At 47.4% G+C, this 221,659-nt stretch carries 215 protein-coding genes, 3 tRNA genes and 1 pseudogene (1 of these 219 running past the window's edge); 83 read left to right on the top strand and 136 right to left on the bottom strand.

The window, feature by feature from the left end; translation table 11 throughout:
• From M2387_RS21350 to M2387_RS21225, 26 genes are all read right to left on the bottom strand, one after another.
• Nucleotides 1-2,777 (bottom strand): TipJ family phage tail tip protein (locus tag M2387_RS21350; protein WP_259052453.1); only part of this gene is annotated, 2,777 nt, incomplete at its 3' end.
• A gap of 55 nt (nt 2,778-2,832) precedes the next feature.
• Complete coding sequence (locus tag M2387_RS21345) at nt 2,833-3,414, bottom strand: tail assembly protein (protein ID WP_259052452.1); 582 nt, start codon at nt 3,412-3,414, stop codon at nt 2,833-2,835.
• Nucleotides 3,411-4,115 carry a C40 family peptidase gene (locus M2387_RS21340; RefSeq protein WP_259052451.1) on the bottom strand — a complete coding sequence of 235 codons (705 nt, stop codon included), beginning with the start codon at nt 4,113-4,115 and terminating at the stop codon, nt 3,411-3,413. The genes M2387_RS21345 and M2387_RS21340 overlap by 4 nt, the downstream gene beginning before the upstream one ends.
• A gap of 1 nt (nt 4,116) precedes the next feature.
• The gene (locus tag M2387_RS21335) at nt 4,117-4,869 is read right to left on the bottom strand and encodes a phage minor tail protein L (RefSeq protein WP_259052450.1); all 753 of its coding nucleotides are present in this window, start codon (nt 4,867-4,869) and stop codon (nt 4,117-4,119) included.
• Complete coding sequence (locus M2387_RS21330) at nt 4,866-5,213, bottom strand: phage tail protein (protein WP_259052449.1); 348 nt, start codon at nt 5,211-5,213, stop codon at nt 4,866-4,868. Before M2387_RS21330 ends, M2387_RS21335 begins: the two co-directional genes overlap by 4 nt.
• A 17-nt stretch (nt 5,214-5,230) precedes the next feature.
• Nucleotides 5,231-8,725, bottom strand: coding sequence for a phage tail tape measure protein (locus M2387_RS21325; protein WP_259052448.1), 3,495 nt, complete (start codon nt 8,723-8,725; stop codon nt 5,231-5,233).
• Nucleotides 8,706-8,975: a phage tail assembly protein T gene (locus tag M2387_RS21320; protein ID WP_259052446.1), complete on the bottom strand. Its 270-nt coding sequence runs from the start codon at nt 8,973-8,975 to the stop codon at nt 8,706-8,708. Before M2387_RS21320 ends, M2387_RS21325 begins: the two co-directional genes overlap by 20 nt.
• Nucleotides 8,976-9,040: 65 nt before the next feature.
• Nucleotides 9,041-9,439 carry a phage tail assembly chaperone G gene (gene gpG, locus M2387_RS21315; RefSeq protein ID WP_259052445.1) on the bottom strand — a complete coding sequence of 133 codons (399 nt, stop codon included), beginning with the start codon at nt 9,437-9,439 and terminating at the stop codon, nt 9,041-9,043.
• Nucleotides 9,440-9,493: 54 nt separating this feature from the next.
• Nucleotides 9,494-10,237 (bottom strand): phage tail protein, encoded by a 744-nt coding sequence (locus tag M2387_RS21310; protein ID WP_259052443.1) that lies wholly within the window; start codon nt 10,235-10,237, stop codon nt 9,494-9,496.
• 9 nt (nt 10,238-10,246) lie between these two features.
• A complete protein-coding gene (locus M2387_RS21305) occupies nt 10,247-10,645 on the bottom strand; it encodes a phage minor tail U family protein (protein WP_259052441.1) in 399 nt (132 codons plus the stop codon).
• On the bottom strand, nt 10,642-11,226 hold the full coding sequence (locus M2387_RS21300; protein WP_259052440.1) for a phage tail protein: 585 nt from the start codon (nt 11,224-11,226) through the stop codon (nt 10,642-10,644). Before M2387_RS21300 ends, M2387_RS21305 begins: the two co-directional genes overlap by 4 nt.
• Before the next feature lie 10 nt (nt 11,227-11,236).
• Complete coding sequence (locus M2387_RS21295) at nt 11,237-11,590, bottom strand: head-tail joining protein (protein ID WP_259052439.1); 354 nt, start codon at nt 11,588-11,590, stop codon at nt 11,237-11,239.
• A gap of 10 nt (nt 11,591-11,600) precedes the next feature.
• Nucleotides 11,601-11,993, bottom strand: coding sequence for a DNA-packaging protein FI (gpFI, locus tag M2387_RS21290; protein WP_259052438.1), 393 nt, complete (start codon nt 11,991-11,993; stop codon nt 11,601-11,603).
• A gap of 43 nt (nt 11,994-12,036) precedes the next feature.
• A complete protein-coding gene (locus M2387_RS21285) occupies nt 12,037-13,062 on the bottom strand; it encodes a major capsid protein (RefSeq protein WP_259052437.1) in 1,026 nt (341 codons plus the stop codon).
• A gap of 68 nt (nt 13,063-13,130) precedes the next feature.
• Nucleotides 13,131-13,463, bottom strand: coding sequence for a head decoration protein (locus tag M2387_RS21280; RefSeq protein ID WP_259052435.1), 333 nt, complete (start codon nt 13,461-13,463; stop codon nt 13,131-13,133).
• A gap of 9 nt (nt 13,464-13,472) precedes the next feature.
• Nucleotides 13,473-14,801 (bottom strand): S49 family peptidase, encoded by a 1,329-nt coding sequence (locus M2387_RS21275; RefSeq protein WP_259052477.1) that lies wholly within the window; start codon nt 14,799-14,801, stop codon nt 13,473-13,475.
• Nucleotides 14,782-16,374 carry a phage portal protein gene (locus tag M2387_RS21270; protein ID WP_259052433.1) on the bottom strand — a complete coding sequence of 531 codons (1,593 nt, stop codon included), beginning with the start codon at nt 16,372-16,374 and terminating at the stop codon, nt 14,782-14,784. The genes M2387_RS21275 and M2387_RS21270 overlap by 20 nt, the downstream gene beginning before the upstream one ends.
• Nucleotides 16,371-16,577, bottom strand: coding sequence for a phage head-tail joining protein (locus M2387_RS21265; protein ID WP_259052432.1), 207 nt, complete (start codon nt 16,575-16,577; stop codon nt 16,371-16,373). Before M2387_RS21265 ends, M2387_RS21270 begins: the two co-directional genes overlap by 4 nt.
• Nucleotides 16,577-18,499, bottom strand: coding sequence for a phage terminase large subunit family protein (locus M2387_RS21260; protein WP_259052430.1), 1,923 nt, complete (start codon nt 18,497-18,499; stop codon nt 16,577-16,579). Before M2387_RS21260 ends, M2387_RS21265 begins: the two co-directional genes overlap by 1 nt.
• Nucleotides 18,474-19,019, bottom strand: a complete 546-nt coding sequence (locus M2387_RS21255) for a terminase small subunit (RefSeq protein WP_259052427.1) — start codon at nt 19,017-19,019, stop codon at nt 18,474-18,476. Before M2387_RS21255 ends, M2387_RS21260 begins: the two co-directional genes overlap by 26 nt.
• 277 nt (nt 19,020-19,296) lie before the next feature.
• Nucleotides 19,297-19,758: a hypothetical protein gene (locus M2387_RS21250; protein ID WP_259052426.1), complete on the bottom strand. Its 462-nt coding sequence runs from the start codon at nt 19,756-19,758 to the stop codon at nt 19,297-19,299.
• 28 nt (nt 19,759-19,786) lie between these two features.
• Entirely contained in the window at nt 19,787-19,969 is a 183-nt protein-coding gene (locus tag M2387_RS21245; RefSeq protein WP_259052425.1) for a hypothetical protein, read from the bottom strand.
• Nucleotides 19,970-19,980: 11 nt separating this feature from the next.
• Nucleotides 19,981-20,463 (bottom strand): lysis protein, encoded by a 483-nt coding sequence (locus tag M2387_RS21240; RefSeq protein ID WP_259052424.1) that lies wholly within the window; start codon nt 20,461-20,463, stop codon nt 19,981-19,983.
• On the bottom strand, nt 20,460-20,996 hold the full coding sequence (locus tag M2387_RS21235) for a lysozyme (protein ID WP_259052423.1): 537 nt from the start codon (nt 20,994-20,996) through the stop codon (nt 20,460-20,462). The genes M2387_RS21240 and M2387_RS21235 overlap by 4 nt, the downstream gene beginning before the upstream one ends.
• On the bottom strand, nt 20,977-21,237 hold the full coding sequence (locus M2387_RS21230) for a phage holin family protein (protein ID WP_259052422.1): 261 nt from the start codon (nt 21,235-21,237) through the stop codon (nt 20,977-20,979). The genes M2387_RS21235 and M2387_RS21230 overlap by 20 nt, the downstream gene beginning before the upstream one ends.
• A gap of 175 nt (nt 21,238-21,412) precedes the next feature.
• The gene (locus M2387_RS21225; RefSeq protein WP_259052421.1) at nt 21,413-21,733 is read right to left on the bottom strand and encodes a hypothetical protein; all 321 of its coding nucleotides are present in this window, start codon (nt 21,731-21,733) and stop codon (nt 21,413-21,415) included.
• A gap of 369 nt (nt 21,734-22,102) precedes the next feature.
• Here M2387_RS21225 and M2387_RS21220 point away from each other — a divergent pair, with 369 nt between their 5' ends.
• Nucleotides 22,103-23,233: an SDH family Clp fold serine proteinase gene (locus M2387_RS21220; protein ID WP_259052419.1), complete on the top strand. Its 1,131-nt coding sequence runs from the start codon at nt 22,103-22,105 to the stop codon at nt 23,231-23,233.
• A gap of 216 nt (nt 23,234-23,449) precedes the next feature.
• Here the strand turns inward: M2387_RS21220 and M2387_RS21215 are convergent, their stop codons facing one another.
• The 8 genes from M2387_RS21215 to M2387_RS21180 all read right to left on the bottom strand — a co-directional run bounded on the left by M2387_RS21215 (nt 23,450) and on the right by M2387_RS21180 (nt 29,419).
• Entirely contained in the window at nt 23,450-23,800 is a 351-nt protein-coding gene (locus tag M2387_RS21215) for an antiterminator Q family protein (protein WP_259052417.1), read from the bottom strand.
• 9 nt (nt 23,801-23,809) lie between these two features.
• On the bottom strand, nt 23,810-24,844 hold the full coding sequence (locus tag M2387_RS21210) for a DUF968 domain-containing protein (RefSeq protein ID WP_259052414.1): 1,035 nt from the start codon (nt 24,842-24,844) through the stop codon (nt 23,810-23,812).
• Between the two features lie 71 nt (nt 24,845-24,915).
• The gene (locus tag M2387_RS21205; protein WP_259052476.1) at nt 24,916-26,730 is read right to left on the bottom strand and encodes a Dam family site-specific DNA-(adenine-N6)-methyltransferase; all 1,815 of its coding nucleotides are present in this window, start codon (nt 26,728-26,730) and stop codon (nt 24,916-24,918) included.
• Nucleotides 26,727-27,182, bottom strand: coding sequence for a MarR family transcriptional regulator (locus M2387_RS21200; protein ID WP_259052413.1), 456 nt, complete (start codon nt 27,180-27,182; stop codon nt 26,727-26,729). Before M2387_RS21200 ends, M2387_RS21205 begins: the two co-directional genes overlap by 4 nt.
• Nucleotides 27,179-28,291 carry a conserved phage C-terminal domain-containing protein gene (locus tag M2387_RS21195; protein ID WP_259052412.1) on the bottom strand — a complete coding sequence of 371 codons (1,113 nt, stop codon included), beginning with the start codon at nt 28,289-28,291 and terminating at the stop codon, nt 27,179-27,181. Before M2387_RS21195 ends, M2387_RS21200 begins: the two co-directional genes overlap by 4 nt.
• The gene (locus M2387_RS21190) at nt 28,288-28,455 is read right to left on the bottom strand and encodes a DUF4222 domain-containing protein (RefSeq protein ID WP_259052411.1); all 168 of its coding nucleotides are present in this window, start codon (nt 28,453-28,455) and stop codon (nt 28,288-28,290) included. Before M2387_RS21190 ends, M2387_RS21195 begins: the two co-directional genes overlap by 4 nt.
• A 193-nt stretch (nt 28,456-28,648) precedes the next feature.
• Nucleotides 28,649-29,197, bottom strand: a complete 549-nt coding sequence (locus tag M2387_RS21185) for a YmfL family putative regulatory protein (protein ID WP_259052410.1) — start codon at nt 29,195-29,197, stop codon at nt 28,649-28,651.
• A 24-nt stretch (nt 29,198-29,221) separates the two neighbouring features.
• A complete protein-coding gene (locus tag M2387_RS21180) occupies nt 29,222-29,419 on the bottom strand; it encodes a Cro/CI family transcriptional regulator (protein ID WP_259052409.1) in 198 nt (65 codons plus the stop codon).
• 91 nt (nt 29,420-29,510) lie between these two features.
• Between M2387_RS21180 and M2387_RS21175 the strand changes: the two genes are divergently transcribed.
• From M2387_RS21175 to M2387_RS21130, 10 genes are all read left to right on the top strand, one after another.
• Nucleotides 29,511-30,170: a LexA family protein gene (locus M2387_RS21175; RefSeq protein WP_259052407.1), complete on the top strand. Its 660-nt coding sequence runs from the start codon at nt 29,511-29,513 to the stop codon at nt 30,168-30,170.
• 560 nt (nt 30,171-30,730) lie between these two features.
• The gene (locus M2387_RS21170; protein ID WP_259052405.1) at nt 30,731-31,252 is read left to right on the top strand and encodes an HD family hydrolase; all 522 of its coding nucleotides are present in this window, start codon (nt 30,731-30,733) and stop codon (nt 31,250-31,252) included.
• A 5-nt stretch (nt 31,253-31,257) separates the two neighbouring features.
• Nucleotides 31,258-31,455, top strand: coding sequence for a hypothetical protein (locus M2387_RS21165; RefSeq protein WP_259052403.1), 198 nt, complete (start codon nt 31,258-31,260; stop codon nt 31,453-31,455).
• A complete protein-coding gene (locus M2387_RS21160) occupies nt 31,452-32,162 on the top strand; it encodes a hypothetical protein (protein WP_259052401.1) in 711 nt (236 codons plus the stop codon). The genes M2387_RS21165 and M2387_RS21160 overlap by 4 nt, the downstream gene beginning before the upstream one ends.
• Nucleotides 32,155-32,790 (top strand): hypothetical protein, encoded by a 636-nt coding sequence (locus tag M2387_RS21155; RefSeq protein ID WP_259052398.1) that lies wholly within the window; start codon nt 32,155-32,157, stop codon nt 32,788-32,790. The genes M2387_RS21160 and M2387_RS21155 overlap by 8 nt, the downstream gene beginning before the upstream one ends.
• Nucleotides 32,783-33,247, top strand: a complete 465-nt coding sequence (locus M2387_RS21150; RefSeq protein WP_259052394.1) for a hypothetical protein — start codon at nt 32,783-32,785, stop codon at nt 33,245-33,247. Before M2387_RS21155 ends, M2387_RS21150 begins: the two co-directional genes overlap by 8 nt.
• Nucleotide 33,248: 1 nt before the next feature.
• The gene (locus tag M2387_RS21145; protein WP_259052391.1) at nt 33,249-33,752 is read left to right on the top strand and encodes a hypothetical protein; all 504 of its coding nucleotides are present in this window, start codon (nt 33,249-33,251) and stop codon (nt 33,750-33,752) included.
• Nucleotides 33,749-34,159 (top strand): hypothetical protein, encoded by a 411-nt coding sequence (locus M2387_RS21140; protein WP_259052390.1) that lies wholly within the window; start codon nt 33,749-33,751, stop codon nt 34,157-34,159. Before M2387_RS21145 ends, M2387_RS21140 begins: the two co-directional genes overlap by 4 nt.
• Before the next feature lie 29 nt (nt 34,160-34,188).
• A complete protein-coding gene (locus tag M2387_RS21135; RefSeq protein ID WP_259052389.1) occupies nt 34,189-34,434 on the top strand; it encodes an excisionase in 246 nt (81 codons plus the stop codon).
• Nucleotides 34,415-35,545 (top strand): site-specific integrase, encoded by a 1,131-nt coding sequence (locus tag M2387_RS21130; RefSeq protein WP_259052388.1) that lies wholly within the window; start codon nt 34,415-34,417, stop codon nt 35,543-35,545. Before M2387_RS21135 ends, M2387_RS21130 begins: the two co-directional genes overlap by 20 nt.
• Here the strand turns inward: M2387_RS21130 and M2387_RS21125 are convergent.
• The 3 genes from M2387_RS21125 to icd form a co-directional block, all read right to left on the bottom strand.
• Nucleotides 35,538-36,398 (bottom strand): DNA adenine methylase, encoded by an 861-nt coding sequence (locus tag M2387_RS21125; RefSeq protein WP_409040161.1) that lies wholly within the window; start codon nt 36,396-36,398, stop codon nt 35,538-35,540. The genes M2387_RS21130 and M2387_RS21125 overlap by 8 nt on opposite strands.
• 74 nt (nt 36,399-36,472) lie before the next feature.
• Nucleotides 36,473-38,179, bottom strand: coding sequence for an ATP-binding protein (locus M2387_RS21120; protein ID WP_259052387.1), 1,707 nt, complete (start codon nt 38,177-38,179; stop codon nt 36,473-36,475).
• Nucleotides 38,180-38,343: 164 nt separating this feature from the next.
• Nucleotides 38,344-39,594 (bottom strand): NADP-dependent isocitrate dehydrogenase, encoded by a 1,251-nt coding sequence (icd, locus tag M2387_RS21115; RefSeq protein WP_259052386.1) that lies wholly within the window; start codon nt 39,592-39,594, stop codon nt 38,344-38,346.
• A gap of 146 nt (nt 39,595-39,740) precedes the next feature.
• Between icd and rluE the strand changes: the two genes are divergently transcribed.
• The 8 genes from rluE (at nt 39,741) to M2387_RS21075 (ending at nt 47,499) form a co-directional block, all read left to right on the top strand.
• Nucleotides 39,741-40,373, top strand: a complete 633-nt coding sequence (gene rluE, locus M2387_RS21110) for a 23S rRNA pseudouridine(2457) synthase RluE (RefSeq protein WP_259052385.1) — start codon at nt 39,741-39,743, stop codon at nt 40,371-40,373.
• Between the two features lie 9 nt (nt 40,374-40,382).
• Nucleotides 40,383-40,844: an NUDIX hydrolase gene (locus M2387_RS21105; protein WP_259052383.1), complete on the top strand. Its 462-nt coding sequence runs from the start codon at nt 40,383-40,385 to the stop codon at nt 40,842-40,844.
• A gap of 51 nt (nt 40,845-40,895) precedes the next feature.
• Nucleotides 40,896-42,005 (top strand): tRNA 2-thiouridine(34) synthase MnmA, encoded by a 1,110-nt coding sequence (gene mnmA / locus M2387_RS21100; RefSeq protein WP_259052380.1) that lies wholly within the window; start codon nt 40,896-40,898, stop codon nt 42,003-42,005.
• A 21-nt stretch (nt 42,006-42,026) separates the two neighbouring features.
• Nucleotides 42,027-42,656 carry a high frequency lysogenization protein HflD gene (gene hflD / locus M2387_RS21095; RefSeq protein WP_259052378.1) on the top strand — a complete coding sequence of 210 codons (630 nt, stop codon included), beginning with the start codon at nt 42,027-42,029 and terminating at the stop codon, nt 42,654-42,656.
• A 16-nt stretch (nt 42,657-42,672) separates the two neighbouring features.
• Nucleotides 42,673-44,043 carry an adenylosuccinate lyase gene (purB, locus tag M2387_RS21090; protein WP_259052376.1) on the top strand — a complete coding sequence of 457 codons (1,371 nt, stop codon included), beginning with the start codon at nt 42,673-42,675 and terminating at the stop codon, nt 44,041-44,043.
• Between the two features lie 121 nt (nt 44,044-44,164).
• A complete protein-coding gene (gene phoP / locus M2387_RS21085) occupies nt 44,165-44,839 on the top strand; it encodes a two-component system response regulator PhoP (RefSeq protein ID WP_259052375.1) in 675 nt (224 codons plus the stop codon).
• A complete protein-coding gene (gene phoQ, locus M2387_RS21080) occupies nt 44,836-46,305 on the top strand; it encodes a two-component system sensor histidine kinase PhoQ (protein WP_259052374.1) in 1,470 nt (489 codons plus the stop codon). Before phoP ends, phoQ begins: the two co-directional genes overlap by 4 nt.
• Nucleotides 46,306-46,377: 72 nt before the next feature.
• A complete protein-coding gene (locus M2387_RS21075) occupies nt 46,378-47,499 on the top strand; it encodes a ribosomal protein uL16 3-hydroxylase (RefSeq protein WP_259052373.1) in 1,122 nt (373 codons plus the stop codon).
• Nucleotides 47,500-47,542: 43 nt separating this feature from the next.
• On the opposite strand, the gene pepT is transcribed toward M2387_RS21075, so the two are convergent.
• Complete coding sequence (gene pepT / locus M2387_RS21070; RefSeq protein ID WP_259052371.1) at nt 47,543-48,775, bottom strand: peptidase T; 1,233 nt, start codon at nt 48,773-48,775, stop codon at nt 47,543-47,545.
• A gap of 293 nt (nt 48,776-49,068) precedes the next feature.
• Here pepT and potA point away from each other — a divergent pair, with 293 nt between their 5' ends.
• Genes potA through potD form a run of 4 tightly spaced genes read left to right on the top strand, consistent with a single transcriptional unit; the run spans nt 49,069 to nt 52,859 of the window.
• Complete coding sequence (potA, locus tag M2387_RS21065; protein WP_259052368.1) at nt 49,069-50,187, top strand: spermidine/putrescine ABC transporter ATP-binding protein PotA; 1,119 nt, start codon at nt 49,069-49,071, stop codon at nt 50,185-50,187.
• On the top strand, nt 50,171-51,025 hold the full coding sequence (gene potB / locus M2387_RS21060) for a spermidine/putrescine ABC transporter permease PotB (RefSeq protein WP_259052366.1): 855 nt from the start codon (nt 50,171-50,173) through the stop codon (nt 51,023-51,025). The genes potA and potB overlap by 17 nt, the downstream gene beginning before the upstream one ends.
• Nucleotides 51,025-51,816: a spermidine/putrescine ABC transporter permease PotC gene (gene potC / locus M2387_RS21055; protein WP_259052363.1), complete on the top strand. Its 792-nt coding sequence runs from the start codon at nt 51,025-51,027 to the stop codon at nt 51,814-51,816. Before potB ends, potC begins: the two co-directional genes overlap by 1 nt.
• On the top strand, nt 51,813-52,859 hold the full coding sequence (gene potD, locus M2387_RS21050; RefSeq protein WP_259052361.1) for a spermidine/putrescine ABC transporter substrate-binding protein PotD: 1,047 nt from the start codon (nt 51,813-51,815) through the stop codon (nt 52,857-52,859). The genes potC and potD overlap by 4 nt, the downstream gene beginning before the upstream one ends.
• Before the next feature lie 320 nt (nt 52,860-53,179).
• Here the strand turns inward: potD and M2387_RS21045 are convergent, their stop codons facing one another.
• The 11 genes from M2387_RS21045 to M2387_RS20995 form a co-directional block, all read right to left on the bottom strand.
• Nucleotides 53,180-54,328 (bottom strand): hypothetical protein, encoded by a 1,149-nt coding sequence (locus M2387_RS21045; RefSeq protein WP_259052359.1) that lies wholly within the window; start codon nt 54,326-54,328, stop codon nt 53,180-53,182.
• 195 nt (nt 54,329-54,523) lie between these two features.
• On the bottom strand, nt 54,524-55,255 hold the full coding sequence (locus M2387_RS21040) for a DUF2931 family protein (RefSeq protein WP_259052357.1): 732 nt from the start codon (nt 55,253-55,255) through the stop codon (nt 54,524-54,526).
• Nucleotides 55,242-55,919: a DUF2931 family protein gene (locus M2387_RS21035; protein WP_259052355.1), complete on the bottom strand. Its 678-nt coding sequence runs from the start codon at nt 55,917-55,919 to the stop codon at nt 55,242-55,244. The genes M2387_RS21040 and M2387_RS21035 overlap by 14 nt, the downstream gene beginning before the upstream one ends.
• A 17-nt stretch (nt 55,920-55,936) precedes the next feature.
• Entirely contained in the window at nt 55,937-57,619 is a 1,683-nt protein-coding gene (locus tag M2387_RS21030; protein WP_259052353.1) for a T6SS phospholipase effector Tle1-like catalytic domain-containing protein, read from the bottom strand.
• Nucleotides 57,616-60,123 carry a type VI secretion system Vgr family protein gene (locus M2387_RS21025; protein WP_259052352.1) on the bottom strand — a complete coding sequence of 836 codons (2,508 nt, stop codon included), beginning with the start codon at nt 60,121-60,123 and terminating at the stop codon, nt 57,616-57,618. Before M2387_RS21025 ends, M2387_RS21030 begins: the two co-directional genes overlap by 4 nt.
• Before the next feature lie 391 nt (nt 60,124-60,514).
• Complete coding sequence (gene cobB, locus M2387_RS21020; protein ID WP_259052350.1) at nt 60,515-61,339, bottom strand: Sir2 family NAD+-dependent deacetylase; 825 nt, start codon at nt 61,337-61,339, stop codon at nt 60,515-60,517.
• A gap of 3 nt (nt 61,340-61,342) precedes the next feature.
• Nucleotides 61,343-62,254 carry an N-acetylglucosamine kinase gene (nagK, locus tag M2387_RS21015; protein WP_259052348.1) on the bottom strand — a complete coding sequence of 304 codons (912 nt, stop codon included), beginning with the start codon at nt 62,252-62,254 and terminating at the stop codon, nt 61,343-61,345.
• Nucleotides 62,255-62,290: 36 nt separating this feature from the next.
• The gene (gene lolE, locus M2387_RS21010) at nt 62,291-63,535 is read right to left on the bottom strand and encodes a lipoprotein-releasing ABC transporter permease subunit LolE (RefSeq protein WP_259052346.1); all 1,245 of its coding nucleotides are present in this window, start codon (nt 63,533-63,535) and stop codon (nt 62,291-62,293) included.
• Nucleotides 63,535-64,239 carry a lipoprotein-releasing ABC transporter ATP-binding protein LolD gene (gene lolD / locus M2387_RS21005; protein ID WP_259052345.1) on the bottom strand — a complete coding sequence of 235 codons (705 nt, stop codon included), beginning with the start codon at nt 64,237-64,239 and terminating at the stop codon, nt 63,535-63,537. Before lolD ends, lolE begins: the two co-directional genes overlap by 1 nt.
• Nucleotides 64,232-65,431 carry a lipoprotein-releasing ABC transporter permease subunit LolC gene (gene lolC, locus M2387_RS21000; protein WP_259052343.1) on the bottom strand — a complete coding sequence of 400 codons (1,200 nt, stop codon included), beginning with the start codon at nt 65,429-65,431 and terminating at the stop codon, nt 64,232-64,234. Before lolC ends, lolD begins: the two co-directional genes overlap by 8 nt.
• 155 nt (nt 65,432-65,586) lie before the next feature.
• Nucleotides 65,587-66,774 (bottom strand): MFS transporter, encoded by a 1,188-nt coding sequence (locus M2387_RS20995; RefSeq protein WP_259052341.1) that lies wholly within the window; start codon nt 66,772-66,774, stop codon nt 65,587-65,589.
• Nucleotides 66,775-67,084: 310 nt separating this feature from the next.
• Here M2387_RS20995 and mfd point away from each other — a divergent pair, with 310 nt between their 5' ends.
• The 9 genes from mfd to M2387_RS20950 all read left to right on the top strand — a co-directional run bounded on the left by mfd (nt 67,085) and on the right by M2387_RS20950 (nt 79,321).
• Nucleotides 67,085-70,531 (top strand): transcription-repair coupling factor, encoded by a 3,447-nt coding sequence (mfd, locus tag M2387_RS20990; RefSeq protein WP_259052340.1) that lies wholly within the window; start codon nt 67,085-67,087, stop codon nt 70,529-70,531.
• Between the two features lie 188 nt (nt 70,532-70,719).
• The gene (gene ldtC, locus M2387_RS20985) at nt 70,720-71,691 is read left to right on the top strand and encodes a L,D-transpeptidase LdtC (RefSeq protein WP_259052339.1); all 972 of its coding nucleotides are present in this window, start codon (nt 70,720-70,722) and stop codon (nt 71,689-71,691) included.
• A 761-nt stretch (nt 71,692-72,452) separates the two neighbouring features.
• Nucleotides 72,453-73,079 (top strand): fimbrial protein, encoded by a 627-nt coding sequence (locus M2387_RS20980; protein ID WP_259052338.1) that lies wholly within the window; start codon nt 72,453-72,455, stop codon nt 73,077-73,079.
• Nucleotides 73,080-73,184: 105 nt separating this feature from the next.
• Nucleotides 73,185-73,910: a fimbrial protein gene (locus tag M2387_RS20975; protein ID WP_259052337.1), complete on the top strand. Its 726-nt coding sequence runs from the start codon at nt 73,185-73,187 to the stop codon at nt 73,908-73,910.
• 38 nt (nt 73,911-73,948) lie between these two features.
• Nucleotides 73,949-74,578, top strand: coding sequence for a fimbrial protein (locus tag M2387_RS20970; protein WP_259052336.1), 630 nt, complete (start codon nt 73,949-73,951; stop codon nt 74,576-74,578).
• A 69-nt stretch (nt 74,579-74,647) separates the two neighbouring features.
• A complete protein-coding gene (locus M2387_RS20965) occupies nt 74,648-75,274 on the top strand; it encodes a fimbrial protein (RefSeq protein WP_259052335.1) in 627 nt (208 codons plus the stop codon).
• Nucleotides 75,275-75,328: 54 nt separating this feature from the next.
• Complete coding sequence (locus tag M2387_RS20960) at nt 75,329-76,108, top strand: DUF1120 domain-containing protein (protein WP_259052332.1); 780 nt, start codon at nt 75,329-75,331, stop codon at nt 76,106-76,108.
• A gap of 40 nt (nt 76,109-76,148) precedes the next feature.
• Nucleotides 76,149-78,575 (top strand): fimbria/pilus outer membrane usher protein, encoded by a 2,427-nt coding sequence (locus M2387_RS20955; RefSeq protein ID WP_259052330.1) that lies wholly within the window; start codon nt 76,149-76,151, stop codon nt 78,573-78,575.
• Between the two features lie 65 nt (nt 78,576-78,640).
• Nucleotides 78,641-79,321: a fimbria/pilus chaperone family protein gene (locus M2387_RS20950; protein ID WP_259052326.1), complete on the top strand. Its 681-nt coding sequence runs from the start codon at nt 78,641-78,643 to the stop codon at nt 79,319-79,321.
• Between the two features lie 120 nt (nt 79,322-79,441).
• Here M2387_RS20950 and bhsA read toward each other — a convergent pair whose 3' ends face one another.
• Entirely contained in the window at nt 79,442-79,699 is a 258-nt protein-coding gene (gene bhsA / locus M2387_RS20945; RefSeq protein ID WP_259052323.1) for a multiple stress resistance protein BhsA, read from the bottom strand.
• Between the two features lie 245 nt (nt 79,700-79,944).
• On the opposite strand from bhsA, the gene M2387_RS20940 reads away from it, so the two are divergent.
• Nucleotides 79,945-80,580: a TetR/AcrR family transcriptional regulator gene (locus M2387_RS20940; protein WP_259052319.1), complete on the top strand. Its 636-nt coding sequence runs from the start codon at nt 79,945-79,947 to the stop codon at nt 80,578-80,580.
• Between the two features lie 56 nt (nt 80,581-80,636).
• On the opposite strand, the gene M2387_RS20935 is transcribed toward M2387_RS20940, so the two are convergent.
• Nucleotides 80,637-81,530, bottom strand: coding sequence for a siderophore-interacting protein (locus tag M2387_RS20935; protein WP_259052317.1), 894 nt, complete (start codon nt 81,528-81,530; stop codon nt 80,637-80,639).
• Nucleotides 81,531-81,903: 373 nt separating this feature from the next.
• On the opposite strand from M2387_RS20935, the gene M2387_RS20930 reads away from it, so the two are divergent.
• A complete protein-coding gene (locus tag M2387_RS20930) occupies nt 81,904-84,102 on the top strand; it encodes a TonB-dependent siderophore receptor (RefSeq protein ID WP_259052313.1) in 2,199 nt (732 codons plus the stop codon).
• Nucleotides 84,103-84,149: 47 nt separating this feature from the next.
• Here M2387_RS20930 and M2387_RS20925 read toward each other — a convergent pair whose 3' ends face one another.
• From M2387_RS20925 to yceD, 21 genes are all read right to left on the bottom strand, one after another.
• Nucleotides 84,150-85,454 (bottom strand): NAD(P)/FAD-dependent oxidoreductase, encoded by a 1,305-nt coding sequence (locus M2387_RS20925; RefSeq protein ID WP_259052310.1) that lies wholly within the window; start codon nt 85,452-85,454, stop codon nt 84,150-84,152.
• 233 nt (nt 85,455-85,687) lie between these two features.
• Nucleotides 85,688-86,230: an alpha/beta hydrolase YcfP gene (gene ycfP / locus M2387_RS20920; RefSeq protein ID WP_259052308.1), complete on the bottom strand. Its 543-nt coding sequence runs from the start codon at nt 86,228-86,230 to the stop codon at nt 85,688-85,690.
• 41 nt (nt 86,231-86,271) lie between these two features.
• Complete coding sequence (gene nagZ, locus M2387_RS20915; RefSeq protein WP_259052473.1) at nt 86,272-87,285, bottom strand: beta-N-acetylhexosaminidase; 1,014 nt, start codon at nt 87,283-87,285, stop codon at nt 86,272-86,274.
• Complete coding sequence (gene thiK, locus M2387_RS20910; RefSeq protein WP_259052305.1) at nt 87,285-88,130, bottom strand: thiamine kinase; 846 nt, start codon at nt 88,128-88,130, stop codon at nt 87,285-87,287. Before thiK ends, nagZ begins: the two co-directional genes overlap by 1 nt.
• The gene (gene lpoB / locus M2387_RS20905; RefSeq protein ID WP_259052302.1) at nt 88,108-88,737 is read right to left on the bottom strand and encodes a penicillin-binding protein activator LpoB; all 630 of its coding nucleotides are present in this window, start codon (nt 88,735-88,737) and stop codon (nt 88,108-88,110) included. The genes thiK and lpoB overlap by 23 nt, the downstream gene beginning before the upstream one ends.
• Entirely contained in the window at nt 88,734-89,117 is a 384-nt protein-coding gene (locus M2387_RS20900; RefSeq protein WP_259052300.1) for a YcfL family protein, read from the bottom strand. The genes lpoB and M2387_RS20900 overlap by 4 nt, the downstream gene beginning before the upstream one ends.
• Before the next feature lie 7 nt (nt 89,118-89,124).
• Nucleotides 89,125-89,481, bottom strand: coding sequence for a purine nucleoside phosphoramidase (gene hinT, locus M2387_RS20895; protein WP_259052295.1), 357 nt, complete (start codon nt 89,479-89,481; stop codon nt 89,125-89,127).
• A 285-nt stretch (nt 89,482-89,766) separates the two neighbouring features.
• Nucleotides 89,767-91,200: a PTS glucose transporter subunit IIBC gene (ptsG, locus tag M2387_RS20890; RefSeq protein WP_259052472.1), complete on the bottom strand. Its 1,434-nt coding sequence runs from the start codon at nt 91,198-91,200 to the stop codon at nt 89,767-89,769.
• A 298-nt stretch (nt 91,201-91,498) separates the two neighbouring features.
• Nucleotides 91,499-92,284, bottom strand: a complete 786-nt coding sequence (locus tag M2387_RS20885) for a metal-dependent hydrolase (RefSeq protein WP_259052293.1) — start codon at nt 92,282-92,284, stop codon at nt 91,499-91,501.
• Nucleotides 92,285-92,294: 10 nt separating this feature from the next.
• Nucleotides 92,295-93,302 carry a DNA polymerase III subunit delta' gene (gene holB / locus M2387_RS20880; RefSeq protein WP_259052290.1) on the bottom strand — a complete coding sequence of 336 codons (1,008 nt, stop codon included), beginning with the start codon at nt 93,300-93,302 and terminating at the stop codon, nt 92,295-92,297.
• Nucleotides 93,302-93,940 (bottom strand): dTMP kinase, encoded by a 639-nt coding sequence (gene tmk / locus M2387_RS20875; protein ID WP_259052287.1) that lies wholly within the window; start codon nt 93,938-93,940, stop codon nt 93,302-93,304. The genes holB and tmk overlap by 1 nt, the downstream gene beginning before the upstream one ends.
• Entirely contained in the window at nt 93,930-94,952 is a 1,023-nt protein-coding gene (gene yceG / locus M2387_RS20870) for a cell division protein YceG (protein ID WP_259052284.1), read from the bottom strand. The genes tmk and yceG overlap by 11 nt, the downstream gene beginning before the upstream one ends.
• 10 nt (nt 94,953-94,962) lie before the next feature.
• Nucleotides 94,963-95,763 (bottom strand): aminodeoxychorismate lyase, encoded by an 801-nt coding sequence (gene pabC, locus M2387_RS20865; RefSeq protein ID WP_259052282.1) that lies wholly within the window; start codon nt 95,761-95,763, stop codon nt 94,963-94,965.
• A gap of 99 nt (nt 95,764-95,862) precedes the next feature.
• Entirely contained in the window at nt 95,863-97,104 is a 1,242-nt protein-coding gene (gene fabF / locus M2387_RS20860) for a beta-ketoacyl-ACP synthase II (protein WP_259052280.1), read from the bottom strand.
• An 85-nt stretch (nt 97,105-97,189) separates the two neighbouring features.
• Complete coding sequence (gene acpP, locus M2387_RS20855) at nt 97,190-97,426, bottom strand: acyl carrier protein (protein WP_034456161.1); 237 nt, start codon at nt 97,424-97,426, stop codon at nt 97,190-97,192.
• 154 nt (nt 97,427-97,580) lie between these two features.
• A complete protein-coding gene (fabG, locus tag M2387_RS20850) occupies nt 97,581-98,315 on the bottom strand; it encodes a 3-oxoacyl-ACP reductase FabG (RefSeq protein WP_259052278.1) in 735 nt (244 codons plus the stop codon).
• Between the two features lie 13 nt (nt 98,316-98,328).
• Nucleotides 98,329-99,258 (bottom strand): ACP S-malonyltransferase, encoded by a 930-nt coding sequence (fabD, locus tag M2387_RS20845; RefSeq protein WP_259052276.1) that lies wholly within the window; start codon nt 99,256-99,258, stop codon nt 98,329-98,331.
• Between the two features lie 17 nt (nt 99,259-99,275).
• Nucleotides 99,276-100,229 (bottom strand): beta-ketoacyl-ACP synthase III, encoded by a 954-nt coding sequence (locus tag M2387_RS20840; protein WP_259052272.1) that lies wholly within the window; start codon nt 100,227-100,229, stop codon nt 99,276-99,278.
• Between the two features lie 6 nt (nt 100,230-100,235).
• Nucleotides 100,236-101,270 carry a phosphate acyltransferase PlsX gene (gene plsX / locus M2387_RS20835; RefSeq protein ID WP_259052269.1) on the bottom strand — a complete coding sequence of 345 codons (1,035 nt, stop codon included), beginning with the start codon at nt 101,268-101,270 and terminating at the stop codon, nt 100,236-100,238.
• Between the two features lie 12 nt (nt 101,271-101,282).
• A complete protein-coding gene (gene rpmF, locus M2387_RS20830; protein ID WP_259052268.1) occupies nt 101,283-101,453 on the bottom strand; it encodes a 50S ribosomal protein L32 in 171 nt (56 codons plus the stop codon).
• 12 nt (nt 101,454-101,465) lie between these two features.
• Nucleotides 101,466-101,990 carry a 23S rRNA accumulation protein YceD gene (yceD, locus tag M2387_RS20825; RefSeq protein WP_259052266.1) on the bottom strand — a complete coding sequence of 175 codons (525 nt, stop codon included), beginning with the start codon at nt 101,988-101,990 and terminating at the stop codon, nt 101,466-101,468.
• 141 nt (nt 101,991-102,131) lie between these two features.
• On the opposite strand from yceD, the gene M2387_RS20820 reads away from it, so the two are divergent.
• Nucleotides 102,132-102,716: a Maf family protein gene (locus M2387_RS20820; RefSeq protein WP_259052263.1), complete on the top strand. Its 585-nt coding sequence runs from the start codon at nt 102,132-102,134 to the stop codon at nt 102,714-102,716.
• Between the two features lie 54 nt (nt 102,717-102,770).
• On the opposite strand, the gene rluC is transcribed toward M2387_RS20820, so the two are convergent.
• Nucleotides 102,771-103,724, bottom strand: a complete 954-nt coding sequence (rluC, locus tag M2387_RS20815) for a 23S rRNA pseudouridine(955/2504/2580) synthase RluC (protein ID WP_259052470.1) — start codon at nt 103,722-103,724, stop codon at nt 102,771-102,773.
• Nucleotides 103,725-104,293: 569 nt separating this feature from the next.
• Here rluC and rne point away from each other — a divergent pair.
• From rne to M2387_RS20800, 3 genes and pseudogenes are all read left to right on the top strand, one after another.
• Nucleotides 104,294-107,293: pseudogene (gene rne / locus M2387_RS20810) on the top strand (ribonuclease E); the annotation flags it as partial.
• A 387-nt stretch (nt 107,294-107,680) separates the two neighbouring features.
• Nucleotides 107,681-107,839 (top strand): hypothetical protein, encoded by a 159-nt coding sequence (locus tag M2387_RS20805; protein ID WP_259052469.1) that lies wholly within the window; start codon nt 107,681-107,683, stop codon nt 107,837-107,839.
• Nucleotides 107,840-108,048: 209 nt separating this feature from the next.
• On the top strand, nt 108,049-109,431 hold the full coding sequence (locus M2387_RS20800) for a glycoside hydrolase family 28 protein (protein WP_259052261.1): 1,383 nt from the start codon (nt 108,049-108,051) through the stop codon (nt 109,429-109,431).
• Nucleotides 109,432-109,511: 80 nt separating this feature from the next.
• On the opposite strand, the gene M2387_RS20795 is transcribed toward M2387_RS20800, so the two are convergent.
• From M2387_RS20795 to flgB, 13 genes are all read right to left on the bottom strand, one after another.
• Nucleotides 109,512-109,775 carry a DUF202 domain-containing protein gene (locus M2387_RS20795; protein WP_259052259.1) on the bottom strand — a complete coding sequence of 88 codons (264 nt, stop codon included), beginning with the start codon at nt 109,773-109,775 and terminating at the stop codon, nt 109,512-109,514.
• Nucleotides 109,772-110,161, bottom strand: a complete 390-nt coding sequence (locus M2387_RS20790; protein WP_259052258.1) for a YidH family protein — start codon at nt 110,159-110,161, stop codon at nt 109,772-109,774. The genes M2387_RS20795 and M2387_RS20790 overlap by 4 nt, the downstream gene beginning before the upstream one ends.
• A gap of 139 nt (nt 110,162-110,300) precedes the next feature.
• Nucleotides 110,301-111,251, bottom strand: coding sequence for a flagellar hook-associated protein FlgL (flgL, locus tag M2387_RS20785; RefSeq protein ID WP_259052256.1), 951 nt, complete (start codon nt 111,249-111,251; stop codon nt 110,301-110,303).
• A gap of 13 nt (nt 111,252-111,264) precedes the next feature.
• On the bottom strand, nt 111,265-112,908 hold the full coding sequence (flgK, locus tag M2387_RS20780) for a flagellar hook-associated protein FlgK (RefSeq protein ID WP_259052254.1): 1,644 nt from the start codon (nt 112,906-112,908) through the stop codon (nt 111,265-111,267).
• Between the two features lie 74 nt (nt 112,909-112,982).
• Nucleotides 112,983-113,936, bottom strand: a complete 954-nt coding sequence (gene flgJ / locus M2387_RS20775) for a flagellar assembly peptidoglycan hydrolase FlgJ (protein WP_259052251.1) — start codon at nt 113,934-113,936, stop codon at nt 112,983-112,985.
• The gene (locus tag M2387_RS20770) at nt 113,936-115,033 is read right to left on the bottom strand and encodes a flagellar basal body P-ring protein FlgI (RefSeq protein ID WP_259052249.1); all 1,098 of its coding nucleotides are present in this window, start codon (nt 115,031-115,033) and stop codon (nt 113,936-113,938) included. The genes flgJ and M2387_RS20770 overlap by 1 nt, the downstream gene beginning before the upstream one ends.
• A 12-nt stretch (nt 115,034-115,045) precedes the next feature.
• Nucleotides 115,046-115,738, bottom strand: a complete 693-nt coding sequence (locus tag M2387_RS20765) for a flagellar basal body L-ring protein FlgH (protein WP_259052247.1) — start codon at nt 115,736-115,738, stop codon at nt 115,046-115,048.
• 55 nt (nt 115,739-115,793) lie between these two features.
• Complete coding sequence (gene flgG / locus M2387_RS20760; protein WP_259052245.1) at nt 115,794-116,576, bottom strand: flagellar basal-body rod protein FlgG; 783 nt, start codon at nt 116,574-116,576, stop codon at nt 115,794-115,796.
• Nucleotides 116,577-116,605: 29 nt separating this feature from the next.
• Nucleotides 116,606-117,361: a flagellar basal body rod protein FlgF gene (locus tag M2387_RS20755; RefSeq protein ID WP_259052244.1), complete on the bottom strand. Its 756-nt coding sequence runs from the start codon at nt 117,359-117,361 to the stop codon at nt 116,606-116,608.
• A gap of 20 nt (nt 117,362-117,381) precedes the next feature.
• A complete protein-coding gene (flgE, locus tag M2387_RS20750) occupies nt 117,382-118,593 on the bottom strand; it encodes a flagellar hook protein FlgE (RefSeq protein ID WP_259052243.1) in 1,212 nt (403 codons plus the stop codon).
• Nucleotides 118,594-118,619: 26 nt separating this feature from the next.
• Nucleotides 118,620-119,297 carry a flagellar hook assembly protein FlgD gene (gene flgD, locus M2387_RS20745; protein WP_259052242.1) on the bottom strand — a complete coding sequence of 226 codons (678 nt, stop codon included), beginning with the start codon at nt 119,295-119,297 and terminating at the stop codon, nt 118,620-118,622.
• Between the two features lie 11 nt (nt 119,298-119,308).
• On the bottom strand, nt 119,309-119,713 hold the full coding sequence (gene flgC / locus M2387_RS20740) for a flagellar basal body rod protein FlgC (protein ID WP_259052241.1): 405 nt from the start codon (nt 119,711-119,713) through the stop codon (nt 119,309-119,311).
• Nucleotides 119,714-119,716: 3 nt separating this feature from the next.
• Nucleotides 119,717-120,130, bottom strand: a complete 414-nt coding sequence (flgB, locus tag M2387_RS20735) for a flagellar basal body rod protein FlgB (RefSeq protein WP_259052240.1) — start codon at nt 120,128-120,130, stop codon at nt 119,717-119,719.
• Between the two features lie 157 nt (nt 120,131-120,287).
• On the opposite strand from flgB, the gene flgA reads away from it, so the two are divergent.
• The 3 genes from flgA to flgN all read left to right on the top strand — a co-directional run bounded on the left by flgA (nt 120,288) and on the right by flgN (nt 121,760).
• Entirely contained in the window at nt 120,288-120,947 is a 660-nt protein-coding gene (flgA, locus tag M2387_RS20730; protein WP_259052239.1) for a flagellar basal body P-ring formation chaperone FlgA, read from the top strand.
• Between the two features lie 91 nt (nt 120,948-121,038).
• A complete protein-coding gene (gene flgM / locus M2387_RS20725) occupies nt 121,039-121,332 on the top strand; it encodes a flagellar biosynthesis anti-sigma factor FlgM (protein ID WP_259052237.1) in 294 nt (97 codons plus the stop codon).
• A gap of 2 nt (nt 121,333-121,334) precedes the next feature.
• On the top strand, nt 121,335-121,760 hold the full coding sequence (gene flgN, locus M2387_RS20720) for a flagellar export chaperone FlgN (RefSeq protein ID WP_259052234.1): 426 nt from the start codon (nt 121,335-121,337) through the stop codon (nt 121,758-121,760).
• A 56-nt stretch (nt 121,761-121,816) separates the two neighbouring features.
• Here the strand turns inward: flgN and M2387_RS20715 are convergent, their stop codons facing one another.
• The 5 genes from M2387_RS20715 to rimJ all read right to left on the bottom strand — a co-directional run bounded on the left by M2387_RS20715 (nt 121,817) and on the right by rimJ (nt 126,263).
• On the bottom strand, nt 121,817-122,296 hold the full coding sequence (locus M2387_RS20715) for a cold-shock protein (protein ID WP_259052231.1): 480 nt from the start codon (nt 122,294-122,296) through the stop codon (nt 121,817-121,819).
• A 69-nt stretch (nt 122,297-122,365) separates the two neighbouring features.
• Nucleotides 122,366-123,901 carry a murein biosynthesis integral membrane protein MurJ gene (murJ, locus tag M2387_RS20710; protein WP_259052228.1) on the bottom strand — a complete coding sequence of 512 codons (1,536 nt, stop codon included), beginning with the start codon at nt 123,899-123,901 and terminating at the stop codon, nt 122,366-122,368.
• Nucleotides 123,902-124,091: 190 nt separating this feature from the next.
• Nucleotides 124,092-125,018, bottom strand: coding sequence for a Gfo/Idh/MocA family protein (locus tag M2387_RS20705; protein WP_259052226.1), 927 nt, complete (start codon nt 125,016-125,018; stop codon nt 124,092-124,094).
• Nucleotides 125,019-125,021: 3 nt separating this feature from the next.
• Complete coding sequence (locus tag M2387_RS20700) at nt 125,022-125,669, bottom strand: DUF480 domain-containing protein (RefSeq protein ID WP_259052223.1); 648 nt, start codon at nt 125,667-125,669, stop codon at nt 125,022-125,024.
• Between the two features lie 9 nt (nt 125,670-125,678).
• Nucleotides 125,679-126,263, bottom strand: coding sequence for a ribosomal protein S5-alanine N-acetyltransferase (gene rimJ / locus M2387_RS20695; RefSeq protein WP_259052468.1), 585 nt, complete (start codon nt 126,261-126,263; stop codon nt 125,679-125,681).
• 283 nt (nt 126,264-126,546) lie between these two features.
• Between rimJ and mdtH the strand changes: the two genes are divergently transcribed.
• From mdtH to M2387_RS20655, 8 genes are all read left to right on the top strand, one after another.
• The gene (gene mdtH / locus M2387_RS20690) at nt 126,547-127,761 is read left to right on the top strand and encodes a multidrug efflux MFS transporter MdtH (protein ID WP_259052219.1); all 1,215 of its coding nucleotides are present in this window, start codon (nt 126,547-126,549) and stop codon (nt 127,759-127,761) included.
• Between the two features lie 238 nt (nt 127,762-127,999).
• Complete coding sequence (locus tag M2387_RS20685; RefSeq protein ID WP_259052216.1) at nt 128,000-128,560, top strand: lipoprotein; 561 nt, start codon at nt 128,000-128,002, stop codon at nt 128,558-128,560.
• 144 nt (nt 128,561-128,704) lie between these two features.
• The gene (gene pyrC / locus M2387_RS20680; protein ID WP_259052213.1) at nt 128,705-129,751 is read left to right on the top strand and encodes a dihydroorotase; all 1,047 of its coding nucleotides are present in this window, start codon (nt 128,705-128,707) and stop codon (nt 129,749-129,751) included.
• A 73-nt stretch (nt 129,752-129,824) separates the two neighbouring features.
• Entirely contained in the window at nt 129,825-130,070 is a 246-nt protein-coding gene (dinI, locus tag M2387_RS20675; protein WP_259052210.1) for a DNA damage-inducible protein I, read from the top strand.
• A gap of 373 nt (nt 130,071-130,443) precedes the next feature.
• Nucleotides 130,444-130,698 carry a biofilm formation regulator BssS gene (gene bssS, locus M2387_RS20670; RefSeq protein WP_259052467.1) on the top strand — a complete coding sequence of 85 codons (255 nt, stop codon included), beginning with the start codon at nt 130,444-130,446 and terminating at the stop codon, nt 130,696-130,698.
• Nucleotides 130,699-130,991: 293 nt separating this feature from the next.
• Nucleotides 130,992-132,113 (top strand): N-methyl-L-tryptophan oxidase, encoded by a 1,122-nt coding sequence (gene solA, locus M2387_RS20665; protein ID WP_259052209.1) that lies wholly within the window; start codon nt 130,992-130,994, stop codon nt 132,111-132,113.
• A gap of 385 nt (nt 132,114-132,498) precedes the next feature.
• Entirely contained in the window at nt 132,499-133,053 is a 555-nt protein-coding gene (locus tag M2387_RS20660) for a cytochrome b (RefSeq protein WP_259052208.1), read from the top strand.
• Between the two features lie 15 nt (nt 133,054-133,068).
• On the top strand, nt 133,069-133,635 hold the full coding sequence (locus tag M2387_RS20655; protein ID WP_259052207.1) for a YceI family protein: 567 nt from the start codon (nt 133,069-133,071) through the stop codon (nt 133,633-133,635).
• A gap of 40 nt (nt 133,636-133,675) precedes the next feature.
• On the opposite strand, the gene trhO is transcribed toward M2387_RS20655, so the two are convergent.
• The gene (trhO, locus tag M2387_RS20650) at nt 133,676-134,725 is read right to left on the bottom strand and encodes an oxygen-dependent tRNA uridine(34) hydroxylase TrhO (protein ID WP_259052206.1); all 1,050 of its coding nucleotides are present in this window, start codon (nt 134,723-134,725) and stop codon (nt 133,676-133,678) included.
• Between the two features lie 209 nt (nt 134,726-134,934).
• On the opposite strand from trhO, the gene M2387_RS20645 reads away from it, so the two are divergent.
• A complete protein-coding gene (locus M2387_RS20645) occupies nt 134,935-135,858 on the top strand; it encodes a Kdo(2)-lipid IV(A) acyltransferase (protein ID WP_259052205.1) in 924 nt (307 codons plus the stop codon).
• A 233-nt stretch (nt 135,859-136,091) separates the two neighbouring features.
• The gene (locus M2387_RS20640; protein WP_259052204.1) at nt 136,092-136,466 is read left to right on the top strand and encodes a MysB family protein; all 375 of its coding nucleotides are present in this window, start codon (nt 136,092-136,094) and stop codon (nt 136,464-136,466) included.
• Nucleotides 136,467-136,469: 3 nt separating this feature from the next.
• On the opposite strand, the gene M2387_RS20635 is transcribed toward M2387_RS20640, so the two are convergent.
• The 3 genes from M2387_RS20635 to mdoG form a co-directional block, all read right to left on the bottom strand.
• Nucleotides 136,470-136,685 (bottom strand): YceK/YidQ family lipoprotein, encoded by a 216-nt coding sequence (locus M2387_RS20635; protein ID WP_259052466.1) that lies wholly within the window; start codon nt 136,683-136,685, stop codon nt 136,470-136,472.
• Nucleotides 136,686-136,842: 157 nt separating this feature from the next.
• On the bottom strand, nt 136,843-139,377 hold the full coding sequence (gene mdoH / locus M2387_RS20630; protein ID WP_259052203.1) for a glucans biosynthesis glucosyltransferase MdoH: 2,535 nt from the start codon (nt 139,375-139,377) through the stop codon (nt 136,843-136,845).
• Nucleotides 139,370-140,923, bottom strand: coding sequence for a glucans biosynthesis protein MdoG (mdoG, locus tag M2387_RS20625; protein ID WP_259052201.1), 1,554 nt, complete (start codon nt 140,921-140,923; stop codon nt 139,370-139,372). Before mdoG ends, mdoH begins: the two co-directional genes overlap by 8 nt.
• Nucleotides 140,924-141,215: 292 nt before the next feature.
• Here mdoG and mdoC point away from each other — a divergent pair, with 292 nt between their 5' ends.
• Nucleotides 141,216-142,385 (top strand): glucans biosynthesis protein MdoC, encoded by a 1,170-nt coding sequence (gene mdoC, locus M2387_RS20620; protein WP_259052199.1) that lies wholly within the window; start codon nt 141,216-141,218, stop codon nt 142,383-142,385.
• Between the two features lie 48 nt (nt 142,386-142,433).
• Here the strand turns inward: mdoC and ymdB are convergent, their stop codons facing one another.
• Nucleotides 142,434-142,958 carry an O-acetyl-ADP-ribose deacetylase gene (ymdB, locus tag M2387_RS20615; protein WP_259052197.1) on the bottom strand — a complete coding sequence of 175 codons (525 nt, stop codon included), beginning with the start codon at nt 142,956-142,958 and terminating at the stop codon, nt 142,434-142,436.
• Nucleotides 142,959-143,426: 468 nt separating this feature from the next.
• Between ymdB and M2387_RS20610 the strand changes: the two genes are divergently transcribed.
• The 3 genes from M2387_RS20610 (at nt 143,427) to M2387_RS20600 (ending at nt 145,833) form a co-directional block, all read left to right on the top strand.
• Nucleotides 143,427-144,677, top strand: a complete 1,251-nt coding sequence (locus M2387_RS20610; protein ID WP_259052195.1) for an ArsB/NhaD family transporter — start codon at nt 143,427-143,429, stop codon at nt 144,675-144,677.
• A gap of 182 nt (nt 144,678-144,859) precedes the next feature.
• Complete coding sequence (mtfA, locus tag M2387_RS20605; RefSeq protein ID WP_259052194.1) at nt 144,860-145,657, top strand: DgsA anti-repressor MtfA; 798 nt, start codon at nt 144,860-144,862, stop codon at nt 145,655-145,657.
• A gap of 100 nt (nt 145,658-145,757) precedes the next feature.
• Nucleotides 145,758-145,833, top strand: a tRNA-Asn gene (locus tag M2387_RS20600).
• 127 nt (nt 145,834-145,960) lie between these two features.
• Here M2387_RS20600 and M2387_RS20595 read toward each other — a convergent pair.
• Nucleotides 145,961-146,593 (bottom strand): dTMP kinase, encoded by a 633-nt coding sequence (locus tag M2387_RS20595; RefSeq protein ID WP_259052193.1) that lies wholly within the window; start codon nt 146,591-146,593, stop codon nt 145,961-145,963.
• A 323-nt stretch (nt 146,594-146,916) separates the two neighbouring features.
• Between M2387_RS20595 and M2387_RS20590 the strand changes: the two genes are divergently transcribed.
• Nucleotides 146,917-148,344, top strand: a complete 1,428-nt coding sequence (locus M2387_RS20590) for a hypothetical protein (protein ID WP_259052192.1) — start codon at nt 146,917-146,919, stop codon at nt 148,342-148,344.
• Nucleotides 148,345-148,478: 134 nt separating this feature from the next.
• Here M2387_RS20590 and M2387_RS20585 read toward each other — a convergent pair whose 3' ends face one another.
• The 3 genes from M2387_RS20585 to M2387_RS20575 all read right to left on the bottom strand — a co-directional run bounded on the left by M2387_RS20585 (nt 148,479) and on the right by M2387_RS20575 (nt 152,683).
• Nucleotides 148,479-148,826, bottom strand: a complete 348-nt coding sequence (locus M2387_RS20585) for a hypothetical protein (protein ID WP_259052191.1) — start codon at nt 148,824-148,826, stop codon at nt 148,479-148,481.
• A 210-nt stretch (nt 148,827-149,036) separates the two neighbouring features.
• Nucleotides 149,037-150,626, bottom strand: coding sequence for a carbohydrate porin (locus M2387_RS20580; protein ID WP_259052190.1), 1,590 nt, complete (start codon nt 150,624-150,626; stop codon nt 149,037-149,039).
• 155 nt (nt 150,627-150,781) lie between these two features.
• A complete protein-coding gene (locus tag M2387_RS20575; RefSeq protein ID WP_259052189.1) occupies nt 150,782-152,683 on the bottom strand; it encodes a beta-glucoside-specific PTS transporter subunit IIABC in 1,902 nt (633 codons plus the stop codon).
• A gap of 453 nt (nt 152,684-153,136) precedes the next feature.
• Between M2387_RS20575 and M2387_RS20570 the strand changes: the two genes are divergently transcribed.
• A complete protein-coding gene (locus M2387_RS20570; RefSeq protein WP_259052188.1) occupies nt 153,137-154,552 on the top strand; it encodes a DUF1593 domain-containing protein in 1,416 nt (471 codons plus the stop codon).
• A gap of 51 nt (nt 154,553-154,603) precedes the next feature.
• Here the strand turns inward: M2387_RS20570 and M2387_RS20565 are convergent, their stop codons facing one another.
• The 16 genes from M2387_RS20565 to M2387_RS20490 form a co-directional block, all read right to left on the bottom strand.
• Nucleotides 154,604-156,007 (bottom strand): glycoside hydrolase family 1 protein, encoded by a 1,404-nt coding sequence (locus M2387_RS20565; RefSeq protein WP_259052187.1) that lies wholly within the window; start codon nt 156,005-156,007, stop codon nt 154,604-154,606.
• Between the two features lie 158 nt (nt 156,008-156,165).
• On the bottom strand, nt 156,166-156,996 hold the full coding sequence (gene licT / locus M2387_RS20560; RefSeq protein WP_259052465.1) for a BglG family transcription antiterminator LicT: 831 nt from the start codon (nt 156,994-156,996) through the stop codon (nt 156,166-156,168).
• 246 nt (nt 156,997-157,242) lie between these two features.
• A complete protein-coding gene (locus tag M2387_RS20555) occupies nt 157,243-158,460 on the bottom strand; it encodes a multidrug effflux MFS transporter (protein WP_259052185.1) in 1,218 nt (405 codons plus the stop codon).
• Entirely contained in the window at nt 158,457-161,546 is a 3,090-nt protein-coding gene (locus M2387_RS20550) for an efflux RND transporter permease subunit (RefSeq protein ID WP_259052183.1), read from the bottom strand. The genes M2387_RS20555 and M2387_RS20550 overlap by 4 nt, the downstream gene beginning before the upstream one ends.
• A complete protein-coding gene (locus M2387_RS20545; RefSeq protein ID WP_259052181.1) occupies nt 161,543-162,649 on the bottom strand; it encodes an efflux RND transporter periplasmic adaptor subunit in 1,107 nt (368 codons plus the stop codon). Before M2387_RS20545 ends, M2387_RS20550 begins: the two co-directional genes overlap by 4 nt.
• Before the next feature lie 73 nt (nt 162,650-162,722).
• Nucleotides 162,723-163,337 carry a TetR/AcrR family transcriptional regulator gene (locus M2387_RS20540; RefSeq protein WP_259052178.1) on the bottom strand — a complete coding sequence of 205 codons (615 nt, stop codon included), beginning with the start codon at nt 163,335-163,337 and terminating at the stop codon, nt 162,723-162,725.
• 517 nt (nt 163,338-163,854) lie between these two features.
• Nucleotides 163,855-164,778 (bottom strand): LysR substrate-binding domain-containing protein, encoded by a 924-nt coding sequence (locus M2387_RS20535; protein ID WP_259052176.1) that lies wholly within the window; start codon nt 164,776-164,778, stop codon nt 163,855-163,857.
• Between the two features lie 181 nt (nt 164,779-164,959).
• On the bottom strand, nt 164,960-166,105 hold the full coding sequence (locus M2387_RS20530; RefSeq protein WP_259052173.1) for a DegT/DnrJ/EryC1/StrS family aminotransferase: 1,146 nt from the start codon (nt 166,103-166,105) through the stop codon (nt 164,960-164,962).
• Between the two features lie 2 nt (nt 166,106-166,107).
• The gene (locus tag M2387_RS20525; RefSeq protein ID WP_259052171.1) at nt 166,108-166,764 is read right to left on the bottom strand and encodes an HD domain-containing protein; all 657 of its coding nucleotides are present in this window, start codon (nt 166,762-166,764) and stop codon (nt 166,108-166,110) included.
• Nucleotides 166,764-167,771, bottom strand: coding sequence for a TauD/TfdA family dioxygenase (locus M2387_RS20520; RefSeq protein ID WP_259052169.1), 1,008 nt, complete (start codon nt 167,769-167,771; stop codon nt 166,764-166,766). Before M2387_RS20520 ends, M2387_RS20525 begins: the two co-directional genes overlap by 1 nt.
• Before the next feature lie 698 nt (nt 167,772-168,469).
• Entirely contained in the window at nt 168,470-169,414 is a 945-nt protein-coding gene (gene cbl / locus M2387_RS20515) for an HTH-type transcriptional regulator Cbl (protein ID WP_259052168.1), read from the bottom strand.
• 107 nt (nt 169,415-169,521) lie between these two features.
• Entirely contained in the window at nt 169,522-170,439 is a 918-nt protein-coding gene (gene nac / locus M2387_RS20510) for a nitrogen assimilation transcriptional regulator NAC (RefSeq protein ID WP_259052166.1), read from the bottom strand.
• Between the two features lie 250 nt (nt 170,440-170,689).
• Entirely contained in the window at nt 170,690-171,196 is a 507-nt protein-coding gene (locus M2387_RS20505) for a protein disulfide oxidoreductase (RefSeq protein WP_259052164.1), read from the bottom strand.
• Nucleotides 171,186-171,815 (bottom strand): DsbA family protein, encoded by a 630-nt coding sequence (locus tag M2387_RS20500; protein WP_259052162.1) that lies wholly within the window; start codon nt 171,813-171,815, stop codon nt 171,186-171,188. Before M2387_RS20500 ends, M2387_RS20505 begins: the two co-directional genes overlap by 11 nt.
• Nucleotides 171,812-173,698, bottom strand: a complete 1,887-nt coding sequence (locus M2387_RS20495; protein ID WP_259052161.1) for a cytochrome c biogenesis protein CcdA — start codon at nt 173,696-173,698, stop codon at nt 171,812-171,814. The genes M2387_RS20500 and M2387_RS20495 overlap by 4 nt, the downstream gene beginning before the upstream one ends.
• A 48-nt stretch (nt 173,699-173,746) precedes the next feature.
• A complete protein-coding gene (locus M2387_RS20490) occupies nt 173,747-174,112 on the bottom strand; it encodes a copper resistance protein (protein WP_259052160.1) in 366 nt (121 codons plus the stop codon).
• Between the two features lie 191 nt (nt 174,113-174,303).
• Here M2387_RS20490 and M2387_RS20485 point away from each other — a divergent pair.
• Nucleotides 174,304-174,379 (top strand) — tRNA-Asn (locus M2387_RS20485).
• A 387-nt stretch (nt 174,380-174,766) separates the two neighbouring features.
• Here the strand turns inward: M2387_RS20485 and M2387_RS20480 are convergent.
• Nucleotides 174,767-175,450 (bottom strand): FCD domain-containing protein, encoded by a 684-nt coding sequence (locus M2387_RS20480; protein ID WP_259052159.1) that lies wholly within the window; start codon nt 175,448-175,450, stop codon nt 174,767-174,769.
• A 187-nt stretch (nt 175,451-175,637) separates the two neighbouring features.
• On the opposite strand from M2387_RS20480, the gene M2387_RS20475 reads away from it, so the two are divergent.
• The 7 genes from M2387_RS20475 to M2387_RS20445 all read left to right on the top strand — a co-directional run bounded on the left by M2387_RS20475 (nt 175,638) and on the right by M2387_RS20445 (nt 183,177).
• Entirely contained in the window at nt 175,638-177,125 is a 1,488-nt protein-coding gene (locus M2387_RS20475) for an ABC transporter substrate-binding protein (RefSeq protein ID WP_259052158.1), read from the top strand.
• A complete protein-coding gene (locus M2387_RS20470; RefSeq protein WP_259052157.1) occupies nt 177,122-177,967 on the top strand; it encodes an ABC transporter permease in 846 nt (281 codons plus the stop codon). The genes M2387_RS20475 and M2387_RS20470 overlap by 4 nt, the downstream gene beginning before the upstream one ends.
• A gap of 1 nt (nt 177,968) precedes the next feature.
• Nucleotides 177,969-178,883, top strand: coding sequence for an ABC transporter permease (locus M2387_RS20465; RefSeq protein ID WP_259052156.1), 915 nt, complete (start codon nt 177,969-177,971; stop codon nt 178,881-178,883).
• A complete protein-coding gene (locus M2387_RS20460; protein ID WP_259052154.1) occupies nt 178,880-180,262 on the top strand; it encodes a M20/M25/M40 family metallo-hydrolase in 1,383 nt (460 codons plus the stop codon). The genes M2387_RS20465 and M2387_RS20460 overlap by 4 nt, the downstream gene beginning before the upstream one ends.
• Nucleotides 180,263-180,325: 63 nt before the next feature.
• Nucleotides 180,326-181,324 carry a 1-aminocyclopropane-1-carboxylate deaminase/D-cysteine desulfhydrase gene (locus M2387_RS20455; RefSeq protein WP_259052151.1) on the top strand — a complete coding sequence of 333 codons (999 nt, stop codon included), beginning with the start codon at nt 180,326-180,328 and terminating at the stop codon, nt 181,322-181,324.
• Nucleotides 181,325-181,328: 4 nt separating this feature from the next.
• A complete protein-coding gene (locus tag M2387_RS20450) occupies nt 181,329-182,324 on the top strand; it encodes an ornithine cyclodeaminase (RefSeq protein WP_259052148.1) in 996 nt (331 codons plus the stop codon).
• Entirely contained in the window at nt 182,317-183,177 is an 861-nt protein-coding gene (locus M2387_RS20445; RefSeq protein ID WP_259052146.1) for a sulfurtransferase, read from the top strand. The genes M2387_RS20450 and M2387_RS20445 overlap by 8 nt, the downstream gene beginning before the upstream one ends.
• Here the strand turns inward: M2387_RS20445 and M2387_RS20440 are convergent.
• The 5 genes from M2387_RS20440 to M2387_RS20420 all read right to left on the bottom strand — a co-directional run bounded on the left by M2387_RS20440 (nt 183,170) and on the right by M2387_RS20420 (nt 187,595).
• The gene (locus M2387_RS20440) at nt 183,170-184,798 is read right to left on the bottom strand and encodes a dipeptide ABC transporter ATP-binding protein (RefSeq protein ID WP_259052143.1); all 1,629 of its coding nucleotides are present in this window, start codon (nt 184,796-184,798) and stop codon (nt 183,170-183,172) included. The two genes, M2387_RS20445 and M2387_RS20440, sit on opposite strands and share 8 nt — an antisense overlap.
• Before the next feature lie 201 nt (nt 184,799-184,999).
• Nucleotides 185,000-185,902 carry a GGDEF domain-containing protein gene (locus M2387_RS20435; RefSeq protein WP_259052141.1) on the bottom strand — a complete coding sequence of 301 codons (903 nt, stop codon included), beginning with the start codon at nt 185,900-185,902 and terminating at the stop codon, nt 185,000-185,002.
• Nucleotides 185,903-186,200: 298 nt separating this feature from the next.
• The gene (locus M2387_RS20430) at nt 186,201-186,590 is read right to left on the bottom strand and encodes a VOC family protein (protein ID WP_259052140.1); all 390 of its coding nucleotides are present in this window, start codon (nt 186,588-186,590) and stop codon (nt 186,201-186,203) included.
• A gap of 89 nt (nt 186,591-186,679) precedes the next feature.
• Nucleotides 186,680-187,033: an MmcQ/YjbR family DNA-binding protein gene (locus M2387_RS20425; protein WP_259052462.1), complete on the bottom strand. Its 354-nt coding sequence runs from the start codon at nt 187,031-187,033 to the stop codon at nt 186,680-186,682.
• A gap of 61 nt (nt 187,034-187,094) precedes the next feature.
• Nucleotides 187,095-187,595 carry an Lrp/AsnC family transcriptional regulator gene (locus M2387_RS20420; RefSeq protein WP_259052139.1) on the bottom strand — a complete coding sequence of 167 codons (501 nt, stop codon included), beginning with the start codon at nt 187,593-187,595 and terminating at the stop codon, nt 187,095-187,097.
• Between the two features lie 166 nt (nt 187,596-187,761).
• Between M2387_RS20420 and M2387_RS20415 the strand changes: the two genes are divergently transcribed.
• Nucleotides 187,762-188,367, top strand: a complete 606-nt coding sequence (locus M2387_RS20415; protein ID WP_259052138.1) for a LysE family translocator — start codon at nt 187,762-187,764, stop codon at nt 188,365-188,367.
• Nucleotides 188,368-188,397: 30 nt separating this feature from the next.
• On the opposite strand, the gene M2387_RS20410 is transcribed toward M2387_RS20415, so the two are convergent.
• Complete coding sequence (locus tag M2387_RS20410; RefSeq protein ID WP_259052137.1) at nt 188,398-189,288, bottom strand: AraC family transcriptional regulator; 891 nt, start codon at nt 189,286-189,288, stop codon at nt 188,398-188,400.
• Nucleotides 189,289-189,449: 161 nt separating this feature from the next.
• Between M2387_RS20410 and M2387_RS20405 the strand changes: the two genes are divergently transcribed.
• Nucleotides 189,450-190,208, top strand: coding sequence for an SDR family NAD(P)-dependent oxidoreductase (locus M2387_RS20405; protein ID WP_259052136.1), 759 nt, complete (start codon nt 189,450-189,452; stop codon nt 190,206-190,208).
• Nucleotides 190,209-190,278: 70 nt separating this feature from the next.
• Here M2387_RS20405 and M2387_RS20400 read toward each other — a convergent pair whose 3' ends face one another.
• Nucleotides 190,279-191,304 carry an LLM class flavin-dependent oxidoreductase gene (locus M2387_RS20400; protein ID WP_259052135.1) on the bottom strand — a complete coding sequence of 342 codons (1,026 nt, stop codon included), beginning with the start codon at nt 191,302-191,304 and terminating at the stop codon, nt 190,279-190,281.
• A gap of 262 nt (nt 191,305-191,566) precedes the next feature.
• Between M2387_RS20400 and M2387_RS20395 the strand changes: the two genes are divergently transcribed.
• Nucleotides 191,567-191,642, top strand: a tRNA-Asn gene (locus M2387_RS20395).
• A gap of 104 nt (nt 191,643-191,746) precedes the next feature.
• Here the strand turns inward: M2387_RS20395 and M2387_RS20390 are convergent.
• Complete coding sequence (locus M2387_RS20390; protein ID WP_259052460.1) at nt 191,747-192,742, bottom strand: hypothetical protein; 996 nt, start codon at nt 192,740-192,742, stop codon at nt 191,747-191,749.
• A gap of 429 nt (nt 192,743-193,171) precedes the next feature.
• On the opposite strand from M2387_RS20390, the gene M2387_RS20385 reads away from it, so the two are divergent.
• From M2387_RS20385 to M2387_RS20375, 3 genes are all read left to right on the top strand, one after another.
• A complete protein-coding gene (locus M2387_RS20385; RefSeq protein WP_259052133.1) occupies nt 193,172-194,407 on the top strand; it encodes an alpha/beta hydrolase in 1,236 nt (411 codons plus the stop codon).
• Nucleotides 194,408-194,794: 387 nt separating this feature from the next.
• Complete coding sequence (locus M2387_RS20380) at nt 194,795-195,790, top strand: sugar phosphate isomerase/epimerase family protein (RefSeq protein ID WP_259052130.1); 996 nt, start codon at nt 194,795-194,797, stop codon at nt 195,788-195,790.
• Between the two features lie 466 nt (nt 195,791-196,256).
• Entirely contained in the window at nt 196,257-196,859 is a 603-nt protein-coding gene (locus tag M2387_RS20375) for an acyl-homoserine-lactone synthase (protein ID WP_259052128.1), read from the top strand.
• Here the strand turns inward: M2387_RS20375 and M2387_RS20370 are convergent.
• Together M2387_RS20370 and M2387_RS20365 are read right to left on the bottom strand one after the other, a co-directional pair.
• On the bottom strand, nt 196,831-197,523 hold the full coding sequence (locus M2387_RS20370; protein ID WP_259052126.1) for a LuxR family transcriptional regulator: 693 nt from the start codon (nt 197,521-197,523) through the stop codon (nt 196,831-196,833). The two genes, M2387_RS20375 and M2387_RS20370, sit on opposite strands and share 29 nt — an antisense overlap.
• 569 nt (nt 197,524-198,092) lie before the next feature.
• The gene (locus M2387_RS20365) at nt 198,093-198,407 is read right to left on the bottom strand and encodes a DUF2834 domain-containing protein (protein ID WP_259052124.1); all 315 of its coding nucleotides are present in this window, start codon (nt 198,405-198,407) and stop codon (nt 198,093-198,095) included.
• Between the two features lie 299 nt (nt 198,408-198,706).
• On the opposite strand from M2387_RS20365, the gene M2387_RS20360 reads away from it, so the two are divergent.
• From M2387_RS20360 to focA, 11 genes are all read left to right on the top strand, one after another.
• Nucleotides 198,707-198,895 (top strand): hypothetical protein, encoded by a 189-nt coding sequence (locus M2387_RS20360; RefSeq protein ID WP_259052123.1) that lies wholly within the window; start codon nt 198,707-198,709, stop codon nt 198,893-198,895.
• Nucleotides 198,896-199,223: 328 nt separating this feature from the next.
• Complete coding sequence (locus tag M2387_RS20355; RefSeq protein ID WP_259052121.1) at nt 199,224-199,625, top strand: H-NS family histone-like protein; 402 nt, start codon at nt 199,224-199,226, stop codon at nt 199,623-199,625.
• A 306-nt stretch (nt 199,626-199,931) separates the two neighbouring features.
• Nucleotides 199,932-200,543: a DsbA family protein gene (locus M2387_RS20350; protein WP_259052120.1), complete on the top strand. Its 612-nt coding sequence runs from the start codon at nt 199,932-199,934 to the stop codon at nt 200,541-200,543.
• 252 nt (nt 200,544-200,795) lie between these two features.
• A complete protein-coding gene (locus M2387_RS20345) occupies nt 200,796-201,056 on the top strand; it encodes a hypothetical protein (protein ID WP_259052119.1) in 261 nt (86 codons plus the stop codon).
• Between the two features lie 1,084 nt (nt 201,057-202,140).
• Nucleotides 202,141-202,458: a hypothetical protein gene (locus tag M2387_RS20340; RefSeq protein ID WP_259052118.1), complete on the top strand. Its 318-nt coding sequence runs from the start codon at nt 202,141-202,143 to the stop codon at nt 202,456-202,458.
• A gap of 2 nt (nt 202,459-202,460) precedes the next feature.
• Nucleotides 202,461-204,476 carry a hydrogenase 4 subunit B gene (gene hyfB, locus M2387_RS20335; protein WP_259052117.1) on the top strand — a complete coding sequence of 672 codons (2,016 nt, stop codon included), beginning with the start codon at nt 202,461-202,463 and terminating at the stop codon, nt 204,474-204,476.
• Between the two features lie 10 nt (nt 204,477-204,486).
• Nucleotides 204,487-205,437, top strand: coding sequence for a respiratory chain complex I subunit 1 family protein (locus tag M2387_RS20330; RefSeq protein ID WP_310572793.1), 951 nt, complete (start codon nt 204,487-204,489; stop codon nt 205,435-205,437).
• A 17-nt stretch (nt 205,438-205,454) separates the two neighbouring features.
• Nucleotides 205,455-206,912, top strand: a complete 1,458-nt coding sequence (locus M2387_RS20325) for a hydrogenase 4 subunit D (RefSeq protein ID WP_310572792.1) — start codon at nt 205,455-205,457, stop codon at nt 206,910-206,912.
• Nucleotides 206,913-206,924: 12 nt separating this feature from the next.
• Nucleotides 206,925-207,575: a hydrogenase 4 membrane subunit gene (gene hyfE, locus M2387_RS20320; RefSeq protein ID WP_259052116.1), complete on the top strand. Its 651-nt coding sequence runs from the start codon at nt 206,925-206,927 to the stop codon at nt 207,573-207,575.
• A gap of 4 nt (nt 207,576-207,579) precedes the next feature.
• Nucleotides 207,580-209,178, top strand: coding sequence for a hydrogenase 4 subunit F (locus M2387_RS20315; RefSeq protein ID WP_259052113.1), 1,599 nt, complete (start codon nt 207,580-207,582; stop codon nt 209,176-209,178).
• A 331-nt stretch (nt 209,179-209,509) separates the two neighbouring features.
• Complete coding sequence (gene focA / locus M2387_RS20310; RefSeq protein ID WP_259052111.1) at nt 209,510-210,361, top strand: formate transporter FocA; 852 nt, start codon at nt 209,510-209,512, stop codon at nt 210,359-210,361.
• 56 nt (nt 210,362-210,417) lie between these two features.
• Here focA and M2387_RS20305 read toward each other — a convergent pair whose 3' ends face one another.
• From M2387_RS20305 to uxaC, 4 genes are all read right to left on the bottom strand, one after another.
• Complete coding sequence (locus tag M2387_RS20305; protein ID WP_259052109.1) at nt 210,418-211,125, bottom strand: outer membrane protein; 708 nt, start codon at nt 211,123-211,125, stop codon at nt 210,418-210,420.
• A 181-nt stretch (nt 211,126-211,306) separates the two neighbouring features.
• Nucleotides 211,307-212,599, bottom strand: a complete 1,293-nt coding sequence (locus M2387_RS20300; RefSeq protein WP_259052107.1) for an MFS transporter — start codon at nt 212,597-212,599, stop codon at nt 211,307-211,309.
• A gap of 81 nt (nt 212,600-212,680) precedes the next feature.
• Nucleotides 212,681-214,111 carry a tagaturonate reductase gene (locus M2387_RS20295; protein ID WP_259052106.1) on the bottom strand — a complete coding sequence of 477 codons (1,431 nt, stop codon included), beginning with the start codon at nt 214,109-214,111 and terminating at the stop codon, nt 212,681-212,683.
• Nucleotides 214,112-214,301: 190 nt separating this feature from the next.
• Nucleotides 214,302-215,684, bottom strand: a complete 1,383-nt coding sequence (uxaC, locus tag M2387_RS20290) for a glucuronate isomerase (RefSeq protein ID WP_259052105.1) — start codon at nt 215,682-215,684, stop codon at nt 214,302-214,304.
• A gap of 1,080 nt (nt 215,685-216,764) precedes the next feature.
• Between uxaC and M2387_RS20285 the strand changes: the two genes are divergently transcribed.
• Entirely contained in the window at nt 216,765-217,484 is a 720-nt protein-coding gene (locus M2387_RS20285; RefSeq protein ID WP_259052103.1) for a GntR family transcriptional regulator, read from the top strand.
• A gap of 129 nt (nt 217,485-217,613) precedes the next feature.
• Here the strand turns inward: M2387_RS20285 and M2387_RS25955 are convergent, their stop codons facing one another.
• From M2387_RS25955 to flhA, 5 genes are all read right to left on the bottom strand, one after another.
• On the bottom strand, nt 217,614-217,715 hold the full coding sequence (locus M2387_RS25955) for an IS3 family transposase (protein WP_409040177.1): 102 nt from the start codon (nt 217,713-217,715) through the stop codon (nt 217,614-217,616).
• Nucleotides 217,716-217,948: 233 nt separating this feature from the next.
• Nucleotides 217,949-218,839 carry a DMT family transporter gene (locus M2387_RS20280; RefSeq protein WP_259052102.1) on the bottom strand — a complete coding sequence of 297 codons (891 nt, stop codon included), beginning with the start codon at nt 218,837-218,839 and terminating at the stop codon, nt 217,949-217,951.
• Between the two features lie 2 nt (nt 218,840-218,841).
• Nucleotides 218,842-219,990 carry a cysteine desulfurase family protein gene (locus M2387_RS20275; RefSeq protein WP_259052101.1) on the bottom strand — a complete coding sequence of 383 codons (1,149 nt, stop codon included), beginning with the start codon at nt 219,988-219,990 and terminating at the stop codon, nt 218,842-218,844.
• A 5-nt stretch (nt 219,991-219,995) separates the two neighbouring features.
• A complete protein-coding gene (locus tag M2387_RS20270; RefSeq protein ID WP_259052100.1) occupies nt 219,996-220,754 on the bottom strand; it encodes a hypothetical protein in 759 nt (252 codons plus the stop codon).
• Nucleotides 220,755-221,502: 748 nt separating this feature from the next.
• Nucleotides 221,503-221,659 carry the final stretch of a formate hydrogenlyase transcriptional activator FlhA gene (flhA, locus tag M2387_RS20265; protein ID WP_259052096.1) on the bottom strand. Its footprint extends 1,925 nt past the window's final position, so the window shows 157 of its 2,082 coding nt (coding positions 1,926-2,082); its start codon lies beyond the right edge, outside the window — the gene reads right to left on this strand; its stop codon occupies nt 221,503-221,505.

The raw sequence follows: 221,659 nt of genomic DNA, 5'->3' as shown, positions 1-221,659 counted from the left end.
GCACCAACAATGGCATCGGCATTCTTCTGAATGTCCTCCGCCATTTTTTCAGCATCACGAATTATGGCGTCAGTCGTTTCTTTCCCGGACTCAACCGCGCCAACAATGGCATCGGCATTCTTCTGAATGTCCTCCGCCATATCTTTGGCATCAGCAATAATTTGGTCAGTGGTCTGCTTGGTTGACTCGACAGCAGAGGCGAGGTTTTCAGCATTATCCCTAATAGCATCAGCCAGCGCGGCAACTTTTTCGCTTTCTTCAAGTGCGCTTTCGAGTATCTCTTTGAACAGGTCAGAATCTTTGATTTCATTCAGGATTGCGTCGGTTATATCAGAAACATCAATACTGGCTTCACCCTGAATCCAGTCTGTGTAACCTGACTGATTTCCGGTTTTATCAACCAATTGAGCACGATACATAAAACGCTGGCCGGACTTTAACCCCATTTGCTGATAGCGACGCTGTGGATATGGAACATCGGCCAGCAAAATAGCATCATCAGCTTTCCCGGTAGCGCTGTACTGAATCTCTGTTTTTAAGGTGTCGCCAGTATTAGCAGGGAATCCCCAGTTCAGCTCTATACCGAAAACAACATTTTGAGAGGCGGTGAATCCAAGTGGTTTTGGTGGGCTGCCCACCTTCCCAGTTAACCCCACCTCTGTGGATGTCGCCCACACAGAACTAATATCACTGGCGTTAATCGCCCTCACTCGAGCGGTATAACGTCCGGAGTAAATACCTTCAACATCAAATCCGAGAGAGTTGATTCGTGGCGTATTGACCCAATCGCCATTGTCTTTGCGCCACTGACATTCATAAGCAATCGCATTATTCGGTGCCAGCCAGGATATCCGCATGGTTTCCACGCTTAACCCCTGAACTACACGGCTGTAACTCTCAATTGATACATCAGTCGGTGGAGCCTGCACGCCGGGCGGAATGGCAGAGATAGGCCTTTCATCAAGTCGAGCCCCTGAATCAATAGCCGCATATTTATCCGGATTGTGGTAAACACCACTAATTGTAAATGTGTTGTCGTCGTTATCTTTAACCGACGTCACGCGATACTGCTGAATAGCAACATCCCGTGCGTCAATACTCCATACCGCCTCAGGCTCAGGCGCCACACTCCAGGCCGTAGATACAGTAATCAACTTCCCATTTACGGCCTGTATAGTGCGGGCCTCTGATTTGCCAGAAGGAAGGTTTACCAGTAGCCGGTCACCTACGGTAGCATCCGGGATGCGATCAAGCGTGATAACGCGACCAGTCACTGAGCTGACACGCCCCCCCATGATCCGACCGGAAAGACTTTGGTCAGCAACATAGATAATCCGTCCAGGCTGCGGGATAAACCCATCAAGCCCCGCATTGAATGTAATTAACCGGTCTTTGGCATTGGTCAGTAATATCCAGCGACCACGGCGGTTAGCTTCCGTTCTGCGGGTGCAACCGATGGCTGTAATTGATGTCTTGCGAACACCATAACGGCGAACCAAATCGGCCTCAAATACAGGCTCTGGTTCATCTGAATAGTGATTATCCGGATCAGAGAACGAAACTATTGCAGTGGAATAACGGTCACGTTCGCTACCACTGGAATATATAAACTTTCCATCAATAACGTTGGCGCGGGTATAGACATAGTTACGTTCATCGTTTGCCGCTGGCATATCAGCAATCGCTACAACTTGGTTGTTTGACCAGTAGGTCATGCCGCGGAAAATTGATGCCAGATCACGCAGAACCGTGAACGCCTCATTCTGGCTCTGAATATAAACATCACACAGAAAGCGAGGTTCGGTCCCCCCTCGCCCGTCAGGCACGAGCTGATCACAGTATTGTGCTATTGGGTAGAGCTCCCACTTATCGATTTGATACGCGGAAATTCTATCGCCCAGACCAAATCGCTCACTCAGTAATATGTCGTAGTAAACCCAGGCAGGGTTGTTTGAGTAAGCCCATTTAAATGAACCATCCCAAGTACCAGAGTAGGTGCGTGATACCGGATCGTAGTTGGATGGAACACGAATAATTCGCCCACGCGCTTTAACACTGATTTGTGGGATGTTATTGAACTGCTTAGCGTCAAACGTTACAAACAGCAGCGCGGTATTTGGATACCGCAACTTGGCGTCGATAATCTCTGAATAGGCCGCGATATTAGTCGTGTCTGTTATCCGGTTTGAGGTGCTATCAGGCGTGGAGCGAGTAACTCTGACTTGCCAGCCGGTATTGGCTTTCGGTAAATCAATGCGATGGCTACGCTCATACAGTGACGTAGTTTTACCGTCAAAGGCACCATTCAGAACAGTAGAATATCCTCCGCCATCTGTTGATAGTTCAATTTTGTAATCAACATGATAACCAACAACATCACCGTCATCTGTCTGGCGCTGCAAAGCTGGAACACCAAGACGAACCCGAACAGCAGACAGCTGTGTATTACTAATCGCCCTGGTCCAAGGCTGGTTAGCTTTCAATGCTGTATTAATGGTGATTTCATTCTCAACCGCTGGCATCCCAGGGATGTAGTCCTGCATCTGAGTGCCCGCACGAAACTCCCAGGTAACACCGGGATAGTTAACGGTGCCATCAGTGGACTCAATCGGGGTGCCATCAAACAAAATATCTTTTGCAGTAATGCCGTCAGCAAATTCCCCCTCACCAAGGCCTATCAGGATTTTTGCTGTTGCGATGGAGTGCAGGGAGTCTGGGGATTCGGTTGGTGTTCGCGCATTACTGCTTCCCCCTTTCCTGCCTTTGATATTTGCCATATTGCATCCATAAAAAAACCACCCGTAGGTGGTTGATTGGAAATGATGGGGACGATTACTGGTCGTTGGTGTAAATACCGGCTGAAAATATTGCACCGCCGATTTCACGTTCGCCGTATAAAAGGCCAACTGGGTTACCCATTGCCGTTGTATTGACAGGACCACCAAATGCGTATGACGGAGTATTCTCCGGGGACTGCCTGGAAGCTAGGCCGGATGCCTGGGGGGATAGCATTTGAACAACACCGCCCAACATCATTGTAACAGCGATATTAAGCATCATATCGCTCGCTGCAATACTGACGCCAGGGGCAAATGCGCCAACAGCAATAAGCGCCACACCGAGAACTATTTGCAGGAAACCCGCTCGCTTACTGCCTGATATTATAGGAGCAATACGGATTTCAGCCCCCCCACATCCGTGCTTTAACTCATCCGGTCCTATGTTCTGCTTTCCCTTGAACACAGCAAATCGAATACCTTGCATATGCGCCGTAGACATATATTGCTCAAAGCCAGGAATGATGACAGAAAGTGCGCGACATGCTTCTGCCGGACTATCTACCACCAGCTTATGAACACGGCCAAACATAGCCCCTAATTTGCCGTAAAGTCGGATAGTTTTAAGTTCATTCATGGCAAATCCTTATGTCTGACGACCTTTATCGTGCGCTCACGAAAATACCCGCCGTAAGGTGTTTTACAGGAAAGTTGGCCATAGAGATGATGAAGCAACTGATTATCTGCAAGTAGAACACCAGCATGATTAACGACACTGGCGCTAACCTGCATCATTACCACGTCACCAGGCCGTGGCTCATCGACTTCTCGGAAACCGGCTAAATACCAATTATCCATGTAGAGATTTTCACCCTGCTCCCACCATAACCGCTCGACGCTGTAGTTATTCAGCTCGATGCCCTGCTGGCGGTGCCAGTCCATAACAAGGGACCAGCAATCAGCATGACCCAGCACAAAAGCACGACCTTCAAGCGGTCGCTCAGTACGCGGCATGATTGTACGAATATCGCCCTCCGGCCAGGAGGCAATTATCCAGGGTATGCCGTGAGCATCACACTGGATCATGTCCAGTTCACTGGGTTGCGTAGTTGCCCCGTCTCCAGGATGTGAATGAACAATAGCTGTTATCGTTCCCCAGTCTTCAGCAGAAGCGAAATCTTCAGGTGATAACTCAAACTGTTGTTCAGGTAGTGCTGTGATATTGCGACAGGGGTAATACTTCTCTACCCTGCCTTTCTGCACTACCAGGCCGCAACATTCACGCGGATATTCAGACTCTGCGTGAGCCAGGATAGCTGTAATCGTTTTATTTCGCATGTTATCTCCGTATCAGCGATGCGCCAGGAACGCCACCAAAATCCAGCTGTTCATCAGGGCCAAATCGAGCCTTACAGTCAGCCAGCAGGCCAGAACATTTATCCTGCGAGGGGTCAGTTACGGGATTGCCTTTGAGGTCAAACATTCGTGAGCCGTTATAAGAGCAGCCATTACCAGTGCGGTACTGATTGCGACATGCCCAGGTACAGATGGCACTGATTTCGCGAGTCGGGATAACCAGTCCCTGCAGATCCATCGGACTGGAGAGTTCAAACTCAATCAATTCACCCGCCGCCTCATTGATCTTTCTATCAATAAAGAAAACCTGCTTAAAACACTGAGAGGCATCAGAAGATGAATTACCGAACGGAAAGTTTCTGGCATCGAGATAGTGAGTAAGCGTATCAATGATGGTTACTTTGGCTTGTGCCATATCATCGAAATGGAGGCAAAGCGCAGTCACCACACCATCAATATTGGCGACCCTCAGGGTAGGTTTAGCTGCCTGTCCATCACTCGATGCCTCCAGCCCTTCGATTTCAAATGGAAATGCACTGTATTCCTCACCATCGAACCAGATTGACTTGGCGGATAGCTTTGACTCATCGCCACCGGCCGAGGTAATTTCCTCTGGTGTATGTGGAATGGTGTTAGCATGAAATCGAAGGACATCTGCGCCGAACGCTGTCCCGTCTACAGAAACAAGCCGTATCTTATTACCCGGCTCCAGCTTTTGAATATCGTTTGTAATCATGCAGAATAAGCCTGTTCAAAATTAGCGCTGACCGTTGCCTGTGTTTTCCCGTTAGGCACCATCCGTATTGATGCGGGATCCACACGGTACAATCCCTTTTCACCGTGCGGTGGGGTCCAGATAAATGACTTGGTACGATGGCGGCGACAGAAATCCCTGATGGATATCGCTGTGGCCAGTGGACCTCTATATGAGTATGGAAATTTAATTTGCTCTGAATTAATCCCATCTTCAGATACTTGACTGTATCCATCACCAAATTGCGCTTTACGGATTGTCTGGTTGTATTCGGTCGCAGGCTGGCCTGCAACCTGTGTAGGCCACATAAAGGTTTCAATTGTCATGGATTACCTTACGAGAATTAACGAGTACGCATTGCGTTAAAAAGCATGCCCCCAGGACGAAGCGCTTTAAGCATGTGATCCTGACAGAACTTATCCAGCATTTTCATCATTGCCTGACTCGTGGCATCAGTGCCGCCAGATGTTTTGGATGTTGCCGTGCCGTCACTCTGAAGAATGATGGTGTTATGAAAAACGGGGCTTCCACCACCAGCATTACCCGCCACCACACCCAGCTTGCCGTTAGCACCTCTTCTGAGAGGCAGGATAGCTTCAGGGCCCGCTTCACCCATCACTCCCCCACCATTAGCAAAGGCAAAGAACGTCGGTTTATCAACAATGCTGCCACTGTATGCGCTGAGTGATGCGGAGTTATAAACACCGCCATTGGCATTGGCTTTTACTCCACCGCCGCCAAACATACCTATGACGCTATTAACTCCGTTCACCAGCTGCATTTTGATAAGTATTTCTGTCAGCATACTAAGGATGCTTTTTGTAAAATCCTTGAAGCTGGCTTTACCCGTAGTCAGAACTGATGTCAGATATGAAGAAACGCCATTTAATGCGCTGGAACTGGCACTTTTCACCTGCTCATAGGTGTTAGTGGCTGCATCAGAGTAATCAGCCCAGCTCTTTTGGGCTCCCGCTTTCCAGTCACCACGCAATTTATCTTCTTCAGCAAAGTAACTTTTTGCCGCATCCAATTGTTGCTTATAGCCCTGATCATCCAGAGAGCCGCCAGCATTCTGCCAGCCACTGCGTAACTGAGCATAAACAGACTCTCTTCCCGACTCTCGATCACTCAAGGTTGAACTGGCTTTTAAAGCAGCCTGTTTCTCAGCCATCTGATTGACATATTTCTGAGAGGAATCATTACGCTTATTGAGCTGTTCCTGGGCAGTAATCTGATCGCCCAGTAAGGCAAGCTGCTCTTTCAGAGCGAGAGTTTGCTGGGAACTTGCCAGTAACGATTGCTCTTTTGCTGATAACTGACGCTTAAGCGGCCCGTCCTGAGCCTGCTGGAGAATGTTGATTTTTGCCTGATAATTCCATAAGTCTTTACGCTGCTGACTGATAACGTCATTAACTGACTTATGCTCTTTCAGGGTCTCAAGTTGCGCCTGCAATGCCAGTAAATCAGCCTGGGCTGAATCTTCAGCCTTAATACCTGCCGGGGGAGTGTAAGCCTTACCCTTTGGTACTACCGGGTCCTTGAACTTATCATTGATATTTTTACGGACGCGAGCTTCATCCTCCTTGCTGATGACTGCCCCTTCTTTGATTTTCCTGGTCAGTGCATCCTGAGCTTTTATCCTTTTCTCTTCATTGCTCAGCGTGTCTTTTATGAGTTCATTTACGTCTTGCTGAGCGGCGATACTTTTCTGCTGTTTAGACTCATAATCACTAATTGAACTGTTAAGGACATCCTGTGTGACTTTTTCACTAATCAGGCTCTCTAAGCGCTCTTTTGCAACATCACGAGCCTTCGTTTCACGCCTCAGCTCATCAGACTTCCAGTTTCCATACGGCCCCGCGTTTTCTGTTTGTCCTTTTTGCTTTTTTGCCAGATTTGTTTCTGCGCGATCCAATTCAGCGGTCGCGTCGAGAATTCTTTGCTCGATGGAGACTTCACGCCCGATGTCCAGCATCGAATCCCAGGCTCCTTTAGCGGCATCACCCAGCCATTTCCATGCTTTCTGGAGAGTACCGAGGCTTTCCTGAATCTGTTCAGAGCGCTGCTTCATCGTGGCAGCATAGCTTTCCGTGGCAATCCGGGCGGCTTCCTGCTGATTACCTTCGTCCTGCAATGCTTTGACCTGGTTATAGGTTGCCAGTGTCAGGAAGCGGTATTTATCATTAAGTTCAGATATCGCCGCTACCGGGTTCTTCGCTATTCTTTCGAACTCGGATACTAAACTATCAATAGATTCGCCCGTCGCATCGTTCATCGCTACAACAGACTCAGTGACAGACTGCAAAGCACTTTTGGCTATTTTCCCGCCAGAGACAACCCGATTCAGTGCTTCAGCGGCTACCGCCGTAGGGTTACTAGTGCTTTCAGCAACCATCCTTGCCATATCAGCAAGCTGTCCGGAGGTCATGCCCGCCTGGTTGCCCGTCATAATCAGCGATTTACTGAACTCGTACTGCTCTTTACTCCCCTTGTACCATGCGTAAGTCAGCGTCCCGACAACGGCAGCCAGCGCAAGAATACCCACCTTTGTCGGAGACAGGATGGATGATAATTTACCGGCATTTTCCGCATTTTCAGCTAAACCATTCGCACTATCAGACAGAGAGTCACTGGCCTCGTCGCTCGCATCGCTGACGCCAAAAAGCCTCTCTCTTATGATTTCAAAAATGTTTCCGACGCCACCAAATGAGTCAGATATCTGACCGCCTTGTTGCATCAGTATCAGCCACAACGGCATGCCACCAGCAATCGAGGTGGCAATATCCGTAAACTGTGCGGGGAGCATCCTCATCGCCTGCTTGTATTGCCCGGCAGATATCGCACCCGTTTTCCAGGCGCTTTCCTGTTCACGAAGCTTGGCAATGAAAGGTGCTGACTGGGCAGATACACCCATTTGCGCAGCTTTTAATTCCAGCAGTTCTAATTGCGTTTTTCCTATTGCATCCGTCTGACTTTTCAGCGAATCAATAAAGCTTTTTTGCGCAGCCTCGGTTCTTTTTGCCTCTGCTGCGGCCTGTCTGTCAGCAGCCGCTTTTTCACGGGCAGCTTGTGCTGCCAGTTTGTTTTGCGCCGCTTCATTCTCTAACGCAAATTCCATTTGCCTTATCTGAGCAATTAAAGGCGCTGCTTCTGAAGAAGCACCGTTAAGCGCTGCCTGGTATTCGAGAATGTCAGATTTGGATGCCTTGAATGTTGCGGCCTGTTGAGTCAGAGACTGTATAAAGTTATTCTTTGCCTGCGTCGCTTTATGGGTTTCTGCGGTAGACTTTTCTTCTTCACGCCTGAGTTCTATCTCCCGGGCGGTTGTCCGACTGACTAACGCCAGATAATCCTGCTGGCTGATGTTCCCCTCAGTTCGCGCATGCCGAAGCTGGGCCTGGATAGCGGTTAATGATTGCGTTTCGCCGGATAGTCGGTTAACAGCATCAATTTGCTGGAAAAAAGCCTCAGTCGCGGCATCTTGCTGTCTCGCATTTTCTGCCGACTTAGCCTGGTTTTCTGCCAGTTTCTGAGAAAGGGCCGTGACACGATTTTCTGTGTCCTCCAGGGCCTGGGAGGCTTTTTGCCAGTCGCTGGTCATGGCCGTTGTCGCGGCGGTATGCTTCTCCTGGATATCAAGCGCGGCTTTCTCGCCAGCACTGCCCATCTCTTTCATCGCCTGAGCCTGGCGCTCAGCAAACCGCGCCATTCTCTGACTGGAGAGCTCAGATGTGTCTGCCATCCCTGTAAGCAGATTTTTTATCCGAGGAATTTGCTCAGTAAATGATGCGCTGTCTACATCAAGATTAATGACCAAATCACTGATTTGCTGGGTCATAGCGTATTCCCCCGTAAAGCCCTTCTCCGGCCAGCATTAATTCGTCATCACTCATATCCGCCTCATCATCGTCTGTTTGTCCTAACAGACTGAAATCAGCAGCAGATATATCGCTATCACCCGTAAACATGCCGACAATCAATGCCCTCATTGTGGCGAACTCGGCATCCAGTAACTGATCGCTGAAAGGCACGGAACCGAAGTGTTTTACCCACCCGGAAAACTCTGACGCACTCATACCGCTTAGCATGGATCGCCAGTCAGGACGACGAAACTCATGGGCTAAGCGGTGAATGAAAGCATGTTCACGGGCGGCTATTTTGCCAGTGGTTTGTCCGTGTCCGGAGAACCCTCTTCTTCCTGCTCAGCATCCTTCGGTTCTGGATTTTTAGGCACCATATCGCTCAAAATCAGTATTTTTTCCACTGCCTGATTGATGGCTTCAGACGACCAGGTCTGTGAAACCTCCCGCTTAAGGTCATCCACTTTTGATTCAGGCTTACTGTTACTGATTGAATGGGCAACCAGCCACACGTTGACATTAAGGTTTAACTTCATCTGCCAGGTTTGCAGCTTTATCCCGGTCAGGTCTTTTGGCGGGCTGGCTTCCAAGTCTGCCAGATATTCAAAATACTCTAAGCGTTGCAGGGCTGACAGTTCATACAACACAACCGACGAGTCGAGGATGGGTAATTCTTCTTTTTTAAGAAACATAAAAAACACCTGTAAAAAAGGCTCCGTGCGGAGCCTGTGAGAGGGGGGTTGAAATCAGGTTGCTGTGATGGTTTGTCGGGATGATGCCACTAAGTTTCCGTCAGCGGTCATCGCGATAACATCTATCGCCCCAACAGCCACACCTCTGACTGTTGCCACATTGCCTTGAGCGGTTACAGTCGCAAGGGCTGGATTAGAGGACGCAATGCGAACCGTTTTATCTGAAGCATTCGCAGGCAGAATGTTAAAGGTAACGGTTGCCGTCTTGCCCACCGCCACGCTTCCGGTTGCTGGGCTAGCGGTCATGCTCGCTACAGCAATGACGGCAGGGCGCATATCTTCAGCCAGTGAAGGCTTGCCAGAGTTAGTGATTTTAATCGTTCGGGTAATCACCTCTTTTGCTGCAACCGCTTTACCCAGGGCGCTCACCCAACCACGGAAAACATCAACAGCGCCATTCGGATACTTGATTTTGTATCCACGGATATCACCTTGATTAAACCAGTCAGCCAATGATTGCTGACCTGCTTCACCGGGTTTCCATGCCAGCGTAACTGACGTATCCCCTGCTGACTTTTCACCCTGTGCAGAGCTGCTCCAGTCTGCATTATCATCATCAATATAGGTATCATCGTATGATTCAGCGGTCATCTCTCCCGGCGTCAAATCTTTGACTTTTGCCAGTCGAGTCCAGTCGGTATCACTCAGCGGGTTTGCATAGGGATCGCCCGCGCCGCTATAAACCCAGAACGTAGTACCGGCACCTTTAACAGGTGCCAGCGGATTTGGTGTTGCCATATAAAATCCTTACATTTCATAGTTAATTAAATATTTCATATCAGCTGAACTCCACTGCCCCATATCGTCATCACGCTGATAGTCATATCCCTGCTGAACCATCAGGGTGATCAGGTCACCAAGACCATCCACTTCTGAAATAGCCGGGTAGACTTGCGCTTCCATCCACTCATCCAATTCAGAATCAGGCACCTGTGCCGGTAAAAAGACTTCAATATGTAATGTTGCCGACCAGCTATCTGCATCCAGCTCCGCGCCGGTGTACTCAGCATCCGTGAGGTAAACGGCAACAGCGGGAAAATCATCTTCTTCAATGACTGCCGGACGTCCATCGAAAAAAATTGCACTCTTCCCGATCCCTTTTTCAAGAGCATCAATGAAAGCTTGTCGTATAAGAGAATGTTTCATCGCTTCAGATATAACCTCAATTGTTGTTTAAGGGCGTATCCCAGTTGCTTTGGCATTTCTTCTTCAAGCATGCGTTTTTTTTCCCGCTCAAATGCTGTTGTGAGAGGTTCTGCCATCGGAATTTTTACAACATCAATCGGATACCGACTTTTCCCCGCGATACGCTGCATGACATGCCATCGTCCGTTCGCTAACTGCTGGATAAAACCATTACGGAACACATAGCGCCCGATACGAAGCACACTGTTTTTTCTGGCAATCGGTCCTTTGCGGCGCGTTGTTCTGACCTGTGCCGCACCCAATTTGATGGCGGGAAGATTTCCCCTGTTAACCTTGATTTTTGCGGTAGAGCGCCCGGTGGCTGATGCCTTACTCACCCTCACCCTTTGCTTAACCAGCTTTAGCGGAATACCTTTAGCCCGGTTATCCCCTGCTACAGTTTCTTTTGCCACTTGCCGTGTTGCGACAGATACCCCGCTAGCAGCGACCCGGTTAATCGCCCATGCACTGGCTTGAGGAACCATAATCCGGGTGAGACTGTTCAGGTTTTCGATGGCTTGCTGAAGTCCTTTAACCGTCATTACTGACTCCTTAGCGCCGTCGACTGCTTGCAGGAGGTGATCCGCGACCCAAAAAGATATGACAAGAGCCGCAATCATCCGGGCCGATACGGTCGATCCAGAAACTCTCGCCATTAATGGTCAGTGTGTCCGCGCGCTGTAATTGGCTAACGAGGGAGGTTTTAACAAAAAGAGTTGGGTTAGTGCTCTCAATTCGAATACCGCTGCCAGGGTAGCTGATATTTTCAGGGTCATCGAAAACACCCGCTATAACAGCATCTTTCATCGCTCCACTGGTGATATGTATCGGGGAGGCCATCGTTTCCAGAATAGTGTTGTCTGCACGTGAAATCGCGGCATCAAAAATATTATCAAAATTAACCACAGCGCCACCTTTAGTGTTCGCGGGCTAAACCCAGATTGATCAGTGAAGTAGCTTCCTGTTGAAGAATGCGAATAGCCACACCTGGCTCAACAATCATCAACTTTTCATTACGCGTTTCATGCAGCGCTTCAATGTGTAAAGTGACCAGCGTTTCAACCAAAACCAGCTCATCTGCGGTTAAGCCCTGAGTAGTTTTCTCAGATACTTGCTGATCCTGAACTCCACCAGCAGGTTTCATAAGAAGTATACCCGCCCCTTCATCGCCATCATCCTCATCACCAAGCTCTTCCTCCAGCTCAGCAACTCGTAATGTTAAATCTTCCTTCGAACCGGTCAGAATAACCTCACGGTTCAGCTTCTTACCCAGTTCCGTTAGCCGGGTAACCAATTCATCTTTGTTCATGAAATTTACTCCAGAAAAGATAAAGGCCCCGAAGGGCCATCAATTACGCCAGTTTTACAGAAACAAATTCATCCGGGTCGGCAAGCAGCATCAGAGGAGCAGACTGGATCATGGTGAATTCACGCGCAGGGTCACCTGTCTGTACCCAGTTCTTCGGATAACGTGTTGATGCGTTGATACCTTCACGCTGAGCGTCCGCATCCTGAATACAACCATAGGTCCGAAGGCCACGCGCCTGAGTATTACCCAGCACCATAGTCAGGTCAGGAAGGTAGTTCTTTTTAGCATCAGCTTCGATGTACTGTCCGGAGTAAACCACGATGGCCACATCGCCATACATGCCTTTGTAAGACACAGCTTTACCTAGGTCTTTTAAGGCTGTTTCAAGCTCTGAGTGAGAACCACGACGTGTGTCCAGTTTTTCCTTCACTGCTTTGAAGGAACGGAATAGCGCCCAGCCTTTAGGATCGAACACAATAATGTTAATTACACCACTGGCATTCAGTGCATAGGCTTCAATATCGTCAGTAGGATCATAGGTTTCTTTGTCGCGAGTAGACCATGCTGCCGCACCAGCCTGAATGATGTTATTACCGGCGCTCCGACCGGTATCGACTTCAACCGGTTCAAAACCCTCCCCTGTCATGGTGTATTTCCCGTTTAAAACCACGGCAACGGCTTGTTTTTCTTCCACCTGGGCAATCGCCAGCTCTTCATCCTTCATATTCTGAAGAATGATGCGACGGCGGCGATAAGCTGGGTCAGTAAGGTTTTGTGGGTCTTCATCAGGGAGGCGGCGCAGTGTCATCTGCGTGTTTACTTCATGCTTCGGTTTGACATACCCCGGTGTAAATTCAGAAGTTGCGCCACCGCGGGAACGAATAACTTTGCCGGAAACAATAGGCGATACATATAACGCCATGTTCACCATGCCTGGAATCTGAGAAAGATAAACTTTCTCGGTGGAAAATGGATAACTTTCGCGGAAGAAGATACGCAGGAAAAGCGGATCAAACTTGAACTTCTTCTCATTGACCGCCAGTAATTGGGCTGTAGTGTAAATTGACATAAATTTTTCCCGTAAAAAAAGCCGCTTTTGCGGCTCTCATGGATGATGATTGGTTTTCAGATAAGGGGTCAGACGACACTGATCCCAGTACCGACAAAAGCATTACGTTTTTTATTTTCATCGGTTACAGCAGCAGGCCAGAGAACATCCTCAATACGGAAAGAGCCTGACTTGTAAACATTCAGCATCGCGCTGTTTTGATCGGCTGACAGCGCCAGAATACTTACTGCCTCTCCGGCTTTACTGCCGTCCCAGGCAACCAACTTATTTGATGTTGCATCAAGCATCAGGGGCGTCATTGCCGGAGTCGCTGCCGTCAGCTTGCCGGGCGCCGTTGCAGTATGTGCCGGGTCACTGTTTCCAAGCGGTTGTTTGTGGACAAAAGTTTCGGTAATAGCCATAAGAGCCTCTTATACGGGGGTGTTTAATAAATCGTTGTCAGCATTCATGGATGAGGCATCAGCAGATACCGCGCCAGGTGCAGACTCCATCAGACGATCGAGCGCGGTATCTGTACGAGCCAGGGCACTTACTGGCGCTGATGCAAGAATGCGTTGAGCGCCTTCAATAGTCATACCAGGGGTTTCAGCCAGGACACGGGCTTGTGGCTCTCGCCCTTTTGCTTCATCACAATTCAAAATGCCCATAATGCGGCTATTTTCTGCTGTTACTGCCGCCAGTACCTGCGCATTAACATCCGGTTCAGATTTTGCTGCCAGATCAGTAAGCGGTGTGGCTACGGCACTGTCGTTCGTCGTAACGGTCGCTGATGGAAGGGTTGAAACCGCAGAGTCGGTTGGATTTGGCATACTTACTCCTGAGAAAGATTTTTTTCGTTGGTCAAGTGATTCACGCATCACATTAAGTGCGTCGATATTGTTAACCAGTTCATCGGCCAGGCCGTTGTCGACTGATTCCTGCCCGGAAAAAACGGCTGCTTCAGTGTTCAGTACATCCTGAACACTCAATCCGGTATAGCTTGAAACTTTTTCGGCAAACATCTGACGGGCAGCATCAATACGCGCCTGAAAATCTGCCCGTACATCTTCGGGTAACTTCTCGTAGGGATTGCCCTTTACCTTGTGTTCACCACTGTAAATCAGCGTGACTTCAACGCCGTTGGTCTTGAGGGCTGCACCATAATTGCTGTGAGCCATCATGACGCCGATAGAACCGGTTTTAGCCGTCTGAGTAACAAGTCGACGACTGGCAGCACTCGCGATAAGTTGCCCCGCACTACAGTTCATATCGTTGGCTAACGCCCAGACCGGTTTAATTTCACGCATTCTGGCAATAACATCAGCACAATCGAAAGCACCAGCGACCATTCCGCCTGGTGTGTCCATATCCAGGAGAATGCCATCAACACCCGGATCGCTGATGGCTTGCTGCATCCGGGCAATGATCCCGTTGTAACCCGTCATGCCGGAATAAGGCTGGAGAGAGCGAGTTTTACTGACCAGCGTTCCTGATATGGGTAAAACGGCAATACCATTCGTTACCAGATAGCTCCGCGTTGGGCGCGTTCCCACATCGTCATCATCACCAAACAGGGCGAGCGGCTCTGATATCTGCTCAGGCCCCAGGCTAATACCCGAGACCGTATCGGTCAGCCGGGTAATACCAAGCTGTCCGGCAAGCGCGCAAAAGAAAACCCGCGCATAGGCGGGCTCAAGAAGTAGCGGCTCATTAAAGGCCAGGCTGGCGATATGTGGGAGATTACGCAACTCTGGCGTCATCATTCTCCTCCTCATTAGATTTTTTCAACCCTGAATTAAAAGCAGCGGCTGCCCAGGCTGGCGGTTTTAACCCGGCCGCTCTTCGCTCCATTGTTTCACGGACCTGTTGAGCGAAAACTTCCTGATAATCATCGCCGCGTTTAGCACACTCTTTTTCGTAGGTGCTTAACCCCGCCTCAATCAGCATAACGGCCTCCTGAACCTCCTTGAGACCGTCAATCGCCATGCGCCCGGAACCAATCCAGTCACAGTTACCCCATGCGCTGCGGGCTTCCTGAAAGCTGTATCGTGCTTTCGATGGCAAAGTGACGATACGGCGAACAATCGCCTCTTCCAGCCAGCAAAGAAACATCTGACATGACTGGCGAGAAGCAACAAATTTACGGCGGCCCATAAAGAACGCCCACGACTCATTAGCACTTGCGCGGGCTGTCGAATAACTCATTTGAGAATAATTTCTCGACAACTGCTCGTAGGAAACACCTAGCCCGGCAGAGATATAGCGAAGCAGCGATTGTTCAAACGTCGAAAATCCGTTATCCGTATCCTGCGCTGATTGCAGATTCAGAGAGTCACCCGGCATCAGATGTGGAACCTTTGCCCCACCCAGTCGCACGGGTGCTGCTGAGTAGTAGGCAGAAATTTCACCAAGCCAACCGGTCAGCTTGTCACTTTGCTCTTTGTTGTTAGCACCAAGAATGAAATCCATCGCTGACTGGGTATCCAGTTCGCTCTCAATAGTCGCGGCATACATTGCTTTAACGATAGCGCTCTGTAATTGTGTATTTTGCAGCGTATCGAGCATTTTCATCTGCTCCATCACACTGTAAAACACGTTAGCCCCTCGGGTCTGACCATCTTCAGTCGGTTCAAAAACATGGATAAATGAAGGTCTACCTCCAGGCAACTCACGCGGTATGTAAGTCCATTTTTGGGAGGACCATCCGGGGTAACTATCCTCACTGACGTAATAGCCCAAGGCGGCACCGCTGTTATTGATCTGCACGCCAGCACGGCAATTACGGGAATCACCCGTATTATTGGGATTACTGACCCGTTTCGGGCTCACCATTTTAAACTGGGTTCGGAAAAGTCGGGATGCGCTACTGTCCCATGTTGGCTGTACACAGAGCTCTCCGTTAAATGCATGCGTCGCTACACCTTCACGGACCATCATCGTAAACGTGCGCTTGCGTTCAGCATCGATATAGCAGCAGTCATCCTCCGCAAACTCTTTCCAGGCGGCTTCGACTTCTCGCGAAAATGCCCGCGCCTCTTCTTCATCAATTCCCAGAAATCGCCAGCTAGGCCGATAACTGAGCCGGAAAAAAGAACCAACAATATGATCCTGGTGAAGCTGGATGGCATTAGCTGCATAACCGTTATTGCGCACCAGGTCATCAGCACGCGCATTACCCCGTGAAAAATTCGGAAGCAATGCAGCATCAGGGCTTTCGCTGGGTGGATTCCATGCACGTAACTGACCACCAAAGCCACCAGAACCGCCATGATAACCCGCGTACTCACGCAAACCCGTTTTCCCGTCAGGACCTAATAATGCGGGTATTTTCATACGAAAAATCCTGCCGGACCCCGGCGTCGTGGTGTGGTACCAACTTGAACTTCAAGCTCGGTAATGTATTTTTTCAGGTCAGAAACGGAAGTAGCCGTAAACTCTACTTTGCGACCGTCTTTTTGTACTGTCGCGACCCGCTTCCCCATCATCAGGTCATGTAATGCAACCTTGGCAGAATCGAGTTCAGACTGTGTTGCCATTATTCTTCTCCGGCTAATTCCCGGGCGTAGTCCGCCAGAGTTTTTATTTTTTTACGTGTATGTTCTTCCTCCAGCAGACTGGCCAGAAGAACATCAAGATTAAGTTGCCAGCGTGAGATGCTGATCCTCAGAGCGGCTAACGCATAAACAAAACAGTCAAGAGCCTCGTTGCGTCGTTTTTTACTGTCCCAGACTATCTTTTTCTGGCCATCCACCCATTTCTCTACCTGCTCTTCAGCCGTCAGTTGCTGAGCTTCAGCGAGATCATAAATTTCTGGGTTATTGGGGAAATGAACAGCACCTGCAAGTGGTTCGCTGTCATGTGTGATAAGCGTAAAACGATTATAGATTTGCTCTTTTGCCGTATCGGTCCCGACCTCTGTCAGATAAACGCCGCTCTTATTGCGCTTACGGGGCATATTCGCGACCGGCTTACCGTACACGGAGGCACCTTTAATGGGGATCACCCGAAATAAACCGAGCTTTTTAGAGCGGTCATAAACAATGGTCGGGTCTATGCCACCGATGTCCCAGCAAATGCGGGATATCGACATTTCGACACTATTTGACCGTGAATAGGTTTTCCCGATAGCTTCGTCCACCCTTAACAGCGTGGACTCATCATCATGGCGGCCCATAATGATTACGCGATCGATTAACCAGCTTTCTTCACCCGGCCCCCAGCCCCAGACGCGCATTTCATAGCGGTCTAGCTGTGAGTCAATGCCTGCTGTAAGATAGGCGACACGGTCAGGAACAGCAGAGGTAAAGTGTTCTTTTCGCTCAGCCATCACATCGGCATCAGGCCGTTCACCAATCTTCGGCTCCCATGTTTCGCCAAGAGTTGTATTAGTAAAGGTTTTACGTTTACCAACATCACCTTTGGTTTTTATCCAGTCTTTTACAATCTGTACCCAGGTTGTAAACGGGCTGTACGCGGTCCAGATATGAAAAGTAACGCTGTCAGGTGGATCTATTTCTGTACCTTTGGACGAGAGCCAGGTTAATCCATCCCGCGTCCATATACCGGTCACATCGCAAATATAACGAGCCTCTGTAAAGTCCAGTTCCTGTTGCTTAATCACGCAGGCGTTATGTTCACAAAGATAATAAACACTGGATGGCTCACCGGGGTTCCACTTAAAACCAAATGCCGCTTCCCTGTCGCCAAATTTCAGATATTGCTCTTCGCTACAATGCGGACAGCGAACATGAAACCGCATAAAGTGCTCTGATTCTTTAGCGGCACGCTCTATCTGGCAGGTTCCTTTTAGCTTTGGTGTTGAGCCACGTATTGATTTTGGCCAGACAGAACCTTCAATGCGTTTGTCACCCAGGAATGTGGGTGATCCTTCTTTTTCAATGTCATCATCAAATGCGGCTAACTCATCATATCCGGCAACGTCTACCGACTTTTCACGATAGTTTGCTGCCGCCTTACCACCTAAGCACCAAAAACCACGACCATTAGAAAAACGCTTCATTTCTAACGTGTTATATCGATTTTTTTTGCCATACCAGGGTGCAAGTGCCAGCAGGGAGGGAACATCACGTATCGTCGGCTCGACATGAGACTTCATAAAGTTCTCAGCATCACCGTCAGTAGGTAACCAGAGCAATGAATTTCGCTGCTTGTGTACAATGAAGTATGCATATACGCCAAGCAACATTTTTGAATAACCCACACGGGCAGATTTAACGACATTCACCTCACGGATGGAGTCATTACCCATAGTATTTATTATTGCGCACTGAAAAGGCAGAGTAACCCAGCGCCCTTCCTGATAAGAGGACTCTTTAGGAAGATAATAGTTATCGTCAACCCATTCCACGGCTGTTTGTGGTTCAGGACGATACAGTGACCTAAGCCCTGCCCGAGCAGAATTCTGCAGTCCATTAACCTGACTTTTCGATATATTCACTCAGCAACCCCGGTATTAAATCATCCAGAGCAGCTGCTTTGTTCATGGCTTTGATGATGTCCTTCTTCAGGAAATCAATATGTCGGTTTTCCAGCTCCGGAAAGCGCCGCTGAACCGACAGAGGAACCCCATCGAGAATACTGGCAATTTCTCCGGCTATCCGCGACAGCACGAACGTGCAGAATGCGGTCTCAACCACTTCAGCGGTATCTTTAGCATTTTTCAGTTCCTGTGCATCGGCCTGGGCTTTTGTAAGCCGGTAGCGCTCATAATCGATGGTGCCTGGCTGAAGATCGGAGTCACTAATGCTCTTGAGTTCATCAACCTCTTTTCGCAATTTTTCATTCTCGATAGTGGCATCACGCTCTGAACACCACCCGATCGTTTCAGAAGTTTCATAAAGAACCTCATTGCCCTTACCACCACCCCGTAACACGGGCATTCCCTGATCCTGCCAGTTCTGGATAGTTCGCACGCTGACGCCGAAAATCTCAGAAAGCTGCTTCTTGTTAACCTCCATGGCTCACTCCTTGCGCAAAAATGGAGAACGGAAACGATAGATGGTGATCTGTCTGATTTGAGGGCCTGCTGCTTCCTTTCTTTTTGTGGGGTAGTTATTTTAAAAACAACAAGTTACGGAGAAGAAGAACAGAAACGGCAAAAACCCAGAAATTTTCATAAATAGCGAGAATCCGCGAGGTCGCCGCCCCGTAATGACTCTAAGTACTGGAAAGGACCCATAACGATAGTAATTATCATTATCACAGACACTCAGCGAATGTCTGTTGTAATGCCATCTATCGACGGTAAAGCAAGCCACCAGGATTTTTCTCTGATTTAATTAAACTCTTAATAGTTGATTGAATACCCTCCTTAAGAAGACCAAGAATAGAAGCCCTGATTAACTCAATATCTGCAGAGTTAGCTTCAGACTTGGCTGTTAATGATGCTAACGATTCCGCACGAGCAGTGGCCTGAATTGCTTGCTCAGTAGTCGTGGCAATAAGAGCGTTGGCTTGGAGCTGGATATTCCAACCCATAGATACACCGCCATCCTTACCGCCTAACTTACCGAGTTTATTGTCAGTGGCTGTATGCACTGACAGACTTAAAGGGAAATACTCTGGCACTCCGTTAACGCGGTTACGAACCCCGCATTCATCGTAATACGCAACGCCAGCGGGGCTGTGAAGCTCATAACCATCAAGTGCACAAACAACGCGTAGGCTACCCATGACTTCATTCAGAGTTAGTTTCATTGTCATCCCTTTGGCCTAATGTCTTCTATCAGCGATGGCTGCATGCTTCTGCTTGACTAACGATCGCCGCTTGCAGCGCCTGTACTTGAGCGCTCAACGAGGCATTGTTATCTGCTAATGCCTGCAATTGCTGCTCAACACCAATTTGCCACTCGGTTTTATCCTGAGCGCTAATGGTGCCACTAAAGGTGATACTTGCATTCTTATCCATAGTTAACCTCGTCACTTAAGGCACTGCTGCCTGATGTAGTCCTGCAAGTAATTCACTTGCTTTGTGATGGTTGCGATTCCATCTCTGAGACGGAAATAATTAAGTTCAGCATCAACTGTAAGTCTTGGGCTTTCTCCATCGCCCAGGCTGCTGGCGGTGGAGGAGTCACCCTTTGAACAGGTGGCGTTGAGCTGCAACTTACGCTTGCCAGTAGCGATATCAGCACGCAGCCTTTCATTCTCTGACCTTGCATCGGCTAATTCTCCGGTGTACTTGGCATCAAGCGCGGCAACATTCCGCTGTCGTACCTGCATATCGTTGATAGTGTCCAGTCGCTGTTGTGCCAATGACTCAGCATCGTCAGCTCTCTTCTTTTCCGACTTGGTTTCCTGTTTCTGGGATTCGTATAACCCGCTGTAGTGATTGGCTGAGTAGATAAGGCCGCCAGCGAAGCAGACTAGGAGTGCGATTGATGCCAGGTGATACCATTTCATTGACCTATCCCCCAACAAACTAACGCTGATTCTTGGTCTCTGCGTGATACCTGCCCGAAACAATTATTAGAGCGAATACGGCAATCTTTCCCACCGTCTTTAATCCACCAGCGGATAGCTTCACAAGCGCCTTTGGTATCACCGGCATTCATGCGCTTATAGAACGTAGACGGGAAACACTTACCGGGGCCAATGTTGTACGGACAGAAACTGGCAATACCTGCCTTCTGAGACTCAGTTAGTGGTACTTTGATATTGCGATCCACCCAAGCCAAGGCTTTATCGCGCTCAAGAGCATTAACCTGGTTGCATTTCTCAGTAGTCAACTTCATGCCTTTAACTACCGGCTTGCCATCTACCATCGTGGCGCCACGGCAGATAGTCCAGATTGGAGGCTTTGCGCTATCAAGATAAGCTGTATCGTGATTCCCCTCTTTCTCATCCAAAAACTGGTCGAGAATAACTGGGGCCGATGCACCAGCAACTATCAGAGCAATAACCGCCGCACTAAGTTTATTTTTGAGGGAGGCCATTAACTCGGTCCTCTCGTTCTTTACGTCTGTAGTACCAGTTCACGCCACAGGTAACGACCGTGCACGCAATACCGACAATGATCGCCCAATCACTCAGGGTCAGTCCCGCTATTTTGTCGGCCAAAATCCATACCCCTATTTTTGTTGTGTCGGCGTATGCCTTAGCTGAGACACCGCAGCCCGTCAGTGCGGTCCCGGTGCCGTATGAGAGTCTGCTATATAAAGTGCTCATTCTTTTCATGGCCTCACCTCCGTTAGTCGGACGGTGCTGTATAGGTGAAAGGATGCGCCTCATCCATTGCGTTAATAGATAAGTTGGTTAGCTGTATGGGTAAGCGCAAATGAAAAAGCCTAGCGGTTAGCTAGGCTCAGATAAGAAAAAACCCGCAGTACGGGACCTTAGATAAATTGTTTTACTATCCTTGCTGGCACTTAACTGTTTTAAGCGACTCCAACTGATTCAATCGGTTCTGTGCCTTCTTGCGTGCTTCGCCTTTAGCCATTCCATTTCCGATACCAAAGTCGCCCAGCGCACCGAGAACTGTTCTTCCATCAAATTCACCAGTCTGCTCAATTTCAGCCTGAATGCTTTTCACCTTAGCGATTTCCTGAGTTATTGCTTTGCAGTCAAATGAAGATGCTTCTTCACCTGTAACGTTAGATGCTTGAGGATATTGCTTTGTGGCGCAACCCGCCAAAAGCAATACACCGCACGCTACCATCATTATTTTTTTCATTTTTTTGAATTATTCCCATCTGTTATTGTTCGGAATAATCTTAACATTAAAAAACAACAACCCTAATAACCACTGCATTACTTCCGCATTATATTTTCTGCCACTAATCGTAGTGGCCACGCTCATGCCCTTGAGGTTGCGTCGCTTCATTGCCGCTGATAACCGGTGCGCGTCTGGCCTTCGCGCTGCTCTACCGGAGCTTGTTTTGATATAAGAACCTTAACCCGTCACTACACAGGCTCGCCGTTACTTTGCGACTCAGGGCTGCATCATGACAGCAGCATAGCCTTTCGGCGCGGTCTAACCGCTTTACCACTTCATTTTCAGAGCTTCAGAAACGATAAATCCTGATGAGGCGGAGCTTCTAATGTGTTAAGCGTTGTGTCTACTGGAACACTATTACCACAATATATTGTGATATGCGTACGCGTTAGTATTTTTTTGTTGTTTCTTAGATTTTGTCGAATTATTATCCGAGAATATAAACAGTGCAAAAAAACAAAAATAGAAGAAGAGAGAATGTACGCGAATCGCAAGGATTTGTACGGACGCTTAGAAGATATGCGTGGTTCAAAAGTGATTTGTTTTGTAACTGGCGACAAACCAGGTATGGAAACTCAGATTCACAGCGACGTATTCGATTATTTCGTCAATCATCTAGATATCATTGGGGTAGTACCCAAAATTAGCTTATTCATTTACACTCGCGGCGGTGACACACTTACAGCTTGGAGCCTAATTAACTTGATTCGCCAGTTCTGTGATGAACTAGAAGTTATAATTCCTTCTAAATGCCATAGTTCTGGGACAATCATGTCCTTAGGCGCTAACTCGATCATCATGACTAAGCAAGCCACCTTAGGGCCAATCGATCCAAGCATTACAACGCCACTTAATCCATCTGCGTTCATAAATGGACAAGAGATTAAGCTGCCTGTAAGTGTTGAAGACATAAAAGGATATCTTGCTCTCGCTACAGAAGAGCTTAAGATTTCTGATGCTGCATCTCTTTCCCAATTGCTTCTTTCTTTGGGTGAAAAAGTTCATCCATTGGTGCTGGGAAAAGTTTATCGCTCTAAATCTCAAATTCAGATGCTTGCTACCAAACTTTTATCTCACCAGATAAAAGACCCTGAGAAAATCGTAAATATTGTTAACTTTTTATGCAGCGACTCAGGAAGCCATGACTATACTATTAGTAGACGTGAGGCTGAAAATGAATTAGGCCTAAATATTGAGAAACCAGGTTCTGAATTATATAGTCTTATCAAAGAGATATATGAAGATATAAAAAGCGAATTAAGACTTGGAGAACCATTCAATCCTTCTGCTTTCTTGGGACAAGACCAAGAAGCTACATTTAGCCTTCCGCGCGCGATTGTCGAAGCGAAAGAGTCTTGTTCATACCAGTTCAGGACGGAAGGAATAGTACGCGATGTAGGACACTTGTCCATTCAGCATAATATTACTAGTGAAGGGTGGGGTAAATATGAACAATAATACATTAACGAGCGGAGTGGGTTACAAGCCCTATTCAAATAGTTCCGCCCCAAGGATGCCTAGCTCGAGTTCAGCAAACAATTCTGGAATGCATCATACCATTGTAGGTGTAAGCCAGAACTCAGGGTCTCAGTCTTCGAGCGCTTCGAATCATACAAAACGTTGATGAAACTTATATAGCGCATCATTATCTACATTGATGCGCTATATCCTGTTTTAAGTTCCATCAACTATGCAGATAACTCCTTCAACAAAACCCAATGCTGTTTGCATATCTTTCCTAACAGTACCATCTGAACACTTTCTTTTCTTTGCGATAGCTCTTAGTGAAATGCCAATAACAAAATGAGCTATGACTAGCTCGTGTTCTTCTGGTTTATATTTTTTCAACCTTGCTATACAGCCATCAATCATAATACCTTCATCATCATCACATTGAGTTCGTGATTTTTTGCCGTGTGGTATTAATCCTTTAAAACCAGCTGCAATAGGTTGCCAGTCTACACCACTATTCTCTGAAGCAGCCCAAGCACCCCAACGATCTAGAACATCATACATATCACGCATAATTTTTCCTTACGCCAGAACGCCGAGCGCATAAGCCCGGTCCAGCAATCTGATTATCATTTCTGGCTGTGTGCCGTGCTTCTGCTCGAATGCCTGTATATCCCGGTGCAATTCATCGTGGTGCTGTCTGCACAGAGGGAGCACCAGGATATCGTGCGCTTTAGTACCCATTCCACCCTGCCCCCATCCAATCAAGTGATGAGGGTCATCAGCTGTCTGTCCACAGCATGCACATGGTTGGGTCTTCACCCATTTGAGATACTTGGCGCTTTCCCAGCGGATACGCTTTGGCCTGGCAAATAGTGTTTGAGGTGATTCCGGATCAACCGCCAGAGTGACAACCGGCTTAGGCAATGGGGTCAGTGGGTCACGGTTGAGATGGGGATCTACACGGTCACGAAAAATCACCGAGGAAGGTATTGATGGTGGTGCAATATCGCTTTCTTTCATCACTTCAGGGGAAGTCTCAACAGGAAAGCGTAGGGCTCTGCGTGCAAGTTCATCTGTGATTGCATTCGGGATTTTTCGGTAGATGGCCCACCAGCAAATTTCAGCGACCGACAATACGCGCTCAGAGTTATAACCCAGATCGGTCAGAATGCTAAATATCACCCAGTCAATGACGTTCTTGCTGGCTATATCGCCCAATTGCTCAGTGAAATGGTCACGAAGTTTGTTATCACATGCCCAGCACACAGCAATTGCGCCAGGTTCATGTCTCATCGTTACCAGCTCACGGAAATGGTAATCAGTATGTTCCCACTGGCAGTGTTTTACCTGCTTTAACAGCCAGCTTTCTAATGAATTGATACCACCAGCAGCATTGATTACTCGCTCGTCGATGAAAAATGACACCAGTAACGGATCCTCAGCTAATGGCTGTCTGGCGTCCGGAACCCGGCCAACAGGTAGACTTTTCATATCAACTGGTTCGGACTCAATCAAAACGCGGCCTGATGAGAAAAGAGGCAACAGGTCACGGCTAGGCTTGAGTATCACTTGTCCAAGCTGGTGGATCACAATAGGGGTAAGCAATGCTCTCACTCATCCCCCTTATGCGCTGGACACGATGAAAAAACCTGACCGTTCATATTTAATTGATTCATACGATATCCTCAGAGTATTGCCAAAATGTCAGACGCACGGGCGCGATCACCTCTGCATGAAATACTGCGGCGCCCGTTGACTGAGTGAAGAGTAAAGCCGTGCTGCTGGTACAGGTCGGCTATTTTTGGTGCGCCTGAATTAGAGATAATGACCGTGGCGCCACGTTGGTGGGCAGCAACACAATTAGTCGCTAACTTCTCCTGGGCATCCCAGTTAAAGCCACCAGCAGCGTACCCAGTGAATCCTGTGGTATCAGGCAATGGCTCATACGGGGGATCGCAGTAAACCACATCACCCTCACCGGCCAGCGCCAGGGTGCGGGAAAACTCCGCATTCAAGAAAACGCAGTTATGCGACATATCAGAGAATTTACGCAGCTCCGCTTCAGGGAAATAAGGCGCTTTATACTTGCCGTAGCCAACATTGAATTGATACTGTTGGTTATATCGCATTAGGCCATTGAAGCAGTGCTTGTTCAGATAGATAAACGCAGCGGCTCTCTCAATACCGTCCAGGCAGTGGTTATTAAACTCAGTCCTGATAGCGTAAAAGTCCTCTTCCGTGTTCATCCTTTCAAATATCCACTTTGCCCGGGCGATAACCTCATCTGGTGCAACGCTGAGCATCTGATACGTCAAGATAAGGTCACTATTTGCATCAGCCAGCAGGAAATTACTGTGACGGTCTGAATTGAGGAATACGGATCCGCCTCCTACAAAGGGTTCAATTAGCCGAAGGCCAGCGGGAATATGTGCGAATAGCTCATTGAGTGCTGAAAACTTACCACCAGCCCACTTGAGGAAAGGACGTTGAATCGCTTTATGTTCGGGAACTGGCAGAGCTGCCGTGATTTGCTCACCCAGCCAACGCATGACCGGTACAGCCATGCTATTGCCGATAGCTTTATAGCGTGGACCATCTGGGCACTCAGCAGCATCTTTGCCGCGCCAGATGATTTTTGTGTGGTTATCGGGAAACCCCATCTGCCGCTCATTCTCAACCGGCATTAAGTGTCTAATTTGGCCTGCTTGCGTAACAGCGTAAGTTTCTCTGTCATCGAGAGAGCCTGCCCCTCTTGCTGTAAGACAAACAGGCACGGGCGTCTGCTTTGTCGGGGGATTAACCCGGCGCATGCTTTCGGACTCAAAAAGTATTTTTGCGGGATCGATGTCTGTTCGAGCGCTTCCAACAAGAAGAATTCTTGAGCGTCGTTGGGCCACTCCGAAGTATTGAGCATCAAAGGTTCTCCAGGCCAGTTTGCGCTGTCGTCCAATAACAGCACCACGCTTTGCCCAGACTGGAATGTGCTTACCGGTTTCTTTATTCCAGCGCCAGAATTTGCCGTGTGATCCCTTTGGAGGTCGTGGACCAGGTTCGAACGGCTCAACTTCTCCAGCCAGTCCTGCAAGAAAGTATCCGAATGCATTGTCCTTCGATGAGAACGCCCCTGTGACATTTTCCCAGGTGATGATTGCGGGGCTTTCTCCGTGTTCATGGCGTTTTTCGTCGATGGCATTAGCTAGTTCCACAAATGATAAAGTGAGTTTCCCGCGGGGATCCGCAAGTCCATTTCTGAGTCCACCAATCGAATATGACTGGCACGGCGTCCCGCCGACTAAAATATCGGGCGCTTCGGTTGCACCAGCACGCACAGACTCAGCAATTTTGGTCATATCCCCGAGATTTTTAACGTCGGGCCAGTGACTGGCTAAAACCGCTGATGGGAATTTCTCTATCTCAGAGAACCAAGCAGCTTTCCAGCCTAATGATTCCCAGGCAACGCTGGCAGCTTCAATGCCACTGCAAACCGATCCGTATCTCATAACCAAATCCCCACGCGATTGGTGCCAGCCTTGAAAATAATCAACTCTTCGCGCAATCTGACATCGCCAGTAACATCCAGCAGTTCCAGCGATAAGCGCGATGCACGTCGAAATAAGCCCTTGGCTTGCAGCTCTTTTACCTGCTCGAATCGACGCTGCCACTCATCAATACTGATTGCTTCACGATTCAAAGGCAGCTCCAGCAAATTAGCTGTCTTGGTTTCAACCTCTTCAGGTAATGGGCGAATAACCTGCCCGTGGACAATGCGATATTCAAATCGCTTATTGCACCCGGCAGTGCGGATCAGACGCCCTTCCCGGACCAGTATTGGAAGCGTTGACGATATTGCGGAGCGTGATAATTCCGGTAGCGCAGCAATGATGTCGCTCATTTGCGTGTCAGGGTTCTGGATGATGTAATTCAGGATTAGCTTCTGAGCTGGAGTTCTCATGATGCGATCCTCGCCGAATCTTCTTCGCTGGCCTGAGCCACTGCCTGAGACCAAATACCTCTCCACGTAGCTCGAGCTGCAACTTCACCCAGGCGTCCTGGAAAACTGGCTTTTCCAGCGAGTTCTTTCGCTATCTCTTCGAGTCTGTTTGCTGGCTTGCGGCGGAGCTGGATCAGGTTTGTGTATGCCTCTTCACGCCCGGCGATATCAATTGCAGGCGTGGTGCTCTTGCAGTCTGGACGGCCAGCAGACTCCCAGGCCTTAGCAGCAATCAAATTGGAAGAGAATTTATCCGAAGAAAAAATCCTGCCCGGGTTAAGCCCTTTTGAGTATTTGGTACCCATCCAGCACCCTACGAGATGTTCAATCACAACCATCGCATCTTGCTTGGTAGCAGTCTCATTACGAAGACGAGCTCTGATGTGCTGCAAGTTCCCGTCTGTTGGTTCAAATTTAACGCCAGTGAGGTTTGTGAGGTGCTGCAATACCTCGGTTGCTTCTCTGGTTAATTTCTTAGAAATAAATTCCTCTCCGTCTGCTGGCCCAGCCAGCTGACAAGAGGGTTTATTGATCTGTGAGTCTCTATCTGCGTCTAGATCTGTATAAAGATAGGATTCCGCGACTTCGCGGCATTGTTTCCGCGGTTCTGCGGTCTCCATTCCGCACTTCTGCGATTCCGATTCCACAGCTTCGCGTTTTCCATTCCGCGCTTTCGCGGAGTCCATAGCTGGCGGGAATATTTTAGATATCAGCGCGTCAGAATCAATGATTCGATAGTGTGTTGTAGGTGTCCCGTTAACCTTTTGGCTTTTTGTTTCAATAATTCCAGCAAGGTACTTTTTCTCTATCTTTCCTACCAACCGCAGGACCTGATCTTCACTCAGAACCTCAAGGTCTGCCCCCATTTCCCTGTGAGACTTATAGAACCACCCATCACCGCAAGATGAATCAACGCCAGACCAGAACACAATCTGATTTAATAATGCTGCCAAGGGAAAGGCCTGCTGATCGCTACCAAAAAACTTCAGGTACGGACGGGGGATGACTATTACGTTCTTTTGTCCAGACATTGCCTGAACAACGTCAAAAATCCTGTTATTAGTGCTCATTCATCAACCCGCCTGTATTTCTTCTGGAATTGCTCGACGGGCAACATGCAGTCGTGCTCGTAGCCAGGCTCTCGGAATATGACCCACTGTTTTTGTCTGTCATACCCAATGACGTGGACGGTTCGACCCCGCCAGTCGATGTAGTACCGGTCAAGTTCTTCCACGCCTTAAGCCCCTCAGCGTTCATATCCGCAAATGCTCGCTCTATCTGACCTACCAGTGCAGGCTGGTTCTGGTAGTTGTCAGCACCGTCAGCTGTGAGTAATCTCTGTTCGTAGCCGAACGGGGAATCTCCTACTAACGGACAGCATCTGAATTGCGTTGCTGGCCTGAATCGGTTTACACTGTTCATGCGTATTAGTTCTCCACAAAAGACTCATTCGCCACGACGCCCGGAGCTGCACACTCGCGGGCGTCACTCTTTCTCTGGCACACAAACGTATCTACCGCGTGATCCACCACACCATTCAACGCCATGAACCCAAAGAAACCCTGCATGCTGTAACGCAAGTAGCGCTTAAATTTGTTGGTAATATCCCTGCTCTCATGCCGATCAACCACGCCATCAGCAATGGCCTGTATTTTTGCTATAGAGAATTCACCTTGAGCAGCCGCAATATTCATCTCGTTTTGATAGAGACAAACATTGTCCAAGCATTCCAATGGAGGAATATCAACCAGCAGACGTTTAACTCTCGATGCAGAATACTCAGCAAAAAAAGCGGTACCGGATAACTCCTGCATCAGTTCCAGTTCATCAAGGGTAAAGAAGCGAGAGCCGCATTTGCGGTATGCGTGATTGTTGAATACGTCAACAGTCATACCGAGATCAGCAGCCATCCCCGGTTTCCCTGCTGGATGCGCCTTACACATTTCCCGTATTGCTTCGTTTATTGTGTCTACCATTTCCGTTTCTCCTGGTAGTTACTGTTATTTTTTGGTGTCGCTATTCTTCAAATAAAGACGTTGGTCATACTGCAGTTTGCTACGAGTTAATTTCTCAATCCTTAGTGCTTGCCGTTCTGGGATAATTACTCCCCAACGACAAACTGCTGGGTGAGATATTCCTAACGCAACAGCAGTTTTTGCAACTCCACCAAAGTGGTTTACAACATCAGTTTTAAACATGGCTTCTCTCCGTTGATGATTTCGTAAAGGTAACAAAAGGTACATTAAATAGCAAACAACAGTTACATTGATATTAGGTAACATTGGTTACATGAAAACAGAAATGAAAGATCGCATCCGCTCACGCAGACTACAGCTCGATATAACCCAAGAAGCCCTAGCAAAACGGCTTGGGGTTAGTCGCGTATCTGTTACGAAATGGGAAAATGGAACAACTAAGCCTATTGGAGAGAACCTCTACCAACTGGCAGCTTCCTTATCAACTTCCGCTGACTGGTTGTTGTATGGGAAGAATGATGATGAGCCTGATGACACAAAGGTGATCCCATACATTAAGCCACCAAAATCCATTCCTATAATCTCAGCGGTACAAGCGGGAGCTTGGACAGAGGTGCCAATGTCAGAGAAGGTTTCAGATGCACTGTCTTGGATTCAAACTACTTCAGACGTTTCAGATCAGGCATTTGGTTTAGTTGTTCGTGGTGAATCGATGACTAACCCCACCGGGCTACCATCTATACCAGAAGGTTCTATTGTTATAGTCGAACCTAACTACGGGCAACTTGATAATCTATATGGGAAAATCGTAGTTGCGATGCTTGAGGGATCATCAGAGGCTACCGTAAAAAAATTAGTTTGGGATAGCCCTCAATGCTATCTAATGCCATTAAACCCTGCGTTTAACCCTATACCAATAAACGGTAACTGCAGGATTGTCGGAAGAGTTGTTCAAGTAACGCAAAACTTATAACTTTTCAAAGAGCCAGTTCAACAGCTGGCTTTTATTTTGCCACTCAATGTAACTTTTGGAACATTTAATCTTGACGAAAACCGTAACCAAAGGTACATTCAACTCATCAACAGCGAGCAGGCAGGAAGCCCACGAAGTAGCCGCCGGTGGCGTATGAATATCCGGATGACTCGCAAAGTTCCTTACCCTGTTCTGGTGGCATACCATCCCTTGCAATAGGTAGCCACCAGCTTTTTAACAGGACACAACCGCAGGCACCGTTCAGAACTCCCTTTCACTATGTGGTTGGCAGTTAAACGCAACTGGAAGGTGCCTGCTGTTGTGGTAATGCGACCAGCGTACGTGACGAGGCAAAACCTAAACCATGAAATGGAATGTGTGTGAATAGTCTAAACCGTCGCCAGTCGTAGCCGAGCTGGCAGGTGGAGGCACCACCACCACAATTTAAGAATTAAGTCTTCGATATTGGATCTTAAAAACAATCCGTAATGGATTGGTGGGTTTTTACACCCAAAATTCAGCACCAGTGCAGTGGTACTTATTATTTAGTGGAGAATTAAATGTCATTTATCAGAACATTCACCGGGCAGCATGTTGATTATTTAAATCTAAAGCTGGAGCAGATTAATATCGAAGATATTGCTGTGTCCCTATCAAATATCTGTCGCTTTGGTGGTCATTTGCCTGAGTTTTATAGCGTAGCGCAGCACTCAGTTCATTGCAGCCTGATCGTTCCTGCTGATTTTGCGTTAGAAGCCCTGCTGCATGACGGCGTAGAAGCGTACTGCCAGGACATTCCATCACCCTTGAAACAACTATTACCAGACTATCAGGCAATGGAAAGCAAGGTGGATGCTGTCGTCCGTAAAAAATTCAATCTCCCTGAGAAAATGAGTAAACGAGTTAAGTACGCCGACCTAATCATGCTGGCAACAGAGCGACGTGATCTGGATATAGATGACGGTTCTATCTGGCCCATTCTCGAAGGAATACTGCCCTACGATGGCTTTGCTATCCATCCACTTAAGCCTGGGCAGGCATATGGATTTTTCATGAACCGCTTCAATGAGTTGATGGGGTGAAAATAATGGCACACATGAAAATTACTGATCTGGTAATGGCTGGTCATGAAGAGGCCAAGAACCTGCCACCAGCAGCTGCAACGTTAATGAAAAATTTAGCTGCTCGCTTGGATGTTGTGTTTGTCGCATTGGGTGAGTCACTGGATAAGAACTCCGCACTTGAGGCCGAAAATCTTATTTTTCGTAAGGAGTCAGGCCAATGAAACGTCGTCAATTTAATACAGATACCCGCTTTCTTTTGGACACAGCAAACCATCGCCTGGAAATAATCCGTGATGATGGCCTTTACCGCCACCTTCGCATGAAGGAACCCGACACCAGTTGCTATTACTACGATGTAGTCACTTGGCCCGGTTATCTGACTGTGACTGGCGATATGGGTACTTGGACGTTTTCTCGCATTGCCGACATGTTTAGATTTTTTGGTGGCTGGGAAGGTGGAATTAATACCTGCTACTGGTCTGAAAAGCTGGAGGCTGGCGCGGGTTGCTCTGCCCGCAATCTATTAGCGCAGGATTACGATCATGATGCCTTTTGCAAAAGCCTCAAAGAATCGTTAAGCGAATATCTTGAAGACTCTGAGGGGGATGAATCAGAGGATGACGATTGGGACGATGACGACGACACGCCAGACAGTGATAAGGCCATAGTTCGTGAAATAGTCCGTGATTTGTGTCGTGCAGAGTTCAGCAATGACTGGGAAGCCTATCAGGCGGTTTATAACGCTGATTGGCCTGAAAGATTTAGCGCTTGGGACCTTTGCGACGGCCTGACATTCAAAACCTATACCAGCCATTTCCGTTGGATTTTGTTCGCTATCACATGGGCTATCAGTAAGTACCACAATACCAAACTTGTTGATCGCTCAATGAGCACTTTCCTCGCATTCAAGGCGGTTACCAATGAGTAATAACACCGAAGCAAAAACAATCATGATGGATTCTCCAGCGGCGGCTAGCATTCAGACAGTCACAGGCTGGGTAGACCGTGACGGCCGTTTCTGGGGCAATGATGAATACCAGGCTCGTTGGTGCGGGGCTACTCATCGTAAATGCAAAGAACATCCTGACGATCACCCTATCCACGAAATTAGAAGCTATTGCGAGATATGTCACAAACTAAAAAGAGAGGCGCACTTTGCAACGCTTGAACGTGTTGTGTGGGGCGGTGAGCCTTTGGTTATTTTTGATGATGACACCTACTTCTTTGATATGGAATCGCTGGCTGATTACTGCCTTGATAACTCAGTTCTGCCCAGTGAGTTGCAGTTAGTTATTTGCAGTCCGAATTACCCAGCAGAGTTCGATATTGAGCAACATTGCGAAAATGAATTTCCAGAAGATGGCGATATCAGCCTTTTGTCAAAAGATATTCAGGGGGCTGTAGCGGCTCTTAACAAAGCAATTAAGGCCAGCCCACCAATATCATGGAGCGGTTCTGATCAAGTAGCCATTGTGTCTGATGACATTCTTGATGATGAACAAAAGGCTGAAATTTTGGTTAACCGCGCTAACAAACTGGAGGCCAGCAGTGACTAAACAACTCGAAGGGCTGATTAGCAGCGAAATAGCTGACTTCTTTGCTGGAGTCGTTGACATCCACACAGAGCTATTTGGCCCGAACACTATTGAAGAGACTCAGCAAAAACTTACTGAGCGTGTAACCAGAATAGCAACAGAGCGCGAGGCAAAACTGATAGCGGCACTGGAGCAGTCGCAGAAGCAGAACGCAGATTTAAAACGAGATGAGCTGCTGTCTGATGAACTTGCGGCAGCAGCCGCTAAAGAGCTTCGTCGGGTAGAGAACCTTTACACAGAGTCACAGAAGCGTGTAGCTGAGCTTGAGGCTGTTCCGGTTGTTATTGCATGGATTTATGAGGACGAATTACCTGATAACTACCCATATGATGCAATGTTTCCACATTCAAAAGTAGACGTTGTGCGAATGTTTCCAGTATTCGCTCCAACTGGCGGTATTGCTAATGGAGGTGAGTAGGATGTCCATGACTCACGATGCAATTTGCCTTCGCGCAGCTCGCTTTCTACAGTCAAATGGCTTTGGTGTGGCATTTCACGACCGCTTCCGCGCCTACTCTGGTACTGGGGAGTTGCCGGATGCTATCGGTTTCCGTAATGGCACTTCTTGTCTTATCGAAGTTAAGTGCTCTCGCAGCGACTTCCTGGCTGATAAGAAAAAACATTTCCGTATCGACCCTGCTGTCGGTATGGGTGACTGGCGATTCTTTATGTGTGAGCCGGGAATAGTCAGCGTGGAAGATTTGCCTAACGGGTGGGGTTTACTTCATGTCAAAGGCAACCGGGTTATGCGTATCCACGGCTGGCCTCCGAATACCGCCTGGTATAACAAGAAGCCATTTACAGGAAACAAACAGGCTGAGTGCGATTTCATGTACAGCGCACTTCGTCGGATGGTTGTTCGTGGGCATTTCAATGAAATTTACGACGGTATACCAGCATCCCAACAGCAGGAGGCTATATGAATAACCTGAGCAATAAGCGCCTGGCTGAACTTGCTAACAAAGGCATGATTTGCATCTGCCAGGATGAAGAATACCAGTCAATGGCTCGCGAGCTACTGGCGCGAAGAGAGGCTGCGGAGAAGCCGATCGCATGGACTGATGAGCAAGAGTTACGCGATGTTGAACGTGACGGCTGTGGCTATCTATTTACCGTCAATCCTATAACTCCACATGCAGACATGAGGCGGGTAATTCCACTTTTCACCGTCCCGCCACTGACTGATGGCGCTGATTATAAATCTTTGGTAATGGAGATTGCTGAAATAGCTCACGGCAGTAGGACTGATATAAACCTGCTACTAGTGACCATTAGAAGCCTGCAACAGCGTTGCGCTTCAATAAAACCACCAGCAACAGAAACCAAATAACCGGGTGCAGCCGGTGTGGAGAGCTTGCCATGATTCAACTATTAACACTTGAGGAGTGGGCTGCTGATAAATATCGCAGCAATCCACCAGCAATAAATACCCTTCGCCAGTATGCGAAGAGTAATCTATTTTCCCCGCCAGCCACGAAGCAAGGCAGATCGTGGCGAGTACGGGAAGATGCAGAAATTGTTGGTGATCTGGCCAAGCCAGAAACCAAAAAGTCAGACCCTCCCAAACTTTTAAGGATCTTGGCAGATGGCTGCTCGACCACGTAAAAATAACGTCAGTGTTCCTAATTTATATCCAATGTTCAGCCGGAAGGCTAATAAGGTTTACTGGCGCTACAAGCACCCAATAACCGGAAAATTCCACTCGTTGGGTGATAATGAAAAAGAAGCTATAGCAATTGCCATAGAGGCAAATACACGATTAGCAGAACAGAGAACGCGCCAGATCATTGCTATCAGCGATAAAATTGCCACCTGCAAAGGTAAAGCAATAACCACAACCACTTGGCTTGATCGCTATTGGGTTATTCAGGAAGAGCGATTAGCCAATGACGATATAAAACTGAATACGTTTAAACAGAAAGCAAAACCAGTAGCCCTTTTACGCGAACGTGTTGGCATGAAACCCATTCCGCTGGTTGATGTGAGAGATATAGCTCAGATCCTTGATAGTTATATTGCAGACGGACAACCCCGGATGGCTCAGGTTATTCGCTCGGTGTTAATTGATGTGTTTAAAGAAGCCCAGCATTACGGTGAGGTTCCTCCTGGATATAACCCCGCCCAGGCAACTAAACAACCACGGCGAAAAATCACACGCCAGCGGTTAAGCCTGGAAGAATGGCAGAGTATTTTTGATATTGCGGATTCAAATCATCAGTACATGGGCAATGCGATGTTATTAGCGATCGTAACAGGCCAAAGGCTTGGTGATATTTCCAATATGAAATTTAGCGATATATGGGATGATCACCTGCATATCATTCAGGAAAAGACGGGAAGTAAACTCGCTATTCCGCTTTCTCTCAGACTAAACGCAATTAATTGGAGTTTAAGAGAAGTTGTATCTCGCTGTCGCGATTATGCTGTCAGCCCTTTCCTTGTTCACTATTTCCGGGCAACATCACAAGCAGAGCGAGGTGCTCAGGTCAGCGGCAATACACTGACAACAAACTTCACCAAAGCCAGAAATAAAACAGAGATAAATTGGGGTGATGGAACGCCAGCTACATTTCATGAGCAACGATCTTTAGCGGAGAGACTTTATAAAGAACAAGGAATCGATACGCGAAAATTGCTTGGACATAAATCGCAAAAACAGACCGATAGATACAACGATGATCGGGGAAAAGATTGGAGTATAATAAAAACTACTTGACCTTGGTAGGATCAGATACTTCAGGAATATTCATTCTTTTACAAAAAAAGATAACCTCTGCGCCTTGATAACGTGATTGAGCACTATAGTTAATACCATACTCTACTTTTCTAAGCCCATAATACATCTGATTTATCTCAGGTGTATTATCATAGGAAACTATCCAGTATTGCTCATTATTAGTAATGATTTTTTTTGCAATATCAACATGATCATCATGTCTATAATGATTTTGGTATAACCCCTTACCTTTGACATAATATGGAGGATCAAGATATATCAATGTATTCTTCGGAAAAGTTGATACTGTAGAACTTAAGAATTCTTTCGCATCCTGATTGTATAGATGAATGTTTTTCTTACGCTCTGATATTTTATTGATTCGACTAATCAAATCACCTTTATTAAATCGAGCATCTAACTTCCACTTGCCTAATTGTTCCTTTCCTCCAATAACACCTCCAAGTAAAATACCAGAACGATTTGTTCGATTTAAAAAGAAGGTTGCAAACCCAATTTCAATAGAAGAATGTTGATCTTGATTATTTATAATTTCTTTATTTTTGTACCACTCATCCATATTAACAGATGTGTTTTCTATTAAATAACACAAATGTTCAGTATCATCTAAAACTGATTTCCAAAAGCAATAAATGGCATTATTTAAGTCATTCAAATGGATGTTTGATGCTTTATTAGACAACAAAAGGTTTATAGCTACCCCAGCCCCTCCAGCATAAGGTTCTACATACTCACATCCGTCTAACCCATTAATATCTATAAGTTTAACTAGATAATTGGTTAGTTTACCTTTACCGCCGGGATAGCGAAGAGGGGTGCTAAATCTCATCATTTTTTACTCAACATTTAACATCACTGTATATAATACCACGTAAATAGATTCCTGAGTACAGCAAAATCAGAACCTCATTTTGAAAGCATACTTTTGAGCTTATCACACTCTACTCCTAATTCTGCTCCTATTACAAATCGCAACGATTCGACTAATGAGGTATTGAATTTATCAACCAACAACGGGTTGTCATTGGCCCATCGTCTGTAAGGATTAAAATTCACACCACCATTGCTGACTAAATACTGAAATGATTGTTCTTCAGTAAACTTCTTAAATAAAACACGTAATGTTATTCCTTTAAGTTTTGATTTATCCATGTTATTTATTTTCACTGTTAAATCAATTTTATTTTCCGTCAATCCTAAAGCGTCAATAATACTAATTGTTTTTTCAAAAAAATATGATTTTGTATATTTTATTTCATTTTTCCAAAAATCATCAGACGAATCAAGATTATATAAAAACTCAAATATTAATTGATCTGGAGGTAGATTCGTAGGTAACTTAATGACATTTTCATATTTTGTTTTTTTAACATCACCATCCAAGACTATTATTGCTGATTGATAAAACCCAGGTACTTTTTTAGATAAAAGCTGAAGATAATTTTCACATCCAAGAGTAATATCCTTGTACGGATTAAGCAACCTATTCAAATCTCGACGTGTAACCAAAGCAGAATAGAAATCAAAGTTTTCCTTATCTTCAAAGAAAACATTTGTTTTTTTAATTTTCTCCTTGTCATTCAACTGAATAGTTTCATTAAACAAATCTAATTTTATATCAGCCCAACTATAACCCTCCTTAGCCTCTAGAGCACCATAAGTATTTGTTAGGTATATTAATTTATATTTCTCAGCATCATTCTTGCTTAAATTTGCAATGTTATTTATTAGCTCAGGTGAATGGGTGGTGAAAATTATCTGAATATTTAATTCCCTAGATAATGAGCACATTTTTTCTAAGAGACGTCTCTGAGCCGCAGGAAACAGTCCGGCATCAAGTTCGTCAATTAGCAACATACCACCATGATAATCTGGATATTCATCCTTAAGTTTTCTAAAGGAAAATATTGCTTGTAGTATTTGCCCTAAATTATCTTCGCCTACGGAAACAGATTGGTGATCATACTTTTCACCACTAACGACCATAGAATTAATTGTGCCTGCAGTTTTGGTAAGAGTATTAGAATCCCTAACCCCTAATATATATGAACTTAAAGAAATAAATTCATTTTTATTTTCCATCATATAACTATCTATGCTGGACACATCATATTTTTGCCTATCTGGAACTGGCGTAAGACGTTTCATACTTAAATAAATAACTGGATGAGTTACTTTACGGCTATCACTTGCACCATTGGTCGTCGTATTATTTCGAACAGTGGCTCGTGGAGATGAGTGATTACTTCGTAGGTATAATCCAAGTTTTAGTTTATCCAATACCTTATCTTCAGCACCATCATAAATAGAAACATCGACACTCATTGAGCTAGGAGTATCGTGAGTGATTGAAAGTCTGAAGTGTTCGCTAAACTGAGACACAAATGGCCTTCCAGCTAATGACTTGTATTCTTTCAAATTTACTGTAGGTTTTTTTGTATAGTCTGTTTCAAAATTAAACATCTGAGCTGCGATACCAAGAATTGTAGACTTTGACGTTCCATTTTTCCCACAAATGGCAGTTATTCGCTCGCCAAAATTTATAATGCAATTATTCAAACCACGAAAATTGATAATTTTAATCTGTTTTATTTTAGTAATGTGATTGGACATCTATCCCTCGCCCTTAATCATCAAATTCTAATAGTAATGAAAAATGCTACTACGGAAAAAAAGTTTTGCTAACTTATTTTGCAAACTTTTTGCTAACCGTACGCAGACTGGTAAAAAAAACGGGAACCATCAGGCTCCCGCTTATTTTTCAACCGAAAACGGAATTACATGTTTTCGATGATTGCGTCACCAAACTCGCTACATTTCAGCAGTTTAGCGCCATCCATCAGGCGTTCGAAATCATAAGTCACGGTTTTCGCGTTGATTGCGCCGCTGGTCCCTTTAACGATAAGGTCAGCTGCTTCGAACCAGCCCATGTGACGGAGCATCATTTCAGCAGACAGGATGATTGAACCTGGGTTCACTTTATCCTGGCCTGCATATTTTGGTGCGGTGCCGTGGGTTGCTTCAAACAGTGCGCATTCGTCACCGATGTTGGCGCCTGGGGCGATACCGATACCACCAACCTGAGCGGCCAGTGCATCAGAAATGTAGTCACCATTCAGGTTCATACAAGCGATAACGTCATATTCAGCCGGGCGCAGCAGGATCTGTTGCAGGAAGGCGTCAGCGATAACGTCTTTAACGATAATTTCTTTACCGGTATTTGGATTTTTGATTTTAACCCAAGGACCGCCATCGATCAGTTCGCCGCCGAATTCTTCACGTGCCAGCTGGTAACCCCAGTCTTTAAAGGCACCTTCGGTGAACTTCATGATGTTGCCTTTGTGTACCAGAGTCAGTGAGTCGCGATCGTTGGTGATTGCGTATTCAATGGCAGCACGTACCAGGCGTTTGGTACCTTCTTCTGAACATGGCTTGATGCCGATACCACAATGTTCAGGGAAGCGGATTTTGGTCACGTTCATTTCGTCACGCAGGAACTTAATCACTTTCTGCGCTTCAGCACTGTCGGCTTTCCACTCGATACCCGCATAGATATCTTCTGAGTTTTCACGGAAGATAACCATATTGGTCAGTTCCGGGTGTTTAACCGGGCTTGGGGTGCCGTCATAGTAACGCACCGGACGCAGACAAACGTACAGGTCAAGCTGCTGACGCAGAGCAACGTTCAGAGAACGAATACCACCACCGACTGGCGTCGTCAGAGGTCCTTTAATAGCAACACGGTAATCACGAATCAAGTCGAGCGTTTCTTGTGGCAACCAGACATCTTCCCCATAAACCTGGGTAGATTTTTCGCCGGTATAGATTTCCATCCAGGAAATTTTCCGCTCGCCTTTGTAGGCTTTTTCAACGGCGGCATCAACGACTTTGATCATCGCTGGGGTGACATCCACACCAATACCATCACCTTCAATAAAAGGAATGATTGGGTTATTAGGGATAGTGAGTTTGCCATCTTGCAGGGTGATCTTTGTACCTTCCGTCGGAACGACTACTTTGCTTTCCATTCACCTCTCCTTCGAGCGCTTCTGGTGGTTACTGATTTATGTTAATCATTTGTAATGTGCGGGCACATACTACTGCAATATCGCTCTCGCGCCAATCGCTTCTCATTTCAGCTATAATGCGCTAATACACACCAGCTGAAAATACTATGAACAAAACTTATCAAAGAAATCACCAAACTAAACGATTCAGCTCCAGCAAATCGACGAAAGTTAATCATGACAAGGGGCCCAAGCGGGTCGTTATTTTTAATAAACCTTACGATGTATTGACGCAATTTACTGATGAAAAAGGGCGTTTAACCCTTAAAGATTATATTTCCGTGCCTGGAATCTATGCCGCTGGGCGTCTTGACAGAGACAGTGAAGGCCTATTAGTCCTGACCAATGACGGTGAATTACAGGCAAAACTAACTGCGCCTGGTAAACGAACCGGTAAAATTTATCTGGTTCAGGTGGAGGGGGTACCCGATAACGCGGCACTCGAAGCATTACGTGCCGGAGTGGAGCTCAAGGATGGCTTGACCCTGCCTGCCGGAGTCAGGATGATTGATGAGCCGAGCTGGTTATGGCCACGTAATCCCCCCATCAGGGAACGTAAATCGATTCCAACCAGTTGGCTGGAAATCACCCTGTATGAAGGACGTAATCGTCAGGTGCGTCGAATGACCGCCCATGTCGGGTTGCCGACACTACGTTTGATTCGTTATGCCATGGGGCCTTTTACGCTCGACGGACTGGCCCCAGGTCAATGGCTGGATGTTTCCCCCACCCTCTTATAAGGAGTCGTCATGTTTAAACCTCATGTTACTGTCGCTTGTGTTGTTCAGGCAGAAGGTAAGTTTTTAGTGGTTGAAGAGACTATTAAAGGTAAAGCCCTGTGGAACCAGCCAGCCGGGCACCTGGAAGCAGACGAGACCCTAATCCAGGCAGCGAGTCGTGAATTATGGGAAGAAACGGGTATTAAGGCAAAACCCCAGGCATTTCTTGGACTCCATCAATGGATTGCTCCCGATAAAACCCCTTTTTTACGGTTTTTGTTTGTGATTAATTTAGAAAAGATTGTACCAACTCAGCCGCATGACAGTGATATTGACTGTTGTCACTGGGTTAGCGCACAACAGATCCTCGAAGCAACAAATTTACGCTCATTACTGGTCGCTGAAAGTATCCGCTGCTATCAAAAAAACGTTCAATATCCACTTTCCGTGCTTTCTGCCTTTAACTGGCCGTTTACAGAGGGTGCCATGTAAAAGAGTGCGTGGTAGAATACGCCGCTTGAAATTCAATGTTGTGGGTATCCTATGTCTGATAACAGCCAGAAAAAAGTCATTGTCGGTATGTCCGGCGGTGTTGACTCTTCAGTTTCCGCTTATTTGCTCCAGCAACAGGGCTATCAAGTGGAAGGCCTGTTTATGAAAAACTGGGAAGAAGATGATGGTGAAGACTACTGTACCGCAGCCGCAGACTTAGCTGATGCACAGGCAGTATGCGATAAACTCGGCATTGAGCTACACACCGTTAATTTTGCCGCGGAGTACTGGGATAATGTCTTTGAGCATTTTCTTCAGGAATATAAGGCAGGACGCACCCCCAATCCTGATATCTTGTGTAATAAAGAGATAAAGTTTAAAGCCTTTCTCGAATTTGCCGCCGAAGATTTAGGTGCCGATTACATTGCAACCGGTCACTATGTGCGCCGTGCCGATGTTGACGGTAAAAGTCAGTTATTACGTGGTCTGGACGGTAATAAAGATCAAAGTTACTTTCTGTATACCTTAGGTTCTGACCAAATCGCGCAAAGCCTGTTCCCGGTAGGTGAGCTGGAAAAACCTGAAGTGCGTCGTATTGCCGAGCAGCTGGACTTAATCACCGCGAAGAAAAAAGACTCAACCGGGATCTGCTTTATTGGTGAGCGTAAATTCCGCGAGTTCCTCGGCCGTTATCTGCCTGCCCAACCGGGTAAAATAGTGACTGTCGATGGCGAAACCATCGGTGAACACCAGGGGCTGATGTATCATACTCTGGGTCAGCGCAAAGGACTGGGGATCGGCGGAACGAAAGAAGGTTCTGAAGACCCATGGTACGTCGTTGATAAAGATGTTGAGCAGAATCTGCTGGTGGTGGCTCAAGGTCATGAACATCCGCGTTTGATGTCGACAGGCTTAATTGCCGGCCAGCTTGACTGGGTCAATCGCGAACCCCTGAGCGATACTTTACGTTGTACCGTAAAAACACGTTATCGCCAGACTGATATTCCCTGTACCCTGACCCCACTTGATGACGGGCGTGTTGAGGTACGTTTTGACGAGCCGGTTTCTGCCGTCACACCTGGCCAGTCAGCGGTCTTTTATGCCGCTGATATCTGTTTAGGTGGCGGCATTATCGAACAGCGCTTGCCGCTCGTTATTTAACTACACAAGGACAAGGGCCGCGTGGCTAAAAACTACTACGATATTACACTCGCCCTGGCGGGTATCTGTCAGTCTGCCCATCTGGTGCAGCAGCTGGCACACCAGGGTCAGGCTGATAATGATGCGTTACGCGTATCACTGAATAGCGTGGTTGACTTAAACCCAGGTTCCACCCTGACTGTTTTTGGCGGCAAAGAAGAGAACCTCAAGCTGGGTCTTGAGACCCTGCTTGGCGTACTCAACGCCAGTAGTCGTCAGGGACTGAATGGTGAGCTGACCCGCTATACCCTGAGCCTGATGGTGCTGGAGCGAAAACTCCATGCCAGCAAAGGTGCCATGGACAAACTGGGCAGCAGTATTCAGGGCTTACAACGTCAGCTTGAGCATTTTGACTTAGAGTCCGATCCGTTGCTCAATGCCATGGCCGGGATTTATGTAGATGTTATCAGCCCGCTTGGCCCGCGTATTCAAGTGACGGGAGCCCCCAGCGTGCTGCAAAATTCTCAGATTCAAAGTAAAGTACGCGCCACCCTGCTCGCTGGTATTCGTGCTGCCGTACTCTGGCATCAAGTCGGTGGTGGTCGCTTGCAATTGATGTTTTCTCGTGGTCGCCTGTCTGCACAGGCCAAACAAATTCTTGCTAATTGTTAATCCCTCAGGAGTTGTTATGGAATTATCCGCACTGACCGCTGTTTCCCCCGTTGACGGGCGCTATGGCGATAAAGTCAGCGCTCTGCGCGCTATTTTCAGCGAGTTCGGTTTATTGAAATTCCGCGTGCAGGTTGAAGTACGCTGGTTACAAAAACTGGCCGCGCAGGCAGAGATCAAGGAAGTTCCTGCTTTTGATGCCGACGCAAACGGTTTCCTCGATAAAATTGTTGCTGAGTTTAGTGAAGCTGACGCTGCGCGTATTAAAACTATCGAACGCACCACTAACCATGACGTTAAAGCGGTAGAGTATTTCCTTAAAGAGAAAGTGGCTGAGGTTCCTGCTCTTCATGCCGTCACTGAGTTTATTCACTTCGCTTGTACTTCTGAAGATATCAATAACCTGTCCCATGCTCTGATGCTGGAAACCGCTCGTCAGGAAGTGGTATTACCTTACTGGCGTCAACTGATTGTTGCGGTCAAAGACCTGGCGGTACAGTATCGTGATATTCCGCTGCTTTCTCGTACCCATGGTCAGCCTGCAACTCCATCAACGATGGGTAAAGAGATGGCGAACGTCGCCTATCGTCTGGAAAGACAGCTGCGCCAGCTGGAAAAAGTCGAGATCCTCGGGAAGATTAACGGTGCTGTGGGTAACTATAATGCCCACATGGTCGCTTATCCGGAAGTCGACTGGCATGAATTAAGTTCAAGCTTTGTCAGCTCACTGGGCATTCAGTGGAACCCGTATACCACTCAGATTGAGCCACACGACTATATTGCTGAACTGTTTGACTGTATCGCACGCTTTAACACTATTGTTCTCGATTTCGATCGTGATATCTGGGGTTATATCGCTCTGAATCATTTCAAACAAAAAACTATTGCGGGCGAAATCGGTTCTTCGACTATGCCGCATAAAGTGAACCCGATTGACTTCGAAAACTCCGAAGGCAACCTGGGTCTGTCCAACGCCCTGTTGCAGCATCTGGCAAGTAAACTGCCGGTTTCACGCTGGCAGCGAGACTTAACGGACTCCACGGTACTGCGTAACCTGGGTGTGGGTATTGGTTATGCACTGATAGCCTACCAGTCCACTCTGAAAGGTGTCAGCAAACTCGAAGTTAACCGTGACAAACTGCTGGCTGAACTGGATCTTAACTGGGAAGTTCTGGCTGAGCCGATTCAGACCGTAATGCGTCGCTACGGTATTGAGAAACCTTACGAGAAACTGAAAGAGCTGACCCGCGGTAAACGTGTCGATGCCGAAGGGATGAAACAGTTTATTGATGGCCTGGAACTGCCAGAAGCAGAAAAAACACGTCTGAAAGAACTGACCCCAGCGAACTATATTGGCCGCGCTATTGCCATGGTTGATGAGTTAAAATAACAAACTGCACGAATAAACCCCCATAACTGGGGGTTTCTCTCAAGATTTATCCGTCACCACCTCCTGCTTCCCTTCAATTCGCGTTAAACTATAACCAGCATTTATTTATTAAGGAAAAGTGATGCGCGTTTTGGTTGTCGAAGATAATGCTTTGCTCCGCCACCACCTCCAGGTACAGCTACGCGAGGGAGGTCATCAAGTTGATGCAGCGGAAGATGCTAAAGAAGCAGACTACTTTTTGAATGAACATACTCCGGATATCGCTATTATCGATTTGGGGTTACCCGACGAAGACGGCATGAGTTTAATTCGTCGCTGGCGCAGTCACGACGTGACTATCCCGATTATGGTGCTTACCGCCCGCGAAGGCTGGCAGGATAAAGTTGAAGTGCTAGGGGCCGGGGCTGATGACTATGTGACAAAACCTTTTCATCTCGAAGAGGTGGTCGCTCGTATGCAGGCGCTTATGCGCCGTAACAGCGGTCTTGCTTCCCAGGTTATCTCCCTCCCCCCCTTTCAGGTTGACTTATCGCGCCGCGAGCTGTCGATTAATGGCCAGTTAATTAAACTTACCGCTTTTGAATACACCATTATGGAAACTATCATCCGTAATGCCGGTAAAGTCGTCAGTAAAGACTCGCTGATGCTGCAACTTTATCCTGATGCAGAATTGCGTGAAAGCCACACTATTGATGTGCTGATGGGTCGTCTGCGCAAAAAAATTCAGGTGGAATATGCCGCAGAAGTCATTGCCACCGTACGCGGGCAAGGCTATAGGTTTGACTTACCCTCATGAAACGCCTGTTTCGCCATCTGTTACCCCTGTCACTGCGTATCCGGTTTTTACTGGCAACCGCAGCAGTAGTCATGGTGTTATCGCTGGCCTATGGGTTAGTCGCACTTGTCGGTTACAGCGTCAGTTTTGATAAAACCACTTTCCGTTTATTGCGCGGCGAAAGTAACCTGATCTATACCCTGGCTCACTGGGAAAATGGCAAGATGGATGTCGCGCTTTCCAGTGATTTAAACCTGCAAAGCCCGGCGCTGGCGCTTATATACGATTCTGACGGTGAACTACTCTGGGCTCAACGTGATGTGCCCTATATCGAGCACCAAATCCGCAAAGAGTGGCTGAAAGATAATGGTTTTTTTGAACTGGAAGCCAACTACGCCACTAGCAGCGCACTGCTGGGTGATGATAAAGAGCGGCTGACAGAACTCAAAATAATGTATGACGCAGAAGCTGATGATGAGTATGAAGTGACTCACTCGATTGCCGTTAACCAGTACCCCGCAACCTCCCGTATGCCGGCCGTAACCATAGTCATGGTTGATACCATCCCGATAGAGCTTAAACGCTCTTATATGGTGTGGAGCTGGTTTATTTATGTGTTACTGGCGAATCTATTGCTTGTGGTTCCGCTGCTGTTGCTGGCAGCGTGGTGGAGCTTACGGCCGATCGAAGCTCTGGCCCGGGAAGTGCGTCAGCTGGAAAAACGCGATCGTAACAGCCTGAACCCGGAAACCACACCAGAACTGACCAGTCTGGTACAGAATCTCAACCGACTGTTACGTACTGAGCGGGAGCGTCACGATAAATATCGCACCACTCTGACAGACCTGACCCATAGTCTGAAAACCCCGCTAGCCGTGCTGCAATCGACCCTGAGATCGTTACGGGGTAATAAGATAGACCTTGATCAGGCTGAGCCAGAAATGCTGGAACAAATAAGCCGTATTTCTCAGCAAATTGGCTATTATCTGCATCGAGCCAGTATGCGCGGTGATATGGAATTGCTCAGTCGGGAACTCCATCCTGTCGCTCCATTACTGGACAGTCTGTGTTCTGCTCTGAATAAAGTGTACCAGCGCAAGGGCGTCAGTATTACGCTTGATATTTCACCAGAAATAATATTTGTTGGTGAAAAACATGATTTTATGGAAGTGATGGGTAATGTGCTGGATAACGCCTGTAAATATTGTCTCGAGTTCGTTGAGCTTTCCGCTCAGCAACACGATGATACGCTGCACATTATCATTGAAGATGACGGACCGGGTATTCCTGAAAGCAAGCGTGAAGTGGTCTTCCATCGAGGTCAGCGTGCCGATACCTTACGACCGGGTCAGGGAATTGGTCTTTCGGTGGTAAGAGAGCTGATAGAGCAGTATGAAGGGGAAATTCTCATCGGCGTCAGTCCACTGGGAGGTGCCCGCATGGAAATTGTTTTTTCTCAGCAGCATCTCTCGCAGGAAATAGAATAAAAGATACCCTCAGTCAGACTATCATCCGTTACAATCCCGGACAGCATTATTTTCACCCTCAAGGTAGCCACTATGGATTATCAGCTTGATTTAAACTGGCCAGATTTTATTGAACGTTACTGGCAAAAACGCCCGGTAATACTGAAACATGCCTTCAAAAATTTCATTGACCCTATTTCACCGGATGAACTTGCCGGGCTGGCGATGGAAAACGAAGTCGATAGTCGCCTGGTCAGCCAGAACAAAGGCAAATGGCAGGTGAGCCATGGTCCGTTTCAGGAGTATGATCACCTGGGCGAGCATGACTGGTCTTTATTGGTTCAAGCGGTTAATCACTGGCATCAGCCTGCCAGCGCATTGATGGCCCCGTTCCGGGCGTTACCGGACTGGCGTATCGATGACCTGATGATCTCGTTTTCGGTTCCGGGTGGCGGAGTTGGTCCGCATTTCGATCAGTATGATGTCTTTATTATTCAGGGTCTGGGTCGTCGTCGCTGGCGGGTCGGTGAAAAGGCTCCGCTGAAACAGCACTGTCCGCATCCTGACCTGCTGCAAGTCGAACCTTTCGATGCGATTATTGATGAAGAGATGGAACCCGGTGATGTGCTCTATATTCCACCAGGTTTTCCGCATGAAGGCTACTCGCTGGAAAATTCGCTGAACTACTCTGTCGGTTTCCGGGCACCCAGCAGCCGTGAGCTAATCAGCGGTTTCGCTGACTTTGTATTGCAGCGTGAACTGGGTGGCTTGCGTTATAGCGATCCAAAAGTACCGCAGCGAGAGCACCCGGCAGATATTCTGCCCCAGGAAGTCGATGAGCTTCGCGATATGATGCTCGGTATGCTAAATCAACCCGAAACCTTCAATAACTGGTTCGGTGAATTTATCAGTCAGTCGCGCCATGAGCTGGATCTTGCCCCACCAGAGCCGCCTTATCAGGCAGATGAAATTGTTGACGCCTTGCAGCAGGGAGATGTGCTGACCCGCGCCGGTGGTCTGCGTGTTTTACGCGTGGCGAATGAAGTGTATGTGAATGGTGAGAAGCTGGACAGCCCGCAACATCAGGCGCTGGAAGCCCTTGCCAGCCATCTGACGCTAAACGCAGAGCACTTTGCTGATGCCCTGGACGATCCCGCCTTCCTTGTTTTACTCGCTGCACTAGTGAATAGCGGTTACTGGTACTTCGAAGACTAATTATCATGGCGGTAACCTGTTAAGGCTACCGCCATAATATCGTCTAGCCAGGGGAAACGTCGCTGGCGAGTTTCGCTATCTGTACAATCACATTGACGGCTTTCTCCATACCTTCCAGAGTCACCATCTCATGCTTGCCGTGATAGTTGTAGCCACCGGTAAACAAGTTAGGGCAAGGCAAACCTTTGAAAGAAAGCTGTGCACCGTCGGTTCCCCCACGTACAGGTTTCATTATTGGTTCAATGTTGCAGTCGATCATCGCCTGACGGGCAATTTTCAGGGCATGAGGATGACTGAGGACTTTGTCACGCATGTTGTAATAATGGTCATCGATCACCAGTTCGATATAGCACTTAGGCGGCAGACCTTTTCCCACCCGCTCTGCTATCTCCACCATCTTTTTCTTACGTAGCTGGAATTGCTGGGTATCAAAATCACGGATCAGATAGTGCATTTGCGCGTGTTCCGCATTGCCTTTCAGGTTATGCAGGTGGTAAAAACCCTGATATCCCTCTGTGCATTCGGGTGTTTCGTCCTGCGGGAGCTCCGCATGCAAACGTGCAGCCAGCGCAATCGCATTAACCATCACGCCTTTTGCAGACCCCGGATGAACCGCATTACCGACCAGTTCAATTTTGACCTGTGCGGCATTGAAGTTTTCATACTCCAGTTCACCCACCCCACCGCCATCGACGGTATAGGCCCAGTCGGCGCCAAAAGCATCCACATCAAAAAATGCTGCGCCACGGCCAATTTCTTCATCTGGCGTAAAGGCAACCCGAATATCACCGTGCGGAATATTGTCATTTTTTAAGACGCTCAGGGCAGTAATAATTTCTGCAATTCCCGCTTTATCATCTGCACCTAATAACGTTTTACCGTTGGTGGTAATTATCGTTTGCCCTAATAACTGGTGCAATACCGGGAACATCACCGGGGACAGTATTTCCTCACCATGGCCGAGAGCAATATCGCCCCCACGGTAGCCTTCTATAATTTGTGGCTGAACATGTTTCCCGCTGAAATCCGGCGAGGTATCAACATGCGCAATAAAACCAATAACCGGAGCCGTATGGCTCACATTCGCTGGCAGTGTTGCCATCAGAATACCCTGTTCGCTTAAACTGATATCAGTCAAACCCAGTCCGGTAAGCTGCTGTTGCAACAGGTATAACAGATCCCATTGTCCGGCAGTACTGGGCGTGCGCTTTACGCCCGGGCGTGATTGAGTATCAAAAGCGACGTATTCCAGAAAGCGTTCAAGTAATTCGTCCATTGCTTTCACCTTCAGAGTAGAGTTATTCCATTATTCATAAGGCGGGTGTCAGAAGTATTGCGTCACATCATAGTTAGGTGGGCTGACTGTAAATCATTTAGCTTAATGCTGGTTATTTTGTCTGATTTAACACTCTCATTGTCATTAGATAGCTTTACAGTATCAAAGATTGGAGATGAACACTGTTTCCCGTAGAATGCCAGGCCTTACTTAATGTGTTAAACCTCAAGGTGGTTAATCACAAACCCCGTATCTGTTTTGAGAGATACGTTATTGATGGGACAGTGTAAAAATTGGAAAAACAGCAATCTTACGTCTCGCCGTTAGTCGAACTTACGGCGTTAACCAAGCGTTTTGATGGCAAGACAGTCATTTCTGACTTCTCACTCACGATAGGTCACGGTGAGTTTCTGACGCTACTTGGCCCTTCTGGCTGCGGTAAAACCACGGTATTACGACTCATAGCGGGTCTTGAGCAGGTCGATAGCGGCGCCATCTCTCTGGATAATAAGGATATTACCCTCGTTCCGGCAGAACATCGCCCGGTCAATACGGTGTTTCAAAGCTACGCCCTGTTTCCTCATATGACCGTTTTTGAAAACGTCGCTTTTGGTTTGCGGATGCAAAAAACGTCCGCCAGTGAGATTGAACCTCGCGTCACTGAAGCTCTGAAAATGGTACAACTGGAAGAGTTTGCCCAGCGCAAGCCCCATCAACTCTCTGGTGGCCAGCAACAGCGTGTAGCGATTGCTCGTGCCGTGGTGAATAAACCGCGCCTGTTACTCCTTGATGAGTCGTTATCTGCCCTCGACTTTAAATTACGTAAGCAGATGCAAAATGAACTCAAAGCATTACAACGTAAACTCGGTATTACCTTTGTTTTCGTCACTCATGACCAGGAAGAAGCCCTCAGCATGTCCGATCGTATCGTGGTGATGCGCAATGGAAAAATTGAGCAAGACGGCACGCCTCGCGAAATCTACGAAGAACCCAAAAACCTCTTTGTTGCCAGCTTTATCGGTGAAACCAATATTTTTGATGCCGTAGTGATTGAACGCTTTGATGAGCTACGCGTTCTGGCGCAGGTGGAAGGCCGCGAATGTCATATTTTTGCTCAGCAGCCGGTAAGCCCTGGTCAGAAGCTCAAGGTACTGTTACGCCCTGAGGATTTACGGGTCGAAGAAATCAACGACAATAGCGAATCGGACGGTTTGATTGGCTATATCCGCGAACGTAACTATAAAGGTATGACGCTTGAGTCTACCGTCGAGCTGGAAAACGGCAAAATGGTGATGGTGAGTGAGTTCTTTAACGAAGACGATCCTGACTTCGACCATTCATTAAATCAGAAAATGGCCGTGACCTGGGTTGAAAGCTGGGAGGTTGTGCTGACCGATGCAGAGCTCTCGTAGATTTAAAAATATCGTCATCGGCCTGGCGGTGGGCTGGTTACTGGTGTTTGTTTTTTTGCCAAACTTAATGATAATCGGCACCAGTTTTCTGACCCGGGATGATGCAAACTTCGTCAGCATGGTCTTCACGCTTGATAACTATACTCGTCTGGCTGACCCACTCTATGCCCAAGTGCTGATTCATTCTTTGAATATGGCGCTGATTGCCACGCTCGCCTGCCTGATACTCGGCTATCCTTTTGCCTGGTTTCTTGCCGGTCTGCCCGCCCGGGTACGGCCATTACTGTTATTTTTGCTGATAGTCCCTTTCTGGACAAACTCATTAATTCGCGTCTATGGTCTGAAACTATTCCTCAGCACCAAAGGCTATCTCAATGAGTTTCTGTTGTGGACGGGTGTGATAGAGACGCCGATAAAGATTATGTTTACCCCGGGGGCAGTGATTATTGGTTTAGTCTATATTCTGTTGCCCTTTATGGTGATGCCACTCTATTCCAGTATTGAAAAGCTTGATAAGCCGTTACTTGAAGCTGCTCGGGATTTAGGTGCCAGTAAGGCACAAACCTTTCTGCGTATTATTCTCCCGCTGACTATGCCAGGCATTATTGCCGGTGGCCTGCTGGTGATGTTACCTGCGATGGGAATGTTCTATATTTCGGATCTGATGGGCGGTGCAAAAAACTTACTGATTGGCAATGTGATTAAAAGCCAGTTTCTGACGATCCGCGACTGGCCCTTTGGGGCAGCCACCAGCATTATGCTGACGCTGGTGATGGGCCTGATGTTACTGGTGTACTGGCATACGTCCCGCCTGCTAAATAAAAAGGAGGGTATCTGATGAAAGGACGACTCTTCAAAGCAGGGTTTATGTCCGTTATTTATGCCTTTCTGTACATTCCCATTATCCTGCTGATCGTTAACTCATTTAACAGTTCCAGATTTGGCATTAACTGGCAGGGCTTTACCACCGACTGGTATCGCTTACTGATGAACAATGACAGCCTGCTCCAGTCTGCTCGCCACTCACTCACCATTGCGGTCTTTTCTGCCACCGCCGCAACGATTATCGGTTCGCTGACCGCCGTTGCACTGTATCGGTATCATTTTCGTGGCAAGCCTTTTGTCGGCGGCATGCTGTTTGTGGTGATGATGTCACCCGATATAGTGATGGCCATTTCACTGCTGGTCCTGTTTATGTTACTCGGCATTTCACTCGGCTTCTGGTCCCTGCTGTTTTCTCATATTACCTTCTGCCTGCCTTTTGTCGTAGTAACCGTCTATTCACGACTGAAAGGCTTCGACGTCAGAATGCTGGAAGCGGCACGTGATTTAGGTGCCAGCGAACTGATTATCCTACGGAAAATTCTTCTGCCACTGGCAATGCCCGCGGTTGCCGCAGGCTGGCTACTGAGTTTTACCTTATCAATGGATGACGTGGTGGTCTCTTCCTTTGTCACGGGGCCTAGTTATGAAATTCTGCCACTAAAAATCTATTCGATGGTGAAAGTAGGCGTATCACCGGAGGTGAACGCCCTGGCAACTATTCTATTATTGCTGTCACTGGTGATGGTCATCGCCAGTCAACTCATTCTTCGCGATAAAACAAAACCCCAGGGGACTAAAAAATGAAAAAATGGTCACGCCACCTGCTTGCCGCTGGCGCACTTGCGCTGGTTATGGGGAGCGCACAGGCTAACGACAATAAAACACTCTATTTCTATAACTGGACGGAATATGTGCCGCCCGGCCTGTTAGAGCAATTTACCAAAGAGACGGGAATCAAGGTTATCTACTCAACCTATGAGTCGAATGAAACCATGTACGCCAAGCTTAAAACCTATAAAGATGGCGCCTATGACCTGGTGGTCCCTTCTACGTATTTTGTCGATAAAATGCGTAAAGAAGGCATGATCCAGAAAATCGATAAAAGTAAGCTGACGAACTTTAGTAACCTCGACCCCGAGATGCTGAACAAGTCTTTTGACCCGAACAATGACTACTCGATCCCCTATATCTGGGGTGCGACCGCCATTGGTATTAACGCTGATGAAATGGATCCAAAAAGCATCACAAGCTGGGCCGACCTTTGGAAACCTGAATATAAACAGAGCCTGCTGCTGACCGATGACGCTCGTGAAGTATTCCAGATGGCGTTACGTAAACTGGGTTATTCCGGTAACAGTACTGACCCGAAAGAGATTGAAGCCGCCTACCATGAGCTGCAAAAACTGATGCCAAACGTTGCCGCTTTTAACTCTGATAACCCGGCTAACCCGTATATGGAAGGCGAGGTTAATGTCGGTATGGTATGGAATGGCTCAGCCTGGGTTGCCCGCGAAGAAGGAACACCGCTGGAAATCGTCTGGCCGAAAGAAGGCGGTATTTTCTGGATGGATAACCTGTCTATTCCGGCCAACGCTAAAAATGCTGATGGCGCCCTGCAGCTCATCAACTTCCTGCTGCGTCCGGAAGTGGCTCAGCAGGTCGCCGAAACCATTGGCTACCCGACCCCCAACCTCGCCGCCCGTAAGTTATTACCCCCTGAAGTTTCCGGGGACAAATCACTCTACCCGGATGCCGCAGTCATTGAGGCCGGAGAATGGCAGAACGACGTGGGTGATGCCAGTATGCTGTATGAGTCTTACTATCAGAAACTGAAAACGGGGGGATAATGCTGGCGTTTAAAATAGGTCAGTACTGAAACTCTCGTATTACGTTACCCCTGGTATTGAATATATCCTGATGATGAGCAGAAATACTTTCTGTGATTCATCAGGGTCTGCCATCATGGGTGACATAAATACCCATAAAGCCAAGGACCAGATAGCTGGATGCAGAAAGGATCATAAAGCGGCCCACAGGCGGCTGATTATCTTATTTTATAGCGCGAAGAGTGATTTCATTTTTAACTTCTCTGCCAACTTTAACATGTTTGATACTTTCCAGTCTTCAATAACAATCATTACGTGGTTTTTGCTGACCCTGCCTGTCATCATTTTTTTGCCTGGGAATTCGCTGTGACGGTAGTAATAAAAGATTGTTCGTTATCGTTTGCCAGCATCAAACCCGATGCTTGCTGCAGGCTAACCATATCGCTGGCTACGGCTGCCGTTATCCAGGGAGAGAATGGCCCACACATGCCGCTATAATTCTCAAGCCAGTAGAGCTGCTCTGTTTTCCAGGGCTCGCCGCCCGATTCACGGGCATTCAGTAATTCAATAAAATCATCTGCCCAGCTTAAGCAGTCCCCGACAATAAACCGGGTGCTGTTAGCCTGGGTTTGTGTGGAAAAGAACAGTGCCAGCTCTTCGGGTAATCGGATTTTATTCAACCCCATAGGGCGCAGAAACCGGACGTCGTGGTTAAGCCGATACAGGGTTTCGACATCATCAGAGACCAGTAGCAGGACGGCCAGCGCATCACTGTATTTTTCCCCACCGTGCAACTGTTGAACCAGAATCAGCTCAGCTGAAATAATCGATAATTTAATCCGTTCATCAAGAGCAAGTAGCGAATACGATTGCAGGATATTCAGGTTCGGTATCGGATGTTTTGCGGTAATAGTTTCTTTCCAGCTACGAGCAAATAGCCTTTGTAATACCAGGGGGTCTGTCGGAGAATCTGTCAGCAAGGTGATATTAAGAGGCAACTCAGGCGGCAGCTGTAACAGAGCATCGCTGACATCGCCAAGCAAAATTAACAGACTTTCAGCTTCATCCCAGCTAACACGTCGTGTTTGTCCCCCATACAGCTCAAGTCCGGGTGGCGGTTGTATAAACTGGGCTGCGGTTAATTTTCCCGGCAATAATACCGTGCTGTGAAGAACCGCCAGATAACGCCCCGCCCAGTCTGTCCAGCGCTGCTGTGTATCTATCGCTTCATTGAATTCAAAACGATGGCGATTAAACATCACATTATACAGCCCGGCTCGCAGGCTCATCAGGAAGATCCAGGTCAGTAAGGGAGTGGTTGATAATACCCGGATATCGTAAATCTGAAAGGGTCCCAGCAGCTGACCGGCATGGAGTAAAAATAGCAGAACACCTGCCACCACAGCGATAACCCCGGTTATCAGCCATAACATCAGCGATGGCTCGGCAGGCGCTTTGGAAATAATAATTTTTCGTCGTTCCCAGACCATAATTTATCCTGTTGCACATCCTGTGCGCTGGTAATATTTTGATATCCATATTTACTACAACTGCTATCTATCACTACGGCTTTGCATTAGTTAATGCATTGAAAACTAAAATAACCGCATTATTTGGAGATAATTATCTCTCATATTACTGAACTATGAACGCTTATATTTACAACTTAGAAATACTCATAATTATTACCAGTTGCCATAGGGATATATTTTCCCTTCAATAAAGGCTTTTGTTCTCTTGCTATATTCGAATCCCCCAGGAAAATCAGTTACCCCCCGGCACATTTTCATATTGTCGCCCGATACGGTGGTAATTTTGGCATCCGTCTGGGCAACGACCGGATTAGCCCGATCGCCTAACCAGACGCTGACTTTACCGCCAGGTGCCAGGCCAATTATCATGATTGAACGGTAATAGGTTTCATCCCAGCGCTTATCAAGATAAGGCGTGGTCATCTGCTCCCAGGTCCCTTGTTTAAAGAAAATCAGCGTTTCATAACTCTTTTTATCTATGACCGAGTCCCAGCAGAACCGTAGTGCCAGGGGTAATGCTTTGCCCTTGTTATAATAAGCCTCTACTGCTCCCAGATGTTCATTCCAGCGGCCTACACTAACCTGACTTGGTTCAGTATGATCAACATACTGAAAAGTGGTTTTATATCCCGCACCATCCACCATCAGCGACTGGGTAGCCAGGGCAGGTAACGCCTTAGGGTAAATAAAGAGAAACTTCCACTCCTTATAGGGCAGTTTTTTATAGCCCCATTCGGTATGGGTGGCCGTTGCCCCCTTAGTTACAGAGGATGTTATATCCGTAGAGCACCCGACCAGGGTAACCATTATAGAAACCACCATGACCTTATTATTCAAGCGCTCATCTTTCACCTTCCAGTCAGAGTCATGATTACCAGTTGCCATAGGGATACGTTTTATCCTTGATAAAGTCAGGCGTATCTCCGTAATAAACATATCCATCAGGATGTTTCGTCACACCCTTGCACATTTTCATCTCCTCACCCGACACGGTGGTAATTTTGGCATCCGTCTGGGCTACGACCGGATTAGCCCTATCGCCTAACCAGACGCTGACTTTACCGCCAGGTGCCAGGCCAATTATCATGATTGAACGGTAATAGGTTTCATCCCAGCGCTTATCAATATAAGGCATGGTCATCTGATCCCAGGTCCCTTGTTTAAAGAAAATCAGCGTTTCATAACTCTTTTTATCTATTACCGAGTCCCAGCAGAAACGTAGCGCCAGCGGGAGTGCTTTTCCCTTGTTATAATAAGCCTCTGTGCTTCCTAAATGGTTATTCCAGTGTCCAACACTAACACGGCTCGGTCTTGTGGTATCAATATACTGGAACGTAGTTTTATACCCTGCCCCATCAATCATCAGTGCCTGGGTAGCCAAGGCAGGCAGTGCCCAAGGATAAATAAATAAAAACTTCCATTCCTTGTAGGGAAGTTTTTTATAGCCCCATTCTGTTTTATCTGAGGCTACTGACGAGGAATATCCTGTTGTACAGCCTGTCACTGATAGCAACAGAATTACGATAAAAAGTCCTTTTTTTATAGCCATATCTCTATCCTGTTACGTTAATAATGAGGTTCCATGACGGCATCATTGTTTATTGCCCGATCATTCATCCGCTGCTGATCGTCCATATACCATACCGAACGTATCCAGTGATCACCTGGCATATTAGGGAAAACAAAGGCTTTATCTTCTTTCGGGCCAAAGCGATAAATAAATATCTCTCCCGTTTTTGGAGCCACCCATAAGTTATGATCGGAAGATATATTCCACCTGGCGGAGCAGTGAATATATTTTCCGATAAGGAATAATTCTTCCTCGGTAAAGGGCTGAAGTTGTTGTCCTTGTCGCACAGTTTTTCCTTGGATGACGGCTTTCTCAGAAAGGAGGAGCAATTCAGGAGGAAGTTTAGTATCGGGATTCACTGGATCAATCGGAATAAAAGAAGCTCCCGCCTCCTGAGCCGCATCCATCATTACACGCAGGCTCACTTTGGCCCAGTCATGCGGAATAGCCTTTCGTTCCAAAAATACAGCAGCGCCTACCTGTTTTTCAATCCCGGCTGATAGGCGACGATCAGGATTAGCGACCCCCACGGAACGCACTTTAGTGGTCATTTTCCCATGCGCTAAAAGATATTTTAAGGCAGGGAGAGACTGTAGCCTTTCTCTGTCTTTTTCGGCATTTCGGTATACCCGGGTAGTCATTTCCCCGGTATCGGCACTGACAATTTCAAATTTTGGGCGGCTAAGAGGAAGATGTTCATTTTCCTCCAGCGCTGAACCGACGGGATTATAACCGCCCCCGATATCGGAATGTGAGCCGGGTAACGCCAGTTCGGGCCACATACCTTTGATACTGTTAAGGCTGAAGTTATGGCGATACTCATTAATAGCGGTTATCTGAAAGACTTTTTCCGCCACCGAAGGGCGTAACTCCAACATTACGTCAAGACTACTACGGCCGTTAATATTAAAGAAATTTTTAATCCCGCCGATCGCCGCTACGGTATCAAAAATACCCAGAAAACGGACCGAGCCTGCGCGTTTTCCATCATAAAAATGTCCCCGTAGCCCCTCGGAAATCGCTTTTGCTATCACCGGGTCCTGCCGCATCACCCTATTCGCAAAGTGCCGTGCGGCGGCAGCCCCACGGCTAAAACCAAAGATATCAAACTGAATTTTGGTAATACAAAAGTCGGGGTTGATATTAAATGCCATAAACTCCAATATTGCGCGGGTAATACCCTGCATTGCTTCATCCGTCTTAGTCACTACCCCTTCAAATGTATCCAGAATACTGGTACCTAACCCCATTCCGATAGATGAATCTGATTTATCCGCCGCGGTTCCAATCCCAGAGATGTAGGTCTGAATTTGTGCCTGAACCTGATCATCCAGCAAAGTTTGATCAGCCACATATAGTGTATTTAACCAATGAATATTAGTGAAATACCCCCGATAGCTGCCATTTGAGAAATTATCTTTATTGATAGCTTCAATAAAGTCTTCACAGTTTTTCGCCTCTTGCTGGCTGAGCCCCTGTAGCGCAGTACTGCATTCATTAAATTTCATTAGCCGTGAAGCGGTATTTTCACGATTATTGCCGGTTCCATCAAAAAAAAGACCGATGGTCAGGGTCAACCCGCGTAACGGTTTTTTCTTTCCGACTATCGTTTTCCAGCTATTATGAATGCTGGTTTTATGGGTACCCTCAGTTTTGTCATAGCCATAATAGTTTGTCATTTTGGCGCTCCCTGCCCTGTTTCCGCCGTCCTGTCCTGGTTGCTGCCGCCAAACTCAACGTTTACCGATGCAGGTGCATCGGTATAAACAGGGGCCGTTTTGCCATGATTATCGGTGACGCCCTGGAATATTTCGCCTTCTCTGGTGGTAATTTGATACGGCATTGATGCCTGTGGAACGCCGCTGTCGTCGGTAAAAATAAAGCCGCCACCAAACCCCACCGGCATATCAACCGGGTCGATATCAATCCTGGCCGCACCCATTTTTTGCAGATTGTTACATTTCAGCAGAATATTGCCCGGACAGCCCAGCTCGATATTTCCACCGCTCAGTTTGATATAGCTTCCGCCGCAGGCAAGCAGCAATGCCTGCTGAGCCGTGACGGTCACCTTTCCTTCCGTACTCTGTATATCGAGGTCTTTTTGCGCGTTAACCGCCAAAGCATCACTCTGAGCCTGAATATTCACCCTGCCCTTTGCCGCCAGGAGTTTCATTCCCTGGCTATTCGCCAGCAGACTGACTGCCGCACTCGCGGCGACGGTGAACGCCTGACCGGCGCTGATATCGGTGTTAGCCCCGGAGACCAGACTCACGCTTTCACTTCCTGAAGCAATGCCTATCGCCCCGGCACTGACCATGCCTATCCCCTCGGGAGCATGGAGTAATATCCCAGGCTCTTCGAGATGACTTAAGGCGACATTCAATTGCTTCTGACTGCAAATATCACTGTCGATTGCTTTTGCTGAGACCGCAGCCTTTGCCATACTGCGTGCCAGGGTTAACGCCTGCTCTAACTGCCGGATAGCTTCATCCATCGCGAGCATCTGCCCCTGTGCCAACGGCTGGATGTCTGCGCTGATAAACACCCCTTTCCCACCTCGAATACTCACCCGGTCATCGGTGCGCAGTTCCGCCCCTTTACCACGCAGTGCCCGGCTGGCATCGACATTGTGCCCCAGGCTCAGTTGGGTCTTGCCGCCGTATTCGGTGCTGAGTTTGATATGCTCTTCACCGCGTTTATCCTCCATCCGCAGTTTGTTTAATCCGGCGGTGCGTATCACATTGCGGGTGCTGTTTTTTTCGGTAACGTGGTCGACATGGCGGGAGTCATGCAGGACATGGGCGATATAGGGTCGGTCCGGGTCACCTTCATGGAAGGCGATGGCCACTTCGGTGCCCTGAATAAGCGGAAAGTGGAAGCCGTACTTATCCCCGCCATAGGGTTTCGCCAGGCGCACCGGCATGCTTTCCAGCCCCTGATTTTTTGCATCCCGGTCGGCATCAAATTGTACCCGGTAAAGACCGGAGACATCCTGCCAGGCATAGGTATCATGGGCTTTGGCGCTGGTAATTCTGGCCGTCAGGGTACCGCCGATAACCGGGCGTTTTTTCGCAGGTGGGCGCCAGCAGCGGGTTTCGCTGTAGGGCATTGCGGTCCATACCACACGCAGGGCATTTTTACGGCTGGCGGTATAGCGCGTGCTGATGATGATAAGGCCATTTTCAGTGGCAGCAGGCAGTGCTGGTGGGATAGCGCTTTCCGTAATCGTCAGCACCTGTGCAGGGCTGATATGCGCATCACTGCTGCTGCCCGTGACCACCGTCTGAGTGGAAAGCAGGCGTTCATGCTCGAGACGTGCCCAGAAGTTGCCGGTCTCTGCGGTAGGGTAAATCTTATCGCCACATTCCTGATACCGGGGACGATAATGATAGACCTCCCCAAAGGTCATACCCTCACCGTCACCGCGCGTCATATCGGCGGGCGCGGAGGTCAGTATTTTCTGTGCCTCACGGTGGTTATAGTCCCTGGCCGTCACGCTGCTTGCCACCACATTGTGACGCACATGAATATCCCATACCGAGTCCGCGCCGCTATCACTCATCCCTGACGGGCTGCTCAGGGGCAGGGTTTTACCAAACTGCCAGGCGCTCTGTTTATCGGCAAAATGAATCACCTCGGTTCGGGTATCGGGTTGCAAAGTGAAGAAGTAAAAGATCCCCACTTCAGCCAGCAGCCGCTCGATAAACGCCAGGTCACTTTCCTGATACTGGTTTATCTGCTCCCGCTTTGGATAGGCCTGTTTCAGAATAAACTCAAACTCCCAGTCCCTGAGCCGGTGGTCGTTAAGTACTTGAGTCACCACCTCCGGCACCGATTTATTCACGAAAAAACGGTGACTGCGAAACTGATTATCCAGCAAAGCGAGAAACGGCCTCAGTGTGATCAGGTATTTAGCCTCATCAATACTGCCTGAGAGGCGACGAAAATCGGTTATCACACCGGACACCACTTTCTGCCCGGTCAGTTGCCCTAATAACCCGGTACCCATCGTCAAAGTGGCGGGTTTGCTTAACAGCGCAGAGACATCAATATCCTTGTCATTACTGGTGAACAGAATATCGTAGTGGTACATCTGGCTCATACCTTCAGCGCCACTGAAGTCTTCCACATCAAGCCGTGATGAACAGGAAGGAATATCAAGCCGATAGCGATTCAGGCTCATGGTTAACGCTCCTTGTCGATTTTTTTATTTCCCTGTAATCGTCTCAATAACGATTCAAAATTTTATTAAATAAAACCTCATTTTATTTCTTGGTGAATTATATTTTTTAATTATTAAGATAAAATTCAGTCTCTCAGACAGAGTGTAGAAATATCAGACAGGATAGTGGAAATGATATTGTGTAACAAAAATAGACAGGGTTTTATTTAAAAAAAATAACAGTAACCATTACGTATAAGACGTTCCATTAATACTGGAAATATATTCCCATATAAACGCAGAAATATTATCAGTTAATTACACACCTTAATTAGCATGGTCATTTTTATTTGTTCCGACAGGAGACAGTCTAAAACATCTCCCTTAACGCTTTACGTTAAGGGAGTATATATCAACCGATTTCGTTTAATAATTTTTCGATATAGGCGGGGACTTCCTTGCTGGCAAGGCCGTAGTATTTTTCCTCAAACTCACTTTCTACCAGGCTGGGTTCAAGGTTCAACTCAACGGTATGCGCCCCTTGCAGTCGGGCCTCGTGGACAAAACCAGCCGCGGGATAGACATGTCCCGAAGTGCCAATGGCAATAAAGTAGTCAGCCTCGCTGATGGCATGATAAATCTCATCCATTCCCAGCGGCATCTCACCAAACCACACGATATGAGGCCGCAGTACCTCTGAAATCTGACAACAGTGGCAGCGATCGGCTGGAGTAATATCGTCCTGCCAGCTCACGACCTGACGACTTCTTACGCAGCGCACTTTTAACAGTTCACCATGCATATGAATGATGCGTTTATTCCCTGCCCGCTCATGCAAATTATCAATATTTTGCGTGACCAGCAGAAAATTATCGCCTAATACCGATTCCAGTTTTGCCAGCGCCAGGTGGGCAGCATTTGGCTGAATATCCGGCTGCTGAAGTTGCCGACGACGGGCATTATAAAATTGCTGTACGGCCTGCGGGTCACGCTGAAAACCTTCCGGTGTCGCGACATCTTCAACCCGGCACTCTTCCCATAATCCGTCCGCCGCCCTGAACGTTCGGATCCCGGATTCAGCAGAAATCCCCGCCCCCGTTAACACGACAACTCTCGGTTGTTCTGTCTGTTCCAGCATAATCTGTTCTCCAAAGTAACTGCTTTGACGCAGTCGATGGCGTAACAACCGTTTTTTCTTCCTAAAGCGACTAAGCCGTTGTTGACGACGAGACAACATAATTTACTCCGACAGATGGAGAAATGCCGCACCGCGCATTCCACCCGCATCACCATGACGCGCGGGTTCAATTCGGGGAACGCGTGCGAGTGGCAATAGATATTGCGATATACGCGCCGTTACCAGCGCATACATCTCACTAAAATTAGATAATCCGCCACCGATAACCACCAGGTGAGGATCGATAGCGGTAAGTAAGTTGCCTAAACAGGCTGCCAGCAGCTCGATAAAACGCGTTACGTGGCTTTGCGCCTGTTTATCCCCAGCACGATAGCGGGCAATAATTTCTCGGGCATCAAGTTCGCTCTGGTAGAAATGCTGCCATAACCAGGCAAAACCCCGGCCAGAAAGGTAGTTTTCAATACAGCCTTTTTGTCCGCAGCCACAAGGGATAAGCGGTAAATCACGACCCAGGATCTCCAGCGCATCCACCGGAAGTCGGGTATGGCCAAATTCACCGGTGATAAAATTTCGACCCGTCACCGGACGACCATTAACGATAATACCGCCGCCGACGCCGGTGCCGAGAATCAGCCCCATCACCACCGGATAGGAACGGAACTCATCATCCCAGGCTTCAGATAAGGTGAAACAGTTGGCATCGTTATCGATACGCACGTCACGCTGTAACAGACGGCTTAAGTCTGCACGCAGCGGCTGGCCACTGGCAGCCGGAAGATTAGTGGCATACAGCTTGCCCTCATCGATTTCAGGCATCCCTGGAATGCCGATACCGACACTCCCGTAGCCGCCAAATCGCGCATCAGCCTGCGCGACCAGGTCGATAATCGCCTGCAAAAACGCTGAATACTGGCCGTGCGGAGTCGCGACCCGCGTTTCCCATTGCAGCTTTCTGTCAGCATCATAGACGCCGAGCGCCATCTTAGTGCCGCCAATATCAAAACCGTAATACATGGCCAGGCTATCCTCTGCTGTTTACAGTCATTATATTCACTGACCGCTTAATACGCGGGCCGGATCTATTTTGCTCGCACGTCGTGCCGGATACCAGCTCGCCAGTAAACTTAATACCAGCGCGGTTATCAGTACATAGAATACATCTTGTCCGTGTAATTCTGATGGCAGAAAATCAATAAAATAGATATCGCCGGATAAAAATTGATGCCCGATCAGCTTTTCAATGACATTAATTATCGGCGTCAGCTGCCAGGAGGCAAGCACACCAATAATCACACCGCTGATGCTGCCCACTAAACCGGCCAGTAAGCCATACCAGATAAAAATAGCGCGAATTAAACCGTCTTTCGCACCCAGGGTACGCAAGACCGCAATATCGCCACTCTTATCTTTCACCGCCATAATCAGGGTCGAGACAATATTAAAACAGGCAACGCCAATCACCAGCACCATCGCCAGATACATAATGGCGCGGATCATCTGAATATCACGGTACATATAGCCGTAGGTGCCTATCCAGCTTTTAATAAAGACATAAGCGTTAGTGGCTTCACCGGCTGCACGCACCCGCTGCTGGGCATTAAAGACATCATCGACTTTAATCGCAATCCCAGTGACACTGTGCCCCATATCCAGATACTCGCTGGCATCACTGAGCGGCACCATGGCAAAGCTATGATCAAGCTGGCCGCTGAGTGCCAGAATACCGGCCACCTGCAGACGCACCCGCTTTGGCTGTAGCAGGCGATTGCCTTCATCATTATTCGGAATAGATAAAGAAACCCAGTCGCCCTGCTTAACTTTCAGCGCATCCGCTACCCCTTTGCCCAGAATAATTTGCTGCTTGCCCGCACTAAACTGAGACCAGGCCTGATTCTGTACAAAATTCGGTAACGCACTGATACGGGCTTCCTGGTCTGGTTCAACCCCCTTAATCTGGATCGCACGCAGATTATTTGCGCTCTCAATTAGTCCGGTAAAGTTGATATAGGGCGCTGCAGCCAGAATACCCGGTACTTTTTCAATCCGGTTGAGGCTATTTTGCCAGTCATCAAAAGGCTGATTAACCGCTGAAATTTCCCCGTGTGGCACAACAGCCAGAATGCGGTCTTTCAGCTCGCGTTCAAAACCATTCATGGCACTGAGGCCAATAATTAATACTGCCACCCCCAGCGCAATACCCACGGTTGAGATAATCGAGATAAGCGATACCATGCCACTGCGTCGCCGCCCGCGGCTAAAACGCAAGCCTATCTGTAACGATAACGGCAATGCCATTACTCGGCCCCCATTAAGGTCAAGTCCTGAGTAAGCCGGCCATCACGCATCTCCAGCTGACGCGACATGCGCCTGGCCAGCTGTAAGTCATGCGTCACCACCAGAAAAGCCGTGCCCTGGCGAACGTTGAGCTCACCCAGTAGCTCAAAAATACTGTTGGCATTACGGGCGTCAAGGTTACCGGTAGGCTCATCGGCCAGTACTAAGCGAGGATTATTGACCAGCGAGCGGGCAATCGCCACGCGCTGACGTTCCCCCCCCGAGAGTTCCGAAGGGCGATGATGGCTGCGTTTTTCCAGTCCCACAGCCGCCAGCATTTCCATTGCACGTTGCTGTGCCTCGGCAGGTTTTTTCTTACCAATCAGCAGCGGCATAGCGACATTTTCCAGCGCCGTAAAGTCGGGCAATAAATGGTGAAACTGGTAAATAAAGCCCAGCTCACGATTACGCAGTTCCGCTTTGGCAGATGAAGAGAGTTGACTCAGCGCCTGGCCATTAAAAACCACATCGCCAGAGCTAGGCGTATCCAGCCCTCCGAGTAAATGCAGCAAGGTGCTTTTCCCGGAGCCGGAGCTACCGACAATCGCCATTAACTCGCCCGGTTTCATGCTAAAGCTGACATCATGCAGCACATCCGTTTGCACGCTGCCTTCCTGGTAGCGTTTGCACAACTTGTCGCACTGCAACAGGATTGAATTACTCATAACGTAAAGCCTCAGCGGGTTGAGTGGCGGCGGCTCGCCAGGAAGGGTACAGCGTAGAGAGTAGTGCAATCACCATCGCGACCAGCGCAATAGTGACCACTTGTAAAGGTTCGATAGCCACTGGCAAAGTGGCGCCATCGATTAGGATACCAATTACCGGCATTAAATTATTAAGCTGGCTGGCCAGTAAGACACCGAGTAGCGCACCAAATAGCGCCCCCAGTACCCCGGCGCTTGCCCCCTGAACCATAAACACCGCCATAATCTGTCGACGTGTCAGTCCCTGGGTTTGCAGAATCGCCACTTCACCTTGTTTTTCCATCACCAGTAATCCCAGCGAGGTAATAATATTAAAAGCGGCAACGGCAATGATGAGGCTCAGTAACAGTCCCATCATGTTTTTTTCCATTCTCACAGCCTGGAATAGCTCGCCTTTACGCTCCCGCCAGTCTTTCCACTCAGTCCCAGTTGGCAAGGCCTGTTGACTAAGCACATCGACTTTAAGCGGGCTATCCAGCCAGAGTCGCCAGCCGGTAATATTGCCTGCCGGATAACGCATCAGACGCGAGGCATCCTGCTGATTGACCAGCAACTGGGTACCATCGACTTCACTGTTCGCGGCAAAGGTACCAATCACATTAAACAGTCGCTGACTGGGTTGTCTGCCCATCGGGGTAAACTGACTGGCAGACGGCACGATTATCCGCAGCGTATCGCCCCGCTTCACCTCTAAGGTATTGGCTAACTGCTCTCCCAGTATCACGTTGTACTCGCCAGCAACCAGTTGGGATTGCTGTACGCCCGTCAGAAAGGGCGTCAGAGGCTCATACTGGTCGGGCTTTACACCTAGCATGACGCCGACACCAATGCCATGAGCACTTTGCAGTACCACATCACCGGTCGTGAGCGGTTCAACCCGCGTCACGCCCTGTAATTTAAGGCCGTCAGCGGGTAGTTGCTGGGGATTAATCGACCCTGTGGGTGAGGTGATCATAGCCTGGGGCATCAGCCCTAAGATGTTGTTTTGCAGTTCTCGCTCAAAGCCATTCATCACCGAGAGTACCGTCACCAGCGCCATAACGCCGAGTGTGATACCTATGGTGGAAAGCCAGGAGACAAAGCGACCGAAGCGGTCCGCTGCTCGCCCGCGCATATAACGCAGGCCGATAAATAACGCGACAGGTTGATACATAAAATCCGTCTGGTTGCTGTAGCTCACGCAAAGAAGCCAAGTATACGACAGCCGTCCGGTCAAATGAATTCAATCGCTTAAATTAATCATCAGAGTGATGTGTTTAGGGGGGGATCGCCGTATAGCCCTTTTCTCTGATCTCCCCGGGTGAACGATTACCCTCTGCTTTCTGGTTTAAGAAAGTCCCAAAGAGCGAGCACCAGCACAGAGCCGCCCCCCACACAGGCGAGGATAAAGCCACTTTGCAATCCATTTTTGTCAATAAAATACCCCGATAATGCAGCACCAAGAGCCACGCCGATATTGAGTCCGGCTAACAGCCAGGTCATGCCTTCCGTGATGCTGTATTCCGGAACAGCACGCTCCACCAGCGACATGGCAATAATCATCGTCGGGGCAAAAGTGACTCCCGCCCAGAAAATCCAAAACATCAGCGAGTAAAGAGAACCGACCCAGAGCAATGGCAAGGTGGTTAAGGCGATTGTGCTCCCACCCAGTAATAGTTGCTGTGGTAAAGAAAGGCTGAACTGCTTTGAGCCAAAAAGTAACCCAGCCAGACAAGAACCACAGGCGTAGGCAGACAACACCAGGCTGGCAGCGACGGGTTGTTCTATCGCTCGGGCGAAGGCGACACTGACAATATCAACGGTACCCACAATAGTGCCCAGCGCTATCATTAATAAGGTTAAACGCTGCACTGCTGCCAGACGTATCACTGATTTACCCGCCTGCCCCGTGTGAGAGGCGGGTATTAACTGAGGTTCGGTCTCCTTCAGTAAGACCATAGCCAGTGCTCCCAGTAATAATAATACTGCAGCAGTCAGGATCCCGGCTTGTGGAAATAATAATACTGCCAGCCCCACCGCTAATGGCGGACCGATAATAAAAGTGACTTCATCAAAGACCGTTTCGAGGGAATAAGCCGTTTGTAACTGAGGCTGGTCGCGATACAGCGCAACCCAGCGGGCGCGGATCATAGCAGACATACTGGGCATAAAACCGGTCAGGATCGCACCGATAAACAGTAGTCCATAATAGTACTGCAGTTTACTGGTGATCAGAATCAGTATCATACCTGTCACACTTATCAGTGAAGCCCAAGGCAACACTCGGCGCTGACCATGAGTATCTACCCAGCGAGAAAGCTGAGGTGAAACCAGCGCATAAGTCAGGACAAAACTAGCACTCACCGCTCCTGCAAGGGCATAACTTTGCTGCAATTGTGAGATAAGCGTAATCAATCCGATACCCGTCATCGGCAATGGCAACCGTGCTAACAGGCCTGCAAAAGTGAAACTGAGACTGCCCGGGGCTGCAAATAGAGCCCGATAAGCGTTGATCATTTCTATTCCCTCACCCAGTGATATTCCGATGCTGGCAATGCGCCATTCTTTTTAGATACATTGCGTATGAATAAAGAATATATACATACGCAATGGATGTAAATATTCATGCACTGTGAATGTAAAAAGAAAAGGCAGGATAAACTTGCGACCCGAATCAGGGGGGATAAATGAGAACAAACAAGGATCCTGCATTGCGGGTTGCTAATACCCATTGATGCGAGATAATAATACGACTTTGGCTCACCACCCCTCGCTCGGCTCTCAGCCCTCAGCGTGGCACCCAACTTACGAGATTGTGACGCTTTTTATGCCTGAAAATTATCGTTATTCCTTACCCGTTAAAGCTGCCGAGCAACGCGTACTCGGTGAGCTGGTTGGTTCTGCCTGTGCGACTGAAGTAGCAGAAATCACTGAACGTCATCATGGTCCGGTGGTACTGATAACCCCGGATATGCAAAATGCATTGCGATTGCATGACGAAATCTCACAATTTACTGACTCGCTGGTACTGAATCTCGCGGACTGGGAAACCTTACCTTACGACAGTTTTTCGCCGCACCAGGAAATCATCTCCTCCAGACTGGCAACACTCTATCGGCTGCCAAATATGCAACGCGGAGTACTCATTTTACCGGTGAATACCCTGATGCAACGGGTTTGCCCGCATAGCTATCTGCATGGTCATGCTCTGGTGATGAAAAAGGGTCAGCCTCTGTCGCGGGATAACTTGCGTTCGCAGCTCGAACAAGCCGGATACCGCAGTGTTGACCAGGTGATGGAACACGGTGAATTTGCCACACGAGGGGCACTGTTAGATCTCTATCCTATGGGGAGTGAACAACCTTATCGTATCGACTTTTTCGATGATGAAATTGATAGTTTGCGTGTCTTTGATGTCGACTCACAGCGGACATTAGATGAAGTCGATGCCATTAATCTGCTACCTGCACACGAGTTTCCGACAGATAAAAATGCCATTGAACTGTTCCGCAGCCAGTGGCGCGATAAGTTTGATGTTAAGCGTGAACCTGAACATATCTATCAGCAGGTAAGCAAAGGCACCCTGCCCGCGGGAATCGAATACTGGCAGCCGCTGTTTTTCAGCGAGCCATTAGTCACGCTATTCAGTTATCTGCCAGCCAATACCTTACTGGTCAATACCGGTGATTTAGAAAGCAGCGCTGAACGTTTCTGGCAAGATGCCGAGGCGCGTTTTGAAAATCGTCGCGTCGACCCGATGCGTCCCTTGCTGGAACCACAAATACTCTGGTTACGCCCGGATGCCCTGCTCGGTGAATTAAAAGCCTGGCCGCGCGTGCAGCTTAAAACGACTGAGCTGCCAGCAAAAGCATCCAACGTCAACCTGGGTTACCAGCCACTGCCTGAGCTGGCGGTACAGGCCCAGAATAAAGCACCGCTGGATAATCTGCGTAAGTTTCTGGAAAGTGCTATCGGGCCGGTCATTTTCTCGGTAGAAAGTGAAGGTCGGCGCGAAGCACTAGGGGAATTATTAGGCCGTATTAAAGTCGCCCCTAAACGCATTTATCGTCTCAATGAAGCCGAAGCGCCAGGCTGTTATTTGATCATTGGTGCCAGCGAGCATGGTTTTATTGACACCCTGCGTCAGCGAGTTCTGATATGTGAAAGCGACTTGTTAGGTGAGCGCGTCAGTCGCCGCCGCCAGGATAGTCGCCGAACTATTAATCCGGATACCTTAATCCGTAACCTGGCAGAACTGCATCCAGGCCAGCCAGTTGTACACCTTGAGCACGGAGTCGGTCGTTATATCGGCCTGACAACGCTTGAGGCGGGGGGTATCACTGCCGAGTATCTGATGCTGGCCTATGCGGGTGACGCTAAGCTTTATGTCCCGGTATCTTCTCTACACCTTATCAGCCGTTATGCCGGTGGAGCCGATGATAATGCACCTCTGCATAAACTCGGGAGTGATGCCTGGACTCGCGCCCGACAAAAAGCGGCCGAAAAAGTACGCGACGTTGCCGCTGAGTTACTCGATATCTACGCCATGCGTGCGGCTAAAACCGGCTTTGCGTTTAAGCATGATAAAGAACAGTATCAGCTATTTTGCGATGGTTTCCCATTTGAAACCACACCCGATCAGGCACAAGCGATTAATGCCGTACTCAGTGATATGTGTCGCCCTCTGGCGATGGATCGTCTGGTCTGTGGTGATGTTGGTTTCGGTAAAACAGAAGTGGCAATGCGCGCGGCGTTTTTAGCCGTTGAAAACTTTAAACAAGTTGCCGTCCTGGTGCCGACAACATTGCTGGCGCAACAGCACTTCGATAACTTCCGAGACCGTTTTGCTAACTGGCCGGTACGTATTGAGATGCTTTCACGTTTCCGTAGTGCGAAAGAACAAACACAAATTCTTGAACAAGCCCGTGAAGGTAAAATCGATATTCTTATCGGCACCCATAAGCTACTGCAAAGCGATGTGCACTGGCACGATCTCGGCCTGTTGATTGTCGATGAAGAGCACCGCTTTGGTGTTCGTCACAAAGAACGGATTAAAGCGATGCGGGCTGATGTCGATATTCTGACCCTGACCGCAACCCCTATTCCGCGCACTCTCAATATGGCCATGAGTGGAATGCGTGATTTATCTATTATCGCTACCCCACCCGCTCGTCGTCTGGCAGTCAAAACCTTTGTCCGTGAACATGATAGCTTGATGGTCCGTGAAGCTATTTTACGTGAAGTACTGCGTGGAGGGCAGGTTTACTATCTGTTTAATGATGTTGAAAACATTCAGAAGATGGCCACCAAGTTAGCTGAGCTGGTGCCGGAAGCCCGTGTTGCCATTGGCCATGGTCAAATGCGTGAACGTGAGCTGGAGCGGGTGATGAATGATTTCCATCATCAACGCTTTAATGTTCTGGTCTGTACCACGATTATCGAAACCGGGATCGATATTCCGACCGCCAATACCATTATTATTGACCGCGCCGATCATTTCGGCCTGGCACAGCTCCACCAGCTTCGGGGCCGGGTTGGCCGTTCACACCATCAGGCCTATGCCTGGCTCTTGACTCCTCATCCAAAAGCCATGACGACCGATGCCCAAAAACGACTTGAAGCTATTGCCTCGCTGGAGGATTTAGGCGCAGGTTTTGCCCTTGCCACCCATGACCTGGAAATTCGTGGGGCGGGTGAGCTCTTAGGTGACGACCAAAGCGGACAAATGGAAACCATTGGTTTCTCTTTATATATGGAACTGCTGGAAAACGCCGTCGATGCTCTGAAAGAAGGCCGGGAACCTTCACTGGAAGATTTGACCAATAGTCAGACTGATGTTGAGTTACGGATGCCTGCGCTATTACCTGATGATTTTATTCCGGATGTGAATACCCGTCTTTCATTCTATAAACGCATTGCCAGCGCCCGACAGACGCATGAGTTGGATGAGCTAAAAGTCGAGCTAATTGACCGTTTTGGTTTGCTACCTGACGCGGCACGTCACCTGCTGGATATTGCCGCCTTGCGGCAGTTAGCCCAAAAACTGGGCATTCGTAAAATTGAAGCACACGAAAAAGGCGGCATGATTGAATTTGCCGAGAAGAACCATGTTGATCCGGTATGGTTGATCGGTTTGTTACAAAAACAGCCACAACATTATCGTCTCGATGGCCCGACTCGCCTGAAATTTACTCAGGATTTAGCCGACCGTAAAACCCGTATAGACTGGGTGCGTAACTTTATGCGCGACCTGGAAGAACACGCCATAGCCTAGTTTACCGCCCCGTAACCACTCGATTACGGGGCAAAACGTCAATCTTTACATATTCTTTTCATTTTACCTGGTTTTTAAAACTCCAGCATCGCTGATAATCAACGTTTTAGCGTTTACTATAATACCCAGAATCATTCGAGTTACTTCCAGACAATTTGAACGATGACAGGTAAATCAGGGTAGCCACTATGTCTTTATCACGATTTCTCCCTTACACCAGGAAGCTTGCCGCGCTTGCTGTATTTATCGGTACCACCAGCATAATTGCGCCGGCCTTTGCTCAGGACTATCCTCTTCCTGCAGCAAACAGTAAGTTGATTGGAAAAAACCAGTATCATGTGGTTGAAGATGATGGTGGTTCACTGGAAGCGATTGCTAAAAAGTATAACGTTGGTTTTCTTGCGTTATTACAAGCTAATCCAGGCGTTGACCCTTATGTCCCGCGTGCAGGAAACGTTCTGACTATTCCAACCGAAATGTTGCTGCCTGATGTCCCGCGTGAAGGTATCGTGCTTAATCTGGCAGAACTGCGATTATATTACTTCCCTGCCGGGCAAAATAAAGTCACCGTTTATCCTATCGGTATTGGCCAGCTAGGTGGAGATACTCTGACGCCAACAATGGTCACGAAAATTTCTGATAAACGCGCTAATCCAACCTGGACTCCGACCGCGAATATCCGCGCACGTTATCTTGCCCAGGGAATAAAACTTCCTGCCGTGGTTCCTGCGGGTAATGATAACCCCATGGGGCATCATGCTATTCGTCTGGCAGCCTATGGTGGCGTTTATCTGATTCATGGCACCAATGCCGATTTCGGGATTGGTATGCGTGTTAGCTCGGGTTGTATTCGTCTGCGTGATGGCGATATTAAAGAGCTATTTGACAACGTCCCTGTCGGTACGCCAGTACGGATTATTAACGAACCCATTAAAACTTCGGTTGAACCAAACGGTCATCGCCTGGTTGAGGTTCACCAGCCGCTGTCAGAATCAATTAACGATGATCCAAAGCTGCTACCTATTCAGTTAAATGCCAGAACGACGCAATTTCGTGATGCTCAGCAAACTGATAATGGAGTAATGGAACAAGTTATAGAGCATCGTTCAGGTATGCCCGTTGATGTTAAAACTCATACTCCCGTAGTGGAAAATATCTGATCCAGCCTGTCGGTGAGTACTATCATCAGTACTCACCTGATAGAAACTTCAAGTCTGAGTTTTATCAATCATAGACTCAGGCTTTATAAATCTTGATATCAGGATAGCCCTCATCCATTAAATATATTTAACTATTCACAGCAAAAAATTCAGATGGTTATTGTTTTTTTACTTCCATTTAAAGATTTATCCTCCGTAATTTTCTTGTTTTAAATAACCGTCCTGTTTTTTGTAATTTTCATTATATTGATTTACTTAATAAAATATTACTACCATTTCCGACACCAAAAAATAAAGGTTATTTAAACCCTCACTGTCGCGGATGAAAAAATTGTCATATGATGAGTCAAACTTAATCCGCCATATAATAAAATAACAACCCAAGCAATCTATTTTGTTTCCGAAAAAATTTCCTTAGACAAATGATTCACTATTGGCTTGCTGACTACGACCAAAACAAAGTTTTATTTTCATCAGGAACATCAAGTATCACTTTAAAGCATAGTTAATATTTCCATTAAACAGGAAAAATTAATATCACCAGTGGCATTTCCTCTCGTTATTTATATAAAACCATACAATGTGATTTTCAAAAACTGAACAGAAGGATACCTAATCGCTAAAATCTAACAGTGTTATATCACTCTATTTTTTGATGGCAGGTTCATTAAGTCATTTTTAATTGAATGACATAATGATCGTTATGCTCTAAAAAAATACATGTTGTTTAAGGAGATGTTTATGTTTATAAGGAGCTCTGTATGTTTAAAAAATCCCTCTTAGTCCTGTCATTAATGGCTTTGTCAGGAACCGTATTATCCGCCCCTCCCGTTGCCAATCTCAGGGTAATAGGATCAATAACTCCACCAACCTGTACCCTCAACGGGCAGGAAGAAGAGACCTATACTTACGATTTTGATATTTCTCCCGGTATTTTTCCACCAAGCGGTAACTTAACTCTGACGCCGCAATCACAGAATATTGAAGTTATCTGTGATGCTGCCACCTACCTGACATTTACTTCAGCAGATGAACGGGCGGGAAGCGAACTGACCACGGGAGTTAATAACTTCGGATTAGGTACCTACGATACCGATACTAACGTAGGCTTCTATACCGTGAGAATGGAAAATGCGACGGTGAAAGCCAATGCAGAGGCCACGGCAACCAATGTCGGTGTTCTCTCTGGTAGTTCCTATGCGGTGACGGGTTTAGTGAATAAAACCCAGCTCTCAGGCTGGGCAACAAGTGCCTCTCAGCTGGCAGCGGGTCAAATTTTTGCCGCTGATTTCGCCGTCACTCCCACCATTAACAGCGTAATGAAAAACAGTACGGGTGATGCTGAGCTGGATGGTTTTGCAATACTGACCTTTGCTTTTGGTATTTAAATTAACTGGCTCAGGATATGCCTTACCAGATTCCCGGTGACATATCCTTGAGCTCACTGGCTATAGGGTTTCTGCTGGCAAGAAATAAAGAAAAGGATTTCTTTGATGGAAAAACGGTACTGGAGTGTACTCTTACTGTTAGCTAACCTGTTAGTTGCAGCCCGGGCTGCAACGCCAGTAGCTAATATTCAGGTAAATGGCAATATTATGCCCCCTACCTGTACTGTAAATGGCGCAGCCGAGTCTGATATTATTTTTGATTTAGGCGCTATTTCACCCTCATTAATACCTTTATCAGAACCATACATCTACCCTCCTAATATTAGACGCAATCAGGTAACCGTTGAATGTGATGCCTTAACGTACTTGACGTTTAATGCAATAGATACCTATGCGGCTTCCACGTTAAATTTTCCTCCGATTGTTGCTGCAAATAGACAGCCGCTTATTTTCCGGTTAGTAGATGCCCGGGATACGACCAAATCAGTAGGCGGAATTATCTATCACTGGGGGAACGTTAAAGTTGATGACCGCAGTGCATTTATCAGTCGGGCCAATGATATAAATGCTAATGCAGGTGGGGGAAATAATTTGTTAGTTGCAGGAACAACCAATGGCTGGACAAATACTCAGCAGTTCAAGGTGGCACTCAATGAGTTAGACCTTAGCCTTGGGAAGTTATTTTCCCTGACATTTCTCACTACCTCAGGCGTATCTTCTTTCCCAATATTCATGATCTCGCAACAAGAATTAGCAGACAAAGAAATTGATATTTCTGACGGATTAGATTTCATTAGCGAAGCCGTTGTCATCTTTAAATTTGGCATTTAAAAGCATCTCTATTAATTATTCGTTTGTTTAAGGAGTAAATGATGTTTAACCGATATCTCTTAGGCCTAGTATTAATGGCTTTGTCAGGAACCGTGCTATCAGCACCGCCTGTTGCCAGCCTCAGGATCAACGGATCAATTACGCCCCCAAGCTGCACCCTTAATGGCCTGACTGAAAATACCTATACCTTCGTCTTTGATATTTCACCCGGAATCTTTCCGCCAAGCGGTAACTTAATCTTAAGTCCGCAGACACAGAATATTGAAATAGTCTGTGATGCAACCACCTATTTGACACTTACCGCAACCGATGTGCGCGCTGGTACAGAATGGGTAACAGGGCAAAATGCTTATGGATTAGGTCTCTACAATACGGATACCAAAATTGGTTACTATACGGTAAGAATCGACAATGCCACAGTAAAAGCCAGTAATGACGCCAGTCCAGAGAAAGTCGGTATTCGCTACGGCAGTACCTATGCGGATGCTGCTGCTGTGAGTAAAACCAATGTAATCTCCTGGGCAATGAATAAAGATCGGTTAGCATCAGGCCAAATTTTTTCGGCTGATTTCACCGTTAACCCCGTTATTAACAACGTGATGAAAAACAGCGCGGGTGATGCAGAGCTGGATGGTCTGGCGATACTAACGTTCGCATTCGGTATCTAGACTCAATAGCTCAGGAGATATTCTCTCAGGCTAAATTTATTGACAACCTCTTTATTGAAGGAATAACTGATGTTTAACAAATATCTCTTAGCCCTGATATTAATAACTTTATCAGAAACGGTGTTATCAGCTCCGCCTGTTGCCAGTCTAAGGGTCAGTGGATCAATTATTCCTCCTTCCTGTACACTTAATGGCCTGACAGAAGAAACCTATACATATCGCTTTAATATTTCACCCGATATTTTCCCGTTAAGCGGTGACTTACGCTTGTCTCCGCAAGTACGGACAATCGAAGTTGTCTGTAATGCAGCTACCTACCTGTCACTTAGCACCGTCGATGAACGAGCGGGAACTGAGCTTAATACAGGCGATAGCCTGTATGGATTAGGCATCTACAATACGAATACTAAAATTGGCTACTACACGGTGAGGATGAACAATCCCACGGTGAAAACAAATCCAGATGCCAGTGCAACGGAAGCTGGGATCCTCAGAAGTGGCAGTTATTCTAATTCTTTTTTACTTAATAAAGGCACGAGGCATAGTTGGGCGGTGAGTGCTACGCAGATGGCTGCGGGCCAGGTTTTTGCCGCTGATTTTACCATCACGCCCACCATTAACAGTGTGATGAAAAATAATGCCGGAGATGCAGAACTCGATGGTCTGGCTGTACTGACATTCGTATTCGGCATTTAGATTTATACTATTCAGGATCTGTTTTTTATTTAAAATGCATAACAAACTTACCTAATGTGGAGAGGTTTTTATATTAATCATCAAATCAACATTTCAGACAGAATAAAATACAGTCAGGCAAAAGGAGATGCTGACAAGCAAAAAATGACAATACCAGATAATATTTCACCTGTATTAAAATACAGATTACGCGTTAAGCCCTACGGGTTTATCAGTGTTTTTTTGTTTTCGGCAAATGCTATCGCCAGCATTCCCGTTTCCGGTTTAATATCCGAGGATATCTTTATCGACGCTCCTGCTGTTGTCTCATGCACAGGAACAGCATCTGAAATTGAATATAGCTATCCCCAATTATCTGCCAGCTTATTTCAGCGCACAACATCAGCCTCTCTGCCATCGCTTTCACAAACCTGGCAAGTAGTCTGTTCTGCTCCGGTAACCGCCCTGTTTCTGACAATTGATAGTGACCAGAGATCTGACAGCCTTTCAAGTGCTGACCCAACACGCTTTGGATTAGGATCAGTTAATGGGCAAGGACGATTGGGCTATTATCAAGTTACCCTTAATGATGCCAGGGTCGATGGTTTTCCTGTGCAGCTCTATCAGACTAATAGTCAAACTCAGGTCGGTATTCCACAGTCAAGCATAATGCTCAAATCAGGGGCTTTTCAAGGCTGGACCCGTGACGGGCACCTGCCTGCAAAAGGTCAACAATATTCTGTACAACTCACCATAGCCCCCACACTTAATAGTTTACAAGAAACCCAGGGCGCACTAGTAAATGGTGGCGAATTAAATGGCGAATTAATTTTAGCCTTCCCATTTAACCATTAAGGTTAATTTAAATTTCTTTTCTCTGATTCGAGATACTGCGATGAAATCAATAATAAGAAAATTTCGGTGGTACTATGGAATAATAATCAGCGGAATTTCTCTAGCCTATGCACAGAATAATAATGAGATAATTCCACCCGCATCCGTGGTTAATTTTGATATCAGTGCCCTAAAATCTCTGGGATATGGTGCCGAAGTAGCAGATTTTTTTAAATATGGAAGTCAATATTTACCGGGTCAATATGAAGTCACACTAATTATTAATAGCAATGGACGTTATTCGGCAAATATTACCGTAGGAGAAAAAGGTCAGCTTTGCATGACGCCCGCATTACAGCAAATATTGAAATTACGCACAGTATCCAGCACCGCAAGCTGCCCAAGCCTGACTCAATTATATCCCGGATCACAAGTTACAGCGCATCCTGCTAATGCCACCTTTGACATTTTGCTGGCAGAGAGTGCATTTGACCCACAATTACGCGGCGATGAATTAACCTATGGCGGTTTTGCCTTACTGAGTAATTACCGTATTTATGGTATGCAAATGACAGGCTCCGGGACACAACATTTTTACCAGGGACAGTTTGAATCGGGCGGGAACTGGCAAAACTGGATATTACGCAATAATAGTAGTTTTTCAGCTGGGAACAACAGCTCACAATATCAGTTTAATGAAACAACCTTAGGCCGTAGCATTTCATCGTTACGCGCACAATTACAATTAGGCCAAATCAACTCTCAAGGGAGTCTCTTTGGTGGTACACCTCTGAATGGCGTGCAATTGTATTCTGATTCTGCTTTGCAAAATGCGCCACTGTTAGTTGTACCAATAACCGGGGTCGCTCAAACCGCTGCAACCGTGGAAGTGATGCAGAATGGGCGTTTATTATACCGTACATTAGTACCTGCAGGTCCCTTTCAGCTAGACCGCATCAACAACGTCGTCAACGGCCAGATCTTGCAAGTTAGCGTTATGCAGGAAGATGGACAACGCCAGCAATTTAGCATGACTGCCTCAAATCGACCTGATTATGAGGCCATGAGTGAACCACTCTATCAACTCGCCATCGGGCAATATCGTAAACGTTCTGGAAATGATGATGTCGAAACCCCTCTGGTTTTCAATATTGAAGGCAGTCTCCGCTTTCAGCAAACGGATCATCTGGCAGGCTTTCAATTCACGGAACGTTATCAATCCCTTGCAGGCAGACTGGATCGCCAATGGGGAGAGGAAATACAGGTTGGCAGTAGTTTAGGTGGTCAGTATGCGCATAATTCAGATAACCAGGGACAACAGTGGGATGCCAGTATAAGTACCCCGTTAGGCCCGGCCTCATTTGGCGTATCAAGCTTATATCGAAGCCGTCATTACCCAACACTAGATGAAACGCTGCGCAAAAATAATCCCACCCCTATTGGCGATGATGAGAACCCCTTTATATGGTGGCGTGACAGTGAAACAAAAATGACTCATTCTGCCTCTGTCAACTGGGGCGATGCTGACTGGGGACGCATAAGTTATACATTGGGATACACCCATTATTATGGGAATAAGTCAGGCAGTGTTTTACATACCGTTAGCTATGGTAAAAAAATTCAGACGGCCTCTCTGAATACGAGTTATCAGGGAGGCAATAACCGCGATCATCGCCTGTTTGTAAACCTCACGATTCCATTCGGACGTAATGCCTCTCTGAGTACCCGAGTCCAGCAGTATCAGAATGACACATCTCTGACAACGACCTTTAATCATCGGCCAAATAATTTGTTGGGCTACACTCTGGGTGCTTCCCACAGCCATGATACCCAGAGAGTGAATGGTAGTATTAATGCCACTACGCCCTACAGCCAGCTCGCAGGCAGTGGTTCATGGAGTGATGATAATGCCCATTCACTGATGTTTTCTTCCTCCGGTGCTTTGGCTTATGCTGATGGATTATTCGCCACATCCCCTGTTGCATTAGGTGACTCATTTGGTGTTTTACGTATCCCCGGGCAATACGGAGTACAGGTTAATACCATGGGAGGTGGAACTTCCCTCACCAATCATTTGGGTATCGCAGTAATACCGACGCTCCCCACCAACCGTAAAACAACGGTGCAATTGAATACCCGAAATTTACCGCTCAATGTACGTTTAGATACCACATCCTTTGATGTAACGGTCGCACGCGGCACGGTTATCTCTCGAGATATTCCGGCAATAGTGATGAGCCAGTTGTTATTGAATATCACCCTCAGCGACGGTACTCCAGCCCGCCAGGGAAGTAGTGTTATCGACAATAACGGCCAGTTAATAGGGGTAGTCATGGGAAATGGCAATGTGCTTCTAAGCAATGAGCAAATAGGTCGCTCTATCCGTTTACGTATGGCAAATCAAGTGGAGTGTCAGGTGAATTACTCAGCACCAATAAATTTCGACCCGAATCTGCTTTATGACGAAGTCGATGCTCTTTGTCAATAAACCTACCTTATCGCCTTAACATAAGGCCGGTATAAATTATTACACCTTAAAGAGAATGAATATTTATGTATAACATCATCATAAACATTTTTGCAGGTAGCCTTATTATAATAAGCCAACTCTCACACGCCAGTTTCCAGCTGGAAACCATGACGGTTATTTTAGATGCCGGTGAATCACGTAAAGTCTTTAGCGTCAGAAATCTGGGTAAAGAACCGATACTGCTTGCCACAGAGCTTGCTGATATTAATAGCGAAATTCGCATGTCACAGAATGTGATTGTCTCCCCTCCAATTACCCGTATTGAGCCACTGCAGAGCCAGCAAATTAACTTTATCTTAAAAAATGGCGTTACTATTGCCCAGGAGGTGCTGTTGAAAGTCGCCTTTCAGAGCGTTGGTGAGGCCAAAAAAAATACCACCAGAATGCCAATTCGTCAGGAAGTCGCAATGTTAATTGTTCCGGCAGATATGAACGTCAGCCAGTCTCCCTGGGATGCATTAAGACTCAAACAGCAAGGTAATCAATTAACGTTAAGCAACACAGGAAGGCAGGTCATTCGTCTTTCCCGAACTTTTACCGCACTACCGGGAAACGAGATTTATAATTTAGAGCAGTTCTATCTGCGCCCCGGAGAAAGCAAATCCGTGACCACCAGGCAGAATGTGAATGAAATTAAAATCAGTCCACTGAGCCGTTATGGTTTCAAAATGCAAAATGAGCCCGTGATTAGAGTCACTCCCTGACGCAGGACATAAAAAAACCTCCTGCCTGTCGGTATTCGACGGGCAGGAGGCGAATTGCTCATGGCAGATAACAATCTAGCAAATAACTACAAAGAGGAGGGTAATAATGAAAACGAATACTTACTGATAAACAACCGCAGTGCCGTGTAGAATATGGTTGCCAACGGCTGAAGTAACCCGGTATGAGGTTCCACCCAGTCTATCGGCCTTCTCACCCAGTTTCTCTTCTAAAGAACCGAGATCGCTCAACGTTGTAGCCCCGATAATACCAATGGGTTGTTGATTCTGTGGTACTTGAGAAACCTGTACCGCGGCAACACTTGCAAAAGAGAATGAAGCCAGCAGTGTGGCCGCAATAAGTGCTGTTAATTTGTTCATGACAATGCCTTTCAATAGAAGAGAAGTGGTCTTTAATCGATTTAATTAACGATTGATAGGATAATACTAATAGTGATCCGGATCACATGTCAATATTTTATTATCGATCGTTAATCAATTTGTTCATCTGTGCTATTTTTCCGTCATAACTCATTCTTATCTTGCATAAAAAGCCACTGGATACTCGGGTCTATTATTTTTATAATGATTGTTCATTAATAATTTTGACAGGGGGGAGCGGCAGGATGGTAACCACTATCAGTTGTAATAAAAAAAGCCGTGGCCGGCCTAAGGTGTTTGACCGCGAAGATGCGCTGGATAAAGCCATGACCCTCTTCTGGCAGCATGGATATGAAGGAACATCGCTGTCAGACCTGGTTACAGCAACAGGCGCGAAAGCTCCGACGCTTTATGCTGAGTTTACCAATAAAGAAGGACTCTTTCGTGCCGTACTCGAGCACTATAAGTCCCGCTTTACCGACCAGTATGAGACCTGTTTATTTGGTGAAACAGGTTCTGTGTCTGAAGTTCTGGGCGTATTTCTGACAGCAATAGCCAAATGTTTTACTGCCGCAGGAACGCCATCCGGATGTTTTATTGTCTCTACCTCTTCAGGGCTTGGAGCCTCTTCACAGGATATCGCTGACACCATCAAAGCACGGCATGCCCTGCAGGATGAGTCACTGGCACGCTTTTTACGTGAGCGTCAGCAGCGGGGTGAGCTACCAGAACACTGTGATGTTGACCATATAGCAAAATACTTAAGCTGTATTATTCGCGGTATGTCAGTTTCAGCTCGAGATGGCGCAAGCTGTGAAGAGTTATTAAGTCTGGTGGCAACCACAATCAGCTTATTGCCCGGGCTGATTAAAACAGCATGAGTGCTGGGCCGTCAGAAACCTGGCAATGAATTTGCCAGGTTTGGCGTTATTCGCAATCAGTTCCGGCTACGTGCTTTCGCCCAGTAAGCCATAAAGTTGACGGCCTCCTGGTTAACCCCGCGCTCACCAATAAGATAACGACGCAGTAATTTTACCGCAGTCGACTCTGCTGCCACCCAGCCATAAAAGTCACGATTATCTGAGGTGGCTTTATCCCAAAGCAGTTCACCTTCAGCTTCTTCCTGAATAACATTATGCCGGAAACCTTCCGGAAGCCAGACCTGCTCCTTCACCGCCTTCACCAGGCACTCACCATAACTGGCATTGACAGAAGCACGCGGTAACCAGTTTATTTGCGCAAAGTTAAAGGCACTTAAATCAACACAATCAGCTACCTCTGGTACTTCAAAGAAAGCCTGGATCTGCGGAGGCTCCGGCAGTTTTGCCAGCAGTTCCAGAATACCACGAGCCGCAGGCAGAGCCGTTTCATCGGCAATAATCAGACCATGACGTAAACCAGCAGGAGGTGTCCACTCATAACCCCCGCTGTCTTGCGCATATTCAGCATTCGGCGCCACAATCTGTAAGGTTGCACCGGGCTCGGCATTAATTGCAAAAGTCGAAGCAGGCCCTTCAGTTCCATGGCTGACAAACTCCACGGTAAACTCTTCTTTTTCACGGTCCACATGACGCAAGGTATAGGTGCGCAGGATCGGACGCTTCTCTTTGTCCATCGACTGCAATATATCGTACCACTGGTCATCATTTGACAGCGCTGAGGGTGTTCCGTCCAGTGAAGGTAACAGCAGCTTGATCCGCTGATCGGGCGAGTCACATTTCATGTAACTGACGTCAGACCCGGTGAACACCAGGCTTAACAGTGAAGGGGAAACTGCTGACTTACGTGCCAGTTGGACATTAAACAGGCGATAGCCCTGAACTCCTGCCATAACTTTTCTTACCCTTTGTTTTTAAACCAAAATAATTATTCATTACCACACTAGCGCTTACCAGCTAACAGCAGAATAGCGCTGACTATCAGTCAGAAAAGCCAGCATTACCCTGAAAAGAAACCACCACACTTTGTCAGTGTCATCAGACGATATGGCTTTTTTATTAACTATTCTTAATTATTTTAACAAACATTATTGATAATGATAAAGATTATCGTCAAGATTCACATTATCACAAATTGTGAATTTTTTGTGATACGAAGCTACAAAATGTAATGCTTTGTGCCGTTGCGATTGATGTAGCACCTTGAATTGATGAATTTTGCGTTTTGCTGCTGACAAATTGTTCAGTCTCTCCGAAGGAAAAATAATGACGAGTAACAAAAAAACTAAGTGGGTGCTCAGTCCCCTGCTTCTCGCCATGGCTGCGCCTGGTATCGCGCAGCAAACCAATGAAGAGGATATGGTTGTTTCTGCAAACCGTAATAACCGTACGGTGGCAGAAATGGCACAGACCACCTGGGTCATTGAAAATGCTGAACTGCAACAGCAAATCGAGGGCGGAAAAGAGTTTAAAGATGCCCTGGCACAACTGATCCCGGGTCTGGACGTCAGTAGTCAGAGCCGAACTAACACCAGTATGAATCTGCGTGGCCGTCCAGTGGTTATTTTGATTGATGGTGTACGCCTGAACTCTTCGCGTACCGATGGCCGCCAGTTAGATTCTATCGACGCTTTTAATATCAATTATATTGAAGTTATCTCGGGGGCCACCTCGCTCTACGGCGGCGGCAGTACTGGCGGTTTGATTAATATCGTCACCAAAAAAGGCCAGGCAGAAAACCAGCTTGAGTTTGAAACCGGCCTGAAAACAGGTTTTAAAAGCGGTAAAGATCATGATGATCGCGTGGCTGCGGCCATCTCAGGGGGTAACGAGAAGATATCCGGAAGAATGTCCGTTGCTTACCAGCAATTTGGTGCCTGGTATGGCGGCAACGGCAAACAGGTATTAATGGATAATACCCAGACCGGGCTACAACACTCAGACCGACTTGATGTGATGGGAGCCGGTACTTTACATATTGATGAACACCAGCAGCTACAGGTGTTAACCCAGTATTATAAGAGCAAGGGAGACGATGATTATGGTCTCTATCTCGGCAAAGATTTCTCAGCCATGTCTGGCATGACTAAACCTTATGTCAGCAAGGGACTGAACTCTGATCGTATCCCGGGAACTGAGCGTCACCTGGTAAGTTTGCAATACTCTCATAACCAGTTCCTCGGCCAGGAACTGGTCAGCCAGATTTATTATCGCGACGAGTCTCAGACTTTCTATCCCTTCCCCTCTTTGAATGGCAGTAAACAAGTCACGTCATTCTCTTCGTCACAGCAAGATACCGCCCAGTATGGCGCTAAGCTGACCTTAAATAGCCAGTTACTGGATAACTTACAGCTCACTTACGGGGTTGATGCCGACCATGAGCGCTTTACCTCTAACCAAATGTTCTTTGATTTGGATAAAGCCAATGCTTCTGGCGGTTTGAATAACCAGCAAATTTATAAAACTGGCCGCTACCCAGGCTACGATATTACCAACCTGGCTGGCTTCTTACAGTCAGACTATGACTTTAACGACACCTTTACCTTCAGTGGTGGCCTGCGTTATCAGTATACCGAGAATAAGGTTGACGATTTTATTGCTTATAACGAACAACAAGCGATTGCTACTGGCAGGGTAACTTCCGCTGATGCCATTCCGGGTGGCTCAACGGATTATGACAACCTGCTGTTTAACGCCGGTGTGTTGATGCACCTGACAGAGCGTCAGCAAACCTGGCTGAACTTCTCTCAAGGGGTTGAATTACCCGACCCGGGTAAATACTACGGGCGTGGTACTTATGGTGCGGCGATTAATGGTCACTTACCGCTGACAAACAGTGTCAATGTCAGTGACAGCAAGCTGCAAGGTATTAAGGTTGATTCCTATGAGCTGGGCTGGCGCTATACCGGTGATAGTCTGCGTACCCAGGTTGCAGGTTACTACTCTCTGTCTGATAAAAATATCATCTCTAATAAGGATCTCACTATTAGCGTGGTTGATGATAAACGTCGCGTCTATGGCGTTGAAGGCGCGGTTGACTACTTTATTGCCGACACTGACTGGAGTACCGGTGCCAATGTAAACCTGCTGAAAACACAAGCGAAAGCCAGTGGTCAGTGGAAAAAAGCCGATGTGAAAACGGCCAGTCCGTCAAAAGCGACAGCCTATGTTAGCTGGGCTCCGGATGTGTGGATCCTGCGTCTGCAAAGTACCACTTCGTTTGGTTTAAACGATGCGAGCGGGCAGAATATTAGCGGGTATAGCACCTTTGACTTACTGGGAAGTTATCAGCTGCCAGTGGGTAAACTGAGCTTCAGCGTTGAGAACCTGTTAGACCGCGATTATTCCACGGTCTGGGGTCAGCGCGCGCCGCTGCACTACAGCCCGGGATATGGTCCGGCCTCCCTGTATGACTACAAAGGTCGGGGTCGTACTTTCGGGGTAAACTACTCGGTACTGTTCTAAAACAGTTTGCCCGGCAATAGCCGGGCAATTTATTGAATGGTCAGAGATTAGTGCAGTTTAAGTCGCGGACGAATAACGCGGTTGATACTGCCCACCACCATCATCAGCCCGGTTTTCAGATAACCATGCAGCGCAATCTGATGCATACGGTACAGCGAGATATAAACCATACGCGCAATGCGCCCTTCCACCATCATTGACCCACGCATCAGGTTACCCATCAGGCTACCCACGGTTGAGAAACGCGACAGCGATACCAGAGAGCCATGATCTTTATACACGTAAGGTTTCAGCGGCTGGCCTTTGATTTCGGCAATAATATTGCTTAACGCACGGGACGCCATCTGGTGTGCCGCCTGGGCTCTCGGTGGCACAAATCCACCTTCCGGACGGGCACAAGAGGCACAGTCACCAATCGCATAGATATTCGGGTCACGCGTGGTCTGGAGCGTTGGCTCAACCACTAACTGGTTGATACGGTTAGTTTCCAGCCCGGCCAGGTCTTTCATAAAATCAGGTGCTTTGATCCCAGCGGCCCATACCATCAGATCGGCGTTAATAAACTGCCCGTCTTTGGTGTTTAAACCATCCGCCTGAGCACTGGTAACCATAGTTTGCGTCATCACTTTAACGCCGAGTTTAGTTAACTCACTGTGCGCTGCCGCTGAAATACGTGGCGGTAATGCAGGCAGAATACGCTCTCCTGCTTCCACCAGAGTCACATTTAACGCATCACGGGTCAGGCCTTTGTAACCGTAGCTGTGCAGCTGCTTCACCGCATTATGCAGTTCCGCTGATAATTCAACACCCGTTGCTCCACCACCAACAATAGCAATGTTAACCGTTTCGTTAGCATCACTCTGTGCGGAGTATTTCAGGAACAAATTCAGCATCTCAGTGTGGAATCGACGCGCCTGATGCGGGTTATCGAGGAAGATGCAGTTATCTTTAACGCCAGGGGTATTAAAGTCGTTCGAGGTACTGCCCAGTGCCATAACCAGCGTATCGTAAGAGATCTGACGCTCGCCAACCAGTAGCTCACCTTTGTCATCGCATAGCTTATCAATCGTCAGCGTTTTGGTTTCACGATCAAGACCGGTTACTGACCCCAGCTGAAAATGGAAGTGATTATTACGGGCATGAGCCAGATAACTTATCGCATCGACACCTTCATCCAGTGAACCGGTTGCCACTTCATGCAGCAGCGGTTTCCAGAGATGGCTGTGGTTACGGTCAACCAGGGTGATTTCTGCTTTATTGCGACGACCCAGTTTTTTCCCTAATTGTGTTGCTAACTCGAGGCCTCCTGCCCCACCACCAACAATCACTATTTTTTTCAACGATGTAGTCAATTTGACCCCCGAAAATATTAACCAAATGTTAATTAAAAGTTATCGCAATAACCCTTATTTAACAATGGTTTAGCTTGTATGATTTACTGCGATAAGAAGAATAACACGAAGGACAAAATGCTCACACCAAAATTGATATTTATCAATTTATTTAGCGTCTGAAACAAAAAACCCGCATCAAAATGCGGGTTTTTTTCCGTTTTTAAGAACGATTAACACTAGAGTTAAAGTTATCAACCCAGTGTTTTAAAAGCCTTAATACGTTGTAAGTGCGGAGAAATATTTTTAAATTTGTGGCCTTGCTCTTCGTCCCAGATGATTTCATAGTAAGGATCCAGAACTTGTGCAGCACGCTGGTTATCCAGCAGCTCATCCTTGCGGGATAAAATTACCAGGCTGCGATCGCGATTTTTTTCCCGGAAGTTACTGACGCACTTGGTAGCAATATCCGCATACTCTTCCGGGCGGTCAATCTTACCTTCCATATTGTCATGGGGATAAAGATTAGGGTTAAACATCACTTGGCGCATATCACAGAGAAAACCAATGCGCTCGGCCCAGAACCCGCCCAGCCCTACTCCGCAAATTAAAGGCCGCTCATCGTCGGTAAACTGCTGCATTTTATGAACTTCTTTCAGTAAATGCTGCATATCATGTTTGGGGTGTAGCGTGCTATAGCTGATAAGCCGTACATCCGGATCAATAAATTGAAGTTGCAGTACTTTTTCATGGTTACCGGGACTACTGGAGTCAAAACCGTGTAAATAGATAATCATTGCATCCCCATCACATAATGAAAGACCAAATGGTCAGGAAGTCAGGCGTTCGCTTTCGCGGCAAGCCATTGTTCATACAGCGCTTCCAGCTGCTGGTTTACCTGTTTCCAGCGTGCGGATGACTGTAATTCCTGACGCGTAAATGTACCTCTATGATATAAATTTGTCAGATGCTCTGCTTTGACCGGCGACAGGTTATCCAACACACTTATTGCACCTTCAGGATTATTACAGACCAGCACCATATCGCAACCCGCATCCAGCGATGCCTGAGCACGTTCAGCATAGCCGCCCATGATTGCCGCGCCTTCCATCGACAGGTCATCAGAGAAAATCACACCATTAAACCCTAACTCACCGCGTAAAACGGTTTTTAGCCAGTGCGCGGAACCGCTGGCAGGTTTGTCATCAACCTGCTGATAAATCACATGTGCTGGCATGATGGCATCAAGTTTATTGTCGCGGATAAGCGAGGCAAAAATCCCCATATCATGCTGGCGAATTTCAGTTTCTGAGCGAGGGTCATGGGGGGTTTCTTTATGGGAGTCAGCGCTGACAGCACCATGTCCCGGGAAATGTTTTCCGGTGGTTTTCATGCCCGCGGCATGCATACCATCGATAAAGCCGGTTGCCACTTGCAGCGCTTTTTTTGGATCATCATGATAAGAACGCTCACCAATAGCGGCGCTAAGATGGCCAATATCCAGTACCGGTGCAAAACTGATATCGATATCCATCGCTATCATTTCGCTGGCCATCAGCCAGCCTGCATCTTCTGCAAGCTTCGCCCCGGCTTCCACGCCCAGTAAGGCAGCAAACGACTGAGCGGCAGGCAAGCGAGTAAACCCCTCGCGAAAACGCTGTACCCGTCCGCCTTCCTGATCAACGGCAACCACCAGATGATTGCGCGATGCGCTACGGATCTGGCGAACTAACTCACGTAGCTGTGCCGGATCATGATAGTTTCTGGCGAATAAAATTAACCCACCGACCAACGGACAATCGAGAATTTCACGCTCTTCAGCCGTCAGTTCAAAACCCGCTACGTCCAACATTACCGGACCCATATTTTCTCCTGATATCTCATCTCTTGCCACGCCTGGTCGGCCAGGGTAGCAAACTGTGGTTGATTGGTTTGTTGCCAGCGGCACTCATACCATGAGGCAACTAGTAGTTTTACCCAGGGCTGCCAGCGTGTTATCTGACGATGCAATTCATACGGATCCAGATGAGCAAGATGCGCATAATGAGACAAAAAATCATCATTAGCGAAAGTGTTGCAAGCAAGAATGGTCGAAAGCTCTAGTCCGATATCACCATCACCGGCATATTCCCAGTCAATCAGCCCTAAGCCCTGCGTTTGCCGGATAATATTGCCGGCATGCACGTCCATATGTAAGGGTGCGAGCCTCAGTGGTCGCGGTTCTTTAGTCGCCAGTAAATGCTTTAAGAGTCCGAGCCAGTAAGCCGTACGTCGTGTCGGTGAGCTTTGCTGCCAGTAGTAGCTCAGTAGCGGTGCGATTCGGACTCGCCAGCCGAAAAGAGGTTGTCGATGTAGTCGATGCAAAAGACGGGCAAGCTCAAATGTCGGGAGTGGCCCTGACCAAGGCTCTCCTTCCAGCCAGTGGCTCAGTAGCCATCCCTCCACCAGCTTGTAAGGCTGGGGGGCCATTCCGGCGGGAAGCTGTTTCAATACCTTGTGATAACGATGCAAGGACAACCCAGGTAAACGCTGCTCAGGTATCTTACGGGCATTAAACCGACCCCGTTCAGTTTTCAGACAAAAACTGGTACCACTGAGTCCCTCAAGGGCAGAAAAACAACCGGCGGCATCAGCCACCGGAAGATATCGTGCAATCACGTCTGCAAGAGGAATGCTAGTCGGTTTGCGAAACAGCACTGCTACCTGACCAGATTATCTCGCCGGTTTGCACCAGCATCAGTTGCATTTTTAAGGTCGGGGTATTCACATTACCACTGGCATTGCTGTACACCACATATTGCGCCCCTACATTACGTGCAATACCAATCGCTTTGCTACGACTACCGAGGCTATCTTGCGGCGATAAACCCAGCTGTTGCTTGGCCATCGCCAACTGTTGTGCCGACACTAAGGTAAAGGTACGGTTATTCGCCAGAGCATCTACTAAGGCTTCCGTCGCGCTGCCGGTTTGCAGGCTTCCATTGGTCTGGTTGTTGACCGTATCAACCAGTAATACTCCACCAGGCGTCACACCATCAGCCTTCAACATTTGATTGACCAGCGGACTAATGGCACTGCTCCAGGCGTAGGTGCGTACTTTAGGTACCGCCGGGATAGTCGGTTCCGGTTGTGGAATAACCTCAATATCCGGAACTGCCGGTACCGTTGGCGGAGGGGTAACGACGGCACCCTGATCCGGATTAACAGGTTCAACCGGAGCGGGTGTTTGTTCCGTGGTAATACAACCGGTAAGAACCAGTGTCAGGGCGGCTACTGTCAGGTAACGATAAATTCCCGTTATCACAATTCACTCCTTAACGAGAGAAAAAGACGCACTTTACTGGCATCAGGATTAAACAGCGTGGACTGAATTTGTTTTCCGGACTCAGCGTCAAGCTGGAGCTCCTGAACTTTGTCAGCCGGATGAATTTCAAGCCCTTTGGCGTCATACCAGTAAAAACGATAATAGAGTCGGACTGGATGCTGCTTTTCATTATAAAGCGATGAGAGTGCGACCGCGGTGCCATCCCGTTGCGACAGCGTCGGGCTACTGGCACGAATGCCGGCAGCCAGAATAGCGCCTTCCATCACCAGCGTCTGAGTATCACTCACAGGAATACCCGGACGCGAGCTGCATCCCGCTATCGCTAACACCAGCATTAAAGGACCGATTGTCTTACGCATGGTTGTTTTACGCTTTATTCGCGAGCATCGGCCCCAGCGGGCGACCACCCAGCAGATGCATATGAATATGGTAGACCTCTTGTCCGCCATGACGATTACAGTTCATTATCAGACGATAGCCGTCTTCAGCAATCCCTTCCTGCTCAGCTATTTTAGCTGCAACGGTAAACAGACGCCCCAGGGCTGCTTCATGTTCAGACGTCACGTCATTCGCAGTGGGGATCAATACATTCGGTATTATCAGAATATGACTGGGCGCCTGAGGCGCGATATCACGAAATGCCGTGACGAGCTCATCCTGGTAGAGGATATTGGCTGGAATTTCACCGCGGATAATTTTACTGAAAATAGTTTCTTCGGCCATCGGTTGTTCCTAATTAATAGAGCGATAACAGGAGTATGAGCGAGGCAGGGTTTTGACTCAACCTTCGGTCACATTTTCTTTAGCAGATGCGTTATTTCCGCACGAAAAAGCGCCGTATTCGGTGAAGAGTATTGCTGATTTAAAGAAGAAATTGCGAAAGATTAAGCGTGAAAGGGAAAGATTAGCGTGAATACTGATTTTTTGCCGGGTGAGAGGAGCATTATTCCCCTCTCACCCGATTTACCTAAGAAGGATTCCCCTTCCCGGATATAAATGGATCAACAATTAGTTATTACGGATCCATTCATCCATTTCAGTTTTTAAGTTATCAGATTTGGTACCAAAAATAGCCTGTACACCAGAACCTGCAACCACAACCCCTGCTGCTCCTAATTTTTTAAGCCCGGCCTGGTCAACTTTAGCTATATCCGCAACGCTAACACGCAGACGGGTAATACATGCATCGAGATTGGTGATGTTTTCTTTACCGCCAAATGCGGCAACAAGATTGGGTGCCATTTCACTGTTCACAGTCGTTTTGCTCTCTTCAACAGTATCTTCGCGACCCGGAGTTTTCAAATCAAGCGCACTGATAAGAACCCGGAATACGGTGTAATAAACCACGGCATAGCCCGCACCGACGATTGGGAACAGCCATAATCTGCTGCTGTTACCAGACAGGATGATGAAGTCGATTAAACCGTGTGAGAATGAAGTTCCGTCACGCATACCCAGCAGAATACAAATTGGGAACGCCAGACCTGCCAGTACTGCATGGATGAAATACAGAATTGGCGCAACAAACATAAATGAAAATTCAATCGGCTCTGTTATCCCGGTGAGGAATGAAGTCAGGGCCGCAGAAATCATGATACCGCCAACTTTGGCACGATTCTCTGGTTTCGCTGAATGCCAGATAGCAATCGCTGCTGCAGGCAAACCGTACATTTTGAACAGGAAACCACCCGACAGCATACCCGCCGTTGAGTCACCCGCCATATAACGAGGAATATCACCGTGGAACACCTGACCTGCAGCATTGGTGTATTCACCAATTTGCATCTGGAAAGGTACGTTCCAGATATGATGCAGACCAAACGGCACCAGGCAGCGTTCAACAAAGCCGTAGATACCGAATGCCAGAACCGGGTTCTGATAAGCCGCCCACTCAGAGAACTTCTGAATCGCCGTACCAATCGGAGGCCAGATAAAGGACAACACGATGCCCATAAAAATCGCGGCCAGACCGGAAATAATAGGAACAAAACGCTTACCCGCGAAGAAACCTAAATATTCCGGTAATTTGATACGATAGAACCGATTAAACATATAAGCGGCTATCGAACCCGCGATAATCCCGCCCAGTACCCCGGTATCAGCCAGGTGATTGGACTCAATCTCCTTCACCGACATATGCATCACCAGTGGTGCAACCACGGTCATGGTTTTGACCATAATTCCGTAGGCAACAACCGACGCCAGAGCAGCAACACCGTCATTATTGGTGAAACCTAAAGCCACACCAATAGCAAAGATAAGCGGCATATTGGCAAAAACAGAACCGCCTGCTTCAGCCATTACGTGAGAAACAACCAGGGGTAACCAGGTAAAGTTTGCAGAACCAACGCCTAACAGTATCCCGGCTATTGGTAGCACGGATACGGGCAGCATTAGCGATTTACCAACCTTTTGCAGGTTAGCAAATGCATTTTTGAAAATCATTGAGAGTGCTCCTGAGTAGACTTTTTTTAGTATAAAAACCGCTAAGAACAGAAAAAACCTGCTCTTTTAAGCCGGACATCTTTGTGTCCCTGCATTTATTACGAAGGGTAAAATAAATAGCAGTGATATTGTTTGATAGCCGTCACACTTTTCTTTAACCCTAGGCAAAAACAGCTATCAATGAACAAATTACTGTCATTTTTGATGAAATAAAAAGCGCCTGCCCTGTTAAAACGAAGCAAGCGCTCTATTTCTTCGCTAATTATTACGAAGGTCGAATTAATTATCAAACAGATTATTGCTGAGGCAGAGAAACACCAAACAAGTTGCTGAAATTACGCGTCGTGGCTGTTGCCAGTTGTTCAAGAGAAACCCCTTTAAGTACAGCCATATACTCAGCCACATCACGCACCATAGCAGGCTGGTTCTCTTTGCCACGATGAGGAACAGGCGCCAGATAAGGGGAGTCTGTTTCAATCAGAAGCCTGTCGAGGGGGACATAGCGGGCAACTTCACGCAAAGCGTCGGCATTACGGAAGGTCAGGATCCCTGAGAAGGAGATATAGAATCCCATATCAAGCAAAGTGGCTGCTGTTTCTTTATCTTCAGTAAAGCAGTGCAATACGCCGCCACAATCTGTTACCTGTTCTTCTTTTAAGATAGCCAGAGTATCAGCACGCGCATCACGGGTATGAACAATCACCGGTTTATTCAGTTCACGTCCGACCTGAATGTGATAGCGAAAAGAGGTCTGCTGCTGTTGTTTGGTTTCCGGGGTATAGAAATAGTCCAGCCCGGTTTCGCCCATCGCCACCACGCCCGGCTCTGCGGCCAGACGTCGTAACTCTTCTATTGGATAGGCTTTGTCCTGATTAAGCGGATGCACGCCGCAAGAGAATGCAACATTCTCCCGCTCCCCCACTAGCTGGCGCATCGCCTGATAGCCGTCGAGAGTGGTGGCTACGGCAAGGCAGAACTTAACCTCGCGAGCAGCGGCTTTTTCCAGAACATCATCAACGTTTTTATGCAAAGACTGGTAATCAAGGCCATCAAGATGGCAATGTGAATCGACCAAAAACATAGTGTTACTCTTAAATAGGATGTGAAGGAATCATCGAACCGGGTTGCATCAGGCGTTCCCATGTCAGCAATGTTTCTGTCAGGATAAGCTCACGATTTACGCCCACTACATTCAGTAATGTCTCCCGGCACTTGAACCAGGTATGTAACAGACTGTGGAGTAAGGCGGGCGATCCTTGTTGTGTCAGTTTGATAACCAGCGGCAGGTGATCATTATTCGTTAACCAGTCCGTCGCACCTTGCCGATACTTTATCGCATCCAGCAACAGGGAACAGAGCCAGTCCAAGGTTCGTATAGCATCGTCATGGTTAAATTCAGACAGTAACGCCAGCATATCGCCGGAGTCGCACGCAGTACTCAGGCTGTCGCTCATTTTTTCACGCTGTTTCCACAACGTGGGTTCCAGCAAATGTAGCGCGGCTGGCGGAGACCCGCCGCTCAGGCGTAATGCAGCGGTTAATGAGTCCGCTGGTTGCTGCGTTTCCCGGGCAAGCCATGCGCGAGAAAAAGACTCAACAGGCGGAGCAAGATGCCAGGAGAGGCAACGACTACGTAATGTAGCAGGAAGATGTGCGGGCTCCCGGCAGCTCAAAAAGAACCAAGTTTTTACCGGTGGCTCTTCCAGCGTTTTCAGTAAGGCGTTTGCCGCCGCTTCTGTCAGTTTATCTGCCTGAGCAATACGTATCACTTTATTGCCACCCTGCTGTGAATGGCTGTAAAGCTTTTCCGTTATCTCACGAATAACATCAACACCTATTGTTGATTTGCCTTTCTCCAGCAGGATGTTATAGCTATCAGGATGCGTTTCAGCTTGCATCAGCTGGCAACTGTGACACTCGCCGCAGCTTTTATTACCTTGAGGGTGCTGGCACATCAGCCAGCGACAAATAGCATAAATGAGCGCATCATCACCCATCTCAGGCAAGGCATGAACCAGTAGAGCATGGTGTCCGCGGCCTGCCTGATACTGGCTGATTAGCTGCTCAAAAGGCGCACGTAACCACGGATACCATTTCATCAGGCTTGCTCCTGATACCAGTTAATCAGGGTCTGGCGAATTTTTTCTGAAACTTCGTCCAGCGAACCGGTCGCATCGATAACCTGAATATGGTTGTCAGCTTCCGCCAGTTCAAGATAACGCTGCCTTGTACGGTTAAAGAAATCGAGTGACTCTTTTTCTATTCTGTCGAGCTCCCCGCGCGCACGGGCACGGCCCAGGCCAACTTCAGGTGTCACATCCAGATACAGCGTCAGATCAGGATAAAAATCACCCAGCACGGTGTTTCGCAATGCCATCAGCAAGTTCTGATCGATTCCCCGACCACCGCCCTGGTAGGCCTGGGTTGAGAGATCGTGTCTGTCACCGATAACCCACTGCCCGCTGGCAAGGGCCGGTTTAATCACCGTTTCGACTAGCTGGACTCTAGCTGCATAAAACATCAGCAACTCCGCTTTATCGGTGACTTTTTCATCACCGATACCGCGATTATTCAGGGTCAGCTCACGCAGACGTTCTGCCAGGGGCGTACCGCCGGGTTCTCGAGTGAAAGTCAGACAGTTAATCCCTAAGTCTTTTAAGGTCGCCACCACCACATTATGTGCGTTAGTTTTACCGGCGCCTTCCAGACCTTCGATAACGATAAATTTACTGTCCATTTTTTTCCTTGAGCGATTTGATATACACCTGAACGGCCTTGTTATGGTTAGCCAGATTGGTACTGAAGGTGTGCCCCCCCTTACCATCTGCGACAAAATAGTAATAAGGGGACTCACCAGGATGCGCGGCGGCCTGTAAGGAGGCTTTGCTCGGTAGCGCAATCGGGCCTGGCGGCATGCCGCTGATAACATAAGTATTATAAGGCGTTGGGGTATCGAGGTGTTTACGCGTCAGTCGGCCATTATAATCATCACCGAGACCATAGATAACGGTAGGGTCTGTTTGCAGGCGCATGCCGGTGCGTAAGCGGTTCATAAACACCGATGCCACATTTTCCCGCTCTTCAGCCAGAGCGGTTTCTTTCTCGATGATAGAGGCCATGGTTACCAGCTCATTCTCAGTCTGGTAGGGAAGGTCTTTGGCCCGCCCTTTCCAGGTCTCAGCGACTGTTTTCACCATTTTTTCATGGGCACGCTTCAGTAACGCCACATCTGTGGTATTGGCGGTATACATCCAGGTATCAGGATAAAACCAACCCTCAATCTGATTCGGGTCATCGATACCCAGCGCTTTCGCGACTGTAGAATAATTATCATCGGCAAGCGTATGCTGAATAAACGGTGCGGCACGCAATTGTTTGAGTAAATCGCTTAATCGCATCCCTTCAATAAAACGCACGGGCAGCTGGGCTTCTTTGCCGCTAGCCAGCAATTGCATCATCTCAGTGACCGTCATTCCGGGTGACAGACGATAGGTACCCGCTTTAAATTGAGCTAGCTCAGGTTCCACACGCAGTAGCCACTGAAAGACACGCGGGCGAGTAATCAGCTTCTCTTCATAAAGTTGATTTCCCAGCGCCAGCCTTCCGGTGCCTGCTTTAAGGGTGAAAAAGGTGTCTTGCTGGATATCAATTGGGCTATTCGCCAGTTGACGTACTTTCATCATGCCTACGCCTGCGGCGATTGCCAGCACAACCAGGATGAACAAAAGGAGCAGTAAGAATTTTTTCATCGGTAATCAGTTACTCACATAGTGGATCTAAAAAATGATACAACGCGCCGGTCGGATAATGCCAGTTTTCAGCCTGTCTGACCGGAATAACCGGCATCAGAGCATTACAGATGATAACTTCATCGGCATCAGCGAGTGTTTCCAGCGGCTCACTGACTTGGCTACAATGCCATCGGCTATTTTCCAGGCAGGCCATAATACGCTGCCGCATCGTACCATTGACGCCTGACTTATTCACATAAGGGGTAAATACCTGCTCTCCCTTACGCCAGAATAAATTAGCCGCACAACATTCTACCAGCCGTCCTTCACTGTCAAGAACCAGCGCTTCCTCAGCGTCAGTCCGCTCAAGGTGTGTACGGATCAGGACCTGTTCAAGACGATTAAGGTGTTTAATTCCCGCAAGCGCGGGATTCTGTCCCAGACGAACAGGGCTCAGCGCGAGCTTAATACCCTTTTCACGCAAGCTTTGATAGAAAGTGGGATGCGGGAATACGGAGAGTATACGTACAGGGCTTTCACAGTGACTGGCACTGTACCCTCGCCCACCGCTGCCGCGAGAGATAATCACCTTGAGTACCGCGTCAGGGTTCTCACTGGCCAGCATTCGCATCTCGTGTGCCAGCGTCTGCCAGTCAACTTCCGTTATCATCAGCACTTCGCAAGCCTGCTGTAAGCGGCGCAGATGATCTTGCTGATGACAAACCATTCCCGAGGAGATACGCGCAGTAGTAAAACACCCGTCACCAAACTGAATCGCACGATCGCTGGCGCTAATATCACTTTGCCACTGACCATTGATGAGATGCATACAAGAACCCTCAGTATGGAATAGGATAATACCGGTGGGATAAAGAAGGGAAGCTCTGGAATAGCGGAGCCTGTAAACAGGCTCTACTATTATTACGGCTTATATCTTTTTGAAGATCAAAGAACCGTTGGTGCCACCAAAGCCAAAGGAGTTACACAGCGTGTACTCAAGCCCTGTGACCTGGCGTGCTTCATGCGGAACCAAATCTAAATCAAAACCGACATCCTGGTTATCGAGATTGATAGTTGGCGGAACAACCTGGTCACGCAAAGCCAGAATAGTAAAAATTGACTCTACCGCGCCTGCCGCCCCTAACAAGTGGCCGGTCATCGACTTGGTTGAGCTAACCAGAACACGACTGGCATCTGCACCAAAGATGGTTTTTACCGCCTGGGCTTCTGCTTTATCGCCTGCTGGTGTTGAGGTGCCATGCGCATTCACATAACCCACTTTTCCGGCATCGATACCCGCATCACGCAATGCATTTTCCATTGCTAATGCAGCACCTGCGCCATCTTCTGGCGGCGAAGTCATATGATAAGCATCGCTACTCATGCCAAAACCGACAATCTCAGCATAAATTTTTGCGCCACGCTTTTTGGCATGCTCATATTCTTCAAGGACTATCACGCCAGCCCCATCACCCAGTACAAAACCATCACGGTCTTTGTCCCAGGGACGACTTGCAGCCTGCGGATTTTCGTTACGCGTTGACAGCGCGCGAGCAGCACCGAATCCACCGACACCCAAAGGTGTACTGGCTTTTTCTGCGCCACCTGCCAGCATTGCATCGGCATCGCCATAAGCGATAATCCGTGCAGCCTGACCAATGTTATGCACACCAGAGGTACAAGCGGTTGCAATTGAGATGCTAGGACCACGCAACCCAAGCATAATCGTCAGATGGCCAGCTACCATATTCACAATAGTAGAGGGAACGAAAAAAGGACTGATCTTACGCGGGCCACCGTTAACTAACGCCTGGTGGTTTTCTTCGATAAGACCAAGACCGCCGATACCTGAGCCAATAGCAGCTCCAATACGGGAGGCATTTTCTTCCGTAACTTTGAGGCCAGAATCCTGCATGGCCTGCCAGCCCGCAACAATTCCATATTGAATGAAGGCATCCATCTTACGCTGTTCTTTGCGTGAGATAATGTCATCACAGTTAAAGTCCTTTACTAAGCCAGCAAATTTTGTTGCATAGGCGCTAGTATCAAAATGGTCGATCAGGCTGATGCCACTCTGACCGGCAAGGAGAGCTTTCCAGGTAGACTCTACGGTATTGCCGACAGGAGACAACATGCCCAGTCCGGTCACAACTACACGACGCTTAGACACGTTTGTCCTCCAGGGAGGGATTAATTACTAGTGGGACAATTCAGATAAAACACAGGCGGTCGAATGACCGCCTGGAGATGCTCACTTACGCCTGGTGACCGTTGATGTAATCAATGGCAGCCTGAACGGTAGTGATTTTCTCAGCTTCTTCGTCCGGAATCTCAGTATCAAACTCTTCTTCCAGAGCCATTACCAGCTCAACGGTGTCAAGAGAATCAGCGCCCAAGTCCTCAACGAAAGAAGCGGAGTTGATAACTTCTTCCTGCTTAACGCCCAGCTGCTCACCAATGATTTTCTTAACACGTTCTTCGATAGTGCTCATACTCTTAAATTTCCTATCAAAACTCGCTTACGCGATGGTTTTCGTAGTGTATAAAATGCTGAAAAAGATGCAACTAAATCTAGGCTAATTACACCATGATTTTACGCTATTTTGCGGCTATTCGCCCAAATAACGCAAATATTTTTCATCATGGTTAAACCATGTACATTCCACCATTGACGTGCAGGGTCTCACCAGAGATGTACCCGGCCTCGTCAGAGGCTAAAAATGCAACAGCGCTGGCGATTTCTTTTGGGTCGCCTAAACGGCCCGCAGGAACCTGCGCCAGAATACCTGTACGCTGTTCATCAGAAAGCGCACCTGTCATGTCCGTCTCAATAAAGCCCGGAGCAACGACATTCACTGTAATACCGCGTGACGCAACTTCACGTGCCAGCGATTTACTGAAGCCGATCAGACCTGCTTTCGCCGCAGCGTAGTTAGCCTGACCTGCATTTCCCATGGTACCGACCACAGAACCGATAGTGATAATGCGACCATGACGCTTTTTCATCATAGCTCGCAGTACCGCTTTTGAGAGTCTGAAAACTGATGATAAGTTGGTTTCGAGGATATCGTTCCACTCATCGTCTTTCATACGCATCAGGAGGTTATCGCGAGTGATTCCGGCATTATTCACCAAAATGTCAACTTCACCAAATTCTTTACGAATGTTTTCCAGCACCGCGTCGATAGAAGCCGGGTCGACAACATTCAGCATAAGGCCTTTACCATTAGCGCCTAAGTAGTCGCTGATCGCTTGTGCACCGCTTTCGCTGGTCGCTGTACCGATAACTTTTGCACCGCGTGCAACCAGTGTTTCGGCGATTGCACGGCCAATACCGCGGCTTGCACCCGTAACTAGCGCAACTTTTCCTTCAAAACTCATGGTATTCCTCGTGTTATTGCTCAAGTGCTGCTGACAAAGACGCGGGCTCATTAATCGCCGCAGCGGTCAGAGTGTCAACAATACGTTTAGTCAATCCAGTCAATACTTTACCCGGACCTACTTCCAGCAAGCGTTCAACGCCCTGGGCTGCAATATATTCAACCGAACGGGTCCACTGTACCGGGCTATAAAGCTGACGAACTAGCGCGCTACGAATCGCTTCAGGCGAGGTTTCGCATTTTACATCAACGTTATTCACAACCGGTATGGCTGGCACATTGAAAGTAATCTTTTCCAGCGCAACGGCCAGTTTATCGGCAGCCGGTTTCATCAGCGCGCAGTGCGATGGCACGCTCACAGGTAACGGCAGCGCACGTTTAGCGCCCGCTGCTTTACAAGCGGCACCCGCACGTTCTACCGCTTCTTTATTACCGGCAATAACCACCTGACCAGGAGAGTTATAGTTCACCGGAGAAACAACCTGACCCTGCGCTGACTCTTCGCAAGCCTGAGCGATAGCAGCGTCATCCAGACCAATAATGGCGGACATCGCGCCGGTACCTTCAGGCACCGCTTCCTGCATCAGTTTGCCACGCAGCTCAACCAGACGTACTGCATCCGCGAAATCGATAACACCGGCACAAACAAGTGCAGAATATTCGCCGAGGCTATGTCCTGCCAGCAAAGCGGGTGCAGTGCCGCCCTTTTGCTGCCACAAACGCCATAATGCCACTGACGCGGTTAACAACGCCGGTTGGGTCTGCCAGGTTTTATTCAATTCCTCTGCCGGGCCATTCTGGGTCAGAGCCCATAAGTTATAGCCGAGTGCATCAGACGCTTCCTGAAAGGTTTGCTCTATAACCGGATTTTCTGCTGCAAGAGAAGCCAGCATACCAACCGTTTGAGAACCCTGCCCTGGAAATACCATTGCAAATTGAGTCATCGTGAAAATTCCTTTAATCAAAAACGAACCAGCGCAGAACCCCAGGTAAAACCACCGCCGAAGGCTTCGAGCAGTACCAGTTGACCGGCTTTAATACGGCCATCACGTACCGCTTCATCGAGTGCCGCAGGGACTGATGCCGCAGAGGTGTTACCATGTCGATCCAGTGTGACCACCACGTTATCCATCGACATCCCCAGCTTTCTCGCCGTCGCGCTGATAATACGCAGGTTTGCCTGATGAGGAACCAGCCAGTCAATCGCCTCGCGATCCAGGTTATTCGCCGCCAGGGTTTCATCAACGATATGAGCAAGCTCAGTCACCGCGACTTTAAATACCTCGTTACCTGCCATTGTCAGATAAATCGGACTCTCAGGGTCGATACGTGAGGCATTCGGCAGTGTCAGTAATTCACCATAGCTACCATCTGCATGTAAATGCGTTGAGATAATGCCAGGTTCCTGGGACTGACCCAGTACCACTGCACCAGCAGCATCTCCAAAAATAATAATTGTGCCGCGATCGGTTGGGTCACAGGTCCGGGCTAACACATCCGAACCAATCACCAGGGCGTGTTTCACCGCACCTGATTTGACGTACTGATCGGCAATACTGAGTGCATAGGTAAAACCTGCACACGCAGCAGCAACATCAAATGCAGGACAACCTTTAATTCCCAGCATCGCTTGGATCTGGCAAGCTGCACTTGGAAAAGCATGTGTTGAAGAGGTGGTTGCGACAATAATCAGACCAATCTCTTCTTTGTCGATACCCGCCATTTCCAGCGCACGTGTCGCAGCAGCATGGCCCATAGTGGCAACCGTTTCGTCCGGTCCGGCGATACGACGTTCGCGAATACCGGTCCGCGAGACTATCCATTCGTCAGAGGTATCCACCATCTTTTCCAGACAAGCGTTAGTCCGTACCTGTTCAGGCAGGAAGCTGCCCGTACCAATAATCTTCGTATACATGTCTGTTCAGTCACTCTTGGGTAATACAGATTCTAGGCGGGCTGCAATTCTGCCAGGGACTTGCCGCCGCACCGCCTGCACTGCCTGTTCAATCGCGACAGTAAAAGCTCGCTGATTGGCCGCACCGTGGCTCTTGATTACGGTGCCGCGTAATCCTAACAGACAGGCGCCATTATACTGGTCGGGGTTGAGGTGACTAAATCGCCTCGAGAGGCGCTTTTGTAGCCAATGCTTCAATAAAATGAGCCACCACGACCTTTTTTTCCCTTCACTCTCTGATTTGAGCAAAGAGAGGAACATTCTTACGACACCTTCCATAGTTTTTAATGTGACGTTACCAACAAAACCATCACAAACTAATACGTCCGTTTTTCCTGCTAACAGTTCATTCGCTTCAAGATAACCAATGTAGTTGATAGCAGGCATTGTCTTTAACTGTGCTGATGCGTCCCGAATGCTGGGTAACCCTTTTGTTTCTTCTTCGCCGATATTCAGCAAAGCGACCCTGGGGTGTGCTATTTCCAGCAACTCTTCTGCCATTACCGAACCCATGATGGCAAACTGGACCAGCATCGTGCTACTGCAGTCAACGTTTGCCCCTAAGTCCAGCACCACGGTTTTTCCATGCTGCTGATGAGGCAGTAACGTCATCAGTGCGGGCCGCTCAATACCTTCAATCGGTTTAAGCAAGAGTTTCGAAAGCCCCATCAGTGCACCGGTATTCCCGGCACTGACACAAGCACTGGCACGCCCTTCTTTCACAAGTTCCAGCGCAATACGCATCGAAGAGCCACGGCTCTGACGAATCGCTTGCGAAGGTCTGGCATCACTGGCAATAACAGACTCAGCAGGGACCACTTGTATACGTGAACGCTGTTCAAAATCAGTTTTTGCGAGTAATGGATTTATTTCGTCGGGAAGTCCGACAAGAAGAAGTTCGAGCGCCGGGTCGAAGTCCAGTGCCTGCAATGCTGCAGGCACTGTCACGGCGGGACCGAAGTCCCCACCCATCGCATCTAACGCAAGGGTTAGACGTGTCAAGATATTGCCAGATTAATTAGCAATAACCTTGCGACCGCGGTAGTAACCGTCGGCAGTGATGTGGTGACGCAGATGAGTTTCACCAGAAACTTTATCTACGGACAGTGTAGCGGTGGTCAGAGCGTCATGTGAACGACGCATGCCACGTTTGGAACGAGTTGGTTTATTCTGTTGTACGGCCATGGACCTTACTCCTCAATTACTTTTCTTTAAACTGGCTAATGCGGCAAATGGATTTGGTTTCTCCGCCTCTGGAGGCAGTTTACCAAAGACCATGTCCGCCTCGGACACTTCACAGTGTTCAGAATCATGCACCGGAACAACAGGCAAAGAGAGGATAACTTCATCTTCTACTAATGCCCGGAGATCGATTTCACCAAATTCATTAACTTGAATTGGTTCATACGCTTCCGGCAGTGCTTCAGCCTGTTCGTCAGAACGGACAGGACTGAAACAATACGTTGTGTGAACGTGGTGAACAAACGTTTTTCCACAGCGCTGACATTCGAGAGTTACCGTCACCTTCGCATCACCGGTTAAAACGGCAAGGCGTTGGTTATCGATTTCGAATCTCATCGCACATTCTACATCACTGTCCACGCTGACAACAGACTCAGTTATACGCTCAACCTGATCTGGGGTATAAATACCCTGGTAATCAAGGCGTTTTTGGGCGGTACGAACCGGATCAAGCGTCAGGGGTAATTTTACGTTTTGCATAGGGCGCGCATATTAACTTTGTAATGTCATAGAGTCAAAGAAAAAGGCTTCTCTGGAAGCCCTTCGCCAATTATTCGAACACTTTGCGGCGACACAGTTTAAAATGACTTCATCGAATTCGCTATCTTTAATAAAAAAAATATGAAATCTATCGTTCTTGCATCAAGTTCTCCCGCTCGTCAGAGTTTGTTACAAAAATTATCGATCCCCTTTATTGCCGTCGCCCCCGATATTGATGAAACCGCGCACCGGAATGAAACCGCCTCTGGGCTGGTGATGCGTCTGGCACGAACTAAAGCGCAAGCATTAGCCTTCGCTTACCCTCATCATCTGATTATTGGTTCCGACCAGGTTTGTATTTTGAATGAGCAAATCGTCGGTAAGCCGCACACAACCGAAAAGGCTGTCGAACAGTTGCTCGCCGCCAGTGGTAAACGCGTCACGTTCTACACTGGACTGACGTTGCTTAATAGCGCCACAGGCACCTGTCAGACCTGCTGTGAAGTGTTCAACGTGGATTTTCGCCAGCTAACGGAACAAGAGATCCGCAACTATATTCATAAGGAGCAGCCTCTACAGTGTGCAGGCAGTTTTAAAAGTGAAGGATTGGGGATAACGCTGTTTGAACAACTCAATGGTAAAGATCCTAACACGCTGGTCGGACTCCCACTGATTACCTTGTGCGAAATGCTACGAAATGAGGGCGTTAACCCGTTACTGATCTAGCCGGGACAGGAAACATCAACGCTGCCCAAAAAGAGCAGCGTTTTTGGTGATAACTCAGTTGGTTTTACGTAATTTTTTCAGGCACTGTTTAAGTTGTTCATCCATCGGGGCTTCGATACGCAGAATTTCCCCGGTATTTGGATGGGTAAAACGTAATGCCAGCGCATGGAGAAACAGTCGACGTAAGCCTGTACCACTCAGCTGACTATCAAACTCACGCTCACCGTAGCGATCGTCAAAAGCAATCGGATGCCCGGCATGAAGGGTATGCACGCGAATCTGGTGAGTACGCCCGGTAATGGGACTACAGCGCACCAGTGTCGCTATATCAAACCGCTCTTCCACTTTAAAGCGCGTTTCTGATGGCTTACCTTCACTGTTAACCCGGACAATGCGCTCTCCGCTTTGCAGGATATTTTTAAGCAGCGGTGCCTGAATGCTTTTAATATGTGACGGCCATTGCCCGCGTACCAGAGCCAGGTAATCTTTCTGCATTCCTTTCTCACGCAGTTGCTCGTGCAGAGAACGTAGGGCAGAACGTTTTTTGGCCACCAGTAAAACACCTGAAGTATCACGGTCCAGGCGATGCACCAGCTCCAGAAAACGGGCTTCCGGACGCAATGCTCTCAACCCTTCGATAACCCCAAAACTTAAACCACTACCACCGTGTACTGCGGTACCCGAAGGTTTGTTTAATACCAGGATATGATCATCTTCATATAAAATGACATGTTCCAGTGCGGCAACTTTTTGTAGATGAGGAGAGACGGCATCTTCTTCCCGCTCTGCAACTCTTACTGGAGGAATTCGCACCTGGTCGCCATCTTCCAGCTTATATTCTGGCTTGATGCGTTTTTTATTCACCCGAACTTCGCCTTTCCGCACGATGCGGTAAATCATACTCTTCGGAACCCCTTTTAAATGGGTGCGCAAAAAGTTATCGATACGTTGTCCGGCTTCATCGGCTGAAATAACAACGATTTTTACTGTTGGAGTCTCTGTTTTCATGGTCGGCGATTCTAAATAGCCCGGGCGCATAGCGCCACTCATTTTTATGTGCTTAACTGAATATCAGCCCTGTTTTAAGCAGCTTAACTCATCTTTAATTTATTGTTCCAGCTGGTTGATTAAAAAGTGAGTTAAAACTGCAGCAAACTGACTCGTATTGGAAAAAGTCATCTTGCTATAATAAGGCTAGCAATGGAATAATGTGGCGGTTTTCCGTTGTTGATACTTGGATTTACAAGAAATTTACGGAATACCTGTTTTGCCCGAACATTCATCTGCGCAGCAATGGCATAAGACGTATTGTATTTTCGGGCAGTTAGCGGGCTGCGGGTTGCAGCCTGACCGGTAAATGGAATTAACTTTTAAGAAAACTTCTAAGGTTATTCCCACGATAATTGCGCTGTATCTCCTTATGAAATACAGGCTACCGACACTCTGCGCCTCTCAGCCAGCGACAACCGTGAGGTTGACGACTACGCGTTCAGTCACGAGGCCATCGGTTCATTCCCGGTTAGCGTTACTTTTGCCCACAGCACTAATACTAATGTAAGAATAATGAGTAAGTTACGATGAAAAGAATGCTAATTAACGCAACTCAGCAAGAAGAGTTGCGTGTCGCCCTTGTAGATGGGCAACGTCTGTATGACTTGGACATTGAAAGCCCGGGACACGAACAGAAAAAAGCGAACATCTATAAAGGAAAAATTACCCGTATTGAACCTAGTCTTGAAGCGGCATTTGTTGATTACGGCGCAGAAAGACACGGATTCCTTCCCCTGAAAGAAATCGCCCGCGAATATTTCCCTGCCAGCTATTCCTCACATGGCCGTCCTAATATCAAAGATGTGCTGCGTGAAGGTCAGGAAGTTATCGTTCAGATAGACAAAGAAGAACGTGGCAACAAAGGTGCAGCTCTGACGACTTTTATTAGTCTTGCGGGTAGCTATCTGGTACTGATGCCAAATAACCCACGTGCTGGCGGCATTTCCCGTCGTATCGAGGGTGATGACCGTACTGAACTGAAAGAAGCGTTGTCTTCTCTTGAATTACCGGATGGCATGGGTCTGATCGTTCGTACAGCAGGTGTCGGCAAATCAGCTGAAGCTCTGCAGTGGGACTTAAGTTTCCGTTTAAAACACTGGGAAGCCATTCAGAAGGCAGCAGAAAGCCGTCCTGCTCCTTTCCTGATCCATCAGGAAAGTAACGTCATTGTACGGGCGTTCCGTGACTATCTGCGTCAAGATATCGGTGAAATCCTCATTGATAACCCGAAAGTGCTTGAGCTGGCACGCCAGCATATTGCTGCGCTCGGCCGCCCTGATTTCAGTAGCAAAATTAAACTCTACACCGGTGAGATCCCGCTGTTCAGTCATTATCAGATTGAGTCTCAGATTGAATCTGCGTTCCAGCGTGAAGTACGCTTGCCGTCCGGTGGCTCAATCGTTATCGATACCACAGAAGCGCTGACTGCCATTGATATCAACTCCGCCCGCGCCACGCGTGGTGGTGATATCGAAGAAACAGCCTTTAACACCAACCTTGAAGCATCTGATGAAATTGCTCGCCAGTTACGCTTACGTGACCTTGGTGGCCTGATTGTTATCGACTTCATTGATATGACGCCAGTACGCCATCAGCGTGCGGTAGAAAACCGTCTTCGTGAAGCAGTGCGCCAGGACAGAGCGCGTATCCAGATAAGCCATATATCACGGTTTGGCCTGCTGGAAATGTCACGTCAACGCCTTAGCCCGTCGCTGGGTGAGTCAAGCCACCATGTGTGCCCGCGTTGTAGCGGCACTGGTACCATTCGTGATAACGAATCTCTGTCTCTGTCTATTCTGCGTCTGATAGAAGAAGAGGCTCTGAAAGAGAACACCAAAGAAGTACATGCTATCGTTCCGGTGCCTATCGCTTCTTATCTGTTAAACGAAAAACGCGAAGCGGTTAACGCCATTGAGAAGCGTCAAGGCGGAGTTCGCGCTATTATCGTGCCAAACGATCAGATGCAGACGCCACACTACTCAGTTCTGCGAGTTCGTAAAGGTGAAGAGACTCAGACTCTGAGCTACATGCTGCCAAAACTGCATGAAGAAGAGATGGCAATGCCATCTGAAGAAGAGTACGCCGAGCGCAAACGTCCTGAGCAACCTGCTCTGGCGACTTTTGTTATGCCAGAGGTTCCTCCGATGCCTCCGGTTCCGGCAGAGACTCAAGCTGCAGCTGTAAAACCTGCTGTCGTAGAAACCGCTGTAACACCAGCAGCAGATGCGCAACCCGGTTTAGTCACCCGCTTCTTACGTGCTCTGAAAAATCTCTTCTCTTCCGACAACGAAACGACAGTCGAGAAAGAAGAAGTTGCAGAGGATAAACCAGCAGCCTCACGCGAGCCACGTAACGAACGCCGTAATACACGCCGTCCTAACAACCGTCGTGACCGCGGTGAGCGTAATAACCGAACCCGTGAAGGTAGCAGCGAAAATCGTACTGAGACACGTGAACCACGTGAGAATCGTGAGCCACGCGAAAATCGTGAAGATAATCGCCGTAATCGTCGTCCTAATGCTCAGCAAAATAGTGAAGCGCTGGATGTTCGTGAGCCGGTAACGGAAAATACTGAAAAAGAACAAAAAACGCGTGACGAGCAGACGCCTCGCCGTAATGACAGAAATCGTCGTCGTTCCGATGATAAACGTCAGGCACAGCAAGAAGTTAAGGTTCTGCAACGCGAAGAGGAAGTGGTTGAGGTCGAAACTGAGGACGATTCTCGTCCTCAAGTGGTGGTTGAACGTCGTAAACCACGTCAACTGACTCAGAAAGTTCGTTTTGATTCAGCTGAAACGCCGGTGGCAGATGCTGTTGCCGAACCTGTCGTTGCTGAAACTCCTGTTGCGCTTCCTGTAGCCGTGAATACCCCTGCACCTGTCGTTGCTGAAGCGACAGAAGAGAACACGGATAATCGTGATAACAACGGCATGCCTCGTCGTTCACGTCGTTCGCCGCGTCATCTGCGTGTGAGTGGTCAGCGCCGTCGTCGCTATCGTGACGAGCGTTATCCAAACGTTTCACCTATGCCTCTGGCTGTGGCTTGTGCCTCTCCGGAACTGGCATCAGGTAAAGTGTTTATCCACTATCCGGTAGCGCGTGTTAATGACTATCAGGATAATGCTGCGCTACAGGCTCAGGAAGCCTTGCCTGCAGTGGTAACTGAAGTGGTTGAATCAGTAGTTGCACCGGTCGACGAGCAAGAAACAGCACAAACTCAGGCAGCCATCCCTGTGGAAGCGGTTGTACCTGCCGAAGTGACGGCACCTGTTGAAGCCGCTGCGCCAGCCGAAGAGGTTGCTCCTGTTGAAGCCGTGGTGCCTGCTAAAGTCGTTGCCACTGCCGAAGCCGCTGTGCCTGCTAAAGTCGTTGCCACTGCTGAAGCCGCTGTGCCTGCTAAAGTCGTTGCCACTGCCGAAGCCGCTGTACCTGCTAAAGAGGTTGCTCCTGTTGAAGCGGCTACACCTGCTAAAGAGGTTGCTCCTGTCGAAGTGGCTACACCTGCTGAAGTCGTTGCGACTGCACCGGCTAAAGTGGTTGCTACATCCGAAGCGGCTGTACCTGCTGAAGTGGTTGCCACTGTGGAAGCAACTGCACCGGCTAAAGTGGTTGCTACATCCGAAGCGGCTGTACCTGCTGAAGTGGTTGCCACTGTGGAAGCGACTGCCCCAGCCAAAGAAGCTGAACATTCTGTGGTTGTTGAGTCACCGGTAGCGGAAGAGCAAGCTGTAAAAGCGGCTGAACCCGCGCAAGCTCCAGTGATTGAGCGCGTTGTTGCGGTTGCGCCTGCGACACGTCCGGTACCCGTCGAGGCACAGGTACAGCCTGAAGCCGTATCAGCTGAACCCACTGTGGTAGAAAGCCTGCCTGAAAGCACAGTCGTTGTGGTGTCTGCTCACCATGCCACTGCGCCGATGACACGTGCCCCTGCTCCGGCTTATACGCCAGAAGCAGCAAGCCACAGTGACTGGGTTCGTCCTGAATTTGCCTTTACAGGTAAAGGCTCTGCGGGTGGTCACAGTGCTTCGCATCAGGCTACTGCCCCGGCAACACGTCCTCAAAGCGTCGACTAATCTTTACCCTTAGTTGAACAAGCCGGTCAATTTTCATTGACCGGCTTTTTTTATCGCTAAAGAAAAATATATCCTCGGAATACCGGTAGCATGTTCAGGAACATAATCAGTAAATTATGACGTTGTAGTAAAAAAGTGATCTTCATATCGGCACAAAAAGAAATGATGGTGTATTTTTATTAAAACATGGTTTTAATAAAGGAGCTGATATGAATAACCGTCGTTCTCTGTCCCTTATTGCCTTATGTGTTCTTGGCGCACTTTCCGTCTCCCAAGCCTTTGCTGCCAGTGATGTAAAATTCCCGGACAAAATCTGTGACATTACCGAATACGGTGCTGAAGGCCATCGTTTACAGATAGCCTTAAATACTGAGGCTATCCAGAAAGCGATTGATGATTGTGCGGTAGCTGGCGGAGGTACAGTACTGGTTCCTGAGGGGAACTACTTAACCAATCCTATTTTTCTGAAAAGTAATATTCAGTTAAAACTGGAGAAAAACGCAACGCTGGTAGCCTCCACCGAAATTGATGCCTATCGAGCCAATGACCAGACCAAGTATGCTGAAGCAGAAAATAAATGGCTGCCCTTTATCAGTATTGCCGATGCGAACAATGTAGCGATTATCGGCGAAGGAACCATTGATGGCCAGGGAGCCGTATGGTGGGAGCGCTGGCGTGAAAATATTCGTGCAACAGGCAAGAAAGGCGGAACCGATCGCCCGCGTCTGGTTTATGTTAAAAATGCCAATAACGTTCTGATTGATGGCATCACCCTGACGCATTCTCCGAGTTTTCATATCGTGACGCGTTATTCACATGATGTCGATATTAACGGTACACGTATCTTATCCCCATGGCATGCACCTAATACCGATGCTATTGACCCTATTGATAGTCAGAATATTCGAATTACTAATAACTATATCGACTGCAATGACGATCATATTGCTATCAAAGCTGAGAAACCGGACAGCAGATTCCCTGACGGTGTGGTTGATAATATTTATATCGCCAACAACACTCTCAAGCAGGGTCGCGGGATCTCTATCGGTAGCGAAAGTGCCGGTGGTGTAAATAATGTCCTGGTAGAAAACAATACCTTTGAAGGATCCATGTACGGTATTCGTATCAAAAGCCCTCGCGGAAAAGGCGGGGAAGTGAAAAATATTGTTTACCGCAATACCACTATGAAGGATGTCGAGATCCCTCTGGTCTTCTCTGCCTACTATAAAGCAGCGCCGATTGTTCAGGCTGAAGTCGACGAGTTGCTCAAAGCAGGTGGATTTACGATGGGCGAACAGATTTATCCGCCGGATAGCGATCCGAAGCAACCTTTCGATAAATATAAAACGCCACACTTTAGCAATATCACCGTTGAGAACTTAACTTCAACCGGTAAAAGTCGAGCTGCGGCCTATATTATCGGTACTCCGGAAGCCCCGCTGAGTGGTTTCCACTTCACTAATGTCAACATTGAGGCCGATCGCGGCATTCGTGTACGTAATGCTGAGCTGGAAACTAAGGGACTGAATGTGACCGTTAAAGAAGGACCGGTTATTCAAAAAGATGCCGGGGCTATTATTACCGACTAGGTGGTAACAATCTTTACTGACAGGTATCTGATTTATTCGGATATCTGTCAGAAGTCCTTCACTACACAGAAGTTTCCAGTCTATGGTGTCAGTATCATAAATACTAAAAGCAAACTCGTTATGATGACAATCAATGAGAGCAGAAGATGTTTACCCCGCGCCTGACCACATAATATAGCCAGGGCACTGCCCAGCAATAACAGACCCGCCATCAGATAAAACAGATTATCCTGGTAGTACCAGCCACGCAGACAAAGCAATCCCGGCATTAACATCGACCAGCCGGTACGTCGCCACGCTAATATAGTACGCTCCCGCTGTAACCCAGGATCGCGAACATTCACGATTGCGCCTGCCAGAGTAACACCCCCAGCAGAGAGGCTAAAATAACCATAAACAGGGCCAGCACCAGCAGGATACGGGTATAGGGTAAATCGCGTTCAAGACGCATGGCATATTCATTGGATCGCCAGCGTCGCCAGGCGATAAAACCTATGCTTGCAGCTGCACACAGCAGGGTTAAAGCAATGGTAATACGCAGCCCGGCTGAGGAAAACTTGGGTGAGAACTGCTCTATTCCCACAGCGCCTGCCATTAATGCCAGGGCAGTACGGATCCAGGCCAAAAATGTGCGTTCGTTTGCCAGCGTAAAACGATAGTCTGGCGTTTTCCCTGCCAGCCACCACTTTCCTTTAGGACGATTTGATTGTGTATTATCCTCAAGGCTCACATGTAATCCCTTTTAAGCGCAAACTGTCATTTTCTGAGAAATAACTAAGATACAATGAACTCAAAAAAAAAGCCCGCTTCCGGGTGAAGAAGCAGGCTTTGAGTACAACCCAAATTAAGGTGTACTGAATTTCGAAAATTTAACGATTCATCTGGAACAGTGACATGCCTTGCATATCACTGAAGGCTTTATAGGAAGCCTGTAAGGCATCTTTTTGCATCAGATAGTCAGAAATAGCGGCACTCCAGTCAACGCCTGTCAGCTCTTTCATCTGCATTTGCTGTCCCAACGCACGTTCGCTACCCAGTTCATCCAGTTTGGTCAGTTCTGCCAGCTGAGTACCTACTTCGGCGCGAACGGTCAGGATGTTATCCAATGCGTTGCTCAGGCCACGGCTGGTTTTATTCACCGCATCCAGTTCGCTATCTGTCAGACTATCCAGCGGTTTCTTAAGTGCTGCAATGGCTGAATCAAACATTTCAAACAAGTTGGTTTCGCTTGTGCTGCCATCCGGTTCAGGCTTGGCATAGGTTGAAATAGCATTAAAAATCTGGCTACCGGGATGACCAATGATCATGCTTCGGGCGCTATCAACTTGCTGAGTCACTGCTAAGTCTCCGCCGCGATAAACCACGCCCGTAGCCTTGTCTTCAAAAGGCGCCTGTTCTGTTTTATAACCTGCAAAAATATAACGCCCATTACCATCAGTACTATTAGCAAGGTTCAGGATCTGGTTACGCATCCCTTCCAGATCGGTTGCCAGGGATGCCCGGTCACTGTCACTGAGTGACGCGTTGTTGGCATTCACGACCTTGCCCTGAGCACTGATCACGGTATTTATCACTTGCGTCAGCACGTTCTCTTCCAGCGACGCTTTTTGGGTGGCAAAAGTACGTGCCAGCTGATACTGGCTATTTTGTACCTGTCCCTGAGAGAGAACGACGGCTTGTGAAGCGGCAATCGGATCATCAGACGGACGATTGATACGGCTGCCACTTGCCAGCTGTTCACCTGAGGCCAGCCATGAACTTTGCGCATTTGTCACGCCGCGCATATTCTGGTCATACATCATTTGAGTACTGATACGCATCGGTAGGCTCCTGTTAGCGAATATTCAGCAGGGCATCAAACAAAGCCGATGCAGTTTTTAAAACTTGGGCATTCGCCATGTAATACTGCTGAAAACGCTGCAAGTTTCCGTACTCTTCATCGAGACTGACACCGGAAATAGATTGTTGCTGGGTATTCAACTGAGTCACGATATTGCTCTGGGTGGTATTGATAACCTTCAGACTCGCGGTTTTATTACCCACATCGCTTATCAGACTCGCGTAAGCATCGTTAAAGCTTTTGTTGCCTCCCACGACCTTGGCACTTTGCAAGTCAAGCAATGCCTGAGCATTGCGGTTATCACTTCTTCCTGAATCTGGCTCATTAGCCAGAGCCAGTTTACTTTCATCTTTAACCGCAACGGTCATATTGACGACCGCATTGGTTACCGGTTTAATCGTGAAACTGTCGTTCTTTTCTGGCGTTCCGCTAACATCAACCTTTAAGCCATCAAAGTTGAGGCTGACTTTTCCGTCGACGGTTTCCTGACCAGGGGCAATTTTTGCATTATCAGATAACCGTGTGACTGACCAGGCTTTACCGTCATATTCGACTTTATAATCACTGGCCTGAACTTTAGAGCTGTCGCTACGGCTGGCGGTAAGTTCGGTCTGGGATGTATTCTTACTGTTACTCAGCACAGCTGCCGGGCCGACGGTGAAAAAGTCTGTACCTTCATCGCCATTCGCATCATAGCCCTTGCTATGCTGTTCGTTGAATGAGGTAGCAAAAGCTTGAGCTAACTGCCCCAGGCGGTTACGGGCATTATCCAAATCGTCTGCACGAAACTTCAGCAAACCGCCCACTGAGCCACTGGTTATCTGGTTTTCAGGGATCTCAATATTGCCCGCATTGGCGTCAACATAGGCAACCGTCAAACGGGAGGGATCCGCACTGGAGCCTACAGCTGCCAGTTTAGAACTGGAACTGCCTTGTACCAGGCTAATACCATTGGCAATGGAAATATTATAGGTTCCGCTATCCTGAATGCTGACCTCAACACCGATAACCTTATTCAGATTAGTGACCAACTGGTCACGCTGATCGAGTAGGTCATTTGGCTGGACACCGGTATTCAGACGCGAAATCTGATCGTTCAGGTTCGCAATCTGACTGGTATAAGCATTGATTTGATCAACACTGCTCGTCAGGGAGGTATTAACCTGCTTATCAAGATCGCGCAAATATTGATCGTTAACCTTGAACTGATTAACCAGACCCTCAGACTTACCCAGTAGAGCCTGACGGGCAGCCGGATCTTCTGCGTTGCTGGTTAAGGTTTGAATACTTTTAAAGAAATCCTGGATATTGGTTGCCAGTGAGTTCGTCGTGCTTGACAAAATATTGTCAATTTTAGACATCTGCTGGTACTGCGTACTTATTCCGGCACTCTGCGTTTGTGCAGCGCGCAGTTGGTTCGTAATAAAAGAGTCATATTCACGCTGTACTCCCGTGACCTGGACTCCGTTACCGACATAGCCACCACTGATCATTGTACTGTTCGCCTGGGCGAGAACGGTATTCTGACGGGTATAGCCTGTAACATTATAGTTAGAAATATTGTTACTCACGGTATTCAGCGCTGCCTGAGCAGCATTCAGGCCACTCATAGCAGTATTAATTAAGCTACTGGACATCAAAGTTCCTTACTTTCGTAGTGTCACAGGTTCTGTCGATAGTTATCGGCAGTGAGTCGCCATTCTTGAATGGTTTAAAATAAATTCGATAAATCAGTACTGTAAGCTTGAGCGACCTTATCGTTCATCGCTCTTAGTTGCTGAATCATACCGGTCAGCTTTTTGGCGTAATCGGGATCTGTCGCATAACCGGCTTTCTGCAAGGCATGTGCTCCTTGCTCGGCTGAGCTGGCATTCGCCACCGCGGTATAACGCGGGTTGCGTGTCAGTAAACTGACATAATCAGAAAGTGACTCAAGATAGGAGTCATAGACCCGAAAACGCGCTTTAACCTTCTTCGATTCACCGTTTTCAAATTCTGTGGTGGTTATCTCGGTCACTTTGCCGCGCCAGTCTCCGCTGGCTTTAATACCGAACAGGTTAAAACTCGGGGTACCTTGTTCAGTACGAATTTGCCGCTGTCCCCAGCCGGATTCCAGCGCCGCCTGGGCAAGAATTAAGTGATGGGGTATGCCGCTGGCTTCACTGGCCAGCTTGGCGGGTAGAGAAAGCTGGGCCAGAAAGTCACGGCTATCGCCGCTTAATGCTATGCTGGTCTGAGCCGGACGGGGCACGGCCTGACGCACAATTTTTGCCATCGACTGGCTCTGATAACTGCTCATCTGTTGTGGTTCAAAGCGCATAGGAACAGTGGCTTCCACTTCAGGAGTGGCTGCCCCTTCCCCGTTACTCGCTGACATTTGTTTCACCAGCACATCCGCAAAGCCCAGCCCTTTTGCGCTGAGTTGCTGGGCAATCTGCTGGTCATACATGCTGGTATACATCCGCGTGGATTCACTGCTAAAGATGCCGTCTTTCGGCAAGGCATCACGCATACTCTTCAGCATCATCTGAACAAACATGCCTTCAACTTGCCGGGCAACCTCTTTCAGGTTTCCTTGAGGATCCTGACCAGCTTTGGTTTTCAGACGATTGAGTGAAGTTGCATCAAAAGCCGCGCCTGCCATTAATCCGGTATCATTCAGCATCAGATAATTTCCAGCTTTGCTCGCAAACAACCGGCATTTTGCATCGATTGCAGGATAGACATCAGATCTATCGGCGTGGCGCCGAGGGCATTTAACGCCCTGACGACGTTGTTCAGATTAGCACTGGCGCTCACACTCTGAACTGAGCCACCACTCTGACGCACATCAATTTGCGTCTGTGGCGTCACCACAGTTTGTCCGCCAGCCAGTGGGGTATTGGGCTGACTCACGACATCCTGCTGATTCACAGTCACAGACAGATTACCTTGTGCCACAGCACAGCTATCAAGCGTCACTTCTCGGTTCATGACCACTGAGCCGGTGCGGGAGTTGATAATCACCCGGGCATCCTGAATCGGCATATTCACTTGCAGGTTCTGAATATCAGCAAGGAAACGTACCTGGGAACTTCCACCCGTAGGCACACGGATCTGGATGGTGCGGCTATCAAGTGCCGTAGCGCTGCCATAGCCACGGGCCTGGTTTATGGTGTCCGTTATTTGTTGAGCAAGGGTAAAATCGTCAGTATTCATCTGCAGATTAAGCGTATTATTCGTTCCGAAGGTGCTCTGTAATTCACGCTCAATAATCGCGCCGCCGGTAATACGTCCACCGTTTAACTGGTTCACCTGAACACTGCTTCCACCTGCCGCTGCACCGGCGCCGCCCACCAGAACGTTACCTTGCGCCAGCGCATAGACCTGGCTATCAACCCCCTTGAGCGGGGTCATCAGCAAGGTTCCGCCGCGCAGGCTTTTCGCATTACCCATTGATGAAACGACCACATCAATATTTTGACCCGCACGGGCAAAGGCCGGGAATTTTGCCGTTACCATCACCGCAGCGACATTTTTTAGCTGCATATTGGTGCCAGTAGGTACCGTGATACCTAGCTGGGAAAGCATATTATTGAGGCTCTGAGTGGTAAAAGGAGTCTGGGTCGTCTGATCGCCAGTGCCATCCAGCCCGACTACCAGGCCATAACCAATCAGGACGTTCTCACGAACGCCTTGTACTGTCGTCAGGTCACGGATCCTGTCCGCGAACACACCGCTGGTTAGCAATATGAGGATTAGCCCGAGTAAATATTTAACCATGAAATTCCTCGCTTACATCGGTGATACATTAAGGAAGAAACGTTGCAGCCAGCCCATATTCTGCGCCTCATTGATATATCCGTTGCCGACATATTCAATGCGCGCATCAGCAACATTGGTCGAAGCAACGGTATTGCTGCCGCTGATAGTCCGTGGGTTAACGACGCCCGAGAAGCGAATAAATTCTGTCCCCTGGTTAATAGCGATTTGTTTCTCGCCCACCACATGCAGGTTACCGTTAGCCAGTACCTGGTCGACGGTGACAGTCAGGGTGCCACTGAAGGTATTGGTGGCATTAGCCCCTCCTCTACCATTAAATGTGTTCCCACCCGAAACATCGAGGTTAGCTTTGTCATTACCAAATAAGCCCGAGAGATAACGGGGAGTCGTATCAAAACCAAGGTTAGCTTTGCCATCACGGCTGGCATTCGCCGATGAGCTCTTACTGGCGCTCACATTTTCCTGTAACTGAATAGTCAGCGTATCGCCAATATTACGCGGGCGACGGTCTTCAAATAATGGCTGATAACCATAGTTAACCGGTTGTGCGCTCTGAAATATTGAGCCATTCACTATCGGTGCAGGGCCCGGTGCCGGCTGTGCCGTAGTAGCACCTTCGACGAGCGGTTTTTGAGGTATAAAGGCACAGCCGCTAATCAAAAGCAGACTCAATATTGCGGGACGAAACACCATAGGGTTTTGCATGACTTTCATCTTCAGAAAACGGCAGTCAGGGCGACGAATCCCCCTGACTTACACTTTAGAGTTGCGACAGTTTTTGCAGCATTTGGTCAGTGGTTGAGACCGCTTTGCTGTTAATTTCATACGCACGTTGTACCTGGATCATATTAACCAGCTCTTCGGCGACATTAACGTTTGAGCTTTCAACATAGCCCTGCAATAACAGCCCTGCGCCATTTAAGCCCGGAGTTGTATCATTGGGAGCCCCTGAAGACTGGGTTTCAACATATAAATTTTCCCCTACGCTCTCCAGACCCGCATCATTAATAAAAGTGGTCAGACTTAACTGGCCTACTTGAACCGGTAAAGTCTGCCCCGGCACCGTAGCGCTAACCACACCATCACGGGCAATCGTCAGTTTCATAGCATTCGCCGGGATAGTGATAGCCGGCTGGATCTGAAAACCACTGGCCGTGGTTAACTGCCCATTAGGATCCATCTGGAATGAACCATCGCGGGTATAAGCCGCGGTTCCATCTGGCATCAGAACCTGGAAAAAACCTTGCCCGTTAATCGCCACGTCTTTGCTGTTATTAGTCTGGGTAGGGTTACCCTGGCTGTGCAGACGTTCGGTCGCAACAGGACGTACACCCGTGCCTATTTGCAAGCCTGAAGGGAGTGTCGTTTGCTCCGAAGACTGGGCTCCTGGCTGACGTACGGTCTGGTAAATCAAATCTTCAAATACAGCGCGCTGGCGTTTGAATCCATTGGTGGAGACGTTTGCCAGGTTGTTGGCAATGACATCCATATTGGTTTGCTGTGCATCAAGCCCTGTTTTAGCAATCCATAGAGAACTGATCATGTTGTTACCTTGTAAGAATAAGCCTGACGTCAGGTCACAGACAGCAACGTGTTAGCACGCTGTGCATTTTCATCGACACCCGAGATAATTTTCATCTGCATCTCAAAGCGTCGGGCATTGGCTATCATATCGGTCATGGCTTCTGCCGGTTTTACATTACTGCCTTCCAGAACGCCGGACAGCACGCGAACCGTTGCATCCGCGGGCAGTACCGCGCCACGCACGGCCTGAGCAGCATCATTGAGACGGAACAAACCATCATCACCGCGCACAACCTCTTGCGTACCGGCACTGACCAGTTTCAGACGCCCCACCGGACCAATTGTTTCAGGCCCGTCACCCGCATTAAGTACTGAAATTGTCCCGTCAGATGCCACTGTGACAGCGGCACCTTCAGGAACCGCTATCGGCCCGCCATCCCCCATCACCAGTCGGCCACCAATGGTTAACTGGCCGCCAGGGCTGACCTGGATATTACCGTTGCGGGTAAAAGCCTCCTGGCCATCTGCTCCCTGGACCACCAGCCAGCCGTCCTGCTGAATAGCCACATCCAAAGGGCGTGAGGTATAGTCCAGTTGCCCTGGCGTCATATCAGCACCTGGTGTCGAGGCAACAACTAACGTTCGGGTCGGTAATGACAGTCCTTCAACAGGAACAGCGCGCAAGGCATTAAGCTGGGCACGAAAACCAGGCGTTGAAGCATTGGCTAAATTGCTGGCGGTAACGGCCTGTTGGTTCAGGGTTTGGCTTGCCGCCCCCATCGCCGTATAGATAGCGTGATCCATTAAGTTTTTCCGTCAGACGCTTAGCGTAAGTTAACCAGGTTATTGAGGATCTGATCCTGGGTTTTGATAGTCTGCGCATTCGACTGATAGTTACGTTGAGCGACTATCATATTCACCAGTTCTTTACTCAGGTCAACGTTTGAGGCTTCCAGCGCGCCACTGGTCAGGGTACCGAAGTTACCGTTACCGGCAGTGCCCAGCAAAGCATTACCTGAAGCACGTGTTTCGCCCCAGACGTTATCGCCCTTGGCTTCGAGTCCACCAGGGTTTGCAAAGTTGGTCAGAACAATTTGCCCCAGCAACTGGCTTTGTTCGTTGGAGTACAGACCCATCAGATTACCGTCATCGTTAATCTGATAAGAAACTAAGTCACCCGGCTTATAGCCATTTTGACTGGAAGCAATCACATAGTTATCGCCGGTGTTTTGTTGCATGGAATTTCTGAAATCAAGTTCAAAAACGACCGGATCGGCACCACCGATCGTTCCACTGGTAACGCCAGCGGTGGTAATCCCTTCAACTAAGTTACCGTTAGTATCAAATTTCATCGTTGTAACAGGCTTGAAGGTGCTACCTGGGGCGCTGTTATCGAGAGAGTAGACATCCCAGCTATTGGCGGTTTTACCTTTGACAAAAAAGAGATTGATATCGTGGACGTTACCCTGAGTATCGAACACGGTAACAGAGGTTTTTTTGTTATAACTTTCGGTTTTAGCTGGATCAAACGTTTCCAGAACTGGCGCTTTATCCATCGAGTTCAGGTTAATCTGGACATGCGCGTTAGTGGTGGTTCTGGCTGGCATCAGGGTGTTAGGTACCGCTAATCCCACCGGGTCAGCACCTTGCTGGATAGTCGGTGGAACACCGGTAGCAGGATAGCCCGTTAACTGTAAGCCCTGCATATTGACGATATTACGGTTCTCATCCAGCTTGAACTGGCCGTTACGGGCATAAACAATTTGCCCGGTGCTGTCCACTAAACGGAAGAATCCATTCTTACTGATAGCCACATCCAAACCACGACCGGTACTGCTGGTGATGCCGTCATTAAAGTCCTGCATCACGTCGGCAACTTTTACGCCCAGGCCAGTCTTGGTTCCGGCAAACATATCGGCAAAAGCGACCGAACTGGATTTAAAACCGTAGGTTGCGGAGTTGGCAATGTTGTTACCAATCACATCCAGGTTAGCGGCTGCAGCATTCAGGCCGCTTATCGCTTGAGAGAACGACATGTCTTACTCCTGCTAAAATTATAGGGTTAAATGATCTGTCTGATTTCGTCGAGAGTACTGTTTCCGTAAGTTCCCAGGTCTAATAAGACATTGCCGTTACTGCGCACGACGCCATTGACCATGGCAAAGTTCAGCGGCTGGGCGACTAACTGAGTACCGCCATTAGTGGCATTGATAGAGACGGCATAGGCACCATCCGCTGCCGCAGAGCCATCGTCCAGAGTGCCATCCCAGCTAAAGGTATGAACACCGGCACTCAACCCACCTAAGTCGATAGTGCGTACAACCTTGCCATCTTTATCGGTAAGCGTTGCGGTGACTTTATCGGCACCCTGAACCAGTTCAACGCCAAAAGGCGTGGTGGTTTTGCTGCCAACCAGGACTTTATCACCCGGGATCATGACACCATGACCAATCAGGTTAGCGGCTTGTACTGACTGGTTATTGTTCAGCTGACCCGTGATGGCACCTAAGGTGGTATTCAGCTTTTCAATACCGCTTACGGTGCTGATTTGTGCGAGCTGAGTAGTCAGCTCATTGTTTTCCATCGGATTGGTGGGATCCTGATTTTTTAACTGTGCGACCAGCAACGTCAAGAAACTACCTTGTAAGTCAGATGCACTGTTACCCGCTACGTTGCCACTACCGGTCGTACTATTGACACCCGATGTGGTGGTATCATTTACCTTCACCGAAATAGACATTTGAGTTTCCTTTACTGGCCCAGTGTCAATGTTTTAAGCATCAGGCTTTTTGCGGTGTTAAACACCTCGACGTTCGCCTGATAACTGCGGGAAGCAGACATGCTGTTGACCATTTCACCGACAACATCAACATTCGGCATACGCACATAACCACTGGCATTTGCCAGCGGGTTACCCGGCTGATAAATCAGCTTATCCGGCGCATTGCTTTCTATTACCTGAGAGACTTTGACCCCACCGGTTGCCGCTCCCGGTGCAGCATCGACCTGAAATACCACCTGTTTAGCACGGTAAGGCTGGCCATCAGGTCCGGTTGCGCTATCTGCGTTAGCAAGGTTACTCGCCGCCACATTCAGCCGTTTCGACTGGGCAGCCATGGCGGAACCCGCAATATCAAATACATTCAGTAAAGCCATGGGTTACCCTTGTTGTAGCACGGACATCATGCTTTTAATTTGTCCGTCTAATACCCTCAGATTCGTTTGATAACCTAATGTGTTATCTGAAAACTGTGCACGTTCACGGTCCATATCGACGGTATTACCATCCAGCGCAGGCTGGTCAGGTACGCGGTAAAGAAGACCTAAGGAAGGAGAAGAGTGGGTTTCAACAGGGATATGACGCGCAGAAGTCGTGGTGAGTGAAAGACCACCTCCATCAACACGGCCACGGGCTAATACTTTTTTCATCTCACTGGCGAAATCGATATCACGCGCCTGAAACCCGGGGGTATCGGCATTGGCAATATTCGCGGCGAGGATTTCCTGACGCTGAGCACGCAGATTAAGCGCTTCTTGCTGGAACCTGAGCGCGGCATCTAATTTATCGAGCATGTTCCCTCCATGTTTCACAGAATAAGGAATAGGACAAAGCTTAAAGTGACAGAGCTCCGCTTGATGGGAAGAATAAGCAACAAATACCGTGCTATTTGTTGCATTGGCGAAATCACCGGACGCGTAAAATTGCCTCACGGAGATAAGGAGAACGATAATGCGCTATCTGAGTTTGGGAATTGCTTTTGCCGCTATCATGGCCAGCCAGTTCAGCTACGCCTCTGACATCAAAACACAACTACTCCCCTATTTTCAGCAACGGCTGGCGGGTGTCAGCGACGAGGTCAGTATCGAATTAAAAACCTCCCCGACCCATCTTCTGCGCTGTGAAAATCCGGTATTTTCGACGCCTGCAAATAGTCGGCTATGGGGAAATATTAGTGTGCTGATGCGCTGCGGTAGCGATAAACGTTTTATTCAGGTTCAGGTTGGAGCTATAGGCCATTATGTCGTCGCTACCCGTTCAGTACCACGAGGTACAATACTGGATAGTCAGAGCCTGACCCTGAAACGTGGAAAGCTGGAAAATTTACCGGCTCAGGCACTCACCCTGACTGAACAAGCCGTTAATGCTGTCACACTGCGTGATATTACCCCTGATATGCCGTTAACACGGTCAATGATTCGACAGCCATGGCTGGTCAAAGCCGGGCAGCAAGTTCAGGTGGTGGCCAGTGGAGAGGGTTTTAGCGTGAATAGTGAAGGACGTGCTCTGAACAATGTTATTGCCGGTCAGCAGGCTCGTGTTCGCCTGAACTCTGGTCAGATTATCAGCGGTAAGGTCGATGCTGATGGGAATATTCTGATTAATCTGTAATCTTTTTAAAGATTCTGTCACAGTTGCCGATAGTACCTTTAGCATAAATAATTGGCTCTTACGCCACCAGCATCTCGGTGAGGAAAACATAATGAGCATTGATCGTACATCCGCGTTAAATCCGGTCAGTAGCGTACAGCATCGCGAAACTAACGATAATCCCGCGCTACAAAATAGCCCGGAGAAATCGCTTTCAACTAACAGCACCAGCGTGCAACTCAGTGATGCACAAGCCAAGTTAATGCAACCCAGTGACGGTGATATTAATCTGGATCGCGTAGAAGCACTGAAAGCGGCTATTCGTAATGGTGAAGTGAAGATGGATACCGGTAAAATTGCCGATGCTTTACTTCAGGACACCCGCAACGCTTTGTTGGATAAATAACCGTGACGCGATTGCCAGAAATTCTGAGCCAAATAGCAAACGTACTCAACTCACTGGAAGCAGTGATGAATACGGAGCAACAACAGCTGTCAGCGGGCCAAATCAATGGCAGCGCGCTACAGCGTATCACTGAAGATAAAAGCTCACTCCTGGCGACGCTCGATTATCTCGAAACACTGCGTCTGGCGGAACAAAAGACGGTGGTTACTCAACCGGCAGAAACAGAAGTACAGTGGCAAGCTATACGACAACATATTCAGCGACTCGGGGAGATTAATCAGCATAACGGCTGGCTACTCGAGTCCCAGCGCGAACATACAGAACAGGCGCTGGCTATTCTTAAGCCACATCAGGCTCCTGAGTTTTATGGCGCTGACGGTCAAGCCAAATCCGTGGTTAACCCAGCGAATAAAAAAGCCGCCTGGTGATATAGCACTGCATGCCATCGCTGGTCCTGTCTGCGACCAGCTTTCATGGCATCTATTTATAATGCTTTAAGAATTTTCACTGTTTCTGCTATATCTATCTCATCTTCTGAAAAGACAAGTTCGCTATTTTGAAAAGTAGTGATGGCAAGTTTTTGCAGACTACGCATTTTACTGTTCCCGGCACTCTCTTTCGGACGAATATTGTTCATCAGTAATCCTACTGATAAGACCGTATTCTCTTTATCAACTTTTGCTTCCGCAGGGACTTCTTCGCTATACACCCTGAAGGATTTAATCGCAGTAATTTTGACTTGTTCGCCCGCAATAAAAATATACTTGCTGGAGGCTAAGACTTTAACCTTAAAAGCAGACAAACCTTTGTTATTGGTTCCAGGTTCAAACGTAACCGCTGCGCCCTTCTTAATCAGTTCAGGATTCGTGACTTTAATAATGTGAAAATAGCGGTTATCACCGTCTTCATCTTTGATAAATCCAAACCCTTTATCTTCAAACCAGGTTGTGATTGTTCCGTTCATTGTGCTACCACCTAATTAACTTATTATTTTCTAAAATTTTTCGTGTTGCTTAAGCTGACCCGGGCCGCATTATACCGAACGTCGGGCAAAATCTTTGAGTTTGAAACCCAGCAGCATCAAGGTTGCAAAGTAGGATCCGGCTCCGACAACCACGACCAGTATTAACCGTGATAAGCGATAGAACATCGAGCCAGTATCCCAGGATGGCAACAACATCAGCATTCCGATAAGCACCCCGGACATCACCAGTACAGCTACCAGCAGACGGGCTAAAAACTTTCCCCAGCCTGGGTGCGGTCTGAAAATATCTTGTTTACGTAATTGCCAGTATAGCAAAGCCGCATTAAGACAGGCCGCCAGACCAATTGACAGTGATAATCCCGCATGTTTTAGCGGACCGATAAATGCCAGGTTCATCAGCTGAGTGATAATAATCGTGACAATAGCAATTTTCACCGGGGTTTTAATATTCTGACGTGAATAGAACCCCGGCGCTAATACTTTCACTGCAATCAACCCTAATAATCCGACGGAATAGGCTACTAAGGCTCGCTGGGTCATCAACGCATCAAAGGCAGTAAAATTACCATACTGAAACAGTGAAACGACGAGCGGCTGCGCCAGAATGCCGAGTGCCACTGAAGAAGGCAGAGCCAGTAAAAAACAGAGTCGCAGCCCCCAGTCCATCAGTCGGTTATAACCTTCATGATCGCCTGATGAATAACTTTTAGCCAGTGACGGCAGCAGGATAGTCCCGAGAGCGACACCCAGTACTCCGGCAGGAAACTCCATCAAGCGATCGGCGTAGTACATCCAGGAGACCGAACCGGATGCCAGAAACGAGGCGAAAATCGTGTTTATTATCAGTGAAATTTGACTGACGGAGACACCAAGAATAGCCGGTCCCATCAGTTTTACGACTCGCAGAGAACCCGTGTCTCTGAAGTTGATTCGCGGCAATACCAGCATGCCGATTTTCTTCAGATAGGGTAACTGATACGCGAGCTGTAGTACTCCGCCTACCGTTACCGCCCAGGCAAGAGCAAGGATCGGCGGATCAAAATGCGGTGCCGCAAAGACAGCGAACAGGATCATACTGACATTCAGTAACGTCGGCGCAAATGCCGGGACTGAGAAACGATTCCAGGTATTGAGTATCGCCCCAACTAAAGAGGCTGAAGAGATCAGTAAAATATAAGGAAAGGTTATCCGCAACAGGCTCGATGTCAGCGCAAACTTATCGGCGTCATCGGTAAATCCTGGTGCCGTTGCCATGATAACCCAGGGGGCGGCAATCATGCCCACAATGGTAATTAACGCCAGAACCAGAGTTAATAACCCGGCAACATAAGCGACAAACAGGCGGGTATCTTCAAGATCCTCGCGGCTTTTATACTCTGCCAGAATCGGCACAAATGCCTGAGAAAAGGCCCCCTCGGCAAAAATACGTCGTAACAGATTGGGGAGTTTAAATGCGACAAAAAAGGCATCGGTTGCCATACCGGCACCAAAGACTCTGGCAACAATAGCATCACGTACAAATCCGAGTACGCGGGATACCATGGTCATTGAACTGACCGCCGCCAGTGATTTTAATAAGTTCATTGAATTCGTGATTCCACAAGCAATCAACCTGAATAGCAGGCATCAGATAACCTGACAACCTCACCCCGATGTCACCACCGGTTATAGGTTGCAGGCCAAACGAATAAAGAGTGTTATCGCATCCAGATAGCGTCAACGCGGCATAGTCTACCGATACATTACTGAAATGCTACTAAGAGATGTTACAGAATTATTTAGACGATATAACGTCCTTCAATAAGTCTTCTATGATCCTCTGTGCCAGTATCGCCTGTTCACCCGCGGTTTCCGGTACGGTCTGATTAGCAACACAATCAATAAAGTGTTTAGCGCAGCCAGCGAAACCGCGTTGCTCCAGAATACTCTGCCAGCCCGGAACCGGGAGCTCAACCACCCCAGCACCGCGTTCTTCACGCCACTGCCGCATATCCGTAACATCATAGAGCCCGCCATCCGTGACAGCCTGTACCCATTCACGCTGACTACCGGCACAACGATGCATACTGGTGGTTATCAATACATTGTCGCGGCGAAAGTGATGTTCGGCGTACAATAACTGTCCTTGTTCATTGGCATGCAGTAGTCCCCCCTGTAAAACAGCCTGTTGTCCACCCAACCAAAGTGCTGTATCAACTACGTGCAGATAGTCATCCAGCAAAGTGAATCGAACATCATGCGGCCCGACGCTATTAAGCCGGTGTTTATCCATTCTCAGGGAGGATACTGAACCCAGCTGTTGTTTCAGAGCCAGATACTGGGGAGCAAAACGACGGTTAAAACCGACCATCAGAGTACGTTTTTTCTTTGCAGCCAGAGCAACCAGTTGCTCTGCTTCAGCCAGATTATCGGCAAGGGGTTTGTCTACACAGACATCGACTCCGGCTTCAAGTAGCTCGCGTACCACCGCAAAATGGGAACGAGTACTGCTGTGGACAAAAACAGCATCACAGACACTGGCAAGGGCAGGTAACGAAGAGGCATAAGGAATACGGTACATGTCGCAAACAGGCAGCGCAGTGGCTTTGGTCGGTGAAAACGCTGCCACCACCTGCCAGTCAGGTGATGCGGTTAAAACCGGTAACCATGCTTTCTGTGCAATACCACCTAAACCGACAATTCCGACCCGTAATTTACTCATCGATTACTCTCCTGAATGATTCAACAATACCGCAAGCTGTTGTTTTAAATCAGCCACTTCGGCTTCCAGTACACTCACACGTTCTTCAAGTTCAGATGCCACAGGCTCCTGAGTGTCAACAGTAAGATCCTGTGCCTCAGCAGCACCACTGAACAGCTGCTGATAACGGCTTTCACGCTTACCGGGTTCACGCGCCAGACGTACGACAAAAGGACCATCTTCACGCTGTGCCAGATTTTCCAGTGAGGTTTCCAGTTGCGCCATATCATTGAATTCAAACATACGGGTGGTACGTCCGCGTAGTTCACCCGGCGTCTGAGCGCTACGCAGTAATAACGTGGTGACAATCGCCACCTCTGCCGGAGAAAACTTTAAGTTCCCAAACTCAGAGTTACAGAAGCGTTGTTCATATTTAGTGACGCGATTACCAAAGCCCGTGACCGTACGCAGATAACGGCGTTTCGCCAGTTCATCGAGTGTTTCCTGTACTTCGCGTTCGCTCAGATTCATGACCGGTTCGCGGTTTGTTTTCTGATTACAGGCGACCACAATGCCGTTGAGCGACATCGGGTACTGTTCCGGAGTCGTGACCTGTTTTTCCAGCAGACTACCTATCACTCGAGCTTCTACTGCGGTGAACTGATGTTTCATCTTTTATCCTTAGCGACCAGAGAGCCAGTTTTTATTCGTCAGCGCGGTTAAAACGTGATCCTGCCATTGCCCGTCAATCAGTAAATAGTCTTTAGCATACCCTTCTTTTTCAAAACCCAGGCGTGCCAGCAAATCACCACTACGCTGATTATGTGGCATATAATTAGCCATAATACGATGCAATGACTGCACGCGGAACATATAACGTGTGGTCGCGGTAAGTGCCTCGAACATCAGCCCTTGCCCCTGGGATTTATCACCAAGCGAATAACCGAGATAGCAGGCGTTAAATGCCCCGCGCACCACATTAGAATAATTTGCCACACCGAGTATCTCTTTTTCGTCTGCATCCATCAGAGCAAAATAAAAGGCACTCTGTTGCTGATGCATCTCTTCCATCATGGCCAGACGCGCCTGCCAGCCTGAATGTGAATAATAACTTTCATCACGATACGGTTCCCATGGCTTCAGGAACTGACGATTTTCAGCATAATAGTCCGCCAGTCGCCAGGCATCGCGCTCATAAACCAGCCTCACTACCATTCGGTCTGTCGCTAACCGGATTTTAGGCACGTTATTGCGATAACCAAACATGTTATTCCACCCTTTCATTTTACCTGACCCGGACTGATGCCATTACCTTGCCTGTGACCTGATTAAGTGACGATAAAAAAATTCATCACGATGAAAAATTTAACTCAATGTCATAGAACGATAAAAAAATATTATCTTGTGTCGGCTATTAAAAATAGAGTCCAGGAGCGAAAATACAGGCTAAATAATTCAGCTCCTGCCAGGCACTACGCAGATGACCTGATTGAAGTCATATTCAGATAGTTTGAAGTATGATGGGCAATAAATATTCCCAGGAGGGGAAATGTCGCGTGTATCGCAGGCGAGGCGCCTTGGTAAATATTTTCTATTATTAGATAATATGCTGGTTGTACTCGGTTTTTTCGTTGTTTTCCCTTTGATTTCAATCCGCTTTGTTGACCAGATGGGGTGGGCAGCCTTGATGGTCGGTATTGCCTTAGGGTTACGTCAGTTGGTACAGCAAGGGCTGGGGATTTTTGGCGGGGCGATTGCTGACCGACTGGGCGCGAAACCAATGATTGTCACCGGAATGCTATTGCGTGCTGCCGGATTCGCCTCAATGGCTGTCGCGGATCAACCCTGGTTACTCTGGTTATCCTGCATTCTCTCCGGCCTCGGCGGCACCTTATTTGATCCACCGCGCGCCGCTTTAGTCATTAAACTGGTTCCTCCTGCACAACGCGGGCGATTTTTCTCGTTGTTATTAATGCAGGATAGCGCGGGAGCCGTTATCGGTGCCTTGCTGGGAAGCTGGTTACTGCAATTCGACTTTTCCCTGGTCTGTGCGACCGGTGCAGTGATTTTTATTCTCTGTGCGCTGGTGAATCTCTGGCTATTACCGGCCTATAAACTGTCGACTATCCGCACGCCCATACGCGAAGGAATGCGCTTTGTTCTCAAAGATAAACGCTTTGTTATCTATGTCCTGACGCTCACAGGCTATTTCATGCTGGCCGTCCAAGTGATGCTGATGCTTCCTATCATGGTCAACGATATCGCCGGAACCCCCGCTGCGGTAAAATGGATGTATGCCATTGAAGCGGCCCTGTCCCTGACCCTGCTCTACCCTATTGCTCGCTATAGCGAAAAACGTTTCAGCCTGGAACAACGCCTGATGGCAGGACTATTTCTGATGACCGTCAGTATGATCCCAATGGGTTTAACCAGTTCTCTGCAACAGTTGTTCTCGTTGATTTGTCTTTTCTATATTGGCTCAATCATCGCGGAACCCGCTCGTGAGACACTCAGCGCTTCGCTGGCAGATTCTCGCGCCAGAGGAAGCTATATGGGCTTTAGTCGGCTTGGTCTCGCCTTCGGCGGCGCTTTAGGCTATACCGGCGGCGGCTGGTTATTCGATACCGGCAAAGAATTTGGCCAGCCGGAACTCCCCTGGGTCATGCTCGGTATTATTGGCATAATTACTCTGATTATCCTCTGGTGGCAATTTTTACCTGAGCATGAAAAACCACCCATTTCCGAATCAAATAAATTACATTAAACCAACATGTTATCAGTAACCCACGTCTGGGCGCTCCAATACAGCCCGGGCAATTTGCAAAATAACGGCTAACGCAAACCGATAAAATCACGTTCAGCGATGAACAAAGTGGTATCGAGGGTGTCTGTTAAGACAGGCGATTTTGCTTCATCAGGCTTTCAGAATGAACGGAATCGTAGCCATGACAGCCCCTGCGCTGGCAGCGCCTGTCATGATAACGTTGTGGATGAGGATGTAGATGAAAAGGTTTTTTTTGACTGCCGTATTGGCACTGGGAGCTTTACTTGTCGGGTGTAATCAGCTCACGCAGTATCAGGTGAGTGAACAAGCCATCAATCAGGCACTGGAGAAACACAATCATTTTTCAAAAAACATCGGTTTGCCAGGCGTCGCTGACGCCCAAATTACACTGACCAATTTAGTCAGTCAGATAGGCCGCGAAGAACCGAACAAAATCATGTTAAGTGGCAAGGTTGGCCTGGATATTTCCTCCCTTTTTGGTAGTCAAAAAGCGACTGTTGCGCTCAAAATGAAAGCCCAGCCGGGTTTTGATAAAGAGACGGGTGCTATTTACCTGCGTGAAGTTGAAATTATTGATAGCCAGATAGAACCGGAAAAAATGCAGGGTATTCTGCAAACCCTTATGCCTTATCTTAGCCAGTCATTACGCAGTTACTTTAATCAGAATCCAGCCTATGTTCTGAGTGACAGCCACAGCAAAGGCGAAGCGCTGGCGAAAAAGCTCGCAAAAGGGATTGAGGTTCGTCCCGGAGAAATTGTGATTCCCTTTACTAACTGACTCGCCCTTAATCAGAGCGTAGTGACTGCGCTCTGATGTTTTTATTGCGATAAGTGATGCAAACGAAAACGTTTCCGCATATCCTTGGTACCCGGCATAAACTTGTAGCAATCTGCTTTCCCTATCTTGCGCCGGAGCACATTCATGACCGTATTATCCCAGGTATTAAAAATTCGCCGCCCTGACGACTGGCATATTCATCTGCGTGATGGTGAAATGCTCAAAACCGTGGTGCCCTATACCAGCCAGGTTTATGGTCGCGCAATTGTCATGCCTAATCTTGTGCCCCCAATTACTACCGTTGAAGCCGCTATTAGCTATCGTCAGCGTATTCTTGATGCCGTACCCGCAGGGCAAAAATTTGAACCCTTAATGACCTGCTATCTGACCGACACCTTGGATCCCGCGGTTCTTGAACAGGGTTTTAATCAAGGGGTCTTTACTGCGGCTAAGCTCTACCCTGCTAATGCCACCACAAATTCCAGTCATGGCGTCACCAGTACAGCAGCGATTATGCCCGTGCTGGAACGGATGCAAAAAATTGGCATGCCATTGCTTATCCATGGTGAAGTTACTCATGCTGATATCGATATTTTCGACCGCGAAGCGCGTTTTATTGAAACCGTGCTGGAACCACTGCGTCGCCAGTTACCGGCACTGAAAGTGGTATTTGAGCATATCACCACCAAAGATGCGGCCCAGTATATCGAGAGCGGTAACTCACTGATTGGTGCCACGATTACGCCGCAGCACTTGATGTTTAACCGTAACCATATGCTGGTAGGCGGTATCCGTCCGCACCTCTATTGTCTGCCGATTTTAAAACGCAGTGTGCATCAGCAAGCCTTGCGTGAACTGGTCGCCAGCGGTTGTTCTCGTGTATTCCTCGGGACGGACTCAGCCCCACATACTCAGGCCCGTAAAGAATCCAGCTGTGGCTGTGCAGGATGTTTTAACGCACCTTCAGCGCTGGGTGCCTATGCCACTGTCTTTGAAGAAATGAATGCTCTGGAACACTTTGAGGCGTTCTGCTCGCTCAATGGTCCGGCATTCTATGGACTGCCGGTCAATGAAGAAACGATTGAGTTAGTGCGTGTGGCCGAGAAAATGCCAGCACAGATAACCAGTCCTGATGGTGATATCGTCCCGTTCCTCGCTGATGAAGACGTTCTCTGGTCGATAAAAGGTTAACTTTTTAATTACGTCTATTGTGTTGTCAATAATGATACTGTATATGTATACAGTATCATTATCGGAGGCCATTATGCGTATTGAAGTGACCATCGCCAAAACTACCGTTTTACCCGCCGGTGCCGTTGATGCCCTCGCCGGGGAACTCTCCCGTCGTATTCAGCATGCCTGGCCCGACATCTCGACCGAAGTTCAGGTGCGTCTTGCAAGCAGCAACCAGCTCTCTGTGCTGGGCGGTGCCAAAGAAGATAAAACCCGTATAAGCGAAATCCTTCAGGAAACCTGGGAAAGTGCTGACGACTGGTTCAGCGCAGAATAATACCCGTCATCAGAATATCTGCCGACTCCATTCCCCTGGTCGGCAGTTCACGTTAAGATTTTGTTCCCAGTATTTAAAATAATTTTAATCTATTGATTTTAATATCATATCAGAAAATAAAGCACTCACACCGTGCAAGATATCCGTATATTCTTCGGGCTCTTTCTGTTGTTTTTTCTCATTTTAAGCATAAAAAACAATCAATTAGTTTAAATCTATTTGTATGTCACAGGTAAATGATGTTAGAAAGTATTACCGGGCGCGTATTTACTCCGCCTTTCTTTTAGAGAGTTGATATACTTAATCTTGTTTCACCTTTATCTTGCATGAACCTCACAAGTCGTTGTCTTCTTACACGTTATAAGGGGTTATGATGGAAAAAAATAAAGATGTTATTCAAACACATCCCCTCATTGGATGGGATATCAGTACGGTAGACAGTTACGACGCAATGATGCTACGCCTGCACTACCTGACATCTAATAATCAGAAGCAAGATGAAACTGAAATCGGCCAGACGCTATGGCTCACCACCGATGTCGCCAGACAATTTATTTCGATCCTTGAAGCCGGAATAGCCAAAATTGAGTCCAGTGAGTACCAGGTCAGTGACTATCGTAAACACTGACGGCTGTATCCCTCGTTCCGGTTAATCGTTGTAGCTTAAGTAAGTCAGTACGACAATCTCAAGATGATGTTTGCCAGCCATCGAGGGGGGCACAGCCTGTCCCCTCGCCATTCAAAACGGGGCACTTTAACGGTGCCTTTGCCATTTTTATCCCCACAGAAATTGCATGAATGCGCCGAATTAATTACCCTCTCTGAAGTAAAAAATTCCAGTGACTCCCGGAACGCTGTAAGCAGCTTAGCTGCCCCCTCTTCGGGAAGCTTCAGTTTGACAGGCACATAATGAGAAAAACCATGAAATATGATCTTATCATCGTTGGCAGCGGGTCTGTTGGCGCTGCCGCAGGTTGTTATGCAGCCAATTCTGGCCTGAAGGTGCTGATGATTGACAGCGCCCATCCTCCTCATACAGAAGGAAGTCATCATGGTGACACTCGCCTGATGCGCCATGCCTATGGTGAAGGGGAAAAATATGTACCGCTAGTATTGCGTGCTCAGAAGCTGTGGGATGCGCTGGCTGAGATGAGTGGCGAGAAGATATTCCATCGTACCGGGGTTATCAATGTCGGCCCGACTGATTCGTTGTTCATTAAAAATATCGCCCAAAGTGTCGAAAAATACGCGTTACCTGTCGAAAGAATGGACGCGGAAGCCGTTCAGGCACGCTGGCCAGAAATTCAGATCCCCGCTGATTACATTGGCCTTTTTGAAGCTGACTCTGGCGTACTAAAAAGTGAAGTGGCGGTTGAGACCTATATTCGTCTGGCGAAACAGGGGGGAGCAGCTCAGCTGTTTAACTGCCCTGTGACTGAAATCTTGCATCAGGATGACGGCGTCACTGTTATCACAGCCGAAGGCAACTATCAGGGCGCTAAACTGTTAATCAGTGCCGGTACCTGGGTGAAAAAACTGCTGCCAGAATTACCCATCACGCCAGTGCGTAAGATTTTTGCCTGGCATCAGGCTGATGGTCGTTACAGCGAAAATAACCGCTTCCCGGCATTTACTGCCGAAACGCCAAATGGTGACCAGTATTACGGCTTCCCGTCAGAAGATAACGAGTTAAAGGTCGCTAAACATAATGGCGGGCAGGTTATCGACTCACCAGAGCAAAGAGTGCCCTTCGGACGAATGCCTGGTGATGGTATGGAAGTCTTTCCGTTCCTGCGTGATTTCCTACCCGGTATTGGCTGTTGTTTACACGGTGCTGCTTGCACCTATGATAATACACCGGACGAAGACTTCATTATTGATACCCTGCCAGAACATGCTAATACCTTGATTATTACGGGCCTGAGTGGCCATGGTTTTAAATTTGCGTCTGCATTAGGCGAAATTGCCTGTCAGTTTGCTCTGGGTAAAGAATCTGCGTTTGATTTATCACCCTTCTCCCTGTCTCGTTTTAATAAAATATAATCTCTTTGTGTGGTGGTAATGCCACCACACCTCCCCAGAAATAGTCTTATCCAGCCCTCAGTAATAAACCTCTCTCGTGAAAAGCCACAGTAATACGATTATCTTATCTCTCTCATAAACCGTATTTACACTGAAGAAAACTGACAATAAAAAACAAATAAACAGTTATATGTACAAATATCAAGAACAACTCAAACTGCAATAAAACCGTAAAATATCAATAATCTTGCATTAGATTTCGATAAAACAGAAAAAGAACCACCATTATCAATCAAATTTTATGAAAGACATTATTTATATTTAATTAGCGATATTTTTAAGTTGATTTAAAGAATGTGGATCGTCTAAGGTTCGTTTTAATTTCGTGTAAACCGGATGTTAAATTATGCAATGGCGAAACTCGCCACAACGCTACGGCCATATCTCAGTTTTAATTCACTGGTTAGTTGCAATAACCGTGTATGGCATGTTTGCGCTGGGCTTATGGATGGTGACACTCAGCTATTATAGTGACTGGTATCATAAAGCACCGAACTTACATAAAAGTATCGGTATTACATTAATGCTGGTAATGGTCATTCGCGTGATCTGGCGGTTTATTTCACCGCCCCCCCCGGCATTAAAAAGTTACTCGCGCCTGACGCGTATCGCCTCAGTCGCGGCACATATTTTGCTCTACACCCTGTTATTTAGCATTTTGCTTAGCGGTTATTTCATTTCAACTGCTGATGGCAAAGGTATCAGTGTGTTTGGCTTGACCGAGATCCCGGCAATCTTTGCCGCGGGTGCAACCCAGGCTGATTTAGCGGGAAGCATCCACCTTTGGCTGGCCTGGGGAGTATTAATTATTTCCCTGTTACATGGCCTGGCCGCACTAAAACATCATTTTATTGATAAAGATGCCACCCTCAAACGAATGCTGGGTAAAGCGTCCCGTTAACTATGGAGTAAGACAATGAAAAAAATCCTGCTGGGTACTACTTTAGCCGCTCTGTTATTCTCTGCCGGTTCTGCTGTTGCAGCCGACTATAAAATTGACAGTGAACACTCCACCGTCAGTTTCCGTATTCAGCACCTGGGCTATAGCTGGTTGAATGGTGCATTCAACGATTTCAGCGGTAACTTCAGCTATGACGAGAAAGATCCGTCGAAGGACAAAATCAACGTCACCATCAAGACTACCAGCGTTGACACTAACCACGCTGAGCGTGACAAGCACTTACGCAGTAACGATTTCCTGAGCGCAGACAAGTTCCCTGAAGCGACCTATGTTTCGACCGGGGTAACAAAAGAAGCTGACGCCCTTAAAATTGACGGTAATCTGACGCTTAACGGTGTCACTAAGCCTGTAACCTTGACGGCAGAACTGGTCGGCCAAGGTGATGACCCTTGGGGTGGCAAGCGTGCAGGATTTGAAGCACAGGGTAAATTTAAGCTGAAAGATTTTAATATTAACAGCGATCTGGGGCCTAAATCACAAGAAGTTGAATTAACGATTTCTGTGGAAGGTATTCAGCAGTAGTAAAGCCAATGCTCTCCCGTCACCGGGAGAGCATTATATTTCACTCAGGATCGGGAATACCTAAAGTAGTATTGAGTAATCCGCGTGATTTATTGAAGATTTTATTGCCATTCTCACGACCTGCACGACGACGACGCTGCTCTTCTGGTGACAAGACCAGTTCTTCCCTGCAGATATCACTGCAGCAACCATTGAATTTCTCAGCACAGCTCGGGCACTGAATAAACAGCAGATGGCAGCCATCGTTTTTACAATTGGTATGGCTATCACAGGCGGTGCCGCATTGGTGGCAATGCGCAATCACGTCATCGGAGATACGCTCCCCCATCCGCTCATCAAAGACAAAGTTCTTACCGATAAAACGCACCGGCAACTCTTGTTCACGCGCCTTACGCGCATACTCAATAATCCCGCCTTCAATATGATAAACATTCTCGAAGCCATTATGACGCATAAAGGCACTCGCTTTTTCACAGCGAATTCCTCCGGTACAGTACATGACTATTTTTTTGTCTTTATCATCCGAGAGCATCTCAACCGCTTTCGGTAACTGCTCGCGGAAGGTATCGGCCGGGATTTCCATCGCATCGCTAAAATGCCCGACTTCGTATTCGTAGTGGTTACGCATATCGACAAAAACAGCCTGGGGATCATCCAGCATTTCATTGACTTGCGCGGCATTGAGATACTCACCGACATCGCTGGCATCAAAGGTCGGGTCATCAATGCCATCAGCCACAATGCGATCGCGTACCTTCATACGCAATACCCAGAATGACTTACCATCGTCCTCGAGGGCGATATTCAGGCGTAAGTTATTCAGTGCGGGATGGAACGCGTAAATCATCGCTTTAAATGCCGCTACCCGGCTCTGAGGCACGCTAATCTGCGCATTGATACCTTCATGAGCCAAATAAACCCGACCAAATACATCGAGTTGAGTACAGGCTTGATAAAGTGAATCGCGCACAATTTGTGGTTCTTCAAGAGTAAAATATTTATAGAATGAGATAGTGGTACGCGGCTCGGTTTCAGCCAGCATACGTTCACGTAAAGCCTCATTCGATATGCGGTTATGTAACACTGGCATGGTGTTCACTCTGCAATCATTAAAAAGGGCCTGCATCATAAAGCAAAAAACAGCAATTTACATCTATCCCTTTTGAGCTACATTTTATTTATTGATTGCGAAAGAACATGTTAGAGCGGAAGTTTTTGATACAAAATTTAGCTTAGTGACAAAAAAATGTCACAATAGGTGGCTAAAAAGATCTAATAATAATGAAGAAAAGGTTAGCAATGACAAACTTACCACAATTCTCACGCGCATTACTCCACCCTCGCTACTGGGGAGTCTGGTTTGGAATCGGCCTGTTATACCTTCTGGTACAACTTCCTTATCCACTGTTGTACCGATTTGGTTGTGGATTAGGCCGCCTGTCAATGCGTCTGATGAAGCGTCGCGCTAGTATTGTCCGCCGTAATCTGGAGTTGTGCTTCCCGGATATGACAGTCGATCAACGGGAAAAGATGACCGTGACTAACTTTGAATCACTGGGTATGGGGCTCATCGAGACCGGTATGGCATGGTTCTGGCCCACAGAGCGTATTAACCACTGGTGCCACTATGATGGAGCGGAAAAGGTAAAAAAAATCCAGGCGTCAGGTCAGGGAGTCTTACTGATCGGCGTTCATTTTTTAACGCTTGAACTGGGAGCACGCATTTTTGGCATTAAAACGCCGGGTATTGGCGTTTATCGGCCGAATGATAATCCGGTCATCGACTGGATACAGACCAAAGGCAGAATGCGTTCTAATAAAAGCATGTTAGACAGAAAAGATCTGAAAGGAATGATCCGGGCGCTTAAGCAAGGCGAAATTATCTGGTATGCCCCCGATCATGACTATGGGCCTCGTGGCAGCGCTTTTGTCCCATTTTTCGCCGTAGAGCAAGCCGCCACCACTACCGGCACCTATACTCTGGCAAAACTATCCGGGGCCAGTATCGTTCCCTTTGTTCCGCGCCGTTTACCCGGCGGTAAAGGTTATGAACTCACCATCCTGACACCGGAGTGCTCACCGCCACTCGAAAGCCCGGAAGAGACTGCTCGCTGGATGAACGGAATTATTGAACACTGTATCAATATGGCTCCGGAGCAATATATGTGGCTTCATCGTCGCTTCAAGACTCGCCCCGAAGGAGTACCAGACAGATATTTGTAGTCTTCTTAATCGCTTATAATCCTAATCCACTGCGGGCAAAGTAGAGAATACTTCGCCCGCTACCACAACGAATCCCCCTGTCAGATAGCAACTATCCGTACTTGATTCCAGGACGTACTATCCCGCACTGATCCGACAACATCTGTCACACATTACTTTTTTTCTTTCAGTCATACTTCAAGAGAATCTTGGTCTATGATTTCTTTATATCCCACCCTATCCGGAGAAAAAATATGACCCTCTATATCACCCTCGATGAAGCTATTGATGCTGCCCGAGAACTGTTTCTTGCCGAAAACCCAGAACTGGATGAAGAGAGCAGTAATATTGAGCAATTCAATATCCAGAAATATGTAATGCAGGACGGCGATATCATGTGGCAGGCTGAGTTTTTTGCCAGTGAGGAGGACAGCGGAGAGTGTCTGCCCGCATTAAGCGGAGCGGCAGCACAGAGTGTTTTCGATGGTGACTATGATGAAGTTGAAATTCGTCAGGAGTGGCTGGAGGAGAATACCCTGCACGAATGGGACGAAGGCGAGTTTCAGCTCGATCCTTCCCTGGATACTGAAGAGGGGCAAAGTGCCGCTGATGAATGGGACTATCGTTAAGCCTTACTCATATGGCCCGTGGCTCGCATCAATAGGCAGTAACAGGGTGTCGAAGACCAGTGAAAATGGCAAATCCAGGACCGTAAGATAGCGCCATGCGCTATCACGCATATCCCACTGTACGCCAGGGTAATACTGGTTACCGTGTCCTTGACCCGGTACTGTTCGGCTGATGATACTGCCACAACCAGTGAGCAAACTAGTCACCAGTATTACCATTATGATTTTTAACAATTTTTATTCCTGCTGACATAAAAGATGCCGCAATTGAGCTGATGAAAAAATACCGACCTGATGGTCGGTATTGGTTGAGTATCCCGGCGATAATATCATAATGGCAGAGCCGGTTATCTTTCATCCCGGCGCTACACGATTATTATGATTTCACGGATAATGCCAAGGGGTTAAGGGCAACCTGCTGGTAGCTCTTCACCCAGGATGAATAACGTTGTGGGTTCGCCCATACGCGATAATGTAAACGTGACATTGTCACAGGATCGCTTAATAGCACCAGACGTCGATCGCGCGATAGTTTATCTGGCGTTTCATTCAGAGCCTGCTCTACATGACGCTCACGTGCTATATCCAGCACGGGGCCCGAACGATGTCGTGCCGTTGCCATCGCCGTTGCCAGCGCATTCAGTGCCGGATTAAATACCGCATGCATAAAACCATCGCTCAGAGCACGGCTACGATTACGCTGTAAGTATTTATCCGTATCAACCAATACTTGTGGCGGAGAATACTCCTCCGGTATCAGGAACAGTTTCCAGCGCTTAGTCCGCAGACCCAGCGTGGTTCGGCTCGAGAATACCGACACAAATGGCGACAGAATTAACGAGAAGACAATCGGCGCCAGCCAGAACAGGAAACGCAGATCCAGATATGCCATACCGACCGCCCACACCAGGCCCAGCAGGAGCTGTGAACCATGACGCATAAAGGCTTCGCTCCATGGCGTCGAATCATCGTCTCGCTGCGGCGAATTCCATACCACTTCCCAGCCAAGGAACGCGCTGACCACAAACACGGTATGGAACAGCATACGAACCGGTGCCAGCAAGACTGAGAATAAGACTTCCAGCAACAGCGAACAGGTGACGCGACAGAAACCACCGTACTCTTTACTGCCTTTGCACCAGATAAGGATGATACTCAGCAGTTTCGGCAGGAATAGCAGCACCATAGTCGAGGCAAATAAAGCAATTGCCAGTTCCGGACGCCATTGTGGCCATACCGGGTAGAGCTGATAAGGCTGCAGGAAATACTGAGGTTCAGTCAGGGCATGTACAACCTGAAGTGCAGTAGAGAGCGCCAGGAACATAAACCAAAGCGGTGCTGACAGGTAGGACATCACCCCGGTGAGGAACACAGCACGGTGCACCGGATGCATTCCTTTTACCAGGAATAACCGGAAGTTCATCAGGTTACCCTGACACCAGCGACGGTCACGCTTGAGTTCATCCAGCAGGTTTGGCGGTAACTCTTCATAGGAACCCGGTAAGTCATAGGCAATCCATACGCCCCAGCCAGCACGACGCATCAGAGCTGCTTCCACGAAGTCATGAGACAATATGGAACCGGCAAAGTTACCGTCACCCGGCAACGGTGCCAGGGCACAGTGTTCCATAAACGGCTTAACGCGGATAATGGCGTTGTGGCCCCAGTAATGTGACTCCCCTAATTGCCAGAAATGTAATCCGGCAGTAAAGAGTGGCCCATAGACTCGGGTCGCAAATTGCTGGCAGCGAGCATATAAGGTATCCATACCGGATGCCTTCGGAGAAGACTGGATAATCCCGGCTTTTGGATTCGCTTCCATCAGACGGACCAGATTCGTCAGGCAGTCACCACTCATCACCGAGTCGGCATCCAGCACCAGCATATAGCTGTACTGTTTACCCCAGCGACGGCAGAAATCATCGATGTTGCCACTTTTACGTTTCACACGACGACGGCGACGACGGTAGAAGATTTGCCCTTCTCCTTCAACTTCTGCTATCAGTTCCAGCCAGGCTTTTTGCTCCGCAACGCAGATATCCGGGTCGTAGCTGTCACTGAGAATATACACATCAAAGTGTCGCTGCTGACCAGTCGCTTTTACCGATTCCCAGGTTGCCCGTAGTCCGGCAAAAACACGCGCCACATCTTCATTACAGATAGGCATGATCAATGCTGTACGATGCGCCGGATCGATGGGTTCATTGCCGGTCGTCGAGGCAGAGATACTGTATTTATCTTTCCCCATCAGTAGCTGCAGGAAGCCCATCAGAGCGGTCCAGAAACCGGCTGAAACCCAACAGAAAAGAACGGCAAACAGGATCAGAATACCACTTTGCAGCACATAAGGCAGAAGCTGCATAAATGATACCCACAAATCCTGATTCCCCATTTCCAGTGGGTTAATAAAAGCCCATCCCTGATAAGGCAGGATGGTTTTCATATACCAAGTGGCGACGACGGTTTGTGACAGGGTTAGTAACAGCAAGATATAACGGCGAATTGTACCCACCATACGCCACTGCTGTTCTGCCGCATTATCTTCACGCGCAACGCTGCGGCTGTGAATTTCACGCCCTCTGATCCTGTCCCAAAAACGCCCAATCGGGTTGGTGCGCCATGGGTCCGGATGCATCGCCGTTCTCGTGATTTCCGGCATCGCCTGCAACTGAGTGCGCCCTTCATAATCCAGACCCAGCTGCCCTTTTTTCAGTGAATCAGGCCAGACTGTCTTCAGACGTGACTCTACTGAAGCCAGCGGTGAATCATCCTCACGTTGAAAGTGCTGGTCACGGGTATCAAGTGCAGTATGTACTGCCTGAAGACTTTCTTCAGGCAGTTGCGCGCGCTCGGCATCCGACAGATTCAGGGCTGCAATATAATCAGATGTAGTAACAGTGGACTTATTCATTTGCAGGTAGCTGATAGCTCCAGGTTTCACTCAACGTCTGATCACCATTGACCAGTGCCGCACGCATATCGGTTATCTTTTTGTCATCTTTTTGCTTCACACGCAGTGTCAGACGCCAGCCCTTAATTGTCGGGTTATAACGCAGCTGGCTGTCAACGATTTCACCGTTTTCACCAATACTGGTTTGCGCTGTAACTGGCGTATCTTCTGGCAGTTTTTTCATATCTATGCCAGTGAAATCGATAACAAATGCAGTTGTACCGTCAGGCTGACGTACCAGATTTGCCTGTTTCACATCACCCAGTGAACGTCGGGTCTGTGTCGCATAGGCGCTGTCTGGTGCATGAAGTTTATCTTCATCACGACTGAAGGTTATGCTGTAGTTGAAATTCATTTCAACGCCTGGCTCTGGTAAGGTGTCCGGAGTCCAGTAAGCCACGATATTATCGTTGGTTTCATCGTTGGTTGGAATTTCGACTAATTCAACACGCCCTTTGCCCCAGTCACCATTTGGTGTTATCCAGGCGCTTGGACGCAGGTCATAGCGGTCATCTAAATCTTCAAAACGAGAGAACTGACGACCACGCTGGAGCAGACCATAACCTAACGGATTTTCCGTGGCATAGGAACTGACAGCCAGATGTTTAGGATTGTTTAACGGACGCCAAATCCATTCGCCATTACCGGCTTGAATCGATAAACCGTTAGAGTCATGCATTTCAGGACGGTAATTGATATTTGGAGAAGGTTGATTCGGACCGAACAAGAACATGCTGGTCAGCGGTGCCACGCCAATTTTACCGACTTTGTCACGCAGGTAGATTTTAGACTGGACTCTGACCACAGTATCGCGGCCCGGGATAATCATAAAGCGATATGCGCCGGTTGCGCGAGGCGAGTCGAGTAATGCATAGAGGACGAGCGTTTTATCATTCGCTTTCGGACGCTCGATCCAGTATTCACGGAAACGTGGAAACTCTTCACCTGAAGGTAAAGCTGTATCGATCGCCAGACCGCGAGCCGACAAACCATACACTTGTCCGGCACCTATAACGCGGAAATAGCTCGCACCAAGCATGCTGACGATTTCATCATCCTTACCCTTATCATTGATAGGATAGAGAATTTTAAATCCAGCAAAGCCCAGGTCTTTCATTGAGTCTTTGTCTGTTTTCAGCGTACCAAAATCAAAGTAGTCCGGGTTATAGCCGATTTTTCGCACAGTCGTCGCGGTCACTTCATTAAGAGTGACTGGCGTGTCAAAGTACATGCCCTGATGGTAAAACTCGAGCTTAAACGGGGTTTTTAAATCGCTCCAGTAAGCTTTATCATGGTTAAACTGGATCTGCTGGTAATCCGCGTACTTCATATTACGCAATTGTGACGGCAGATTGCTTTTAGGTACTTCGTAGCTTTTGCTTGCTAAATTTTTTGCCTGTTCTGCGACATCATTAATTGAGAAGGCCCATACCGACGTTGTATAAAGAGACAACATCACTACCGCACCCAACCAGCGTAATTTCATTAGTTCCGATTTATGTTTCATATTAACCAGCACATCCCCCTTTGTGTGCTCGAATCAATCTTACCATTTTAATGTAAACTCAGGGTTTACGACAACTGAATCCCCGCATTCTTCAACGCGCTGGCTCAGCTATTGAGCAAACAAGTGGTTAAAATTGATTTTAAGAATGCATCCGAGAGACAGAATGACACGCTTAGTGTACGGTTACCACGGATAACCTGCTACCCGGTGTATTTTACCCCTTAGCAAACAATAAGTTTAACGGCAAAAAGCTTAACAACAAGACGAAAAATCTGGAACAGTCCGGAGTGATATGAGTAATCCCCCTAAACAACGTGAATACTTTCTTGATTCCATCCGCGCCTGGTTGATGCTATTAGGTATTCCTTTTCATTTGTCATTGATTTATTCCGCACATCAATGGCATGTCAATAGCGCAACCTCTTCCGCAGGTTTCACGCTTTTTAATGATTTTATCCATGCCTTCCGCATGCAGGTATTTTTCGTTATTTCTGGCTATTTCTCTTACATGCTTTTTCTGCGTTACCCCATAAAACGCTGGTGGAAGGTGAGAGTTTTACGTGTTGGTATTCCAATGCTTGCCGCTATTCCACTCTTGACGCTCCCGCAGTTCTTGATGCTGCTCTCTATTAAAGGGCAAGCAGAAACCTGGCATCTGTTGAGTGGGTATGAAAAATACAATGCAATGGCATGGGAGCTGATATCCCATCTCTGGTTTTTACTGGTACTGATAGTGTTAACCACTATCGGTATGGCTCTGTTTAAATTTATCGCTCACATCAGCGGGAAAACCGCATCAGACCCGCAGAAACCCCCGACTTTATTTAAGCTGTCACTGCTGTTTTTAGGTTTTGGTATCTTTTATGCCGGGATACGCAGACTCATACTGATGACCTATCCGGCCTTGTTAGGCGACGGTTTATTTAATTTCGTGGTGATGCAAACCCTGTTCTATTTACCTTTTTTTGTTCTCGGCGCACTCATTTTCACCCGCGAATCATTAAAGACGCTGTTTATAACGCCTTCCACCGGTTGTACCCTGGGTTCAGCCGTTGCATTAATTGCTTATATTCTTAATCAGCGATATGGCAGCGGTGATGAGTGGATGTATGAGACCGAAAGCTGCATCAATATGCTGATGGGACTTTGGATGGTGAATGTGGTGTTTTCACTAGGCTATCGGCTACTTAACGTCCAGTCCTCACGGATAACCTATTTTGTTAATGCCTCTTTATTCCTGTATCTGGTGCACCACCCTCTGACACTCTTTTTCGGTGCCTATATCACGCCGCTAATCAGTTCAAACCTGCTGGGTTTCCTTGCCGGACTGGTGTTCGTTATCGGTATTGCACTGATACTTTATGAAATTCATCTGCGTATTCCCCTGTTACGTTTTCTGTTTTCGGGTAAAGCTAATCCCTCAACGTCAGACACCAGTAAAACATCTCAGACAAATAAATAAATCCCTTCGCTCCTTTGGACAGGCCTCCTTAGGAGCGAATACTTGAATTCACAGAGAGTCAGCTATTGCCTGATAAATTTGTTGTGTCTCGTCATCAAAACAGACAAAAATTGCCCGTTCAGGCAATGGACGCAAACCGAGATAGCGATACACGGTATCCCATGCAATACGCGCAGCCTGCTGTTTAGGGAAACCATAAGCACCGGTTGAAATAGCGGGAAATGCGATGGTGCGATAACGGTTTGCAGCGGCCAGTTCAAGGCAATTATGATAGGTCTGTGCCAGTAACTCAGCCTCCTGCTGGTCCCCCCCCTGCCAGACCGGGCCGACAGCATGAATAATCGCAAGTGCAGTGATATTACCCGCCTCAGTAATCACTGCATGACCCGGGTCACAGTCTCCCTCTTGCCGCCGAATAGTTTTACAGGCTTCAAGGATCGTCTCGCCCGCTGCACGGTGAATAGCACCATCCACGCCGCCACCGCCCATAAGAGAGGGATTTGCAGCATTAACAATGACATCAACATCAAGTTGCGTGATATCCCCTCTGATCACCTGTATGCAGTCACTCATTCCGTTCTCTCCTGAAAATCTTTGCCACAACTCAAGCTGAATCAGCGGCGATACTTCCCGTTCACCATAACAACGGGATAATTTGTTCGTTTGATCCTGCGGTACGCTACTTTGACTATTGCGCGCTACTCTAGTGCGGATTTATGACAAAAAATATATACCACCTGCCAGAATTGCGATATCAGGCAGAAGACGGATTGATATTTTTCATTAATTCTCGTCTTTCGCTTTCAGAACAAAAGCAGAACACTGACAGGCGTCAGGCGGTAAGCTGTCACCTGGCCATGTTAACATTTGATATTGCAGCCACACAAAAATATCCCCGGGCTTTCGTAAATGATGAAAATTCGCATATGCTTTAGCAAGAATGAAATCAAAATTGACGTTGATTAGACCGGGTCCTTGCTTGCTTTCACAAAGCTAGCTAGTTAATTTACTGTAAAAATTTATTATCACGGTGGCACTAAGATGGACTTAACCGTTCTTATCTTCCTTTTGGTTTATATCGCTATGGGTTTTGGTAGCCTTCCAGGCTTTAAAGTAGACCGAACGGGCGCGGCAATTATTGGTGCTATGGCAATGATGACTATCGGCAGCATCACGCCTCCTAAAGCCTGGATGTCCATTGATTATGGCACTATTGGCATGCTATTCGGTTTGATGGTGGTCTCAGCTTCGTTTGTCGTTTCAGGTTTTTATGCCTGGACGGTTAAAAAAGTAGCTACATTGAATGTAACCCCTCCAGTGCTACTTGCCGTGCTGATTGTGGTGGGAGGTGTGTTGTCTGCATTGCTGACCAACGACGTGGTTATTGTCGCTATGACTCCACTGCTGGTTTCAATAACCCTGGCTCGCGGACTGAATCCAATTCCTTTTTTACTGGCATTTTGTTTTGCCGCCAATAACGGGTCTGCCGGGTCGCTGATTGGTAGCCCGAAAAATATGATAATTTCCCAGGGGCTGGATTTATCCTTTATGGGATTATTACAGTCGGCGGGTATCCCTGCTTTACTGTCATTAATTGTTATCTGGGTTGTGGTCACCCTGCTCTATCGTAATCGCTGGTATATCGCTAAAGACCAGCTACAGGCCGCGCAAACCAGAGCGGGGTCAGCAGCACCAGGGGATGTTAAACTCGATACCTGGGAAACGGCAAAAGCCGGGGTGATTACTTTCGCGATTATCTTCTGTTTTATTTTTACCGATATTTCTAAGGAAATTATTGCACTAACTGCCGCCGGACTGCTGCTTATCAACCGTTCGATATCTTCTAATGACATGCTGAAATTAGTCGATGGTAATTTGCTGCTGCTGATTATGGGGCTGTTTGTCGTCAACGCGGCTCTGGCAAATACCGGGATCCCAAGTGATATTCTGCTTAGTTTGCATAAGTATGGTATCGACCTGAATAACCCTATTGTTCTGTTTTTAATCACCGGTTTACTGTGCATTATTGTGGGTAATAACCCGGCAATTATGTTGCTAGTGCCTTATGTGACCCATGAAGGAAGCATCGATGCGCTGGGTGCGGCGCTGGCGCTGGGTTCAGGCTTTTCAAGTAACTTCTTTGTCTTTGGCAGCCTGGCCGGGATTATTGTGGTTGAGCAAGCGAAAGTCTACGGAGTAAAAATCTCATTTATGGAATTCACTCGTTCCGGAGGCATTACGGCGCTGATTTGTATGCTGTTGTCCAGCGTATGGATCTTTGCTATCTCATAGCGATGCCAGATAAATAAACCTGAATGCATTTTCTGCATTAACAAATGTGATTGCTATCGTTGAAACTCTGCTCGGCAAGTGATTGAATAATCGCCTGCCGGCACGTGGATACAAGCATCGGACTCCGGTGGCTTGAAGTATGGCGGGCATATCTCCTTATAATCACTTAGTGAGCAGGTAAAATGATCAAGTGGCCATGGAAAGAACAGGATTCGACTCCCATTGATACTCTGCCCTGGCAACAAGCGCTGGCCATTCCCTTACTCTCTTCGCTCAGTGATACTGAACAGCAAAAACTGATTCAGCTGGCAAAGCGCTTTCTGCAACAAAAACATCTGTCGGCATTAGAAGGCTTCACCCTCGACGAGGTGAAATCAACCCGCATCGCCCTGCTTTTTTGCTTACCGGTGCTTGAGTTAGGTATTGAATGGCTTGACGGGTTCTATGAGGTTTTAATTTATCCTCAGCCCTTTACTGTTGATGATGAGTGGGAGGATGAGCATGGTCTGGTTCATCAGCAGCGTGCTGTTCACTCTGGGCAAAGCTGGCAGCAAGGCCCTGTTATTCTGAACTGGCTCGATATCAAAGACTCCTTTGACGCCTCAGGGTTTAATCTTATCATTCACGAAGTTGCGCATAAGCTTGATATGCGTAACGGCGGTTACGCCAGCGGCGTACCATTGACCAATCTCCGTGATATTGCTGGCTGGGAACGGGACCTGCATGCGGCCATGAACCATATCCAGGATGAGATTGATTTGGTCGGTGAAGAAGCCTCCAGCATTGATGCCTATGCCGCTACCGATCCGGCCGAGTGTTTTGCCGTGTTATCAGAATATTTTTTCAGTGCCCCGCAGCTGTTTACGCCGCGGTTTACTTCACTTTATCAACGATTTTGCCAGTTTTATCAGCAAGACCCGATGCAACGGCTATTAGTGAGCCAAAACATACTCAATACAAGCGACAAAATCGCGCATTAAGCCACCATCATGCTCTAAAATTAATCATACTAATTAATATGTTAGTTTTAGTGTTGACAGTTTTAATCGCTAACGCTAACATATGCCTCGTTAACACAATTCCTCTGTAGTTCAGTCGGTAGAACGGCGGACTGTTAATCCGTATGTCACTGGTTCGAGTCCAGTCAGAGGAGCCAAATTTAGAAAAGCAGATATCCCCGGATATCTGCTTTTTTGCTTTCTGGCAATGGCTTCCTCTCCTTTTAAGTTCATCCTCTGCACCGTCAAGGATAACTCCGGCAGAATACGTCGGAAAGTCTATCACTACAAATCGATGCGAGTTGAACATCCAAGCACTCTGTAGATCTCAGAAATCACCCGAGTTGTTGCATCCTCGAGGGTTCCTTCATTACGGCATAAAAACCAGCCGTGATTTGCAACTTCTCGCTCAAACGCCTCGGTACAAGCGATATGCTCTTCCAGCTTATGAATCACCGTGCTGCTTAATCCACGCGGTCGGGCCGCTGCCCTCGTCCATGATATATCAGGTGAAGTAACAACCCCGACATGCAGGTCTGGCATTCGCACGCTTCGTTCGATGTTAAGCTGTAAAATCTCTGCAAATGGAACCAGACGGCGAAACGCGGCATCCGACGGGTACCACCTGTCCATCAAAATGATGCTGTCCGGCGGCTGTTTAGTCAGCACTCGCTGGGAAATCCAGGCCCGGCTATCAGCAAAGCGCTCACAAATCTCCCATTCCAAATCCACGGAGGGATTTCTGGCGAGTTTGTTCACGAGGGCCATAGTTTCCCCCCTGTAGGGATCGCTTTTTTTCTCGCAAAGTCGGATGACCTTCTTGTTGTCTGCCCGGAGAACTTTCGTCATGGCCTCCAGCAGTGTGGTTTTGCCCGCTCCCTTGGGGCCATCCAGAGAAACAAACAGCGGACGACTCATGCTTCAAATGCTGATTGATAAACTGTTTTGGTAAAACTTAAATCGGGCAAAAGCATCTTCCTTCCTTCGTTTGACGGCTCTCCTCCACAAAGAAAAGCGATATACTCTTCAACCTGTCGAACCTGATCGACATCTGGCGGTACAGGAATGACTGGCCAGCGGTGTTAATGTCTATGTCATGCTCAGTATGGCATTCATGGCATTTATCCGCTCAGCGCTGCCGGGAAAATAACGTTAAAATATCCGCTTATTATGTTATATCGCGCCCTCTTTTGGTATATCGTTAGTTGTCTTCAACATCATGATTTGACAACGGACTTGAGATGAAACGGATAGCCGTACTTTCTTTGACAATGATCCTCACCGCCCCTGTATTGGCTATCGACATGCCCCCGCCCCTACCTATTAAAAGTATCGACTGGGTTCAAGACAGTACAATTCGCATCGGGCAAGGCATAAACGCGGCATATCGGGTCACGACGATGACGGGTCAGATCAGTGAGATATGGATCCATACCGATTGTCAGACACAAGATAAAACACTGCTGTTTATCGATACCCAGCCAGGGAAAGGACTGCGTGTTTATAGCACGGACTCCATTGACCGCTATATCCCGGGCTCCGTGTTCGAACCCGATGCAGACAGCTTGTTTATGACCACATCTGGGCTAAATTTGTGCACGAAAAATATTCCTGAGCCCTTATGGGTCGGCATTTCTTCCCGTAGTCAATCCGGTGAAAAACAGTTTGTGGATGTCAATAATAGCCTGCGGGAAGGGGCGATGCTGAAGGTGCGTCTGGCAACGGATTACGACAAAATCTACCACGATGAGAAATACGGTGCGCCTTACTCAGTGAAGATTGAAGGAGTCCTTCTGAACTGTGAAAAAATGGAAGGCATGGCGCTTACCACCTTCTCACTGGATAATCAGGGCGTCGTGACTGACACACGACCCGCGAAAAATGCCACCTTTACTGCACTTACACCCGATATGACGCGCGTGACAAAAGAGTTGTGTTCAAACAGAGATCTCCTGCATTACCAGGGGAGTGGAACGCTAAACTGGCGTAATAAAACAGTGGCCGATACCGCACCCGCGCATCCGGATATTGAAAACAATTCCCCGGCAGCATTACAGCGATTTGCTCTACCGACAGAGGTTATCCGCATCATCGACAGTACGTTCTCCGATCCGCAGCAAAAACCAAATTTCCGCTCTATAACCTATACCCAAAATGGCCCGGAAAAAGGCGGCCCAGGGCTGATGGCAAAAATTGACACTCAGCCAGATGGCACGACGCTGACCATTATGAAGATGATGATAGGTAATGCGGTGTTCTATTCCCAATACCAGCGCCTGTTCAATATGGTGGATATCAAGAAATGGGAGATTATGTCTGATGCACCTTGGGTGAGTAAAACGCTGGACAATACGATTGCGCTGCCTTTAAGTCCGGGCAAGGTTTATTCATCTCACAGCCAGATCGGTAACAGAGATAAACCTGAAACCGATAAGTCACTCAGCCAGACCTGCGTTGCCAGCAAAGAGTGGCATAACGCCGCCGAGCTTAATCCAAAATTCCCCGGACGCTATCTGGTATTTATCTGTAAAAATGATCTGGGTGACGGAAAGGAAGCCAGCAGCGACTACGCTTATTTTGACACACTGAGAGTGTTTATTCGCATCGGTTTCCAGGCCAATGGCCAGGCTAAACGGTTTACCTTCACAGATGTGCGCATCACAGATTAACGGGTGTGCAAACCCTTATTTCCATACTGTCTTCCGTCCACATCCGTGACCGTACGGATGTGGCATAATCCAAAGTGTGGCACTCTCGCAAAATGAAGAATATGTGGGTATGAACGTAGAAAGGATGCAGGCTCTTACCGACTCTCGGGCTTGGATGCAGGGGCGTCCGATTGTTCGTGTTTTAGCAAAGCCGCATCACGCTTTTTATTCGCGGCAATAGCTTCATCATGAATTCTGTTGCGGGTTTCTTCCTGTTCTTTGAGCTGTCGCTGGATCTGCTCATTGTATTCACGAGCAGATTTCTCACTATCCTCACGCCACTGGCGTTCAGATTGAAGCATTTGTTCATGCTGCTCCCGGTTTTTCTCCGCAAATTGATCTTGTAGCTGCTGCCTGCCTTGCTGGTCGGCCAGCACCGTGAAGCTAAAAAGTAATGCGGAGACACAGGTGATGCGGGTCCAACGAAAAAAATCTCCTGCCATGTATCAACTCCCTTTTCATTATTATTCAAAATTTAAAAAAATTGTTTGATGGCAAAAAATTACAAAAACAGGGAGTGTACAGAAAGGAGAAGTGTCTTAAATATTTGAACCTGCCCTCCGCGATGAAGAGGCAGAGCCTCTCGTAAAACCAAAAATGCCCTCTACCAAATCCGCAGAGAGCACCATTCTTTCCTTACTACTCAAACAGGATCAGAACACCACTTCCGCCTGCACGCCGAAGCTTATCTGGTAGTCTTTGCCGTCATTAAAGGTGGTACTGTCAATTTCGTTTTCCAGCGCTTTCAGATAGGTAGTGTATAAACGAAGTTCCGGTCGTGATGTGAGAATGCTGGTATCGACCTTAAAGACCTGTGCCAGCGTCACTTTGTAGCCGGACTCATCAAACTTGAGGCTATTTACACGGTTCTGCTGATTAAAGTAACCCAGTTCAAGCGCTGTCTGCATATTACGGTTCCAGATCCACGATGGGCGGATCACCGCACGCGTGGTGTCAAAGTCGGTGTGTGCGCCGGTAAAAGTGGAATAGAGATCGTGGCCTTGGCCATAGACCAGGGCGTGCGCCATAATGATCTTGTCGCTCAGGTAAAACTCGCCCTGACTTACCAGGCGCCAGCCAATACCCCCGCTGTGCATACCGTAATATGAACTGTTGTAATCAAAATCCGGGTTGGCGCTGGAGATATTCATAAACTGGCTGCCCAGCGAATTATCGGCCACCTGTAGCGTCAGTTCATTGGTGCCGCCGAGGAGTGGGTTACGTAAAATAGCCTGACCCAGCCAGGCGTTTTTTACCTGGTAATAATCGTTATCCGTCTGGCCTGCTTTCTGTTCGTCGGTCTGGTTGGCGAAGGCATATTTTGCACCTAATTCCAGCGTCACATCGTCAGTGATTGGGATATTTTTGTAGCGAACCTCGCCGATATTAACGTTTATTTGCGTGGTATCACTACAGCTTGAAGAACCCGCCGCACATACCGTACTGTAGTTATCAATATCATTACGCGTCAGCGCTGCACTCAGCGAGCCCACCGGCATCGCCCAGTTTTCTATCCCGATACCTGCACCGGAAAGCGTGCGGTTACTTTTCCAGTCCAGGAGCTGTATTTCATACTGCGGCAGGGTATGTTTACCGACCCATACCGAGGCTTCCGGCGCGAATGGCAGCAGACCATTGCCTTCCACATACAGCTTGCTGAGTTTACCCATACCGCCGCCGGACATGCCTTTTTCAAAGGATTCGTTGCTCTGGGTTAAGCCTAAATCCCCCTCAAACTGCACATTGGCCCAAATGGATTTATCCCCATCACGCCATGCACGTTTTTTTAGCGACAGGTTATACCAGCCGTCGTATTCGTTTCCGAAACGCCCCACCGAACCCACGGCCCAGGATTTTGGTCCGCCGTTAGTGGTGGTTGCCCAGCCCGAACGGAAATAGCCGGAGTATTTAAAGCCGGTATCATCCTGTACATATTTGCTGATTTTTTTCAGCGTGCTGTCTGACAGCTCCTGTGGTTCTTCCGGGGTTGTCGAGGTTGTAATAACTTCAGGGGAAGCCGATGTTACCGGGGTAGCAGCAGCGAGTTTTTTCTGCTGTGCCTGCTCTTTATCTTCATAGACCTGAAGTTTTTGCTGGGTGATGCGCAGCTGCGCTTCCAGCATTTCCATGCGTTGTTCCAGCGTAAGTTTTTGCGCTGCAACCTCACCGCTAACGGCATAACAAGATAATAAAACCGCTGCGATAATTGTTTTTTTATATTTCTGTTGATTCGCTTTCATCATTATTCCTTGATATTGCATCCCCGCAAAAAAAAAGACCTGCCACCAGCGGAATTAACGTCCGACGGTTGCAGGTCTCGCCTGAATTAAATCAGTAACGTCCTGAGGGGATGGATATATTTAATGGGTTGATGCTATTTATATCGCTCTTAATTTCTTTACAGTGCCAGCGTCATTACTGGGTCGCCAGGGCGAGAATGCGGATTATCGCTAATTCGCAGTTCACGCCAGGCTTCGCTGTTGGTCACAATCACCGGCGTCACGGTGTCATAGCCCGCCTTCTTAATTTCATCGAGATCAAAAGTCAGTAACAGCTGGCCTTTTTTCACGATATCTCCTTCTTTGACCTGCATCTGAAAATGCTGGCCTTCCAGCTGCACGGTATTAATCCCTACGTGGATCAAGACCTCCGCGCCACGGTCAGAGCTGATACCAATGGCGTGACCACTGGCGAAGGTGCTGGCGATATTGCCATCCACCGGCGAATAGACCCGTCCTTCATCTGGCATAATGGCGAAGCCCTGTCCGACAATACCGGAAGAAAAAACTTTATCGTCGACCGCCGTCAGCGGAATAACCAGGCCGGATACTGGTGCAGAAATTTGCTCGTCAGCCACCTGTGCACTGTTTACTGCACCCTTTTTTTCAATGTTCAGGGTCCGTTTTTCACCTGCAGATGTAGGCGCAGTAGCTTGAGTAGTGGATTTTAGCCCCGGGTCATCAAACCCAACTAACAGGGTCAGTACCAGACTGACGATAAATGCCACAACACAACCAATAAGAAAGCCGACAAAACCGTCTCCGTAGAAGATTGGCAGCGTCAGCAGACCGGGCATCCCCATGGAAATAGCCGAACTTTTCGCATAGCCCGCGATAGCTCCACCGCAGCCAGCGGCTATCACGGCACAGATAAAGGGCTTTTTCAGTTTCAGAGTAACGCCGTAAACGCCTGGCTCGGTGATACCGAATAACGAAGCGATAAAGCTACTTCCTGCCAGCGCCTTCAGCTTTTTATCTTTGGTGCGCAGCATGACGGCCAGCAATGCACCAGACTGAGCAAATACTGACGGGCTTGAGGCTGCCTTCAGATAGCTACGACCCATCACCGAGATATCGTTAATAAATACGGTAACAAAGCCCCAGTGCACGCCAAAAATAACCAATACTTGCCATGAGGCCGCCATCAGCGCACTGGCAATAATAGGGTTGAAGCCATAAATACTGACAAACAGAGAAGCAACCCCCTGACTCGCCGCAATACCAATGGGCCCGATGGTCATTAACGTTAATGGCACCATCAGCGTAAGCAGGAAGAATGGCGTCAGAATATTACGCACACTTTCATGAATATGACGGTTGAGGAAATGTTCCAGTATTGACATCAGCCAGACGCTGACAATAATCGGGATCACCGTACCGGTATATTTCACCATTAAAACCGGCAGACCAAAGAAGGTTACCGAATTACCCGCGGTAAATAACTCCTGAATACTGGGATATATCAATGCCCCGGCAATTGAAACGGCGACAAAAATGTTCGTTTCAAATTTACGTGCTGAAGTAATCGCCAGCAGCATCGGCAGGAAATAGAACAAACTGTCTGATGCTGCATGCAAAATAATATAGGTGGTTTCTTTGCTGGTCATCCAGCCTGCTGCCAGTACAATCGCCAGCGCACCTTTGAGCACACCGGCTGCGGCCATCGCACCCAGTAACGGAGTGAATATTCCTGAAACTAAATCGATCAGTCGCCCCAGTACCGAAGTACTGCTTTGTTGATCGGCCGCTGGCTGTTTGGCTTTATTCTCGTCCAGTAATCCGGAGATAGCACCGATGGCACGGAATACATCAGGAACCCGGTTACCTATCACCACTTGCAGCTGGCCCGAGCCTTTCACCACGGTGATAACCCCATCCAAGGCTTCCAGTTCCGGCTGATTCACCTTACTGTTATCGATAATTTTAAAACGCAGCCTTGTAGCGCAATGCACTAACGAGGCAACGTTACTCTCTCCCCCTACCAGCTTAAGAATATTTCCTGCCAGCACTTCAGTATTCATGATAATAATTCCCGTTTTATCTACGACAGTATTTGCTGTGCGTTATGCGCTCGTTGCCTGTATCTGCTGGCCAGCAGGAAAAAAAGCAAAAAAAAACCTGGATAAAATAGTGTGAAATAACACACTGCTTTATCCAGGTTTCGCCCAGAATATTCTGGTCACGTCCTGACGAACGCCTTTCTTTTAACAAGACTGCCGGTAAAATACCACTGACATATTAAATTTTGTGAAATTCATCACTAAAATTTAATTCCGCTGCTCATGAAAAAGAATTAAATACGGTACATACATCACATTTATTAACAGTAGTCATTGCCCCAACTGCACCCTGTTCTTATAACTAGCTCCTCAGGACGTTACTTATTATTTTATTCGGCGAAACCTGCTTTCTGTTGCTTACCCGGCAATGGAAAGCAGGTTTTTTTGTTTTTGGCTTACCATCAGAGAAAAATTATGGCCCGGTTAAACCGACTACTCAGCGCAATTATTGCCTGTACCCTGACCAGTACCAGCGCTCTCGCCGCACCGGCAGCGACAGAAGCAACCGAAGATAAAACGCGTATTCTGATTTTATCTGACATCGGCAATGAACCAGATGACTCCCAGTCGCTCGTGCGTTTCCTGGTCTACAGCAACGAATTTAACGTTGAGGGGCTGGTAGCCACTACCTCAACCTGGCTGCGGGACAAAGTTAATCCGGAAATGATGCTCAAGCGGATTGATGCCTATGAACTTGCACTACCCAATCTGCGCCAGCATGCGGATGGCTACCCGAGCGCCGAGGCGCTGCGCTCGGTAGTCCGTGCAGGTCGTGCGGGTTATGGTATGGATCATGTCGGTGCGGGAAAATCCACCGAGGCTTCGGCGCTGATTATCGAGGCCGTCGATAAGCAGGATCCTCGCCCGCTGTGGATTGATGTCTGGGGCGGTGCGGTGGATCTCGCACAGGCACTGTATGACGTGCGTGCCACCCGTACGCCAGAGGAGGTTGATGCATTCGTCAGTAAAATCCGCGTCTATGCTATATCCGACCAGGATAATACCGGTGAGTGGATCCGCGCCCAGTTCCCGTCTCTGCGCTATATCACCAGTATTCACGCCTGGAATGACTATTTTATCTCCACCTGGAGCGGCATGTCATCGCGCTTTGCCGAGGGGGGAGATATGAGTCAGGTCAACAACGACTGGCTTGATAAAAACATTCGTAATCAGGGACCTCTGGGTGAGGCCTATCCTGCGATTGAGTACACTATGGAAGGCGATACACCTTCGTTTCTCTACCTGCTAAAAAATGGACTGAACGCCCCGGAACACCCTGAGTACGGCGGCTGGGGTGGGCGCTATGCGGCAGTCACTCCCGACAGCAATAGCGGACTACGCACCAGCACCTCCGATACGGTAATGGGCGTGGACGGCAAAAGTCACCGTACCGCCAGTGCCACTATCTGGCGCTGGCGCGAAGCGTTTCAGAATGATTTTGCCGCGCGTATGCAGTGGAGCGTGACCCGTGATGTGAAAAAGGCTAACCATAATCCTGAGTTGGTTCTCAACGGCGAGTCCGGGCAGGGCATCGTTGAACTGCAGGTGAAAGCCGGCGAGGAAGTGAAACTGTCGGCGAAAGGGTCGCATGATATTGATAATAATCAGCTAAGCTACCGCTGGTGGCAGTATAAAGAACCCACGGCGACCACGATGCACATTCACTTTGGCCCGGATTTGAAGCTGGAAAATACCGGGAGTGATGAATTGATTTTTACCGCACCGCCCGTGAAAAAGCCCACTCCGTTCCATATTATTCTCGAAGTGAAGGATGACGGTACGCCACCGCTATTCTCCTACCGTCGCGCTATCGTTACCGTTACACCCTAACGCCAGCACGCCCGGGCATGCACATTGCCCGGGCGTAGAATACAACAGAGGTTAAACAGGCTCGTTCAGACTGGCCCCGTTGCTGCCTATTACATCGCGATACCAGAAGAAGCTCTTTTTACGACGACGATCTAATGTGCCGTTTCCTTCATCGTCACGATCAACGTAGATAAACCCATAGCGTTTAGACATCTGCGCGGTTCCGGCGCTGACCAGGTCGATAGGCCCCCAACTGGTGTAACCCAGCAGTTCAACCCCATCTTCGATGGCTTCTCTGACCTGTACCAGATGTGCCTGCAAATACTGGATACGATAATCGTCCTGAATAGATCCGTCTTCTTCCGGGACGTCTTTCGCCCCCAAGCCGTTTTCAACAATAAACAGTGGTTTCTGATAGCGGTCGTGCAGTTCATTTAACAGTAAGCGCAGCCCCTGTGGGTCAATTTGCCAGCCCCATTCCGAACTTTGTAGATGCGGGTTAGGGATCATACGCATGATGTTAGTCCGTGAACTTTGATACAGCTCCGGCTGTGCCGCTGCACAGCCACTCATGTAGTAGCTGAAAGAGATGAAATCCACCGTCTCTTTCAGATCTGTCGTATCCTGCGCAGTGATATTCAGTGCGATGTCGTTTTCGCGGAAGAAACGCCGGATCCACGCAGGATAAGCGCCGCGCGCCTGGACATCACCAAAGAATAACCAGTCGCGATTAACGCTCTGTGCCTTCAGAACATCCTCCGGCTTGCAGGTTATCGGATAGCGAATGCCTCCCAGCAGCATGCTGCCAATTCTGGCATCAGGAATAATCTCATGACAGGCCTTAACCGCGCGGGCGCTAGCCACCAGCTGGTGGTGGATGGCCTGATAGATCTCCTGCTTGCTTCTTTCACCCGCTAACCCGACACCGGTAAACGGAGCATGCAAGGCCATATTGATTTCGTTGAAGGTCAGCCAGTACTTCACTTTATCGCGATAGCGGGTGAATACCGTACGGGCATAGCGCTCAAACAGAGCTATCACTTCACGCCCGCCCCAGCCATCGTATTTCTTCACCAGGCCATACGGCATTTCATAATGGGACAGGGTAATCAGTGGCTGGATGCCGTAACGCGCCATTTCATCAAACAGGCGGTCGTAAAACGCCAGCCCTTCTTCATTCGGCTGGGTTTCATCACCTTCGGGATAGATACGTGTCCAGGCAATGGAGGTTCGTAATACTTTGAAGCCCATTTCAGCAAATAGCTTCACATCTTCCGGATAGCGATGATAAAAGTCGATGGCCAGATCTTTTATTCCACTGCTAGCGCCATCCCGCTCCACCACCTTGCCATGAATACCCTGAGGCTGAAGATCCGAGGTGGAAATACCCTTCCCACCTTCGTTCCATGCGCCTTCCACCTGGTTTGCGGCCACCGAACCGCCCCATAAAAATCCTTCCGGGAATGCCATATTCATCGTTACGTTTTCCTTTATCGTCAATTCACCTGCACGCTTTTAGCGGGGGTCTGAAAACAAAAAAACCCGCCCGGCACCGGCATCAATAGATGTCAGTGCTGGAGCAGGTTTCGCCTGATTAGTTCAGTTACGTCCTGAAGTATGCCCTGATAGTAGCACTAAGTGCCGCTGAGACGATTAATATGAATGGTCAGAAACATCACCTCATCGGTGGTGAGCTGACAGCCATAGTTTTTATCCACATAGTGATGGATTTTCATTGCGCAGGCCCAGGCTGTCGGCATCATTTCGGTAATGCCCTGATAGATACTGTCGTCGCCGTACGCCACGGTTTTGCGGTTCAGCAGCCGCAAAGCGAAAAATTTAAGATGGGTGACAAAACGCTGGTAGTCCAGCGACTCCTCATCCCAGGTCAGTTTCAGGTCGTACTGCAGAATACTCAGTACATCCTTGATTATCGTTGCGCTGTCCATGGTACTTTGCATATCGCTGTTATTTTTCGCATTGGCCAGATGCAAAGCAATAAATCCGGCTTCATCCTGTGGCAGTGTGATACCGACAGCCTGTTCGATAAGTCCCAGCGCTTCCAGTCCGACAGCAAACTCCTCGGCATAAAAGCGTTTAATATCCCACAGCAAAAAGTTTTTTATCGTCAGCCCGTTACTCTGGCGCTGAATGGCGAAATTAATGTGGTCACTGAGTGCCAGGAACAGCGTATCCTGGACGGTTATCGCCAGCCGTTGCTGCGCCAGATTGATAATGCGTTGCGTGACGGCAAGATAGGCAGGCGGGATCTCCGATAACAGTTGCGAAAAGACATCAGCCAGCCCCTCTGATTTTTTTACGAACTGACTCTCGATTTCGCAGGCGTCCACCCTGTCACCTGGCTTTTTGCCAAAACCAATCCCTCGCCCGATCGCCACGACTTCTTCATTCCTGGCGTTAATCAGCAGAACCGCATTATTACTGAGTATTTTATCGACTTTCATTGCAGCCATCTTTCTACGTGACCTTTTTCATAAAATTTGCATCTGAACCCGTCGCACGTACCATAAAAAAGACGAAAAAAAACCCGATTAGATTGAAGCCGTAATGGTCTCAATTTAATCAGGTTTCGCTCAGAGTTATCTGATAACGTCCAAGTGGCTGTTATAACCAATCAAACCCACGGGCTCAAGCCCTATCTCAAGGAACTGTGATGACAATCATGAACTGTCGTCCAATAGCTCCGAAAGTTAACCACACGGGATCAATGCACAACGCCATAAGAATAATAACAACGCTATCAGGCAGGCTATTACCTGTATCCATCCCAGGGATATCATGGCGGGGAATGTCAGTACAGACCCCAGCCAGGTGGTAACCGCCGCTGCTCCCATCGTCAGAAAACCAAACAGAGCGGATGCTAGCCCTGCCTGTTTTCCAAAAGGTCCCATGGTGATAGCGGTTCCCAGGGGATTAGCCAGCCCCATGCCCCAGAGAAACATCACCATCGATAAGGTATACCAGCCTGAATCGGGTTTTTCCGAGCCAGTCAGTAGCAGACTCCCGCCGAGTAAGGCAATGAAAATTCCCGCCGAAGCAATAATCTCTACGCCATATCGATGTGCCAGTCGAGGTGCCGCCATACCCGCCGCAAAGACCACCAATACCGTAGCCGCAAAATAGAGCCCGGCTTGCAAGGGTGATAATCCTATCCCGTTCATCAATATGGCCGGGGCGGCAGCGAATGAGGCAAATAAGCCGCTCATCAGTAGACTCATAGACAGCGCCGGGAGGATAAATCGTCTGTTTGCGGCCAGCCTGCCATAGGCTGCAATCACGCCCGAAACCGAATGTGAGGTCCGCCGCTCAACGGGATGCGTCTCCCCCAGTGCACGGACATAGAATACCGCAATGGCGAATGCCGCCAGCCCCACCAGAATAAAGATAGCCCGCCAGCCCAACGTCGTTGCCAGCACACTGCCCACTAGCGGAGAAAAACCCGGGGCCGCGGCTGTCGCAATCATCGTCAGGGATAGCGCACGGGCCAATGTTTCACCCTCAAATAAGTCCCGTGCGATAGCACGCGCTAAAACAGCCGCAGCACAGACGCCCAGCGCCTGAATAACACGGCCCAGAATCAACATGTCAAATGATTCGGCAAGTCCTCCCACCAGGGTACCGACAATAAAGATTGCCAGTCCCCCTAGTACCAGCTTCTTTCGTCCGTAAATATCAGCCAGCGGACCTACCACTAGCTGCGCTAAGGCGAAAGTAATAAAAAAACTGGAGAGTGTCAGGCCAAGCTGGCGTGCAGAAACCCCCAGTTGTTTCCCAATATCAGGAAACGCGGGCAGTATAATATTGGTCGACAGGATACCAATAGCTGAAAGCCCCGCCAGTAACGTGATGATTTTGCCTGTTAATAGAGGGGCCTCATCCGTTTTCCCATAGCGATGTTGCGTCTTCATACTACAGCCTCTGTTTTATTCGCTGGCTGAGTATCGGGCCGTATCTTGAACCAGATGGCGTACATAGCGGGCAGGAATACCAGGGTGATAACCGTCCCGCCAAAGGTTCCGCCGATCAGGGTGTACGCCAGTGTTCCCCAGAAAACGGATTGCGTCAGCGGAATAAATGCCAGGATAGCAGCCATTGCCGTCAGCAAGACCGGCCGGGTTCGTTGTACAGTCGCCTCCACCACCGCCTGTAAGGGTGCCAGACCTTCACGTTCGTTATGGTGAATTTGCCCTATCAGAATCAGCGTGTTACGCATCAAAATCCCTGACAGGGCAATAAGTCCTACCAGTGTATTGATTCCAAAAGGTTGGTTGAACAGTAGCAATGTGGGTACCACACCTATCAGTCCAAGCGGTGCAGTGAGAAAGACCATCACCATCGCCGACATCGAACGTACCTGTAGAATAATGATCAATAGCGTTATCGCTATCATGATGGGAAATAACGGGACCATCGCTTTGGTCGCTTTCCCTGACTCTTCAATCGGGCCCGCTTCCTCAATACGGTATCCGGCCGGAAGTGAAGCGATAATCGGCTGTAACTCTTTCATGATTATCGTTGAAACATCAGGTGGCTGTAGGTTTTCCGCAATATCACCACGGACAGTTATCATCGGCGTACGATCCCGACGACGCAATACGGGTGCTTCCATTCGGACTTCAGCATCCCCTATCTGAGAAAGCGGAATGCGCTGACCGGCCGATCCCACTAACGTAAAACCGGCTATTTTTTCCGGATCAAGGCGGATATCTCCTGCTGCGCGCCCCACGACCTGTACCGAACGGATATCTTCACGTACAGAGGTGATAGGGATCCCTGAAAGCAGAAACTGGAGCTGCTGCGCAACGGCATTCGATGTCAACCCTACCGCCTGCAACCGGTCTTGATTCAGAGTGAAATGCAGCGTGGGTACGGGTGAACCCCAATCAGTATTGACCGTTCTCATCAGCGAATTAGCCTGCATCACCCTTTCAACCTGATGAGCAATTTCGCGCAGTTTAGAAGGATCTTTCCCCATCACACGGAAGGTCACCGGATAAGGCGAATACGGACCAAATACCAGTTGCGTCACACGGATACGTGCCTCTGGTGCCAGACCATCAGCCACTGCTTTCTGAAGTCGTAACTTGAGTGTTTCACGCGATTTCTGACTGTCCGTCAGCACGACGATTTTCGCAAACGAAGGATCGGGGAGTTCTGGTGCCATCGCCAGATAAAAACGGGGTGAACCTTGCCCAATGTAGGCGCTGACAATTTCGGCCTCTGGCTGTTTCTCCAGCCAGCCCTCTATTTTCTCAGTAGCCGCGCTGGTCTGCTCAATCGAAGTGCCATAAGGCATCTGGACTTCAACCAGGACTTCCGGGCGATCGGATGTGGGGAAAAATTGTTTGTTGACCAGCCCCATACCCAGGATTGCACCAATAAAGAGGGCAATGACGGTACCCGCAACCAGCCATTTATGCGCTATAACACGGGTCAGGAGTCGGCGGAAGCGGTTATAGCGAGGGGTATCGTAAATAGCCGCGTGTCCTCCCGGCACTATTTTGATGTTCGGTAGCATTTTCACACCCAGATACGGCGTAAATACCACCGCGACTATCCAGGAAGCAATCAGGGCAATACCCACAATCCAGAACATATTGCTGGTGTACTCTCCGGCAGTGGACTGCGCAAAACCATTGGGCATAAAACCGATTGCCGTGACCAGTGTTCCTGCCAGCATAGGCGCAGCAGTATGGCTCCAGGCATAGGCTGAGGCCGTGGTGCGGTCATAACCCTCCTCCATTTTTACCACCATCATTTCGATGGCGATAATGGCGTCATCCACCAGTAATCCCAGTGCCAGAATTAAAGATCCCAGCGTGATACGGTCGAAATTTTTCCCCGTTGCCTCCATCACCACAAAAACGATAGCCAGTGTTAGCGGCACAGCAGCGGCCACCACCACCCCAACGCGCCATCCCATGCTAACGAAACACACCAGCATTACCACCAGTAGTGCAACAAAGAATTTGATCATAAATTCGTCAACAGCAGAACTGATGTTGACGGACTGATCGGTAACTTTCGTCAATGTCATGCCCAGCGGCATATCCTCATTGATTGCTGTCATTTCCCTATCCAGCACCTTACCGAGATCAAGACCGTTCCATCCCTCACGCATGATGATACCCAGCAGCAGTGCCGGTTCTCCCTGATTACGCACGAGGAAGGTTGCAGGATCTTCATACCCACGTTCGACGGTTGCTACATCCGAAAGCTGTATTGTTCTGCCCTGAACAATAATCGGGGTATCGCGGATTTTCTCGAGTTTATCAAAGGCGCCATCAAGACGAATAAAGACCTGGGGCCCGCTGGTTTCAATCGAACCTGCTGGGGTCAGCGCGTTCTGGCTATTGAGAGCGGAGAAAATATCCTGAGGAGAAATGCCCAGTGTTGCCAGCCTGTCATGCGAGAACGAAACAAAAATACGCTCCGTCTGCTCACCGATAATATTGACCTTCTTGACACCCGGCAGATGCAGCAGACGCTGGCGCAACGACTCAGCTTCACGAACCAGTAGTCTCTGTGGCTCCCCTTTCGCCTTAAGAGCAAAAAGGGCAAAAGTAACATCGGAGAACTCATCATTGACCAGCGGACCAATAACGCCTTCCGGCAGATTTTTGGTCTCATCACCGAGCTTTTTGCGCGCCTGATAGAACTCTTCCTCTACCTGTGAAGGCGGTGTACTGTCTTGCAGTGAAAGCAAGGTAAAAGCAAGACCTGGACGGGTATAAGTTTCACTGTGCGAGTACCACTTAAGTTCTTGCAAACGTTTTTCGAGCCGCTCGGCAATCTGGTCCTGCATTTCTTGCGCTGTCGCACCTGGCCAGGCTGAAACAATCGTCATTTGCTTAACGGTAAAGGGCGGATCTTCCGCCCGGCCCAGTTCGAAGAAGGACAGGATACCGGCGACTGTAATCAGAATAATAAGGAATAAAGTCACCGATCGTTCCCGAACCGCGAGGGCCGAGAGATTAAAGCGCCCGTTACTCATGGCTGACTCCCCGGGATACTGGCATCACCTGGTTGAGTCGTACGAACAGCTTCCCCCTCATGCAGCAAATGCGCACCCAGGGCGACTATTTGCTCGCCCGGTTTAAGGTTACCTGTCACCTTTGCCACCTCATCCCCGAGGCTCAATATCTGTACGGGTCGCCATGACACTTTGGCAGGCTGACCAGAAATACCCCAGACTCCAGGCCCGTTATCCAAGTGATAGAGTGCCGTTAAAGGCACCTGTAGCACCGGACTGGTAACTTTGTTTTCTGTAATATGAAGCGTGACAGTGGCACCTAATGGCGCAATGGCAAGTTCCCCTTCAAGCACATATCTTGCTTCAAAGGTGCGCGTGACAGGATCAGCAGCATCAGACAGGAGACGCAGTTTTGCAGGAACCGACTGTTTAGTACCGTACAGCCGCGCCTGGGCTTCGCTTCCGGCAACCGGACGTAGCGTCTCAGGCAATTGCACCATGGCCTCGCGCTGCCCGGCTTTAGCCAGGCGGACAACAGGCTGGCCCGCACTTACCACTTGACCAGGCTCTGCCAGTGTATCCATCACCACGCCATCGGTATCCGCGAATAACACCGCATAGCTTGTCGCGTTTTGTGCCAGATTTGCCTGTGCCCGGGCAGCACTAAGTTCAGCTTTAGCTGTCTCTGCCGCGGCTTTCACCTGACTATAGGCTGATGAAGATATGGCCCCTGTTGCAACCAAACTCCGATAACGTATTTCTTCATCCACGGCCTGTCTGGCACGAGCTTTAACCGCAGCGACAGCCTGTTGCTGAGCTTGAGCCTGAAGATTCAGATCGATGGGATCCAAACGCATCAATGGCTGGCCGCGTGTTACGGTCTGGCCGGTATCAACCAGACGTTCAAGGATTTTACCTGGTACTCTAAAACCAAGATCGCTTTGAGTATGCGCAACAATAACACCCGTGAAGGTGCGAGAAGCTTCTATAGCACTCATTACCGTTGCAGCCCTGACCAAGGGCGGCTGAGTACGGGGATCATCAATACTGGAAACATCACCGCAGGCGACAAGTAAAAGCGGTAACAGACAAAAAATCAAAGTGACAGGTTTTAGCCTGAGCATGGGGTCCCTTACTGATTTAACAGGATAGTAACCGCATTCTCATTCTAGTGACCAAATTAGTCAATAGTCACAATCAAGGTGACAGGCTTCTTAGTATCAGAGATGACAAAAGTGCTGCAGCTGATTCTGCTGTCTCCAGATTATATTGCAGCTGTACTGGACTGATATAAGGTTGCATTACCAGATATATTGCATGCGCTGCCTCATCAAGTGGCGTTTTTCGTTCAAACTCTCCTGTTTTCCGGCCTTCGAGAAGAATTTGCTCGATAAGTTTGCGCAAACGTTCTTCATGCATCTCTGCAGATGGCCACTTATCGCGTGTCGCCACCACGGCAATATCATAAAGCTTACGGTCATGAAAAAATAAATCACAACCGGCTTCAGTAAGCGCTCTGAATAAGCGTCTTAACTTTTCAGAGGCCGTCGGCGCACCATCGATAGCGGCATCGACAATATTCATAATCATCGCCAGCCGGTTGGTACAGATAACCTCACCAATAGCCTGCTTGGAATCAAAAAATTTATATATATAGGCTTTTGAAAATCCGATTGATTTAGCCAAATCGGAGACGGTGGTTTTATCGAAACCAAAATGTCCGAAATGCTCAGTGGCTGCTTCCACAACCTGGAGGCGGACGCTATGATCCGATGGTCCCCTTGGGGGATGTGTATTTGTATTTTTAGTCATTTTTTCAGCTTAGCTTAATGAATTCTAATTAACAACGAGTAACCAAATTGATTGATTGGTCACCTTCACCAGATAGACCAAAGATATTTACCCTGCAACTATCAGATACAATCAGCAGACTGCCCCCCATGACAAGGAATCTAAAAAATCTCAGCTCAGTACTGGATTATAATCGCTACGGTAATAGTTATAAAACCTATCTGATCGCCGTCTGGAAATGGATGCTTAAGGCAGACAAGGAGATGGATATCAAAAACTACAATAGAGATGCAAAAATACCCGGGGACAAGCACGCATACAAACAGGTATCGACGTTGACCACAACAAGCCAACGGGGCCATTTATAGAGTGTTCTTACCGATTTTTTTGTCTCAGAAAATAACCTTAGAGCTGTTCATTATTTATCCATGAAAGAGATAAAAATGCTCTGCTCTGAGTAACTTTGATTATTTATTTGGATTAAATAAATAATTACATTTTATTATATTCAGGATCTCACTTTTGCTTTCAGGCACAGCTACAAACTATGTCTGACTTGTAAAATATTTATGGTATCTTTTATCTCGTCCATAAGATTTCTGACATGTTCATCTACATAACATTTTGAATGAAATATTATGTAAACCGGGATGGGATAGGTCCACTCATTAAGAATAGATTGCAATGTGTTATTTTTGATTTTTTCATGACAAAGAAAACTCAAACCTGAACCAATACCCATGCCTTTTTCAATAAAAGAAATAACGGTACGCTCACTGGATACCTTTAAAATAGGCCCTAGTGAATAAGACTCTAATACACCTTTTATTTTGTTACGAAATAACCATTTATCACCGGTAAGGCAGTGCTCAAAATTGATACATTTATAATCAACCAGATTCTGTGGATGAAGAGGTTCACCGTGAACACGCAAATACTCAGGAGAGGCAAGTATGTGAGATTTAAGATTAGTAATTATCTTGGAATAATAACTACAGTTCGGTAGCTCCCCAATATGTACAGCAAAATCAATTTCCTCTTCAATCAAATTACCAAGCCGGTCATCATAGCGAGTATGAACAACAATTTCCGGATTCTTACTCATAAAAGAGGACAATGCATAATGTACATCCGGTATATCGAAAATAACAGGTAACTTAATAGAAACCTCTTTTCTCGAAAAAGAAGATACATTCTCTAATGATTTAACGGTTTCCTCTAATAAAGCATCTATTTTAAGACTTTGCTCATACAGATACTTACCTTCAAACGTAAGTGAGAAAAAACGTGTATTTCTGTTGATAAAACGAATATTAAAACGTTCTTCAAGATTTTTTATGTTTGACATCACCGATGAACGTGAAACATTCATCTTCTTAGCCGCAGTAGAAAAACTTCGATGTTTGGCAACATGGAAGAAAAATAAAAAATGTGATAAGTCCTGTTTCTTTTTCATTTTCATGAAAACCAATCCCTATGTGAATACCAAAACGTTCCATGGAATATAATAGCAAAATGAATTAAAAACCTCAAAAGCACATCGCTAGCCGTCACAGATTTATTGTGTAATGAAAAATTAAAATATTGCCATTATATTAACTGGGGTTTAACCCCAGTTGACGTTCAGGCAAGAAAATCTGTCATTATTTTTCATTAATATAATTTATGATACTCTGTGATGCTTTATGGATCGCTTCAACACTAACTCGCTCATGGCAAGGTAAAACCAGCATCCTCTGAACCATAAGAGAAGCGTTAGGAAAGTCGATATTATTGTCCCCAGAATACTTCGGGGATATATAAAAATCCTTGCAGTAAGGATAATTACTCACAATGGTATTTTTATATCGATAAGTATCAGTATTAATCCCAGCAGAAAACAATTTATTTGCCAGTTCTTTACCTGAGTATTTGGCATCTTCATTCAGTAAACAGACTAAAGAATAACAGTTATGTCTGCTCATTATATCTGTACTTAAAAAATCAATATTTCTTGATGGTTGCAGTGATGTTTTCCATTTTATTTTTCTCTTCTCACGTCCTTGAATTTTGGTATCCAGACTGGTTAGCTGAGCAATGCCGACTGCAGCCTGGAAAGCAGACAATTTATAATTAAGCCCGTCAGTATAACCAAAGCTACCATGCTGCTGGCTGAATCCGATATGCGTAAAGGAACGAATTTTCTCTGCATATTCATCTGAATTTGTCAGAATAAACCCGCCTTCCCCTGTGCTGATCAGTTTGAACTCATGTGTACTAAAACAACCAATATCACCAATTGTACCTTCATAACCAAGTAAAGAGTCTGTCCCTGCCGATTGGGCGGCATCTTCAATAATCGTAATATTTCGCTGACGGCAGAAAGTGATAATATCACTATCAATCGCCCGATACCCCCACATTGAAACAGTGATTAGAACTCGGGTTTTTTTAGTTATTTTATTATCGAGATCTTTTTGGCAGGGCTTAAATGAATTTACGCTACAATCATAGAAAACAGGTATTCCCCCGGCTTGTAAAATAGCGGAAACGGTCATAGGTACACAAATTGCAGGAACCAGAACTTCATCTCCAGGAGAGATAACGGTGAGCAAGCTTGCATGTAAAGCGGCCGTGCCTGATGATACTGCAATAGCATGTTTAGTATTAAAATAATAACTTAAATTTTTTTCATATAACTGAATAACCGATGAATCACCTGACAGCATATCGGCTTCAGTTAATATCTCTAATGTTTTTTGAATTTCCTTTGGTGTTCTTAATGCTTTATATACACAATCGATATACATTATTATTTCTCTGTGATATTTGTTAATGTAATTTCTTCTTTTAGTTTATCAATATAGCCCGACAAATAGGCAACTCTTTTTTTCGCCATAATTTTCCCCGCTTCAGTGTTAATCGTATCAGGTAGTCTCAGTAATTTAGTGTAGAAATGATCCAAAGCATATTTTTTATCGTCAAGTGACCTCTCTATAGCAAAAGGGTCTTCATCACTATATATTTCCTGACCCAATTTACCGGCAACATAAAAAACTCGCGCCAGACCAATGGCACCTAATGCATCAAGCCGGTCAGCATCCTGAATAATTTTCGCTTCAATAGTGATAGGTTTTATTCCCGAGCTATAACTATGGGTACGAATAACATCTGAAATCTGTCCATATAAACTCGTGGATATTTCTTTAAAATTTTCTTTGAGTATTTTTATTGTTTTCTGTGCCGAAAATGTTGCCGAACAATGGCGAATCAATGAATTTTTCGGTAACGATACAATATCATGGAAATAGCTACCAATAATGATGACATCTAAATTACCTCCCTCATATTTATGAATATGTTTACTTTTCTCAGCTACGCGAGTTAAATGACCCAGATCATGTGCTGCATCCTGATTATTTATTTTTTCCCTTTTAAGAAAATTGATTATTTTATTTTCTAGTTCCATTACATATCCACCATAATGATATGTTTCTTCTCTGGCAATGTTTTCAGCATAGATAAGGCGGAAAATTTATATCCATAAATTCTAATTAGCCATCTATCCATGCCATCAAATTTTTGTGTTCCCGTGATAGCCCCTCTACCATGAACACAAGTACGATTATTTAATATGAGTGCATCTCCTGGTTGTAATACAATTTGAGTGATATTTTCTGAATGACTTATCGCGTCAGCCAGCGTTTGTAATGCTTTTTCCGCCTCAGGATTGTTAGCGGTAACTTTACTGGTACTGTAACGAAGCCCCATACCGCCATCATGCAGTTTTTTAAGTATAGAAATATTAGTAATACTGATGACTCTATCGAATGAAGACTGACTAATGGCGGAAAATTGCGGCTTCATTAACGACTCAACGATCTGCGGGCTCAAACTATTAAGTACTGACTCTAAAGGAATCAGGGTTGTGGCAATACCATCAGGATTACGTAAACCCAGTAAACCAAAAACATCGGGTGAAATAGGTTTACCAGGAGTAGGATTTTCCTCAACAAAGTACCCATTCACGACTTCAGTATGAAAACCCAGTTTTTTAGTCGAACGATTGAAGCTCTTTTCATTATTTTTAGCGGGCATTACCATATGGCATAAACGCCCGTTCATCTCGTCCAGGAATGAGCGTGCTGAGTGGCCACTCAGTTTCAATAGCCCTAATAACGCCGATGCAGGAATACGCCAACCTGCAGTATCGGGTGACATATCATCTGTTGGTGTAAAAGGTAGCGACTGAATTGACAAAAAATTCCTTATCACAATATGAGACGTCGTATGATTATCTGAAACAGCGCTGATTCGCTTTAATACTGAATCATCTATAAGCGTCTTCAGCACATCATGTGCAATATTCTCAAGCTCAAGAGGCGTTTCTTCTTGATCATAATTATGGGCTATTCTATTAAGTGCATTCCACACGTTGCGTCCCTGCCTAGATGAAAAAACAATTTCATTGTGCATAGCTTCATCCCAACAATATTAAACATGAGTCTGGTTGTTAACATTCAGTGACATACTCTAGCAAAACAACACTGCCTATAAATGAGCATCAGATGTCAAAATACTGCACAACAAACCCATGCAAACACACTGATATTTATGAGAAAAGAGATCTTTAAATATATTGATCATCTCAAATATATTTAAAGTCATTAAAATATATTTCATAGCAAGAATCAGTACATCATGCATTAAATAAAAATATAAACTCCAGGGTTTCCTTATATATTAAAAACGCCTGATTTTAAATTTCATCACAAATTCTCATCCCGATGACGCGCTAAATCACCATGATTAAAATAAAATCGCAAATAAATTTATTTATTCATTAATATTATTAATTGAACAAAAAAACAGAGGCTAGAATATCTCATCAACAAATGCTAATGAATATCATTCAATTACACTCAGTCTAGTATAAATCTTCATTTAAATATGAAAACACCTGACTATCTATGTAACATATATAGCATAGTTTTTAAGTTATTTTTTTGGCTGAGAGATTGCACAGACAAACGAATGGCAGTATTCACAAGCAGAATAAAGAAGAGGAATGACGGATTTGCTCCGTCATTTTCGCAGTAGTGGTGCGCTATAGCGGTTAAAATACCTGAGTGAATATCTATTTTGATAACAAGTCTTCTGTAGCTATCTCTGACTCATATTTGATAGTCAATCGCGCTATCTTCAGGTTCCAGAGCTAAACGCTTAATCTCATCAACAGACAGCGCAGGGTTGCAAAGCTCGATAAAGCGCCAGACATAATTACGTTGTAATTGTCCCCGGCGGATCCCGAGCCACACTGTGTTGGTATCGAACAAGTGTTGAGTATTAAGATGGACCAGTTCGCCCCCATCAACGCACGCCTGCGAGGCAACCAGACCAATACCTAGCCCTAATTCAACATAGGTTTTGATAACATCTGAGTCCTGGGCACTGAGTACAATATCCGGGATCAAACCACGGCGTGTAAAGGCCTCATCAATGCGAGAACGACCCGTTATTCCCTGGCGGTAGGTAATCAATGGCCAGCGGCTGATATCATCGAGTGTCAGTGGGTTACTCTGAATTAACGGATGTCCTTGTGGGACTAACAGACTGTGGTGCCAGCGAAACCAGGGATAGGCAACCATCGCAGGATCGGTACTTAAGCGCTCACTTGCAATACCAATATCAGCGGCACCACTATGCAGTAAACTTTCAATTTCTTGTGGGGTACCCTGGATCAGTTCAAGTCTTACTTCGGGAAATAAGCTACGAAACGCTTTGATAACCACAGGTAAACTATAACGCGCTTGAGTATGGGTGGTCGCGATGGTCAGAACACCGCTGTCTTCATTAGTGAATAAATCGGCCAGACGTCGTACGCTACTCGCCTCATTCAGAATTCTCTCCGCGATGACGAGCAAGGCTTTGCCTGGTTCAGTCATACCTAATAACCTTTTACCGCGACGGATGAAAATTTCAATCCCCAGTTCTTCTTCCAGTTCCCGGATATGACGACTTACACCCGACTGGGAAGTGAACAACATGTTCGCAACTTCGGTGAGATTGTAATCCTGCCTTGCCGCCTCGCGGATTATTTTAAGTTGCTGGAAATTCATAGTGCCTCCGGGGTCATGATTTTTCTTTGCACTATTGTTAAAGTCATAACCCCGGTAAACCAAATAATAAATACCCTCATCTTATGTCTTTTTGTACTAAAGAAATTTTATCCCGCCATCATCCATAGTGAATTATCAGGTAATGGACGAGAAACGAGCGATAACAATGAATCTTTCACCGCTTCAGATTGTGCAGAAAGTGGCACTCTTGATGACAGATTCAGCGTCAGAGGCAAACTCAGCGATGGCTGGGTAATATGCGCCATCCAGCCATGCGTTGCCGCAACTAAAGAACAAGCTGCTGACTCAGGCAGAATGGTGACGCCCATACCACTTGCAACCACAGCGGTCAGGGTCGCTGTTGACTCAATCTCTCCCATAACTTCAGTGCTCAGACTTCTCAGAGCAAAGGCATGATCAATACGTTTGCGCAACGCGCTATAACCACAAGGCAAGAATAAGTTCATTTCAGCAATCGTATTCAGATCGACCGTTTTTCCCGGGCAGGTTCCACTACCGACCAGAAATAAATTCTCTTTTAATAAGGGCTCGCTGACCAGACCGTCCTGGGCAGAGCTGTCATAGACGATGGCCATATCTAGCTCACCATTCAATAACTTATCATTAAGCACCGCGTTACTGTTTTCATGCAGATGGATCATGACATCAGGTAAACCCGCACGCATTGATTTCAGCATTGGCAAAATAACAACCGAGGCGGCGGCCCCGGGCGCCAGCCCGATAGAAACGGCACCTTTTAATGCTTTACCAACGCTATTTACCGCCAGCTGCGCTTGTTCACACTGTTTAAGTATTGCTTTAGCGTGTGCGTAAAGTACTTTTCCGGCTTCTGTCGGCGTCACACCACGTTTAGTGCGAATCAATAATTGTTGATCCAGTTCGGCCTCGAGGTTAGCCACCTGCTGGCTCAGCGCGGGTTGCGCAATATAAAGCACTTCCGCGGCCTGGGTGAGACTACCGATATCAACGATTTTCACGAAATACTTCAGTCGTTTTAAGTTCATACATTCCCCTTTACGCAACAACCGCGTCAATCCAACAATCAGTCATAAAGTAAATGCAAAATTCTTGCCAATTTATTAAAACGTCGTGAAAAAGACTAATAATATGAATTATAAGAAAATACTATGGTTATTGGGGTGGCAGCATTCCAAAGAAATTGCTAACGCTGCCACCTTATCGGTGCAAGTGCACAACCTTGGTGCAACTTATGAGAAAAATCAGGGTTATTTCAGGGCGCCTTCAGCACTCTTATTACGCAACAGTTGCCCACCATAAGCGCAACTTTATTCCCCAGTAGCTCGTCCAGCCAGTTGTTGTGGAGAGTACTCTTCCCTGATAAATGACTAACATAGTCGGCGTGACGCTGATTTGAAAATGCTGAGATATTGTCCCTGACGGATCGTTGATTACCGGGAAGTGATAACCTTTACGCTGTAATCCTTTCATCACTTCGTCATCGGTTCCGGATCGCAATGCAATCGTCATCACATTATTTCCTTCGTCATACAGTTTTGCGATGTCCGGAGTCGTAAAGCGACAAACACCACACCAACTGGCCCAGAAATACACCAGTAACGGTTTATCAGCACTCAACGTTTCGAGTGTCACGGCCGATCCGCCCAGAGTCTGTAATGACATACTCTCAAAATACGGCGGCGCAACCGGAGCCCGCCACCAGTCCATTGCCAGCATCACAACCACTAGCAATGCCACTAAGATAATGCCTTCACGCAGCCAGCGTAACAGTCTACTTTTCATTGGCAGCCGCCAGTTTTTCCTTTACAACCTCTTCCAGTATCTCCCACGAAACCGCACCGGGGATCATTTCATCACCGATAATCGTTGCGGGCGTACCCTGAACGCCGACCAGCCGCGCTAGCTGTAAGTTGGTGCTCAGAGTCTCCATACTTTTTTCATCCGGTATCACGGCCGTCGCTCTGCTCTTTTCAACGGCTGCAGCAATACTTGCCGTATCGTGCTGACCCTTTTTCTGCATCAGTTTTTCATGTAGTGCCAGAAACTGTTCAGGATGCTGACGCCATGTTGTTAAGACTGTGCGAGCCGATAAAACGGAGCTTTCACCTTTAAAGGGTAGAGGTTTAATCACGACTCTCACCTGCGGATATTTCTGGACTATTTTTTCCAGCAGCGGATCAAGTTGCTTACAGTAGGGGCAGTTGTAATCCGTAAAATTGACGAGGATTAACGTCGGTTTCTCTGCCCCAATACGGGGACTATTGGGATCGTTAAACAGCATCTGGTTAATTAACGCTTCAAATTGCTGCTGCTGCTCGGCTGAAAAAGACTGTTCTGGCGCGGTTTGCGCACGACTGAAGCTGGTATATAAGGCAAAGAATATAATCAAAAAGTATTTCATGGTGTGGCTCCTTTAGCTTCATCGAGCGTATTAATGACTGAGTCACGGCTCAGCAGCGTCGGCAATACTTTCCCTTTAGGAAGTTGTGGGCCATAAATCTGATTAAATGGGATAGCTACCTGTCCGCGGCTACGTAAAAAAGTAGTTATCTCATCAGACGGAAGTGTCCAGTCACCCCGCAAGGCCACGACATCGGATTGTTGCAGTGCATTTTGTACTTCGTCTTTATTCAGCACGTTATATTTATTGGCTTTGCAGGTAATGCACCAGTCAGCGGTGACATCAATAAACACGCGTTTATTTTCGGCCAGTGCTTGTGATATCGCCTGCTCTGTCAGCGGCTGCCAGTCGATATTTTCATGGCTCACGCGTTCCTGAGTCAGTCCAAAATGTGGCAATAATAAACTTGCCAGCCATATGGCCGATCCCAGCATTAGCATCCCCATAAGCAGGCGTACTCTGTTCATCCATCTTCCCGGACGGGGTAGACATAACGCCAGCTCTGGTTTAAGGGCAATAAGCAGCCAGGGCAAGCTCATTCCCAGCCCCAGTGCGAGAAATAATCCCCACAACACGGGATAAGACGCGGTCAAGGCAACAGCCACTGCTGTACCCAAAAACGGAGCGCTGCAGGGTGTTGCAAGTAAAGTAGCAAAAGCGCCCTGCCAGAAATGTCCTGCCATGCCTTGCCCGCCGTGCGTTGCCAGTCGGGTTGTCAGTGATGAAGAGAGTCGGAATTCAAATAAACCAAATAAACTGGCACTAAAGAGCAGCATTACCAGCGCCATCGCGCCAATAAACCATGGATTCTGGAACTGGATCCCCCAGCCTAATGCATGGTTAGTGAGTCTCAGAACGGTCATGAACAGGGCCAGTGCCATAAAGGACAGAATAATTCCTGCAACTGAAGCCAAAAACTGCCAGCGAATTAAACGCCGTTCCTGGTGCTCCACCAACAGAACTGAGCCCAGTTTCATTCCCAGAACGGGTAAAACGCAGGGCATCAGATTGAGGATCAATCCTCCGGCCAGGGCCATCAACACGACCTGCCAGAGCGGCAGAACCTCTGACGTCAGGCTACCGACTGGGGCTACCCCGACGGTAAGCTGATTTTCTTGCGCAATACCCTGGTCTTCCAGTACCAGAGTCAGTAACTGACCACTGATATTAGGCGCTTCCTCGCCCCAGCTGTCGCTAACTGGAATCGAAGCCTTGAGCGTCTGTCCCTCTACATCGAATATCGGTTTACCAAAAACGGCATCACCCAGCGAGTCCAGGTACACATCAGGATTTGACCATCCTTCTGCACGGACGGCTTTGAGCAATAGCTCTCCCTGGCGATAGTCCACTTGCAGGGTTTCTGTCAGACCACTCTTTACCGGGATCTGTCCCATCGCTTTGAAATAATCATGGGCAAAGGTTTCATCCTGGTGAGTCGGCGTAACGCTAAAAGGATAGTCTGTCAGCAGGCAGACATTACTACAGGTAGAGAGAGTCAGTATTCCCCCGAACGTGGCAGGTGCGTCACCCGTCACCTGCATCGGAAATGTCACCTGCTGATGGTAGCCTTGGGTGGTAATCCCTGCGACATCAAAGCGCGCCGGAACTGGCCAGAGCCATTGCACCGGAGCCTGAGTTTCCTGCCAGCGTATCGCTGGCGCAACACCCCCTTCGCCAGGCGATCGCCAGTAGGTTTTCCAGCCATCGGAAAGTTTGATATCCAGCAATAGCCGGGTTTCATTACTGGCATTGATATCTGCCCGTACACGTACCGCAGCATGTGAATTATCTGGCGATGTCAGCCAGTCAGACTCGGCAGCCCAGGAAACGGGCAGCCAGAGTAATAACAGGCATAACAATGCCCGTCTGCAAAGAGTGAACATATTTTTTCTCCGTAAAATGATGAATTAACCGTCAGAAGCAGTTAACTGTCATTCCCGGAAGACGCAGAAGCGGAGATGAACCCTGAGGGAGGGTGAGGATATGACCCTGGGCGGGAAATACCGACGCTGACATGAACGCTCAGGCGCCAAAAGTAATAGCAGCAGACCCAGGGTCAGCAAGACAGCATCAAATAACATCGGCGGCATACTCAGAAGCGACTTCGCACTGAGTTCACAGGGTGTAACGGCCACGTCCTCATCCGGTAAAATAGAATCAGGCTGAGTTAACACAACGCTCGCAACTGTTCCCATCTGCAAGGCGTGCAGACTTAACACGCGTTGTGCACTACAAACGAGTACCACGACACATGCCAGACAAAGGAACCAGAGACCCAGACGCTGCTGTTTAACCATTACATCCTCATATTTTCAATGGTCTTATCTTATGGCCTGGAAATAAAATGGCAATCATTGTGCTGTAAAGTTATCTCAACAAGGCCTTTTTCATACAATTTGTCTGTTTTAACAGCAAACAAACGTTTTTCTATAACGGAAGCTTTGACAACGTCACCCAGCCCCGGTAATATCCGCCCCGTTCAAACGATTCCTCTGTAGTTCAGTCGGTAGAACGGCGGACTGTTAATCCGTATGTCACTGGTTCGAGTCCAGTCAGAGGAGCCAAATTTAGAAAAACCCGCTTAAGGAAACTTAAGCGGGTTTTTTGTTGTGGCTGATAGCCGATAAAAGATCGGATGCAAATAAGAACAGGATCTGAGCCCCCAGAAAAGCTCAAACATGTTTGGTTAGTCGATGGCAAATATTAAGTCCCCAACGAGTTACGGCTATAAGAACTATTAACTCCAAAATTGATAGCAGTTATTTTTTAATACATTCATTCAGATATTAGTGACTATTATCTGGCGTGTTCGCTGTTTTGATAGTGAGGGTATCTTGATAAATTTCCCGAAGGAAAGCGTAGTCAGGCTCTCCACCAGTGGAAGACAAACGTTGAATGCTTCTGCGCCTTTATTTTGCCAGACTCTGCCTTGTAGTCTGGCAATCCTTGCTTCATTCCAGTAAACCTCTGTGCTCCTCCTGAAAATAATGCTTCCCGAGAATAGCTTCACCGTCATCAATTGATTTGTGAATAAGTTTCACGCAACGTTTAGCGTCGCCCGCTTCAAGAGCCAGTAACAGCTGGTCATAATTATGCTGTCCCTTCTCCATATGGGGCGACTGGGGATAAAGATAGTTAAAGCACGGGCCAATCTGCACCCACAGTTGCTCGATAAGCGCCATCAAGGTAGGCATCCCAGCCATTTCATACAGCGTGAAGCGAAATTCCCGGTTGGCCTCTAACGCGCCCTCAACGTTGTTTTCAGCTTTCGCTGCCATAAATTTGGCATTCAGTGTTTTCAGTAAAGCGATTTGATCCCCCGTTTGCAGTTCACAGGCTTGCGACACCGCCAGACCTTCAAGATTTTTGCGAATAAGTGTGATTTCCTGATACCGCGCCAGCGCAATTTTTGGCACCAGAAAAGCTTGGGCGGGGGTGGCATCAAGTGCTCCTGCCGAGACCAGACGCAATAATGCTTCACGCACCGGCGTCACGCTGGTGCCAAGTTTTTCGGCAATTTCTTTGGTGACCAGCCGCGCCCCCGGTTTGAGTACACCAACAATCAAGGCCCCTTTCAGCTTAGCTTCAACCTGCATGGTCAGGCTGACACGCTGCGCTTTTTCCATCTCAAACATATAAGGTTTTCCTTTAGCAAAAAAGTGACTTTGCTTTTGCAATTTAATCCGTAGCATGCCAAAAATACATTATATAGGATATATCATGCATTAAGGAATTGAATATTGATTAACCGTTTTTGTGACACACGAACTTCATCTTAATTCCGTCAACACTTCTGGCGGCTTCACTTTGGGAAAGACCGTAATGAGAATACCTGCCTTTAAACTGGCTTCACTTGCTCTGCTGATCGGCCTGACACCGGCTTTTGCCTCTGAACTGGTGATAGCCCAACCGACGTCCGCTACGGCAATGGATCCGGGCTTCCTGAAGGAATCTGCCACACTCGTGGATAACCTCTTCGATACCCTGGTATTGCGCGATGCCAGTATGCAGCTACAGCCGGGGCTCGCGACCAGCTGGAAACCGCTGGACGATACCACCTGGGAGTTCCAGCTGCGCCCAGGGGTTAAATTCAGCAACGGCGAGCCGGTCGATGCTAAGGCAGTGAAATTCTCTATCGACCGTATTCTCGATCCGGCCAATCACGCTCCGACTATTTCCTATATTCGTACCATAAAATCAGTAGAAGTCACGGGGGATCATCAGGTGAAGATCCACACCACAGGCCCGGATCCGTTACTACCGACACGCATGAGCCGCTACCCGACCTATATTGTGCCCCCGGCCTACGTCACCAAAGTCGGTGCTGCTGAATTTGCGCGTAAACCGGTCGGCTCCGGGGCCTATATTCTCGACGCGTTTATTCCCGATGAAAAAGTAGTGATGCAGGCTAATCCGGATTACTGGCGCGGTAAACCCAGCATCGATACCGTCACCTGGCGGCCTGTCCCGGAAGCCACCGGACGTATAACTGCTCTGCTGACCGGCGAAGTACAGCTGATTGAGGGCGTGCCCGCCGATCTGGTTCCGGTACTGAAAAACAAACCGGGTATACATCTTGAGCAGGTAAAAAATGGCGGCCTGACCATTTATCTCGGGCTGAAGAACTCACAAAAGCCGCTGAATGATGTACGCGTCCGTCAGGCGCTATCGCTGGCATTGAACCGCGCAGCCTATACTCAGGATTTGCTGCGCGGTTTCGGCACGCCGACTGGCACTATGGCGGGGCCGAAAGATTTTGGCTATGACGCGATTTCTGCACCCGTACAGGACATCAATAAAGCGAAATCCCTGCTGGCCGAAGCCGGATATCCGGAAGGTTTCACCCTGCGCTTCCAGGCACCACGCCGCTATATTGCCAGCGCAGACGTCGCACAGGCGATTGTCCAGGATCTGGCTGCAATCGGCGTGAAAGCCGAACTCGAAGTTCCGGAGTGGTCGGTTTATACCCAGCAAGTTGCAGCCCAGAAGCAGGCACCTGTCTATATGCTGGCCTGGGGCTCAACCCAGACACTGGACGCCGATGCCGCACTCTATCCGATTCTGCATTCCGGCGAGCCCTATTCTACGGTGAGTTCACCGGAACTGGATGCCCTGCTCAACAGCAGCCGCATCACGGTTGACCCAGCCAAACGTGAGAAAATTTTGCAGCAGATACAGCAAGTTGTTGTCCAGCAGCAGCCGCTTATTCCGCTATACAAAGAAGATTCCCTGTATGCCCACGCTGACAATGTCACCTTTACTGGCCGCGCCGATGCACGGATCCCGCTGTTTGACCTGAGGATTAAATGATTTTGCTGCGTACTCCCCTGCAAAGGAAGCCACGCCGCCGATTTTATGGCGACGGACTCCTCGGCGGACTGTTGTTGCTACTGGTGATTGTCCCGGCGCTGCTGGCGCCGTGGCTGCCCCTGCCGGATCCGCTGACGAACGATCTGGCCGCCGCCTTTTCGCCACCGGGGGGACATCATCTGCTGGGAACCGATCAGCTGGGGCGTGATTTACTGTCACGTATTTTATCCGGTACGCGGCTTTCGCTGACGGTGGTATTACTGGCTGGCATCATCGCCGCAGTCATTGGTTCGGTGTTGGGTATGATTGCCGGTTATGCCGGTGGCTGGCTCGACGCAATTATTATGCGGCTGATGGATATTCAGCTAGCGGTGCCGTTTATCCTGCTGATCTTATTAGTGATGGCCCTGTTTGGCGCATCGCTGACCAATATCATCTTAATCATGGGGGTGACCAGCTGGGCTATTTATGCTCGTGTCGCCCGCGCCAAAACGCTGGAAATCCGCGAGCTGGAATTTATAGAATCGGTCAAAGCGATGGGATTTTCCACCCCTCGCATTTTGCTACGCCATGTCCTCCCCAATCTGATGACCCCGCTGATTGTGTTGCTGACGCTGGATATTCCACGGCTGATTGTGCTGGAGGCCTCGATTGGTTTTCTCGGCATGGGCATTCAGCCCCCGACACCGACGCTGGGTAATCTTATCGGTGAAGGCCGATCCTATATGCTGCTCGCCCAGTGGCTGGTGCTCTATCCAGGACTGGTGATTGCTGCCCTGGTGATTGGCTGCAATCTGCTCGGCGACAGCCTGTTGCGTAAAACCCACACGAGGATCGACTGATATGCTGCGCTATATTTTGCAACGTCTCGGTCAGTCAGTGCTGGTCATGTTTGGCGTATCGCTGCTGATTTTCTATAGCCTGCACCTGACCGGCGACCCGGCGGCGGTGATGATGCCGCCGGGCTCCAGTCAGCAAGAAATAGACAATTTCCGCCACAGTATGGGATTTGACCGCTCGCTACCCTGGCAGTACTGGCACTATTTAACTGACGTTCTACAGGGCAATCTGGGGGAGTCGCTACGCTACAGCCAGCCGGTTACCGAACTTATTGGCCAGCGCGTTCCAGCCACCCTGCTGCTGGCCTGCACCGCCTTAATCTGGAGCACTATCGTCGGTTTGCTGCTCGGCATCGTCAGCGCGTTATATCAGAACACCCCCTGGGATTTAGTCGCGCGCCTGCTGGCATTCAGTGGCCAGGCAGTGCCGGTATTCTGGCTTGGCTTGCTATTAATCATCGTTTTCAGTCTCAATCTGCGCTGGTTACCCTCCAGCGGCTATGGCAGCGCCAGTCAGCTGGTAATGCCAGCTATTAGTCTCGGCGCCTATTATATGAGTGCCATTGCGCGACTGATCCGTGCCAGTCTGATTGACGTTCTGCAACAAGATTACATCCGCACCGCTCGCGCCAAAGGGCTTAGCCAATGGCGCATTATCGTCCGCCACGGTTTACGTAATGCACTAATCCCGGTGATAACCGTGCAGGGCATGTATTTTGCTTCCCTGCTTGGCGGTGCGCTGGTGACTGAAATTATTTTTGCCTGGCCGGGTATCGGCCGCCTCGCGGTTCAGGCTATTCAGAACCGCGATTTCCCGCTGGTACAGGCCATTGTACTGCTCGCAGCAGCGGTGTTTGTCGGCATCAACCTGATTATCGATTTGCTCTACGTGGTACTCAACCCGAGGATCCGCCTGTGACAGATATAATTTCCCCGTCACTACAATCGACGCTCGATTTACTCAACACGATGACGCCGTTCGTCAGCGTTTCCGGCCAGCTCGGTCAGCAACGTGCACTGGCGCAGTTTCTGGAAGAGTGGATCCTCCAGCACCTGCAGGGTATGCCAGTATTGCCGGTCAGCGTACAGCTCGACGAAAACATCCCCCCACTGGTGCATATGCGTATTGATCGTCAGGCGGCAAAAACCCTGGTGTTATACAACATGTACGACGTGATGCCCGCCACCGAGGAGGGCTGGGAGTTTTCGCCTTTTACCGGCGGTATCACCGAATGGCCGGGAACCGGTGCAGTCTATATCGCACGCGGTGCTGAGAACAATAAAGGGCCGCTGGCGGGCATGCTGATGGCGGTAAAGTCGCTATGTGATTCAGGCCAGCTGGAGGTTAATCTCGAAATCATTCTCGAGGGTGAGGAAGAAACTGGCAGCGGTCGGTTACGTCGTTATCTGGCGCAGGAACCCTGCCCGGTGCCGTCCGCAGGTGCGGTATTTTTCCCGTCACTGTGCGAATACAGCGGCGGTGAGCCCCGTGTCTACCTGGGGTTCAGTGGGCTGAGCGGCGGCCGTTTACGGATCAAAGGCGGCGCATGGGGCGGACCTCATGCGGCAATCCACGGCAGCAACGCTAACTGGATTGCTAATCCGGTATGGCGGCTGGTTCATGCCCTTCAGGCTATTGCGCCTGCCGAAGACAGCGGCGTGATCGTTCGTCATGCCATCGATGAACCTGCTAATCAATTGCTGCGTAAGCTGGCTGAACAATTCAGTATCAGTGATGAGTTGCACTTTCGCCGCAGCGAAACCTTATCAGTGAGCGGCGATACCCTGTCCTGCCTGCAACAGCTGATTAACGGTGCGGTATTGAATATTTCAGAAATCTATAGCTCCCCACAGCAAGCTCGAGGAGTTATCCCCCATAGTGCCAGTGCAGAACTGGCGCTGCGCGTACCGCCGGATATTGACGGTGAAACCCTGCTGACAGCAATCCACCAGAAGCTCAGCCAACCGGAATTTGAAGGTGTGGAACTTGAACTGGATGACAGTTATCCCGGCCACCGTTTTCCACGCAACAGCCCCGGCGTCGATGCCCTGCTCGCCAGCTATCAGGCCCAGGGCGCGACACCACAAATCTGGCCCTGGGCACCCGGTTGCGCACCGGCATATACCTTTGCCCGCATCGCTCCCGCTTTTCTGATTGGTGGTCTCGGCCACGGCGGCAATGCTCACGGCGTGAATGAATTTGTCACCCTGCGCGGGCTGGAGCGTTTTCAGCAATCCGTTATCGACTGGATTCATTGTTATACCCACGACACCTCTTTTTCTGCCTTGCCTGAATAATCTGGCGAGGCCTTGCGTCAACGTCCGGGAAAGTTTTAAACGATAAGCACCAGGAAAATTATAATGAAACAAGCAGATGATTTTGAACGTGTTTCACTGGGATTCTTCCCTACGCCGCTGGAAAGTCTGCCCACTCTGGGCGATTCACTCGGCATCACACTGGATATCAAACGTGATGATTACACCGGTTTCGGCGGCGGTGGCAACAAAGTCCGTAAACTGGAATATCTGATGGCTGATGCCTGTCGTAAGCAGGTGAATGTAGTCATCACCACCGGCGGACATCAGTCTAACCACGCGCGGATGGTAGCCGCCGCGGCGCGTAAGTTCGGCATGAAACCAGTGCTGGTACTGCGCGGCAACCCGCCTGCAGTCTATCAGGGCAACCTTCTGCTCGATAAGCTGTTCGGCGCTGAGCTGGAGTTTCTCGACCCCGATGGCTATTTCACTCAGATTGAAGGGGCGATGAATGCCCATGCTGATGCGGCCCAGATGCGTGGTGAAAAAGCGCTGATTATCCCGCTGGGTGGTGCCACGCCGCTGGGTGCCCTGGGCTATGTGCGCGCTATTGAAGAAATGGATGCCCAGCTCAAAGAACGCAACCAGCTGCCGCCAGAGGTGATTGTTGCCCCGACTGGTTCCGGTGGCACCCTTGCCGGGCTCTATGTCGGCGCACGTAAATACTGGCCGGAAACCAAAATCGTTGGCATCAGCGTCAGTGCCAAAGCGGAATGGTTCCAGACCCGTATTTCCACTATGGCACAGGATTGCGCTGATTTGCTGGAATGGCCGCAAAACTGGACGCCGGAAGACATCTGGATTGAAGATGAATTTGTCGGCACCGCGTACGGTATACCCTCTGAAGGTGGTATCAATGCCATTTATCGCGTCGCACAGGCTGAAGGGTTACTGCTGGATCCAGTCTACACGGGTAAAGCGATGCACGGGCTAATCAGCCTGGTTGAGCAAGGCAAAATCAGCGCCGGATCCCGGGTGATTTTCGTGCATTGTGGCGGTTCACCCGCCCTGTATCCCTTTGCACAGACTTTACTGGAGCACTGAGTTCATGCAGGATTTTCGCTATCTGAGCCAGCAGGATGTGATAGCGCTCGGCGGGACTCTGGCGCAGGCCGCGCTGGATGATGTGTTTGACGTTATCACCTTAATGCGTCAGCTGAAGGCGCAGATGCCTGCGGAAACCCACGTCAGCCTCGCGGGTTCGCGGGGAAAAGCCTACGCCCTGCCGGCTTTCGTAGGCGGGCGTTTCAATGCCGCAGGCGTGAAATGGACGGCACATCGTCCGGATGCCCGTGACGGCCTGCCTCAGGCGATGGCGATGACGCTGATTAACTGCGCGGATACCGGCCTGCCTCTCGGACTGGTGGAAAGCGCGGTGCTGACCGCCACCCGCACGGCAGCCGTTTCAGCGCTGGCATTACGCCATGCCGCGCCGCGCCCGGTACAACGTATTCTGTTACTCGGCACCGGCGTACAGGCCACCGCGCATCTCGATATGCTGCGACAGCTTTTCCCCAATCTAAAACAGGTCAGTTGGTGGAGCCGCAGTACTTCTGCTTTTGCCACTGACTGCAAAAAACTGCCCTGGCCGCTGCTCAGAAGCACCGATTTACAGCATGCCTGCGAGCAAGATTTCGATGCGGTAGTCACCTGTACCAGCGCCGCAGAACCTCTGCTGGGCACAGAAGTCATCCGCCCCGGTCGGCTGATTATTCAGGTTGGTTATCACGAAGTAACATTTGCAGCGATTGCCCGCTCGACAAAAGTCGTCGTCGATTTATGGGGAGATTTCTGTGAAACCAGTGCCAAAAGTCTTTTCCAGATGTATCGCGCCGGACACTTTTCGCCAGAGCACGTGGACGCCGATTTAAGCAATCTGCTGTTCGATGGCTGGCAGCCTGCGCCGGATGACAGTGTGTTTTTCTCCTCGTTTGGTCTCAATGTTTTCGACATCGCCCTGGCGGCACGTATGCTTTCATGCGCGCAACAACAGGGAGTCGGCACACTGTTACCGCTTTTTCCGGAGCCATTTTACCTTGCCTGATTATTCAGTTTTATCTTTGCCGGGCATCATTATCAGTTCCACAGAGCTTATTGAACGTCGCCAGAAAGGCGAGATATTTGCGCTGATTGATGTGCGGGAAATCGCTCAGTGGCAGGCCGCAACTCTGCCAGGTGCACACCATCTGAATGTGTATGATTACTTTATTCCCGACAGTACCGAAGCCGGTGCAAGCAGCCTGCTTAATGCTTTTCAACGTGCCTGGCAGACGCTAAATATCAGTGACAACGTTATTCCCATTTTCTTTGAACAACAGGTCGGTATGCGCTCCCCGCGCGGGGCATGGTTTGCTCTGTGCGGTGGTATCCAACAGCCGCTGGTACTCGACGGCGGGCTGGAGGCCTGGCAACGTGCAGGCGGGGCTCTTATGCCTGGAAGCGGTAACTGCGCGGTAGTGAGCGCTGAAAACCCGGATTACCGGGCTGACGACGGTGCGCGCATTGCACAGCTAAACGCGCTAACGGCAACGCGAGCGGAAGTGCTGGCAGCGGAGGTACAAATTCTCGACGTACGGCGCCCGTCAGAATTCAGCGGTGAATTTGCACATGAATGTTGTCAGCGCGCAGGAAGAATTCCCGGTGCACGTTTGTTGTTCTGGGAAGATGTGGTGCATAACGGCGCGTTTCGGGATGCCGAAGAAATTCGTCAGCTCGCAGAACAAGCGGGATTACAACCCGACCAACGGGTGGTTATTTATTGCCACCGGGGCGCTCGTGCTGCCACGGTATTCATCGCCTTACAACTGGCAGGTTACTCGCAGCTGGCCATTTATGTCGGTTCCTGGCATGAATGGGCAGAACATGCGGAACTGCCCCTGCTGACCGGTTTTAACTGACATTGCGTAGTTGCAGCGCACCGATGATATCTGGCGCTGCTGCCAGCAACTTTTGTGTATAGGCATGTTGTGGTGCGCCCAGCACCTGCGCAGTCAATCCACTTTCCACAATGTAGCCGTGATACAGCACCACAACGCGGTCACAGACCTGTTTCACCGCCGCAAGATCATGGCTGATAAACAGCACCGTCAGGCCGAGCTTACAGCGGAGTTCATCCAGCAGCGCCAGTATTTGCCCGCGAACCGAGAGATCTAACGCAGACACCGCTTCATCCGCCACCAGCAGTTCAGGCTCTAACGCCAGTGCGCGAGCAATCGCCACGCGCTGACGCTGACCGCCTGAAAAGGCACTTGGCAACCGGCTGGCGTGGTGTGCTTCCAGCCCCACCAGCTTCAATAATTCATTTACCCGCGTCTGGATCTGCCCGGCAGGGCGTAGTTTATAGACCCGCAGCGGTTCAGCTATTTGCTCACCGATGGTTATTTTCGGATTCAGGCTGGCATACGGATCCTGAAAGATAATCTGCGCGCGTCTGTGTATTTTCTTCCGGGTGGAGTGACTGGCGCGGGTCAGGGAAACACCGTCAAATTCGATATCACCGCTGTCGGTTTCCGTCAGACCAATAATAGCCCTTCCCAGTGTGGTTTTCCCTGAACCGGACTCACCGATCAGCCCGAGAATTTCACCGCGACGAATATCCAGCGAGGTCGGGAAAAGTACCGTATGGCGTTTTGCCGGAACGAATGGCAGGTGCTGTGCCTGGGGATAGCTTTTGGTCAGTTCACGCAGACGAACCAGAGGCGATTCCGCGCTAATTTCAGCCGTAACCGGGCGCGGTTCAGGCTGAGAAGCAGCAATCAGTTTGCGGGTGTAATTCTCCTGAGGATCGGTAAGCAGTTTTTCCACCGGTCCTTGTTCCACCAGATTTCCCTGATGCATAACATAAGCACGATCGGCATAACGCGCCACTAAACTCAGGTCATGCGTGATCAGCAGCACACCCATCTCCATTTCCTGCTGTAATTCTTTCAGCAATGCCAGAATCTGTGCCTGAATGGTGACATCCAGCGCGGTGGTCGGTTCATCGGCAATCAGCAGCGACGGTTTACAGCTGATGGCGCTGGCAATCATTACCCGCTGACGCATGCCGCCGGAAAGCTGGTGGATATACTGTTTCGCTCTCTGCTCCGGTTTCAAAATACCCACGCGATCCAGCAAAGCGATGGCTTCACGGTGCGCTTGCTTCCAGTTTATGCCCTGATGGCGCACCAGCACTTCAGCTATCTGTTCACCGACTTTCAGCACCGGGTTCATGCTGGTCATCGGTTCCTGAAAAATCATTGCCAGCCGTTCACCCCGCACCGAGGCGTCGAACTCTGCTTGCGGGCTGGCAATTTGCTTATCTGCCAGCCAGACTTCACCGCCCGTCATACTGACACCCGGCGGCAGCAATCCCATCAGGGCCAGTGAACTCAGCGTTTTACCGGATCCTGACTCCCCTACCAGCGCCACCATTTCACGGCGATTCACCTGCAGGGAAAACGGTTTGACCAGCGGTAATCCAGCATCAGTGTGAATGGCGAGGTGGTGAACGTCGAGTAAGGGTCTGGCAGTCGTCATAGGAGCGATCCGGCGAAGAATTAAATATCGAGGATATATCGTATATCCGTGAGGGGCAATCCTTATAAGATAGTTCTATAGTTCAATTAGCGCTAGGTTATGTCTGTTTGAAAGGAAGGCGCTTTCCATATAAATCACCAGGAAATTCACTCAATTTTTTTGCGCAATATTAACGCCATCCCTTTAGAGAACTGAAACAAGCTAGAGTGCCCATTCTATTTTTCCTCGGCCTGAGTTTTTTGCACTGTATAAAGTTACATCAACTCTTTTAAAGAGTTCCTCAACCGATTCATCTTTCTTTTTCTCGCCAATTCCCATAGTAATTGAAAGCATTGCTTCGTTATTTATACTTATTTTCTTTGATGCATTAAAAATGCTTGTTGAAATAACTTCAACCTGACTTCTTGACATATTGTTGATTAGGATAGCAAATTCCTCACCCCCTATTCTTGCAGGCGTACAAAACTTACTCATAAACGTTGAGAGAAGGTGACCAAAGTCATTAAGAACAATATCTCCTACATCATGCCCCCAGGTGTCATTGATTTTTTTAAAGTGATCGATATCTAATATAATTAGATAGAAGCTTTCATCTTTCAGCTCTTCAAGAGTTTGAATAAAAAATCTTCTGTTGGGTAGCTTTGTCAGCTCATCTCTGAAAGAAGTGATATTTGCCTCTGAATACATGACATCAAGCTTACGAATGAGTTTAAAGCTAAAAAAACAGACGATAAACATGCCCAGATTTATCAGTAAATCTTCACAGTAGAAGCCAACCCAAATGGGTTGTGGTATAAATTCATCAGCCAGGTCGAATGTTTGACCTGCAATCCATATTACAAAACCCGCTCTTATTATTTTTACATTATAGTTATAAGCTGGTACCTTGAAAGTTAACACTAACATTGAAACTAAAAACAGCACAGATGAAACGTCAAAATAAAAACCAGCTTTAGAAAATGCTTTGCCTCCCTCTAAATCACCAAATAAATAATAATTTGCAGATATAATAATAGCTATCATTATAAGAATGGGCATAACCACAGTGGCACATATATAGAGTGCAGAGACTTTTTTTCTCATAAACTTATGTTTAATAAACAATGTCACTTCCTTTTTTACGACTTATACTTGAGCTCACTGCAAACTTGATTGAAGATTAATTATTTTTCTAATTCATTTAATTGTCAATACATGATGTTAAAACCCGGAGTGCCTTAAGGGTAATTCGCTGAACAGAGACATTAGCGATACTCTGGCAGCTATATGCAAGAAACAGAATTACAGCAACTGATATCATTTTTATCCTGATACAACTGCTGTAATGTAAAATTCATAGAAATATAATTTTATTAACGATGTTTTAGCGCAGATAATCCTGACGCTTCCGAGTCGCTATTCATTAAACAACCTCGTGGTAAACCGCCTCAATATTGTACCCGTCAAGGTCAAGGATAAACGCAGCGTAATATCCGGGATGATACTGAGGCCGGTAACCCGGCATACCATTATCTTTTCCACCCGCCTGAAGGCCTGTACAGTGGAATGCGTTCACTTCCTCTTTATTTTTTGCACTGAAGGCAAGATGCATCCTGGGCGTGGAGGGGGTGCCCTGCATGATCCAGAACGCGCCGCCAGGATCGGCCCCGTTTTCTGGTCGGGCAGGACCAAAACCAACTGCCTTGTCCGGAATTTCAAGTCGGACAATATGACCAAGGCTTGCCAGAATACGCATGTAAAACAGTTTACTGTCTTCAAGACTGGTAACGCTGAAGCCGGTATGATCTATCATTATTATACTCCCGTCAGCAAAGAAGAGTATGCAGTAAAGCATGCAACCACCGACGAGCGTTTGATTTGGCATAAGAACTGATGACTATATCAGTGAGTCAATTCATAGCTGTCCGTGAGTAATTCATATATTTCCGTTGCCGAGAGTGGCCCGGAAAGAAGCACGCTGACCCAGTGTTCTTTGTTCATATGATAGGCAGGTAAAATGCCCTCTTTTTGACGTAATGAGCCGATATACTCAGGCCTGACTTTGACTTCGAGCACTTCCAGGCTATCACTCGTCTGCAGTCCCAGCTTTGTGCCGGGAACATTCATCACGATAGCGAACCACTTTTTCCCATCTTGATGGCGAAGCACAGCATAGCCGGGCAGCTTACTCCAGAGATACTCTGGTTCAGAATGAAAATGTTCCCGAGCGTAACTGAATAATATCTCTCTGTTCATCATCGTCCCCGATTAATATTTATCTATCCCGGCACATCCCCTATTTTGCTTAAGAATCTTTCTATTCTGAGAGCAAGGGGGTCGGCCCTCTTTCAAGGTGCGGGGTTAATACGATATAGCTACGCGTTCCTGTAAAACCATCAATGGAATGGATAACTTCCAGCAAGGCCTCAAGTGACTGGGTATTTTGTGTTCTGACTTTTAGCAGCATGGCGCTATCACCGGCTACAGTATGAATTTCTTCAACCTCAGAAAGTGACTTTAAAGAAAGTATTGAACGAGTTACCGCCCAGCTGGATGTATCGACATGGATAAATGCCAGCAGCGGACGGTCAATTTTAGTGCTGTCCAGCCTGGCTACTATTCCGGTTATCACCCCTTCACTCTTAAGCCGTTTAACTCGCTCATGCACCGCCGGTGCAGAAAGGTGCAATTTACGTCCAAGCTCTGCATAACTGAGTGAGGCATCCTCGGCCAGAATGGCTAATAATGTTCGGTCTTTCTCGTCCAGTTTCGGCTGCTGAATCAGTTTTGTCTGAACGAGGTTCATATCTTTATTCATATCCCAAGAAACCTGTTGTTTTACTAATCTCATCAGTTAACCATGACAATATTCTTTATAAAATTCAACAATCAGATTATATGCAAAAGACTTATTTGGCTGCTCAGTTCCTGACTCACACAGATATCAACGCCAAGGAAAAAAGGGCATCACGGGATTGGAGTTTATGAATATCACGACTCAACAACTGAGTTCCTTTCTGGTACTGGCCATCATAATGTCCGTTACTCCTGGCCCAAATAACCTGATGGTGCTTTTTTCCAGCGTTCGTTTTGGAGCTCGTAAAACGCTTGATCATATCTCGGGAGCCAGTGCTGGAAGTGCACTCATGCTGCTTTTTGTCGGCCTGGGACTGCATGAGATCTTTACTCTGTTTCCTGTAATTCAGCTCGTCATGAAGTATTGCGGCGCCGCTTATATTCTTTATCTATCCTGGAAGATTCTGGCCAGTACAGGGAATATTCAGGCAGCAGAAACCTCCTCACAGCCCATGAGTTTCGTCGGCGCTGCGTTTTTTCAGCTCATCAATCCGAAATCCTGGATAATGGCCAGCGTCGCTATTTCCACTTGTCTGCCTGCAGTATTTTCATTTACCGATATCGCGTTTTATACCCTGCTTTTTGCCGTGGTGAGTTTCCCCTGTGTTGGCATCTGGGCCTGGTTTGGGGCGATGATTAAGCAGTATCTGATGGATGCGCGATTAGTTCGGCGATTCAACCAAAGTTGTGCAGGTATGCTGGCTCTTTCTGCTGTGTCTATGATGCTGTTTTAATCGGCACCATAGACACAGCCGTTTACTCTATTACTGAAGTGTCATTGCCTGGCGAATTTCACGGATGTTTCTGGCAGGCGGTGTTCCAAATTGCCGCAGATATTCGCGGCTAAACTGTGATGCACTTTCATAGCCGACAACAAATGCCACATCAGAGGCACGATGTTTACCGGCAAGCAAAAGCTGATGAGCTTCCTGCAATCTAAGCTGCTTTTGATACTGAACAGGGCTGAGACCTGTCATCGACAGAAAATGACGATGCAGACTTGCCCGGCTCATACCGCTAACCTCGCACAATGCTTCAATGCGAAGGCGAGTACGGTAATTATCCCTGATCCAGCCAACGGCACGCCGGATACGGCTGAGTGCACCATCAGGTTGGGCGATCTGACGCAGTAGTCGTCCCTGAGGGCCTTGCAGGAGACGATAAAGCAATTCCCTCTCGAACATAGGGCCGAGAATCGGGATATCTTCAGGCGTATCGAGCAGCAACATCAAACGCAGCAACGTATCGCGTAGCGAAGGCGTCATAGGATTTATCATGATGCCAGGTCCCTGCTGCTCGCTCTCACGAACGACAGGCATGCTCATCGCTAATTCTGCCAGGATAGTCGGATCCAACACCAGAGATAGCGCAACGTAGGGCTGTCCGCCTTCCGCATCAAAGATCTGACCGCTAAGCGGTAAATCAAGGGCACTGATCAGATACTGCTCACTGTTGTAATTCAGAAGTTTGTCGTTAATGACAACCTGCTTTGAACCTTGGAGGATAAAGCAGATCATCGATCGATACAGGCAGGGAGCCTTGTCCGTAGAAGCTTGCCCCACGCAGAAATCGACCCGTGGAATTCGTGTGATAGTCAGCCCCGCTGCCGAGTGGCGCAGAGCGATATTTAGATGTGGTGCAAGAGAATTATTCATCAGACCGATTCTATCACCAACGCAATACCATACAATATGACTGATACAATCAGGCAAGAAAATGAGCCTATCCGGCGTAGTCTGCGCACGGGTCGTTACCTAAGATGAGCAGGTCAAGAAAACACCTATAAACACACCTGAAAACGGGAAAGAGACCGCTCATGACTCAACCTATCGCACTTATCACCGGCGCCAGCCGTGGACTCGGCCGTAATATGGCACTTCATCTTGCCAGTCGTGGTGTAAACATCATAGGGACCTATCGTAACGGTGCCGCAGAAGCTCAGACACTGAAACAAGAAATCGAAGCACAAGGTGGTCAGGCCGCCATGTTACCGCTCGATATCACCGATACTGCCAGTTATCAGACTTTTTCACTCGCCGTGACTGAAACCCTGAAAACCGATTTTGGTCGCGAACACTTCAACTTCCTCGTTAACAATGCGGGCAACGGCCTGTTTGCAAACTTTGTTGACGCCACCGAAGAACAGTTTACTTCTCTCGTGGCCACCCATCTCCAGGGGCCCGTGTTTCTGACTCAGAAGCTACTGCCGCTTGTTAAAGACGGCGGACGTATTCTGAATGTTTCGTCCGGATTTGTCCGCTTCACCTTACCAGGATACAGCATTTATGCGGCGGTGAAAGCTGCCGTTGAAGTGCTGACTCGTTATATGGCCGTAGAGCTCGGTTCACGCCAGATCCGGGTTAATGCCATTGCTCCTGGCGCCATTGCAACCGATTTTGGTGGTGGCGCAGTACGCGACAATAATGATGTGAATGCCTGGGTGGCTCAGGGAATTGCCTTGGGTCGCGTCGGTCTGCCTGATGATGTGGGTGGTGCAGTTGCCGCTATCCTGTCCGATGATATGGCCTGGGCTAATGGGACAACGTTTGATATTTCGGGTGGGCAGTTACTGTAGCAACCATTTGTTGTGCCCGCTCAGGAAAACCTGGCGGGCATAATAAACGTCACAGCGGGTTTATAATCAATCAGTCACGCCAGCCCATTGCCGGGGCCACATGTTTGAGGATCGATTCAATTACATGCACGTTATAGTCCACCCCCAGCTGATTAGGAACCGTCAGTAATAAGGTATCCGCCTCAGCAATGGCTTCATCCTTCTTCAACTGCTCTACCAGTTTATCCGGGGCCGCCGCATAGCTACGCCCGAAAATAGCGCGCGTCTTCTCATCAAGGAAACCAACTTTATCGCTGTCGTTGCTACTGCTACCAAAATACATGCGGTCGCGGTCATTCATCAGGGCAAAAATACTGCGACTGACAGAAACACGCGGCTTTCTTGTGTGTCCTGCTTCGGCCCATGCCGCACGGTAAGCACGGATTTGTGCCGCCTGCTGAATATGGAAGGGTTCACCGGTTTCGTCATCCTTCAGCGTTGAGCTTTGCAGGTTCATACCCAGCTTCGCTGCCCAGACCGCAGTGGCATTAGAGCCTGCGCCCCACCAGATACGCTCGCGCAAACCTTCAGAAAAAGGCTCCGGGCGTAACAAACCCGGTGGATTCGGGAACATAGGCTGCGGATTAGGTTGCGCAAAACCTTCACCCCGTAAGGTATCCAGAAATTGTTCTGTAGTACGGCGCGCCATATCTGCCTCGGTTTCACCTTCTGCTGGCTTATAACCAAAGTAGCGCCAGCCATCAATGACTTGCTCAGGTGAACCACGGCTGATCCCCAGTTGTAAACGACCACCGGAAATTAAATCCGCTGCGCTGGCTTCTTCAGCCATATACAGTGGATTTTCGTAGCGCATATCAATTACACCGGTACCAATTTCAATCTTGCTGGTCTTCGCGCCAATGGCTGCCAGCAGCGGGAATGGCGCACTCAACTGACGGGCAAAATGATGCACGCGAAAATATGCGCCATCGGCACCCAGCTCTTCAGCCGCAACTGCGAGGTCGATAGATTGCAATAAAGCGTCCGCCGCCGAACGCGTGCCTGACTGTGGCGATGGCGTCCAGTGACCAAATGATAAAAATCCAATATTTTTCATAGGTTATTGAGTCTCATATTCATGAAGATAAGCCGCAAAAAAGCCTTCTCTGCCAGGCTGCAGTAATAGCATCACTCTACGCGATTCAGGATGAGAATAAATATCATTTGTTTAACATAAGGATTCAATTAATTTGAACAAGTGTCTTTTTTTTGCTCATTTTCTATTTATTTAACAAAAACATCGCTATAACGACACGAATCTAAAAAAATCCTTTGCCAGCAGCGCTCACTGCCGCTATCATGCGCCCCGTTCACACGATTCCTCTGTAGTTCAGTCGGTAGAACGGCGGACTGTTAATCCGTATGTCACTGGTTCGAGTCCAGTCAGAGGAGCCAATTTAAAGAAAGCAGACGTTCACTAACGTCTGCTTTTTTGCTTTTTATCAATTGCTTACCCTCTCTTTTACGTTCATCCTCTTCCATCAAAAAGAAAAAACGCATTAAGCATCCGCATCAATTTTTAGGATCTCGCCACATAAACGTAGTTCAGGTGGCTGTGCAGGGGAAATGGTCCCAATTCTGACGGGAAAGGCTCCATGCTGTTGGCATTGTTTCTTGATAAGCTGCCAGTTTTCAGTTTCAGACTTCGTGTGAGCAATCAGAGAATCGAAGGCTCCCTCGGCAACTTCTACTTTTAGTGGCTTTTCTTTCTCACTATCATCACGGTTAAGCTCAGTCTCCTCCAGAACCTCGTGTCCCAATTCTGCCAGACGCTCTTTTAACTCTTCGGCGCTGTTTGCAGCAGTCTGTGGGCTATGGAAAAACAGGCCACTAATAAAGATGGCTTCCATCACTTCGTAGAAAGAAAAAGAGGTTTCCCCATAAACAAAACGACTATGAGCGACGCTTTTAACGCCTGGAACACTTTCCTCAAACAGGCCATCTTTTTGCAAAGCCATCAGCGTTTGTTTGTTGTAAAGGATCACCGGTAGGTTTTTAATTTCGTGGATATTTTCGCTAAGACTCCAACGCTCTTTATCACCTTTGATAAAACCTGAAGCATCACAACCACTTTCTATCTCAAATTCTTCAGTAGGGATCCGCTTACGATTTAGCCAGGCTGTAAAATCGTCGCCTTCTCCCATAGCCTGATGCTGATATACACGATAAACAGAGCTTCGTCGATCGATGCCAATCCACTCAAGATTCCACGTAGTGGATTGGGATGGTTTTCTTACTTCATCAATATAGGCGCCAACATTTCGATCCAGATAAGCTGTGAGCAGCGCCTTCCAAGGCTCAATGGCAAAAAAGATATTTGCCAGCGTTGTTCCTTCTTCAATCATCACCGTATGACGAAAGAACCTGAGAAGAAAAAAGGGATCAGCATCTGAAATTGTTTTCTGAATTGATAGCAACGGAAGTGCTGTCGTCTCATCGTAGTCGGAGCGAAAACGCAGTACCGAATCCGGGCAGAAAATTAGTTTACCTTCCATCATTTATCTGGCTCCTTGAGTTAATTGGCAACTCTGATTGATTTGCTTAGAATGATTTCATCTCTCACTACAGGGACACATTTTGATATGTGGGTAGATGTGATAGAGATGACTCACGGGCTTATTGTACTGGACTTATGTGCAGGTAGGAAAAATCAGTAGTAAAATGGAACTGAGATCCCGGGGGCTGAATTTGGCGCGGAGTGCCTGTGCTTCTAAAGACTCTAATTAAATCTTATCAATTGCGGCATAACTGACCGAAAAGCGCCGTAAGATTAAAATGTGTACTCTTAAAACTCTTCTGCAGTAATTGTTGTCGCAGGCTACGGCAAATGAGATAACGAGCCGTCCGATAATAATTTTTTACATCTCGTATCCAGCGGCTTAATTGCTGCCATACCCGCTAAACAGCCTGACTAGAGTCGCACTATGCCTGAAACCGTTATTTATCCTGCTAAACGCCGTGCTTCAGCTGTACTGTTTTTACTCATTATCATCGCCACGGTCAGTATATTAAGTGCCTGTACAACCACAGACAACAAGGCATCAGAGCCAGATGTTGTCGAGTTTTCGGTTTATCGCGAAAATACTTTAGAGCTGCTGCGTGAGCGTCGTGCATTCCAGGATGCGGGCACTGAATTCGAGCTCATGTCGAATGCCCCCCGTGAATGGCAGCCAAGAGGTTCAGCACCTGATAAGGGTATCCTCCTGGTACATGGCCTGGGCGATTCTCCATGGTCATTCAATGATATCGGTCCGGCTCTGGCCGAACAGGGTTTTCTGGTGCGTACCCTGTTGCTGCCAGGGCACGGCACCAGACCTGACGATCTTCAGGATGTGACTTTTGAACAATGGCGTCAGGTGGTTCATCAGCAAGCGGCAACAATGCAGCGCGATGTCGGAAAAGTTTACATGGGTGGTTTTTCCACCGGAGCTAATCTGGCGCTCGACTATGCCTATTTTTCTCCGGAAATTGCCGGATTAGTACTGTTCTCACCGGGTTTTCGTTCAAACAGTACGTGGGATTGGTTAACGCCACTTGTTGCCAAATTTCGCCCGTGGTTATTCGAGCCTGACGGGCTAAGGCCTATGCAAAATAGCGTGCGTTATCTCACCACACCGACCAATGGTTTTGCACAATTTTATCGCAGCAGCAAAGTCGCACGTAGCCTGCTGGGTGAGCATACCTATGATAAACCTGTCTTTATGGCAGTGGCGCAACACGATTCGGTACTGAATACCAGCTACCTGCTCAACACCTTCCAGACGCGTTTTACCCATCCGGACAGCCGCCTTATCTGGTACGGTACGCCCCCATCCAGCCTTAAAGACTCAAAGCGGATTATCGTGCGCGAAGACAGACTCCCTGAGCATCACATCAGCCAGTTCTCTCACATGGGGATTCTGTTTTCCCCTGGCAACAGAGTATATGGCGAGCAGGTTCAGCAGCGGTTTTGCTGGAACGGTCAGTCGGCCCAGGATATGCAGGCTTGTTTGCAGGGCGCCCCCGTCTGGTACTCTGACTGGGGTTACCAGGAACCCGGAAAAGTACATGCCCGACTGACGTTTAACCCCTATTTCGAGTGGCAGATGTCGGTTATCAAGCAGGTGCTTAGCGAGAAGACTGTAGAATCCTCTCTCCTCTCAACAAAGAACCCTCTTTGAGGGTATCCATGCACCAACGCACTATCCGAGCCCTGTAACATATAACGAAGGGTAGACAGTTCCGTCAGGATATAATCATCTCCTGCTACTGTCACCCCGTACTCCCTGCCCTGATCCAGCCCCGTCTTAACCTTTATTTCCTTCAGTCAGCTAGTTTACGTTCGTTACTAAACCTGAATAATTGCGAGCGTTGTCTAATTTTTTTGCTTGAAAGGTAGTTTCATTTCTTCGTTAGGGACATAATGATAAATATAAACTCAATAATGAATATATATTCATACACAATAGTGAATCGATTTTCATATGACGTTGCTCAGGTTGAAATCCTGACAGAATTACCGAAACAGTTGAAAAAATTACATCTGATGACTACGGATTGGAGATAAAATGAGCAAATACAATTACCCAAAATTTGGTGCAGGCCTTTGGCATTTTGCTAACTATGTCGATCGCTATGCGGTGGATGGTTATGGCCCGGCGCTCAGTACTCTTGAGCAGATAAAAATCGCCTCTCAGGTTGAAGACCTTTCCTACGTTGATGTTCCCTACCCATTCACTCCGGGCGTTACTGTTGCAGACGTAAAGGCTGCTTTAGAAGAGGCTGGCCTGAAGGCTATCGGTATCACGCCTGAAATTTATCTCCGCAAATTCTCCCGCGGTGCTTTCACCCATCCGGATGCCGCAGTACGCGCTGATGCCATTGCGCTAATGCATGAAGCCGCTGTGGTCGTGCGTGAACTTAACGCCAGCTACGTGAAAGTCTGGCCGGGTCAGGATGGCTGGGATTATCCTTTCCAGGTCGACCATAAAAACCTATGGGCGCTGGCAGTAGACGGAATGCGTGAGCTGGCAGGCAAAAACCCTGACGTAAAATTTGCCATTGAATACAAGCCGCGCGAACCGCGTGTAAAAATGACCTGGGACTCGGCTGCCCGTACCTTACTGGGTATTGAAGAGATTGGCCTGGATAACGTGGGTATCCTGTTAGACTTTGGTCACGCTCTGTTTGCCGGAGAGTCGCCAGCGGATTCAGCACAGCTGATTATCGACAGAGGCCGTCTGTTTGGTATGGACGTCAACGATAACCTGCGCGGCTGGGATGACGACCTGGTTGTCGGCACCGTACATATGACAGAAATTTTTGAGTTCTTCTATGTGCTGAAAATCAATAACTGGGACGGCGTATGGCAGCTCGATCAGTTCCCGTTCCGTGAAGATAACGTTGAAGCGGCAAATCTGTCGATTCGTTTCCTCAAGCACATTTACCGTGCTCTGGACCGTCTTGATATCCCTGCACTGCAGGCTGCTCAGCTGGAACAGAATCCACTTAAAGCACAAAAAATTATCCAGAATGCTTTGCTGTCATCCATTGAAACTGAATAGTATTTAGCCTGGCAATAAACCCTGCTTATTTTCTGGCAGGGTTTTTTATTACCTGCTTACCATCATAATCACCTTTGTATGGCTAACTCATGACAAATTCCATCGATTTTTTTACTACATTTAGCCGATAGACGGTAGGTGTTTACTGGCACAATTTAAGTGTAAGACATTTTGTGATTAGGTTTCAGAGAAAAATAGAGAACCCGATCTGACACCAATACCAAGCTGCGGATATATCCCAAGTAACGTAGCTTATTTATTGATAGCAAAATCAATACCTTTTCCAGACAAAAAATATTTAATAAAAATCAATAAGCCAAATCCCAAGAAATTAATATCCCTACACACTTTTCACTATCCATTTAATCAGAGTATTTAATGATTAAGCAACCTGTCAATAGTGACAGGTTGCTTAATCTTCATTTTCCATAAGAATAAATCTTTTAAATACTGCTAAGGAAACTCTATGAACATTGAATTATGTACAATCAAAGACATCACCAAAGATGGATTTTTTTTCGAAAGTCGGTATGAAATTTTCTCGCAACGATTAGGATGGAGTGTTTTTGTCGATGATGGAAAAGAATATGATCAATACGATAATGATAATGCAACTTATATCATTATCTCTGAGGGTGATGAGACCCTGGCGAGTGTTAGATTGATTGAAACTAAACACCCTCATCTTCTTACAGGTTCATTTCATAATTATTTCTTATGTAAAAGTCATTCAACTATCGAAGCAACTCGTTTTTTTGTACGTAAAAAAATAGCTAGCAGTAAGGAACCAATTTGTCAGATATTGCTCATAGCTATGATTGAGTATTGTATGATAACAGGCCACAGCTCTATTATGGCAATAGTTGGAAGTGGCATGAGTAAAGTTTTAGACAGATATAAATGGCCGCATGAAATAATTGAAGAGTGTTTCATTGAAGATAAAATCGCTTATCTGATAAATCTTCCAGTTACACGAGAAATCCTCCTGAATATAAAAGACAATGCTTCAATAGATCATCATAAACAGTTTATATCAACAGTTAAAAAAAACCATAAAGTGCTGCTTTAGTAAGGGCATGTTTAATGTTACTTGTATCTAGTTTTTTTAATATATTTGCCAGATGAAACCTTACTGTTCTTTCACTTATACCACATATCAGTGAAGTTTCACTATAGGTCTTACCTAACCCTACCCATTTTAATATTTCCTGCTCACGAAGAGTGAGTTTTATATTTGAATTAGCGTCTTCCAATATATCTTTTTCAAAACTTTTTAAAAGCAACATTTGAATTCGCTCTTCTTTTTCTCTTAAATTTATAAAGAAATCATCATTACCATCGTTATTACAAAGGCTTAGTATGGAGAATATATTTTCATTGCGGTGTGCAACAAAGCATAGCCCCTGAGATATTGAATATTCTCTTGACTCCTCAAAAATATTGTTATTCTCATTTTCCTCTTTACTCCATAAAAAAGGAGTTATTTTGTATTTTGCTGTCTGTACGACAGGATCAAATTCGTAGTATTTATTTCTCACATATATATCCAACCATTCGGTCGGATAGCTGGAAATCAACCTAACGCTATTGGAGCTTTTATTTATCCGTAAATAAGCATAGGATTCAATAAAATTATTTTTCATTTCTGATTTTATTATTTTAACCACATGATTGTCATTGTCACTCTCACTACTCTTCACGTTAAAATCCTTATAACAAAGTTCATCCTTCATGATTATTGCACCTTAGATTGTTAGCAATATCAATAACAAGCCTACATATTGAGCCGTTCTAAAAAGTTAAATAACCAGCAATTTAGTTATATTTGAAATATATTTTATTACCTTATAATGGTGAATGTAATCCCAGACATAGAGCCTCACTAACATTGACTATTATTTATCTATCCTTTGCACTCCATAGTACATACAAAGATAATATTTGCAATCTAGTTTAATTGATTTAAACACCGAGTTTTCCAAGTATATCAAGAGCCTTTCACATGCGAATAATTTAAATATTTCCTATAAACTCACCTCCCCAAAAAATTCAACTTACCACATAACACACAGCAACCACTAAATCCATTCAGAGATAAAAAACCAACGATGTATTCAACTTAGTTTCCAACAGCTAAATAATTATTTCTTGTATTGCTAAATTACAGCCAGAGAGCTCCTCTGATGTGATAACGCGTTGTTAGATAGCAACATAACTAATGTACTAAAAACCGCTTTGACCTGAGTTTGTCATTATAAACCGGGGTGGACAACCATGAACTTAAAGGGACTACTCAGCCTCCTCAACGTACCGCAGCAAGATGCCGTTCCCGCAGCAGCAGAAATAACGGCAACGCCAGGGACGGCCCGACTGTAAGTGCGCATAACGGCCACCACCAGCGGCGCATGGCCAGTCTTCGCCCCTCAACGATAATAAACACTGCGACAGTGATACCTGAAATAAGGACATCCGACCAGGCAAAGGCAGCGATATGGTCGGAAGTCGCTTGCAGCAGCAAAAGTGGCACATCGAACCCGTGCGCAGATAGCCAGGGAATAAATTGGGTGAGAGGTAAAACCGCACCGACGATACACAGAAAAAGGTAAAGAGCCTGCACGATTTCTTCCTTAGATACTGAGATACTATCAAGCTAGCAGGTTTTCAGATACCAGGCGAGGCTTAAGCAACCGGTGAATTTATTCTGGTCGCGAACCATAATCTGGAGTCACCAGAGTCTGTACAACTGAGCATTGACTATAATATCGCCAGAATAACCTATGGCCTTTTCCAACTCCCGGCCCATATTAGAAATTGCCGTATTGTCTATGATGTCCGTTTTCAATCATTCCCGGACACCGTCCTCGATGATATTAAACAAGTCTTCCGCGAACACGCAACGGTGGAGTTTATACGCTAATGGGTATCCAGATTATCGTTAAAGCAGACCAGCATAACATTGAGCATGCCCTGGGAAGTCTGTATTCAGAAAGCGAAGTTTTCCCTGTTTCCAGGGGTGTTTTTGGTTTATCCATTCCGACAAAGATCATTGATAAAGTGGGTGAAGACGAGATTTTTCGCAGGCTAGAGCAACTTGAGCGTTACTGACAATGGCTAGGCCAGTGGCAACAGACGGATATCAAGACCATGCGCTGACGGTCACGGAATTCATCAGGAGAGAGTGGTTTTGCCATTATCACCTGACAACAATAGATGACATAAAATCACCTTCAGATTTAAGGGGTGTTTTTTATTAATCAATATGTCTTCGTTCTCTACTCGCAGCATAAATATACACAGTTAAAAAATTTAATAACTTCATCATGCTACTGGCAATATTTCATTATTTATCTATTAAAAACACTGATATATTGATCTTATCATCTGCTGCCAAATTTCGTCACATCACCTGAATCAATTCTCTTAAGGAAAAACCATGAGTGAAATACTTAACGCTTTAAACAATATTCGTACCCTTCGCGCCCAGGCTCGAGAAACGCATCTGACGACACTGGAAGAAATGCTGGAAAAGCTCACTACCATTGTTGAAGAACGCCGTGAAGAAGAAGCCAAAACGCAGCAAGAACAGACCGAGCGTCTGACTAAAATTGAAGCCCTTCGCGCTAAGCTATTAGAAGACGGCATCGACCCCGCTGAACTACTTGGCTCAATCGTTACCACTAAATCAACAAAAGCCAAACGAGCCCCTCGCCCAGAAAAATATAAATATACCGATGAGAATGGTCATGTGCAGACCTGGACGGGTCAGGGCCGGACACCAAAAATTATCAAAGAAGCACTGGATAACGGTAAGAGCCTGGAAGATTTTCAGATTTAATCCCCCCTTCTCGCTGAGGGTACAATCTGAATAAAAAATTCATTTTTGAATTTATCAACAGTAAGCCGACCTGAAAGCAAATTTTAAGTCGGTTTGCCATTCTGACATCTGTTTATTGTCAGTCTTCAACACGAGCTGCCTGTCGTGCTATCGCTGGCCGCTTGTGATAAAAATCAGGGAATGATTCACTTTTATTGTTCTCGATTAAAGAAATTGTACGAGTCGCCACTTAGAATCATCAGCTCAAGCATATATCCCCTCTTCCTTGTATGATCCCATCATCTAACTCCTGACTCGGATAAATCAATGCAAAAATCAACCCTATCAGCCGCTATTCTGACCTTATTTTTATTCTGTAGTGGCGCATTTGCTAAACCTTACAGCACACTGCAGGATCCGGTGAACGATGCACCGGAAGTCGTAGAGTTTTTCTCATTTTACTGTGGTCCCTGCTATTTGTTCACTGATACATACCCTGTCGTCTCTGCCATCAACAAAGTGCTGCCTGAAGGGAAAACCGTTGCGCAGTACCATGTCAGCGCCATGGGAAAACTGGGTCAGGAACTGAGTGAAGCCTGGGCTATTGCTTCGGTCATGGGAGTGACTGAGAAAGTTGAACATCCGATTTTTATCGCCGTTCAGCGTGATAAGTCGATAAATACCCCGGAGGATATCTCTGGGATATTTCGTGAAGCAGGCATCGATTCGGAGACGTATAACAATGCTAAAAATAGCATAATGGTTAAGGCATTTATTGCCCGTCAGGAAGCAATGGTCAAAGCCTTCAAAGTCAAAGGAACGCCATCTATTTACGTGATGGGTCGTTATCTTATCGATAATAGTGCCGTGAAAGCGACGACTCCAGAGGCTTATGTGACTGCCTATGCAGATCTGGTTTCAGAGCTACTGAAAAAATAGTCTATTGGGACTTAACCCCAGGAACAGATCAAAATACCTTTACTCATTTATCGGGCGATGACAGTAGTCATTACCCGATTTTATGGTCAATGTAATACACAGTGTTTATAAGGGTTAAGACTTCGCCCTTAATCCTGTTACTCGCTAAGTTTATCTAGTCTCTGATTAAAATTTTAGATACAGTATTTTTCTTTATTACCTCAGAAATGATTAATTGTGACAGTTCTTCATTAAATAAATACAAGGTAAAATATGTTTACCCCTGAATTTGTCAATGAAAAAACAGGTGAGTTTGCCCTGGTCGCCAGCCATAACCTTGAATCCGCAGAGTCTGTACGACTCAGTATTGATTATAATATGGCCAGAATAACGTACGGGCTTTCTCAGCTCCCACCGCATATTAGAAATTGTCGTATCCTCTATGATGTCCGGTTTCAATCCTTCCCGGATTCGGTTCTCGACGAGATTAAACATGCCTTCAGAGAGCACGCAACGGTGGAGTTTATACGCTAATGGGTATCCAGGTTATTGTTAAAGCTGAACGGCCCAAAATTGAAAATGCTCTGGGAAGTCTGCACTCAGACAGTGAAATCTTCCCAGTTTCCTCTGGGGTTTTCGGGTTGTCTATCCCTACAAATATCATTAACACAGTGGGAGAAGATGAAATTTTTCGCCGACTCGCGCCGCTAGAGCGCTATTGGTTATGGCTAGGCCAGTGGCAAAAATAGTCTTGAGATTTTAATTCGCCGATTGTTAAATCGATAATGGACTGGCTGAAAAATGACTTTGAGATACTATTTAAGACATTGCTGGTGGGGTTTATTAGGTTGTGGATTTTTAGTGTACAGCATTTTAACCAGTTTATATAATGGAACAGTTTACCCCACCTATGTTCCTTATATTCCTTATGTCGCCGCATATATGACCATCGGTGGACTGACCTATCCATATTTATATTATACCGTGGAGAAATTATCACTGAAAGTAATGTCAGAGAAAGGATGGGCAAGACATTTTAGCGATGGAGGTTCCTCCAGGAATTTCTTCTTAATTATTTATATGTGTTGTCTGTTGCTGACATTTCCGCTTCTGGTCATCTATTTTTTCCTGCCAAAACCCGTCAGAGCAAACAAGAACAGTCCAAAGAAAGTCGTTAAAAAACGATGATGTCGAATAATCAAGCCTGCCAGTCATCATCGTCCTGACGCCCCCCCCATTTTCCTGTCAAATGTCTCGCCATTTTTGTCGACACGTCACTCTTGTATTGAACATCACAGTCATCGTCACAAGATTGCTGACTTTCCAGTAATCATGGGGGTTGTTACAGCTAAAACCTCTCCGTCAGGCTATCAATCCGGGCTGAGAGAAGACCTGTTCCAGGCAGAATCCCCGGCCTTTCGGGCAATAAAACGACTACGCGCGAGTCTCTGAGCATCAAAAGTGTCGAATACGCCTCTGTAACCCGCTAAAAATCATGCCCCCTTGTCTAAAAAATAAAACAACCAATTGAATTAAAACAAAAAAAATAATCATGGCATGAATAATGCTTTAGCTCAGTGTGATTATTATTTTTGTCGTCTGAATCTGAGGACTGAACATGAACCGCTTGGTTATTGCGGGCCGCAAATCCGGTATTAGCTGTCATGCCGGTATAGCGGAGGGTACTGCAACCGATAAAAGACAGGGATTACAGGCACTCCCCCGAAAAACCCGGGTGAAGGTCCGAGATAAGGCCGCACCGATGACGTACAGAAACAGTGAGGGGGTTCGCTGTATCCCAGTCTGTACGACTAAAGCCATCCATCTGGTCAATAGCGCAACTCTCCGTGAAAGCAGTAAGGAAAAACGACGCAGAACACTGTCGATGCCTTCAAATGTGACGAAATTTGCCGAAAGCCAGGAAGGAGAAAAATAACGATGGATTCACTTCAACTACTTCACTGGTCAGTCATGCTTTATCTTATCGGTGCCGTGCTTGCCTTAATCATGGCGCGACAGGAAAGAGCATCGATCAATATCACCGCCATCACGGCAATTATCGGTGGTATTCTCGGTTTATGCAGTGCTATTCCGGTCTTACTCAGCGGGCAGATTTCACTATACGCCACGCCGGGGCTATTTCCTTTCGCCACATTCAGCGTTCGTCTCGATATGCTCTCCGCCTTTATGGTGATGGTGATCTCTCTGCTGGTGATCGTCTGTTCACTCTACTCCATCGCCTACGTACGGGAGTATGAGGGTAAAGGCGCCGGAAGCATGGGGTTCTTTATGAACCTGTTTATTGCTTCGATGGTGGGCCTGGTGGTGATGGATAATTCCTTCTACTTCATCATTCTGTTTGAAGCCATGTCTCTGGCCTCCTGGTTCCTGGTGATTTCATCCCAGGACGATGAATCCGTCAGCGCCGGGCTACTCTACTTCTTTATTGCCCATGCCGGTTCAGTCCTGATTATGATTGCCTTCTTCCTGATGTGGCGGGAAAGTGGCAGTCTCGAATTCGAATCATTCCGTCATTTGCAGCTCTCGCCAGTCAGTGCCTCCGTGGTGTTCTTGCTGGCCTTCTTTGGTTTTGGTGCCAAAGCGGGCATGCTGCCTCTCCACAGCTGGCTACCTCGCGCTCACCCCGCGGCTCCTTCACACGCTTCAGCCTTGATGTCCGGTGTGATGGTCAAAATCGGTATTTTCGGGATTATCAAAGTGGGTATCGACCTGCTGGGTGCCCCGCAACTCTGGTGGGGAATTGTCGTGCTGGGTTTCGGCGCGGTCTCCTCGGTTCTTGGTGTGCTGTATGCCCTGGCAGAACACGATATCAAACGCCTTCTGGCCTGGCATACGGTTGAAAACGTCGGAATTATTCTGATGGGCGTCGGGGTCGGCATGGCGGGTATCGCCACTCACCATCCGGTACTGGCCGTTATTGGTCTGCTGGGTGCGCTCTACCACTTGCTTAACCACGCAGTATTTAAAGGTCTGCTATTCCTGGGTGCCGGTGCGGTGATTTATCGTCTCCATACCCGCGACATGGATAAGATGGGTGGCCTGGGTAAATTAATGCCACTGACAGCCGTTGCCTTTTTAATCGGCTGTATGGCTATCTCCGCCCTGCCACCGTTAAACGGTTTTATCAGTGAATGGTATACCTATCAGTCACTGTTCAGCATGAGCCATGAGGGTACCTTGCTGATGCGCATCAGTGCCCCTGTAGCCATCGTTATGCTGGCTATCACCGGTGCGCTGGCAGCCATGTGTTTTGTCAAAGTGTATGGCGTCAGTTTCTGTGGCGGGCCGCGTAGCGAAAAAGCCGCCCAGGCGCGTGAAGTGCCCTGGCAGATGACCTCCGCAATGCTGCTATTAGCCCTGTTCTGTGTGCTTCTGGGTCTGGGAGCCAGCGTTATCGCGCCGGTGATTTCCGAGGTCGCCATGTCACTGGCGAATACCGAACATGTCAGGGTTGCCCAAGGCGTAATGCTGATGCCGGCAGAGGCCTCGCAGGCCATGCTGTCCCCGGTATTAACCTTCATTCTGCTTATCGCTCTGCCGGTGCTTCCTCTGCTGGTCTGGCTCGCCATTAAAGGCAATCAACCCGCGTTTCGTCGCCGGGGTCAGCCCTGGGCCTGTGGTTACGATTGGGTTCCACAGATGGCCACTTCAACCAGCGGCGTGACTCAGCCGCTGCGTGCGATGTTCAGCGCACTCTATCGCCTGCGTAAACAGCTGGACCCGACTCCTTTGCTAAAGCGCGCACTACAAGCAACAACCGTCGGCGCGGCGATTACCGAGCCATTCTGGGATGAGAAAATTATCTATCCTCTGGTTCGTCTGGTACGACGCGCAGGCATTCAGATACAACGCTTACAGAGCGGGGATTTCCGACTCTATTGCCTGTATATCGTCGCAGCACTGGTTGTGCTGTTGTTAGTTGTTGCGATGTGAGGGGGAGACCATGACATTACAAGAATCACCGTCGCTAATGATGGGCATCTTTGCGCTCTTTCAGGCCGCTGTCCTGCTATTTCTGACACCGCTGTTTACCGGTATTTCACGTCAAATCCGCGCCGTGATGCATTCCCGTCGCGGGCCGGGTATCTGGCAGGACTACCGGGATATATTTAAATTACTCAAACGCCAGGAAGTGGCACCTGCCCAGTCAGGGATGATTTTTCGCATCATGCCCTGGGTGTTACTGAGCAGTATGCTACTAGTCTCAATGACACTGCCGGTTTTCACTCTCACCTCACCCTTTGGTGGTGCGGGCGATATCATCACCCTGCTGTATCTGTTTGCGCTGTTTCGCTTCTTCTTTGCCCTTTCAGGCCTGGATACAGGGAGTCCTTTCGCCGGTATCGGTGCCAGTCGTGAGCTGACACTCGGCGTGCTGGTTGAACCCACGTTAATCCTGGGTCTGCTGGTGGTGGCCCTTATCGCCGGGTCGACCAATATTGGCACCATCAGCGCCACGCTGACCGCTGGCTGGAGTTCACCGACCGCGACATTACTGGCGTTACTCGCCTGCGCTTTTGCCTGCTTTATTGAAATGGGCAAAATTCCGTTCGATGTCGCTGAAGCCGAGCAAGAGCTGCAAGAAGGCCCGCTGACCGAATATTCCGGTTCCGGTCTGGCGCTGGTGAAATGGGGTATCGGCCTTAAGCAGGTGGTGGTGGCAGAACTCTTTCTGGCTATCTTCATTCCGTTTGGTAAAGCGGCGGAAATGACCCTCGGGGCGCTAGGGCTGGCACTGTTCCTGATGCTGATAAAGCTGCTGGTTATTTTTATCCTCGCCTCTCTTTTTGAAAATACTCTGGCACGTGGTCGCTTCCTGCTCACTCACCGGGTGACCTGGATTGGGTTTGGCGTAGCGTCATTGTCCTTTGTATTTTATTTGACTGGTCTGTAAGGAGCCTGGAAACCGTTATGGAAAGTTCATCCTTTATGACCAATACGGCGCTAGCAACCTTGTTGCTACCCTTTATTGGCGCACTACTCACCGCCTGCTCACCCAAGCTGATAGCGAAGTGGGTCTGTACTCTGTTCGCTTTGCTGGCGACGCTGGGCACCCTGCTGCTGGGCTGGGGATTTTTAGTCAACGGCAAAGCTGACCTGACGATTACCCTGCTGCACTACGGCGATATTGCGCTGTTTGGCTTTATCTTTGACCGTATCAGTACACTGATTGTCTTCGCCGTGGTCTTCCTTGGTTTACTGGTCAGCATCTACTCCCTCGGCTACCTCAATAACGGTAACCGCGAGCATGCGGATGAAGGCGGTAACCGCTACTACGCCTTCCTGCTGGTGTTTATCGGGGCGATGGTCGGACTGGTGCTCTCATCAACCATTCTCGGACAACTGCTGTTTTTTGAAATTACCGGCGGCTGTTCCTGGGCACTGATTGGCTATTACCAGACGGAGAAATCACAGCGTTCAGCAATGAAAGCTCTGCTGATTACCCATGTCGCTTCATTAGGTCTGTTTATCGCCGCAGCAACGCTGTTTATTACCACCGGCACCTTTGCGCTGAGCGCCATGTCGCAGCTGGAAGGTGCGCCTGCTCTGCTGGTCTTCGGTGGCATATTGTTTGCGGCCTGGGGTAAGTCAGCCCAGCTACCTATGCAGGCCTGGCTGCCCGATGCGATGGAAGCGCCTACCCCGGTCAGCGCGTATTTGCATGCGGCATCAATGGTTAAAGTTGGGGTCTATATCTTCGCCCGTGCCATTTACGAATCAGGCGATGTCCCACATATCATCGGCTGGATAGGCATAGTCATGGCAACCCTGACGATTGTTTATGGCTTTATGATGTATCTGCCGCAGAAAGATATGAAACGTCTGCTGGCCTGGTCCACCATCACCCAACTAGGCTATATGTTCCTTGCCCTGTCGATTGCCATCTTCGGCTCGAAAGAGGCCTTTGACGGTGGTATCGCCTATATCTTCAACCATGCCTTCGCCAAAAGCCTGTTCTTCCTTGTCGCAGGTGCTCTGAGCTACTGCTGCGGTACGCGTATGCTGCCACGTTTACGCGGCGTGCTGCGCAAAATGCCGCTGGTGGGAATTGGTTTTTGTGTCGCCGCTCTGGCCATTGCCGGAGTACCACCTCTGAACGGCTTTTTCAGCAAATTCCCGGTCTTTGCCGCCGGATTTGAAATGTCACGCGAGTTCTGGGTGATGACACCGCTGATGGTGCTGGTTTTAATTGAGTCAGTCGCAAGCTTCGCCTGGCTTATCTATTGGTTTGGTCGCGTGGTTCCCGGGGAACCTAATGAGGAATTAATTCAATCCTCACCGCTACCGACTTCAATGCGTCTGGTGTTGCTGGTCCTGATCGTGATGTCGTTCTGCTCCAGTGTTATCGCTATTAACTGGCTTGGATAAGGGAGAATGAGTATGACTGGTTCACTGATTATCAATAATCTGGCGGGGTTAATGATGTTAACTTCGCTGGTGGTTATCGGGGCGAAACGCCCCACCCTGTCCTGCTGGTTCTATGCGTTACAGTCGCTAATACTGGTCTCTATTTTTGTCACTCTGGCCTATACCCTGAACGCACACAGTCTCTATATGTGGGCGATTAGCGCCTTTATCACGAAAGTAATTCTGGTACCGGTGATCATGGGCTATGCGTTTCGCAGTATGCGCGACCCATTGCATGACGGCAGCGTTATCGGCTTTCCGGTATTAATGTTATTTACCGCGATTATTGTGGTGTTGTGCTGGTTTGTGGTTGAGCCGGTGCAGGTACCGCTCCTTGCGGATTTAAAACCGGCTCTCGCAGTTTCACTCGGGCACTTCCTGCTGGGGATACTCTGCATCGTCACGCAGCGTAATATTCTCAAGCAGGTATTCGGTTACTGCCTGATGGAAAACGGTTCGCACCTGACCTTAGCCTTGCTGGCGAACAAAGCCCCGGAACTGGTAGAAATTGGTATCGCCACTGACGCCATTTTCGCTGTCATTATCATGGCAGTCCTGGCCCGTAAAATCTGGCGCACTCTCAATACCTTGAGTGTCGACCAACTGACAGCGCTAAAGGGGTAACGGAATGAGTACTACATCCGTACTGTTCATTTTGCTGCTGACACCACTGTGTATCGCAATTCTTAATTTTACCTGCCGTCTGGCGGGTGAGGCCGCGCGCGCACTGACGACAGCACTGCATTCAATTGGGATTATCGCTATTCTGGCGGAATCCCTGTGGGTCGTAACACTGATTTATCAGCAGGGTGACATACTGCTTGCCGATAAATGGCTTCATCTCGACAGCCTCACTGCTCTGTTCCTGGCTATTCTGGGGATCGTGAGTTTTATCACCGGCCTCTACTCTCTCGGCTATATGCGTCATGAAGTCGATGATGGCGCTGTCAGCGTGAATGGGTTGTGTAACTACTATGGCTTCTTCCATCTGTTTATTTTCACGATGTTGCTGGTTATCACCAGTAACAACCTGATTATGATGTGGGCCGCTATTGAAGCCACCACGCTGAGTTCAGTATTTCTGGTGGGGACTTATCGCCAGCGTTCTTCTCTGGAAGCCGCCTGGAAATACATTATTATTTGTTCGGTCGGGGTCGCTTTTGGCTTATTTGGCACTATCCTGGTGTACGCCAATGCCACCACCTTCCTCCCTAATCCGGATGATGCGATTTTTTGGACTGAAGTCCTGACACATGCCTCTGAGCTTGATCCTACCCTGATGAAACTGGCGTTTGTCTTTGTGCTCATCGGCTTTGGGACCAAAACCGGGTTATTCCCGATGCATGCCTGGCTACCCGATGCCCACAGTGAAGCGCCAAGCCCGGTCAGTGCCCTGCTCTCCGCGGCACTGCTGAACTGTGCGCTGCTGGTGATCATTCGCTATAACATCATTATCAGCCAGGCGATTGGTGACCATTTCACCAGCACCTTACTGGTGGTCTTTGGCATGCTTTCTGTCGCTGTCGCCGCCTTCTTTATCCTGGTGCAGAATGATATTAAACGTTTACTGGCCTACTCCTCTGTCGAAAACATGGGACTGATTGCTGTCGCACTCGGTATCGGTGGTCCGCTGGGTATCCTCGCAGCCATGCTGCATACTCTTAACCACAGTCTCGGTAAAACTCTGTTGTTCTGTGGCTCCGGCAATGTGCTACTGAAATACGGCACCCGGGATATGACCAAAGCCAGAGGGATGCTAAAAATCATGCCTTTCTCTGCGCTGCTGCTGGCAGGTGGTGCGCTGGGTCTGGGCGGTATGCCGCCGTTTAACGTCTTCCTCAGCGAATTTATGACGGTGATTGCCGGTCTCAGCGCAGGCTATATCTGGCTGACCATTGTGCTGTTGCTGCTACTGACGCTGGTACTTGGCGGGCTGGTACGTATGGTGGGTTGCGTGCTGTTCGGCAAGGCCCCGGAACCGGTTCGTAAAGGTGAGCTGGGCATACTGACTACTCTGCCGATGGCTATTCTGCTGGTGCTGATGCTGGTCATGGGGACACATATTCCACAGCCGGTGGTGAATATCCTTGAAAATGCCGCCTCAGTCGTACTGAAACATGAACCCGCAACATCACCGCAGTTTAACTGGCCCTGGGCCGCAGGTGCAGAAAGTGCGGTGACCGCGGAAAACTCCGCCATTAAAGGTTTAGAGGCATTAGTGAACTAACGGGGATGTCGTTCACTCAGCATGAGATATCTAACGCCTGTGCGTTAGATATTTCTTGTGATAATAAATAACAGACAATTAACGGATAAATACATCAACAACATTAACTCACTATAATTAACTCCCACTACTACCCCGAAAAAGAAATAATTCACAGCCTCTACCTAATTAATAAAAACCCTTCAAATTAAAATCTAAAAACAAACTAAAAACATTTATTAAAAGTCCATTTTTGATACCTGGATCGATATTTCACTTATAAGCCAAACGTTAATATAGATATATCAACCCGCAGCACGAAATACGTTATTAAGAAAGTGCAGGAGTTATTATGAGTACTGAAAATTCTTTTGATCTGCGTCTTCCTCCGGAAATGGCAAAAATAGCCGAACAGGTTGGTCTTTATAAAACCAAGAAAAAGAAATCATTGTCCTTTTTCCTGGCCATTACTGCCGGTGTTTTTATCTCTATTGGTTTCGTTGCCTATATTACCGTTACCAGCGGGCCAGGCCCCATTGCTGCACCGGTTAAGTTCCTCGGGGGTGTTTGCTTTACTCTTGGACTGATTCTCGTCGTAGTAGGCGGTGCAGACCTGTTTACCTCTACGGTACTTACGGTAATCGCAAAGGCCAGCGGCCTGATTTCCTGGTCAGCGCTAACGATAAACTGGCTGATTGTTTATTTTGGTAACCTTGTCGGAGCGTTATTTTTTGTTGCGCTGATTTGGTGTTCCGGGCAAATGATGTCAGGCGATGGTCAGTGGGGATTAAACGTATTACAGACTGCGGATCATAAAATGCACCACACCTTCTTTGAAGCGGTTTGTCTCGGTACGCTTGCCAATATGATGGTCTGTCTGGCTGTCTGGTTAAGTTATTCCGGTCATACATTAATGGACAAAATGTTTGCCATGCTATTGCCCATCAGTGTGTTTGTTTGCAGTGGCTTTGAGCACAGCATTGCCAATATGTTTCTTATTCCTTTAGCCGTGGTTATTCGCTATTTTGCACCTGACACCTTCTGGTCTCAGATACATCAAAGTCCTGATAATTTTCCTGCACTCAACATTTCTCAGTTTATTACCGATAATTTAATTCCGGTCACTATAGGGAATATCATTGGCGGTGGTGTACTGGTGGGAATAACCTACTGGATAATTTATCTGCGTCAACAGAGTCATTAAGATTATATGTAAATTGTAGTGGCAAAATGAACTCTGCCACTACCTTCCCTGTTCCGTTAAAACTTATATGAAACGCCCAGCATCAGATCGTTAGAGGCCGCTTTAGTAGTGGTATCCAGTGTATCGGTATATGGACCAAAGCTATCCGTTCTGCTGTTGGTGACTTTCCCGCCATCAATATATCTGTAGCTGGCATCGACAGATATGTTAGATGTGACGGCATACTTCACACCGGCTCCAACACCCCAGGCAAAATTATTTGAATTTGCAGACATCGCTTCGCCACTCTCATCTGAAATTTTATGTTTCAGGCGCGATAAGCCAACGCCAGCGGTCAGATAAGGGGTGAAGTCTGATGAATTATAAAAATCGTAGTAACCGTTAACCATATAAGTGTCCATGCGGACTTTATTTTTAACGGTCTCAGAATCACCGTCTTCATCAGTTAATCTCTGTGAACCTTCAGCATCCCCTCTGAATTTCGCTGCCAGCTCGAATCTTACCGGAAGCTGATACTGGTCATTAAAATCGTAGCCAACGGCAACACCGCCACCAAAAACGCCCTTATTGGTATTAGAAAGTTTTGTTGTCTGGCGGCCATCCACAACACCCGCATTGGTTCCCGTATAATCCGCTTTGGTATCGTGAATATTGACGATAGATGAACCTAACTCACCAGTAACATAGATGCCATTATTTGCGGATACAGCGCAGGTATAAAGCGTAGCGATAGCGAGGGTTGAAGCGATAACGGTCTTTTTCATCAGGCAGGTTTCCATATATATGCGTGTTTTTATGCGGGCATAATATGTTTCCAGTTATGTATTTTCATTAGGAATAATCATAAAAGTGAATTTTATGAAATAAATGTGAGTTGGCTGGATAGCCGCCTAATATGAACCGCCCACTTTATCGGGGCGGTTCATTCAGGGCAGGAGCAGTCAATCAAGTATTAACGCTGACTGGGTCAACCCGTACTTCCGCAATACGCTCACGTGCCAGTGTGCAAACGACAATTGCGGCGATAATGTCGAATATGGCCAGAATGACAAATAATGGAGAATAACCAATTTTTACCACGAGAAAACCAAATAACAGGGTAAACAACGTTGCGCCAAGATACCCACTCATTCCACCTAATCCTGTCGCTGTGGCTACCTCATTTTTACCGAACATGTCTGTTGTGACGGAATACAGCGCTCCGGATAACGTTTGATGCGCAAAACCACCTACACAGAGTAAGGCAATAGCGGTATAAGGGCTGGCAACCAGACCAATACAGCCTGGAGCAATCATGCAGAAAGCACCCACAACGGCAACCATCTTACGCGAGTTAAACAATGATACTTTGCAGTATTTATGGAAGAAAGGACTGAGGTAACCGCCCAGGACACAACCGATATCAGCAGCCAAAAACGGTAACCAGGCAAACATAGCAATTTCTTTCAGATTCATGTGACGCTCTGTCATCATGTACAAAGGGATCCATGCGTTGAAAGTCTGCCATGCGGGTTCTGATAAGAAACGCGGAATTGCTATCGCCCAAAAATTGCGAGAGGAAATAATGGCTCTCCAATTGGCTTTTGTTTTTACTTTAGTGTCATCGCGATACTGAGCTTCCTGACCCGATAAAATATAAGTACGTTCTTCATCGGACAACGCTTTCTGATCTTTAGGATGCTTGTAAAAGACTAACCAAATTGCGGTCCATATAATTCCCAGTACCCCAACAATAATAAAAGCCCAGTGCCATGAACCATGCATAATAGCCCAGACCACTAATGGAGGAGCCATTAATGCCCCGACGGATGAGCCAATATTAAACCAGCCAATAGCAACAGAACGTTCTTTTGCCGGAAACCATTCCGTGGTGGCTTTCATCCCGGCGGGGATGCCTGCCGCTTCAGTCAAGCCGAGAATACCACGGAAGAATGCCAAACCTTGCCAGCCAGTAGCAAATGCCGCTGCGGCACAGGCTAGTGACCATAATACAGCAAAGACAGCAAAACCAATTTTAGTGCCTACGGCATCCAAAATATATCCGGCAATGGGTTGCATAACTGCGTAACAGATTTGCCATGCTACAACGACATAGGAATATTCTTGTGTAGACATCCCCATTTCAGCCATCATTGTCGGGGCCGCAACCGATAGCGTATTACGTGCAAGATAGTTTATTATCAACCCGAAAGTGACGAGTCCTACCATCCACCAGCGTATCCCTTTAATCTTTCTCATGCCATTACCGCCAATTATTAAAAGTTATTTATTATTTTTTAATTATCGATGCTATTAACAGAATAATGTCGATCGACTTTTTTAAAGTGTTTTAAGGACAGAGGTTATACCTTCAACATTAATACGTTTCAGATACTCCGTTAATGAATCCGTCAGATTGGGCACTGTATTAAGATTTTGTCCCCAGAGTGTTTCGTTCGCTAACCAGTTACGCGCGATCTCATTAAATGACCAGCGGCCATCATTAACCTGAGTCCAGGCCATTTTGAACCAGTCTAAATTTTCAGTATCATCACTCAGGGAGATTAAATTACCGCGATAGAGTTCCATCGTTGCGGCAAGAGCAATAACCAGTCTGGCAGGTAATTTGCCGTTTAATTTTTGGTAGTTCAGTAACTGCGGCAGAACACGGGCGGCATATTTACTCCAGCTATTAAGCGCTATAGATTCTAACCGATGATGAATAAACGGATTACCAAAACGACGTAATACCTCGACGGCAAACGGATCCAGTTCAGTACGAGGTAACGACAATGCAGGGATAATTTCTTCATCCAGCGTTTGTCGTATATATTCACCCACCACAGGATCCGCTACGGCTTCCCCTACTTCATTCAGCCCGGATAATAAGGCTACGGGGACTAACGTCGTATGACTGCCGTTAAGCACGCCCACCTTGCGCTGTTTATACGGCGTGATGTCATCAACCAGCTGGATATTTAAATCTGCGCCTTCCAGCTTAAGTTCATCCGCTAACCATTGAGGTCCCTCAATGACAAACAAATAGAAGTATTCCGCAGCCACAACAAACGCATCCTGATAGCCTAATTCTTTTTCAATTTCATCACGTTCTGATTGCGGGTAACCCGTAACAATTCTGTCTACCAGGGTTGAGCAAAATGTGCAGGCATCGTGCAGCCAAACAATAAATTCAGGGCCAAGTAACCACAGATGCGCAAAATGTAATACTGCACTTTTCAAAGCCTGACCATTATGATCAATCAGTTCACATGGCAGCAGGACTAAACCTTTATCTATGCTTCCATCAAATGCCTTGAAGCGTTCATGTAAAAATCGGGTCAACTTAGCGGGGAATGAAGCAGGAGGCACATCGTTATAGGCATCCCGATCGTTGATAGTAATACCCGCTTCAGTCGTATTAGAAATAACAAAACGTAAATCAGGGTTATGTGCCAGGGCCAGATAATCACTAAAATTATCAGCGAGATCAATTTCGCGTTCTACACAGCTAATTTTACGATATTCTTTTACTGGCGTTCCTGATTCGTTTAATCCACGAATAAGCGTGGTATAGACACCGCCTTGCGTATTCAATAAAGGTAATGCTGGGTTAGGCCGAGGGCGCACAATAACCACACCAGCATTAAGACTGGTACGTTCATTAAGCAGTTCAATCTGCCAGTCAATAAATGCACGTAAGAAATTTCCTTCACCAAATTGTAAAAACTTGATCGGTAAATTAAATGGAATATCACGATTCAAAGATTGCATTAAAATTGCCTCAAAGGTAAAAATTTAATTTCAAAAAAAATAATATTGCTTCAGGCGAAATTGTTTAGCGAATACAGGCCGCTCTAATTCATAATTAGTTAGCACTGTAGTCGCTAAAGTTATCGACTGATTTTTAAGATTACAATTATGTCGGGTTTATCCGTATCAGCTAAAGTGACGGGATAAGTAATTACAATCCGAAATAACGTTTAGCGTTTTCATAGCAAATATCGCGCACAATTTGAGTCAGCGTTTCTTCTTCTGCCGGATACTCTCCGCCTTCAACCCACTGACCCAACTGTCTGCACAATAATCTACGGAAATAATCATGACGTGGGTAAGAAGCAAAACTGCGCGAATCAGTCACCATACCCACCGAGGTTCCCAGAACGCCGTGATTCGCCAGGGTTATAAACTGCTGCAAGTTGCCTTCTTTATGATCGTTAAACCACCAGGCCGGGCCAAATTGCAATTTACCGGCGAGTTCACCGTTCTGGAAATTACCGATCATAGTAGACAGAACGTCATTCATATTGGGGTTCAGACAGAACAGCATCGTCTTGGGAAGCTGATTGGTACTATCAAGGGTATCCAGAAGTGTCGCAATACCTTCGCTACAGCTCATATCTGAAATGGAATCGTAACCGGTATCCGGACCGAGAGCATTCAGCATACGGCTATTATTGTTACGCTGCGCGCCAATATGTAAGCACATTGCCCAGTCATATTTTGCATAGACACGACCAAGCTCTACCATCATAGCGCGAATATATTGCCCTTCTTCTTCCAGATTTAATACGTTACCTGCGAGACGCTTTTGAAACAGAGCTTCAAGCTGTTGTGGACTTACAGACTGAACCGGAAGCGCGATGTCTATCGCATGATCGCTGATACGCGCCCCCTGAGTATGAAAGAAAGAAACCCGGTTCGCTAATGCCTCAATCAGGTTGCTGAAAGAAGAAATCGTAATACCTGAAACCTGGCCTAATTTACTCAAATACTCAATAAAGTCGGGTTTGTTAATCCGCATCGCTTTATCCGGACGATAGGCAGGTAAAACACGTGTTTTCAGCCCGGATTTAGCAATTTCACTATGCTGTAACAAGTCGTCGGCCGGATCGTCGGTGGTGCAAGCAATCTCTACTTTAGCTTGTTCCAGCAGTGACCAGGTATCCATAGTCGCGAGCTTGGCATTCGCCTCTTCCCAGATCTGCTTTGCATTTTTCTCATTAATTATAAGATTAATGCCAAAAATACGGCGGAGCTCAAGATGGCTCCAGTGGTAAATAGGATTACCGATGGCATGAGGTAATATTTTGCAGAAAGCATGAAATTTCTCCTCATCCGTTTTATTTCCGGTAATAAAATCTTCGGATACGCCGGCACTACGCATTAAACGCCATTTGTAATGATCGCCACCTAACCAGAGTTCTGCCATGTTACGAAATTTTTTCCGGGCGGCAATTTCGCTTTGCTGCAAGTGCGAGTGATAGTCAATGATAGGCAATTCAGCCGCAACATCGTGATACAGACGCTGTGCTGTCGCGGTATCTAACATGAAATTCTTGTCCATAAAAGCAGCCATCATATACAACCTCTGGTCATTAAATTATGTGTAATCCGCCTCATTCTTATCTACTCAACAGCAGCATAATATTAATATGGCGAACTGATATATCAGTATTATGCTCTGATATATCAGAGCTAAAATGTGACAACCGTCATAGTTAACATAAATAATTAAAAAGACCCCGATTAGTCATGGAAATAGTTACCGAAGTGTTATAGGCGATGAGCAAATGGTTATTTCATGTAAATTAATGGTTGGAGAGATAATTTTTAATGGGTTAATGAAGGCAATGATGCTAAATTAGATTTGTACCTGAGTTCTCGACCTCATGGCTAATTTATCTAAAACACCTAACTACATTGAGATAGATAAATCGGTAGTGATTGATTGTAAAGTTGTCGTTACAATAGTTATAAAATTGTGTTTAAGGAAAAAAATGAGTACAGATGACATCATAAAACTAATATTAATGGTAATCGTAACCGTGTGGTTTGGATATAAATTCAACCAGTCCAAAAAAATGATCCGCCTGGTCCCTCTGTTGATTGCTTTATTTGCTGTTTATCAAATAATACTTCCTTATATATGATTAACCAGGTAATGCATAAATAATATGACAACATCCGGTAACCATCCTCCCGGTATATGACAATATCTATTAGCAGTATGACTGGATTATATTTTTTAGATGCTATACTCAAAATTTAAAATTGCCCGGTATACCCCACAATAATTCGAGTTACTTACAGCCGCGAAGCTCAGCTTTGATTTATGAGTCAATCTATTTATCACTGCTGTCATGAGGGCGTGCAAACTCGTTACGAAGGATAGCACCGGGTGTTGAGGCCTCTTGAGAATTTGCATCATCATGACGTTTTTTCAGTGACGGCTAACCGGCTTTACACGATAATGAGAAAGTTTAACCTGTTGTTATTGAGTCATAATCCCGAATAGTCTGAGAGAGAGCATAAGGGTAAAATCGCGGTAGCAAAAAGTGATATGCGTGGTGTTCGTAATCAAGCATCTATAATGACTACGGATATACCATACTAATGCATCGACAACAGCTTTAGAGTTTATCAGATGAATTACTCAAAATTACAAGAAACCCAATCAGGGCAAATACAGCAAGATGGATTGAGCGCATCGCGCCGGATTTATCTCTATTTACGCCAGCAAATTATTGAGATGAGCATGCCGCCGGGTATGCGTGTCATTGAGCGAGAAATTGCTGAAGCTCATGGGATAAGCAGAACCCCTGTTCATGAAGCCGTTCAGCGTCTGGCTGAAGATGGTTTGATAGAAATACGTCCCCGAGTGGGAACCTTTGTCGCCAGAATACCTCTGGATGCCCTTGAAGAAGCCATGCTAATACGTACTGCACTGGAACAGACCGTTGTTGCTGAAGCAGCCAAGCGCTCAACGACAGAAGGCATTAACTTGTTGCACGATATTATCAATACTCAGAATATCTGCGCTCAGGCGGGTGATACAAAAGGATTTCATCAGGCTGATGAAGCCTTTCACGTCCAGCTGGGTATCATCTCAGGTCACCCTGGTATATGGCCAATTATCCTTCAGGCAAAAATTCAAATTGACCGCTACCGGCAGCTAACGTTACCCCTACCAGGCAGAATGACAGTGGTCGTGGATGAACATATTTCCATTGTAAATGCCGTTGCCAGCCATAATGCCGATGAGGCTATATCCGCAATGCGCCAGCACCTGGACCAGGTATTACCTGTGCTAAAAATCACGAATGTTATGCACCCAGAATACTTTATTCCTCATCCACATGAATAGTTATCCGCCTACGATAGGAGCCTGGATGGCACTGTTGAAATATTTGAGTGTAGTGCTGTGATGGACATCCAACTCACTAAGGTGCCGGAGAGGGGTTGATTTCCTGGACACAAAGTCAGCTGAACTCATTTAATTGGCAAGGGCTTCAAAATGATTAGGGCTTAGCCAGCCCAATGAAGAATGCAGCCTTTTGTCATTGTAGTATGTCTCGATATAACGAAAAATACGCATTCTGGCTTGCTCATGTATAGGGTGCAGTGAATACAGGGTTGAGAATGTTATCTCTAGTCTCATAAAGGATTTTGTCAGGATAAAAACGGCAGTTTTTTTCGGGCTCCTTTTGCCCTTAAACCTTGTTGTCACATCATGCGCGCAATACGCTTACCCATAATTTATTCCGTACCTGGCTAAAAACAACTTTGATAACGGATCTTTTCTGGGGTTCCGAAGTAGAACCCCAATTTCTATTTTACATTATGCTTTGTTTGATTTTTTGAAAAAATCCTTATATTAGCCAGACTTGGAATACACATTCCAAGCAGGATAACTCCCCCTCCTACTATCACATTAGTACTCATTTTTTCATTTAAAATGAGTATTGCAAAAAAAGCCGAGAACACTGGCTCAAAATTATAAATTAAAGTAGCTCTTTCTGGTGATGTATATTTTTGATACTTGGTTTGTATCCAGAAGGCTATAACAGTGGAGAATATTGAAGTGAATAATAAAACAAATAGAATATTAAATGACCATGTTTTGGGAAAGTATGAGTCATCTATAGCGGCGTTAGCGATAAGCATTACAATCGAAACGGAAATAAATTGCAGTACAGTTAATACTGTATTGTCATAAACCTTAGATATTTTATCTAAGTATAAAATATGAATTGATGTAAATAACGACCCAATAATAACCAACGTATCGCCATAGTTAATTGAAATATTATGCACATCAGATATTATAAATATACCCAGAAGACCGAATAGTGATGAAATAACTGATGATTTGTCAAATGATTTTTGTTTGAAAAGCTTTGGTATAATTACAACCCATATAACGCTTAAACCAGCCAAAAAACCCGTGTTAGATGCAGTTGTGAATTTCAGACCAAAAATAAGAAATAGAAATGATACTCCTAATATTGAACCTAACAACACTCCATGCAATATAAATCTATAATTAATTAGATTTAACTTATTAAATATAAACGGAAGCATAATTACTGATGAAAAAACAAACCTTAACCACAATATTGTTGTGACAGGTTCATCAGATATAGCCAGTTTCATGACGGGAAATCCAATACCCCATCCGGCAGCAACTATAAATAATAACAACTCTGTTTTTTTAAACATATTCAATTCAACCCTTTGAATCTGTTGACTGTTTCGATAATTATACCCAGTGATTGAATAATATCTTTCTCTGTAGTGAAATGATTGAAGCTTAATCGTATTGAATTTTGTATCCTATCTTCACTCAGATCCATTGCTGATAATACATGGCTGCCCTTTTGTTCTGCAGACATGCAGGCTGAACCACTACTTAGTGATATTTTAGATTTTATTTTTTTTAAAAAAGTACTGCTTTTTAAACCATCCAGAGAGAAATTAATCGTATTTGGCAGGCTATTGTAAACATCCCCATTAATTAATACACCTGGTATAGAATCAGTTAATTTCTTTATAAAGAATAATTTCAACTCAAACATTTCATTCATTTTATTTTCAGCGCAAAATTCTTTTATAAGACTTACTGCTTTAGCCATTCCTGCTATTCCTGCTAAATTTATTGTTCCGCTACGAAAACCTTTCTCTTGTTCTCCTCCATGAATTAATGGATAACGATTTAACAAATTACTATGCTTACAATAAATTGCACCAACTCCTTTAGGCCCATAAAATTTATGCGCTGAAAAACTTGCGAAATCTATATTATAATCCTTGAATGAAAATGGTATTTTTCCTATAACTTGAGCAAGATCTGTATGAAACAATACATTATTTTCCTTTGCAATATTACCCATTTCTTTTATTGGCTGTAAAACACCAGTTTCATTATTGGCCCCCATGACACTTATAAGCCTGGTGTTCTTTTTGATCGCACTTCTTAATGAGTCAACATTAACAACACCATTTTTATTTACGGGTAGGTAAGTTATCTCAACGCCTTTACTTTCAAGATAACCACATGTATTTAATATACATTTATGTTCAATTTTGCTTGTTATTATATGGATTTTTTCTGTAGGAAATAATTCTACTAATGATTTCAATATAGTATTGTTAGACTCAGTCGCGCCGGAATTAAAATAAATTGAGTCAATTTCAGCCCCTAAATTTTCACATATGGAGTCTCTATATTCTTTAAGACGAATGGAAGATTTAATACCTTCAAAGTGACTTAACGATGCGGGGTTAGCATAATCATTAATCATGCTATTTATAATTACATCCATGACCTCTTTGATTACTGGGGTTGTTGCATTGTTATCTAAGTAAATCATTTACATTAGTCCTCGACTATCTCAACCATTTCATTATCATCACCAATATAAAATATGTTGTTTATATTAACTGGCATTTGTTGTTCGTCAGAAAAAAGTTTCAATGCTAATCTTCCTTGAGTCACCTTCGTCTTGTCTTCTATTTGAGACCAGTCAAAAATTATTATCTGATGGTTATTGTATCTTTTATTTAATGTACTAATTATATCTTTATAGTGCTGAGCCATTAACAATGGGCATCTGGCTGATATTCTATTTTCATTTTTTTTAGCAAGAAGAAACCTAACTTCATCTTTTTCATACATAATATCAACTTTACCATCCACCTCCTTACTCATTATCAATTCTTTATTATTTTTTATTTTCTTTAAAGAATCTATCGCTCTATTCTTAGTCGTTCTTTCATTAAATATGATGAACTTATCTCTTTTTATTAATTTGTTTAATTGTATTATGGCTTCTATTTCTTGATTTAATTCAACTTCATTTTTATCAGTAGTGTTTTTTATTTCACAAGTGTTATTGTTTGAGCAATTCAATCCCAAGTTATCAATAAGTATACCAAAAGCCAGTCTGACTCCTTTTTTGTGTTTTTTGATGATTTGTTTTGAAAAATAGATGGCCTCATTAAGCGAGTTTATAGAAAAATCATCAGGCCCATAATTGCTATTATAATGCCCACCTTCTAAATAAACGATCACATCATTAGATACTATCTGCTCATCTAGTAAATTCAGAAAACTCCTGGTATTTTCACTGTACATACATAACTCCTTTATTTACAAACCCGTATTGTAATATATACCCACATTTATAGAATGGTTATTTAATAGCGTTATGTAAACATCCATTAATGAATGGTTAACCTTGAGTTTTAATATCGCATATTTTGTTTTTCTTGGTTTAATTATCTATTTATCATGAATAAAAAGACTTTATATTTAGGCTACTAAAGTTATTCCTATTTTTAGTTCTATCACCCGTATTTCCGTCCGATATGTTCGGCTAATACACCCAACAAAAGCGTTCTATATCAGCTTCCCCGGATTAATAAATTCCAGCATGACGCTATGTTTCTCAGCCCACTGTTCCTGTGTCAGGGAAATAAATTCCGGGCCATTATCCATGCAGCGTTTTAATTACTCGCTTAAGGTTCCAGACGTTTCCCTGCCGACGAATGATATGAAAAAACGTCTTAAACCGTATCGTAGGTAGCATTCTGCTGCTTCCCAGTGCCGCGAGGGTGGATATGCCTGCGGTAACTGTTCCAGTACTCACCACACTACCGCCCATGGTTGAAATGATCGATGATGGTAGGATTTATGACTGATTACGATACTCTAAAATCGACAGATTTTGAGAGTAAAGGATGGGCTAATATTGAATAGGCTGAGTAGCTTGCAGATAACGCGTTCAGACAGTCGACAGATATAATCAAGCTATATCCGTCGACCGTCTTCCCTGTAGTAATCACACGGATATCTGAAGAAATAATGAGTCGACAATAAAACGTTAATTGACCGTAATACCCAATTTCTTCATTCTGGATAATAAAGTTGTACGTTTTAATCCCAGGCGTTGTGCTGCACCTCTCGGCCCGGCCACCACGCCGTTGGTTTCTTTTAATACCTGAATGATATGCTCGCGCTCATCATCCTCATGCAGCATG

The organism is Klebsiella sp. BIGb0407, from assembly GCF_024807845.1.
In the GTDB taxonomy this organism is placed as follows: Bacteria; Pseudomonadota; Gammaproteobacteria; order Enterobacterales; family Enterobacteriaceae; genus JGM124.
This window is presented reverse-complemented; position numbering and strand designations above follow the sequence as displayed.

Bases quoted from the DNA above. Each gene is read 5' to 3' on its own strand.
- M2387_RS21345 (WP_259052452.1), bottom strand. From the start codon at position 3,414: ATGAATGAACTTAAAACTATCCGACTTTACGGCAAATTAGGGGCTATG.
- M2387_RS21340 (WP_259052451.1), bottom strand. From the start codon at position 4,115: ATGCGAAATAAAACGATTACAGCTATCCTGGCTCACGCAGAGTCTGAA.
- M2387_RS21335 (WP_259052450.1), bottom strand. From the start codon at position 4,869: ATGATTACAAACGATATTCAAAAGCTGGAGCCGGGTAATAAGATACGG.
- M2387_RS21330 (WP_259052449.1), bottom strand. From the start codon at position 5,213: ATGACAATTGAAACCTTTATGTGGCCTACACAGGTTGCAGGCCAGCCT.
- M2387_RS21325 (WP_259052448.1), bottom strand. From the start codon at position 8,725: ATGACCCAGCAAATCAGTGATTTGGTCATTAATCTTGATGTAGACAGC.
- M2387_RS21320 (WP_259052446.1), bottom strand. From the start codon at position 8,975: ATGCTAAGCGGTATGAGTGCGTCAGAGTTTTCCGGGTGGGTAAAACAC.
- gpG (WP_259052445.1), bottom strand. From the start codon at position 9,439: ATGTTTCTTAAAAAAGAAGAATTACCCATCCTCGACTCGTCGGTTGTG.
- M2387_RS21310 (WP_259052443.1), bottom strand. From the start codon at position 10,237: ATGGCAACACCAAATCCGCTGGCACCTGTTAAAGGTGCCGGTACTACG.
- M2387_RS21305 (WP_259052441.1), bottom strand. From the start codon at position 10,645: ATGAAACATTCTCTTATACGACAAGCTTTCATTGATGCTCTTGAAAAA.
- M2387_RS21300 (WP_259052440.1), bottom strand. From the start codon at position 11,226: ATGACGGTTAAAGGACTTCAGCAAGCCATCGAAAACCTGAACAGTCTC.
- gpFI (WP_259052438.1), bottom strand. From the start codon at position 11,993: ATGAACAAAGATGAATTGGTTACCCGGCTAACGGAACTGGGTAAGAAG.
- M2387_RS21285 (WP_259052437.1), bottom strand. From the start codon at position 13,062: ATGTCAATTTACACTACAGCCCAATTACTGGCGGTCAATGAGAAGAAG.
- M2387_RS21280 (WP_259052435.1), bottom strand. From the start codon at position 13,463: ATGGCTATTACCGAAACTTTTGTCCACAAACAACCGCTTGGAAACAGT.
- M2387_RS21275 (WP_259052477.1), bottom strand. From the start codon at position 14,801: ATGACGCCAGAGTTGCGTAATCTCCCACATATCGCCAGCCTGGCCTTT.
- M2387_RS21270 (WP_259052433.1), bottom strand. From the start codon at position 16,374: ATGAAAATACCCGCATTATTAGGTCCTGACGGGAAAACGGGTTTGCGT.
- M2387_RS21265 (WP_259052432.1), bottom strand. From the start codon at position 16,577: ATGGCAACACAGTCTGAACTCGATTCTGCCAAGGTTGCATTACATGAC.
- M2387_RS21255 (WP_259052427.1), bottom strand. From the start codon at position 19,019: ATGGAGGTTAACAAGAAGCAGCTTTCTGAGATTTTCGGCGTCAGCGTG.
- M2387_RS21250 (WP_259052426.1), bottom strand. From the start codon at position 19,758: ATGAAACTAACTCTGAATGAAGTCATGGGTAGCCTACGCGTTGTTTGT.
- M2387_RS21245 (WP_259052425.1), bottom strand. From the start codon at position 19,969: ATGGATAAGAATGCAAGTATCACCTTTAGTGGCACCATTAGCGCTCAG.
- M2387_RS21240 (WP_259052424.1), bottom strand. From the start codon at position 20,463: ATGAAATGGTATCACCTGGCATCAATCGCACTCCTAGTCTGCTTCGCT.
- M2387_RS21235 (WP_259052423.1), bottom strand. From the start codon at position 20,996: ATGGCCTCCCTCAAAAATAAACTTAGTGCGGCGGTTATTGCTCTGATA.
- M2387_RS21230 (WP_259052422.1), bottom strand. From the start codon at position 21,237: ATGAAAAGAATGAGCACTTTATATAGCAGACTCTCATACGGCACCGGG.
- M2387_RS21225 (WP_259052421.1), bottom strand. From the start codon at position 21,733: ATGAAAAAAATAATGATGGTAGCGTGCGGTGTATTGCTTTTGGCGGGT.
- M2387_RS21215 (WP_259052417.1), bottom strand. From the start codon at position 23,800: ATGCGTGATATGTATGATGTTCTAGATCGTTGGGGTGCTTGGGCTGCT.
- M2387_RS21205 (WP_259052476.1), bottom strand. From the start codon at position 26,730: ATGAGATACGGATCGGTTTGCAGTGGCATTGAAGCTGCCAGCGTTGCC.
- M2387_RS21200 (WP_259052413.1), bottom strand. From the start codon at position 27,182: ATGAGAACTCCAGCTCAGAAGCTAATCCTGAATTACATCATCCAGAAC.
- M2387_RS21195 (WP_259052412.1), bottom strand. From the start codon at position 28,291: ATGAGCACTAATAACAGGATTTTTGACGTTGTTCAGGCAATGTCTGGA.
- M2387_RS21185 (WP_259052410.1), bottom strand. From the start codon at position 29,197: ATGGTAGACACAATAAACGAAGCAATACGGGAAATGTGTAAGGCGCAT.
- M2387_RS21180 (WP_259052409.1), bottom strand. From the start codon at position 29,419: ATGTTTAAAACTGATGTTGTAAACCACTTTGGTGGAGTTGCAAAAACT.
- M2387_RS21175 (WP_259052407.1), top strand. From the start codon at position 29,511: ATGAAAACAGAAATGAAAGATCGCATCCGCTCACGCAGACTACAGCTC.
- M2387_RS21170 (WP_259052405.1), top strand. From the start codon at position 30,731: ATGTCATTTATCAGAACATTCACCGGGCAGCATGTTGATTATTTAAAT.
- M2387_RS21165 (WP_259052403.1), top strand. From the start codon at position 31,258: ATGGCACACATGAAAATTACTGATCTGGTAATGGCTGGTCATGAAGAG.
- M2387_RS21160 (WP_259052401.1), top strand. From the start codon at position 31,452: ATGAAACGTCGTCAATTTAATACAGATACCCGCTTTCTTTTGGACACA.
- M2387_RS21155 (WP_259052398.1), top strand. From the start codon at position 32,155: ATGAGTAATAACACCGAAGCAAAAACAATCATGATGGATTCTCCAGCG.
- M2387_RS21145 (WP_259052391.1), top strand. From the start codon at position 33,249: ATGTCCATGACTCACGATGCAATTTGCCTTCGCGCAGCTCGCTTTCTA.
- M2387_RS21140 (WP_259052390.1), top strand. From the start codon at position 33,749: ATGAATAACCTGAGCAATAAGCGCCTGGCTGAACTTGCTAACAAAGGC.
- M2387_RS21135 (WP_259052389.1), top strand. From the start codon at position 34,189: ATGATTCAACTATTAACACTTGAGGAGTGGGCTGCTGATAAATATCGC.
- M2387_RS21130 (WP_259052388.1), top strand. From the start codon at position 34,415: ATGGCTGCTCGACCACGTAAAAATAACGTCAGTGTTCCTAATTTATAT.
- M2387_RS21125 (WP_409040161.1), bottom strand. From the start codon at position 36,398: ATGATGAGATTTAGCACCCCTCTTCGCTATCCCGGCGGTAAAGGTAAA.
- M2387_RS21120 (WP_259052387.1), bottom strand. From the start codon at position 38,179: ATGTCCAATCACATTACTAAAATAAAACAGATTAAAATTATCAATTTT.
- icd (WP_259052386.1), bottom strand. From the start codon at position 39,594: ATGGAAAGCAAAGTAGTCGTTCCGACGGAAGGTACAAAGATCACCCTG.
- rluE (WP_259052385.1), top strand. From the start codon at position 39,741: ATGAACAAAACTTATCAAAGAAATCACCAAACTAAACGATTCAGCTCC.
- M2387_RS21105 (WP_259052383.1), top strand. From the start codon at position 40,383: ATGTTTAAACCTCATGTTACTGTCGCTTGTGTTGTTCAGGCAGAAGGT.
- mnmA (WP_259052380.1), top strand. From the start codon at position 40,896: ATGTCTGATAACAGCCAGAAAAAAGTCATTGTCGGTATGTCCGGCGGT.
- purB (WP_259052376.1), top strand. From the start codon at position 42,673: ATGGAATTATCCGCACTGACCGCTGTTTCCCCCGTTGACGGGCGCTAT.
- phoP (WP_259052375.1), top strand. From the start codon at position 44,165: ATGCGCGTTTTGGTTGTCGAAGATAATGCTTTGCTCCGCCACCACCTC.
- phoQ (WP_259052374.1), top strand. From the start codon at position 44,836: ATGAAACGCCTGTTTCGCCATCTGTTACCCCTGTCACTGCGTATCCGG.
- M2387_RS21075 (WP_259052373.1), top strand. From the start codon at position 46,378: ATGGATTATCAGCTTGATTTAAACTGGCCAGATTTTATTGAACGTTAC.
- pepT (WP_259052371.1), bottom strand. From the start codon at position 48,775: ATGGACGAATTACTTGAACGCTTTCTGGAATACGTCGCTTTTGATACT.
- potB (WP_259052366.1), top strand. From the start codon at position 50,171: ATGCAGAGCTCTCGTAGATTTAAAAATATCGTCATCGGCCTGGCGGTG.
- potC (WP_259052363.1), top strand. From the start codon at position 51,025: ATGAAAGGACGACTCTTCAAAGCAGGGTTTATGTCCGTTATTTATGCC.
- potD (WP_259052361.1), top strand. From the start codon at position 51,813: ATGAAAAAATGGTCACGCCACCTGCTTGCCGCTGGCGCACTTGCGCTG.
- M2387_RS21045 (WP_259052359.1), bottom strand. From the start codon at position 54,328: ATGGTCTGGGAACGACGAAAAATTATTATTTCCAAAGCGCCTGCCGAG.
- M2387_RS21040 (WP_259052357.1), bottom strand. From the start codon at position 55,255: ATGGCAACTGGTAATCATGACTCTGACTGGAAGGTGAAAGATGAGCGC.
- M2387_RS21035 (WP_259052355.1), bottom strand. From the start codon at position 55,919: ATGGCTATAAAAAAAGGACTTTTTATCGTAATTCTGTTGCTATCAGTG.
- M2387_RS21030 (WP_259052353.1), bottom strand. From the start codon at position 57,619: ATGACAAACTATTATGGCTATGACAAAACTGAGGGTACCCATAAAACC.
- M2387_RS21025 (WP_259052352.1), bottom strand. From the start codon at position 60,123: ATGAGCCTGAATCGCTATCGGCTTGATATTCCTTCCTGTTCATCACGG.
- cobB (WP_259052350.1), bottom strand. From the start codon at position 61,339: ATGTTGTCTCGTCGTCAACAACGGCTTAGTCGCTTTAGGAAGAAAAAA.
- nagK (WP_259052348.1), bottom strand. From the start codon at position 62,254: ATGTATTACGGTTTTGATATTGGCGGCACTAAGATGGCGCTCGGCGTC.
- lolE (WP_259052346.1), bottom strand. From the start codon at position 63,535: ATGGCATTGCCGTTATCGTTACAGATAGGCTTGCGTTTTAGCCGCGGG.
- lolD (WP_259052345.1), bottom strand. From the start codon at position 64,239: ATGAGTAATTCAATCCTGTTGCAGTGCGACAAGTTGTGCAAACGCTAC.
- lolC (WP_259052343.1), bottom strand. From the start codon at position 65,431: ATGTATCAACCTGTCGCGTTATTTATCGGCCTGCGTTATATGCGCGGG.
- M2387_RS20995 (WP_259052341.1), bottom strand. From the start codon at position 66,774: ATGATCAACGCTTATCGGGCTCTATTTGCAGCCCCGGGCAGTCTCAGT.
- mfd (WP_259052340.1), top strand. From the start codon at position 67,085: ATGCCTGAAAATTATCGTTATTCCTTACCCGTTAAAGCTGCCGAGCAA.
- ldtC (WP_259052339.1), top strand. From the start codon at position 70,720: ATGTCTTTATCACGATTTCTCCCTTACACCAGGAAGCTTGCCGCGCTT.
- M2387_RS20980 (WP_259052338.1), top strand. From the start codon at position 72,453: ATGTTTAAAAAATCCCTCTTAGTCCTGTCATTAATGGCTTTGTCAGGA.
- M2387_RS20975 (WP_259052337.1), top strand. From the start codon at position 73,185: ATGGAAAAACGGTACTGGAGTGTACTCTTACTGTTAGCTAACCTGTTA.
- M2387_RS20970 (WP_259052336.1), top strand. From the start codon at position 73,949: ATGATGTTTAACCGATATCTCTTAGGCCTAGTATTAATGGCTTTGTCA.
- M2387_RS20965 (WP_259052335.1), top strand. From the start codon at position 74,648: ATGTTTAACAAATATCTCTTAGCCCTGATATTAATAACTTTATCAGAA.
- M2387_RS20960 (WP_259052332.1), top strand. From the start codon at position 75,329: ATGTGGAGAGGTTTTTATATTAATCATCAAATCAACATTTCAGACAGA.
- M2387_RS20955 (WP_259052330.1), top strand. From the start codon at position 76,149: ATGAAATCAATAATAAGAAAATTTCGGTGGTACTATGGAATAATAATC.
- M2387_RS20950 (WP_259052326.1), top strand. From the start codon at position 78,641: ATGTATAACATCATCATAAACATTTTTGCAGGTAGCCTTATTATAATA.
- bhsA (WP_259052323.1), bottom strand. From the start codon at position 79,699: ATGAACAAATTAACAGCACTTATTGCGGCCACACTGCTGGCTTCATTC.
- M2387_RS20940 (WP_259052319.1), top strand. From the start codon at position 79,945: ATGGTAACCACTATCAGTTGTAATAAAAAAAGCCGTGGCCGGCCTAAG.
- M2387_RS20935 (WP_259052317.1), bottom strand. From the start codon at position 81,530: ATGGCAGGAGTTCAGGGCTATCGCCTGTTTAATGTCCAACTGGCACGT.
- M2387_RS20930 (WP_259052313.1), top strand. From the start codon at position 81,904: ATGACGAGTAACAAAAAAACTAAGTGGGTGCTCAGTCCCCTGCTTCTC.
- ycfP (WP_259052308.1), bottom strand. From the start codon at position 86,230: ATGATTATCTATTTACACGGTTTTGACTCCAGTAGTCCCGGTAACCAT.
- nagZ (WP_259052473.1), bottom strand. From the start codon at position 87,285: ATGTTGGACGTAGCGGGTTTTGAACTGACGGCTGAAGAGCGTGAAATT.
- M2387_RS20900 (WP_259052300.1), bottom strand. From the start codon at position 89,117: ATGCGTAAGACAATCGGTCCTTTAATGCTGGTGTTAGCGATAGCGGGA.
- hinT (WP_259052295.1), bottom strand. From the start codon at position 89,481: ATGGCCGAAGAAACTATTTTCAGTAAAATTATCCGCGGTGAAATTCCA.
- M2387_RS20885 (WP_259052293.1), bottom strand. From the start codon at position 92,284: ATGTTTTTGGTCGATTCACATTGCCATCTTGATGGCCTTGATTACCAG.
- holB (WP_259052290.1), bottom strand. From the start codon at position 93,302: ATGAAATGGTATCCGTGGTTACGTGCGCCTTTTGAGCAGCTAATCAGC.
- tmk (WP_259052287.1), bottom strand. From the start codon at position 93,940: ATGGACAGTAAATTTATCGTTATCGAAGGTCTGGAAGGCGCCGGTAAA.
- yceG (WP_259052284.1), bottom strand. From the start codon at position 94,952: ATGAAAAAATTCTTACTGCTCCTTTTGTTCATCCTGGTTGTGCTGGCA.
- pabC (WP_259052282.1), bottom strand. From the start codon at position 95,763: ATGCATCTCATCAATGGTCAGTGGCAAAGTGATATTAGCGCCAGCGAT.
- acpP (WP_034456161.1), bottom strand. From the start codon at position 97,426: ATGAGCACTATCGAAGAACGTGTTAAGAAAATCATTGGTGAGCAGCTG.
- fabG (WP_259052278.1), bottom strand. From the start codon at position 98,315: ATGAGTTTTGAAGGAAAAGTTGCGCTAGTTACGGGTGCAAGCCGCGGT.
- fabD (WP_259052276.1), bottom strand. From the start codon at position 99,258: ATGACTCAATTTGCAATGGTATTTCCAGGGCAGGGTTCTCAAACGGTT.
- M2387_RS20840 (WP_259052272.1), bottom strand. From the start codon at position 100,229: ATGTATACGAAGATTATTGGTACGGGCAGCTTCCTGCCTGAACAGGTA.
- rpmF (WP_259052268.1), bottom strand. From the start codon at position 101,453: ATGGCCGTACAACAGAATAAACCAACTCGTTCCAAACGTGGCATGCGT.
- yceD (WP_259052266.1), bottom strand. From the start codon at position 101,990: ATGCAAAACGTAAAATTACCCCTGACGCTTGATCCGGTTCGTACCGCC.
- M2387_RS20820 (WP_259052263.1), top strand. From the start codon at position 102,132: ATGAAATCTATCGTTCTTGCATCAAGTTCTCCCGCTCGTCAGAGTTTG.
- rluC (WP_259052470.1), bottom strand. From the start codon at position 103,724: ATGAAAACAGAGACTCCAACAGTAAAAATCGTTGTTATTTCAGCCGAT.
- M2387_RS20805 (WP_259052469.1), top strand. From the start codon at position 107,681: ATGACACGTGCCCCTGCTCCGGCTTATACGCCAGAAGCAGCAAGCCAC.
- M2387_RS20800 (WP_259052261.1), top strand. From the start codon at position 108,049: ATGAATAACCGTCGTTCTCTGTCCCTTATTGCCTTATGTGTTCTTGGC.
- flgL (WP_259052256.1), bottom strand. From the start codon at position 111,251: ATGCGTATCAGTACTCAAATGATGTATGACCAGAATATGCGCGGCGTG.
- flgK (WP_259052254.1), bottom strand. From the start codon at position 112,908: ATGTCCAGTAGCTTAATTAATACTGCTATGAGTGGCCTGAATGCTGCT.
- flgJ (WP_259052251.1), bottom strand. From the start codon at position 113,936: ATGCTGAATGATACCGGATTAATGGCAGGCGCGGCTTTTGATGCAACT.
- M2387_RS20770 (WP_259052249.1), bottom strand. From the start codon at position 115,033: ATGGTTAAATATTTACTCGGGCTAATCCTCATATTGCTAACCAGCGGT.
- M2387_RS20765 (WP_259052247.1), bottom strand. From the start codon at position 115,738: ATGCAAAACCCTATGGTGTTTCGTCCCGCAATATTGAGTCTGCTTTTG.
- flgG (WP_259052245.1), bottom strand. From the start codon at position 116,576: ATGATCAGTTCTCTATGGATTGCTAAAACAGGGCTTGATGCACAGCAA.
- M2387_RS20755 (WP_259052244.1), bottom strand. From the start codon at position 117,361: ATGGATCACGCTATCTATACGGCGATGGGGGCGGCAAGCCAAACCCTG.
- flgE (WP_259052243.1), bottom strand. From the start codon at position 118,593: ATGTCGTTCTCTCAAGCGATAAGCGGCCTGAATGCTGCAGCCGCTAAC.
- flgD (WP_259052242.1), bottom strand. From the start codon at position 119,297: ATGTCTATTTCGGTGAAGGTAAATGATACCACCACATCGGGTGTCAAT.
- flgC (WP_259052241.1), bottom strand. From the start codon at position 119,713: ATGGCTTTACTGAATGTATTTGATATTGCGGGTTCCGCCATGGCTGCC.
- flgB (WP_259052240.1), bottom strand. From the start codon at position 120,130: ATGCTCGATAAATTAGATGCCGCGCTCAGGTTCCAGCAAGAAGCGCTT.
- flgA (WP_259052239.1), top strand. From the start codon at position 120,288: ATGCGCTATCTGAGTTTGGGAATTGCTTTTGCCGCTATCATGGCCAGC.
- flgM (WP_259052237.1), top strand. From the start codon at position 121,039: ATGAGCATTGATCGTACATCCGCGTTAAATCCGGTCAGTAGCGTACAG.
- M2387_RS20715 (WP_259052231.1), bottom strand. From the start codon at position 122,296: ATGAACGGAACAATCACAACCTGGTTTGAAGATAAAGGGTTTGGATTT.
- murJ (WP_259052228.1), bottom strand. From the start codon at position 123,901: ATGAACTTATTAAAATCACTGGCGGCGGTCAGTTCAATGACCATGGTA.
- M2387_RS20705 (WP_259052226.1), bottom strand. From the start codon at position 125,018: ATGAGTAAATTACGGGTCGGAATTGTCGGTTTAGGTGGTATTGCACAG.
- M2387_RS20700 (WP_259052223.1), bottom strand. From the start codon at position 125,669: ATGAAACATCAGTTCACCGCAGTAGAAGCTCGAGTGATAGGTAGTCTG.
- rimJ (WP_259052468.1), bottom strand. From the start codon at position 126,263: ATGTTTGGTTATCGCAATAACGTGCCTAAAATCCGGTTAGCGACAGAC.
- mdtH (WP_259052219.1), top strand. From the start codon at position 126,547: ATGTCGCGTGTATCGCAGGCGAGGCGCCTTGGTAAATATTTTCTATTA.
- M2387_RS20685 (WP_259052216.1), top strand. From the start codon at position 128,000: ATGAAAAGGTTTTTTTTGACTGCCGTATTGGCACTGGGAGCTTTACTT.
- pyrC (WP_259052213.1), top strand. From the start codon at position 128,705: ATGACCGTATTATCCCAGGTATTAAAAATTCGCCGCCCTGACGACTGG.
- dinI (WP_259052210.1), top strand. From the start codon at position 129,825: ATGCGTATTGAAGTGACCATCGCCAAAACTACCGTTTTACCCGCCGGT.
- bssS (WP_259052467.1), top strand. From the start codon at position 130,444: ATGGAAAAAAATAAAGATGTTATTCAAACACATCCCCTCATTGGATGG.
- solA (WP_259052209.1), top strand. From the start codon at position 130,992: ATGAAATATGATCTTATCATCGTTGGCAGCGGGTCTGTTGGCGCTGCC.
- M2387_RS20660 (WP_259052208.1), top strand. From the start codon at position 132,499: ATGCAATGGCGAAACTCGCCACAACGCTACGGCCATATCTCAGTTTTA.
- M2387_RS20655 (WP_259052207.1), top strand. From the start codon at position 133,069: ATGAAAAAAATCCTGCTGGGTACTACTTTAGCCGCTCTGTTATTCTCT.
- trhO (WP_259052206.1), bottom strand. From the start codon at position 134,725: ATGCCAGTGTTACATAACCGCATATCGAATGAGGCTTTACGTGAACGT.
- M2387_RS20645 (WP_259052205.1), top strand. From the start codon at position 134,935: ATGACAAACTTACCACAATTCTCACGCGCATTACTCCACCCTCGCTAC.
- M2387_RS20640 (WP_259052204.1), top strand. From the start codon at position 136,092: ATGACCCTCTATATCACCCTCGATGAAGCTATTGATGCTGCCCGAGAA.
- M2387_RS20635 (WP_259052466.1), bottom strand. From the start codon at position 136,685: ATGGTAATACTGGTGACTAGTTTGCTCACTGGTTGTGGCAGTATCATC.
- mdoH (WP_259052203.1), bottom strand. From the start codon at position 139,377: ATGAATAAGTCCACTGTTACTACATCTGATTATATTGCAGCCCTGAAT.
- mdoG (WP_259052201.1), bottom strand. From the start codon at position 140,923: ATGAAACATAAATCGGAACTAATGAAATTACGCTGGTTGGGTGCGGTA.
- mdoC (WP_259052199.1), top strand. From the start codon at position 141,216: ATGAGTAATCCCCCTAAACAACGTGAATACTTTCTTGATTCCATCCGC.
- ymdB (WP_259052197.1), bottom strand. From the start codon at position 142,958: ATGAGTGACTGCATACAGGTGATCAGAGGGGATATCACGCAACTTGAT.
- M2387_RS20610 (WP_259052195.1), top strand. From the start codon at position 143,427: ATGGACTTAACCGTTCTTATCTTCCTTTTGGTTTATATCGCTATGGGT.
- mtfA (WP_259052194.1), top strand. From the start codon at position 144,860: ATGATCAAGTGGCCATGGAAAGAACAGGATTCGACTCCCATTGATACT.
- M2387_RS20595 (WP_259052193.1), bottom strand. From the start codon at position 146,593: ATGAGTCGTCCGCTGTTTGTTTCTCTGGATGGCCCCAAGGGAGCGGGC.
- M2387_RS20590 (WP_259052192.1), top strand. From the start codon at position 146,917: ATGAAACGGATAGCCGTACTTTCTTTGACAATGATCCTCACCGCCCCT.
- M2387_RS20585 (WP_259052191.1), bottom strand. From the start codon at position 148,826: ATGGCAGGAGATTTTTTTCGTTGGACCCGCATCACCTGTGTCTCCGCA.
- M2387_RS20580 (WP_259052190.1), bottom strand. From the start codon at position 150,626: ATGATGAAAGCGAATCAACAGAAATATAAAAAAACAATTATCGCAGCG.
- M2387_RS20575 (WP_259052189.1), bottom strand. From the start codon at position 152,683: ATGAATACTGAAGTGCTGGCAGGAAATATTCTTAAGCTGGTAGGGGGA.
- M2387_RS20570 (WP_259052188.1), top strand. From the start codon at position 153,137: ATGGCCCGGTTAAACCGACTACTCAGCGCAATTATTGCCTGTACCCTG.
- M2387_RS20565 (WP_259052187.1), bottom strand. From the start codon at position 156,007: ATGAATATGGCATTCCCGGAAGGATTTTTATGGGGCGGTTCGGTGGCC.
- licT (WP_259052465.1), bottom strand. From the start codon at position 156,996: ATGAAAGTCGATAAAATACTCAGTAATAATGCGGTTCTGCTGATTAAC.
- M2387_RS20555 (WP_259052185.1), bottom strand. From the start codon at position 158,460: ATGAAGACGCAACATCGCTATGGGAAAACGGATGAGGCCCCTCTATTA.
- M2387_RS20550 (WP_259052183.1), bottom strand. From the start codon at position 161,546: ATGAGTAACGGGCGCTTTAATCTCTCGGCCCTCGCGGTTCGGGAACGA.
- M2387_RS20545 (WP_259052181.1), bottom strand. From the start codon at position 162,649: ATGCTCAGGCTAAAACCTGTCACTTTGATTTTTTGTCTGTTACCGCTT.
- M2387_RS20540 (WP_259052178.1), bottom strand. From the start codon at position 163,337: ATGACTAAAAATACAAATACACATCCCCCAAGGGGACCATCGGATCAT.
- M2387_RS20535 (WP_259052176.1), bottom strand. From the start codon at position 164,778: ATGAAAATGAAAAAGAAACAGGACTTATCACATTTTTTATTTTTCTTC.
- M2387_RS20530 (WP_259052173.1), bottom strand. From the start codon at position 166,105: ATGTATATCGATTGTGTATATAAAGCATTAAGAACACCAAAGGAAATT.
- M2387_RS20525 (WP_259052171.1), bottom strand. From the start codon at position 166,764: ATGGAACTAGAAAATAAAATAATCAATTTTCTTAAAAGGGAAAAAATA.
- M2387_RS20520 (WP_259052169.1), bottom strand. From the start codon at position 167,771: ATGCACAATGAAATTGTTTTTTCATCTAGGCAGGGACGCAACGTGTGG.
- cbl (WP_259052168.1), bottom strand. From the start codon at position 169,414: ATGAATTTCCAGCAACTTAAAATAATCCGCGAGGCGGCAAGGCAGGAT.
- nac (WP_259052166.1), bottom strand. From the start codon at position 170,439: ATGAACTTAAAACGACTGAAGTATTTCGTGAAAATCGTTGATATCGGT.
- M2387_RS20505 (WP_259052164.1), bottom strand. From the start codon at position 171,196: ATGAAAAGTAGACTGTTACGCTGGCTGCGTGAAGGCATTATCTTAGTG.
- M2387_RS20500 (WP_259052162.1), bottom strand. From the start codon at position 171,815: ATGAAATACTTTTTGATTATATTCTTTGCCTTATATACCAGCTTCAGT.
- M2387_RS20495 (WP_259052161.1), bottom strand. From the start codon at position 173,698: ATGTTCACTCTTTGCAGACGGGCATTGTTATGCCTGTTATTACTCTGG.
- M2387_RS20490 (WP_259052160.1), bottom strand. From the start codon at position 174,112: ATGGTTAAACAGCAGCGTCTGGGTCTCTGGTTCCTTTGTCTGGCATGT.
- M2387_RS20480 (WP_259052159.1), bottom strand. From the start codon at position 175,450: ATGTTTGAGATGGAAAAAGCGCAGCGTGTCAGCCTGACCATGCAGGTT.
- M2387_RS20475 (WP_259052158.1), top strand. From the start codon at position 175,638: ATGAGAATACCTGCCTTTAAACTGGCTTCACTTGCTCTGCTGATCGGC.
- M2387_RS20470 (WP_259052157.1), top strand. From the start codon at position 177,122: ATGATTTTGCTGCGTACTCCCCTGCAAAGGAAGCCACGCCGCCGATTT.
- M2387_RS20465 (WP_259052156.1), top strand. From the start codon at position 177,969: ATGCTGCGCTATATTTTGCAACGTCTCGGTCAGTCAGTGCTGGTCATG.
- M2387_RS20455 (WP_259052151.1), top strand. From the start codon at position 180,326: ATGAAACAAGCAGATGATTTTGAACGTGTTTCACTGGGATTCTTCCCT.
- M2387_RS20450 (WP_259052148.1), top strand. From the start codon at position 181,329: ATGCAGGATTTTCGCTATCTGAGCCAGCAGGATGTGATAGCGCTCGGC.
- M2387_RS20440 (WP_259052143.1), bottom strand. From the start codon at position 184,798: ATGACGACTGCCAGACCCTTACTCGACGTTCACCACCTCGCCATTCAC.
- M2387_RS20430 (WP_259052140.1), bottom strand. From the start codon at position 186,590: ATGATAGATCATACCGGCTTCAGCGTTACCAGTCTTGAAGACAGTAAA.
- M2387_RS20425 (WP_259052462.1), bottom strand. From the start codon at position 187,033: ATGAACAGAGAGATATTATTCAGTTACGCTCGGGAACATTTTCATTCT.
- M2387_RS20420 (WP_259052139.1), bottom strand. From the start codon at position 187,595: ATGAATAAAGATATGAACCTCGTTCAGACAAAACTGATTCAGCAGCCG.
- M2387_RS20415 (WP_259052138.1), top strand. From the start codon at position 187,762: ATGAATATCACGACTCAACAACTGAGTTCCTTTCTGGTACTGGCCATC.
- M2387_RS20410 (WP_259052137.1), bottom strand. From the start codon at position 189,288: ATGAATAATTCTCTTGCACCACATCTAAATATCGCTCTGCGCCACTCG.
- M2387_RS20405 (WP_259052136.1), top strand. From the start codon at position 189,450: ATGACTCAACCTATCGCACTTATCACCGGCGCCAGCCGTGGACTCGGC.
- M2387_RS20400 (WP_259052135.1), bottom strand. From the start codon at position 191,304: ATGAAAAATATTGGATTTTTATCATTTGGTCACTGGACGCCATCGCCA.
- M2387_RS20390 (WP_259052460.1), bottom strand. From the start codon at position 192,742: ATGGAAGGTAAACTAATTTTCTGCCCGGATTCGGTACTGCGTTTTCGC.
- M2387_RS20385 (WP_259052133.1), top strand. From the start codon at position 193,172: ATGCCTGAAACCGTTATTTATCCTGCTAAACGCCGTGCTTCAGCTGTA.
- M2387_RS20380 (WP_259052130.1), top strand. From the start codon at position 194,795: ATGAGCAAATACAATTACCCAAAATTTGGTGCAGGCCTTTGGCATTTT.
- M2387_RS20375 (WP_259052128.1), top strand. From the start codon at position 196,257: ATGAACATTGAATTATGTACAATCAAAGACATCACCAAAGATGGATTT.
- M2387_RS20370 (WP_259052126.1), bottom strand. From the start codon at position 197,523: ATGAAGGATGAACTTTGTTATAAGGATTTTAACGTGAAGAGTAGTGAG.
- M2387_RS20360 (WP_259052123.1), top strand. From the start codon at position 198,707: ATGGGTATCCAGATTATCGTTAAAGCAGACCAGCATAACATTGAGCAT.
- M2387_RS20355 (WP_259052121.1), top strand. From the start codon at position 199,224: ATGAGTGAAATACTTAACGCTTTAAACAATATTCGTACCCTTCGCGCC.
- M2387_RS20350 (WP_259052120.1), top strand. From the start codon at position 199,932: ATGCAAAAATCAACCCTATCAGCCGCTATTCTGACCTTATTTTTATTC.
- M2387_RS20345 (WP_259052119.1), top strand. From the start codon at position 200,796: ATGTTTACCCCTGAATTTGTCAATGAAAAAACAGGTGAGTTTGCCCTG.
- M2387_RS20340 (WP_259052118.1), top strand. From the start codon at position 202,141: ATGAACCGCTTGGTTATTGCGGGCCGCAAATCCGGTATTAGCTGTCAT.
- hyfB (WP_259052117.1), top strand. From the start codon at position 202,461: ATGGATTCACTTCAACTACTTCACTGGTCAGTCATGCTTTATCTTATC.
- M2387_RS20330 (WP_310572793.1), top strand. From the start codon at position 204,487: ATGACATTACAAGAATCACCGTCGCTAATGATGGGCATCTTTGCGCTC.
- M2387_RS20325 (WP_310572792.1), top strand. From the start codon at position 205,455: ATGGAAAGTTCATCCTTTATGACCAATACGGCGCTAGCAACCTTGTTG.
- hyfE (WP_259052116.1), top strand. From the start codon at position 206,925: ATGACTGGTTCACTGATTATCAATAATCTGGCGGGGTTAATGATGTTA.
- M2387_RS20315 (WP_259052113.1), top strand. From the start codon at position 207,580: ATGAGTACTACATCCGTACTGTTCATTTTGCTGCTGACACCACTGTGT.
- focA (WP_259052111.1), top strand. From the start codon at position 209,510: ATGAGTACTGAAAATTCTTTTGATCTGCGTCTTCCTCCGGAAATGGCA.
- M2387_RS20305 (WP_259052109.1), bottom strand. From the start codon at position 211,125: ATGAAAAAGACCGTTATCGCTTCAACCCTCGCTATCGCTACGCTTTAT.
- M2387_RS20300 (WP_259052107.1), bottom strand. From the start codon at position 212,599: ATGAGAAAGATTAAAGGGATACGCTGGTGGATGGTAGGACTCGTCACT.
- M2387_RS20295 (WP_259052106.1), bottom strand. From the start codon at position 214,111: ATGCAATCTTTGAATCGTGATATTCCATTTAATTTACCGATCAAGTTT.
- uxaC (WP_259052105.1), bottom strand. From the start codon at position 215,684: ATGGACAAGAATTTCATGTTAGATACCGCGACAGCACAGCGTCTGTAT.
- M2387_RS20285 (WP_259052103.1), top strand. From the start codon at position 216,765: ATGAATTACTCAAAATTACAAGAAACCCAATCAGGGCAAATACAGCAA.
- M2387_RS25955 (WP_409040177.1), bottom strand. From the start codon at position 217,715: ATGCGTATTTTTCGTTATATCGAGACATACTACAATGACAAAAGGCTG.
- M2387_RS20280 (WP_259052102.1), bottom strand. From the start codon at position 218,839: ATGTTTAAAAAAACAGAGTTGTTATTATTTATAGTTGCTGCCGGATGG.
- M2387_RS20275 (WP_259052101.1), bottom strand. From the start codon at position 219,990: ATGATTTACTTAGATAACAATGCAACAACCCCAGTAATCAAAGAGGTC.
- M2387_RS20270 (WP_259052100.1), bottom strand. From the start codon at position 220,754: ATGTACAGTGAAAATACCAGGAGTTTTCTGAATTTACTAGATGAGCAG.